Here is a 230686-nt window from a genome sequence, read left to right as displayed (position 1 = left end):
GCTCAGTCAATTGCTCGATGCACTGGGCGATGATCCGCTGAGCCGTGCGACCCGCATCAAAGCCCTGCGTCAGGACCTGCAAACCCTGCGTGACGCGCTGTTTGTCTGGAGTGAAGATGCCGCCGCCCTGCAAGCCATTGGGGGCGATCTGGCCGAAGCGCGGCACAGTCGGAAAATGGCTGCCGAGCTGATCGAGGAAGCGTTTCGGCGCTTTCATTGGGCCACCAACGAAGAGGGAAAAAACCTCTGTACCCTTGACCTTGACGGCATGCGCATCGGTAAGGTGCCGACGTTACCGTCGTCGGTGAGCTTCGACCATGTCGAGCAATTGTCGATGCGGAACATGGCGCTGGGGGATGATGTGGCGTACTTCCTCAAGTCCTTCAAACAGCTCGACTCGCTGGAACTGGGCAGCAACGCGATCACCCGGCTGCCTGAAATGTTGTCGCACATGCCGCGTCTGCAACGGCTGAGCCTGGCAAACAATCAGCTCAAGCTCACCGAGCAGACCCTGGCGAAGCTGAACAGGCTGAGCACTTTACGCTACCTGAATCTGGACAAGAATCCGTTGGGTGCCACCCCGGATTTCAGCCGAATGTCGCAACTGCGTCGCTTGTCGCTGAACGATACCGGCATCACCGAACTGCCAGAAGGCCTCGACCATTCTGCGCACATTGAACTGATGGATCTGAGCGCCAACAAAATCACAGAACTGCCCGAGTGGTTGTTCGAGAAATCACGACGTTTCACCGGCGCACTCAAGTTGGGACTGAATCCCTTTTCCGAAGCGACCAAAACGCATCTGGAGAACTATCGCGATAATTTCGGCGTTGGGATGGACTATGTCGCCGATGACATCGCACGGATGAACGAGCAAACGGCGCGCTCGCTTTGGTTGACCAAGGTCAGTGGCGAAGAGTGGGCAGAGCAGTCGCGCATTTGGGCAGCATTGCGCAGCGAGCAGACGGCCGATGGCTTGTTCACGTTGCTGGCGCAACTGGGCGATACCGCAGACGGCAAACAGGGTAGCGCTGACATGCAGCGACGCGTCTGGGCGGTACTGAAGGCGGCGGAAGCTGACGAGCCGCTGGGTCGTCAACTGCTCGACATCGCGGCCGATCCGCTGCACTGCACCGATAACGCGGCGCTGGTTTTCAGTCGCCTTGAAGTCGCAGTGGAAGTCGAGCGGGTGAGCAGGGCTGCAAGCGGGAGCAGGGGTACTGCCAAGGCGTTGTTGGAACTGGGCCGCAGCCTGTTCAGGCTGGACAGGCTGGAAGAAATCGCCCGGGAGCATTCGCTCCGGGCGCCAAGGGTCGATGCGCTGGAAATGAACCTCGCTTACCGCATCGGTCTCACCGATGCGCTGGGGCTGCGCGGTCAACCGAAAGATATGCTGTTCAGTGCCCAGAGTGGCGTGACGGCCGCTGATCTTGAGGTCGCAAAAAATCGCGTCTTCACCGCTGAACTCTCCCCGCAATGGCTGGAATACATGCAGGGGCGAACGTTCTGGCGTGACTATCTGCGACGCATATTTGTCCGCAAGTTTGCGCTGATCGATGACCTGTACGACCCGCAAATGAGCGCACTGTTCGACAAGAAGGACACGCTGCCCTCTGGCGATTATTTGAGTCAGAACCAGGCACTCAAGCTTGAAAAGGACCAGGCTGAAGACGTGCTGTTCAAGAACCTGACAGAAGACGCGATACGGCTGATGGATCTGGGCATCTGCGAAATGCCCGATACGTGAAATTCACTTGCCGCGAATCAACTGCCGTAAGGCGAAACGATTGGGATGGCAGGCTTCGGCCACGCTGCGTGGCAATGGCAGCGGCTCGTTGTCCAGCCACGCGGCAAGCAGCTCGCCGGACAGCGGCGCGGTGATCAGCCCGCGAGAACCGTGGCCGCTGTTGACGTACAGACCATCGAGCCACGGGCAGGCGAGGTCCGGCACTTGCCGGGCGTCTTTGCTCAACGCTGCGTAGGTCTGATTGAAGGTTTGCAGATTAGCGAGCGGGCCGACAATCGGCAGGTAATCAGGGCTGGTGCAGCGGAAAGCTGCCCGGCCCTCAAGGTTCGCAAGTGGCTGCTCGCTGATGTTGAGGCGTGTCAGCAGGTCGCTGGAAATTTCTTCGAGCATCGCCAGATTGCCTTGGTGCTCGGCAGTCGTGGGGGTCAGATCGTCATTGTTGAAGTCGAAACTGGCACCCAGGGTGTGCTCGCCCAGACGCGCCGGGGCGACGTAGCCCTCGGCGCACACCACGGTGGCCAGCGCATGACTCTCTGCGTTTTCAGGCAGGCGCGTGATCTGCCCGCGAATGCGCTTGAGCGGCAATTCGGCGCTCTGGGCAAAACGTTTGATTTCGGCGGCTCCGGCCAGGATCACCACCGGCGCACTGGCGAGCAAACGTTCGCCGTCGAAGGCTTGCCACAGGTCTGCGACTTTGCGCAGTTCCAAAGCTTCGTGATGGCTGAGCAACTCAATGTTGGTGTGGGTCGCCTGGGCCTGACACAACGCCGGCGGATGCACCCAGCCGCCTTCGGGGTAGAACAAGCCGCCGTGGGCCACGCCGACACCGGCGCGATCCTGCGCTTGCGGCTGTTCCAGCCACTGCAAGAGATCTTCAGGAAACGCCGCCGCCAGTTGCGCGTGGCGCTCGGCTTCCTTGGCGTTGAACGCCAGTTGCAGCACGCCGCAGTCATCCCAGTCGCTGCCGCGTTGCAGGCTTTCCAGCAGGCGCCGGGTGTAACCGAAGCCGCTGACGATCAACTGCGACAACGCCGTGCCATGGGCGGACAGCTTGAGATAGAGCACACCTTGCGGGTTGCCCGAAGCTTCTTGCGCCACCGCCGCGTGACGCTCGAGCAGACTCACCTGCCAGCCGCGCGCCGCCAGGCTCGACGCTGTCGCGCAGCCAGCCAGGCCGGCGCCGATCACCAGCGCCCGGCGTTCACCGCGCAACGGAGCAGGGCGGGCGAACCAGGGTTTCGCCGGTAGCGGCGCCGCCACCTCGGCGGGCCAGCCGAGAAACTCGCCACGCAGGATTTCCCATTTGTGGCCGATGCCCGGCGTGCGCTTCATCTTGAACCCGGCAGCATTGAGCAGACGGCGGACCCAACCGGTGCTGGTGAAAGTGCTGATGGTCGAGCCCGGCGCAGCCAGCCGCGCCAGTTCGACGAACAGTTCAGCAGTCCACATGTCCGGATTTTTCGCCGGGGCGAAACCGTCGAGAAACCACGCGTCGATCTGTGCATCGAGTTGCGGCAGTTGCTCCAGCGCATCGCCGATCAGCAAGGTCAGCGTCACGCGGCCGTTGGCCAGAGTGATGCGTTGAAAGCCTTGATGAATCGCCACGTAATGCCTGAGCAACTGATCCGCCAACGGCATGAGTTCTGGCCACAGTGCCAAGGCTCGGCGCAGATCCGCAGGCGCCAGCGGGTACTTCTCGACGCTGACAAAATGCAAGCGCGCGCCGGCCACCGCGTGCTGTTCGAACAACTGCCAGGCGCAGAGAAAATTCAACCCGGTGCCGAAACCGGTTTCGCCAATCACCAGACGTCCATCCGCCGGCAGCGCAGCGAAACGCTCGGCCAGACGGTTCTGTTCGAGAAACACGTAACGGGTTTCCTCCAGCCCCGACTGATCGGAAAAATACACGTCATCGAACACCCGCGAACGTGGGCGTCCCTGGTCGTCCCAGTCGAGTTGGGCGTGGGGCATTTCGGCTTTCATGGCAGGCTCGGCAAACACAAGGCGGCCATTCTAGCCGATCGCGCCGATACTACCGATCCAGCACAAGACTCGCGGTGAAAAGAACCCTGTGGCGAGGGGATTTATCCCCGCTGGACTGCGAAGCAGTCCCAGAACCAACCACCCCGTTTTCCCGAGTTAAACCGTGCTTCCGGGATTTACGACTGCTGCGCAGCCGGTCGGGGATAAATCCCCTCACCACAAAGTTCTCATCCCGTCCTGAGTTCGTGGGAATTTCTGCCCTGCGCCCGTGCCCAATCCGCTAGTCTTGCTGAACCCTGGAAGGAGCCGTCCCATGTTTGAATCCGCTGAAATCGGTCACGCCATCGACAAAGACACTTACGAGGCGGCCGTCCCTGCGCTGCGTGAAGCCTTGCTGGAAGCGCAGTTCGAGTTGCAGCAGCAGAAGCGCTTTCCGGTGATCATCCTGATCAACGGCATCGAAGGGGCGGGCAAGGGCGAGACGGTCAAGCTGCTCAATGAATGGATGGATCCGCGCCTGATCGAAGTGCGCACCTTCGACCAGCAAACCGATGAAGAACTGGCGCGGCCACCGGCCTGGCGCTACTGGCGGATGCTGCCGGCCAAGGGGCGGATGGGCGTGTTCTTCGGCAACTGGTACAGCCAGATGCTCCAGGGCCGGGTGCACGGACTGTTCAAGGATCCGCGTCTGGACCAGGCCATCGCCGGCGCTGAGCGTCTGGAAAAGATGCTCTGCGATGAAGGCGCGTTAATCTTCAAGTTCTGGTTTCACTTGTCCAAGAAGCAGATGAAAGCGCGGCTCAAATCGCTGGCCGACGACCCGTTGCACAGTTGGCGCATCAGTCCGCTGGACTGGCAGCAATCGCAGACCTACGACAAGTTCGTCAAATACGGCGAGCGGGTGCTGCGCCGCACCAGCCGCGATTACGCGCCGTGGCATGTCATCGAAGGCGTCGATGCCAATTACCGCAGCCTGGCGGTGGGCAAGATTCTCCTCGAAGGTCTGCAAAACGCGCTCAAGCGTGCCGACGTCAATCCACACGAAGTCAGTGCCGCGCCGCTGGGTACGCCGGTCGATCAGTTGAATCTGCTCGACAGCCTCGACCTGACGCAGCGTCTGGACAAGAAAGACTATGAAGAACAACTGATCACCGAGCAGGCGCGCCTGTCCGGGCTGATGCGCGACAAACGCATGCGTCGCCATGCGCTGATCGCGGTGTTCGAGGGTAACGACGCGGCGGGCAAGGGCGGGGCGATTCGCCGCGTGGCAGCGGCGCTCGATCCGCGTCAGTACAGCATCGTCCCGATTGCCGCACCGACCGAAGAAGAGCGCGCACAACCGTATTTGTGGCGGTTCTGGCGACACCTCCCGGCGCGGGGCAAATTCACCGTGTTCGACCGTTCGTGGTACGGGCGGGTACTGGTCGAACGAATCGAGGGCTTCTGCGCACCGGATGATTGGCTGCGCGCCTACGGCGAAATCAATGACTTCGAAGAGCAGCTTGCCGATGCCGGGGTCATCGTCGTCAAGTTCTGGCTGGCGATCGACAAGGACACGCAGATGGAGCGCTTTCAGGAGCGCGAAGAGATTTCGTTCAAGCGTTTCAAGATCACCGAGGACGACTGGCGCAATCGGGAAAAGTGGGACGACTATCGCCGGGCGGTCGGCGACATGGTCGATCGCACCAGCACCGAGATCGCGCCGTGGACGCTGGTCGAAGCCAACGATAAACGCTGGGCACGGGTGAAAGTGTTGCGCACGATCAACCGCGCGCTGGAAGACGCGTTCGAGAAATCCGACAAGAAGGCCAAAAAGCACAAGGACTGAAGCGATGGCCGCGCATACGCCGGGTGAATGATCCTCGCGGTCGGCAAGAAGGTGGACTTATGCTCAGGTCCACTCTCAACCGACAACAACAATGAGGTATGCCATGCGTGAAGTGGTGATCGTCGACAGCGTGCGGACCGGCCTGGCCAAATCCTTTCGCGGCAAGTTCAACCAGACCCGCCCCGATGACATGGCGGCCCACTGCGTCAATGCGCTGCTGACCCGCAACGATATCGACCCGGCCAGCGTCGAGGACTGCATCGTCGGCGCCGGCTCCAACGAGGGCGCGCAGGGCTACAACATCGGTCGCAACGTCGCGGTGCTGTCGCGCCTGGGCACCGATACCGCCGGCATGACCCTCAACCGTTTCTGTTCCTCGGGCTTGCAGGCCATTGCGATTGCCGCCAACCAGATCGCCTCCGGTTGCAGCGACATCATCGTCGCCGGCGGCGTCGAGTCGATCAGCCTGACCCTGAAGAGCGTCAACACCGATCACCTGATCAACCCGCTGCTCAAGCAACAGACTCCCGGCATCTACTACACCATGGGCCAGACCGCCGAAGTGGTGGCACGACGTTATGGTGTCAGTCGTGAGGCGCAGGATCGTTATGCTCTGCAAAGCCAGATCCGTACCGCGCAGGCCCAGGCTGCCGGTCTGTTCGACGATGAAATCGTGCCGATGGCGGTGAAATATCGGGTCGAGGACAAGAACAGCGGCGAAGTGCAGATTGTCGACGGCGTCGTCGAGCGCGACGACTGCAACCGCCCGGACACCACCTACGAAAGCCTTGCCGGACTGAAACCGGTGTTCGCCGACGACGGTTCGGTGACGGCGGGCAATTCCTCGCAGCTGTCCGACGGTGCGTCGATGACACTGGTGATGAGTCTGGACAAAGCGCTGGAGCTGGGGCTCAAGCCGAAGGCGTTTTTCCGTGGCTTCACCGTCGCCGGTTGCGAGCCGGACGAAATGGGCATCGGCCCGGTGTTCTCGGTGCCGAAACTGCTCAAGGCCAAGGGCCTGCAAGTGGCGGATATCGATCTGTGGGAATTGAACGAGGCGTTTGCTTCGCAGTGCCTGTACAGCCGCGACCGGCTGGAGATCGACAACGACAAATACAACGTCAATGGCGGCTCGATTTCCATCGGCCACCCGTTCGGCATGACCGGCTCGCGTCAGGTAGGGCATCTGATCCGGGAATTGCAGCGGCGCAACCTGCGTTACGGCATCGTCACCATGTGTGTGGGCGGCGGCATGGGAGCGAGCGGGTTGTTTGAGGCGGTGCGCTAAAGGATTGGTTGCCCGTTCAGGCCCCTTCGCGAGCAGGCTCGCTCCCACAGGTGATCGCATTCCCCTGTGGGAGCGAGCCTGCTCGCGAAGGCAGCGCCACGGTTCAGCGGCTGGAATCCCGCCGCTGCATCCGCGCTATATAAGCCTGAATCTCCCGCTCGATCACCTGACTGTCATACGGCCCTTCGAGGGTATTTTCCCGGGTGCTGAAATACAGCTCGCCATTGACCCGGCACACGCGGTCGCTGCGAAAACGGGTGGCGGGGGCGCTGTCCTCGGCGCGCATGGCGTACATGTCGGTCTCCCTGATCAATGCGTTGAAAAGTCTGCAATCAGCTTATGCCTGAAGCACTTGGCGCGCCTGCCCGGCCGATCAACGGCGGCGCGCCGGTTTACTGCTGCGACCTGCACAGTTTCATTCGCGGCCTGGCGGCAACTGTCCCTGTGTTGCACGGGACAGGGCGCCTAGAATGCAGGCTCTTGTCAGCAGGCTTTTGGGGTTCGCATGCACATTTCATCGGGGCGCTGGGTGTACGGATTGTTCCTGGCGCTGCTGACCGCGTTTCTGTGGGGCATCCTGCCGATCAAGCTCAAACAGGTGTTGCTGGTGATGGACCCGGTCACGGTGACCTGGTTTCGTCTGATGGTTTCCGGCGGCTGCCTGTTCATTTATCTGGCTTCGGTCAAGCGCCTGCCAAGTCGCAAGGTGCTCGGGCCGAAGGGCGGCTGGCTGGTGCTGATGGCGGTACTGGGGCTGGTCGGCAATTACGTGCTGTACCTGATGGGCCTCAACCTGCTCAGCCCCGGCACCGCGCAACTGGTGGTGCAAATGGGTCCGATCATGCTGCTGATCGCCAGCCTGTTCGTGTTCAAGGAGCGCTTCAGCATCGGCCAGGGCCTCGGCTTGCTGGTGCTGTTGATCGGCTTTGGCCTGTTCTTCAATCAGCGCCTGGCCGAGCTGCTGACTTCGCTCTCTGATTACACCGCCGGCGTGCTGTTGGTGCTGCTGGCGTCGACGGTCTGGACCTTCTACGCGCTGGGCCAGAAGCAATTGCTGACTGTGTGGAATTCGTTGCAGGTGATGATGGTGATCTACCTGTTCTGCGGGCTCTTGCTGACGCCGTGGGTACATCCACTTGAAGCGCTCAATCTGAGCCCGTTGCAGGGCTGGCTGTTGCTGGCGTGCTGCATGAACACCTTGATCGCCTACGGCGCATTCGCCGAAGCGCTGGCGCACTGGGAAGCCTCGCGAGTCAGCGCGACGCTGGCGATCACGCCGTTGGTGACATTCGTTGCGGTGGCGATTGCGGCGCGGATCTGGCCCGAGTATGTGCATGCCGAGGAGATCAACGCCCTGGGCTATGGCGGGGCGGTGCTGGTGGTGCTGGGTTCGGCGCTGGTGGCGTTGGGGCCATCGTTGATTGCCGGGCTCAGGGCGCGGCGGGCCAGGGTTGTGCCAGGCTGACGATCGGCGGCGCCTGTATTCGCGAGCAGGCTCGCTCCCACTTTGCAATGCAATTTTCCTGTGGGAGCGAGCCTGCTCGCGAAGACGGACTTTCAGGCGCTACATGACTCAGCCCTTGGCGCCAGCCTCGATCATGTTCTCCGGGCGCACCCAGGCATCGAACTCTTCATCAGTGAGATAACCCAGCTGCAACGCAGCCTCACGCAAAGTCAGCCCTTCGCTGTAGGCCTTCTTGGCGATCTCCGCCGACTTGTCATAACCGATGTGCGGGTTCAGCGCGGTCACCAGCATTAATCCACGTTCCAGATGCTTGGCCATGACCTCCGCATCCGGCTCGAGCCCGGCGATGCAGTGCTGCTGGAAGTTGCTGCAACCGTCGCCGAGCAGACGGATCGATTGCAGCAGATTGTGAATGATCACCGGTTTGAACACGTTCAACTGCAAGTGCCCCTGACTGGCGGCAAAACCGATCGCCACGTCATTGCCGAGCACCTGGCAGGCGAGCATCGACAGCGCTTCGCACTGGGTCGGGTTGACCTTGCCGGGCATGATCGAACTGCCCGGTTCGTTGGCCGGCAGCTTCACTTCAGCAAAACCTGCGCGAGGACCTGAGCCCAGCAGACGCAAGTCGTTGGCGATTTTCATCAAGGCCACGGCGAGGGTTTTCAGTGCGCCGGACAGGGTCACCAGCGGCTCATGACCGGCCAGTGCAGCGAACTTGTTCGGCGCGGTGACGAACGGCAGACCGGACAGTGCTGCGAGTTCAGCGGCAATCGCCTCACCGAAGCCGTGCGGCGAATTCAGCCCGGTGCCGACCGCAGTGCCGCCCTGCGCCAGTTCGCAGACCGCCGGCAGCGCGGCGCGGATGGCGCGCTCGGCATAATCCAGTTGCGCGATGAAGCCGGACAATTCCTGACCGAAGGTGATCGGCGTCGCGTCCATCATGTGCGTGCGCCCGGTCTTCACCAGTTTCATGTGCCGTGCCGCCAGTTCAGCGAGGCCGCCGGACAGCTCGGCAATCGCCGGCAGCAGTTGTTCCTGCACCGCTTTGGCGGTGGCGATGCTCATGGCGGTGGGGAAGCAGTCGTTGGAACTTTGCGAGCGATTGACGTGATCGTTCGGGTGCACCGGCGACTTGCCGCCGCGCGGGTTGCCGGCCAGTTCGTTGGCGCGACCGGCGATCACTTCGTTGACGTTCATGTTGCTCTGGGTACCGCTGCCGGTCTGCCAGACCACCAGCGGGAACTGCTCGTCATGCTCGCCGGCGAGCACTTCATCGGCGGCCTGTTCGATCAGGCGAGCGATGTCGGCGGGCAGGTCGCCGTTGCGGTCGTTGACCCGCGCGGCGGCTTTCTTGATCAGCGCCAGGGCGTGCAGCACCGGTAGCGGCATGCGTTCCTGACCGATTGCGAAGTTGATCAGCGAGCGTTGCGTCTGAGCACCCCAGTAAGCGTCGTCCGGGACCTCGATCTGGCCCAGGCTGTCGGTTTCGATACGGCTCATCGTGCACACTCCTGTTGGTCTGTTGGCGCAATTTAGGCCGGCATCGGCCCGGGTGGTTCCATCGGCTCGATTGTTGACCGCAAAACCCCGCCAATCAAGCGCGGCAAGGGCCGGGGGTTGAGCCATAGCGATTGTTAGGCGCAGAATGGTCGCCCTTGGGGTTCGACCTCGCTTTGCTTAAAGGAAACTCGATGACTCGTCTTCGCGCCATCTGTACCGCGGTTGCACTGGTTTGCGCCAGCGGCCAGGTGCTTGCCGATACCGCCAGCCACAACGCCAGTGCCGAAGCTTTCCTGACGCTGGCTCACGCTGACAAGCTGGGTACCCCGGTGTACATGCAAGTGCAGCAAATGTTCGCCCAGCGCTTTGAACAGACCAAAGCCCCTGAGTCGAAGAAAGCCGTGCTCGAAACCTACCAGGCCAAGGCCAACGCCGCGCTGGACCAGGCCATCGGCTGGAACAAGCTCAAGCCCGACATGGTCAAGCTCTACACCAGCAACTTCAGCGAATCCGAGCTGAAAGATCTGGTTGCCTTCTACCAGTCGCCACTGGGCAAGAAAGTCCTGGAAAAAATGCCGCAGCTGACCCAGCAGTCGGCGCAGATGACCCAGGGCAAACTGGAAAGCGCGGTGCCAGTGGTCAACAAGCTGCTCGACGACATGACCAAAGAGCTGACCCCGGCCGCGGCGCCAGCCAAGAAGAAGTAAGCGGAGTTCGTGATGACCATGCAACAACGCATCGAATCGACGCTGGCCCTGTTACAGCCTGAGCACCTGCAAGTGCTCGACGAAAGCCACATGCACAGTCGCGGGTCTCAGACCCACTACAAGGCGGTGGTGGTGAGCGCGCAGTTCGAAGGCCTGAACCGGGTCAAGCGCCACCAGAAAGTCTACGGCACGCTCGGCGAGCTGATGGGCGAGTTCCATGCGTTGGCGCTGCACACCTACACCCCGCAGGAATGGGCAGAGATCGACGGCGCTCCGGCGTCGCCGACCTGTGCCGGCGGTAGCAAACATTAAGATCAAAAGATCGCAGCCTTCGGCAGCTCCTACAGGGCACAGCCGCAGGCGGTGATGTTTTTTGCTAGAATTCGCAACGCGCCGCTTAGCCGGCGCGTTTTTTATTGAATCCGGTTCACCCTTTGCGAGGGTAGCCACCTGGAGAAATACCCATGACACAACCGATTGTCGTGGCGGCACTGTACAAGTTCGTCACCCTCGAAGATTACGTTGACCTGCGCGAGCCCCTGTTGCAAGCGATGGTCGACAACGGCATCAAAGGCACTCTGCTGATCGCCGAAGAAGGCATCAACGGCACGGTTTCCGGCAGCCGCGAAGGCATTGACGGTCTGCTCGCCTGGCTCAAGAACGATCCACGCATGGTCGACATTGACCACAAGGAATCGTACTGCGACGAGCAGCCGTTCTATCGCACCAAGGTCAAGCTGAAGAAAGAGATCGTCACCCTCGGCGTCGAGGGCGTCGACCCGAACAAAAAGGTCGGCACTTACGTCGAGCCGCAAGACTGGAACGCGCTGATCAGCGACCCGGAAGTGCTGCTGATCGACACGCGCAACGACTACGAAGTGTCGATCGGTACCTTCGAAGGCGCCATCGATCCGAAAACCACCAGTTTTCGCGAGTTTCCCGACTACATCAAAGAACACTTCGACCCGGCCGTGCACAAGAAGGTCGCGATGTTCTGCACCGGCGGCATTCGCTGCGAGAAAGCCTCGAGCTACATGCTCGGCGAGGGCTTCGAAGAGGTCTACCACCTCAAGGGCGGCATCCTGAAGTACCTCGAAGAGGTGCCGCAGGAAGAAACCAAATGGCGCGGCGACTGCTTCGTCTTCGACAACCGCGTCACCGTGCGTCACGACCTGACGGAAGGCGACTACGATCAATGTCATGCCTGCCGCACGCCGGTCAGCGTTGAAGATCGCGCCTCCGAGCATTACGTCGCCGGCATCAGTTGCCCGCATTGCTGGGACAAGCTCAGCGAGAAGACCCGGCGCAGCGCCATCGATCGGCAAAAGCAGATCGAACTGGCCAAGGCACGCAATCAGCCGCACCCGATCGGCTACAACTATAAGCAAGCATCTTCCGAGGCTTAACCATGTCTGCGCGCCTGCTCTATGTGATGGATCCGATGTGTTCATGGTGCTGGGGGTTTGCTCCGGTGGCCAAGGCACTGGTCGAGCAGGCGCAGGCAGCCGGAGTCGAGCTGCATCTGGTGGTCGGCGGGTTGCGCACCGGCAGCGGTTCGGCGCTGGAGCCGACCACGCGGCGCTACATTCTCGAGCACTGGCAAGCGGTCACCGAGGCCACCGGCCAGCCGTTCAAGTTCGACGGCGCGTTGCCTGACGGTTTTGTCTACGACACCGAGCCTGCCTGTCGCGCCATTGTCACCGCGCGCAGTCTGGCGCCGGATTGCGCGTGGACATTGGTCGGGCTGATCCAGCAGGCGTTTTACGCCGAGGGTCGCGATGTCACCCAGGCCAGCGTGCTGGTCGAGTTGGCGGAGCAGGCCGGTGTGCCGCGTATCGAATTCGCGGCGTTGTTCGATCATGCCGATCAGCACAAGGCGACCCAGGCCGATTTCACTTGGGTGCAGGACTTGGGCATCGCCGGTTTTCCGACCCTGCTGGCCGAGCGCAACGGGCAACTGGCGCTGCTGACCAACGGTTATCAACCGCTCAGCGAGCTGTCGCCGTTGCTCGGCCGCTGGCTGGAGCGCGCGGCCTGTGTCTGACCGCGCCGATGACACGCCAGCCGTAGAGCGTGTCGACCGGCTGAGCTGGGCTGAAGTGCGGCGTCTGGCACTGCATCACAAGAAATCCCTGTGGATCGCCAACGGCGTGGCCGTGCTGGCGACGCTGTGCAGCGTGCCGATCCCTTTGCTGCTGCCGTTGCTGGTCGACGAAGTGCTGCTCGGCCACGGCGATGCCGCACTGAAAGTCATGAATCATTTTCTGCCAAGCATGTGGCAGCAGGCGGCGGGTTATATCGGCCTGATGCTGGTGGTGACCCTGACCTTGCGTTGCAGCGCCCTGTGTTTTGGCGTGTTGCAGTCGCGGCTGTTTGCGCGCCTGGCCAAGGACATCGTCTACCGCATTCGCGTACGCCTGATCGAGCGGCTCAAGCGCATTTCCCTTGGTGAATACGAGAGCCTCGGCAGCGGCACAGTGACCACGCACCTGGTCACCGATCTGGATACCCTCGACAAATTCGTCGGCGAAACCCTCAGCCGCTTCCTCGTCGCCATGCTGACCCTGGTCGGCACCGCCAGCATCCTCATGTGGATGCACTGGAAGCTGGCGCTGCTGATTCTGCTGTTCAACCCGTTGGTGATCTATGCCACGGTGCAGTTGGGCAAACGCGTCAAGCATCTGAAGAAGCTGGAAAACGACAGCACCTCGCGTTTCACCCAGGCCCTGAGCGAAACCCTCGATGCGATTCAGGAAGTGCGCGCGGGCAATCGTCAGGGCTATTTCCTCGGGCGCCTCGGTGTGCGCGCGCAGGAAGTACGCAACTACGCAGTCAACTCGCAGTGGAAAACCGACGCCTCGAACCGCGCCAGTGGTTTGCTGTTCCAGTTCGGCATCGACATCTTCCGCGCGGCGGCGATGCTCACCGTACTGTTTTCCGATCTTTCGATCGGGCAGATGCTCGCGGTGTTCAGCTACCTGTGGTTCATGATCGGCCCGGTCGAACAACTGCTCAATCTGCAATACGCCTACTACGCAGCGGGCGGTGCGCTGACGCGGATCAATGAACTGCTGGCGCGTGCCGACGAGCCGCAGTATCCCGGCGGCGTCGATCCGTTCAAGGGGCGCGACACCGTCGGCATCGAGGTGCAAGGCCTGAGTTTCGGTTATGGCGACGAGCTGGTGCTGGATCAGATGAACCTGTCGATCCTGCCCGGCGAAAAAGTCGCGATTGTCGGGGCGAGCGGCGGCGGCAAAAGTACCTTGGTGCAGTTGCTGCTGGGTCTGTACACGCCAGCGGCCGGGACCATTCGCTTCGGCGGATCGACCCAACAGGAGATCGGTCTGGAGACGGTGCGCGAGAACGTCGCGGTGGTGCTGCAGCATCCGGCGCTGTTCAACGACAGTGTGCGCGCCAACCTGACCATGGGCCGCATGCGCAGCGACGAAGCCTGCTGGCAGGCGCTGGAAATCGCGCAGATGGCCGCGACCATCCGCGCGCTGCCCGCTGGCCTCGACAGCATCGTTGGTCGCTCCGGCGTGCGTTTGTCCGGCGGTCAGCGCCAGCGTCTGGCGATCGCACGGATGATCCTCGCCGAGCCGAAAGTGGTGATTCTCGACGAAGCCACCTCGGCCCTCGATGCCGCCACCGAGTACAACCTGCACCAGGCGATGTCGAAGTTTCTCCATGGCCGCACCACGCTGATCATTGCCCATCGCCTGTCGGCGGTGAAACAGGCGGACCGCGTGCTGGTGTTCGACGGCGGGCAGATCGCCGAGGACGGCGACCATCGCCAACTGATCGCCGACGGCGGTCTGTACGCCAAGCTCTACGGCAACTTGCAACAGCACTGATCGAAACCCTCGCCGACCTGTCAGAGGTTCTGCGCGCGGTGTAACGCCGCGCCTTGCCTTGAACGAGAACCCCACCTAGTCTCGTCATAGCGAATTCGCCCGGAAGGCGAGCGGGCAGTGCTCATGCAAGGAATCTCATGAAGCAAAAGCAGACTCTGGGAACACCACGGTTGTTGGGTATCGTCTGGCCCTTTATTGCTGTCGTGGTGTTCCAGGCATTACTGGGGGGCGTGAGCCTTTACGTGCTTTCGGCCGTGCGAGGCTACGTCGCTGGCGAAAGCCTGTGGTCCAAGGGCCAGAAAGACGCCATCTATTACCTCAACCTCTACGCCGACAGCCGCGACGAGGCGATCTACCGCAAATACCTGACGGCGATCGCCGTGCCCCAGGGCGGGCACCAATTGCGCCTGGCACTGGATCGTCAGCCGCCTGATCTGCAAGCGGCGCGCGAAGGCATTCTCAAGGGCGGTAATCATCCGGACGATGTCTCCAGCGTCATCTGGCTGTACCTCAATTTTCGCCACTACAGTTATCTGGAAACCGCGATCGATCGCTGGACGATTGGCGATGCCTATCTCGACCGATTGCACGAAGTCGCGCAGGAGATGCACCAAGGCATTGCGCAGAACCAGGCCAGCCCGGGCGATGTGCAGCGCTGGAAGTTACAGATCTTCGCCATCAACGATGCAGTCACCCCAGCCGCCAGAGCCTTCAGCGATGCCTTGGGCGAAGGCTCGCGGGTGATCATGCGCCTGCTGTTGTTCACCAACCTGGCCACCGCGCTGGGGCTGATCGCGCTGGCGCTGTGGCGCACGCACAAACTGCTCAGGCAACGCCATGAATTCGCCCAGGCGCTGCAACTGGAGAAGGATCGCGCGCACATCACCTTGCAATCGATTGGCGATGGCGTGATCACCACCGACGTCAACGGCGCGATCGATTACATGAACCCCGCCGCCGAGGCCATGACGCACTGGAAGGCCGAGCAGGCGGCGGGGCTGCCGTTGTCGGCGCTGTTCAACCTGCTTGACGATAACGCTCAGACCGAAGGGCTGACGTTGATCGAGCACATTCTCAGTGGCCAGCTCAGCGGCGGCAGCGAACATTCCAAGCTGATCCAGCGGCTGGACGGCAGCACCCTGTCGGTGACCCTGGTCGGCGCGCCGATCCGCAATGCCGGGAATGTCAGCGGCACGGTGCTGGTGCTGCACGACATGACTCAGGAGCGGCAATACATCGCCAATCTGTCCTGGCAGGCGACCCACGATGCGCTGACCGGTCTGGCGAACCGCCGCGAATTCGAATATCGCCTCGAACAGGCCTTGCACAACCTGACGCGCCAGCCCGGCCGGCATGCCCTGATGTTCCTCGATCTGGACCAGTTCAAACTGGTCAACGACACCTGTGGTCATGCGGCGGGCGATGAGTTGCTGCGGCATATCTGCACGCTGCTGCAATCAGACCTGCGCGAGGGCGACACCCTGGCGCGACTGGGCGGCGACGAATTCGGGATTTTGCTCGAGAACTGCCCGCCGGACATCGCGGAGAAGATTGCCGAAAGCCTGCGTCAGACCGTGCAGAATCTGCATTTTGTCTGGAAAGGACGGCCGTTCCTGACCACCGTCAGTATTGGCCTGGTACATGTCGCACAGAATCCGACCACCCTGGAAGCCTCCCTGCGTGCGGCGGACATGGCTTGCTACATGGCCAAGGAAAAGGGCCGCAACCGCGTGCAGGTCTATCATGCGGACGACTCCGAACTGTCCATGCGCTTCGGTGAAATGGCTTGGGTGCAACGGCTGCATATGGCGCTCGAAGAAAACCGCTTCTGCCTTTATGCCCAGCAGATCGCGCCGCTCAAGCCGCAACCCGGCCAGGCCGGACACATCGAAATTCTCCTGCGCCTGCATGATGAATCGGGGCGGATGATTTTGCCTGACAGCTTTATTCCGGCGGCGGAGCGTTATGGTTTGATGACCCAGTTAGATCGCTGGGTAGTTCAAAACGTTTTCAAGGTTATTGCCCAGTGTATTGAACAGGAACATGAACTTCCTTTGGCAATGTGTGCGATTAATCTGTCAGGCATTACTATAGGAGATGACGCGTTTTTGCACTTCCTGCGGGAACAGTTTGTTAACTACGCTATACCGCCTGAAATGATTTGTTTTGAAATTACCGAAACCAGTGCAATTGCAAATCTTGGCAGTGCAATTCGTTTTATCAATGAACTCAAAGGCTTAGGTTGTCACTTTTCTCTGGATGACTTTTGTGCCGGAATGTCTTCATTCGCTTACTTGAAACATTTGCCTGTAGACTTCCTGAAGATCGACGGGAGTTTCGTAAAGGATATGCTGGACGACCCGATTAATCGGGCAATGGTCGAAGTGATCAATCACATCGGTCATGTTATGGGTAAGCAGACAATTGCCGAGTTTGTTGAAACTAACCAGATCGAACAGGCGTTGCTTGAAATAGGTGTGGATTACGCTCAGGGGTATGTCATCGAGCGTCCGCAGTTGTTTACCTGTGACAGTTTGCAAAGTCGTCCTGCCAGACCGCAGCCGTTGTTGTTCAAAGCGCCTGGCACGTTCCGTTGAAGTCTCTCGCCGATCCTTGCCATCACAACTCAAAAGGAGCCGAACAGTGATCGACACATTCAACCGAACCGGACCCCTCATGGAAGCTGCAAGTTATCCTGCCTGGGCGCAACAGCTCATCAAGGATTGCAGCGAGAGCAAGCGCCGGGTTGTCGAACATGAACTTTATCAGCGCATGCGTGACAACAGACTCAGCGCGAAAACCATGCGTCAGTACCTCATCGGCGGCTGGCCGGTGGTCGAGCAGTTTGCCTTGTACATGGCGCAGAACCTCACCAAGACCCGCTTTGCCCGCCATCCCGGCGAAGACATGGCGCGGCGCTGGCTGATGCGCAACATCCGCGTCGAACTCAATCACGCCGACTACTGGATGCACTGGAGTCGCGCCCATGGCGTCAGTCTCGAAGATCTCCAGGCCCAGCAAGTGCCGCCGGAGCTGCATGCTCTGAGTCACTGGTGCTGGCACACCAGCTCGGCGGATTCGCTGATCGTGGCGATTGCCGCGACCAATTATGCGATCGAGGGGGCGACCGGGGAGTGGTCAGCGGTGGTCTGCTCGACCGGGGTCTACGCGGCGGCGTTCCCGGAAGAGGACCGCAAGCGCGCCATGAAGTGGTTGAAGATGCATGCCCAGTACGACGACGCTCATCCGTGGGAAGCGCTGGAAATCATCTGCACCCTGGCCGGCATGAACCCGAGCAACGCTTTGCAGGCGGAATTGCGGCAGGCGATCTGCAAGAGTTATGACTACATGTACCTGTTTCTGGAGCGGTGCATGCAGCTTGAAACTTCGGAGCGCTTGCTGGTCAACCGCGAGCGCAGGACCGTAGCCGAAAGCTGATCGAACTGTGGGAGCGAGCCTGCTCGCGAAAGCGATGGGTCATTCAACGAATCGTTGTCTGACCCTCCCTCTTCGCGAGCAGGCTCGCTCCCACAATGATTTTTAGCCGGCCATCGCCAGCCGGTTCCGCCCCTCGCGCTTTGCGACATATAACGCACTGTCGGCCCGGCGCAGCAAGCTGTCTGCCGACTCGCCCGGCAACAACGTCGAGCATCCCAGGCTCACGGTGATCTCGATCAACTGGCCATCGGCAAAATATTCCTCTGACTGCGTCGCCTGGCGCAAACGCTCGCCGACCATCGCCGCCGCTTCGCGACCGGTGTTGGACAGCAGGATCAGAAACTCTTCGCCGCCATAACGGAACACCATGTCGACGTTGCGCAGTTGCGCCTTGATCGACGCGGCAATGGCTCTGAGCACGTCATCACCGGCGCCATGCCCGTGGTCATCATTGACGCGTTTGAAGTGGTCGATATCGAGCATCAGTACCGACAGCGGTTGCGCATGGCGGCGCGACATGTCGATCTCGCGCTGCAAGGTCTGCTCCATGGCTACCCGGTTGCCAGCACCGGTCAACGGGTCGCGCAAGGCACTTTGCGTCGCGGCGCGATAGAGCAGGGCGTTGCGCATCGGGTACAGCAGGCAGGACAGCAGCGACTCGAGGTCGCCCTGTTCCTTGTCGTTGAAACGCTGATTGCGGCGAAAGACCAGCTCGCCCATGTGCTCGCCTTCGTGGCTCAGGGTGTAGCTGACCGAGTGGTGGCCGCGTGTGCCGAACTCCAGGCGCAAGTCACTGGCCTGATGCACATAGCTCAGGGCGTCCAGCGGCACCAGGCGTTGAATTTCGCGAAAGAACAGGCCAAGGATGCGCTGTGGCTCAAGGCTGGTTTGCAGTTGCAGGCTCATTTGCTGACGCAATTGCGCCAGGCTGGTCGGGCGCTCGATCAGCGCCGGTAGTTGACCGAAGCCCAGGCGCTGCAATTTGGCACTGTCGAAGTCAATTGCATGGGTCTGGGAAGGAGATTTCATATGGCGTGAGCCCCTAAGCAGTAAGTCTGTCTTACAGGCTGGGTGAGAGCGGCTATGGGCTGCGCGTCGTACTGATCCATCAGTCCCGTAGGACGTTTGGCGTAAGTTTAGTCTGCCGCAAGACGATCAGTCAGCTATCGAAATCGGCGTTTGCCCCATGGCCATCACACGGCATGTTTTGAGGGAATTTAGAGCGAAAGGCGTGCCATTCGGTTCGATTTTATTTAAAGCTTTTCGAATCAATGACTTGCTGGCGAATGCCAAGCAGCCGCGCTGGGTTATTGGCGGCTTTGTGACGGTTATGAGCGACAATGGCTTGCCGCGACAGCATTCTGCCGCGGCAACAAATGCGACGTATGGCGTTATTGGGCGTTGAACGCCTGGCCATTAACGCCTGCGCTGTCGGGGCCCATCAGGTACAGATAGACCGGCATGATCTCTTCCGGTGTCGGGTTGTTCAGCGGATTTTCCCCCGGATACGCCTGCGCGCGCATGCTGGTGCGCGTGCCGCCCGGGTTGATGCTGTTGGAGCGTACCGGCGCAACGCCTTCCACTTCATCGGCCAGGGTTTGCATCAGGCCCTCGGTGGCAAATTTCGACACACCGTAGGCGCCCCAGTATGCGCGACCCTTGCGCCCGACGCTGCTGGAGGTGAACACCACCGAAGCATCCTGGGACAGCTTGAGCAACGGCAGCAGGGTGCTGGTCAACATGAACATCGCGTTGACGTTGACCTGCATGACACGCATGAAGTTTTCGCCGGAGAGTTGCTCGATCGGCGTGCGCGGGCCGATGATCGAAGCGTTGTGCAGCAGGCCGTCGAGGTGGCCGAACTCGGTTTCGATCATCGCCGCCAGCTCATCGTACTGATGGGGCAGGGCGGTCTCGAGGTTGAACGGGATCACCGCTGGTTGCGGATGACCGGCAGCCTCGATTTCGTCGTAGACCTCCGTCAGATTGGCTTCGGTCTTGCCCAGCAGCAGCACAGTGGCACCGTGGGCGGCATAGGTTTTCGCCGCAGCTGCGCCAATGCCACGGCCGGCACCGGTGACCAGAATGACCCGATCCTTGAGCAATTCAGGGCGAGCGGTGTAATCAAACATAAAAACCTCATAGTCCATTTCATGAAGACCTGCTTCACCCAGTGGCGAGGGGATTTATCCCCGTTCGGCGGCGAAGCCGTCGCAAAACCTGTGTGTCACATCGCCTGGATAAAAGCGGGGGCCGCTTCGCAGCCCAGCGGGGATAAATCCCCTCGCCACACAGGGAATTTGCAACAGTCAGGTCAGCAGCTGCACAGCGCGCTGTCGAGCACCTTGCGCAACTCCAGCGGGTGGTCCACTACCACGTCCGCACCCCAATGCCGTGGGTTGTCGTCCGGGTGGATGTAGCCGTAGGTCACCGCAGCGGTTTTGGTGCCGGCATCGCGGCCCGATTCGATATCGCGCAGATCATCGCCGATAAACAGCACGGTCGACGGATCCAGATCAAGCATCTTGCAGGCGAGGATCAGCGGCTCCGGATCCGGCTTGCTGTTCTTCACATGATCCGGGCAGATCAGCAGCGCCGAACGCTCGGCCAGCCCCAGACGCTGCATGATCGGCTCGGCGAAACGCAACGGTTTGTTGGTGACCACACCCCAGATCAGGTTGGCCTTTTCGATGTCAGCGAGCAGTTCGCCCATGCCGTCGAACAGCTTGCTGTGCACTGCGCAGCCGACCAGATAGCGCTCGAGAAACTCCAGACGCAGCTCCTCAAAGCCCGGCGATTCCGGATCCATCGAGAACGTCACCGCGACCATGGCCTTGGCGCCGCCGGAAATTTCGTCGCGGATGTGCTTGTCGTTGATCGGCGGCAGACCGCGATCGGCGCGCATCGCCTGGCAGATGGCGATGAAGTCCGGCGCGGTGTCGAGCAGGGTGCCGTCCATGTCGAAAAGTACCGCTCTGATGGCCATCGGCTTATTCCTCGCGCAGGGTCTGGATCATGTAGTTGACGTCAACGTCGTTGGCCAGCTTGTAGTGCTTGGTCAGCGGGTTGTAGGTCAGGCCGATGATGTCCTTGACGGTCAGGCCAGCCATGCGGCTCCACGCGCCGAGCTCGGAGGGGCGGATGAATTTCTTGAAGTCGTGGGTGCCGCGCGGCAGCAGCTTCATGATGTATTCGGCGCCGATGATCGCGAACAGATACGCCTTCGGGTTGCGGTTGATGGTCGAGAAGAACACCTGGCCGCCCGGCTTGACCATGCGGAAACAGGCGCGGATCACCGACGATGGATCCGGCACGTGCTCGAGCATTTCCAGGCAGGTGACCACATCAAACTGCTCGGGCATTTCGTCGGCGAGGGCTTCGGCGGTGATCTGCCGGTATTCGACGCTGACCCCGGATTCCAGCTGATGCAGTTGTGCAACCGCCAGCGGCGCTTCGCCCATGTCGATGCCCATCACGGTGGCGCCGCGCTGAGCCATGGCTTCGCTGAGGATGCCGCCGCCGCAACCGACGTCGAGGACTTTCTTGCCGGCCAGATTGACTCGTTCGTCGATCCAGTTGACCCGCAGCGGGTTGATGTCGTGCAGCGGCTTGAATTCGCTTTCACGGTCCCACCAGCGATGGGCAAGGGCCTCGAATTTGGCGATTTCGGCGTGGTCGACGTTGCTCATGTTAAATCCTCTAAAACTTGAAAAAGGCTGTAGCCGCGGATATTGCGCCGCGGTGTTTACGATTCGGTGTGGCCGCTGATGCGCTGGCCCCAGTGGCGGGCGGTCTCGCCCAGCTGTTGTTCGTCCATGCGGGTCAGGCGCCGGTCGTCGAGCAGTTGCTTGCCGGCGACCCACAGGTGTTTCACGCAATCACGCCCGGTCGCATAAATCAGCTGCGACACCGGGTCATACACCGGTTGCTGCGCCAGACCGGACAGGTCGAAGGCGACGATGTCTGCGGCTTTGCCGATCTCCAGCGATCCGACCTGCGCCTCGATCCCCAGCGCACGGGCGCCATTGAGGGTGGCCATGCGCAAGGCGCGATGAGCGTCCAGCGCCGTGGCAGAACCGGCCACGGCTTTGGCCAGCAGGGCGGCGGTGCGGGTTTCGCCGAGCAGGTCCAGATCATTGTTGCTCGCCGCGCCATCGGTGCCGACGGCAACGTTCACCCCAGCCTGCCACAAACGTTCGACCGGGCAGAAGCCGCTGGCCAGTTTGAGGTTGGATTCCGGGCAGTGGATCACGCTGCTGTTGCTTTCTACCAGCAGCGCGAAGTCTTCATCGCTGATCTGGGTCATGTGCACCGCCTGGAAGCGCGGGCCGAGCAGGCCAAGGCGACCCAGGCGCGCCAGTGGCCGTTCGCCGGTCTGCTCGACGGCCTGCTGCACTTCGAATGCGGTTTCATGCACATGCATATGGATCGAGGCGTCCAGCTCCTCGGCGATCACCCTGATTTTCTCCAGGTTCTCATCACCGACGGTGTAGGGTGCGTGAGGGCCGAAAGTAATCTTGATGCGTTCGTGATGCTTGAGATCCCCGAACAATTCGACGCCCTGACGAATGGCTTCGTCGGCACTGCTGGCGCCGGGGATCGGGAAATCGAGGATCGGAATGGCGATCTGCGCGCGGATACCGCTGTTGTGTACGCGCTCGCTGGCGACTTTCGGGAAGAAATACATGTCAGAGAAGCAGGTGATGCCGCCCTTGATCTGCTCGGCGATGGCCAGATCGGTGCCGTCGCGGACGAAATCCTCATCGACCCATTTGCCTTCGGCCGGCCAGATGTGGTTTTCCAGCCAGGTCATCAGCGGCAGATCGTCAGCCAGGCCACGGAACAGTGTCATCGCCGCGTGGCCGTGGGCATTGATCAGTCCCGGCGCCAACAGAACATCCGGCAGTTCACGGATTTCTGTCGCGTTACACTTCAACGCTTCGGCGCGCGGGCCGATAAACACGATGCAACCGTCACGGATGCCCACGCCGTGCTCCTTGAGCACCACGCCTGCAGGTTCGACGGGGACCAGCCAGGTCGGCAGCAATAACAGGTCGAGCGCAATGGCAGGTTTCGGCATCGAGGGTCGGTTCCAGTGCTTTTGTAAAGGATGGCGAAGTATACCCGAGCGTCTTCGCGGGGGGATCGCTATAATCGGCGGCTTTTGTTCATGAGTGCGGGGTGTGGGATGCGCGATCGACTGTTGGCTGCGGAGAAAGTGAAGGCCATCGATTGGCGTGATGGCGCGCTGCACCTGCTGGATCAGCGTATTTTGCCGTTCGAGGAAACCTGGATCGCCTACACCAGCGCCGCCGGCGTGGCCGAGGCGATTCGCTCGATGGTCGTGCGTGGCGCACCGGCCATCGGCATCAGTGCGGCTTATGGCATCGTCCTCGCGGCGCGGGCGCGGATTGCCGAGGGCGGCGACTGGTACGCGGCGCTGGAAGAGGATTTCGCGCTGTTGGCCGATTCGCGTCCGACTGCGGTCAATCTGTTCTGGGCGCTGGGCCGCATGCACGATCGCCTGGATCGCCTGAAAAGCAACGCCGATCCGCTGGCGGCGCTGGAAGCCGAAGCTATCGCCATTCATGAAAGCGACCGCGAGGCCAACCTGACCATGGCGCAGCTTGGCGTCGATCTGATTCGCAAGCATCAGGGCAACGCTCAAGCCATCCTGACCCACTGCAACACCGGCGCGCTGGCCACCGGTGGGTTCGGAACTGCGCTGGGAGTGATCCGCGCGGCTTATATAGAAGGCATGGTCGAACGCGTCTATGCCGACGAGACCCGGCCGTGGCTGCAGGGCTCGCGGCTGACCGCGTGGGAACTGGCCAACGAAGGCATCCCGGTGACCCTGAATGCCGACTCCGCCGCCGCGCACATCATGAAAACCAAAGGCGTGACCTGGGTGATCGTCGGCGCCGACCGCATCACCGCCAATGGCGACGTGGCGAACAAGATCGGCACCTATCAACTGGCGGTCAACGCCATGCACCACGGCGTGCGCTTCATGGTGGTGGCGCCGAGTTCGACCATCGACATGAACCTCGCCAGCGGCGATGACATCCCGATCGAGGAGCGTGATGGCGCCGAGTTGCTGGAAGTCGGCGGTAAACGCGTCGGTGCCGATGTTGAAGCGTTCAACCCGGTGTTTGATGTCACTCCGGCGGATCTGATCGATGCGATCGTCACAGAGAAAGGCATCGTCGAACGCCCGGACACCGCGAAAATGGCCCTGCTGATGTGTCGCAAGCGCCTGCATTGAAGGACTATTGCGTCTGAGCGGACCCCATCGCTGGCAAGCCAGCTCCCACAGGTTTTGTGCCCGGCATTGAACCTGTGGGAGCTGGCTTGCCAGCGATGAGGGCCTGAATGTCAATAAACAACTGTAAATCTGCCCCAGATTTCACATTCAAAGAAGCTCAGAGCTTCTGTCGTCCCCCTCAAGCCTGTCATCGGTCAACTAACTATGCTCCATGCGCATCTGGGGGATAGGTGCGTGGCGGCCTTTGTGATAACATCCGGCGTTTTCCGAGGCGGCTCCACGGAGCTGTCTTTACTGCGCAAATCCGCGATCCAATGTTGATTTGTCGTAAGTCGGCGCATGGCACTCGGCCGGCCCCGACGAGCTTCGTTGCTCCCACATGGATATGACGAAGTTTCACCAGAAAAAGGAATCAGGCTTCTCATGGGCGAACTGGCCAAAGAAATCCTCCCGGTCAATATCGAAGACGAGCTGAAACAGTCCTACCTCGACTACGCAATGAGCGTGATCGTCGGCCGTGCACTGCCGGATGCGCGCGATGGCCTCAAGCCCGTGCACCGTCGCGTACTGTTCGCGATGAGCGAGCTGGGCAACGACTACAACAAGCCGTACAAGAAATCTGCCCGTGTCGTCGGCGACGTGATCGGTAAGTATCACCCGCACGGTGACACTGCCGTATACGACACCATCGTTCGTATGGCCCAGCCTTTCTCCCTGCGCTACCTGCTGGTCGACGGCCAGGGCAACTTCGGGTCGGTCGACGGCGACAACGCTGCGGCCATGCGATACACCGAAGTGCGCATGACCAAGCTGGCGCACGAGCTGCTGGCTGACCTGCACAAGGAAACCGTAGACTGGGTGCCGAACTACGACGGCACCGAACTGATCCCGGCGGTCATGCCGACCCGCGTACCGAACCTGCTGGTCAACGGTTCCAGCGGTATCGCCGTGGGCATGGCGACCAACATTCCGCCGCACAACCTCGGTGAAGTCATCGACGGTTGCCTGGCCCTCATCGACAATCCCGAGCTGACCGTCGATGAGCTGATGCAATACATTCCCGGTCCGGACTTCCCGACGGCCGCGATCATCAACGGTCGTGCCGGCATCATCGAAGCCTACCGCACCGGTCGCGGGCGCATTTACATGCGTGCCCGCTCGATCATCGAAGACATCGACAAGGTCGGTGGCCGTCAGCAGATCGTCATCACCGAGCTGCCTTACCAGCTGAACAAGGCGCGTCTTATCGAGAAGATCGCCGAGCTGGTCAAAGAGAAGAAGCTCGAGGGCATCACCGAGCTGCGCGACGAGTCCGACAAGGACGGTATGCGTGTCGTGATCGAACTGCGTCGCGGCGAAGTGCCTGAGGTGATCCTCAACAACCTCTACGCCCAGACCCAGCTGCAATCGGTATTCGGCATCAACATCGTCGCGCTGATCGACGGCCGCCCGCGCATCCTCAACCTCAAGGATCTGCTGGAAGCCTTCGTCCGTCACCGTCGCGAAGTGGTCACCCGTCGTACCGTGTTCGAACTGCGCAAGGCGCGCGAGCGTGGGCACATTCTCGAAGGCCAGGCCGTTGCCCTGTCGAACATCGACCCGGTGATCGCCCTGATCAAGGCGTCGCCAACGCCGTCGGAAGCCAAGGAAGCGCTGATCAGCACGCCTTGGGAATCCTCGGCTGTGGTGGCGATGGTTGAACGTGCCGGTGCCGATTCGTGCCGTCCGGAAAATCTCGATCCGCAATACGGTCTGCGCGAAGGCAAGTACTTCCTCTCGCCAGAACAGGCGCAAGCCATTCTCGAACTGCGCCTGCACCGTCTGACCGGTCTGGAGCACGAGAAGCTGCTGGCCGAGTACCAGGAGATCCTCAACCAGATCGGCGAGCTGATCCGCATCCTCAACAGTGCCGTGCGCCTGATGGAAGTGATCCGCGAAGAGCTGGAAGTGATCCGCGCCGAATACGGCGATGTGCGCCGCACCGAAATTCTCGATGCCCGTCTCGATCTGACCCTGGGTGACATGATCCCGGAAGAAGAGCGCGTCGTGACCATTTCCCACGGTGGCTACGCCAAGACCCAGCCGCTGGCTGCGTATCAGGCTCAGCGTCGTGGCGGCAAAGGCAAATCGGCCACCGGCGTCAAGGACGAGGACTACATCGCTCACCTGCTGGTTGCCAACAGCCACACCACGCTGCTGCTGTTCTCCAGCAAGGGCAAGGTGTACTGGCTCAAGACCTACGAGATTCCGGAAGCATCCCGCGCGGCCCGTGGTCGTCCGCTGGTCAACCTGTTGCCGCTGGATGACGGTGAATACATCACCACCATGCTGCCGGTCGAGGAATACACCGAAGGTCACTACATCTTCATGGCCACCGCCAACGGCACCGTGAAGAAGACCCCGCTGGAATCCTTCAGCCGTCAGCGCAGCGTCGGTCTGATCGCGCTGGAGCTGGACGAAGGCGACGTGCTGATCTCTGCGGCCATCACCGATGGCGAGCGCGAAGTGATGCTGTTCTCCGACGGCGGCAAGGTCACCCGTTTTAAAGAGTCCGACGTGCGTGCCATGGGCCGCACCGCTCGCGGCGTGCGCGGCATGCGTCTGCCGGAAGGGCAGAAGCTGATTTCCATGCTGATCCCGGAAGAAGGCAGCCAGATCCTCACCGCTTCCGAGCGTGGTTATGGCAAGCGCACCGCGATCACCGAGTTCCCTGAGTACAAGCGTGGCGGTCAGGGCGTGATCGCCATGGTCAGCAACGAGCGTAACGGCCGTCTGGTCGGCGCGGTACAGGTGCTCGACGGCGAAGAAATCATGCTGATCTCCGATCAGGGCACCCTGGTGCGTACCCGTGTCGGCGAAGTGTCGAGCCTGGGCCGTAATACTCAGGGCGTGACGCTGATCAAGCTGGCCAAGGATGAAACCCTGGTCGGGCTGGAGCGGGTTCAGGAGCCTTCGGAAATCGAAGGCGAAGAGCTTGAAGGTGAAGAGGGCGAGGAAATCGCAGGCACCGTCGGTATCGACGAGGCCGCAGACGACCAGCAACTCGACGCCGCAGCAGACGAAGAACCGCAGGAATAAGCGGACAAACGAGGGGGCGGATGAGAATTCGCCCCCTTGTTATTTGTCCGGTATGAATTTTCGACATCATGGAGATCCCCTGTGGGAGCGAGCCTGCTCGCGAAAGCAGGCGCTGCGGTACCTCTGAAGCACCGCGGTGATGCATTCGCGAGCAGGCTCGCTCCCACAGGGCCATGTTGATCGGTAGTGTGATTTATTGCGTGATACCACCAAATCAGAGCGAGATTGGATGTGAGCAAGCGAGCCTATAACTTCTGCGCCGGTCCGGCGGCGCTGCCTGAAGCTGTCCTGCAGCGCGCCCAGGGTGAACTCCTTGATTGGCACGGCAAGGGTCTGTCGGTCATGGAAATGAGCCATCGCAGCGATGAGTTCGTGTCCATCGCCACCCAGGCCGAGCAGGATCTGCGTGACCTGCTGAATATCCCGTCGAACTACAAAGTGCTGTTTCTGCAGGGCGGCGCCAGTCAGCAGTTTGCGCAGATCCCGCTGAACCTGTTGCCTGAAGGCGGCTCGGCCGACTACATCGACACCGGTATCTGGTCGCAGAAAGCCATCGAAGAAGCCTCGCGCTATGGCCACGTCAACGTGGCTGCCACTGCCAAGCCTTACGACTATTTCGCCATCCCAGGCCAGAACGAGTGGAATCTGTCGAAAGATGCCGCGTACGTTCACTACGCGCCGAACGAAACCATCGGTGGTCTGGAATTCCAGTGGATCCCGCAAACCGGTGACGTGCCACTGGTTGCCGACATGTCTTCCGACATCCTCTCGCGCCCGGTCGATATTTCGCGTTTCGGCATGATCTACGCCGGCGCGCAGAAGAACATCGGCCCGAGCGGCATCGTCGTCAACATCATCCGCGAAGACTTGCTCGGCAAGGCCCGCTCGCTGTGCCCGACCATGCTCAACTACAAGGTCGCGGCCGATAACGGCTCGATGTACAACACCCCGCCGACGCTGGCCTGGTACCTGTCCGGTCTGGTGTTCCAATGGCTGAAAGAGCAGGGCGGCGTCGAAGCGATCGCCAGGCTCAACGACGTCAAGCAGCGCACCCTGTACGACTTCATCGACGCCAGTGGCCTCTACAGCAACCCGATCAACAAGTCGGATCGCTCGTGGATGAACGTACCGTTCCGTCTGGCTGATGATCGTCTGGACAAGCCGTTCCTCGCCGGTGCCGACGAGCGCGGCCTGCTCAATCTCAAGGGCCACCGCTCGGTGGGCGGCATGCGCGCCTCCATCTACAACGCCGTCGACATCACCGCGGTCAACGCGCTGGTGGCGTACATGGCGGAATTCGAGAAGGAACACGGCTGATGTCCGAGCAAGAACTCAAGGCACTGCGCGTTCGCATCGACGCTCTGGACACCAAAGTCCTCGAGCTGATCAGTGAGCGTGCGCGTTGCGCCCAGGAAGTCGCCCGCGTGAAGATGGCCTCGCTGGCCGAAGGCGAAGTGCCGGTGTTCTATCGTCCCGAGCGCGAAGCTCAGGTGCTCAAGCGTGTGATGGAGCGCAATCAGGGGCCGCTGGGCAACGAAGAAATGGCGCGGCTGTTCCGCGAAATCATGTCGTCGTGCCTGGCGCTGGAGCAGCCGCTGAAAGTGGCGTATCTCGGCCCTGAAGGTACGTTCACCCAAGCGGCAGCGATGAAACACTTCGGCCACGCTGTGATCAGCAAGCCGATGGCGGCAATCGACGAAGTGTTCCGCGAAGTCGCCGCCGGTGCGGTGAATTTCGGCGTGGTGCCGGTGGAAAACTCCACCGAAGGCGCGGTCAACCACACGCTGGACAGCTTCCTCGAGCACGACATGGTGATCTGTGGCGAAGTCGAGCTGCGCATCCACCATCATCTGCTGGTCGGCGAAAACACCAAGACCGACAGCATCAGTCGCATCTATTCCCACGCGCAGTCGCTGGCCCAGTGCCGCAAGTGGCTGGACGCGCATTACCCGAATGTCGAACGCGTCGCGGTGTCGAGCAACGCCGAAGCGGCTAAACGGGTCAAGGGTGAGTGGAATTCGGCAGCGATCGCTGGCGACATGGCGGCAGGGCTGTATGGCCTGACGCGTCTGGCCGAGAAGATCGAAGACCGTCCGGACAATTCGACGCGCTTCCTGATGATCGGTAATCAGGAAGTGCCGCCGACCGGCGACGACAAGACCTCGATCATCGTATCGATGAGCAACAAGCCGGGCGCGCTCCACGAGCTGCTGGTGCCGTTCCATGACAACGGGATCGACCTGACCCGGATCGAGACCCGTCCGTCGCGCAGCGGCAAATGGACCTACGTGTTCTTCATCGACTTCGTCGGCCACCACCGTGATCCGTTGATCAAAGGTGTGCTGGAAAAGATCAGTCAGGAAGCAGTAGCACTCAAAGTGCTGGGTTCCTACCCGAAAGCAGTTCTCTAAGGGGCGGTAGCAAATGAGTGGCAACTTCCTCGCTCTGGCACAGCCGGGCGTGCAACAACTTTCGCCGTACGTTCCGGGCAAGCCTGTGGACGAACTGGCGCGCGAGCTGGATCTGGATCCGGCAAAAATCGTCAAACTTGCGAGCAACGAAAACCCATTGGGCGCCAGCCCGAAGGCATTGGCGGCGATCCGCGAAGAGCTGGCCGAGCTGACCCGCTACCCGGACGGCAATGGTTTCGCCCTGAAGTCGCTGCTCGCCGAACAGTGCCGCGTCGAGCTGAATCAGGTCACGCTGGGCAATGGCTCCAACGACATTCTTGAGCTGGTTGCGCGTGCCTATCTGGCGCCGGGCCTGAATGCGGTGTTCAGTGAGCACGCCTTCGCGGTGTATCCGATCGCTACCCAAGCTGTCGGTGCGCAGGCCAAAGTCGTTCCAGCCAAAGACTGGGGCCATGACCTGCCGGCGATGCTTGCGGCCATCGATGCCAACACTCGCGTGGTGTTCATCGCCAACCCGAACAACCCGACCGGCACCTGGTTCGGCGCCGAAGCGCTGGACGAATTCCTGCAGGACGTTCCCGAGCATGTGCTGGTAGTCCTCGACGAGGCTTACATCGAGTACGCCGAAGGCAGTGATTTGCCGGACGGTCTCGACTTCCTCGCGGCGTACCCGAACCTGCTGGTGTCGCGCACCTTCTCCAAGGCCTATGGTCTGGCCGCGCTGCGCGTCGGTTATGGCTTGTCGACGCCTGTGGTGGCAGACGTGCTGAACCGCGTTCGCCAGCCGTTCAATGTCAACAGCCTCGCCTTGGCGGCGGCCTGTGCGGCATTGAAAGATGATGAATATCTGGCGCAAAGCCGTCAGCTCAACGAAGCCGGCATGCAGCAGTTGCAGGCGGGTTTTCGTGAGCTGGGGCTGAGCTGGATCGAGTCCAAAGGCAACTTCATTTGTGTCGATCTCGGCCAGGTCGCGGCGCCGATTTTCCAGGGCTTGCTGCGCGAAGGCGTGATCGTGCGTCCGGTGGCCAATTACGGCATGCCGGACCACCTGCGGGTGACCATCGGTCTGCCGGCGGAAAACAGCCGTTTCCTCGAGGCGCTGCGCAAGGTTCTGGCTCGTGGTTGATGTCACTGCGCTGCAACCTGTTGCACCTATGATCGGTCGCCTTGTGGTGGTCGGTCTGGGGTTGATCGGTGGTTCGTTTGCCAAGGGTTTGCGTGAAAGCGGCCTGTGCCGTGAGGTGGTCGGTGTTGATCTTGACCCGCAATCGCGCAAGCTCGCGGTCGAATTGGGTGTGGTTGATCGCTGCGAAGACGATTTGGCGGCGGCTTGCGTCGGTGCCGATGTGATTCAGCTGGCGGTGCCGATTCTGGCCATGGAAAAGCTGCTCGCGCGTCTGGCTGTCATGGATCTGGGGCAGGCGATTCTTACGGATGTCGGCAGCGCCAAAGGCAACGTGGTGCGCGCGGCGACCGAGGCGTTCGGCGGCATGCCGGCGCGCTTCGTCCCCGGGCACCCGATTGCCGGTTCCGAGCAGAGCGGGGTGGAAGCCTCGAATGCCGAGCTGTTCCGCCGGCACAAGGTGATCCTGACGCCGCTCGAGCAGACCGATCCTGCCGCGCTGGCGCTGGTCGATCGCCTGTGGCGCGAACTGGGCGCCGATGTCGAGCACATGCAGGTCGAGCGTCACGATGAAGTGCTGGCCGCGACCAGCCATCTGCCGCACCTGCTGGCCTTCGGTCTGGTCGATTCGTTGGCCAAGCGCAATGAAAATCTGGAGATCTTCCGTTACGCTGCCGGTGGTTTTCGCGATTTCACAAGAATCGCCGGAAGCGACCCGGTGATGTGGCACGACATCTTCCTCGCCAATCGCGAGGCTGTCCTGCGCACACTCGATACATTTCGCAGCGACCTCGACGCCTTGCGCGACGCGGTCGATGCAGGGGATGGGCACCAATTGTTGGGCGTTTTCACGCGCGCCCGGGTTGCCCGCGAGCATTTCAGTAAAATCCTGGCCCGCAGGGCCTATGTGGACGCTATGAATTCCAACGATCTGATCTTCCTGGCTCAACCTGGTGGCCGCCTGTCCGGTCGGATTCGCGTACCGGGTGACAAATCGATTTCCCACCGTTCGATCATGCTCGGCTCGCTGGCCGAAGGCGTCACCGAAGTCGAAGGCTTCCTTGAGGGCGAAGACGCCCTGGCGACCTTGCAGGCATTCCGCGACATGGGCGTGGTCATCGAAGGCCCGCACCACGGCCGCGTTACCATCCACGGTGTCGGCCTGCACGGCCTGAAACCTGCGCCGGGCCCAATCTATCTGGGCAACTCTGGCACCTCGATGCGTCTGCTCTCTGGCCTGCTGGCGGCGCAGAACTTCGACAGCACCTTGACCGGCGACGCTTCGCTGTCCAAGCGTCCGATGAATCGCGTGGCTAATCCTTTGCGAGAAATGGGCGCCGTGATCGAAACCGCTGCCGAAGGTCGTCCACCGATGACCATTCGCGGTGGCCATAAGCTCAAGGGCCTGACCTACACCATGCCGATGGCCAGTGCTCAGGTGAAATCCTGCCTGCTGCTTGCCGGTCTCTATGCTGAAGGCAAGACCACGGTGACCGAGCCAGCACCGACCCGCGATCACACCGAACGCATGCTGCGTGGCTTCGGCTACCCGGTCAGCGTCGACGGCGCCACGGCTTCGGTCGAGTCCGGCGGCAAGCTCACCGCGACTCACATCGAAGTGCCGGGCGATATCTCGTCGTCGGCGTTCTTCCTGGTCGCAGCCTCAATCGCCGAGGGCTCCGAGCTGGTGCTTGAGCACGTCGGCATCAATCCGACCCGTACTGGCGTGATCGACATCCTGCGGCTGATGGGTGCCGATATCACTCTGGAAAACCAGCGTGAGGTCGGTGGCGAACCAGTGGCTGACTTGCGCGTGCGCGCAGCTAAACTCAAAGGTATCGAGATTCCGGAGGAACTGGTGCCGCTGGCCATCGACGAATTCCCGGTACTGTTCGTCGCGGCTGCGTGCGCCGAAGGGCGGACCGTGCTGACCGGCGCCGAAGAGCTGCGAGTCAAGGAATCCGACCGGATTCAGGTCATGGCGGACGGCTTGCTGGCGCTGGGCGTCAAGTGCGAACCGACCCCGGACGGCATCATCATCGACGGCGGCCAGATCGGCGGCGGTGAAGTGCACGGTCACGGCGACCACCGTATCGCCATGGCCTTCAGCGTTGCCTCGTTGCGCGCTACCGCACCGATCCGCATCCACGATTGCGCCAACGTCGCGACCTCGTTCCCCAACTTCCTCGCGCTGTGCGGGCAAGTCGGCATTCGTGTGGCACAAGAGGCTCAGTCGTGAAAAACATTGAACCGGTCATCACCATCGATGGGCCAAGCGGCTCCGGCAAAGGCACGGTTGCCGGGATTCTGGCCAAGCGTCTGGGCTGGAACCTGCTGGATTCCGGTGCGCTTTATCGCTTGCTCGCGTTTGCTGCGCACAACCATGGCGTCGACCTGACCAATGAAGAGCTGCTGAAGACATTGGCCGCTCATCTGGATGTGCAGTTCATCGCCGCGACCGAAGGTCAGCTGCAGCGGATCATTCTCGAAGGCGACGAAGTCAGCGATGTCATTCGCACCGAAAGCGTCGGTTCCGGGGCCTCGCAAGTGGCTGCGCTGCCCGCCGTACGCGAGGCGCTGCTGCAGCGCCAGCGTGCTTTCCAGGAAGCGCCGGGTCTGGTGGCGGACGGTCGCGACATGGGCACGGTGGTATTTCCGGGTGCACCGCTGAAGATTTTCCTCACCGCCAGTGCCGAGGAGCGGGCGCGCCGTCGATATTTGCAGTTGAAGGGCAAAGTCGAGGGTGTTAGTCTGTCGAGTCTGCTAGATGAGATCCGTGCACGCGATGAGCGTGACACCCAGCGCGCAGTAGCCCCGCTCAAGCCGGCGGCCGACGCGATTCAGCTGGATTCAACGGAGCTTTCCATCGATCAGGTGCTTGAACGCATCATGAGCGAGATCGCCATTCGCGATATCGCCGGGTGACCAAGAAGGTCGCAGGGGACCAGTCATAGTCCTGCGGTGCTTCTTTTAAATGAAACTAACCCACACCGTCTGGGGTGTGGAGATGGGCGTTTACTTCGCCCTCATCTACAGGAATTAAAATGAGCGAAAGCTTTGCGGAACTCTTTGAAGAAAGCCTGAAAACCCTGAACCTTCAGGCAGGCTCCATCATCACCGGTGTTATCGTTGATATCGATTACCAGGCTCGCTGGGTAACCGTTCACGCTGGTCTGAAGTCTGAAGCACTCATCCCGCTTGAGCAGTTCTACAACGATGCTGGCGAACTGAACATCAACGTTGGTGATGAAGTTCACGTTGCTCTGGATTCGGTTGAAGACGGCTTTGGCGAAACCAAGCTGTCCCGTGAAAAAGCCAAGCGCGCTGAATGCTGGATCGTTCTGGAAGCAGCCTTCGCAGCCGAGGAAGTGGTCAAGGGCGTTATCAACGGTAAGGTTAAAGGCGGCTTCACTGTCGACGTTAACGGCATCCGTGCGTTCCTGCCAGGTTCCCTGGTTGACGTCCGTCCAGTGCGCGACACCACGCACCTGGAAGGCAAAGAGCTGGAATTCAAGGTCATCAAGCTGGACCAGAAGCGCAACAACGTTGTCGTTTCCCGTCGCAGCGTCCTCGAAGCCGAGAACTCCGCCGAGCGTGAAGCTCTGCTGGAATCCCTGCAGGAAGGCCAGCAAGTCAAAGGTATCGTCAAAAACCTCACCGATTACGGCGCATTCGTCGATCTGGGTGGCGTGGACGGCCTGCTGCACATCACCGACATGGCCTGGAAGCGCATCAAGCATCCTTCCGAGATCGTCAACGTTGGTGACGAGATTGACGTCAAGGTTCTGAAATACGATCGCGAACGCAACCGTGTTTCCCTGGGCCTGAAGCAACTGGGCGAAGATCCATGGGTTGCTATCAAAGCCCGTTACCCAGAAGGCACTCGCGTAACTGCTCGTGTTACCAACCTGACCGACTACGGCTGCTTCGCTGAGCTGGAAGAAGGCGTTGAAGGTCTGGTGCACGTTTCGGAAATGGACTGGACCAACAAGAACATCCACCCTTCGAAAGTCGTACAAGTCGGCGACGAAGTGGAAGTCATGGTTCTGGACATCGACGAAGAGCGTCGTCGTATCTCCTTGGGCATCAAGCAGTGCAAGTCGAACCCATGGGAAGACTTCTCTGGCCAGTTCAACAAGGGCGACAAGATCTCCGGCACCATCAAGTCGATCACCGATTTCGGTATCTTCATTGGTCTGGACGGCGGCATCGACGGTCTGGTTCACCTGTCCGACATCTCCTGGAACGAAGTGGGCGAAGAAGCCGTACGTCGTTTCAAGAAGGGCGACGAGCTGGACACCGTCATCCTGTCGGTTGACCCAGAGCGCGAGCGCATCTCCCTGGGCATCAAGCAACTGGAAAGCGATCCGTTCTCCGAGTACGTCTCGGTTAACGACAAGGGCGCTATCGTGACCGGTACCGTGAAAGAAGTTGACGCCAAAGGCGCCATCATCGTTCTGGCCGACGACATCGAAGCTACCCTGAAAGCCTCCGAAATCAGCCGTGACCGCGTTGAAGACGCGCGCAACGTTCTGAAAGAAGGCCAGGAAGTTGAAGCCAAGATCATCAGCGTTGATCGCAAGAGCCGCGTAATCCAGCTCTCGATCAAGTCGAAAGACGACGCTGAAGAGAAAGAAGCCATCCAGAGCCTGAAAGCAGCTCCGGAAGGCGAAGCAGCTGACACCACTATGGCGGCACTGCTGCGTCAAGCAATGGCCAAACAGAACTGAGTTCTGCTTGATCATTAAAAAGGGCGACTTCGGTCGCCCTTTTTTGTGCCTGCAATTTGGTCTTTGTACGTGCGTGCATGAAACCATTGGCTTCCCCTGCGGGTCTGTTTCTTTAATCGGATCAATCGCCTATTCGCGACTAAGCTTGATCTTGAGTATTAGTCGTCAGGCTTGCCTGGCATAAGGAAGTGGATGAACAAGTTATTTGTTGTTGCGGTGGTATTGGCGCTGGCAGGTTGCACCACTAGTGCGAAAACCCATGCGGTGCGCGGCGTCAGTGGTATCGAGGTCGATTGCTCCGGGTTGGGTTCCGGTTGGGAAAAGTGCCAGAAGCGTGCAGCGAAGGAGTGTAAAGGCAAGGGCTATAAGGTCATCACCCGCTCTGACGATGCCAAAGATGAAGACGAATACCCGTTCGGCTTCAATCCGGCAGGCTTTGTAACCCGGACCATGCTGGTGATGTGTCGTTAGGTGAGCAGCGATCCGACTCGCCACTGGAGTGCCCTGAAAATGGGCGTTTTGACCCCGGGAAAGATATGTCAATCCCTGGGCTGTTCAAATTCTTCCGGGCATGCTAAAACCTTTCAAGCGCTGATCTAGCTGCTTGAAAAAGAAGGGAAAAATATGACGAAGTCGGAGTTGATCGAACGAATTGTCACCCATCAAGGGCTACTCTCATCCAAGGATGTGGAGCTGGCCATCAAGACCATGCTTGAACAAATGTCTCAGTGCCTCGCCACCGGTGATCGTATCGAGATCCGTGGATTTGGCAGCTTCTCCCTGCACTATCGCGCACCGCGCGTCGGCCGCAACCCGAAAACCGGCCAGTCGGTAAGTCTGGACGGTAAATTCGTGCCGCATTTCAAGCCGGGCAAGGAATTGCGTGATCGCGTGAACGAGGAAGAGGAGGAGGGCGCTTGATCTTCGCTATTCAAATTCAAGGGGGCGTGAATGCGTAACCTGAAACGCATACTGCTTGGCGTTTTTCTTCTGCTGATGGTTCTGGTTGTGCTGGCGTTTGTGCTGGAAAACCAGCAATCGGTTTCGCTTTTGTTTCTGGGTTTTTCCGGCCCGCAGTTGCCGGTGTCGGTTGTTGCGGTGTTGGCGTTGCTGATCGGTATGCTTATCGGTCCTGTATTGGGCTGGTTTCTAGGGCGTACATCGAGAGCGGCTCGTAAACGTCTGGTCTAAAAGCGACAGGCGCACGGCATCTGTCGAAATTGCGCCTCAGCCTGTCTTTATCCATTAGTAAAAGCATCATTAAGCTGTAAAATGCGTCCCTTGTTCGATCGTGCCTTAATGCATGTCGATTCAGACTGACTCTGACGGATGCCAACTGGTAGTGGCCTCTGCATTCATGGATTAGACCGCGCTCGCTGGCAGCGCTGTCCGCAGCTCAAGGGTATCGTTTCGCGTGAAAATTCTAGTTACCGGCGGCGCCGGCTTCATTGGCTCGGCAGTCATCCGTCACATCATCTCTAGCACTGCCGATGCGGTCGTCAACGTCGATAAGTTGACTTACGCCGGCAATCTGGAGTCGCTGGCGGAAGTCAGTCAGAGTTCTCGCTATGCCTTTGAACGCGTCGATATCTGCGATCGTGATCAGATCGACCGCGTTCTGCGTGAACATCAACCGGATGCAATCATGCACCTGGCCGCTGAATCCCACGTTGACCGCTCGATCTCCGGCCCGTCCGAGTTCATCCAGACCAACATTATTGGCACTTACACACTCCTAGAAGCTGCGCGCCATTACTGGGCTGCTCTGGATGACACCCGCAAAGCCAATTTCCGCTTCCACCACATCTCGACTGACGAAGTTTACGGAGATCTCGAAGGTCCGGAAGACCTCTTCACCGAAACCACGCCTTACCAGCCAAGCTCGCCATATTCGGCTAGTAAAGCCAGCTCCGACCACCTGGTTCGTGCCTGGGCCCGCACTTACGGCCTGCCGACACTGGTTACCAACTGCTCGAACAACTACGGCCCATGCCATTTTCCTGAGAAGCTGATCCCGCTGATCATTCTCAATGCGCTGGAAGGCAAACCCCTGCCGGTGTACGGCAAAGGCAACCAGGTTCGTGACTGGCTGTATGTCGAAGATCACGCGCGCGCGCTTTATAAAGTCGTCACTGAAGGCGTCATCGGCGAGACCTACAACATCGGCGGTCATAACGAAAAACAAAACATTGAGGTAGTGCATACCCTGTGTGCGTTGCTCGATGAGTTGCGTCCTGATTCTGCCCATCGTCCGCATGCCAGCCTGATTACTTATGTTCAGGATCGTCCTGGACATGACGTGCGTTATGCAATCGATGCGAGCAAGATTCAGCGTGAGCTGGCTTGGACTCCGAAAGAGACTTTCGAGACTGGCATTCGCAAGACTGTCGAGTGGTATCTGACTAACACCGAGTGGGTTGAGCATGTGAAGAGCGGCAGCTACCAGCAGTGGATTGATCAGAACTATACGGATCGCTCGAATAAAGCATGAAGATCCTACTCCTAGGAAAGAACGGTCAGGTGGGCTGGGAGCTGCAACGTTCCCTGGCTCCGCTAGGTGAACTGGTCGCTCTTGATCGTCACCTTGTTGATGGCCTCTGCGGTGATCTGTCGAATCTTGAATCCTTGCGTGCAACGATTCGTCAGATAAAGCCCGACGTTATTGTTAATGCTGCTGCTTATACGGCGGTTGATAAAGCTGAGTCGGAAACCGAATTGGCAGATCGCGTAAACGGACTCGCGAGCGGCGTCATGGCGGAAGAAGCCGCAGCGTCGGGCGCATGGCTGGTTCACTACTCAACGGATTACGTCTTCAGTGGCCAAGGCGTCACGCCATGGCAGGAAACAGACGCTGTTGCGCCAGTGAACCATTACGGCGCCAGCAAGCTCGCCGGCGAGCAGGCAATTATCGCGGCGGGTTGTAAGTATCTGATCTTTCGTACTAGCTGGGTTTACGGAGCTGGCGGCAACAACTTTGCGAAGACCATGCTGCGCTTGGCCAAGAATCGCGAAACATTAAATGTGATTGCGGATCAGATTGGTGCTCCAACCGGTGCTGATCTGATTGCTGACGTTTCGGCGTTGGCTATTCAGCGAGTTATCAGTCGTCCAGAGTTGGCTGGCCTCTATCACTTGGCCGCTGCGGGCGAAGTGTCTTGGCATGGGTATGCCAGTCACGTCATAGACTTCGCTAAAGCCCAAGGTGAGGAGTTAGCTGTAACGGCGGTCAACCCGATTGAAACCACAGCCTATCCTACACCTGCACGTCGCCCTCTGAACTCACGATTGAATACTCAGAAGCTGCGCGACAATTTTTCTCTACACTTGCCGGATTGGCAAAGTGGTGTAACCCGAATGCTTAGGGAAGTTCTGAACAAATGACCACGACAAATCGTAAAGGCATCATCCTCGCTGGTGGTTCGGGCACGCGCCTGCACCCGCTGACTCTTGGTGTTTCCAAGCAAATGTTGCCTATTTACGACAAGCCGATGATTTTTTATCCGCTGTCCGTTTTGATGCTGGCGGGTATGCGAGAAATCCTAATTATTTCCACGCCGGAAGATTTGCCGTGCTTCCGTAAACTGCTGGGTAATGGAAGCGTGTACGGGATCAAGCTTACTTATGCCGAGCAGCCTAGTCCGGACGGCCTGGCCCAGGCGTTCATTATTGGTGAAGAGTTCATCGGTCAGGATCCATGCTGTCTGATTCTGGGGGACAACATCTTCTACGGTCAGCATTTCTCGGACAACTTGCGCTCCGCCAGTACCCAACAAAAGGGAGCTACCGTATTTGGCTACCACGTCTCCGATCCTGAACGCTTTGGTGTCGTCGAGTTTGATAAAAGTGGCAAGGCTTTGAGTATCGAAGAGAAGCCGCTGAAGCCAAAATCGAACTATGCGGTCACCGGTCTGTATTTCTATGATAACGATGTGGTCGAGATCGCCAAGAACATCAAGCCCTCCGAGCGTGGCGAGCTGGAAATCACCGACGTCAACCGTGCGTATCTGGAGCGCCAGACCCTGAGCGTGGAAATGCTCGGTCGCGGGTTTGCCTGGCTGGATACCGGTACTCACGACTCTCTGCTTGAAGCCAGTCACTTCGTTCACACGATCGAACAGCGTCAGGGTCTGAAAGTGGCGTGTCTGGAAGAGATCGCCTATCACAATGGCTGGATTTCTGCCGAGCAGCTTAACGCACAAGCGCAAGCACTGAAGAAGACGGGTTACGGTCAATACCTTCAGAAGTTGCTGGACTCGCCGTCTGCCTGATCGAAAGTTCTGACTTTCGCAATGCTATGTTTAACGCTGCAAGCAGGAATGGCATGCCAGTAGAACATCCCAAGGTTGCGATTTTGCTGGCCGCCTACAATGGCATGCAGTGGATCGAGGAGCAGTTGGCCTCGATCCTCGGTCAGACAGCTGTCGACGTAACCGTTTATATAAGTATTGATCCCTCCACTGACGGTACTGAGGCATGGTGCGCCGATTATGCTGCACAGCATCCGAACGTAATCGTCCTGCCCGACGCCGGTGCGTTTGGTGGGGCCTCCCGCAACTTCTTCCGTTTGCTTCGAGATGTTGATCTTGAAGGCTACGATTTCATCGCGTTCGCTGATCAGGATGACGTCTGGTATCTGGACAAGATCGAGCGCGCTATCCGGTCGATCAAATCTCTTGGCGTGGATGCTTACTCGAGTAACGTAGTTGCGTTCTGGCCTGATGGTCGTAACCAGGTACTGGACAAGGCCCAGCCGCAAACCCGCTGGGACTTTCTCTTTGAGGCTGCCGGACCGGGCTGTACGTATGTCATGAGCCAAAGGATGATGCAGTTGCTGAAGGTCTCATTGTTGAAACATTGGGATGCCTTGCAACAGGTCAGTCTGCATGACTGGTATTGCTATGCGTTCGCACGCAGTCGTGGTGTACGCTGGTTCATTGATCCGCAGCCATCCATGTGTTATCGCCAGCACGAAAGTAATCAGGTCGGGGCCAATTCAGGTATAAATTCACTGATTGCGCGTTATAAAATTATCCATGACGGTTGGTGGTTTTCTCAGATTCGAATGATTGCGCAGTTGGTGGGTCTCGCCGATGATCCATTCGTCCGGCAATGGTTACCTTTGGGGCGTCGACAATTATTGCGGCTGTCGTTAAAAGCCGGTGAATGTCGTCGTCGAACCAGGGACAAGCTGTTCTTTTTCTTTATTTGTTGCGCGACTGCCGTGATCGGGAAGAAAAACAAATGAAAGGTGCTCGGGTATTGGTGACCGGGGCGACGGGGTTTGTCGGCGAGGCCGTGGTGTTCCGCCTGCTTCTCGACAAGATCTACACACCAGTTGCGGCTGCACGTAGCGAAACTCGGTTGAGTGGTTTGTGTGATGTCGTGCCTTTTGATTTGGATGAGCGCGTTTTATTGCCGCCATTGAATAATATCCAGACGGTGATTCATTGTGCGGCCAGGGTTCATGTAATGAACGAGTGTGAGGCTGATCCGCTTGCCATGTTTCGGCAAATGAATGTGCAGGGCACTGCGCGGCTGGCCCGTCATGCGGCAGCGTCCGGGGTAAAGCGCTTCATCTTTGTCAGTTCGATCAAGGTCAATGGCGAAGAGTCACCCGCCGGGAGACCCTTTACCGCAGCCGATATTCCCGCGCCTGTTGATCCTTACGGTATTTCCAAGTGCGAGGCAGAGGAAGTCGTGCGTCAAATAGCACTGGAAACCGCAATGGAGCTGGTAATTATTCGACCGCCCCTGGTTTACGGGCCGGGCGTCAAAGCTAACTTCCTAAATATGATGCGCTGGTTGCAAAAAGGATTGCCACTGCCATTGGGCGCATTGGGCAATCGCCGCAGCTTAGTGGCAATCAGTAATCTGGTGGATCTTTTGGTGACCTGCATCGATCATCCACAAGCAGCCAATCAAACTTTTCTGGTAAGTGATGGCGAAGATCTTTCGACCACTCAATTGCTTCAAAGGATGTCGAGCGCCCTGACTGTGCGAGCGCGATTGTTGCCCGTGCCTCCGTTTGTTCTGCGCCTTGGGGCAGCTTTATTGGGTAGGAGAGCCTTAGCTCAGCGACTCTGCGGCTCGTTACAGGTCGACATGGAAAAGACGCGCACAATACTGGAGTGGACGCCGCCCATCAGCGTGAGCCAGGCACTTCAGGCCACTGCCAACCATCTCCGGGAGCGCTAAATGTGTCAGTATTCTTTATGGATGTCACTTTTTCGCTAAGGCTTGCTCGATAAAGCACAGCAATTGATCTGACCCTCGATGGATTGGCAGATTGCCACCCTTTTGCCAATTAGGGCGCCTTGATACCCTACGCAGCCCAAATCCGTACGCCTTGGCAGGATTTTTCCGGCTCAAGGCAACATTCTGATTACTCTTTTCATACCATGACCACCGCCTTGTGCTGTTGAAGGTGGTGATGTCACTGGGCTATCAAATTGGTATGACTTATAATGGCAAATTTTTCGCTGTCGGGAGCGGTCCATGAGAGGGGCATGTGATTTTCATGCTGCCAAGGCTGTACCTCTTGATGTTGAGCGAAACGACATCGTCATTATTTTTTCTTCAATGCAATGGAGTGCTCGGTGGTAGCCCCTCTTCCACAATTTGATCAGACAGGCGAGCAGCCTGGCGGCGATTCTGACTTTAGTATTCAAGGTCATGAAACGCAATCGGCCCGCGTAACGATTCTGATGTGTACCTACAACGGTGAACGCTTTCTCGCACAACAACTGGATTCGATAGCTCGCCAGAGTTATCGCGAATGGACCGTCGTTGTTTCTGATGACGGTTCTACCGACGCGACACTGGATATTCTGCGCCAGTACAGCGCGATCTGGGGAGAAGGCCGGTTGACCATTCTGCAAGGGCCCAAGCGAGGGTTCGCGGCTAACTTCATGTCCGTTGCCTGCGATGCGCCCGTGCAATCGCAATTTTATGCGTGGGCCGACCAGGACGATATCTGGCAAGCCAATAAACTTGAGTCTGCCGTAAAGGTATTGGAGGCGCTGCCGTCCGGTCTTCCTGCTTTGTATTGCGGCCGGACCGAGTTGATTGGTGACTCGGGAACGGTCATCGGTCGCTCGCCGCTATTTTCTCGCCCCGCCAGTTTTGGCAATGCACTGGTACAAAGTCTGGCCGGGGGGAATACTATGGTATTCAATCATTTGGCTCGGGACGTACTCTGTCATGCTGGCGGCCAAGTGGATATCGTTTCCCATGACTGGTGGGCCTATCTACTGATTACCGGGGTGGGTGGCGAGGTCGTCTATGACGCCTCGCCTTCCATTCTGTACAGGCAGCATGAAGCGAATCTGATTGGCGCCAACTCAGGAGTGCGCGCACGGATCATGCGCTTGCGGATGATGTCTACGGGTCGCTTTCGTGACTGGAATGACAAAAATATCGCTGCACTTGAAACGGTTCGCTCAAGCTTGAGTGCAGACAGCCTGCAGACCTTTGAGCAATTCAAGAAAGCCCGTGATTCAAAAGGATTCGGCCGTTTCGTCTGGCTTTACCGCGCGAAGGTCTATCGGCAGACGTGTTTGGGTAATCTTGGGCTGCTGCTGGCTGCGGTGCTCAACAGAATTTGATGCCCTCATCGTGCAAGGCAGGACGTGAAATTGCTCCGTGGCGTCCTCCCGGTATCTCAACAAGAGAGTTTTTGTATGAAGTCTGTCTCCCTCGATTTATCTCAGGTGTGTGCATAATGCTTAATTTTTCCACGTCGCCAAAGGAAATGGTCAACAGTTTCTGGCGTAATCGGAGCCTGATCGCGGCGCTTGTACAGCGAGAAGTCGTTGGGCGTTATCGTGGATCGTTCATGGGAATTCTCTGGTCGTTTTTTAACCCCGTGTTCATGTTGGTTGTCTACACCTTTGTCTTTAGCGTCGTTTTCAAGGCACGCTGGAGCGGCGGAAGTGACTCGAAAACCGAGTTTGCACTTATTCTGTTTGCGGGACTTATCGTCTTCAACTTCTTTGCGGAGTGTTTCAATCGAAGCCCGACGCTGATTCTCTCGAACGCCAACTATGTGAAGAAAGTCGTGTTTCCATTGGAGATCCTTCCTTGGATCACAGTCGGTTCGGCGCTCTTTCACATGGTGATCAGCCTGACTGTGTGGTTGCTGGCCTATTTGATACTGTTTGGCACGCCGCACCTGACCGTCCTGTTGTTCCCGTTGATTATCCTGCCGTTGATGCTGATGATCATGGGTTTGACGTGGGCCTTGGCGTCGCTCGGCGTTTACTTAAGAGATGTCGCGCAATTCATCGGCATCCTGACCACAGTCCTGATGTTTCTGTCGCCTATTTTTTACCCTGCCAGTGCGCTACCTGAGAAGTATCAACATCTACTGATGCTCAATCCGCTGACGCCTGCAATCGAGTACGCCCGGGACATTCTGTTTTGGGGAAAACTGCCTGACTTTACCGTATTGGGCATTTATCTCGCCGGCTCGGCGTTGATTGCATGGCTTGGATTCGCCTGGTTTCAGAAAACACGAAAAGGATTCGCCGATGTCATCTGAGGTCGCTATCAAGGTTCAAAATCTCAGTAAGTGCTATGAGATTTACGACAAACCGCGCGACAGACTGCTTCAGATGCTCAGTCGCGGGAAGAAAAAATATTGCCGTGAGTTCTGGGCGCTACGCGACGTTTCCTTCGAAATTCGCAAAGGCGAGACGGTCGGTATCGTTGGCCGCAACGGCAGTGGCAAGTCCACCTTGCTGCAAATTCTTTGCGGTACGTTGAATCCAACCAGTGGTACGGTTGAAACCCATGGCCGGATCGCTGCATTGCTCGAACTGGGCTCCGGATTCAATCCCGAGTTTACTGGACGCGAGAACGTCTACCTGAACGCCTCGATTCTGGGTTTGAGCAAAGAAGAAATCGACGCACGATATGATGCGATCATCGAATTCGCGGACATTGGCGATTTCATCAATCAACCGGTCAAGACATATTCGAGCGGTATGTTGGTGCGACTGGCGTTTTCCGTTCAGGCGCAAGTCGAGCCCGATATTCTTATTGTCGATGAAGCGCTGGCAGTGGGGGACGCAAAATTTCAGGCCCGTTGCTTTGATCGGTTGAAAAAGCTCAAGGAAAACGGCACGAGCATTCTGCTGGTAACGCACTCCAGCGAACAAATCGTTACGCACTGTGACCACGCCTTTCTTTTGAACAACGGTGTGCAGCTCGCTGAAGGCGAGCCGCGCATGGTCGTCAACCGTTACCTTGATTTGTTGTTCGGCAAGACTCAGCAATCGGCCTCTGTCGAAAGTGCAGAAGCGTCTGACCAGTTGGCAGCGTATCAAACGCCTGAAGGCGGCCTCGATGTATTTGAAACGCATCCGAACTACAACCCGAACGAATATCGTTGGGGTGACAGATCGGCCACTATCATCGACTTCCACCTGAGCGCAGAAGGGCTTGAGTACCCGATTGCCCTAGACACTGGCGTGCAGATCAAACTATCGGTATTTGTACGGTTTGATACTGATCTGGTGTGTCCGATTCTCGGGATGACGATCAAGACCAAAGAGGGCGTTACCCTCTATGGCGTAAATAGTGAAACGCTGGATTGCCTGGAATTTAGAACGTGCGGGCGCAAGGGCGAGATCGTCGAAGTTGAGGTACTTATATCTTGTGATCTGGCCCCAGGTGACTACTTCATTTCTGTCGGAGTGTCGACCAAAGATGGCGAAGAGGTTACTCCCCGTGACAGGCGTTATGATTCGATCCACTTCCAGGTTCGTCCGACTGACAAATTTTTTGGGCTTGTAAATCTGGACTCCAGCATTCGTGCCAAGAAGGTTTCAAATTGAATATTTTATTGAAACAAGCGGGCTATCAGCTTAATGACGAGCTCAACATCTGGTCGAGGCCGGATTATTCGAGCATCAACTACAGCGATGGTGATAGCACCGAACTGCGCATAAAATTCTTGATCGATCAGGCCAGTGACGTCAGTGTTTTTTCTGATGAGCTGCGAAGATCGTGCACCGATTGGCCATCGCTTTATTACCTCTCAAGTACCCGTTCGAACTTGTTGCGGGTGTTCGATGCCGATCTGCGTGGCGATGTGCTCGAGATCGGCGCCGGTTGTGGTGCAATTACCCGGTATTTAGGTGAGCAGGGCGGCAGGGTGCTGGCGCTGGAAGGTAGCTCGCGTCGCGCCAGCATCGCCCGTGCACGCACCCGAGACTTGCCAAACGTCTCGGTTCTGGCTGAGTCGTTCGAGAAGTTCAGCATTGATACCCAATTCGATGTCATCACCCTGATCGGCGTTTTTGAATATGCCAACCTGTTCGTAGCCGGTGATAACCCGGGTGCGAGAATGCTTGAGAAAGTTCGCTCACTGCTTAAGCCTGACGGTTTGCTCATCATCGCGATCGAAAACCAGCTCGGCTTGAAATATTTTGCTGGAGCGCCTGAAGATCACGTGACGACGCCGATGTACGGTGTCGAGGGGCGCTATAACAGCGCTACCGTGCAGACCTACGGGAAAAAAGCTCTCGCGTCGTTGTTGGCGACAGCCGGGTTTACCTCGAGTGAGTTCTTTGCGCCGTTTCCCGATTACAAGTTGCCCGTTTCGATCATCACCGAAGAGGGGTTCAAAGATCCTGATTTCGATGCCAGTGCATTCGCATCGCAAAGTGTACAGAGAGATCCGCAATTGCCGGATCTGTGCACCTTCTCACTGGAATTAGCCTGGTCGCAGATTTTCAGGAACGGCTTGGGCATGGATATGGCCAACTCCTTTCTTGTAGGTGCTTCGACGGTCTCGCGCAGCGCAGTCGACCCGCAGACCCTGGCGTATCATTACAGCTGCGATCGACGCTCGACGTATTGCAAACGTTCGGAATTTCGTCGCGATTTCGAAGATGCGATCAATGTGCATTACCAAAAACTCGGGAAGACTATCGATGAGGGTGAAGGGCAATCGCTCGTCACTTTTAATCTTGCTGCGTCCGAGCCTTACATCAATGGTTATGTGCTTGGCACTAAGCTGATCGATATAGTCAACGCCGAGGGCTGGACTTACGCAGGTATCGGCGCCTTCCTCAAAAATTACCTGAGCATGCTAAACGTGCTCTGTGATAACGCCGAGAGCCAGCCGGGTGAGGTGTCGGGAGCGTTGATCGATGCGGTCCCGCAAAATATTGTGATTGATCTGGACGGCCGTCCGCAGTTGATCGACAAAGAGTGGACGCTCAACACGAATGTTCGCTACGAGTACCTGCTGTTCAAAGCGCTAACGCAGTTGCTGGGTTCGATTACACGTATCAGCAAGGGCGCAGAGGCTGGCCCGGTTACACGCAAAGACTTTGTATTCCGAGCTTGCGAAGCCGCCGGGTACCCACTTTGCGAAAAAGATGTGGAAGAGTTTCTGGCCATCGAGGCGCAGATACAGAATGCGATTAACGGCCGAAGCCCGAGTGAATTTACGGCGTGGGGCGAAGATCGATTGATTGTCGAAGACAATCTGTTTTCTGCTTTCAGCAGTTCGCAGATTGCATTGGCTCAAACCCGTGAAGCGCTTGCAAGCGCTGTCACTGACGCCAGGCAGAAAATCGAAACGCTGAGTGCAAAACTGGACCAGCGTGAAGCTGACTATAATCAAGTCATTAACTCCAACTCTTGGTTCATCACGAAACCTGTACGCTTCCTTGTGCGCTCGTTGCGGCAGGGGAAAGGCGTGTTGCGCAGCAAAGTGGAGACTTCCAAGCAGGCGCTGACGGCCTATCTGCGCGGCCAGGAAGCCAATCTGCCACAGCCGGTTGACGACGTAATTGAAGCGCCTGTCGCGCGCACTCGCTCGGTCAGCGTCATTCTGCCAATCTATAAAGATGTCGAAATGACTCGTCGCTGCATCCTTGCCGCGATGCCAGGGATTATTGCTTTCGACTCCAAACTGGTCGCGATCAATGATGCGAGCCCAGATGCAGGCATGCAGGCCATGTTGATCGAATTGCAAATGCAATGGCCGCAGGTGATGACCGTTCTCGAAAACGAAGTCAATCTTGGCTTTGTCAAAACCGTCAATCGCGGCATGCGCCATGCCAGCCAGGACGATATCGTTTTCCTTAACAGTGATGTCATCGTGCCTGTTGACTGGCTGGAGCGGCTGACCGCTGAGGCGTACATCGCGCCAAACATCGGTACCGTTACACCGTTTTCCAACAACGCGACTATTTGTAGCTTCCCGGCGTTTCTTTACGAAAACCAGCCAGCCTTTGGTTTAAGCGTCGAGCAGATCGATGCTGTGTTTTCCGGCCCGCGTTTGCCGGTCAGCCAGGCACCGACAGGTGTAGGTTTCTGCATGTACATTCGCCGCGATTGTCTGGATGTCGTGGGGCTGCTGAACGAGGACAAGTTCGGCAAAGGTTATGGTGAAGAGAACGATCTGTGCCAGCGCGGGCTAAAAGCCGGTTGGCTCAACATCGTGACCCCTAACCTGTATGCATTTCATGAGGGCGGGGTCAGCTTCTCCTCTTCCAAGCAGGCGTTGACCGAGCATGCAACCAAGGCCATCACCGAGCTGCATCCGGATTATCACTTGGATATCCAGAGGTTCATCGCAGCTGATCCGCTGAAAGCATTACGGGTAAAACGTCTTGCGCAATTGATCGCATCGTTGGACCGGCCAAAGGTCTTGCACATTTCGCATGAGGCTGGAGGCGGTGTGCAGCAGCATCTGGACGAGTTGGCAGACGCTCTTGAGTCCGATGTTTGCTGCCTGTTCCTGGCGCCTCGTCGTGGCCAGTCCGCCGTTACTTTGCGGATGGGGAGTTTCCCGGGGGCTGACGAGCTTCTTTTCCAGTTGCCGGAAGAGCACAACCTTTTGGTCGAGTTCTTGAAGGGCTGTGGTGTCGGCTTCGTGCACTTCCATCACACGCTCGGTCTGAATTCGCAACTGGTTCAATTGCCCGCTGAGTTGGGCACTGAATATGCATTGACGGTTCATGATTATTACTGGCTATGCGGCAACCCTACACTGACCGATGCGCAGGGCGTTTATCCGGGCAGTTATGCCGACGACATCGTCAATCCTGACTTCCCTCTGCCGGATGGTGTATCGCCGGCACAATGGCGTGAGCAATTGCGCGGCTTTATCGACGGGGCGAAAGCGGTAATTTTCCCTTCGGCGTACACCCTCGCCAATTATCGACTCAACTTCGAGTTACGTAACGCTGTCGTTGCAGGTCACGTAGAGCACAAACGCAATATTGGGCAGGGTGTCGCGGCTGTCGCGCAAAAGATCCGCTACAACGTGGGTGTTATTGGTGCTCTTGGTAAAGAAAAGGGTGCCGATTATCTGGAACAAGTGGCGGAGGCGGCAGCGACGGTCAATGCACCAATCAACTTCCGGCTGGTCGGTTTCGGCTACAGAGAGTTGGGCGGTGTCCTGACTACAGGTCGTTACGATGCCAGTGAGCTGTCTTCCCTAATGGCCGCAAATGAGTTTGATGTCGTCCTGTTTCCAAGTCTGTGCCCGGAAACCTACAGCTATACCCTCAGCTATGCGCTGGAAGCCGGGTTGCCAATTATTGCGCCAAACATTGGGGCATTCCCGGAACGATTGTCCGGACGTGAAAACACTCTTGTTTATGATTATGGGCTCGAGCCAGCCGAGTTGATGCGGCGAATCAGCGACTTTGTGAAAAGGCTCGCTGCCGGTGAGCAGTTGACTGCGCCTGTCGTGGACACCCACCTGCAGCAGCCAGCGTTTTATAGCGTTGATTACCCGGCCTTATGCGGCGTGGGCAGTGATAAGCACAGCAAACCAAAAAACGGTTTCGAACTGCCGAAATTCTCGGCCCCGACAACTGTGTATGAGGCGCCGCTGACGACCAAGGAAATCGCGCTATTGGCCATCTGGACGCTTTACCGTCATCCACGCATGGAGCGCATCAGCCATGCGGTGCCTTACTCACTACGGCAAAAAATCAAACGCGTGCTGAGCAAGCGTCCGCTGCATGAGATCGTGGATGTGAACAAAAACTGATGCAGTGCGCCCGCCTGGCTTATCGAACCCCTTGATCGGCCAGGCGGGTGCAATGGTTTTTGTTTGCCAGTGACGAATGCTGGCTTTTATTTGGAGCTACTGCCGCGATGAATTTCAGCTGGTTTGTGCTGATCGCTTTAATTATTTCGTTCCTTCTGACTGCTGTTTTGCGCCGGTATGCCCTTGCCAGAAGTCTGATGGATATTCCCAATGCCCGTAGTTCGCATACGGTCCCCACGCCAAGGGGAGGGGGGGTTGCGATCGTCGTGACGTTCCTTATCGCCATGTGCTCGCTGTATGCTGCTGACTTGATCGCATTCAGAGATTTCGCTGCGATCGTCGGTGCTGGCAGCCTGGTGGCGATCATCGGATTCATGGATGATCATGGCCATATTGCTGCGCGCTGGCGTTTACTTGGGCACTTTTGCGCGGCGATCTGGGCGTTGGCCTGGTTGGGTGGCCTACCGCCCGTCAGTGTGTTCGGACAGGTCTTCGATCTGGGCTGGGGCGGGTTTGTATTGGCTAGCCTCTACCTCGTCTGGATGCTCAATCTCTACAATTTTATGGACGGTATCGACGGGATTGCCGGGGTCGAGGCGGTAACTGCGTGTGTCGGGGCGTGCGTGCTGTACGCCTTGGACGGGTATGTCGGGCTGATGGGGCCGGCCCTGCTACTGGCTGGTTGTGCGGGAGGATTCCTGTTGTGGAACTTTCCGCCAGCGAAGATTTTCATGGGCGATGCGGGCAGCGGCTTTCTGGGTATCGTCTTGGGCATTTTGTCGATACAGGCCGCCAATGCCTCATTTGAGTACTTCTGGGGTTGGTTGATCGTGCTCGGGGTGTTCATCGTCGACGCAACTTTCACCTTGTTGCGTCGATTGCTGCGCGGCGAGAAAGTGTATGAAGCGCATCGCAGTCATGCTTACCAATTCGCCTCGCGCCGTTATGGCAAGCACCTGCCGGTGACCCTTGTCGTGGGCTTGATCAATGTGTTTTGGCTCCTGCCGATTGCAGTGGCTGTCACGCACTTCAAGCTGAATGGCTTTGTCGGTGCCGTGGTGGCTTACGTGCCACTATTCATTCTGGCGTTGCGGTTCAGCGCGGGAAAATCCGAAAAGGATGTTGCGGCATGAACATCGAGGCGGGATCAGCCTGATTGCGCTGATAGCGTTCAGCAATTAAAAAAGGCAGACGGACGTCTGCCTTTTTTTAGCGAGTAATCGCTCCGGGTTTGACGAATACCAGCTTCGTCAATACGTATGTAAGTGGTAGCGACAGAATGATCGCCGCCAGTGGAGCCAGGTATTCAGGCAGCGACAGCTGTTTGACCCAGAACCAGACGACAAACATCCCCAATACGTATTGCGCGACGTAGACGAGTGGGAACAGCAGGATCGATTTGATCCCCTGGTGTTCTTTGAAGACAAGGAACCGGCTCATCACGAACGCGAAAACAATCCCGCAAACATAGCTGATCGAATAAGCCCATGTGTAGGGAAGTACACTGAGCAATATAAGATACAGCGCATACGTAATTCCGGTGTTCAGCCCGCCTGTCAGGAGGAACCGGAAAAACCTGATTTCCATCAGTTCGGAAATTTTCACGGCTATTAACCAATCTGCGCTTTTTTCTCGATCAGGAATTGATCGTAATCGCGGATGTAGTCGTCAGCAGCGTAATGCTCGGAAGCGAAAACCAGCAGAACCGCGTCCGCCGAGTACTTGTACTGGATACCCCAGGTCATTGCTGGCAGGAACAGGCCCAGTGTGTGGTGGTCCAGAACAAACTCCTGGCGGTGCTTTCCATTGTCGGCAACTACGTGAACGGTGCCTTTGACCGCTACCAGAAACTGGTGGCATTCGCGGTGAGCATGTTCACCACGTGTTTCAGCAGTCGGAACGTTGGTTACCAGGAAGTAACGCTTCACTTCGAACGGAACGTCCTTGCCGCATTCGCCAACGCTCAGGCTGCCGCGCATATCGACGGCTTCCATCATGCGGTGCAGCGTAACGCCACAAGGATGGACATCTGATTGGCCGACTTTTACCGGGTTGTCTACGACTGTGCCTTCGGTAGGCTTGGCATCGACGTAGCCGATGATCTTCGCCGGGTTACCGACCACGATAGCATTCGGTGGAACGGATTTGGTGACGACCGCGCCTGCGCCGACCATTGCCGAGGTGCCAATGGTAATTCCGGGCAGGATCGTCGAATTGGCGCCCAGAGATGCACCTTTGCGGATGATGGTGCGAGAAAACGCTTCCGGATAGATTTTGCTGCGTGGAAACTTGTCATTGGTGAACGTGACGTTCGGTCCCACGAAAACATCGTCTTCTATGGTGATGCCGTCCCAAACCTGAACGCCGCATTTGAGTGTTACCCGGTCACCAATGATGACGTCGTTCTCGACAAACACGTTGTCGCACACGTTGCACTCGGCGCCGATACGAGCGTTCGGTAATACGTGTGCAAACGCCCAGATACGCGAGCCTTTACCGATAGTGGACGATTCACAAATCGCACGGTCATGAACAAAAAAATCGCGCGAATCAATCATTTATTGGCTCCAAACTCAGAAACTTTCATAGGGATCGCCAAAGGGCGCCCTTTGGTATTTTCATATGTACGCCAGGCGTACGAACCGATCACGCCGAGCCCCAGCAGATTGAGGCTGCCCAGCAGGGTAATGGTAAACAGTGTCATGGCATAACCAGGGACATCGATCAGGCCGCCTATCTTCGCGAGGATTACACTGACGCCGTATAACGCCGAGAGTGCTGAGCCGGCTGCACCTACACGAATAAGCAGGCGAATGGGCAAGTCCGTGAACGAGAAGACACTGTCCATCAGATAGTTCACTTTCTTTCGCAATGTCCACGCCGACTTGCCGTGTTCCCGGGCAACTCGAGTGTAACTGACTACCTGTCGGCGGAAACCCAGCCAGAAAATCTGCGCGATCAAAGAGCTGTGGCGTTCTTCGAGTTTGAGCAGGTTGTCGCGAAACTCCAGGTTGCAGCCGAACATGTCGACGCCGCCGTCAGGCATTTCCGGGATAACGTAACGTTTGTACAGACCCCAGAAGGTTTTCGATGCCAGTTTCGACAGGAATGGGTCGTCACGACCCTCGCGGACACCGACTACTACATCCACCGGCTCGGTATTCAACACCCGGTTCATGGTCAGCACCAGGCTTGGCGGCTCTTGCAGGTCGGCGGCCATTACGGCAAACGTGCGACCCTTGCCATGCTGCAAACCTGTACGTATCGCCATGAAAGAACCGAAGTTCTTCGACAGTAGAATCAGCTGGGAGGCAAAACGTTGCTCGGGCAGGCGGTCTCGCAGGATCTCGTAACAGCGATCCGGGCTGCCATCGACCACGAAAACCACCTCAAGCGCGCCTTGAAGCTCGACGTTCAAATCATCGACGGCTTTGAGCAATGACGGCAGCGATTCCTCGTTACGGTAAACCGGAATAACCAGCGAAAGCACCCTAAATCTCCTGCTTGAAGTAGGCGCAAACCACTTCAATGACACGATCGACTTGCTGATCGGTCAGCCCAGGGAAGCAAGGTAAGGAGACCAGTCGGGTGCATGCTGACTCGGTCACCGGAAGATTGAATGTTTCGCGCGGTGTGTACGCTGTTTGCCAGTGGTCTGGAACTGGATAGTGAATGTCGGTACTGACGCCATACTCTTTTAGGTAGGCAGTGAACGCTTCACGATTTTCGACACGCATTACAAACAGGTGGGCAACGAAGTCGTCGCCCAGACTTGCAGGCAATTTGACTGGCAGTTGGCTGAAGGCTGCACAGTAGCGGCTGGCAATCGAGCGGCGCTGCTCGTTCCATTGGTCGAGTAGAGGCAGTTTGACCCGCAGGATTGCAGCCTGCATTTCATCGAGTCTGCTGTTACGTCCGTGCGGAACGGTAACGTGATATTTGGTCGACCAGCCGTATTGGCGAAGCGTGAGCAGGCGGGCGGCAATCTCGGAGGATGAAGTTACGATCGCGCCACCGTCGCCCAGTGCGCCGAGGTTTTTGGTGGGGTAAAAGCTGAAGCAGGCCAGGTCGCCGAACGATCCACAAAGCCGATTATCAGAGCGCGCACCGTGGGACTGGGCGCAATCTTCGAGCACGACCGCCCCGGCCGAGCGAGAAATGGCTGCCAGAGTTTCGATGTCTGCCAACTGTCCGTAAAGGTGCGTGACAATCACGACCTTCGCCGGTTGGGCCAGCGCCTTCTCCAGTGATTTCGGGCACATGGTCAAGGTGCTCTCATCGACATCGACATATACCGGCTCGGCGCCGACAGCGTGGATGGCGGTGCTGCTATAAAACCCGGCGTTGGCAACGGTGACAACACGATCACCCGGGCCCACACCCATGCCCAACAAGGCGATTTCCAGTGCTTCCGAGCCGTTCGCGACCGAGATGCAATGTTCTGCGCCGACATAGTTGGCGAACTCTCGTTCGAAGTCCTTTACTTCTTCACCCAAAATGTACCAGTGCCGATTAACGACGCGCATAAGCGGTTCGGAAAAATCAATACCGGAATTCGCCGCTACTGCAGAAAACAAAGGAATTTGATGATTTGCGTCCATGATCCATCCAGAATTTTTGACTGCGCACATGATAATGGCCGCAATTTTACTACACATTCAGACAGTGATGTCGGCTCAATCTGGCAGGTCTGAGCCGACGTAATCCGCCGATTTAGGGGTGGTTGGCCGTGTCAGCCACCATGCAGCCATGAAGATCATGCACGCAATCGCAGTGATCAGGTACGTCGAATGCGACATCCATGGTCCCTGACGCCCAAAGTACAGCTGCCACAATGGATCACTCATGGGTAAGCCCGATGCAAAGGCGCTGGCTATGGACTTGGCCAGCCAGAATAAGGGGGTCGCCATCAGCAGGGAAAAATAAAGAATCAGCTTCGTGGTTTTATCCGAAACTCCGGATTGCGCAACGTACGCTACCAGAAATGGAAGAATGGCGATCCATTGGCGACTTTCGGAACCGACGACCAACAGTGGCAAGAATCCCAATATGGCAATTTGTACGGCGCGCACCGTGCGCGCGCTTCGATTGCTGGTCCACACTAGCTGCAAGGCAATAAGCAAGCATGGGCCAAAATAACTAAAGTGCGAGAGGATGGGTTTGAATGGCGTATTCAAACCTTGATAAAACATGTTCTGCACTAAGTCCGGGCCTCGGAATCCCTGGCTCCAGTCCAGTCCGAAGTAGAGAATGGCATGGCCGCACGCCGTCGCAATGGCGGCCAGGAAAAACCACTTGATGGACAATACTGGCAACGCACCATCACGCCCCAGAAGTCGACTCCAAAGCCAGGCAACGCCAATCAGGGCCAGAATCAAGTAAGTGGAGCTAAGCCATCTGAGTCCAGGAATGCCCGAGGCAAGTGTAGAACCGACATGTAATAGTTCGCTGTCTTCGATACGTGTGAACCACAGGCACGCATAACCTACCATGGCGGCAGCCAGACCTAGAAAAACCAGCATCCTGACTTTCATGCCGAAAGTCAGACGGTTGATGAAGGAAGCTTGCGTTTCTGGCTGTGAGAAGGTGAGAAGCGTCAGCGGCAGGAGAAACAAGCCTGGCATGATCAATGGTGCTATCAGGCAGGTTGCCAGTAGCCATTTGAAGTGTTTGTGCGAAAAGCACCACAAGCTCCAGCACGACAGCACTATTGCCAAATGGTCGCTTAAAAGGGGGTAGTAAGTCGACATGACCAGGATTGGCCACGTCAAAAGTAAGGCAGTTGTGTAGTGCACTGCCCGCCTGGTCGGGATGCCGGACTTCATCAAGTAGTCAGTAAATAGCCCGGCGGCTGCGCTGATACCGAGCACATTGAAAGACATCTGTACATATAAAAGCTGTTGTCTGGTCAGATCTAGCAGGAACTCTGCTACTACTGTTGGAAAAAAGCCGGTGAGGCGACTGATACGGTAGGGATCCGTGACAGGAATATGCCCGGAATTTTTCCAGTCGAACAGAAGATTCAAATAGGCGTTGCCGTCCCAGCCCGCACCATCGCCCACAGCAATAAGTCCGGTTAATTGATATACGGCTATCAAAAGAAGCGCCGCCAATACCGACATGCGATAGGCGATGCTTTCGTCGAAAATTATTTTCCCGAGGATGAACAGCGTGCAGCTCAGGATCAGCCAATAAGCGAAAGTCAGCAGCGCTGCGCTATAAGCTATTTCCTTGAACCTGACCGACTCGCTGATTTCGAACTTGATTTGCGGGTCGTCATTATCAAACGTCAATGTGACCGAAGACGCTTCGTTCGACAATGACGTTGGTGCATTGGCAGGAGCCAGAACGCTTAGCGGCAGCGCTTGCCGCAGCCCCCAAAAGTTTATTTCGCCTTGGCTGACACGCATCTCGGACGCAACGTTGTTAGGATCCCAGCGCAGGAAGCGCTGACCTGTCGCGACCGAGAAGCAAACACGCTGAGTACCGGCGTCGATTCTGTGCGAATCCGATTGTGATTCACTGAAAGCGCCAGATTCGCTGGGCCAGAACAGTTGCGTCACGCCTTTGGATGACGAATCAATGCTCAAGCAAATGTTGTGTCTGGTGGCGTCGAACGTACCGGTTGCCTTGGCGAGATAAAGGGACGCAAGTGCTGCCAGCAAAGACAGCCCGGCAAGCGCAAGGTAGGCGAAAAAGGGTCGCATGCCTGCCTTGTTAATCATTGCGACTCGACTCGCTTGTACTGTGCGTGCGTCGGGTCGGCAACTTCGCTCAACTTGACAAGATAAACGCCGTTTTCATATCGCACGGAGCCTTCTGCCGGCCATACCGGCATGTTGTCAAAGTGCGGCGTCAACGGAATACGCAGCGCGTTGCCCATGGCATAAACATTCGAGAAACCGATCAGGCGCATGTATTCCAGCATGCGATAGACGTTGCCTTGGTCCCAATCGAAAAACGAAGAACTCATGGTCGAGGTTTCCGGGCCTGGATAGCGGCTCGCGAATGGCATTCGCCCATAAACATCGACCATGATGCGTTCATTCTTGTCAAATTCGGGGTTGGCCTTGCTGATTCGATCGTAAAGCGCCTCGGCGGTGAATCGGTCGTGGGTCGTGGCCATCATTGTGCTTGCCGAGTATTGACCATTTACCGAAATCATCTGGAATAGCAGTGTGACTGCGAGCACAGCGCCGAGGATCCGCAACAGCCCCTGTTTTTCCAGAACGATGATCGTGGTGAACCACGCAACAAAGGAAATGGCCAGCATGGCGCGCAGAGGCAAATAAATACCTCCGGCGACGAAGTTCAGCAGGAATGGGGAGATCAACAATGCTCCGATGAGGAGAGTCATCCACAAAGCAGCTTTCCAAGTATTCTGTGTGACTAGGAAGAGGGCTGCAAATCCCAATGCGACGGCCGCACTGAAGAATGAAACGCCGTAGCTCAGAGGGGAGCCTGAGTAAAGTTTCCACGCTTCTAACAAAACCAGTTTGGTAATTAGAACAGGATCCGCGATCAGTTCGTTGATACGTAGAAAATTATCGATGTAACCACGGTCGGAAGGGTAAGCCAGTTGGGCAAGCTTGTTTATGATGACATAGAAAGCAACGCCGCCAACGAGGGTGCCGAGCAACAAGGCTGCACGCTGGATTGTCGGATAAATTGATAGTACGGCTGTCGGGTTGTCTTTTCGGAAGTTGAAAAGAACGACACCGAGACCGGCAACAATATAGAACATGACCAGTGATTGGTAGGCGCCGATTGCCACGGACAGCAATACGCTGGAAAGCAACGCCAAGCGGGCAGTTTTGCCTTTCAAGTCGTCGCCGATACGGCATTTTGAAAATACAAAGATGCCGATCGACAGTGCCAGTACGCCTACACCGATCGAAGGAATGTTGGAGTAGAACTCGCCAATGAACCACCAAATCGGGTGCGCAATGAAAATGCAGTAGGCCAGGGCGGCAATCCAGCCGAATGTAAGACGGTGTGCCCTGATCAGGAACATGTACGCCAGCGCTACGCAGGCGTAAAAGAAAAGATTAGGAACGAAAGGCATTACTGGCTGAGGGAAGATAAACTTCTCTACCAGATAGGCTGTCCATCGGCCATCGGCGATCCAGATGGATGGGTCGGTACGGAAGGCGCCCCGTTCATCATCAACAGACAAAAAGAAATTGACGACCGGGATTATATTAAGAAAAACCCCGATGCCGAGTAACTTTGTGAATTCGTTAAGACTGAAGTTTTCTTGTCTGAAGAATGATTTCAATTGTGCGGTACAACCGCGATCACCCTGCAGGAAGTCTAGGATCCGTGAATGCCATTTGATCCAGGAAAGAATGGCAAATGCGCTGGCCAGTCCGAGCAAGAGCGCGAAAACGTAGCGCACTTTGTCGAGTAGCTTGTAGTTAAGGTGAATGTTTATCTGTGGGTCAGTCGCACCCGACGGCGTTGTGAATTTGACAATTGTCGTTTCGCGGGCGGACGCCTCAATCTGTGCCATCGGCGTCAGGTTGCCGAGTTCAATAGAGCGGGTATAAACCAGCACGCTGATTGTCACAGCCTTGACATAGAAGGAACCGGATTTTTCCAATGGGTCCCAGCGCAGATTCTCATCGTACTTTGGCAACGCAAAGCTAAAGGTATGGTTCTCCATATCCAGTTTGCTGATTTTGGAATTTCTTTCCTTATAGTCATCCATGCGTTTGTAAAACAACTGGGACTGCGTCGCAGGGAATTGGCTGGTGCTAATACTGACGACAGGATCCAGTGCAGGGCTTTTCAACAGAATAAAAGCGATGACCAACGTCATGAAAATGCAGGGAAGGACCCATTTGACAATGTTTTTCAAGTTAATGCCGCGCCCTGTTGTCGTCACTTGCTTTCACTTCCTTTTCGTCATTCTGATTGTAATGTCTTCACTTTCGCTGTTACTGGCCGTACACCAGCGAGCAGTCGCGTCAACAACAAAGCCTTTTCGTGCCCGGGGCATTGGAAAAATCATCCCAGGTCGGGTTTTCTTTTTTGATCCCGAATTCGCGGTGGCGAGGTGCAGGAAATTTGCTGCGCAGTATACTCACTCGATCATGATGTCGCAGCACAGACATCGCATGGTGCAGGTGACGGGTGATAAACGAATGGGGGCGGTGAGATCACCGTAAGATTCAGTGATGGCGGCTCGTTAGGGGCCACGTCCTCATCACATTCTTTTTTCTGTAACGAAGTTCACTACCTCCGTACAATGTACCCGCCGATTAACCAAAGGGAGCAGGCCAGATTGGTACAGGGGAATATGGACAGAATGCGCGAGTTCTTGCTGGGTTTACCGCGCCGCCAGAAGCGATTGATTCAGGTGCTTACCGATGTTTTGCTCGTCTGGGTAGCCTTGTGGTTGGCGTTTATCGTCCGTCTGGGTATCGACGAGATGGTCAATCCGTTGAAAGTGCACTTGTGGTTGTTTGTCTGTGCTCCGCTCGTCGCCATTCCTCTATTCATACGGTTCGGCATGTACCGGGCAGTGATGCGTTATTTCGGTAATGACGCGCTGGTGGTGATCATTAAAGCAGTCAGTCTGTCCTCGCTGATCCTGGCTTTGGTGGTCTATTGGTACAGTAATCACGAAGCCATCGTGCCGCGCTCGATCATCTTCAATTATTGGTGGCTCAGCCTTGTGATCATCGGCGGGCTTCGTCTCTGCATGCGCCAGTACTTCATGGGGGACTGGTTCACCGCCGCTCAGCACGTTCCTTTTGCCAATCGTGATGATGGTCTGACCAAAGTGGCGATCTACGGGGCGGGCGTAGCTGGCAATCAGCTTGTCGCTGCGTTGCGCATGGGAAGGGCGATGCGTCCCGTAGCCTTTATCGATGATGACTCAGGAATCTCGGACCGCTCAATCTCCGGTCTCCAAGTCTATAAACCCAAACATATTCAACAAATGATCGACGTCACCGGTGCGCAAGAAATTTTGCTGGCACTGCCGTCTTCGACCCGTGCTCGACGCAGGGAAATCCTCAATATGCTGGAGGGTTTTCCTTTGCACGTGCGCAGTGTTCCTAATTTTACCGACCTGGCCAGCGGTCGCGTGAAGGTCGATGACATTCAGGAAGTCGATATTGCGGACTTGCTCGGGCGGGACGCGGTCCCGGCGCAGCATGATTTGCTTGAGCGCTGCATTAAGGGCAAAACGGTGATGGTGACTGGGGCGGGGGGATCAATAGGTTCCGAGTTGTGCCGGCAGATCTTTTCACTGGGGCCAAAATCGCTTTTGCTGTTCGAGCACAGCGAATTTAACCTTTACAGCATTCTTTCCGAGTTGGAGCAGCGTGCGGATCGTGAGTCGGTATCGACAAAGTTGCTGCCCATTCTGGGTTCGATTCGCCACCCGGAAAAAATACTGGATGTCATGAAGACCTGGAGCGTGGACACGGTCTACCACGCTGCGGCTTACAAGCATGTGCCGATGGTGGAGCACAACATTGCCGAAGGCGTGCTGAACAATGTGATGGGAACACTTAATACGGCTCAAGCCGCATTGCAGGCCGGTGTTTCGAACTTTGTGCTGATTTCGACCGACAAGGCTGTCCGGCCCACCAACGTGATGGGCAGCACCAAGCGTTTGGCCGAATTGATCCTTCAAGCCTTGAGTCACGAAATCGCCCCTGTCCTGTTTGGCGACAAGGCCAATATTTCCCGGGTCAACAAAACCCGCTTCACCATGGTCCGTTTCGGCAACGTACTGGGCTCGTCCGGCTCGGTGATCCCGCTGTTTCACAGTCAAATTAAGTCCGGCGGTCCGCTGACGGTTACCCACCCGAAAATCACTCGCTACTTCATGACGATTCCGGAAGCTGCGCAACTGGTGATTCAGGCAGGATCCATGGGGCAGGGCGGTGATGTGTTCGTGCTGGACATGGGCGAACCGGTGAGAATCGTGGAACTGGCCGAGAAAATGATTCATCTGTCCGGGTTGAGTATTCGTTCCGAGCGAAATCCTCAGGGCGATATTTCCATCGAGTTCACAGGGTTGCGTCCCGGAGAGAAACTCTACGAGGAACTGCTGATCGGCGACAATGTTGCAGCCACGCCGCATCCGATGATCATGACCGCCAATGAGGATCATCTGCCATGGGATGTTCTGAAGTCACGTTTGGGTGAGCTGCTCGCGGCTGTCGACGTGGATGACTACTCCCGCGTCCGCCAGGTTCTGCGCGAAACGGTGAGCGGCTACACCCCGGACGGCGAGATTGTCGACTGGATCTACCAGCAACGTCGCCTCGAGCCCTGATTGTTTCACATCCTGTAACGCTCGCATTTTTGACTTCCCTCCATCATGACCTACGTTTGGAGAGCAGCTTGGGAAAAGCTGCTTTCTCAAACGATGATGGAGCGTCACTTATGCGTACCGGTTATTTCTACTCGCTGATTTTTGCTTTCCTCACCAGCGCCTCGATTGCTGCGATTGCTGCCCCTGTAGCGCCCGCCGAGACAACAAAGACGCCTTTGCTGATGGATGCGGCTGCGCCCTCGGCAAGCGCGAAGGTCGATCTCAATGGCGCGGATGCGGCGACGTTGCAGAAGGAGTTGGCAGGGGTGGGTGAGGCGAAGGCGCAGGCGATTGTTGCGTATCGCGATACAAACGGTCCGTTCGCGTCGGTGGATGAGTTGCTGGAAGTGAAGGGGATTGGCAAGGCGATTCTGGATCGCAATCGTGAAAAGCTGGAAGTGAACTAAGCTGACAGTTCAACGCCGAGAGGCCGGTCATTGACCGGCCTTTTTATTGGGTGCCGATCTGGTGGATGTCTGAATGCTAAAAATTACGGCTATCATATTGTGTCTTGATTATGCCTATAATAATTTCGCTCGGGACTGATTCAGCAGCCGAATCGAAGCACACCGATGCACGTCGAATTTTGAATTGATAAGGGGTAACCACGATATGAACCAACGTCGAGTCGTCGTCACGGGCATGGGCCTGGTTTCACCCTTGGGCAGTGATGTTGAAATTGTCTGGCAGCGCTTGCTGGCCGGTCGTTCCGGGTTGCGCAATCTGCCTGACGCTGTGGTGGCTGATCTGCCGACCCGGGTCGGCGGCAGTGTGCCGACGGTGGAGGAGGATGCCGAGGCCGGGTTTGATCCGGATCGTGCGACGCCGCCCAAGGAACAGAAGAAGATGGATCGCTTCATCATGTTTGCCATGGAAGCGGCGCGGCAGGCGCTGGAGCAGGCCGGCTGGCATCCGGGGGACGCTGAAAGCCAGGAGCGCACTGCAACAATCATCGGCTCGGGTGTCGGTGGTTTCGGTGCGATTGCCGATGCGGTGCGTACCACCGACAGCCGTGGTCCTCGGCGTTTGTCGCCGTTCACCATTCCATCGTTTCTGGTCAATCTCGCGGCGGGTCATGTCTCGATCCAGCATGGCCTCAAAGGGCCGTTGGGTGCTCCGGTTACCGCATGTGCCGCCGGGGTTCAGGCGATCGGCGATGCAGCGCGGTTGATCAGGGCGGGGGAGGCGGACATCGCAGTATGTGGCGGTGCTGAAGCTTCGATCGATCGCGTCAGTCTCGCCGGTTTCGCGGCGGCGCGGGCGTTGTCCAGCGGCTACAACGACACCCCGGAAAAAGCTTCGCGTCCCTTCGACAGTGGGCGCGATGGTTTCGTGATGGGCGAGGGCGCCGGTCTATTGGTCATCGAGTCGCTGGAGCATGCGCTCGCACGGGGTGCGAAGCCGTTGGCCGAACTGGTTGGCTACGGCACCACGGCCGATGCCTACCATCTGACCGCCGGGCCGGAAGACGGCAGTGGCGCTCGCCGGGCGATGCAATTGGCACTGGCTCAGGGCGGTGTAACGCCGGAGCAGGTGCAGCATCTCAACGCACATGCGACGTCGACGCCGGTCGGTGACCTGGGCGAGTTGGCGGCGATCAAGGCGTTGTTTGGCACGCAGAACAAGATCGCCGTGACTTCGACCAAATCCGCTACCGGTCATTTGCTCGGCGCGGCGGGTGGGCTGGAGGCGATTTTCACGCTGCTGGCGATTCGTGATCAGGTGGTGCCACCAACGCTCAACTTCGAAAACCCGGATCCGGCGAGCGAAGGGGTGGACATCGTGCATGGCGAGGCGCGCTCCATGTCGATCGAATATGCCTTGTCCAACGGCTTCGGTTTTGGCGGGGTCAATGCGAGCGTGTTGTTCAAACGCTGGGAAGGTTAATCGCTCGATTGCTTGAGATGCTCGCGGGTGACGTCGAGGATGCGCTGAGCGAAGTCGGCATCCGCGACGCTGCGTGACAGCAGCAGGGCACCGGCCAGGGTGGCCATGATGACAATGCTGCGATCGGCGCTGTTCTCGCCTTCGAGCGTGCCTTGAATTTGTTCGAGGCGAGCATTGAGAACTTCGTCGCTGGTGGGGCTTGGCTGGCCACGCAGGCCCAGCTCCGAGGAAATGGTCAGCAGCGGGCAGCCTTCGTCGGGCGAGGTCTGATGCCACTCTGACAGGTAGGTGTCGATGAACACTTGCAGAGGGTTTTCCTGCGCGAAGATTTCTTCGCACAGGCCCGCGACTTGCTCGCCGGCCTCTTGCAGGGCTTTTTCGACCAGCTCTTCCTTGGATTTGAAGTGTGAGTAGAAACCGCCATGGGTCAAGCCCAGGGCTTTCATCAGAGGCTGCAGGCCGGTGCCGCCGATACCGTCCTTGCGAAATCGGGCGGAAGCCTCCTTGATGATGCGTTGATGGGTCTGGGCTTTGTGATCTGGCGAGTAACGCATGTGGAGCTCTCCGCGACGATGCTGCCATCTTAACCACGGAAGATTAAATGGTGACTGTACTTCTAAAATCTAAACAGCCTGCGGGTAAGTCCGATCGTGCTGAAAAAACAAACCCCGCCATTGCGGCGGGGTTGGTATCAGCGGTCTTGTGCATCCTTGGCATCCGCTTCGGCATTGCGCTGTGCGACGCGCTTGCGTTCTTCATCGGTCAGTTCGACCTTGTTGGCGGTGTCGCGCAACATCATCAATCCGCCGACAATCGAGCCGATCGCAACGACCAGAATCAACCAGGCATACCAGGGCATAACGGCTCTCCTTAATGGCAGCTCGACGGGCGAGGACTTCGCCGTGCGATGCTGCATACCACCTTTGAGCGAAACGACTTCGCAGTGGTTCCATTCTAGGCCGCTTGCACCCGGTGCATCCGAAATTCCTGTAGGAGCTGCCTAAGGCTGCGATCTTTTGATCTTGAAAAGCAAAGATCGCAGCCTCGTTTCACTCGTCAGCTCCTACAGGGGACGAGTCGTTACAGGCCTGTGAGCATGGCATCCGCCGGCGCATCGGCGCGCAGTTGCCCGGTGAGCATGAAGTAGCAGAACCCCACCGCCATGAAACCGAGGAAAATCAGCCCGATCAGTGTGTTGAACCACGCCATCGCTACCAGGCAAACCACCGCTAGCACCAGCGCGATCAGTGGAACCAGCGGATAGCACGGCGCGCGGAAGGTGCGCTCCAGGTTTGGCTCGGATTTACGCAGTTTGAACAGGCTGAGCATGCTCATGATGTACATCACGATGGCGCCGAACACGGCCATGGTGATCATCGCGGCGGTGAGTGTCATGCCGCCGAGGTTGATCAGACCGTCGCTGTAGATCGCCGCGATGCCGATAAGGCCGCCAGCGATGATTGCGCGGTGCGGGGTCTGGAAGCGCGACAGTTTTGCCAATGAGGCGGGCAGGTAACCGGCGCGGGCGAGGGCGAAGAATTGCCGCGAATAACCAAGGATGATGCCGTGGAAACTGGCGACCAGGCCGAACAGGCCGATCCAGACCAGCATGTGCAGCCAGCCGGAGTTGTCGCCGACCACGGTTTTCATCGCCTGCGGCAGTGGGTCGTTGATGTTGGACAAGGTGCGCCAGTCGCCGACGCCGCCAGCGAAGAACATCACGCCCATTGCCAGCAGCACCAGCGTCAGGATGCCGCTGATGTAGGCTTTTGGGATCGTGCGTTTCGGGTCCTTGGCTTCCTCGGCGGCCATGGCGGCGCCTTCGATGGCGAGGAAGAACCAGATTGCAAATGGAATTGCCGCGAACATCCCGGCAATTGCCGGCGCGCCGAAGACGTCGGAACCGGCCCAACCATTCAGCGCGAAGTTGCTGAAGCTGAACGCCGGCGCGACCACGCCCATGAACACCAGCAACTCAGCCACCGCCAGCACGCAGACGATCAGCTCGAACGTCGCGGCCAGTTTCACCCCGAGAATGTTCAGGCCCATGAACACGATGTACGCGCCGACCGCCGCGTGTTTCGGGTCCAGTGCCGGAAATTGCACATTGAGATACGCGCCAATCGCCAAGGCAATCGCTGGCGGGGCGAAGACGAATTCGATCAGTGTGGCCAGTCCGGCGATCAATCCGCCTTTTTCGCCAAACGCGCGGCGGCTGTAGGCAAACGGCCCGCCGGCATGGGGAATCGCGGTGGTCAGTTCGGTAAAGCTGAAGATAAAGCAGGTGTACATGGTCGCGACCATGAATGAGGTCACCAGAAAACCCAGCGTACCGGCCACGCCCCAGCCGTAACTCCAGCCGAAATATTCCCCGGAAATCACCAGCCCCACGGCAATACCCCACAGGTGCAACGTGCCCAGCGTGGGTTTGAGTTGTGTGTTCATGCGCTTGCTCCCGCAATGGTTGGAAAGCTCGGGAGAGAGCGTGTGCAGTGGGCGTGCCATTACGCTGAAACAAGTCGTAATGAGTTCAAAGCTGTCGCAGGGGGGATGTTCGGGTGGGGATAGCTGCTTTTTGTGCGCCAGTTGGGTGCGATGTTGTCGGTGATGCCGTCTTCGCGAGCAGGCTCGCTCCCACATTTTGAAATGCGTTGCCCCGGTGGGAGCGAGCCTGCTCGCGAAGGCGCAGCCCAAACACCACGAAACTCAGCCGTAAAGCCCGCATAAACCCACTCTTTACGCTTTCTTTATGACCCACGCCGGGCCTCGCTCTCGTTCCTTTACAGCCTCCTTCCCGACAATCGCTGCACACACGGCAATACGCCGTTACACGGAGATCTTCCATGAGCGTTCTGGACGGGGTGTCACTGCTGTTGGCAGTGGGGCTGTTCATTTATCTGTTGGTTGCGCTGTTGCGCGCGGACCGGAACTAGGAGCGGCTATGCACAGTTATGACTATTGGCTGATCCTCGGGTTTTTTGCGCTGGTCCTGCTGCCGGCGCCGTTCCTTGGGCGCTTCTATTACAAGGTGATGGAGGGCCAGCGCACCTGGCTGACGCCGATTCTCGGACCGGTCGAGCGCGGTTGCTATCGCCTTGCCGGGGTCGATGCGCAGGCGGAGCAGAGCTGGCAGAAGTACACGCTGGCGCTGCTGGCGTTCAACCTTGCAGGTTTCCTGCTGCTGTTTACGATTCTGCTGTTCCAGGATCATCTGCCGCTGAACCCGCAAAATCTGCCAGGCCAGGAATGGACCCAGGCGTTCAACACTGCGGTCAGTTTCATGACCAATACCAACTGGCAGTCCTACAGCGGCGAAGCGACCCTCAGCTACCTGAGCCAGATGGTCGGTCTCACCGTGCAGAACTTCGTCAGCGCCGCCACCGGCCTGGCCGTACTGGTCGCGCTGTGCCGTGGCATCGGGCGCAAATCGGCGCAGACCCTCGGCAACTTCTGGGTCGACATGACCCGCGCCACCCTCTATGGCTTGCTGCCGCTGTGCCTGCTGCTGGCGCTGTATCTGGTCTGGCAGGGCGTACCGCAAACTTTCGCTCAGTATGTAAATGCCGTGACGCTGCAGGGTGTTGATCAGGTAATTCCGCTCGGCCCGGCGGCCAGCCAGATTGCGATCAAGCAGCTGGGCACCAACGGTGGCGGTTTCTTCGGCGTCAACTCGGCGCATCCGTTCGAGAACCCGACCGCGTGGAGCAACCTGTTCGAAGTCGCCTCGATCATTCTGATCCCGGTGGCGTTGGTGTTCACCTTCGGCCATTACGTCAAGGACCTGCGTCAGAGCCGCGCGATCATCGCCTGTATGCTGGCGCTGTTCCTGATCGGCGGTGCGACGTCGTTGTGGGCCGAGTATCAGCCGAATCCGACCCTGAACAACGCTGCCGTCGAGCAGACCGCGCCGCTGGAAGGCAAGGAAGCGCGCTTCGGTACCACCGCGACGGTGCTGTGGTCGGTGACTACCACGGCGGCTTCGAACGGCTCGGTGAACGGCATGCACGACAGCCTCAACCCGCTCAGCGGCATGGTTGCGCTGGTCAACATGATGGTCGGCGAAGTGATCTTCGGCGGTGTCGGCGCCGGGCTCTACGGCATGTTGCTCAACGTGCTGATCGCGGTGTTCCTCGCCGGTCTGATGATCGGTCGGACGCCGGAATACCTCGGCAAGAAGCTTCAAGCGCGTGAGGTGCAATTGTTGGTGGTGACGCTGCTGGTGATGCCCGTCGGCGTGCTGGTGCTCGGCGCGATTGCCGCCACGGTTCCCAGCGCTGCGGCAACCATCAGCAACCCCGGCGCGCACGGTTTCAGTCAGTTGCTCTATGCCTACACCTCGGCGAGCGCCAACAACGGTTCGGCATTCGGTGGCCTGGGCGCGAACACGCCGTTCCACAACCTGATGCTCGGCCTGGGCATGTTGATCGGCCGCTTCGGCTACATCCTGCCGGTGCTGGCACTGGCCGGTAGCCTGGCGATGAAGAAAAGCGCACCGGTCGGCCAGAACAGCTTTCCGACTCACGGCCCGCTGTTCGTGACCCTGTTGACCGTGACCATTTTGCTGGTGGGCGGCCTGACGTTCTTGCCGACGCTGGCGCTCGGTCCTGTCGCCGAACATTTGAGTATGGGCTTCTAAGGAATCCATCATGAATATGCCTGCAATCAAACCCGCCGCCGTCAAGGCGCCGGAACAAGCCAAAACCGCGATCTCGGCCCTGTGGCGCCCGGCGCTGGTGCAAGCCTTCGTCAAGCTCGACCCACGGCAGCTGGCCCGTTCGCCAGTGATGCTGGTGGTCGAACTGACGGCGATTTTCACCACCGTGCTGTGCTTCATCCCGGACGCCGACGTGCCGACCTTCGTCGCCGCGCAAATCGCCCTGTGGCTGTGGTTCACCGTGCTGTTCGCCAACTTCGCCGAAGCCTTGGCCGAAGGTCGTGGCAAGGCCCGCGCCGACAGCCTCAAGGCCGGCAGCGAAGGCCTCAGCGCCCGTTGCCGTCAGGCTGATGGCAGCTTCAAGATCGTGCCGGCTGCCAATCTGCGCAAGGGCGACGTGGTGCGAGTCGAAGCCGGGGAGATGATCCCCGGTGACGGCGAAGTCATCGAAGGCATCGCGGCGGTCAACGAAGCGGCGATTACCGGTGAATCGGCGCCGGTGATCCGCGAGTCCGGCGGCGACCGTTCCGCCGTCACCGGCAACACGCGGCTGGTGTCCGACTGGCTGCTGGTGAAGATCACCACCAACCCTGGTGAATCGACCCTCGACCGCATGATCGCCCTGGTCGAAGGCGCCAAGCGTCAGAAGACCCCCAACGAAGTCGCGCTGGATATCCTGCTGATCGGCCTGACCCTGATCTTTCTGCTGGTGGTCGTCACCCTGCAACCGTTCGCGCATTTCGCCAATGGCAGCCTGCCGCTGGTGTTCCTCGTGGCGTTATTGGTCACGCTGATTCCGACCACCATCGGCGGTCTGCTGTCGGCCATCGGTATCGCCGGGATGGATCGGCTGGTGCGCCTGAATGTGATCGCCAAGTCCGGCCGGGCGGTGGAGGCGGCGGGTGACGTGCACGTGCTGTTGCTCGACAAGACCGGCACCATCACCTTCGGCAACCGTCGTTGCAGCGCGGTGTATGCCGCGCCGGGTGTGAGCGGCCGTGAGCTGGCCGAAGGCGCGTTGTTTGCTTCGCTGGCCGACGAAACCGCTGAAGGCAAGTCGATCGTCGAGTTCCTCCGTGGCCTGCACCCACAACCGGAGCCGGCCCCGGAAACCCTGACCGCCGTGCCGTTCAGCGCGGAAACCCGCTTGTCTGGCGTCGATTATCAGGGCCGCGTATATCGCAAAGGGGCGGTGGATTCGCTGCTGGCGTTTCTCGGTCAACAACGTAGTGATCTGGCCCCGGCGCTGGCGCGGGAAATCGACAAGATCGCCCAGAGTGGCGGCACGCCGTTGCTGGTCTGCGCTGACGGCAAATTGCTTGGCGCGATCCATCTCAAGGACGTGGTCAAGCCAGGCATCCGTGAGCGTTTTGCCGAGTTGCGCAAACTGGGAATTCGCACGGTGATGGTCACCGGCGACAACCCGCTGACCGCAGCAGCGATCGCCGCTGAAGCGGGCGTCGATGATGTGCTCGCCGAAGCCACGCCGGAGAAGAAACTCGCGCGCATTCGTCACGAGCAGAACGACGGTCGCCTGGTCGCCATGTGCGGCGACGGCGCCAACGACGCCCCGGCGCTGGCCCAGGCAGACGTCGGCATGGCCATGAACGACGGCACACAAGCGGCACGCGAAGCGGCGAACATGGTCGATCTCGATAGCGACCCGACCAAGCTGCTCGACGTGGTGCAGATCGGCAAGGAATTGCTGGTGACCCGTGGCGCGCTGACGACCTTTTCCATCGCCAACGACATCGCCAAATACTTCGCGATTCTGCCGGCGCTGTTCGCCTCGATTTACCCGCAGCTGGGTGTGCTGAACATCATGCATCTGAGCAGTCCGCAGAGCGCGATTCTCTCGGCCATCGTGTTCAACGCTTTGATCATCGTTGTGCTGATTCCACTGGCATTGCGCGGCGTGCGCGTGCAGGCGGCGAGTGCGGCGGCGTTGCTGCGGCGCAATCTGCTGATCTATGGCGTCGGCGGGATTGTCGTGCCGTTCGTGGGGATCAAGGTGATCGACATGCTGCTTACGGCGTTGCATCTGGTGTAACGCTTTCGCGAGCAGGCTCGCTCCCACCTGAAACTGCATTCCCCTGTGGGAGCGAGCCTGCTCGCGAAGAATGCGCCACTGCTTATCTGACTCAACACAGTACTGGTTTCTGAATCGAGGATTCTGCAATGTCCACAACCCTACGCCCGGCCCTGACCCTGTTGGCGCTGATGACCCTGATCACCGGCGTCGCCTATCCACTCGCGGTCACCGGCATCGCCCAGGTCGCTTTCCCGGCTCAGGCCAATGGCAGCCTGATCCACGACGCCGACGGCAAAGTCCGCGGCTCGGCGCTGATCGCCCAGGATTTCAGCGGCGACAACTGGTTCCACCCACGCCCGTCCGCCGGGGCTTTTGCCACGGTCGCCAGCGGCGCCAGCAACCTCGCGCCGAGCAATCCGGCCCTGGCGACCCGCGTAATCGAAGACGCGCAAAAACAACAAGTCGCTGGGCAGGGGCCGGTGCCATTGGCCTTGCTGACCACCTCCGCCAGCGGCCTCGATCCGGACTTGCCACCGGCGGCAATTGCCTATCAACTGGCGCGTGTCGCAGCAGCGCGTAACCTGCCGGTGTCGACCTTGCAGCAATTGCTCGATAAGCACATCGAACAGCCGCTGGTTGGGCCGCCGGTGGTGAATGTGCTGGAGCTGAATCTGGCACTGCAAAACCTGTAATCGGCGGCGCGGCCATTCGCGAGCAGGCTCGCTCCCACCTTTGGAATGCATATCCATGTGGGAGCGAGCCTGCTCGCGAAGGCGCCCTGACAATCACCGCATAAACATCAGAAGAAAGAGAGCATCCCCAGCATGAGCGACTCCGGCCGCGCCGACGCACTGTTAGCAGACCTGCCCCGCGATGGCCGTGGCCGGCTCAAGGTTTTTCTCGGCGCCGCCCCCGGGGTCGGCAAGACCTACGCCATGCTCCAGGCTGCCCACACGCAACTGCGCCAGGGCGTGAAGGTCCTGGCCGGCGTGGTCGAAACCCATGGCCGCGCCGAAACCGAAGCCTTGCTCGGTGGCCTGCCGCAGCAGCCGTTGGTGCGCAGCGAATACCGTGGCGTGCTGCTTGAGGAAATGGACCTCGACGGCATTCTCGCCGCCAAGCCGAAGCTTGTGCTGGTCGATGAACTGGCCCACAGCAACGCCCCCGGCAGTCGTCACGCCAAGCGCTGGCAAGACATTCAGGAACTGCTCGCCGCCGGCATCGACGTGTTCACCACGGTCAACGTCCAGCACCTGGAAAGCCTCAACGATCAGGTGCGCGGCATCACCGGCGTACAGGTGCGCGAAACCCTGCCGGACTGGGTCCTGCAGGAAGCTTTCGAGCTGCTGCTGATCGACCTGCCGCCGCGTGAATTGCTCGAGCGTCTGCGCGAAGGCAAGGTCTACGTGCCGGAACAGGCCCGCGCTGCGATCGACGCTTTTTTCACCCAGACCAACCTTACCGCCCTGCGTGAACTGGCGATGCAGACCGCCGCCGCGCAGGTCGACAACGATCTGGCCCAAGGCTATCGCCAACTCGGGCAGGCCGCGCCGGCGGTACGCGGGCGTTTGCTGGTCGGTATCGATGGCGATGCGCAGGCCGAACGGCTGGTGCGTCACGCCAGCCGCGTCGCCCAGCGCCGGCATCTGCCGTGGAGTCTGGTGCATGTCGACAACGGCAGTGCCCGTGACGAGCAATCGCGGTTGCGTTTGCAAAGCGCCCAGCAACTGGCCGAACGCCTCGGTGGCGAAGTGGTGCTGTTGCGGGCCGGCGAAGTGGCGAAAACCCTGATTCAACACGCCGCCGAACGCCGCGCCAGTCTGTTGCTGGTCGGCCAGTCGCGGCCACGGTTGCGCCGTAGACTGTTCGGCGGTGGTCTGGCGGCGCGCCTGCTGCGTCAGGCGCACGGTCTGGAAATCAACGTGCTCGACAGTGACCACGAGCAGCGCCAACCGCGCCCGCGCAATTCAGTCACGCTGGTGTGGTTCGACTACGCGCTGGCGCTGGTCGCGACGTTGTTGGCCACGGCCCTGGCCTGGGCGGTGTCGAGTGTGTTGCCGCTGCCGAACATCTCGCTGGTTTTTCTCGCGGCGGTGTTGCTGGTGGCGGTGCGCAGCAGCCTCGGCCCGGCGCTGGCCTGTGCGGCGTTGTCGTTTCTGACCTACGATTTTCTGTTCATTCCACCGAATTTCTCCTTCAGCATTCAGCGCGAAGAAGACGTGCTGACGCTGCTGTTCTTCCTGTTGATGGCGGCGCTCACCGGCAACCTCGCGGCGCGTCAGCGGCGGCAGTTGCAGGCCTTGCGCGATACGCAGGAAGAGACCAGCGAACTGCTCGACCTGTCGCGCAAACTCACCGCCGCGACGGATCGCCAAGCCGTGATCAGCGCTGCCGCGCAACACCTCGAAGGCTGGAGCGATGTGCAATTGTGCTTGCTCAACCGCGACGGCCAGGGCGGCTGGAAAGTCGAAACCGGCGGGCCGCTGCAATTCACCGAGGCCGAACGCGCCGCCGCCGATTGGGCCTGGCAACACGATCAACCGGCGGGCAAGGGCACCGGCACCTTGCCGCTGGGGCGTTGGTGGTGGTGGCCGTTGTCGGTCGAGGACGGGCCGCTGGCGTTGCTTGGTGTTTGCGCCAAGGAAGGCCAGAGCTTGAGCGGTCAGCGCCGGCGCTTGCTCACTGCGCTAAGTCAGCCGCTGGCGCAAGCCTTGGCTCGTGCGCAATTGGCCGATGACCTCGAAGCGGCGCGTCTGCACGGCGAAACCGAACAATTGCGCAGCGCCTTGCTGGCCTCGGTGTCCCACGATTTGCGCACGCCGCTGACGGCCATGCGCGGCAGCATCGACAGCCTGCTGGCCCTCGGCGAAGCGATCCCGCTGGAGGATCGCCGCGAGCTGCTCGAAGGCACCCGCGATGAGGCCGAACGCCTCGACCGCTACATCCAGAACCTGCTCGACATGACCCGCCTCGGCCACGGCGCCTTGAAGCTGGCGCGCGACTGGGTATCGCCGGCCGATATCGTCGGCAGCTCGCTCAATCGCCTTCGCGCCGTGCTGGCGCCGCTGCAGGTCAGCACCGAAGTGCCGGCCGAGTTGCCGCTGCTGTATGTGCACGCGGCGCTGATCGAACAGGCGCTGGTTAACGTGCTGGAAAACGCCGCGCGATTTTCGCCCAGCCACGGTCGCCTGCAACTGCGCGCGGGTGCCGATGAGCAGGAGATTTTCTTTTCGGTCAGCGATGAAGGCCCGGGGATCCCTGAAGAGGACCGAGCGAAGATTTTCGACATGTTCTACACCGCCGCGCGCGGTGATCGCGGCGGGCAGGGCACGGGGTTGGGGCTGGCGATCTGTCAGGGCATGGTCGGCGCGCACGGCGGGCGTATTTCTGTGGCTGACGGCATCGACGGGCGCGGCACCTGCATCACCTTGCACCTGCCGTTGCAGGCACAACCGGGGATGGACGGTGAAGCTTGAAGTCGACTGCGCTACTCTCTTGCCAATCTATTGTGTTGATGTGAATTCATGAGCCAGACCGCGACCATTTTGGTCATCGACGACGAACCGCAGATCCGCAAATTCCTGCGCATCAGCCTCGCTTCACAAGGCTACAAAGTGCTCGAAGCCGGCACTGGCGCTGAAGGCCTGGCACAAGCCGCGCTGAGCAAACCTGACCTGGTGGTGCTCGACCTCGGGTTGCCGGACATGGACGGTCAGCAGGTCCTGCGCGAGTTGCGCGAATGGGCGACCACGCCGGTACTGGTGCTGTCGGTGCGCGCCAGTGAAGGGCAGAAGGTCGAAGCGCTGGATGGCGGCGCGAACGACTACGTGACCAAACCGTTCGGCATTCAGGAATTTCTCGCCCGGGTTCGCGCGTTGTTGCGCCAGGCACCGGCGGGGGAGGCGCAGCCAGCGGCGCTGAGTTTCGGCCCTCTGACCGTGGATCTGGCCTATCGGCGCGTGCTGCTCGACGGCGCCGAAGTCGCCCTGACCCGCAAGGAATATGCGGTGCTGGCGCAACTGGCGCGGCATCCGGGGCGGGTGATCACCCAGCAGCAGTTGCTCAAGGATATCTGGGGGCCGACGCACACCGAGGACAGTCATTATCTGCGCATCGTGGTCGGGCACCTGCGGCAGAAACTGGCGGATGACCCGACCCGGCCGCGGTTTATCGTGACTGAGGCGGGGGTGGGGTATCGGTTGTTGAGTGAAGCTGGCTGAGCTGACGCTTTCGCGAGCAGGCTCGCTCCCACAGGGGAATGCATTTCAAATGTGGGAGCGAGCCAGCTCGCGAAGAGGCCATCAAATACTCCGAAAAATCCGCATCAGTTCAACCCTGCTCCTGCTCATACCGATCCAGCGTATCACTGGCAATTTCCCGCCCCAGCGCGATCAACTCCGGCGCCTTGTAGAACTCGAAAAACCGGCACACCCGCTTCGGCACGTTGATCAGGATATCCGGCGGATACCCGGCAATCTTGTACTGCGCCAGTGAGGTCTGCATCACCTCGAAACTCTGGTTGATCAGATCCAGCAGCGACGCCGGCCCGACGTTATCGATGATGAACGAACCGGTAGCGGATTTCGGTGCGCCTTCGCGTTCCGGGGCGGCCGCCGGTTGCTGGCTTTCCGGTTCGACGCCCTCGAGCCACGGATTGATCTCCGCCGCCTCGGCGCGCAAGGCTTCCTGTTCCAGCTTCAACAATTGCTCGGCCTGTTTACGCCGGAACGGCAACTTCGAACCCATGGATTTGATCAGACTGTCGAAGCGCGAACGGAACGCCGCCGGCCGCTCGATCACCGGCAACTTGTACTGGCGCTGATTGGTGGCGTTGAGGTTGACCGCGATGATCAGGTCGCAATGGCTCGACACCACCGGAACGATCGGCAACGGATTGAGAATGCCGCCGTCGACCAGCATGCGGTTGCCCTGCATCACCGGGGTAAACAGGCTGGGAATCGCCGCCGAGGCGCGCATGGCCTGATGCAGGCAGCCTTCCTGAAACCAGATTTCCTGCTGATTGGTCAGGTCGGCGGCGACGGCGGTGTAGGGAATGCGCAGGTCTTCGATGTTGATCTCGCCGACGATCTTGCGAATCTGCCCGAAGACCTTTTCGCCGCGAATCGCGCCGAGACGGAAACTCACATCGACCAGACGCAGCACGTCGAGGTAATCAAGGCTTTCGATCCAGCGCCGGTACTCATCCAGTTTGCCGGCGGCATAGATCCCGCCGACCACCGCGCCCATCGAACAACCGGCAATGCAGGCGATGTCGTAGCCGCGTTTTTCAATTTCTTCGATAACGCCGATATGGGCATAGCCCCGGGCGCCACCGGAGCCCAGTACCAGTGCGACACGCTTTTTCATCAAACTTCCTCCGGACAAGCCTGCACAATGCACGCATCGGCCAAGCGGCTCAATCGCCAAGGTCGTTGCGCGAAGCGGTGACGTCGTTTTTCGTTCGCGGCGCACGCTTGCGCGCTATGCTCTGCGCCACGTGGTTTGACCGATCAGCGAGGCACTTTTTCGCCGCTTGACCGTCTTACCTGCACGACTGTTGACCTACCTTGAGGTGTGAGTGATGAAAGCCTGGATCTGTGTACCGTTGATGGCTCTGGTTCTGGCCGGTTGCGCCGGCAAAACCGCGTACCGCGACAGCTGCGGCAGCCAACTCGACGCGGCCTGGCACGAACTGGATCTGGCCAAGGCCGAAGGCTTCGCCGGCACCGTCAGCTATTCCAAAGCGCTGTCGCTGCTGACCGCCGCCAAGACCCAGCAACAATTCGAAGGCTTCGAAGGCTGCAGCAAGAAAGCCGAGAAAGCCCGCTTCTACATTCGCGAATCCCGCGCAGGACGTTAACAGCAGCTGCAAGTTTCTAGCTGCAAGCCGCAAGCTTTGAAGCAATCACATTCAGCTTGAAGCTTGTAGCTAGAAGCTTGTAGCTGTCTACGGAGTAGACCCCATGATCGATCGCTTGGTGGCTCATGTGTTGAGCCTGGATGTGCGGCTACTGGCATGTCAGGCGCGCCTGACTGCGCGCACTGATCCCGAGGCGTTGCATGATTTGCGCACCACGGTGCGGCGCTTGCGCAGTCTGTTGCGGCCGTTGCGCGGCTTGCCGGGTGTCGAGCAACTGGAGGCGGCGGCGTCTGCGGTGGGCGAGTTGACCACACCGTGGCGTGATCGCGAAGTGCTCGCGGCGTACCTGCTCGAGCATGATCAGCCCGAGGCTGCGCAGCGGCGTCTGGCGCAAATGGCCGAGGCGTATCCGGCGCTGGCGGCGAGTGCGGAATTGGCTTCGTTGCTGATGATTCTCGACGCCTTTCCACGGTTTCTGCGCGCGTCCGAGCGTCAGGGCTTGCTCAAAGATCTGGATAAACGCATTGAAAAACGCCTGGGCAAACAATGGCAGAAACTCGACGAAGCGCTGCACGATCCCGCCCATGACCGCCATCGCCTGCGCCTGCTGATCAAGCGTGTGCGCTATGGCATCGAAGCCTATCCCGAGCTCGATCGCTTGCCGAAGCCGGCCTACAAACGCCTGAAATCCGCGCAAGGCGCACTGGGCGACTGGCACGATTGCTGGCAATGGCTGGCGCGTGCCGAGCAGGAGGCTGATCTGCAACCGTGCGTGGCCACCTGGCAGGCCGGGTTGATCAAGGCAGAGCTGAAGGCCGATCAAGTGCTGGAAAAGCTCAGCGCGACCTGTTTCAAGTCCTGAAGCTTACGCATCCCCTGTAGGAGCTGCCGAAGGCTGCGATCTTTTGATCTTGATTTGCAAACAGATCAAAAGATCGCAGCCTCGTTTCACTCGACAGCTCCTACAAGGGTTTTGCGGCGAAATCGAAAAGTGCCAAGGCCTATCTGTCAGCCCATTTGACCGGAATAGACGCTGCGCCGCCGCCCGGGGCTGGGTAAGATCCGCGCATTCCTTTCTCGTTTTCCGAGGTTGCCATGCGCTTTTGCGATCTGCTCGATGCTGTCCGCCAACAACCTGAAGTAATCATCCCCGCCGAATGGGGGCAGGGCCGCGCCAGTTTTGGCGGACTGGTGGCCGCGCTGCAATTTGAAGCCATGCGCGCCAGGGTGCCGACGGAGCGCCCGGTGCGTTCGCTGGCGATTACCTTCGTCGGCCCGGTCGAGCCGGAAGTGCCGGTGAGTTTCGAAGTCGACGTGCTGCGTGAAGGCAAAGCCGTCAGCCAGGTGTTGGGCCGCGCCATGCAGAATGGTCAGGTGGTGACGATCATTCAGGGCAGCTTCGGTGCCTCGCGGCCCTCGGAAGTCGCCGTCGAAGCCTACCCGGCGCCGATCATGAAACACTGGGACGAATGCCAGGAGCTGCCCTACATCAAAGGCGTGACCCCGGAATTCATGCGCCATCTGGCGATGCGCTGGAGCGTCGGCGGCATTCCGTTCTCCGGCACGGCCTCGCGCTTGATGGGCGGCTGGGTGCGGTTGCGTGGGGATGTCAAAGAAGAGCCGGTCAACGAGGCGCATCTGCTGGCGCTGGTGGATGCCTGGCCGCCGGCGCTGTTGCCGTATCTGAAGAAACCGGCGCCGGGTAGCACGCTGACCTGGACCATCGAATTCGTGCAGCCGTTACACGATTTGAGCACGCTGGACTGGTGCCAATACCTGGCCGATATCGAATACGCGGCCGACGGTTACGGCCATGTCGCCGCGAAGTTGTGGAGCGCGAAAGGGGAGTTGATTGCCATGAGTCGGCAGACCGTGACGATCTTCGCCTGACTCAATGCCGACGGTGGCGCTCACGCCAGGCGCGCCACCAGCCACCGCTGAGGAAGAACCGCGGAAAGGTCAGAAACTGCTCGACCAGCAAACGTGACACGGCATCTTTGCGATCACTGAACGGCTCGGAGGCTTGCGCCTCCAGGCCGTGACCGTGGCGCTGCAGACCCAGCGCCGCCATGATACCGATCACGCCGATGGCGACGCTGGCCAGGCTCAGACTGAACACTCCCGACACGATCAACAGAAACGCCACGATGAACAGCGGCACGGCAATCAGGTGCAGGACCAGATTGGTCGGATGCTGATGATTGCCCGGATAGGCGCGCCATTGCCACGCGGGAAGGTTGGGGTGACGTTTGCCCATGTTTGCTACTCCTCGATCCATGTTGAACTTCATGGTTGAAGAATAGGCCCGGGCGCGGAGGGCGGCGAATCAAGGTTGGCTATTGAAGTGATAGCCGTCATCGCAGGATTCGATGTAGGTGCCTCTGACGCCTTCGCGAGCAGGCTCGCTCCCACATTGATTCTATGGCGCATGTGGGAGCGAGCCTGCTCGCGAAAGCGGATTCACAATTTCAACTGACCTATCGCCTTGTTCAGTTCCCCGGCCAACGTCGCCAACTCGTTACTGGTCGTCGCCGAATCCACCGTCTGCTGCACGGTGTTCTCGGTCACGTCACGAATACTCACCACCGCGCGATTCATCTCCTCGGCAACCTGACTCTGCTGTTCCGCCGCCACGGCAATCTGCGTGTTGCTTTCGCGCATCTGCGCCACCGCTCCGGTGATTTCCGCCAGCGCCGCGCCAGCCTCCTGCGCCTGCTGCACGCAGTCGTCGGCCTTGTACGAACTCTCCTGCATGAAATCCACCGCATCGCGGGTGCCGGCCTGCAATGCGGCGATCATGCCGGTGATCTCGTCGGTGGAAGCCTGCACGCGCTTGGCGAGATTGCGCACTTCATCGGCGACCACGGCAAAGCCGCGACCCATCTCCCCGGCGCGGGCCGCTTCGATCGCCGCATTCAGCGCGAGCAGATTGGTCTGTTCGGCAATGCTGTGAATCACGCTGACCACGCCGTTGATCTTCTGACTGTCCTCGGCCAGGCGTTGAATCATTTCTGCCGTCTGCTGCACGCCGTTGGACAACCCGGCAATCGATTGCTGCACCCGCGCCACCACCTGCTGACCGCTGCCGGCGAGGCCATCGGCGGTTTTCGACAGATCGCGGGTGGCGCCGGCGTGTTGCGCGATGTGATAAACGGTGGCGGTCATTTCGTTGATCGCGGTGGCAGCCTGGTCGGTTTCGCTTTGTTGGCCGAGCATGCCGTGGCGCACGTCGTTCATGCTCGAGGCCAGCCGCGCTGCACCGTCATCCAGTTGTCGCGCGGTGCTGGCAACGGTGGTCACGACGCGTTGATAACCGGCCTGCATGGCGTTGAAGGCATTGGCCATCTGCCCGACTTCGTCCCTGCCCACCAGCGGCACGCGAGCGGAGAGGTTGCCGGTTTTTTCAACGTGCAGCATCACATCTTTCAACGTGTTGAGCTGGCTGAGCAGAAAGCGGATCAGCAGCTGCGAAGCGCCTAGCATCGCCAGCATCAGGACGAAGACCGCCACGGCATAGTTGGCGAAACGCTCGCTGAACACCTGGCTCAGGCTCGGGGCATAGGCGATGACCGCCACTTGCTCGCCGTCGGCACGGCTGAACACTTCGGCGCCGATCAACGGATTCTCGCCAAACAGCGGCATTTCATTGGTGGCGTTCCAGCCGTTGCTGCCGCTGATTTCCAGTAGCGGTTGATCGTTGAGACGCGGCACTTCACCGCGCTTGAAGGTCAGCACCTGAGCGGACTTGGGCAACGGTTGCCCGGTCGGCCAGGCCTTGAGCAACTGCGCCTGCGCTTGCGCAGATGCCTGCGCGGCGTGGCTGCGGGCCTGCTGTTCGAGATGTACGGCGTACAGTACGAGCAGCAGGGTGGTGACAAAGGCGACCGCGTTGACCGCCCAGAATTTGTATTTCAGCGAGATGTTGCTAAGCCAGGCACCCATGGAGGTCTTCTCTGATAGCGGAAACAGTTTTGGCAAGGTGCCATTATTGTGCCGCTATGCAGATTCGGGAGTTTTGATATGAATCAAAAGATGCCGAGATCTATTGTGGGAGCGAGCCTGCTCGCGAAAGCGTTGCGTCCTTCAGCCCATTTGTAGCTGATCCACCGCCTTCGCGAGCAGGCTCGCTGCCACAGGGGAAGTGTGCAGTCAGGTGAGAATGGGGAGATTAAAAAACGCCCGGGCACACGCGGTGGTATGTGCGGCCAGCGCTTCCTCGGTCTCGCCGCGATGCAGCGCCACCTCGCGCAGCACTTCGCTCAGATACGCCGGCTCATTGCGGCCGTTTTTCGGCTTCGGCCGCAACGTGCGCGGCAGCAGATATGGCGCATCGCTTTCCAGCATCAGCCGCCCCGGCTTGATCTCTTTGACCAATGGATGCAGATGCGTGCCCCGGCGTTCGTCGCAGATCCAGCCGGTGATGCCGATGTGCAGATCCAGATCGAGGTAGCTGAACAAAGCCTTTTGCTCGCCAGTGAAGCAGTGCACCACCGCCGCCGGCAGTTGATCGCGGAAGTCTTTGAGGATCTCCAGCAGCCGCTGGCTGGCATCACGCTCGTGCAGGAAGACCGGCAATTGCAGTTCGACGGCCAGCGCCAGATGTTCTTCGAGAACCTTTTCCTGTTGCGCGCGCGGGGAGAAGTCGCGGTTGAAATCCAGCCCGCATTCGCCCACCGCGACGACGCTGGATTCGTTCAACAGACTGCGCAGACGACGGGCGCTGTCAGCGTTCCAGTCGCTGGCCGAATGCGGGTGAATACCGGCGGTGGCGAACAGCCGTTGGCCACTTTCATCCAGTTGCTGGCACAGTTCCAGCGCCTGCTCGCTACCCTCGACGCTGGTGCCAGTCAGCACCAGTTGGCAGACGCCGGCGGCGTAGGCGCGGTCGAGCACGGCCTGGTGTTTGTCGGCGAAACTGGGGTTGGTCAGGTTGACGCCGATATCGATGAGTTGCATGGTGCTACCTCGGGCCGAAGGCCGGAAAGCATATCAGAGCTGTAGATTTATAAGAAAAGCCAAGAACTACAAAGACTTATGGCTGTCTGTTGAGGCCGCGGGGGACTCCGGGGTGGCGACAATGCCATCACTGTGCCAGTCTCACGCACTTTATCAGCGCGCAAAGCGCTCTGTTTTCGTCGGTGATGTCGTCTCTTTTGCGACGAATCGCCCCGTATTCTTTTCGGAGAGTGGATGCATCGTCCCTCGGTTCTGCTGCTGTTGTGTGCTGCGTTGCTGCTGCCGATGACGGCGGCCGCGCGCCTGCCCGGACCGCTGCAAGCCGTACCGGCGAGCAAGGTTCGCGACCTCTCCGAAATCCGCAGCAGCCGCGTGTTGCGGGTGTTGGTCAATCAGAGCCGCAACAGCTCCGGCGAAGTCCAGGGCCAGGCCATCGGTGTCGAGTACCACCGATTGCGCGCGTTCGAGCAATACCTCAATGGCCATGCTCGCGACGGCCAGGAAGTCACCCTCAAGATCATTCCCAAAGCCAAGGATCAATTGCTCGGCGCTTTGCAGCGCGGCGAAGGCGACATGGTCGCGCCCGGTGAATTGCTCGATCTGCCATCGGGCTATGCAGTGGCCAGCAGTGAGCCGATTGCCAGCAACGTGCCGCTGGCGCTGGTCGGCATCAAGGGCCAGCGCCGGTACACCAAGGTCGAGCAACTGTCCGGCAAGACCCTGGCCTTGCCCACCGGCAGTGCGGCGGGGGAGGTGGTCAGCCAGCTCAACCAGAAACTGGCGCTGCACAAACTGGCGCCGATCAATATCGAGTGGGTCGATCCGACGCTGGCGGTCGAAGATGTGCTGGAGATGGTTCAGGGCGGGATTTTCCACCTGACCATTGTCGAGCAACCGATTGCCGAGCGTTGGGGCAAAATCCTGCCGAAGCTGCGTCTCGATCGGCAGCTGAGCCTCGGCGAGCCGGGCGAAGAACATTGGTTCGTGCGCCGCGATGCGTCGATGTTGCGCGCGAGCATCGATCGCTTCCTCACCGGTTACAAGAGACCGTCGGATGAAGACGCCGCTTTCCTGCGCATCTATCGACGCCTGTATCAGGTGCACAATCCGCTGGCCAAGGCCGATCGCCAGCGTCTGGAAAAACTCCGTCCAACCCTGCAGAAGCACGCCGATGCGCAGAACATGGACTGGCTTAACCTGGCGGCGCTGGCGTTCAAGGAATCGCGTCTGCAGCCCAACGCCCGCAGCGGCAGCGGTCCGACCGGGCTGATGCAGATCACTCCGTCCGCCGCGCAACGGGTCGGCGTGAACAATATCCAGAATCTCGATGCGAATGTGCAGGCCGGCGCCAAGTACCTGGCGATGATCCGCCGCAAGTTCTTCAGCAGCCCGAAACTCAACGAGCGTGAGCGCATGGCGTTCACCCTCGCCGCGTACAACATCGGCCCCGAGCGCGTCCAGGGTATGCGCGCGGAAGCCCGCCGCCGTGGCCTCAATCCCAACCAGTGGTTCTTCCAGGTCGAGCGCATTGCCATGGAGCAGGTGGGGATGGGCGCCGTCAGCTATGTTAATAGCGTGAACAAGTATTATCTGGCATTCGACCGGGAGCGAGAGTCGCTCGAGCCCCGGCAGCAGAAAGTGGTCACACGGAAATAATCTAACAATTCGATTGTTATGGCGAAATTTTTGCGCTTTAAACATGAAATAAACTGATTAATATAGCGACCAACCCAAACACACAAACACTTCTGCACAACAAGGAATGCACCATGAGCTCTCTGATCAACAAGGTTCTGTTCACCCGCGCCGGTTACGGCCTGACTGTCCTGCGCATTGCTGTCGGCGTGATCTTCGCCGCCCACGGTTCGCAGAAACTCTTTGGTCTGTTCGGTGGTTACGGCTTGGCCGGCACCGCACAATGGATGGAAAGCATTGGCCTGACCCCCGGCTACCTGATGGCCTCGCTGGCTGGCGGTACCGAGTTCTTCGCCGGTCTGGCGCTGATCATCGGCCTGCTGGCACGCCCGGCGGCACTCGGTCTGGCGTTCCTCTCGCTGGTGGCGATCTTCTCGGTGCACATCGGTAACGGTCTGTTCATGGCCAACAACGGTTACGAGTTCGCTCTGGCTTTGTTGGCCGGCAGCATTGCGGTCCTGATTGAAGGCGCCGGCAAGCTCTCGGCGGATCGCGCCATCGCCGGTTGAAGGCTCTGGCTCAAGGCAAAGGCCCGCATTGCGCGGGCCTTTTTTTGTTGCGGGGGATTCTTGACACTGGTCGGTCACGTTCTCTAGGATGTTGCCCATGCGCCGATTTAAACAGCTACTTGCGGGGCGCCAGGTGACTTCTACAGTTACCGTCAGAAGCCGGAACAGGGCTTCGAAATACCGCTAAAGCGCTGGTTCGGTGTTGCCTCTCACCTGCCATGCAGACTTTTGAGGCAGAGACACGACACGATGAACGCACTACGCCCTCCAGCACGTCCCGCGCCGATCACGGCACATGTCACCCAGCGCAACCCGAAAATCCTTCTTGGCGGCAAACACCAGCCGACGCTGTTGCGTTATCTCGATGGCTGGCCACGTCGCAGCGGCGGTCCTGCCGCGTTCCTGATCCAGTTTGTCGATGACGGCGAGTCGCTGGCGCGTTTTGCTACGGACAGCTTCGATCTGGCGGTGATTCAGGCGCCGAGCGCAGAAGATGCGCCGGACATGATCAAGCAACTGACCCGCGTAGCGCGGCAGGGCCTGATCACTCGGCGCTGATCAGTCTTACGGGTATTCAATCGCAACGATGTAAACGAACTGCTCGCCGGTCGGCGTCTGCACCCGCACTTCTGCGTCGAGTGCCTTGCCGATCAGCGCGCGGGCGAGCGGCGAGTCGATGCTGATCAAACCCTGTTTGAGGTCCAGTTCATCGGGGCCGACAATGCGGTAGCGCGACTGCTTGCCGTCTTCGTCTTCGATGGTCACCCAGGCGCCGAAATAGACCTTGTTTGGGTCGCTGGGTTTTTCGCTGACTACCTTGAGCGCTTCCAGGCGTTTGGTGAGAAAACGCACGCGACTGTCGATTTCGCGCAGCATCTTCTTGCCGTAGGTGTACTCGGCGTTTTCCGAACGATCGCCCTGCGCTGCCGCTTCACTCACAGCCTGGGTGACCTGGGGGCGACGCACATGCCACAACTCATGGAATTCGGCGCGCATCCGCGCTTCACCCTCGGGGGTGATCAGCGCGGTGCCGGCGGTGCGGGGAGGGCGATAACGACTCATGGCGACTTCTTGTGATTAAGACCGCTTGAGTCTATCAACCCTCGCGCAACACTGTCAGTGGGCTGGCATTCAGAGCGTGACGCGTGCCGAACACACCGGCGCCCCCAATCAGCGCGGCGCCAATCAGCGGCAGCACCAGCAGCCATGGATGCGGATGCCATGGCAGATCAAAAGCGTAGCGGTAAAGCACCAGACTGACCACCTCCGAACCGATCGCCGCGAGCAGACCGCTGACCGCACCCAACAGACCGAATTCGATACGCCGCGCCTTGATCAGCAATTGCCGCTCGGCGCCCAGCGCGCGTAACAGCGCACCCTGGCGGATGCGTTCATCCAGCGTCGCTTGCAGGCCGGAGAACAGCACCGCCATCCCCGCAGCCAGAACAAACAACAATACATATTCCACCGCCAGAGTGACCTGAGCGAGGATGCTGCGCAGCTGTTCGAGCAACGCTTCGACCTGCAGGATGGTCACCGCCGGGAAGGTCCGCGACAACTCGACGATCTGCTGATCATGCCCCGGAGCCAGATAGAAACTGGTCAGGTAGGTCGCCGGCAGATCCTTCAAGGTACCGGGCTGGAAGATCATGAAGAAGTTCGGCTGGAAGTTGTCCCAGTTGATCTCGCGCAGGCTGGTGACTTTCGCTTCGCGATTGACCCCGCCGACACTGAACATCATGTGATCGCCGAGTTTGAGTTTCAGGCTTTCGGCAACCTTGCCTTCCACCGAAACCCCCGGCACATCATCGGACGGCTGGCCGCTCCACCACGAGCCGGCGGTGAGCTTGTTGCCGGCCGGCAGATCCGCCGCCCAGGTCAGGCTCAGGTCACGCTGAATGGCGCGGTCACCGGCCGAGTCCTTGCTGACGATCTGTTGTACCGCTTCGCCATTGATGCTGATCAACCGACCCGGCACCACCGGATACAACGGCGCCGCTTGCGCGGACACCTTGATCAGGTGATCGGCGAAAGCCTGTTTGTCCGCCGGGAGAATATTCAGCGCGAAATAGTTCGGCGCGTTTTTCGGTAGCTGGTTCTGCCAGGTGTCGAGCAGTTCGCCGCGCAGCAGTGCGATCAGCGCCATCGACAGCAGGATCAGACCGAACGCCAGCGACTGCCCGGCCGCCGCCAATGGATGCCGCAACAACTGGCCAAGGCCCAGACGCCATGGCAACGAGGCGCGGGCCAGCATGCGGCGCAGGCTTTGCAGCAGCAACAACAGCAGGCCGCCCAGCACCAGCGCGGCGACTACGCCACCGCCAAGCAGGGCGAAGGTCAGCAGCAGGTCGAGGCTCAGACGCCACATGATCAGGCCCAGCGCACCCAGCGCCGCGCCGTAGACCATCCATGTGCTCGAGGGGATCGGCAGCATGTCGCGGCGCAACACCCGCAGCGGCGGCACGCGACCCAGTGCAGCCAAAGGCGGCAAGGCAAAACCGGCCAGCGCCACCAGCCCGGTGCCAATCCCGGCCATCGCCGGAAACAGGCCACCCGGTGGCACGTCACTTGGCAGCAAATCATGCAGCAACGCGAACAGCCCCAACTGCGCCAGCCAACCGAGCAGGGCGCCACTGATGGCGGCAATCAGGCCGAGCACCGTCAGTTGCAGGCTGAACAGCACCATGGTTTCCCGGCGCGACAAGCCGAGGCAGCGCAGCAAGGCACTGGCGTCGAAACGGCGACTGGCGAAACGGTTGGCTGATAGCGCCACGGCCACGCCAGCCAACAACACCGCGACCAGACTGGCCATGTTCAGATAGCGCTCGGCCTTGCCCAGCGCACCGCCAATCTGCCGGTTACCGTCACGGGCATCCTGGATTCGCTGGTTTGCAGCGAGGCCCGGTTTGATCAGCTCGCGATAAGTTTCCAGCGCCTGCGGTTCGCCGCGCCACAGTTCGCGATAACTCACCCGGCTGCCCGGTTGCACCACGCCGGTGGCGGCGAGGTCGTCAAGATTGATCAGTACCCGTGGCGTCAGGCTGTAGAAGTTGCCGGCGCGATCCGGCTCGTAGGTCAGCACGCGGGTCAGCTTGAGCGTCTTCATGCCGACGTCGATGCTGTCGCCGATCTTCAGATCCAGCGCAGTCAACAGACGCGCCTCGACCCAGGCTTCACCGGGTTGCGGTTCGCCGCCGACTTCTTCCTCGGCAAATGGTGCGGGCGCGCTTTTCAGCTCGCCACGCAATGGATAGGCACGGTCGACAGCTTTGATGCTCGACAGCTGAATGCCGTTGTCGGTGGCAATGACGCTGGAGAACTCCACCACTTGCGCATGATTCAGGCGCAGTTCGGTGCCGCTGCGGATTTGCTCCTCGCGGGCCGGCGAGCTGCCTTCAAGGACCAGATCGGCACCGAGAAACTCGGTAGCCCGCAGCATCATCGCGCCATTGAGGCGGGCGCCGAAATAGCCGATCGCGGTGCTTGCCGCGACGGCCACCACCAGCGCAAAGAACAACACGCGCAGCTCACCGGCGCGGCCATCGCGCATGAGCTGGCGCAGGGCAAGGCTGAACAGACGCAACAGCGGCAGACGTGCCATCAAGGCTCCAGAGGGGCGACCAGCAGCCCGGCTTCAAGACGGATCAGGCGCCGGCAGCGATGGGCCAGGCGTTCGTCGTGGGTCACCAGCACCAGGGTGGTGCCGCGTTCCTTGTTCAATTCGAACAGCAAGTCGCTGATGCGCTCGCCGGTGTGGCTGTCGAGGTTGCCGGTCGGCTCGTCGGCGAACAGCACGTCCGGTTCGGCGGCGAAGGCGCGCGCGATTGCTACACGTTGCTGTTCACCACCGGAGAGCTGGCGCGGCGAGTGGGTCAGGCGCTGGCCGAGGCCGACGCGCTGAAGCAATTGCGTAGCGCGCTCGCGGGCATCTTTGCGGCCATCGAGTTCAAGCGGCAACATGACGTTCTCCAGCGCATTGAGGCTGTCGAGCAACTGGAACGACTGGAAGACAAACCCGACGTGCTCGGCGCGGATTCGCGCGCGCTGGTCTTCGTCGAGATTGCTCAGGCCCTGGCCGGCGAGAGTGACTTCGCCGCTGCTCGGCAGGTCGAGTCCGGCGAGCAGGCCGAGGAGGGTGGATTTGCCGGAACCGGACGCGCCGACGATGGCCAGGCTGTCGCCCTTGTTCAGTTCCAGGCTGAGTTCGTGCAGGATAGTCAGTTCACCTTCCGCGCTAGGGACCACTTTGCTGAGGTTCTTCGCGGTGAGAATGCTTGCGCCCATGGAGAATCCGATGCGTGTATGGTTTTTGAGTGCTGGCCTGGCCTTGATGTGCATGGCCCAGAACGCAGCGGCGGGTACTGTCCTGATCGTTGGCGATAGTATCAGCGCCGGTTTCGGCCTGGATACCCGTCTGGGGTGGGTCTCGCTGCTCGAGCAGCGCCTCAAACAAGAGGGTTTCGACGATAAAGTGGTCAACGCCTCGATCAGTGGCGACACCAGTGCCGGAGGCCAGGCGCGGCTGCCGGCGCTGCTTGCAGAGCATAAGCCGGAGTTGGTGATCCTCGAGCTGGGTGGCAATGACGGCCTGCGCGGGATGCCGCCAACGCAATTGCAACAAAATCTTGCTTCGATGATCGACAGCTCGCGGCAGAGCGGCGCGAAAGTGCTGCTGCTCGGCATGCAGTTGCCACCCAATTATGGCAAGCGCTACACCGATTCGTTCGCTGAGGTTTACGGCAAGCTCGCCGTAGAGAAAAACATCCCGTTGGTGCCGTTTTTTCTCGAAGGTGTCGGTGGTCATCCGGACCTGATGCAAGCCGACGGTCTGCACCCGGCTGCCGGGGCTCAGGGCAAGTTGCTGGAAAATGTCTGGCCGACGCTAAAACCGCTGTTATGAGGCTTTTCTACAGGCAGGCTTTCGGCTAATGTGGCGCCCCCTAATTTGGAGCCCCCGATGCCGCGTCCTGCCTGGTCCCTGTTTGCCTACCAACTGATCGAGCCTGACGAGCAGCTGGATCTGTTCGCCTGCCAGGAAGTGCGGGTGCATCTGGTGACGCGGCAGCTGGAACTCGGCGGCTCGGCCGATCGCACGCTGTGCGGCACTCTGCTGCCGGCGCAACCGCGCTGGTCGAATGTTGATCGGCGGGTGTTCCAGGATCAGCGCCTGTGCTCGCTGTGCCGGGCGATTCTCGAATCGCAAAAGCGCGGCACCTCGCCGATCTGGCCTGAGCTGCGATTCGAACTTTAAGATCAAAAGATCGCAGCCTCGTTGCACTCGTCAGCTCCTACAGGGAATGCGTTGCAAATGTAGGAGCTGACGAGTGCAACCAGGCTGCGATCTTTCAGGGCGCGACACGGTCTATCGGCGTGTCTCCCGAATCCCCAAGCCGCGGTGTACAATCGCGGCCTTATACCCTTGATGATCATGCGAAGGATTTTCCGGATGTTGCCGCGCTTTCCTGCCGTCACCCGCTGCCTGTCACTTGCCGCCCTGTGTGTGGCCGGTCCCGTTGCTGCATTGGAGCTTCCCCTGCCACCACCCGGCGAGGACATCGTCGGCCAGGTGCAGGTGATCAAAGCCAAGTACGAAGACACCTTCGCCGACCTGGGTACCACCTACGATCTGGGCTATTCGGAAATGGTTGCGGCCAACCCGGGCATCGATGCCTGGCTGCCGGGCGCCGGTACCGAGATCGTCCTGCCGACGCGCTTCATCCTGCCGCCGGGCCCGCGTGAAGGCATCGTCATCAACCTCGCCGAATACCGTCTCTATTACTACCCGAAAGGCCGTGACGTGGTGTACACCTTCCCGCTGGGTATCGGCCGTGAAGGCTGGGGCTCGCCGATCGCGCACACCTCGATCATCGCCAAGACACCGAACCCGACGTGGACGCCTCCGGCTTCGATCAAGGCCGAACACGCTGCTGACGGTGATCCGCTGCCGAATGTGGTGCCGGCCGGTCCTGATAACCCGCTGGGGCCGTTCAAGTTCACCCTCGGCACGCCGGGCTACCTGATCCACGGTTCGAACAAGAAGTTCGGCATCGGCATGCGCACCAGCCACGGCTGCTTCCGCATGTTCAACAACAACGTGCTGGAAATGGCCGGCATGGTCCCGGTGGGCACCTCGGTGCGCATCATCAACGACCCGTACAAGTTCGGTCGCAGTGGCGGCAAGGTCTATCTGGAAGCGCACACGCCGCTCGATGACAAGGGCAATCCGTCGGTGGTAGACAAGCACACGGCGGTGATCAACGCGATGCTCAAGCGTGAAGACATCACCAGCAACCTGCGCATGAACTGGGATGTGGTGCGTGATGTGGTTGCGGCCGAAGACGGCCTGCCGGTAGAGATCGCCGTGCCGAATACCTCGGCGCCGATGGTGAGCAGTGCACCGATCGACCTGCAGCAATAAGAGCTGATCGAAACCCGCCGATGCGTGCAGCGTCGGCGGGTTTTTTATTGCCCGGAGAAAAGCACCGGGCACAAAAAAGCCGACCCGGAAAACCGGATCGGCTCGATAACAATCCCGAGGGATTATTACTTGCGGCTAGCTTTTTCCAGCATGCGCAGAGCACGCTCGTTAGCTTCGTCAGCAGTCTGTTGTGCTTTTTGAGCAGCAGCCAGAGCTTCATCAGCTTTACGGTAAGCTTCGTCTGCACGAGCCTGGGAGCGAGCAGCTGCGTCTTCAGTAGCGGTCAGACGTGCTTCGGTTTCTTTCGATGCGCTGCTGCAACCGGTAGCCAGAACTGCGGCCAGAGCCAGAGCAGAGAATTTCAGAACGTTGTTCATCGTGTTCCCCTTCAAGGACTTTCAAATTAAGTGGCTGTCTCCTCACGATTGAGGAAATAGCCGGCGTACATACTACCCATTACTTGTAGTAAGTAAACTGACGTAGCGCAAGAAGCAAAAAAAATTGTAGGCGTTGATTCTTTTTCGAGCAACTTTTAACTGCGCTGTATAAAAAATATCCAGCTGCAAGCCCCGGCGTGAGCGACTCAAACGGGAAAAGTTCCCGCGCTCGCGCGCTGTTTTTGCGACTTCGGCTAAAGTCTTTCTAAATGAATTCGTCCACACTTTTGTTCAGGTTCTGCGAAGCGCTTCGCGTATCTTTGTTGATGTACAGGTGACTTTAAAAAAGGTCGCACGTCTTAAGTCTCAACATTCCGGCAATGTTCAGGCAAACGGCACGCAAAGATTGTCTTGCGGCCGAACCTGCGACCATCGATGCCAATGCACGCAAACCATCCGATGACGAGCGTACCTTGAGCATTTTCGCCAATGGTGCCTACTATTCAGCAGGTGTCAGATTGCGCGAGATCGGTGTGGCTCTTCTCAGTGTCCATCAGGCACGGGGTGGCGTAGATGTTCCTTCGCCGGAAAAACATCGGTAAGGTAGGGGTCACAATTCAAGACCCGCGAGGAGTAGTGATGAGCGAGGCGTTGTCCATCCACCATGACCAGGCTGGTCATCAATTCGAGACCACTGTGGACGGTCATCGTGCTTACCTGACCTACATGGATCTGGGCAAGCAGACCCTGGATATCTACCGCACCTTCGTGCCCAATGCCCTGCGCGGCCGTGGCATTGCCGCAGCGCTGACCGAACGCGCGCTGCAATACGCCGAAGAAATGGGCTACACGGTGATCCCGTCATGCTCCTACGTCGAGCGCTATATGGAACGTCATCAGCGTCGCGCTGCGAAGATCTGAACCGCACACACAAAAACGCCGGACAATGTCCGGCGTTTTTTTATGCGCGTAAAACGCAGCTTACGTGCGCTGACGCTTCGGCAATACGTCCTTGAGCTTGGCGTGCATGCTGCGCAAGGTGTTTTCGGTGGCGGACCAATCGATGCAGGCATCGGTGATCGACACGCCGTATTGCAGGTCGGCGAGATCCTTTGGAATCGCCTGGCAGCCCCAGTTCAGGTGGCTTTCAACCATCAGGCCGATGATCGACTGGTTGCCTTCGAGGATCTGGTTGGCGACGTTCTCCATCACCAGCGGTTGCAGGGCCGGGTCCTTGTTGGAGTTGGCGTGGCTGCAGTCGACCATGATGTTCGGCTTGATCTTCGCCTTGTTCAGCGCCTGCTCGCAGAGCGCAACGCTGACCGAATCATAGTTCGGCTTGCCATTACCGCCGCGCAGCACCACGTGACCATAGGCGTTGCCCTTGGTGGTGACGATCGACACGCCACCTTCCTGGTTGATGCCGAGGAAACGGTGCGGGCTGGATACCGACTGCAAGGCGTTGATCGCCACGGTCAGGCCGCCGTCGGTGCCGTTCTTGAAGCCGACGGCCGAGGACAGACCGGAAGCCATTTCGCGGTGAGTCTGCGATTCGGTGGTACGCGCGCCGATGGCCGACCAGCTGATCAGATCCTGCAGATACTGCGGGGAGATCGGGTCGAGGGCTTCGGTCGCGGTCGGCAGGCCTTTCTCGGCCAGGTCGAGCAGCAACTGACGACCGATGTGCAGACCGTCCTGGATCTTGAACGAGTCGTCCAGATACGGATCGTTGATCAGACCTTTCCAGCCGACGGTGGTACGCGGCTTTTCGAAATACACGCGCATGACCAGGTACAGAGTGTCCGAGACTTCCTCGGCCAGCACCTTGAGGCGATCGGCGTATTCGTGGGCAGCCTTGATGTCGTGAATCGAGCACGGGCCGATCACGACGAACAGACGGTGGTCGGTGCCATCGAGAATGTTGCGAATGACTTCGCGGCCCTTGGTGACGGTGCGCAGGGCGGCGTCGCTCAGGGGGATATCACGCTTGAGCTGATCGGGAGTGATCAGGGTCTCGTTAGAGGCGACGTTTAGGTCGTTGATCGGTAAATCAGCCATCGTTTACTCGTCAGGTCACGGGTGCCGGCCGCCAGCGATCCCCGCGCGGCGGAGCACAGCAGATTTAGCGCGTCGGGGGAGCCGAACCTTAGCGCGTCAGAGGCGGCTCGACAATGGGCAAACCGTGCTTTAGTCCAGCGCTGGCTGCGCAAAAGCCTTGCGCAGGTTGTCGTGGGAGAACTCTTCGGCATGCTCCTCGACCCATTGCAGGGCCAGCGCCTGAATATCCTGCAGGTCATCGTGGCTGTCCTGCATGCGCGAATAGCGTTCGATCTGACACACCTGCTCACCCATTCGCGCGCTGAACAGGGTCTGTTCGTCAGTGAAGGCGATGCCCACCAGATAGCCTTTTTTACGGCGCAGACACCAGGCCACATAGCCCGGGCAACAGAAGTCGGCATTCAGCGTCGGCATGCGTACTTGCAGTGCAGTGCCGTGGCGCCAGGCGCGGTGGTAATTGCAAGCGATGCCGCCGAGGCTGATAGTGTGCAGCTGTTGTCTGGAAATGCATTCAGGCTTGAGTAACGTCAATTCAACCGGCACTTCGTCCGGATGAGGAATGAAACGTCCCATGAGCACAGACTCCCTGTGTCGGCCATCTGACATTGTTTCCCCCAGTATAGTGGTCGAATCCGAGCTGACCGACTTCGACGCCGACCAGCGGCTGCTGGCGATGCGCGGGGTTTCTCTGGTGATCTTCACCAGCGTCGGCTGCGCCAGTTGTCGTTATGCCCGCGAGGTGTTGCCGGGATTGCCGCTGGCTATCGATCGGCTGTGCTGGATTGACGCCGGCGACAATGGCGGGCTGGTCGAGCGTTATCAGGTGTTTCATTTGCCGGCGCTGTTTGTGGTGCGCGACGGCGAGTTCTTTGGCGCAGTGCACACACGTCTGACGGTTGATCAACTCAACCAGGCGGTGGCGCAATCGCTGAGTCGAATTGCAGAGGAGTTGCCATGAGCGAGACAGTCAGCAAGCCGGTGGTGGGGATTATCGGCACCGGTGCAATCGGCGGGTTCTACGGGGTGATGCTGGCGCGTGCCGGTTTCGACGTGCACTTTTTGTTGCGCAGCGAATTCTCGGCGGTGGCTGAGCGCGGTTTGCAGATCAACAGTGCGGTGCACGGGCCGTTGACGCTGCATCCGGCCAATGCCTATTCCGCTGCCGAAGACATGCCGCCCTGTGACTGGCTGCTGGTCGGCACCAAGACCACCAGCAACGCCGGTCTGGCCCCGGCGATCATTCAGGCCGCCAAGCCTGACGCCAAGGTGCTGTTGCTGCAGAACGGTCTGGATGTCGAAGACAGCCTGCGGCCACTGTTGCCGGATTCACTGCATCTGCTCGGTGGTCTGTGCCTGATCTGCGTGCACCGCGAAGGGCCGGGGCAGATTACCCATCAGGCCCTTGGCGCGGTGAATGTCGGTTATCACAGCGGCTCGGCCATTGATGAAGTAGCGCGCATGGCGATCGTCGAAGAGGGAGCCGGACTGTTCCGTGCCGCCGGCATCGACTCGCAGGCGATGGCCAACCTGCATCAGGCGCGCTGGCAGAAACTGGTGTGGAATATTCCCTATAACGGCCTTTCGGTGTTGCTCGGCGCGGGAACCGAAGCGCTGATGGCTGATGCTGACAGCCGCGTGTCGATTCAGGCACTGATGGCGGAAGTGGTGCTGGGCGCCAAGGCCTGTGGATACGAGATCCCGCCCGGCTATGCCGAGTACCTGTTCACCATGACCGAGAAAATGCCCGATTACTGGCCGAGCATGTACCACGACTTTGCACACAAACGCCCGCTGGAGCTGGAGGCGATTTACGCCCGGCCACTGGCGGCGGCGAACGCGGCGGGCTGCGAGTTGCCGCGCATCGAGGCGCTGTATCGCCATTTGGGTTTTATCGACCGACGCAATACCTGAGTCGGTTGTTCTGGGGGAAGGCATGGCCAATAACATCGATGACAAACTGGTGCTGGCGATTTCCTCGCGCGCCTTGTTCGACCTGAGCGAAAGCCACAAGGTCTACCTGTCGAGCGGCGTCGAAGCCTATCGGCAATATCAGATCGAGCACGAAGACGAAATCCTCGCGCCGGGCGATGCGTTCCCGCTGGTGGAAAAACTCCTGAGCCTGAACAGCCGCCTCGGTCGCGCGCGGGTCGAGGTGATTCTGGTTTCCCGTAACAGCGCCGACACCGGGCTGCGCGTGTTCAATTCGATTCATCATTACGGCCTGGCGATTTCTCGTGCGGCGTTCGTCGGTGGGCGCAGTCCGTACCCTTATCTGAAAGCGTTTGGCTGCGACCTGTTTCTCTCGACTCACGCCGAAGACGTGCGTGCCGCGCTGGACGCCGGGTTCGCCGCCGCCACGATTCTGTCCGGTGGCGCGAGCCGTGCGGCCAGTGATGAATTGCGTATCGCCTTCGACGGTGACGCGGTGATCTTTTCCGACGAGTCCGAGCGCGTTTATCAGTCCGGCGGCCTGGAAGCGTTTCAGGCCAAGGAACGCGAATCGGCACGCGAGCCTTTGCGCGGTGGGCCGTTCAAGGGCTTTCTGGCAGCGCTCAATCTGTTGCAGCGCGAGTTTCCCGATGACGATTGCCCGATCCGCACCGCGCTGGTGACTGCGCGTTCGGCGCCGGCCCATGAGCGAGTGATTCGCACCTTGCGGGAATGGGATATCCGCCTCGATGAATCGCTGTTTCTCGGTGGCCTGACCAAATCGGCGTTCCTCGAAGCCTTCGCCGCTGACGTGTTCTTCGATGACCAGACCGGTCATTGCGAGCTGGCTCGCGAAGTGGTCGCCACCGGCCACGTGCCCCACGGCATCAGCAACGAACCGCCGATCTAGAGCCTTTTCATTCAGGACGTTGCGTCGCACGTCGTACTCGCCAAGGCACTGCTAAGCTGAATCAATCTCCGCCATCGTTGGCTCGCGAGGAGGTCCCATGATTCGCTCAATGCTGTATGCCACCGACCTCGGTCTGTACGCACCGTTCGTGATGCAGCATGCCCTGGCCTTGGCGCGCACCTTCAATGCCGATCTTTATGTAGTACACGCGGTGGAACCCATGGGCCTGTTCGCCGAGTCAGTGCTGCAAAGCTATCTCGACGAACAGGCATTGAACGAATTCCATAGTCAGGGTCTGAAAACAGTCATTGCCAATATCGAACAGCGGGTGCTCGACAGCTTTCGTGAAGAACTGGGGGACGACGGCGAACAGGATCTGCAGCGCATTCGCGCGGTGCGCGTGCTCCAGGGTGATCCGTCGCAGGTGATTCTCGACCAGGTGCACAAACTCTCGGTCGATCTGCTGATCGTCGGCAGTCACAGCCATGGCGTCGGCGCGGAAACGCCGTTGGGGCGCACGGCGGCGCGGGTCCTGCAGTTGGCCAAGGTGCCGGTCTATCTGGTGCCGCTGATGGAGCGCCGGCGGCGGGAGGATCGTTGAAGCAGGAATAATGGCGTTTTGATAAAAAAGTTCTAGATTTATTCTTCGAACCATTAATATAGTTATATACCGTCGCTGATGCCCGTGGCGTCTACCTGCTTTGAGGGATTGATATGAAGCTTCAACAACTGCGCTACATCTGGGAAGTGGCGCACCACGACCTCAACGTTTCCGCTACCGCTCAAAGCCTGTACACCTCGCAACCGGGCATCAGTAAGCAGATCCGCCTGCTGGAAGACGAGCTGGGCGTCGAAGTCTTCGCCCGCAGCGGCAAGCACCTGACCCGCGTCACCCCGGCCGGCGAGCGCATCATCACCACCGCCGGCGAGATTCTGCGCAAAGTCGAAAGCATCAAGCAGATTGCCCAGGAATTCTCCAACGAGAAAAAGGGCACCCTGTCGATCGCCACCACCCACACCCAGGCGCGTTATGCGTTGCCGCCGGTGATCAGCAATTTCATCAAGCAATACCCGGACGTGGCCCTGCACATGCATCAGGGCTCGCCGATGCAGATCGCCGAAATGGCCGCTGACGGCACCGTCGATTTCGCTATTGCCACTGAAGCGCTGGAGCTATTCGGTGATCTGGTGATGATGCCGTGCTATCGCTGGAACCGCTGCGTGGTCGTACCCCACGGCCACCCGCTGACCAAGCTGCCGAAGCTGACCCTCGAAGCGCTGGCCGAATATCCGATTGTTACTTACGTGTTCGGTTTCACCGGCCGTTCCAAGCTCGACGAAGCCTTCAGCCATCGTGGCCTGACGCCGAAAGTGGTGTTCACCGCTGCTGACGCCGACGTGATCAAAACCTACGTGCGTCTGGGTCTGGGCGTGGGCATCGTGGCTAAAATGGCCGTCGATACCAAACTCGATAACGACCTGGTGGTGCTGGATGCCAGCGAGCTGTTCGAGTCGAGCATCACCAAGATCGGTTTCCGTCGTGGCACCTTCCTGCGTGGCTTCATGTGCGACTTCATCGAGAAATTCGCTCCGCACCTGACCCGCGAAGTCATGGCCAAGGCCATTCAGTGCCACAACAAGCAAGAGCTGGAAGAACTGTTCGACGGCGTCGAACTGCCCGTTCACTAAGCACCCGCTTCAGAGCACCTCGGTGACAGCAAATTGTTGCCGGGTGCCCGCCACCAGAATCTCCACCTCATCGCCCGCGAACTTGCCCAGCAGACTTTTGCCCAGCGGCGAGCGTGGGGTGATGACGGTGATCGGCTGACCCACCACGTCGACTTTCAGCCCCGCCGCATCCGGCGCCAGAAACAGCCATTGCTCGCGACCCTTTTCGTCCTCCAGACCGAGCAGGGCGCCGACTTCGATGCCGCGATTTTCGTCGTAGGCACGCAACGTCAGGTTCTGGCACAGCGCCAGTGACTGACGAATCTCCTCAACCCGCTTCGCCTGACCCGCCGCCAGATATGACGCTTCCAGCCCCAGCGTGTCGTACTTGTTTTCGGCGATGTTTTCTTCGTGGGTCGCGGTTTCGTAAGCGGTTTGCGCAGCGCGTTCGGCGATGTCGAGGTCGATGCGCAGCTTGTCGAGAATCAACTGGTGGACGCTGTGTTTGTTCATGATCAATCGCAGAATTGCAAAACGTTGGCGCGGCTCTTTTCGGTCGGCGCGGTCTGGTCCTGCTGCAGCCAGAACTGGCATTTCGGGTTCGACGCATTGCGCGAATTGGCGCGCGCCTGGTCCAGTCGGGCCTGCTGTTCATTCTTGCGCAGGTTTTCTTCGTACTGTTGGAACAGCGGCGTTGGCGGCGGTGCGACGTCCGGCTGTGGCTCGACTGCAACTGGCGGATTGGCCAATTGCTGCACCGCTTGAGCCACCGGGGCCAATTGCTCGGGAAAGATGAAGCGCGATAGCAGCCAGCAGGTCAGCGCAATCGCCAGGAACCCCAGCCACAGGGCCAGCGCAATGCTGCCGGTCAGATGCAGCGCGCTAAGCTGAACAGGCAAGGGACGACGCGGATTGGGACGGTAGGGCATGGCGGCCTCCTGGCGGATGGTTGCGGGCAAGTGGCGATTGTCGCACGAAGATTAATCGCCGTCGGCTCTTCTGCGCGAGCGCATTTATGCGGACAATCGAGGTTTTTTGCCAACGGGAGAACGGCATGCCTGAAGCGAAACCCCGCTGGGACATTTTCTGCACCGTGGTCGATAACTTCGGTGACATCGGCGTGACCTGGCGCCTGGCCCGGCAACTGGTGGCCGAGCATGCCTTGCCGGTGCGCCTGTGGGTGGATGATCTGCGCGCGTTCGAGCGCCTCTGTCCTGAGATCGATGTCGATGTTGTGCAGCAATGGCAGCAGGGCGTCGAGGTGCGTCAGTGGCCGAGCGAATGGCTGCACGCCGAGGCAGCCGACGTAGTCATCGCCGCCTTCGCCTGTCAGTTGCCCACTGATTACATGGACAGCATGGCTGCGCGGGAAACGCCGCCGCTGTGGCTCAACCTCGATTATCTCAGCGCCGAAGACTGGGTCACCGGCTGCCATGGCTTGCCGTCGGTGAAATACAAATCGGTGCAGAAGTTCTTCTTCTTTCCGGGCTTCAAGCCGGGCACCGGTGGCCTGCTGCGCGAATGCGGACTGCTCGAACAGCGTCGGCAGTTTCAGCAGGATCGGCCGGCCCAGCGACATTTCCTGCAAGCCTTGGGTATCGATCCTGCTCCGGACGCGCAACTGATCTCGCTGTTTGCTTATGAAAACCCCGGGTTGGCCAGTTGGCTGGATGTGCTGGCGGCCGACGCACAGGCGACTCACCTGCTGGTGCCGGAAGGGCGGATCCTCGGCGATGTGGCGCGCTGGCTGGGCGTGGAAACCCTGACGGTCGGCGCGATTCATGTGCGCGAGTCCCTGACCGTGCAAGTGCTGCCGTTCGTCCGTCAGGATCAGTACGACCATCTGCTGTGGTGCTGCGATTTCAACGCGGTGCGCGGTGAAGACTCATTCGTGCGCGCGCAATGGGCGGGGCGGCCGATGCTCTGGCACATCTATCAGCAGGACGATGATATCCATCTGGACAAGCTCGACGCTTTCCTCGCGCTCTACACTCACGGCCTTTCGCCCGCTGCGGCGCAGGCGATGAACGGTCTGTGGCGAGCGTGGAGCGCCGGGCAACCGATCGGCGAGCACTGGCTGGCGGTGCGAAATCATTGGCCGGAACTTCAGAAAAACGCCGAGGCATGGTGTCTGGAACAGGCCTTGCAGGCGGATCTTGCCACGGCGCTGGTACAGTTTTATGTAAATTGGATATGATACGCGGCCTAGATTTTTGTAAATCCCATCCAAATTCGGATATTCGCAATGAAAACTGGTAAAGAACTCAAACCCGGTACCGTGATCCGTATCGACAACGATCCTTGGCTGGTTCAGAAAGCTGAATTCACCAAGTCGGGCCGTAACAGCGCGATCATGAAGACCAAGCTGAAGAACCTGCTGACCGGTTACAAGACCGAAACCGTTTACGGTGCGGACGACAAACTGGACGACGTGATCCTGGATCGTAAAGAAGCCACCCTGTCGTTCATCAGCGGTGACACCTATACGTTCATGGACACCACTGACTACACCATGTACGAGCTGAACGCCGAAGACATCGAAAGCGTTCTGCCTTTCGTTGAAGAAGGCATGACCGACGTTTGCGAAGCCGTGTTCTTCGAAGAGCGTCTGGTTTCCGTAGAGCTGCCGACCACCATCGTGCGTCAGGTTGACTACACCGAAGGCTCCGCTCGCGGTGACACTTCCGGCAAGGTGATGAAGCCTGCCAAACTGAAGAACGGTACCGAGCTGTCGGTTGCCGACTTCATCGAAATCGGCGACATGATCGAGATCGATACCCGCGAAGGCGGTTCCTACAAAGGCCGTGCGAAATAAGCACTGCTTTTTGCGGAAAGAAAAAACCCGATCATTGAGTCGGGTTTTTTTGTGCCTGCGCTTTGAGTTTCACACCTGTCCCATGTGGGAGCGAGCCTGCTCGCGAATGCGGTGTGTCATTCAATGAAGCGCTGTCTGACGGGACGCTTTCGCGAGCAGGCTCGCTCCCACAATGGGACTGTGGTTATTTCAAGTGTTGCTTCAGTTCTTCAGACGCCTGCAACATCGCCGACCGCACCGCCGGTACATGGCTGACCACGTTGAGCAAACCGTAATCGTGAATCATGCCGTTGTAGCGCACCGACGTAACCGGTACTCCGGCTTCATCGAGTTTGCGTGCGTAAGCTTCACCTTCATCACGCAGCACGTCGGCGCTGGCAGTCTGCACCAGTGCAGGTGGCAGACCTTTGAGTTGCGCGGTGGTGGCGCGCAGCGGTGAAGCGTAGATCTCGTTACGCTGTTTGGCGTCGGTGGTGTAGTTGTCCCAGAACCACTTCATCATGTTGCGGGTGAGGAAGTGCCCTTCGGCGTACTGGTTGTACGAACCGGTGTCGAAGTTGGCATCGGTCACCGGCCACAGCAGTACCTGGAATTTGATCGCCGGGGTGCCCTTGTCCTTGGCCATCAGTGCAACCACTGCGGCCATGTTGCCGCCGACGCTGTTGCCGGCCACGGCCAGGCGCTTGCCATCGACGTTGATCTCTTTGCCGTGTTCCGCCACCCATTTGGTCGCAGCGTAGGCCTGGTTGATCGCCACCGGGTAATGCGCTTCCGGCGAAGGGGTGTAATTGACGAACACCGCCGCCGCACCCGAACCGACCACCAGATCGCGCACCAGACGTTCGTGAGTCGGGAAGTCCCCCAGCACCCAGCCGCCGCCGTGGAAGAACATGAACACCGGCAGCTCACCCTTGACCCCGGCCGGCCGGACGATGGTCAGGCTCAGCGGTTGACCATCGACCTGCACCGTTTTCTCGCTGACATCGGCTTTGGGCAACGTCAACTTGACCCCGGACTGCGCGCCGACCAGCACGGCGCGGGCATCCTTGGGCGACAGCTGCTCGATCGGCTTGCCGCTGCCTGAGTTCAGCGCATCGAGAAATGCCTGGGTGTTGTGTTCGACATCACCGGCGAAAGCGCTGTGTACCGACAGGGCGAGAAGGGTACCGGTCAAGACTTTGCTGAAAGTGTTCATGTTCATTTTTCCTTGTTCGGGCCGGGGGCTTGAGTGATTACACAGTCACGTGCAGACGGACATCGACGTTGCCACGGGTGGCGTTGGAGTACGGGCAGACCTGGTGAGCGGCGTCGACCAGCGACTGCGCATCGGCTTGTTCCAGACCTGGCAGGCTGATGTGCAAATCGATGTCCAGACCGAAACCGCCAGGGATCTGGCCGATGCCGACATGGGCGGTGATCGACGCGTCGTCGGGAATCTTGCGCTTGGTCTGGCTGGCGACGAATTTCAGTGCGCCGATGAAGCAGGCCGAGTAACCGGCAGCAAACAGTTGCTCAGGGTTGGTCGCCGCACCGCCAGCACCGCCAAGTTCTTTCGGAGTGGCCAGTTTGACGTCCAGTACGTTGTCGCTGGAGATCGCACGACCGTCACGGCCGCCAGTGGAAGTTGCGATTGCGGTGTAGAGAGTTTGCATGGTGTGAGCCTCATGGGTTGTGGTTTTGTGCGCTAATTGTTTGCGCGCTAAGTAGGTGTGAAGAGAATGTATAGCGCTAATGTTTAGTGCGCAAGATAAATTTTTAATAAAAATCGCGTTCTGCTCAAGGGCATAGCGTGTAAGGGGCGGGTAAGGCCTGATTTAGAGCGCTTGACGAGGGAATTCAGGCGGGAAAAATATTTTTGTTGGCGCTGAAATCACTGTGGGAGCGAGCCTGCTCGCGAAGGCGGTGGAACATTCAACGACTCGCTGTCTGATCGGACGCTTTCGCGAGCAGGCTCGCTCCCACAGGGGAATGTAGCGGGGCTTAATTCAGGCTGTCTTGCAGATGTCCGCGCAGCGCTTGCAGCTCGGCCTGCAATTTCTGCAGACGTTCAAGGGTGAAGCCACTGGCGCCAAGAATGCACTGCGGCACGGTCTGCGCCTTGTCGCGCAAGGCTCGGCCCGCTGCGGTCAGTTCCACAATCACCACCCGCTCATCTTCGCGACTGCGGGTGCGGCTGAGCAGGCCTTCGGCTTCCAGACGCTTGAGCAATGGCGTCAGCGATCCCGGATCGGTCAGCAGGCGTGCGCTGATTTCTCCGACAGTCAGACCGTCCTTCTCCCACAGCACCATCATCGCCAGATATTGCGGATAGGTCAGGCCCAGCGCCTGCAACAGCGGCTTGTAGACCTTGGTCATCATCAGCGAGGTCGAGTGCAGGGCGAAGCACGCCTGATTGTCGAGCAGAAGGTCGTCGCAGTTGTCGCGTTCGGAAGTCATGTCAAAGCCTTGATCGTTGATCGTTTTTTAATCTAGCGCTCGAATCTTTAAGGCGCCAGATAAATATGTCCGGCCTCAGTGCCGGGCGAATTGCCGTTGCAACGCCAGATCCCACGGCGGCACCGGACTGAAGCGGGTTTTCAGATATTCCAGCAATAACCGACTGCGCGAATGGACCTGCTGTTCCATGCGCAGCGCGTAAATGCCGGTGGACTCCGGCGGCGGCAGGCCATTTTCGCAGAACAGTGGCACCAGTTCGCCACGCAGCAGGTATTCGCTGGCCAGCCAGGTCGGCAAGTGTGCGACGCCCAGACCCGCCGCCGCGCCACACGCCAGAGCTTCGGCATTGTTGGCGCTCAGGCGCACCCGCGATGGCCGGTGCAATTGCATTTGCCCGTCCACTTCGAATTTCCAGGCAAACGGCGGCGCAAGGCCCTCCCAGTCGAGCCCGTCGTGTTCACTCAACTGCTCCGGATGCTCGGGCACGCCACGCTGCTTCAAATAGTCAGGGCTGGCACAGGCCACGCGGACCATGCTCGCCAATGGCGTGGCGACCAGGCGCGAGTCAGCCAACTGGCCGGTACGCAGCACCAGATCGACCTTGCCCAGGCTGCTGCCGGCCATGTCGCTGAAGCTGTCGATCAGGTGCATCTGCACATCCAGTCCCGGATACAGCAGGAGAAAATCGGCAATCACCGGCGCCAGATGCCGGCGCCCGAAGGCTGCTGGCGCATCGATGCGGATCAGGCCTTCCGGTGCGCTGCTCAACGACACCGCTTCGGCACGTGCCAGTTGCAACTCGGCGATGATCCGTCGCGCCCGTTCGGCGAAGGCCAGGCCGGCCGAAGTCGGCAGCACGGCATGGGTGCTGCGTACGAACAGCTGACTGCCGACGGCACTTTCCAGGCTGTCGATGCGCCGGGCTACGGCGGAAGGTGTCAGCGGATGGCGGCGCGAAGCGGCAGAAAAGCTGCCACTCTCCAGCACATCGAGAAACAGGCCGAGTTGATCGGTCAATTGGTTGGGATTCATGGAAACCACGCTTGTGCAAAATCGGCATAGCCATTGTGCGTTGCTATGCGTTTCCCCGCTAGGCGCGAGTGCGTAGCATTGGCCGCCTGTCGTTAGAGGATTACCGTTGTGATGGATTTTCTGTTGTACCTGCTGTTCGGCGCCGCCCTTGGCACATTGGGCGGGATCTTTGGCATTGGCGGTGGCTTGATTGCGATTCCGTTGCTTGGCGTGTGGTTCGGGCTTGATCAGCAGATCGCCCAAGGCACGGCGCTGGTGATGGTGGTACCGAACGTGATGTTGGCGCTGTGGCGTTATCACCAGCGCAATCGCATCGAATTGCGCCATGCGCTGCCGCTGGCGGTGATGGGTTTCTGCTTTGCCTGGCTCGGCTCGATCTGGGCGGTGGGCATCGATGCGCAGACCATGCGCATCGGCTTTGTCGCCTTTCTGGTGGCGCTGTCGGCCTACAACCTGTTGAAGATGTTCGGCCCGCGCCCAGCGCCGACTGCCGAGATGCGCTATTCGTGGCCGTGGCTGGGCGTGCTCGGCGCCGCCTCGGGGATCATGGGCGGTCTGTTCGGCGTCGGCGGCGCGGTGGTGGCGACGCCGGTGCTGACCAGCCTGTTCGGCACCAGCCAAGTGGTCGCTCAGGGCTTGTCGCTGGCGCTGGCCCTGCCGAGCACTGGTGTAACCCTGGTGACCTACGCCGTGCACCATGAAGTCGACTGGATGATCGGTCTGCCTCTGGCGGTCGGTGGTCTGCTCAGCATCAGTTGGGGCGTGAAAGTTGCCCACGCCATGCCGGAAAAAATTCTGCGTGGGCTGTTTTGCGGCTTCCTCGTGCTGTGTGCGGTGATGCTCGCGTTTAAAGTTTGAAGCCCTCGACAATGTGTTCGGCCAGGCACTCGGTGATCGGCGACGGGTTATTCAGATTGCGGATCAGCATGATGCTTGCCTCGGGCAGCAGCGGCAGGTCTTCGGCGGCGCCAAGGATGCGCATGTCCGGGGTGATCAGACTCTCCAGTTGCGCGGTGATCGCCAGCCCTGCGCTGACCACAGCCATCAGCGCCGACAGGCTGCTGCTGTTGTAGGCGATGCGGTAATCGCGGCCCATCGCGTCCAGCGCATTGCACGCCCACAAGCGGCAGAAACAATCACTGTTGAACATCGCCAGGGGCAGCGGCGTCTGTTCGTGGGCGCTGAAGTTCTGCGCCTCTGCCCAGACAAAGCGCTCCTTGCGCAGCAACTGGCCGATCTCGTTGCCCGGCTCACGGGTGACGATCGACAAGTCCAGATCAGTGCGCTGCAACAGTTGTTTGGTCGATTCGCAATGCACTTCGATCTGGATCAGCGGATAGAACTGCGCAAACCGCGACAGGATTCCCGGCAGAAAACGCATCACATAATCATCCGGCGTACCGATGCGCACGGTGCCGACCATGTGCGGCTCGCGCAGGGTGTTGAACACCTCACTGTGCAGTTTGAGGATGCGCCGTGCATAACCGAGCAGCACCTGGCCTTCGGCCGTCAAGCGCACCTGGCGCCCATCACGCTCGAACAGCTGGCGCTGCAACACGTCTTCTTCCAGGCGTTTCATCTGCATGCTCACCGCCGACTGGGTGCGGTTGACCATCTCGCCAGCACGGGTGAAACCGCCCTGATCGGCAATCGCGACAAAGGTGCGCAGGACATCGGTATCGATACTGGGGTAGGCGGACAATTGATGAATCTCCGTGATGCATGCCATCAGAAACATTCGTTGGATTGATCTTAGCGCCGGCGCGAGACTTGAGCCATCCACAAAAGGAGGCAAGACGATGAAAGGTCAAAGAGAGTATGCAAGCGAAGAACAGCTGTCCGGCCATGGCCATATCGTGTCCGATCTGCTGCACAAATTCAGCCGCTGGTATGAGCTGCATCGCGAGCGGGAAATGCTCGCCGGGCTCAGCGACGAAGCGCTGAAGGACATCGGCATCAGCCGCGCCGATGTCGAACACGAAACCGTACGGCCGTTCTGGGACGACCCGATGCATAAATGATGAGGCTATCGCTACACAAACCCCTTTCAGGTGAGGTAGGTTGCGAGCAGACATGGAGGAATAAATGCCCGCGACAGTGTCCTTTTCCCTCAAACAGGCGCGACGTCTGGCGCTGGCTGCCCAAGGGTTCAACGGGCGCCAGCCGCCGAACGTCAATGCCAGTCATCTGAACCGGCTGATCGAACGGCTGGGCCTGCTGCAAATCGATTCCGTCAATGCCGTGGTGCGCTCGCACTACCTGCCGCTGTTTTCCCGTCTCGGTTGCTATCCATCTGACTTGCTCGACCAGGCTGCCTGGAGTTCGGGCCGTCGGCGCACGCTGTTCGAATACTGGGGCCATGAAGCGTCGTTGCTGCCGCTGTCGGTGTTTCCGTTGCTGCGCTGGCGCATGCAGCGGGCCAAGCGTGGCGAAGACATCTATCAGCAATTGGCGAGGTTTGGTCGCGAACAACAGGAAACCATCCGCCGCGTGCTGACTGCGGTTGAGGAGCGGGGCGCGCTTGGCGCCGGCAGTCTGTCGACCCGCGAAGACAAGGCCGGGCCATGGTGGGACTGGAGTGCCGAGAAACATGCGCTGGAATGGTTGTTCGCCGCCGGTGAGGTCACAGTGGCGGGGCGACGCGGTTTCGAGCGTTTGTACGATTTGCCCGAGCGGGTGATTCCGGCAGCGATTCTGCAGCAGCCCCAACCGGGTGAGGCCGAGGCGCAACGCAGTTTACTGTTGCATGCGGCGCAAGCGTTGGGCGTTGGTACGGAAAGAGACCTGCGTGATTACTTTCGCCTGAGCCCTGCGGATGCGCGGCCGCGTCTGGCTGAACTGGTTGAGGCGGGGCAATTGCAGATGTGCGAAGTCGCCGACTGGCGGCAGATCGCCTATTGCCTGCCGGAGCCCAAAGTGCCGCGCAAGGTCATCGCCAGTGCGCTGCTATCGCCGTTCGATTCGCTGATCTGGGAACGCAGCCGCACCGAGCGCCTGTTTGATTTCCGCTATCGCCTGGAAATCTACACACCGCAGCCCAAGCGCGTGTATGGCTATTACGTACTGCCGTTTTTGCACAACGAGCGGATCGCCGCGCGGGTTGATCTGCGCGCCGAACGGGCGGCAGGGCAGTTGGCAGTGCATGCGGTGCATGAGGAAGAATCGGGACTGGACGAGGAGGGGATGCTGGCGCTGGCGCTGAATTTGCGGCGGATGGCGGGTTGGTTGGGGCTTGAGCGGGTGCAGTTGAATTGTCAGCGCGAGAGTGCGGGCCGGTTGCGGGGAGCATTGGCGCAGATGGAGGGGGCCTGAGCTGGCGCCTTCGCGAGCAGGCTCGCTCCCACAGGGAAACGCATTGCAAATGTGGGAGCGAGCCTGCTCGCGAAGGGAGGCGACGCGGTCTAACGGCGGACTTGCTTCAGGGTCTCGGCAATCAAAAAAGCCAATTCCAGCGACTGGTCAGCATTCATCCGTGGATCGCAGTGGGTGTGATAACGGTCGGACAAGCCATCCTCGGTAATCGGTCGGGCGCCGCCGATGCACTCGGTGACATTCTGCCCGGTCATCTCGATATGAATGCCGCCGGCATAACTGCCTTCCGCTTCGTGCACCTGGAAAAACTGCTTCACCTCGCCAAGGATCTGCGCGAAGTCACGGGTCTTGTAGCCGCTGCTGGCCTTGATGGTGTTGCCGTGCATCGGGTCGGAGCTCCACAGCACTTGCTTGCCTTCGCGCTGGACCGCGCGGATCAGTGCCGGTAGATGATCGCCGACCTTGTTCGCACCCATCCGCGCGATCAGGTTCAAACGCCCCGGATCGTTGTCCGGGTTGAGCACGTCGATCAGGCGGATAAGATCATCGGGGTCCATGCTCGGGCCGACCTTGACGCCGATCGGGTTGTTCACCCCGCGCAGGAATTCAACGTGCGCGCCGTCGAGCTGACGCGTGCGGTCGCCGATCCACAGCATGTGCGCCGAGCAATCGTAGTAATCGTTGGTCAGGCTGTCGCGGCGCACGAAGGCTTCTTCGTAGTTCAGCAGCAAGGCTTCGTGGGCGGTGAAGAAACTGGTTTCGCGCAGTTGCGGCGAGCTGTCCATGCCGCAGGCGCGCATGAATGCCAAAGTTTCATCGATGCGGTCGGCGAGATGGCTGTACTTCTCGGCCAGCGCCGAGTTGGCGATGAAATCCAGGTTCCACTTGTGCACTTGGTGCAGGTCGGCAAAACCGCCCTGAGCGAAAGCGCGCAACAGATTCAGAGTCGCTGTGGACTGATGATAGGACTGCAGCAAACGCTCTGGATCCGGCACGCGGCTCTTTTCGTCGAAGCCGATGCCGTTGACGATGTCGCCGCGATAGGCCGGCAGGGTCACGCCGCCGATGGTTTCGTCGTTGGCCGAACGCGGCTTGGCGAACTGACCCGCCATGCGCCCGACCTTGACCACTGGGCAACCGGCAGCGAAGGTCATGACGATCGCCATCTGCAGCAACACTTTGAAGGTGTCGCGAATCTTCGCTGCGGAGAATTCAGCGAAGCTTTCCGCGCAATCGCCGCCCTGCAACAGAAACGCGCGACCCTGGGTAACTTCGGCGAACTGGCGGCGCAGCTCGCGCGCTTCGCCGGCGAACACCAGCGGCGGATAGCTGGCCAGGGTTTGCTCGACCTGGCGCAGGTGCGCGGCGTCGGGGTATTGCGGTTGTTGCTGGATCGGCAGGGCGCGCCAGCTGTCAGGGCTCCACGGTTGGCTCATCACGGTCTCGAAGTTCGTACGCAGGGAAGCGCCATGTTAGCAGCAATTAGTGCGTGACCTGCTCCCGCCCCATCGCCGACAATCGCCGCTTTGCCACGGCGCCACAGCGGTGCCATCGCGTCACCGCGCCCGGTGACCATCAGGAGACGAAATGACTGAGGAGCGCGTCGAGCATCTGCTCGCCGAGGTACAGGATGAGTTCGGCGTGATTCGCGTGCTGGAAGTGGCCGATTACCGCTTTCTCGAGTTCGGCGATGCGATCGAGCAGAGCTGCGTGTTCACAGCCGACCCGAGCTGGCTGGAGTACGACTACACCCGCGCGATGCTGATCGGTGCGCTGTGCCACGAGCAGCCGGAGAGCGCGCTGTTTCTCGGTTTGGGTGCGGGCACACTGACCCAGGCTTGCCTGAAGTTTCTGCCGCTCGAAGACGTCGAGGCCATCGAACTGCGCCCGGACGTGCCGCGCCTGGCCATCGAATATCTTGGCCTGGATGATGATCCGCGTTTGTACATCCGCGTCGGCGATGCGCTGGAATTGCTGCCGACTGCCGAGCCGGCGGATCTGATTTTCGTCGACCTCTATACCGATGTCGGTCCCGGTGTCGGGCATCTGGCCTGGAGTTTTCTCGGCGATTGTCAGAAGCGCCTGAATCCGGGCGGCTGGCTGGTGATCAACCAGTGGGCCACCGACGATGGCAAACCACTGGGCGCGGCATTGTTGCGCGGCCTCTATCACCGGCATTACTGGGAGTTGCCGGTGAAGGAGGGCAACGTGATTCTGATCGTTCCGGCGGATCTCGATCAGGCGCTGGACATGCAGGCGCTGACCCAACGAGCCGAAGCGCTGGCGCCGCAGTTGGGGTACTCGTTGCAGTCGTTGATCAACGCGATTCGCCCGGCGACCTGAGCCGGCAGTACCGCCCCCTTCGCGAGCAGGCTCGCTCCCACATTTGAAATGCGTTCGACCTGTGGGAGCGAGCCTGCTCGCGAAAAGGCCCTGACAGGCAGCAGATTCTTCACACACCTTTGAAAATCCCTGGCCGCCGCTCCACCAGCGATCTCACCCCCTCCCTGGCATCTTCAGTGGCGAGCAACTTCTTCACCAGCGCCGGTAACGCCTGCGCCGCCGCTGTCTCACCCTCATAACGCGCCTGTCGCGCTGACATCAAGGTCGCCTGCACACCCAGCGGTGCCTGCCGGGCAATCCGTTCGGCCAGCTCGATCGCACGGGGCAGCAAGTCTTCACTGGCCATCACTTCCTGGACCAAGCCCAGATGCAACGCATCGTGTGCATCAAACTCGTCGCCGGTGAGCAACCAGCGCATCGCATTGCCCCAGCCGGCAATCTGCTGGAAACGCAAAGTCGCCCCGCCAAACGGAAAAATCCCACGCTGCACTTCCATTTGCGCGAAGCGGGTATTGCTCGCGCACAGGTTGATGTCCGCCGCCAGCATCAGCTCGATGCCGATAGTCAGGCAGTAACCCTGCGCGGCGACGATTACCGGCTTGCTCACCCGTGGCCCGACGAAAACGCCCCAGGGATCGCACCCGCCTGTCGGAACCTGCCAGCCTTCGGCCAGCGCTGCGCTGGCATTGACCAGATCAAGCCCGGCGGTGAAGTGCTCGCCGTGGCCGAACACCACGGCGACCCGCGCTTCGCGGTCGGCTTCGAACTCGCCGTAGGCCAGGCTCAGGTCGTTGAGCAGGTCGATATCGAAAGCGTTGCGCTTGGCCGCCCGATCGAGGCCGATCAAGTGCACATGACCACGACGTTCTCGGCTGACGCGGCCGGCGCAGGGCTGATTCATGGCTAAATCCTCAAGCGGGAAGGGCGGGTGCGCGGCGCTTTGCCGCAGGTCGGTGAACCGTTTAAGCGTCATCGCCCGCAGGGCCGGGCCTTTGCAAAATAGACCGTTGCGCGATTATCCGCAAAACCCCGTTACACGGCGGTGACACACGGATAAGGGCCACAAAAAAAGCTCCCTTTTCGGGCGAAATCCGGTATAGTGCGCGCCGGCCTTTAACCGGGCCGCGTTTAGGTAGCGCATTTCCCGAAGTCAGCTTCGGCTGCACGTCCGCATTGCGGGCTCTTCCTTGACGATTCATCTTCATTCATTCGTTTTCGCAAATCCCCGCCGACAAAGCTGCCAGGGCGACTCTTGAGTCTCAACACGGCATGCGCAGCTTTGGAGCATGGGTCTTTGCGGATGCACTTAGAGGCAGACCCATGACCCAGGAAACCGGCGGATTCGCCGCTTTTAATCTCAACCCGAATATTCTTGCAGCCGTCGCAGCGACTGGCTACGAAGAGCCTTCGGCGATTCAGCAGCAATCGATCCCGATCATCATGGCCGGCCAGGACATGATTGGCCAGGCGCAAACCGGTACCGGTAAAACCGCCGCGTTCGCACTGCCTATTCTGCACCGCATCGATCCTGCCAAGCGCGAACCGCAAGCCCTGATCCTGGCGCCAACCCGAGAGTTGGCGCTGCAAGTAGCAACCGCTTTTGAAACCTACGCCAAGCAAATGCCAGGCGTCACCGTCGTGGCTGTCTACGGCGGCGCGCCGATGGGCCCGCAACTCAAGGCAATCCGTAATGGCGCACAGATTGTTGTCGCTACTCCGGGTCGTCTGTGCGACCACCTGCGTCGCGACGAGAAAGTCCTGTCGACCGTGAACCATCTGGTTCTCGACGAAGCTGACGAAATGTTGAAGCTGGGCTTCATGGATGACCTGGAAGTCATCTTCAAGGCTCTGCCATCGACCCGCCAGACCGTGCTGTTCTCGGCGACCCTGCCGCAGTCGATCCGCGCCATTGCTGAACGCCACCTGCGCGATCCGCAACACGTCAAGATCCAGACCAAGACCCAGACCGTTACCGCGATCGAACAGGCTCACCTGTTGGTTCACGCTGACCAGAAAACCTCGGCCGTACTCAGCCTGCTGGAAGTCGAAGACTTCGACGCCCTGATCATGTTCGTGCGCACCAAGCAAGCGACCCTGGACCTGGCCAGCGCCCTCGACGCCAAAGGCTACAAAGCCGCCGCGTTGAACGGTGACATCGCCCAGAACCAGCGTGAGCGCGTCATCGACTCGCTCAAGGATGGCCGTCTGGACATCGTTGTCGCCACCGACGTTGCTGCCCGTGGTCTGGACGTTCCGCGCATCACTCACGTATTCAACGTCGACATGCCGTACGATCCGGAATCCTACGTGCACCGTATCGGCCGTACCGGCCGTGCCGGTCGCGAAGGTCGTGCACTGCTGCTGGTGACTCCACGTGAGCGCCGCATGCTGCAAGTGATCGAGCGCGTAACCGGTCAGAAAGTTGCCGAAGTACGCCTGCCAGACGCTCAAGCCGTTCTCGATGCACGCATCAAGAAACTGACCAACAGCCTGTCGCCGCTGGTTGCTGATGCCGAGTCGACTCACGGCGAACTGCTTGATCGCCTGACTGCCGACATCGGTTGCACCCCGCGTGCACTGGCTGCTGCGCTGCTGCGCAAGGCCACCAATGGTCAAGCGCTGAACCTGGCAGCGATCGAGAAGGAACGTCCACTGGTGCCGAACAACGCGCCGCGTGGCGACCGTCCTGAGCGTTCCGGTGATCGTCCTGATCGTGGTGACCGCGAGCGTCGCGCGCCAATGCCTTTGGGCGAAGGCCGCGCTCGTTGCCGTACCGCGCTGGGTGCGCGTGACGGTATCGCTGCGAAAAACCTGCTGGGCGCCATCCTCAACGAAGGCGGTCTGGCCCGTGAAGCGATCGGTCGCATCCAGGTGCGTGACAGCTTCAGCCTCGTCGAGCTGCCGGAAGAAGGTCTGGAAAAGCTCCTGACCAAGCTGAAGGACACTCGCGTGGCTGGTAAGCAGCTCAAGCTGCGTCGCTACCGCGAAGATTGATCCGCCCTTGGGCTGATTGATCGAACATAAAAAATCCCCGACTGGTTCGGGGATTTTTTTTGCCTGTTCTTTGGCTACTGTGGGAGCGAGCCTGCTCGCGAAGGCCTCAACCGAAGCGATAAATATCCATACCCAGCGCCCCCATCGTGAAACCCTGATGCGCCACGCTGAAAATCCCGCCCGCACCGCGAGCAAAGTACAGCGGCAACAAATGCTCATCACTCGGGTGACTGCGCACGGCATTCGGCGCCTGCTGGCGATAATCATGCAGCGCCGTTTCATCGTCGGCCGCCAGCTTGTCGATCATCCAGTCACGAAAATCCCGCGCCCACGGTTCAACGCTTTCCGGGCCGGCATGCCAGTCCAGCTCCCGGAGGTTGTGGGTGATGCTGCCGGAGCCGAGCAACAGAATGCCGTGTTCGCGCAGGCTCGCCAGTGCACGGCCAACTCGCGTCTGCAATGCCGGTCCGCCGCGACTCGGCAACGAAACCTGCACCACCGGAATATCGGCCTGCGGATACATCAACGACAGCGGCACCCAGACACCATGATCGAACGGTCGTTGCGGATCGAGCCGCGTCGGCAGGTCATTGGCGTTCAGCAGTTGAGCCACCTCGGCGGCCAGCTGCGCATTGCCCGGTGCCGGGTACTGCACTTCAAACAGCGCACGGGGGAAACCGCCGAAGTCGTGCCAGGTTTCCGGGTGCGGGTGGCTGCTGACCAGCAGTTCCTGGCTTTCCCAGTGCGCCGAGACGATGACAATGGCTTTGGGGCGCGGCAGTTCGGCGGCCAGTCGCGCCAGTGCCGGGCCGCTGGCACCGGGCTCCAGCGCCAGCATCGGTGAACCGTGGGAGATAAACAGGCTGGGCAACATGGACGGGCTCCTGAGCGCTAAGATGAACCATCTTCAGTCAGATCATTGATCTGAATCCAATATAAGTTTCTGCGGTTTTTCATCGGTTTTTCGGGAGTGATCCATGCAGCCTGAGTTTTGGTACAAGAAATGGGATTCGAACCAGATCGGCTTTCATCAGCCCGAGGCCAACCCGTATTTGCAGCGCTATTGGCCGGAGCTGGCGATTACACCGTCGGCGCGTGTGCTGGTGCCGCTGTGCGGGAAGAGTCTGGATCTGCTCTGGCTTGCCGGGCAGGGACATCAGGTGCTTGGAGTGGAGCTAGCGGAAAAGGCTGTCGAGGAGTTTTTCAGCGATCATCAATTGCAGCCGCAGATCAGCGAGAAGGGCGCATTCAAGGTTTATCGCAGTGATGCCATCGAACTGTGGTGCGGGGATTTTTTCGCGCTGACGGCAGAGGATGTTGCCGGTTGCACGGCGCTGTACGACCGCGCCGCGCTGATTGCCTTGCCGGACGCCATGCGTCAGCACTACGCGGCGCATTTGCAGCACTTGCTGGCGCCGGAGATGAAAGGGCTGGTGATTACCCTGGATTACGATCAGACGCAGATCCCGGGACCGCCGTTTGCTGTGAATGATGATGAGGCGCAGCGGCTGCTGAGCCAGGGTTGGCAGCTGGAGAAGCTGGAAGAGCGAGATATTCTGGCTGAGAGCCCGAAGTTTCTGCAGGGCGGGGTTGAGTGGTTAGTGGAGCGGGTTTATCGGGTTTCTGCCTGATGGTTTTCTGTTAACAATTCCGGCGTCTTCGCGAGCAGGCTCGCTCCCACAGGGAAATGCATTCCAAAGGTGGGAGCGAGCCTGCTCGCGAATGGGACTTTGCTGACAACGCATGATCTGAAGATACAAAAAAAGGCCCGCATCACTGCGGGCCTTCTTTCTTATTGCGATCAAATCAACCGCGACGACGCAGTGCGTCAATCCGCTCTTCCAGCGGCGGGTGGCTCATGAACATGCGGGCGAAGCCCTGTTTGATGCCACCGTTGATGCCGAAGGCGTTCAGGGTGTCGGGCATATGCACCGGCAGGCCCTGTTCGGCGCGCAGACGTTGCAGAGCACCAATCATCGCGCTGGTACCGGCCAGGCGGGCGCCGGCTTCGTCGGCACGGAATTCGCGCTTGCGCGAGAACCACATGACGATTGCACTGGCGAGGATGCCCAATACCAGTTCGGCGAAGATGGTCGCCACGTAGTAGGCGATGCCCTGGCCTTCTTCGTTCTTGAAGATGACCTTGTCGACGAAGTTGCCGATGATCCGCGCGAAGAACATCACAAAGGTGTTCACCACGCCCTGGATCAACGCCAGGGTCACCATGTCACCGTTGGCAACGTGACCGATTTCGTGGGCCAGTACGGCTTTCACTTCATCGGGCGAGAATCGCTCGAGCAGGCCCTGGCTGACCGCGACCAGCGCGTCGTTCTTGTTCCAGCCGGTAGCGAAAGCATTCGCTTCGTAGGCCGGGAAAATCCCGACTTCAGGCATCTTGATCCCGGCTTCGCGGGACAATTGCTCGACCGTTTGCAGCAGCCATTGCTCATGACGAGTGCGTGGCTGGCTGATGATTTGCGTACCGGTGCTCATCTTCGCCATCCACTTGGAGATGAACAGCGAGAACAGCGAGCCGGCGAAACCAAAGACCGCACAGAAGACCAGCAGCTGACTGAGGTCGAGGTCGACCCCGTTGGCCGCCATGAACCCGTTGAAGCCGAACAGGCTCAGGGTGATGCTGGCTATCAGCACGACCGCCAGGTTAGTGGCCAAAAACAGCAGGATGCGCATCATGGTTGTAGAACTCTCCTCAAGCTAAAGATGTAGCGTACTGCGGGGTATATAAGGTGCGGCCCCGGGCTATTCAACCGAGTGACTATTTCAAACTGTGTCCTACAGCGGTTTCTTGAGGAAAAAGAAAATTCCCACCCTCGATTCCGACACGGATGACACAGCCTTTCGCCCCGCCGCCATTAGGTCAGACACGTCTGTACGGCTCGCATCGCAAGTGTAGAAGGGCTGCAAAGGCGCGGAACAAAGATGTGTTGCTGAATCAGACAGTGCGCAACAGTCAATCCGTTGCGCACTGCTGGCCATTACTGGCGGTAGGACTTGAGGAAGTTGCCGATGCGGCCGATGGCCATTTCCAGATCATCGACGCGGGGCAGGGTGACCACGCGGAAGTGATCCGGCCACGGCCAGTTGAATGCCGTGCCTTGCACCACCAGCAGCTTCTCGGAAAGCAGCAGATCAAGCACGAACTTCTCGTCGTTGTGGATCGGGCAGACCTTCGGGTCGATTTTCGGGAACGCGTACAACGCGCCCATCGGCTTCACGCAGCTGACGCCGGGAATATCGTTGAGCAACTCCCAAGTGCGATTGCGCTGCTCCAGCAGGCGACCCTGCGGCAGCACCAGATCGTTGATGCTCTGGTAGCCGCCCAGCGCGGTCTGGATTGCGTGCTGGCTCGGCACGTTGGCGCACAGGCGCATGTTGGCCAGCATGTCGATGCCTTCGATGTAGCTCTGCGCGTTGTGTTTCGGCCCGGAGATGGCGATCCAGCCGGAGCGGAAACCGGCCACGCGGTAGGATTTCGACAGGCCGTTGAACGTCAGGCAGAGCAGATCCGGCGCCAGCGAGGCAGTGCAGATATGCACGGCGTCGTCATAGAGAATCTTGTCGTAGATCTCGTCCGAGAACACCACCAGGTTGTGCGCGCGGGCGATTTCCAGCATGCCCAGCAACACTTCCTTCGAGTACACCGCACCCGTCGGGTTGTTCGGGTTGATGATCACCATGGCCTTGGTGTTCGGGGTGATCTTGGCCTTGATGTCGGCCAGATCCGGAAACCAGTCGGCGCCTTCGTCGCACAGATAATGCACGGCGTTACCGCCAGCGAGGCTGACGGCAGCGGTCCACAGCGGATAGTCCGGGGCTGGCACCAGCACTTCGTCGCCGTTATTGAGCAGCGCCTGCAGCGACATCACGATCAGCTCGGAAACGCCGTTGCCCAAGTAGATGTCTTCGATGCCGACACCTTCAACCTGCTTCTGCTGGTAGTACTGCATCACCGCCTTGCGCGCGCTGAACAGGCCTTTGGAGTCGCTGTAACCTTGCGCGGTCGGCAGGTTGCGGATCACGTCCTGGAGGATTTCGTCCGGCGCTTCGAAACCAAACGGCGCCGGGTTGCCGATGTTCAGCTTGAGGATGCGCTGGCCTTCCTCTTCCAGTCGTTTGGCGTGCTTGAGCACCGGGCCGCGAATGTCGTAGCAGACGTTGGCGAGCTTGTTCGATTTGCTGAACTGCATGGCGATGTGATCCCGAAAATGAACGATCCAGGCGGCAAATGGACAACCGTACTGGGATTGCTGCGTCTTCGCACAGGCGGAGGTCTGGCGCTTTAGCGCTCAGAATCCGTTTGAATGCGCCCGGTCTGGCTGCCAGACTGGCGCGTGACGAGGCGCAATCATACGTGCCGCCCGATCCGTGGAAAAGGTACAGATCGGGCTTTTTCAGCCGCTGAGGTGTGATGATGGAAAAGTTGCAGAAAACCCTGGAAGAATGGCGTGCCATGCTCGACCCCGAGCAGTACAACGTCTGCCGTATGAGTGCCACCGAGCGCCCGTTCTCGGGCAAATACAACAACACCAAAACCGACGGTGTCTACCACTGTGTCTGCTGCAACGAGCCGCTGTTCGATTCCAAGACCAAATTCGACTCCGGCTGTGGCTGGCCGAGCTTTTACGCGCCGATCGGCGATAGCGCGATGGCTGAGATCCGCGACACCAGCCACGGCATGGTCCGCACCGAAGTAAAATGCGCGCGCTGCGATGCGCATCTGGGGCACGTGTTCCCCGATGGCCCGCCACCGACTGGCCTGCGTTATTGCATCAACTCGGTGTGCCTGAATCTCGAGCCCCGGGAATAACCGAAAAAGGCGACATCGTGTCGCCTTTTTATCGGTTCAATTAGATTGCGCACAATTCAATTGCTCGTTATGTTTGCGCTTTCCTGACCATTGCGGAGCCGACCCATGAGCGACAACCTGCTGAATATCCCGTGCACCACCATCAAGGGTGAGCAAAAGACCTTGGCCGATTTCGCCGGCAAAGCCGTGCTGGTGGTCAATACCGCGAGCAAGTGTGGCTTCACTCCGCAATACAAGGGCCTCGAAAAACTCTGGCAGACCTATAAGGACCAGGGGCTGGTGGTGTTGGGTTTTCCCTGCAACCAGTTCGGCAAACAGGAGCCGGGCAATGAGGGCGCCATCAGCGAGTTCTGCGAACTGAATTTCGGCGTCAGCTTCCCGCTGTTCAAGAAGATCGACGTCAACGGCGCCGATGCCCATCCGCTGTTCGTGCAGTTGAAGAAGCGCGCCCCGGGCCTGCTCGGCTCGCAGGGCATCAAGTGGAATTTCACCAAGTTCCTGATCGGCAAGGATGGCCAGTTGGTCAAGCGTTTCGCCCCGACGACCAAGCCGCAGGACCTGAGCGGCGAGATCGAAGCTCTGCTGAAATGAGCCTGGCGGTTGATTCGCTGAAGCTCGACAGCCAGTTGTGCTTCAAGCTGTACGCGGCCTCGCGGGCGGTGATTCGCGCCTACAAGCCGATGCTCGATCAGTTGGGCCTGACCTACCCGCAGTACCTGGCGATGCTGGTGCTGTGGGAATGGCAGGATGCTGCGCCGGAGCAACCGACGGTCAAGGCCTTGGGCGAACGCTTGGCCCTGGACTCGGGGACGTTGACGCCTTTGCTCAAACGTCTGGAGCAGAGCGATCTGGTCCAGCGTCGGCGCTCGGCGCGGGATGAACGCGAGATGCACCTGAGCCTGACGCCTGCCGGAACAGCACTGCGCGAGCAGGTCGGGCCACTCAAGGCGCGCCTGCTCTGCGACAGTGGCGTAGATCTCGACCGGCTCAATGATTTGCGCGCCGGCCTCGATCATTTGCTCGGGCAGATCAAAGGGCTTTCGTAGTCGGCATCCACTGATCAAGCAGCGCGGCGAGTTCTTCGCGGCGAAACGGTTTGGCCAGATAGTCGCTCATGCCGGCCGCGCGGCAACGTTCGCGTTCCTCGGACATGGCATTGGCGGTCAGCGCCACAATCGGCAGATTCGGCCAGCGCCCGCTCTGGCGAATCTGCCGACTGGCTTCATAGCCATCCATCACCGGCATGTTGCAGTCCATCAGCACCAGATCGAAATCGGCAAACTCCAGCTGATCCAGCGCCTCGGCACCATGGCCCGCCACCACTACATCGCAGCCAAGCTTGCCGAGCATGCCTTTGGCGACCAGTTGATTGACCGGGTTGTCCTCGACCAGCAGCACCTTGCCCCGGCGCGCGGACGGCAAGGCATCCGCTTGTGCTTCGTTGAGGGTGGCGGCGTCCGGTTGCAGAATCCGTCGCAGATGCTGGTACAGCGCGTTGCGCGCCAGCGGCCGGGCTTGCTGCTGCAAGGGGGCGAGGGCGGCGGCTTCTTCGCTGGGCAGAAAACTGCCGTAAGCAGTCACCAGCAGAATCGGCGCGGTGATGCTAGGGCGCAGACCGAACAGGCATTCCGGGCAATCGGTGATCAGCACATCCGGACTCAGGCCCAGCAGCGAATCATCAATAGTGCGCTGCGTGTATTCCAGGCCCCACACCGGCAACAGGCTTTTCAGCAATTCCGCCAGACCACTGCTGGCAGCGGTGATGGCGAGAACCTTGCCGCGTAACGGTATCGGCGGCAGCGCGCGGGTGTGAGAGGGCAGTGGCAGTTCGGCGCAGAACTGGCTGCCGAAGCCGCTTTCGGAGCTGATGGTCAGCCGACCCTGCATCGCCTCGCACAGGTTGTACGTCAGCGCCAGTCCCAGCCCGGTGCCGCCGTACTGACGGGTGATACCGGCGCCGGCCTGGGTGAACGGCTGGAAGATTTTCACCTGCGCTTCCTGGGCGATGCCTATGCCGGTGTCGCAGACTTCGATGCGCACGCCACCCTTGTACGCCGACAGACGCACATCGACCCGACCGAAACGGGTGAATTTCAACGCGTTGGACAGCAGGTTGCTGACGATCTGCCGCACCCGGGTCGGGTCGCCCAGCACCAGCGCCGGGAAGTGCGGTTCGATCAGACAGGTCAGCTCGACGCTCGGCGCGGCGTTTTGCGAAAGCAGGTTGGCGGTGTCTTCGATCAGCGAACCGAGGTCGAAGGGGATGTTTTCCAGCTCTAGTTGCCCGGCGTCGAATTTCGACAGGTCAAGAATATCGTTGAGCAGTTCCACCAGCACCTTGCCCGAGTCGTGGGCGATCGACAGTTGTTGCTGCTGCTCGGCGTTGAGCGGGCCGTCCAGCGACAGCGCGATCATCCCCAGCAGACCATTGAGTGGTGTACGGATTTCATGGCTCATGTTGGCGAGAAACGCCGAACGCGCTTCGGCCATGTCCAGTGCAGTACGGCGTGCCACTTCCAGTTCTTCGTTGGACTGGCTGAGGCGGGCGTTGATTGCCTTGAGTTCGGCGGTGCGCGCCGAGACGATGTCTTCCAGTTGCGCGAGGTATTCGGTCAGGCGGTTTTCCGCGGTGCGCCGCTGCTGGATTTCGGTGGCGATGTTTTCGAACTGCTGATTGGCGACCTTGACCAGCACGCCGATCTCATCGTTGCCGTGGCCGGCGGGGCACTCAAGCGTGGTCGGCTCGGCGCTGCGCGGGTCGCGGCCGCTGAGTTCACGGATGACCCGCACCAACGGCTTGGTCAGCATCACGTAGAACAGCGCCAGGAGGATCCCGGTCAGCAGCAGGCTGCGGGCAAAACCGTTGAGCAGGGTGACTTCCGCACGGCGCAGGAAGCGGCTGCCGAAGGCATAAGTGTCGACTTCAAGCTTGAGAACGCCGAGGGATTCGTTGGGCAAGTGGTCGAGGTACAGACGATCTTCGAAATGACGCTTGGCGCCGAACAGGAAGTCGCTGATCAGCCGATAGCTGCTCTGCAGTTCCGGGCGTTTGACGCTGGCCAGCACGGTATCGTTGTTGTCGATCAGTTGCGCGGCGATGATCGCGGGCGAGCGCAGCAGGCCCAGGGTGAGCTCCTGCGCGAGCTCGGCGTCGATGTTATAGGCGATGCGCGAGGCCGGATTGTGGCTGATTTCCAGCAGCGCGAGGATTTCACGGTTGATGGAAGCGTCTTCGCTGGCATAATCGATGCCGATCTGCAGCAGACTGAGCAGGGTGCCCAGAATGAACCCGACCAGCACGGTAAGCCTGGCTTGCTTGTAAGACAGCCGGTGGGTGAATTTGATATCCATGGGTTGTTGAACCACTTCCGTTTCCCTTCGCTGCTCAAGCATAGTCGATCATGCAGGGATACCGAGGTTCCCGAATCGCCTTGTAACAAGGCTTGCTGAGGCGATTTTATCTGTGTGTCGTCGCTGGATCGTCATCATCACTGTGAAAGTGCCCGAGGAGAAGACGTGGATTCCCGATTGAATGCTTTTCTTGAACGCGCCGAGTCGGTTCTGGCGCGAATCGAACCACTGTTGCCGGCACCGCGCCCCGTCATTGACTGGAACAGTTGCCTGGCAGCGCGCTGGCAGCGTGACGGTCGCAGCGGTTACCTGTTGCCGCTGGAAGTCAGCCTCGACATGCGTCTGTCCGACCTGATCGGCGTCGACCGGCAGTTGGAGCAGTTGGGGCGCAACACACAACAATTTCTTGATGGCATGCCGGCCAACCACGCCTTGCTCTGGGGTTCACGCGGTACCGGCAAGTCTTCGCTGGTGCGTGCGTTGCTGGCCGAGCACGCCGGTGCCGGCCTGCGTCTGATCGAGATCGAACGCGATCACTTGGCTGACCTGCCACGCGTGGTCGAGCAAGTCGCCAAATTGCCGCAACGTTTCGTACTGTTCTGCGATGACCTGTCGTTCGAATCCGGCGAAGGCGACTACCGCGTGCTGAAAAGCGTGCTCGACGGTTCGCTCGAGCAGGCCCCCGACAATGTCTTGTTGTACGCCACTTCCAACCGCCGCCACCTGGTGCCGGAAAAGGAAAGCGACAACGAAAACTGGAAGCGCGTCGACGGCGAACTGCACCCGAGCGAAGCGGTGGAAGACAAGATCGCCCTGTCCGACCGTTTCGGCCTGTGGCTGTCGTTCTACCCGTTTACCCAAGAACATTTTCTCGACGTCGTCGAGCACTGGATCGGCCAGTTGGCCGCCAAGGCCGGCCTGAGCTGGCAGCGCGACGAAGCACTGGACATCCTCGCCGTGCGCTGGGCCACCGGCCGCGGTAATCGCAACGGACGTTGCGCGTATCAATTCGCCCGCTACTGGGTGGGACTGAAATTGCTGGAGCACAAGGCATGATTGATTTGCAACAAAGCGGCCAGGGCCTCGAAGGCTACGGTATGTTGGCCGCACAACTGGAATCGCTACTGGCGGACGAACGCGACTTCATCGCCAATGCCGCGCAGTTTTCCGCGTTCCTGTTCAACCAGCTCGATGATTTGAACTGGGCCGGTTTCTACCTCAATCGTAACGAAGAGCTGGTGCTCGGCCCGTTTCAGGGCCAGATCGCTTGCGTGCGCATCCCGTTCGGGCGCGGTGTTTGCGGCGCCGCTGCTGCCAGTCTGCAAACCCAGCGCGTCGAGGATGTACATGCCTTCCCGGGCCACATTGCCTGCGACAGCGCTTCCAACAGCGAACTGGTAGTGCCTTTGGTCAAGGACGGTCGCCTGATCGGCGTGCTCGACCTCGACAGCCCGAAGCTGGCGCGTTTCGGCGCCGAAGATCAGGCCGGCATCGAGCAACTGGCGGCGATTTTCCTGCGCCTGACCGACTGCTGATCAACCGCTGAGGCCAGCCTTGTGCATCAGGCTGGCCGTGTCCACGCTGTCGATTTGCGCGGGATCGAGAAACCGCGTCGCGTACTGCATGTACACACCCTCATTGATGAACAGGCCGAACAACGGCGCATCGATGTGCGCTTCACGGCACATGGTCGCCATGATCCCCAGCGCCTCGCTCAACGACTTGGCTTTCTTGTAAGGGCGATCGGCGGCGGTCAGCGCTTCGAAAATATCGGCAATCGCCATCATCCTCGCCGGCAGGCTCATCTCCTCGCGTTTCAGCCGTTTCGGATACCCGGTGCCGTCCATTTTTTCGTGATGGCCGCCGGCGATCTCGGCAATGCTGTCCAGGTGACCGGGGAAAGGCAGGTGGCTGAGCATCATGATCGTCTGCACCATGTGATGGTTGATGATGTAGCGCTCTTCGCGGGTCAGCGTGCCGCGGGCGATCTTCAGGTTGTACAACTCGCCGCGGTTGTACTTGTACGCGGGCACATCGAGTTTGAAGCCCCAGGGGTTGTCCTCGGGGATCAGTTCGCTCTTGTCGCGTTCGATCAGATGCTCGGGTTTGTCGACCAGCAGACTTTCACTGACGGGCAGCAGCGGCGCAGGGGTTTTCGCCTGGCGGCGGTTTTCTTCCCATGACACACCGAGGCGATCATCAAGTGTGCGCAGCCATCTGCGTTGCGCCACTCGCTCGAGGCGTTGCAGGTCGGCCTCGGCCATGGCCTCGCCACCGAGATTGCAGCGGGCGACAAAGGCGAAGTCGTTGTCGAGCATCAGCAACTCACTATCACGGTCGCGGGCCAGCGCCGCTTCGTCTGCACCGCTTGCCAGGGTCTGCCAGTAGTTGATACACACGTCACGCTTGAGCACTTCGAAGCGGGTGCGGATTTCATGGATGCGGTCGTTGATGGTCTCGAGCTTGGTGGCTTTGTCGACCACGTATTCCGGCGTCGTGACCTTGCCGCAATCGTGCAGCCACGCGGCGATGTGCAACGCCTCCCATTCATCCTCGCTCGGTTGGTAAGCGCTGAACGCCGGGTCCTGGCTTGCCGCAGCAGCCTGGGCGAGCATCAACGTCAGTTCCGGCACCCGCTGGCAATGGCCGCCGGTGTAGGGGCTCTTGGCGTCGATCGCGCTGGCCAGCAGTTGGATGAAGGCGTCGAGCAGTTGTTTCTGCCGCGCTTGCAGACGCTGACTTTCGATGCTCACCGCCGCCGCGCCGGACACCGCCTGCAAGAAGGCAATTCGGTCAGGCCGCAGCTTTTCCAGATCACTCGGCTCACCACTGTCATTGACCAGCAGAATCAGCAGGCCGATGGTTTCATCGTGCTGGTTGTGCAGGCGGATGCCGATCAGGTGAATGCGCGGTGATTCCATGGCCAGGAGGATTTTCTGCAAGTCGCCGGCCTGATCGAAGCCCAGATGGCTGACGGTATTGTTGGCGCTGGCCAGTTGCTCGAACCACGCCGGGCCGGTGTTTTTATGCAACTCACGTCCTTGAATGTCGAACGCCTCCAGCTTCTGCGGCACGCCATCAATCACCAGTCCATAAGGTTCCATGCGCGCGCCGTCGGCTTCGCGCAGGTAGATCAGACCGGCCTGCGCCTGAGCGATCTGTACGGTTTCGAACAGCACGCGTTCGAGCAGCGGGGCAAAACGGGTTTCGGCGCAAAGGCTGTCAGTGATGCGGAAGAAACTGCCCAGGGTTTCTTTCATCCGCGCCATCGACAGGCTTAATTGATCGACTTCCAGTACGGGCGAGCGGCGCGCCAGCGGAGAACTGAAGTCGAAGCTGCGGATCGCGTCGGCCTCCTTGACCAGGGCATGCAGCGGCTTGACCAGAATCCGCGAAATCACCCAGCCCAATGGCAGGCACAGCAGCAGGATGGCCAGGGTGATCAGCGCGCCTTGCCAGCGCATCCGGAACGCATCCACCAGTAATTCGTCTTCCGGCACCAGCAGCGCCAGTTGCAGACCTTTCGGCCCGCCTTCCTCGATGCTGGTGCGTGCGACGATCCATTGCCGGTCGTTTACTTGCAGACGCTTGCCGATATTGTCGGAGCTGAGCAGCGCGTTCAGCTCAGGGCTGAGATCGGCCGCTCTGGCCAGCCGCGCAGTGCGGTCATCGACGATCAGGCGATGACTGTCGGGGTAAGCCACGGCGTTGCCGTCGGTGTCGTACAGCGCGATCTCTGTCGAAGGCGTGACCTGGTGCTTGCCCAGGGCGGTCGACAGCGAAGCGAGGGTCAGGTCGGCGCCGATCACCGCGTTCTCGCCGCTGCGCCGGGCCAGCGTGGTGCCGACATTGTGGGTCGAGAAAAATACATAGGGCTCGGTGGTGATTTGCCCGGCCTGTTGCAGGGCGTCGCTGAACCAGGTCCGGCTGCGCGGATCGTACGGCTCTTGGGGATGCTCGCGGCGGTTGATCGGTGTCAGGGCCTGATCAAAGAACAATGATTGCGAGCGTATGGCGCCTTGTGGAGCATGCTCGATGCTCCAGACTTGATAGGCCGCCGCTTCCGGCGCCTGAAGCTGTGCCTTCAGAGCCGGAGTACGCAGCGCGCGCACCATGAAGAAATCGCCATTGGCGTAACCCAGATACAGCGACGCCAGCGCCGGGTTGTCGGTGAGCGACTGGCTGAAGGGTTTGAGCAAGGGCAGGCGTTGTTCCAGATCACTAGCCTGGGCTGCCGGGGTATCCGCCAGCAGGCTCAACAGGTTGCGGATCGGCTGATAGGTTGCCTGCAGATCGAGGCGTACATCCTGCTCGATGCGGTCAAACAGCTTTTCGCTGCTCGACAGGATGATCTGCGTGGTCTGGTGGTAATTGAACAGGCCCAGCACCACGCCGGTGAGCAATAAAAGAAAGGTGAACATGACGCTGATGTGCACGTGCAGCGGCAACCGGCGTTGCTCGGGGCGCAGTGGGCTGTGCATTGCAGGCTCTCCATGAATGTTTAACTCACTGCTCAGCGTCCAAGCATAGTTAAGACTCGCTCACTGTGCCTTGATCGGCCAGGGTCAATTGCTGTTGCAGGGCCTGCGCCAGTTCGAGCATCGCTTGGCTGGTTGCCGCCCAGCGACGGGCAATCTCCTGTGACGCGAGCGCTTGCTGGCAGGCGTCCTCGAGCTCATCGCAACATTCGATCAACCGCGAGGCCTGCGCGATGCGTGCTGCGCCCTTGATCTTGTGCGCAACCACTGCCAGCGCTTCGCGATCATCCTCGGGCGACAGCCTCAGCAGTTCTTCGCGGTCGAGACGGCTGCTCTTGAGCAGTTCCACCAGCATGCGCCGGGTTTGCCCGGGGTTGTTGCCGGTCAGCAGGCTCAGACTTTGCAGGTCGAAGACCGAGGCCGGTGATGCCGGCGTGATGCCGTCGATCCATTGTCCGAGCAAGGTCAGACTCAACGGTTTGAACAGGCAGTCGTCCATGCCGGCGAGCTTGCAGCGCTGGACTTCTTCGGGCTGGGCATTGGCGGTGAAACCCAGCACGGTGCACGGCGGGCGGTGGTTTTGCAGTTCAAGCTGGCGAATCCCACGGGTCATGTCATAGCCGTTCATCAAGGGCATGTTGCAGTCGACGATCACCAGATCGAAATGATCGGCCTTCCACCGCTCGAGGCCGCTGCAGCCATCTTCGGCAATGCTGAAGCGATGACCGAGAAACTCCAGTTGCTGACACATGAGCAAACGGTTGGCCGGATGGTCGTCGACAACCAGGACATGTAACGGCGTTGTCGCAGGCTTGATCAACGGTTCGCTTTTCGGCGGATTCGCCTTTGCCGGCAGGCTGTCCAGCGGCAGCGATATGCAAACCTGAGTGCCGATGCCGGGCTGGCTGCTCAACTGCAGTTGTCCGCCCATCATTTCGCACAGGTTGCGACTGATGACCAGCCCGAGTCCGGCGCCGTTTTTTGCCTGCCTACTGCCGTTATCCGCCTGCGAGAAAGGTTCGAACAAGCGCTGTTGATCTTCGGCGCTGATGCCTGAGCCGCTGTCCTGCACGGTCAGCTGCATCAATGTTCGCCCAGCAGCGTCTGCCGGGATCAGGTCGAGGGTGATCCGCACGTGGCCGCTTTCGGTGAACTTGATAGCGTTGCTGACCAGGTTGGACAGCACCTGCTTGAAGCGCAGCGGATCCAGATGCACATCCACAGCCGGGTTCGGCGGGTTGAAGACGACTTGCAAGGCAAGGTTTTTCTGCCGCGCTAGGCCGTCGAAGATGCGCGCAACGGAGGTCACCGTGTCGACCAGATTGATCCACTCCGGAGACAGGCTCAGACGGCCGGACTCAATGCGGGCGATGTCGAGGATATCGCCGATCAGCCCGAGCAGATCCTTGGCCGAATGGTAGGCCGTGTCGATCGAAGCGCGATCGGGGTGCTGCGGATCGATGCGTCGCAGGGTCAGTTCGAGCATGCCGATCACGGCGTTCATCGGTGTACGGATCTCGTGGCTCATGGTTGCCAGGAAGGTACTTTTGGCCCGGTTCGCCTCGTCTGCCTGTTCTTTGGCCGCACGCAGTTTTTCAAACAATTGGCGGCGTTCACTGATATCGATCCAGCCGCCAATGATGCCCTGGACGGCACCGCTGGAGTCGCGGTAGGGAAGTATCCAGTGGTAAATCGTCAGGCGGCGGCTGCCGATGTGCAGAGGCCGGTCGAGTATCAAGGGAATGCCTTCGGCAATGACTCTCTGGTAATCAGCCTGGAATGCCTCGGCCTCGAACGCGTTGCTCAGGGTGCCTTGCACGACGCCTTTGCCGATGATGTCCTCGCGTCTGGCGTTGAACGCTTCGAGATAACTGTCGTTGCAACTTTGCAGCAGACCCTGGCGATCTCGCACGTAGATCGGGTGTGGTGTGCCGTTGACCAGCGAGCGCATGAACTCCAGTTGATCGTTCAGCGCGCGTTCGGCAGCCTGACGTTGCTTGATCTGGTGGCGCATGTAGGCGTTCCAGGTCAACAACAGCAGCAGGATCAGGCCGGCGGCTGCGACTACTTGGTAGAACAGGCGCTGGTAGTTTTGCCAGATGTTCTGTGATGCCGTGGAGTAACCGCGCCAGCGGCCGTTGATCACGCCGAGCTCCTCGGGAGCGATGCTCAGCAGCGCCTTGTTGATGATCGAGGCCAGTTCGGTGTTGTCACGGGCGGTCGCCAGCGAAAAGGCCGCCTGACTGGTGCCGATGGTGGTGGTGATTTGCAGTGGCCGATCGAATATGCGCGATGAGATGAAATAGTTGGCGATCACCAGCGAGTTCACCGCGCCGTCGACATGGTTGTCGGCCAGCATCGACACGGCGCTGAAGGTGTCGGGGGTTTCGATCAGTTCGATGCCCGGAAAATTCTCATGCAAGTAGGCGACCAGCGGATTGCCTTGGGCGATCGCCAGACGCTTGCCTTTGAGTTGGGCCAGGTTGGTCGGGCTGTCGGCGCTTTTGCGGGTCAGCAGCACGTAGGAATTTTCCAGATAGGGACGACTGAAACTCAGGTTTTTTTCACGTTCGGCGCTGGGCAGCAGGGCGGCAATCAGATCGGCCTTGTGATTGTCGATCTGCCTGATCATTTCCGCATCGTTGCGACTGCGCTGGATTTCGAAACGCAGGCCGGTACGCAAGCGAATCAGTTCGAGCAGGTCGGCACTGATGCCGCGAAAATTGCCGGCGCTGTCGAAGAAGGTCAACGGTGCGTACGCTTCATTGACCACTACGCTGACGACGGGATGCTGCTTGAGCCAGTTCTCCTCACGATCCGTCAGCTGGAGTTTGCTGTCGGTGAGCAGCAGGTCGCTGCCGGCGCTCCAGCGTTTGGCGATGTCATCGCGCTGGCTGCGCGGGATCGCTGCGAGCACTGTGTCGATGATGCCCAGCAACTGCGGATTGCTGCGCCGCACGGCGAAGCTGAAGCCATGGGCTTCCTGCTTGCCGAAGTTGGCCATGCGAACGTTGTTGAGATAGCCCTTGTTGATCATGTAATGGGTGGAGAGGGTGTCGCCGAGAAACACATCGGCCTGGTCGAAGGCCACCGCGTTGATTGCGTTCTGATAGGACGGATAGCAGGTGATCAGCGCCTTGGGATACAGCGCCTTGATCTCCGGCAGCGGCAAATAGTGATACACCATGCTCAGGCGCAGGCCGGCGAGGCCTTCGGTCAGCGAGCGGGTTTCATCTTCGCGGGTCACCAGTACCGGCTGATCGACCGCGTAAGGTGTGGAGAGCGCGAGGTTGGCATTGCCTGCTTCGTAGCCGTTGGCTGTGCCAAGCAGGTCGATCTGGCCATCGATCAAGGCGCGAATTGCAGCCTCGCGCGAGGGAAAGCGTTGCACGCGAATCGGCAAACCGGTGGCCTGACCGAGAATCCCTGCGTAATCGGCGGTCAGTCCCTCGTAGTCCTGGCCACTGACGGTCATGTCGAATGGCGGGTAATCAGGTGCGGAGGTACCCAGTTTCAGTTCGCTACGAGTCTGTAGCCATTGCCGTTGTGACGGTTGCAGGACAATCCCGACAGCCTCGGTTGCCGAGCGGCTGAGCAACGCATAGTCGGGTGAGGGGCTTGGCGAGGCGAAGGCATTGGCGCTCAGATACAGAACGGCGCTCAAGGTGATCAGGTAGTCCTTCAGACGGCTGGGCATGTGGGGTCTCACACGAGTGCGTTGCGTTTGGCCATCTCGATAAGTTCTACAAGGGATCTGGCTTTGAGTTTTTGCATCAGACGCTTTTTATAAGTGCTGACGGTCTTGTTGCTCAGAAACATGCCCTTGGCTATTTCCTTGTTGGTACGTCCCTGAGCAAATAACTGCAATACCATCAGTTCGCGGTCATTGACGGATTTGAACAGTTCAAGTTCAGCGTATCGAGTGTCGTCGGCGCGCACCGGATTAAGCGCTTGACTGGGAAAGTAGTTATAACCGGAAAGTACCGCTTTGATTGCGCTGACCAATTCGCTCAAGTCTTCCTGCTTGCAGACATATCCCGATGCGCCGGATTGCATGCAGCGAATGCCGAACAGCGTAGGACACTGCGCCGTCAGAATCAGAATCTTGAAATTGGAACCCATGGTGTTGAAGCGGGCCAGCACTTCGAGGCCGTCCAGCTTGGGAATGCTGATATCGAGAATGACCAGGTCGGGCATGCATTCACGGACCATCTGCATGGCATCGACACCGTTATCGGTCTCACCGACGACCTTGTAGCCTTCATGTTCCAGGAGCATTCGCACGGCGAGGCGGATGACCGGATGATCGTCCACAATAAAAACGGAGTTCATAAATAGAGTCCCATGCAAGCATGAATAAAGCGCGCACCTTAGCTCAGATGCATGAGCACTCGCATGGACTGGTAGTGTCGCGACTACGTTATCGGATTAATCCTACGCGTAATGAAGAAATGGACTACGTTGAAATTAGGATTGGCGTAAGGAAGCACGAGCGTTCAATTCGCCGAAGATGGAAATTATCCGAGAGCCAATATCGATCTCCAATTATTTACTGGTGTTTAAAGTTGTGTTTAACAAGTGCGGTTCGTTTTGTTTGGTTGCCTGGGTCAGCGCGATCCAGTCTTACCAGTTTAAAGAACGCGTATAACGTTCGTGGCGATAACTCACCGGGCATCAGCCGGCCAGACCAATGGCTGGCTGATGGGGGACGATCAATGACTTGAGCGGCCGGTCATTTCCAGTGCCATGTCACTGGCGTAACTGTCGGTCATGCCGGCGATGAAATCGATCATGCGCAGAAACGAACTGTGCAGCGAACCTTGAGGGTCCGGCGCATTGTTGCCGAGCAAATCGAGAATACGCCGGCTCTTGAACGACGGCGTGCGGCCGTTGTGCTGCTCCAGCGCGGCACCGCAGAACGAATTGAGCAGAATCTCCAGCGTGGTATACGCGCCGATCTCATGCAGCGTCTTGCGCTTGTCCTGGAAGATCTTCTTGCGCGCGATGTCCTTGGCGTTCAACACGCAGCGCTTTGCCGGCCCGTGCATGTGTTCGACCAGATCGCCGTGCAGTGTGCCGGCGAGCAGGGCATCCTGCTGTTCGACAAATGCCCGCGCCGCCGCGTTGGTCAGGTGCTCGATGGCCTTGCCGCGCAGGATCGCCAGTTTACGCCGCCGGGAATCCTGCGGGCCGAGCTGGCGATAGGTTTCCGGCAAATCGTCGCCGACCAGACCGAGCAGCAGTGACTCGACTTCGGCGTATTCGAGCAGCTCCATTTCCAGACCGTCTTCGAGATCGATCAGCGCGTAGCAGATGTCATCGGCAGCCTCCATCAAGTACACCAATGGATGGCGTGCCCAGCGCTGGTCTTCGATTTGCGGCAGACCGAGTTTGTGCGCGATCTGTTCGAGCAATGGCAGCTCGCTTTGGTAGCAGCCGAATTTGTGTTTCTTGTAGCCGAGGGAGTCGGCGTGGCGCGCGGTCCACGGATACTTCAGGTAGGTGCCCAGCGTCGCGTAGGTCAGGCGTGTGCCGCCGTCGAACTGGTGATATTCCAGCTGCGTCAGCACGCGAAAGCCTTGAGCATTGCCTTCGAAATTGAGGAAATCACCACGCTCGGCCTCGCTCATGCCGTCCAGCCAGCCACGTCCGGCGGCTTGTTGAAACCAGTGGCGAATCGCGTCTTCGCCGGAATGGCCAAACGGCGGATTGCCGATGTCATGGGCCAGGCAGGCCGACTGCACGACCATGCCGAGGTCGGCCGGGTCGCACCAGTCTGGCAGCGCGCTGCGCAAGGTTTCACCGACACGCATGCCCAGCGAGCGGCCGACGCAGCTGACTTCCAGCGAGTGGGTCAGGCGGGTATGAATGTGATCGTTGCTGGTGACCGGGTGCACTTGGGTCTTGCGCCCGAGGCGGCGGAAGGCCCCGGAGAAAATGATGCGGTCATGGTCTTTGTGAAAAGGGCTGCGGCCGAGTTCTTGCGGGCTGTGCAGCGGCTTGCCGAGGCGTTCGCGGTTGAGCAGGGTAGGCCAATCCAAGGCTGAAACTCTCCGTCTGGTGACTGATCGCCCTAGCTTCCCGGTTCGGCTGCGCGCCTGCAAGCGGAACTACAGACCCGCCGCATCGATATCAATCAGCAACAGCCGTTCGCCGTTATCGAAAAACTGCCCCGCAGTCAGGCAATACTGGTTGCTGGTGGCATCGCGATAGGTGTTCGACAGGGTCAGGCGGCGTTCTTCCCAGCCTTCGGCCAGCAGATGATAGAAGTACGGTCGCCACGACCAGTTGTGCCCCAGATAGCGATCATCGGCGAACCAGCCGTTATGGCGCCATTCCAGGTTGGGGGTCAGTTGCGTGCCGTGGCGGTCGCACTGATAAAAGCGCAGCAGCCAGGGAAACGCCTGCAATTGCGGCAATGCACTGAGCGGGGCGCGGGCCTGCGCCCATTGCTGCAGAATCGCCATCAGCTCGCTGAGCTGCTGACGCATTTGCATCAGCCGCCCGCGCTCGCTGAGTTTCTGCTTCACGTAGCGTTGCCGCAATTGCGCGAAATGCGTGACGAAGGCATCGGAAGCGAAGAATTCTTCTTGTGCCCGGGCGAAGAGAAATCCCTGCACATAGCGCGAGCCGCACTCCAGCGCGAAATTCAGCTGCGCTTCGGTTTCGACGCCTTCGGCGATGATCCAGCAGCCGGTTTTCTCGGCCATCTGGGCGAGAGCCTTGACCACATCGCTGCTCGGTCCGCCGAGGGCTGCAGCCTGAAACAGGCGCATATCGAGCTTGAGAATGTCCGGTTGCAGGGCCAACACCCGATCCAGCTGCGAATAGCCTGCGCCGAAATCATCAATGGCGATTCTCGCCCCTGCGTCACGGTAGCGCCCGACCACGTGGGCCAGGCGTTCGCTGTTACCACCCAGTTCGGTGATTTCAAATACGATGCGCTGCGGATCAACCTCGTGTCGCGCCAGTTGTTTGAGACTTGGCAGCGCTTGATCGGCGCGCAGCCGGCTGATCCAGCGTGGCGACATGTTCAGGCTGAGAAACCACTCGGCCGGCGCTTCATGCAGGCGGCTGAGGGCGTGATCACGAATTTGCCGGTCGAGACGGCGCAAGGCAGTGGCCGGCGTGCGCGGATCGGCGAACAACGGTCCTACCGAGGTCAGTTGACCATCGCTCTGACGCAGGCGGCCCAATGCTTCGACGCCTGCAATGCGGCCGGTGGCGGTATCGATGAAAGGCTGAAAACAGGCGAGCGGTTGCCCGTCGATCACGGCAAGTCCTTAATCTTGTTTTTGGTTTGGCCGCGCTTGCCGGATAGGCACGCGGGATGGAATCTCCCGATAAGGAGATTCATCCCGGCGCTATTGCAAGAATGTAGCCAGATGGGCGCTTCAGCGTTTGCCCGAGCTGTGCATGACCAGTCTGATCAGCGGCCCAAGCGTCGTGCCTAGACGCAGCAGTCGCGTCAAACCGCCACCACTGCTGCGTTTCGAGCCTTTGCCGGTGAGGAAACCCAGCAGCGTCACCGCCGCCACGCCCCACAACGGCGCGTGCTTGATGCCGAAACCGTCCTGCACGTTCTGCTTCATGCCACGCATGCGCTGCAACGGTTGCAGCACTTGCGCGGTTTCGTGGCGGATTTCCTGACGGTGCATTTCCATGCGCAGGCGGATCAGCGCCTTGCGCATTTCCCGGCGGGAGCTGTTGTGCGGAAGTTCAGGCAGGCTCATGGCAGCAGACGCTCCCGGTCGTTGGCCAGCTCTTCGAGCGTGCCGTGGAAAGGCGAGGACTCATCGAAAATCGCCGCTTTGAGGCGCAGACCGCAGAAGATCGACGCCAGCGTGTAAAACACGCACAGGCCGATGATCGCCGCCAGGCGGTAGGTGTCCCAGAAGATGATCATCACCAGCGTCGACAGACCTACCAGCAACAGCAGGGCAAAAACCAGCGCCAGGCCTGCGAACAGCAGCAGGCTGACAGTGCGTGATTTCTGCTCCTGCAGCTCGATGCCGAACAGTTCGACATGACTGTGCAGCAGGCCCAGAACCGCAGCGCCGAGGCGACGCGTAGAGGAGGCGGTGCCCGCAGTCGGGCCGGATTCACCGATCGACATGATCAGCGCCGAGTTGCCAGCAGGCCGATCAGAAAGCCGACGCCGGCAGCGATGCCCACCGACTGCCATGGGTTGGCCGACACATAATCTTCAGTAGCGGTTACGGCCGCCTGACCGCGCTCACGCAGGGTGTCTTCGGTCACCTTCAGGGTTTCCCGGGCACGCAGCAGGCTGTCATGAATCTGGGCACGCAGCTCATCGGCCTGATCACCCGCGAGGGTCTTGGTGTGTTCGAGCAAGCGTTCGGTGTCGGCGACCAGAGTCTGGAAGTCGTTCATCAGGATTTCTTGAGCAGTCTTTGCCTTGATGCTGGCCATGGGTGGATCTCCGTAGGTGGCTTTGAAGCGTTCGAGTATGAGCCTTGCGCGAAGGTTCAGTGCAAATGCCTGGTACAACTTTTGCTGTGTCGTGGTGCGTCGCTCGGTATATGTGCGCTGTTGCCGGGCGTCCCAGCAGAAAAACTCTAATTAATTTACTAGCAGTTCGTGATCGGACATCGATAAATGCGCCAAATCAGTTCATCAACCCTGCCGTTGGATATTTGATGAGTCGTAATTTGGTGCATGAAATGCACACATGAACCGCTTTGGTGCCTTTTAGCCTTGGGTCTGCCTCCTCATGGAAAATCTGCAAAGCGCTGTGGACACACTGGTTCACAGCTCCAACACGTTGTTCATTCTGATCGGTGCGGTGATGGTACTGGCGATGCACGCCGGTTTCGCCTTTCTGGAGGTCGGCACGGTCCGGCAGAAGAACCAGGTCAACGCGCTGGCGAAAATCCTCAGCGACTTCGCCGTGTCGACCCTGGCCTATTTCTTTATAGGCTATTGGATCTCCTATGGCGTCACCTTCATGCAACCGGCGGCGGTGCTCGCGGCTGACCATGGCTATGGACTGGTGAAGTTTTTCTTTCTGCTGACTTTCGCTGCCGCGATCCCGGCGATCATTTCCGGCGGCATTGCCGAACGCGCGCGGTTTGTCCCGCAGTTGTGCGCGACGGCGCTGATCGTGGCGTTTATCTATCCGTTCTTCGAAGGGCTGATCTGGAACGGTAATTTCGGTTTGCAAGGCTGGCTGGCGGCGCAGTTTGGCGCGGCATTCCATGATTTCGCCGGCTCGGTGGTGGTGCATGCCGTGGGCGGTTGGCTGGCGTTGGCCGCTGTTCTGCTGCTCGGCCCGCGCAATGGTCGCTACCGCGATGGGCGCCTGGTCGCGTTCGCGCCGTCGAGCATTCCGTTTCTCGCACTGGGCTCGTGGATCCTGATTGTCGGCTGGTTCGGCTTCAACGTGATGAGCGCGCAGACGCTGCAAGGCGTCAGTGGCCTGGTCGCGGTCAACTCGCTGATGGCCATGGTCGGCGGTACCGTCGCGGCGTTGATCGTTGGGCGCAACGACCCTGGCTTTCTGCACAACGGCCCGCTGGCCGGGCTGGTGGCGATTTGCGCCGGATCCGACCTGATGCATCCGGTCGGTGCGCTGGTAACGGGCGCGATCGCCGGAGCCTTGTTTGTCTGGTGCTTTACCGCTGCGCAAGTCAAATGGCGCATCGATGATGTCTTGGGTGTCTGGCCGTTGCATGGTTTGTGTGGCGTGTGGGGTGGGATTGCCTGCGGCATCTTCGGTCAGTCTGCGCTGGGTGGCCTGGGCGGCGTCAGCCTGATCAGCCAGTTGATCGGCACTGCGCTTGGCGTCGCGGTAGCGCTGGTTGGCGGCTTCGTCGTCTACGGCGCGATCAAGGCATTGCATGGGCTGCGCCTGAGTCAGGAACAAGAGTATTACGGCGCCGACCTGTCGCTGCACAAGATCGGCGCGGTGAGTCAGGACTAGATTTCCTCATCATTGGCTCCGGGATAGAAACCGTGGAGCAGGCGATAGCGATCGATACGCACTTGATCGACCTTCTCCTGCACTTTGTGCGCGGGCAGGCCAAGCATGATCAGCGCGTGTGAAGCGAGCATCAGGCTCGACTCCAGAAGCTCCGGCACCACCTCGGTGGCGCCGGCAGCTCTGAGTTCCGCCGATTGGCTGTCGTCACGGGTGCGTACCAGAATCGGCACCTGTCGGTTGAGTCGCCGGGCTTCGCGCAGAATGCGCAACGCCACGTCACTTTGATCCACGGCAATCACCAGCAGCCTGGCGCGCAACAGGCCGACGGCTGTAAGCAGATCGCCACGCGCCGAGTCGCCGTAATGCACGTCGCTTTCCGCGGATGCGGCTTCCTGCACCCGCACCGGATCGTTGTCCAGCGCAACATAGGCTTGCCCGGCGTTGCCCATGAAGCGACCGATGGACTGGCCGACGCGACCGTAGCCGCAGATCACCACGTGCTGGTCGAGGTCCGCGTTGAGCGCGCTGATCTGTTCGATCTGCGCTTCCTGATTGGGCTTGCGGTGCAGCACGGCGGCGATGCGCGGCGCCGCACGCAACAGCAGTGGCGTGAGCAGCATCGAACAGAACGTCGCCGCGAGCAGCAGTGCACCCGGCTCGGCCGGCAACAGGTTGTTCTGCTGCATCTGCGCCATCAAGGCAAAACAGAATTCGCCACCCTGAGCCAGGGCCAGGCCGCTGCGCCATGCGGTTTCGCTGTCGCTGCCGCGCCACTTCACCAGCAGCGCGACCACGATGCCCTTGATCAGCATCAGGCCGAGCGTCAGGCCGATGATCAACAGGCTGTGACTGACGAACAGTTGCAGGTCGATGAGCATGCCGATGCTGACGAAGAACACGCCGAGCAGGATGTCGCGAAAGGGCCGGATGTCAGCTTCGATCTGGTGCCGGTAATGGCTTTCCCCTAGCAACATGCCGGCAAGGAAAGCGCCGAGTGCAGGCGACAGCCCCAACAAGTGCGTGAGCCAGGCGGTCAGCAGCACGATCACCAGCGCCAGCAGGACGAACAGCTCCGCCGAACGCGAGGCCGCCACTTCATGAAACAGCCGTGGCAATAACCAGCGGCTGGCGAGCAGCAGGCCGAAGAACAGCACCAAGGTCTTGCCCAGTGTCAGCGGCAAGGCCCAATACCAGGCCTGCTCGCTGGTGCCGGCGAAGACCGGAACCAGTGTCAGCAGCAATACCGCGACAACGTCCTGAAACAGCAACACGCCGACCGCGTTCTGGCCGTGGCTGCTGAACACTTCACCAAGACTGCCCAGCTCCTTGGTCACGATCGCCGTGGATGACAGCGATAAACCGGCACCGAGCAACAGCGCCGGCATCAGCGGCATACCCAGGCCCATCAACAGGGTGCCGAGCAGCGCTGCGCTGATCAGCACTTGCTGACTGCCGAGGCGAAACACCACCTGACGCAGCGCAATCATCTTCGACAGGGAGAACTCCAGGCCCAGGGAGAACAGCAGAAACACCACGCCCAGCTCGGCGACATCCGGCAGATGTTCGCTCTCGTTGACCCAGTCGAATGCGTTCGGCCCGACCAGTAATCCCACGCACAGGTAACCCAGTACCGGCGGCAGTCGCAGGCGCCGGAACAGGGCAATCACCACAAGGGATGAGGCGAGGATGATCAACAGATTTGCAAACACGGGACACTCCGCTGTCAGGGCGTTGGCCTCTGAAGCGTAGAGGCAAAAAGTCCGCGAGGATGACGCATTTGCAATTTGCGCTGAATGATTTGCGTCAGGATTTTGCGCCGGGAGCGCTGGGTCCTTTGAGCGGCGCCGGGTCGACGAGGGTTTAGTGGCGTCCTAGAATGGGCTCACTTGTTTTCCGGTAATGCCGTCATGCCTCCTGAATGTCAGCTGTTCGGCACCCTCGGGTGTCATCTGTGTGAAGTCGCCGAAGCCGAGCTGATGCCCTTCGTCGAGCATGGTCTGCTGGTTGAACTGGTGGACATTGCCGAAGACGAATCGTGGTTCGAAAAATACAGCTTGCGCATCCCGGTACTGCGGCGCGTTGACACTGGCGCGGAGCTGGATTGGCCGTTCAGTGGCGATGAAATCGCGGCGTTTTTACGATGATGGGGTTTACTACCGTTCTTCCGCTGGTCGCAGCGATACATCCTTGCGTTGGCGCTCGCTGACTTCTTCGGTTACTGTATGTCCATACAGCAATCGAGTCAGAGGGATGAACCGTGGTCAATGTCGAACAGTTGAAGAGCAGCGTTAACCGGATGTCGGTCGACGTGGTGCGCGAGGCCGTCCTCGAATTGCGCCTGGACGGGCTGGTCACGGAAGGCAAGACGCCGTTCAACAAGCTGCATTTCAACACCTGCTTTGCCGAGATCGAAGCCCTGTTTCAGCGCGCCGGTTATCACAAGCAGCTGGATGTGGTCGGTTATCAGGGCCTGCTGTATGCCTTGTACGATCCGGGTCGCTGGGAGGCGGTCGATGTCTTGCGCTGGCTGAAGGAGTTCACCGAAGCGGCGGCACTCAAGTCGATTCCGGCCTGATGAAACTGCGCTAGGTGGCTTTGCCTCACTGTTGGATAATGCCGGCCTGCATTGAGGATCTCTGTTTCGTATGACCAGCCCCGTATTTTCCGCTGCGCACAATCAGGCCAGCACCTTGTATTTGCCGCCCGGTCCCTGGCTGACGGTACTCGATTGCCTGTGCGAGCACTTCAGCGCTATCGGCCGCGAACAATGGCTCGACCGGATTGCTCGGGGGCGGGTGCTGGATGCGCAGGGCCAGCCGATTGCGCTGGACTTGCCGTACAAGGAAGGTTTGCGCATTCACTACTTTCGCGAAGTGCCGGACGAGAAGCCGATCCCGGTGCTCGAGTCGATTCTCTACGCCGATGAACACTTGGTGGTGGCCGACAAACCCCACTTTCTGCCAGTCACCCCGGCCGGAGAATATGTCGAACAAACCCTGCTGCGCCGGCTGATCCGTCGGCTGGACAATCCGCATCTGGTGCCGCTGCACCGCATTGACCGGCACACCGCAGGGCTGGTGATCTTCTCGGCCAACCCGCAAACCCGCTCGGCCTATCAGTCATTGTTCCCGACCCGGCAGATCGACAAGCGCTACGAAGCGATCGCCCCGGCGTTGCCCGAGCTGAATTTCCCCTTGGTGCACAAGAGCCGCCTGGTCGATGGCGAGCCGTTCTTCCGCATGCAAGAAGGGCCTGGCGCCAGCAACACCGAAACGGCGGTGGAGGTGCGTGAGAAAAATGGTGATCTGTGGCGCTATGGCCTGTATCCCGTGACGGGCAAGAAGCATCAGTTGCGGGTGCACATGACGTCGCTGGGAGCGAGTATTTGCAACGACCCGTTTTATCCGACGGTGTTGAAAGATGTCGAGGACGACTACGCCAATCCGTTGAAGCTGCTAGCGCAAGGCCTGCGCTTCATCGATCCGGTGACCGGTGAGTTGCGGGAGTTCGAGAGTCAAATCACCTTGCAGTGGTAATGCTGAAACTGCTTTCCGAGTGCCCAAGAAAAAGCCCGCATGACAATGCGGGCTTTTCTGTATCCGGTAACGACGCGGAGCCTTACAGCTCTTTAACGGTACGAACCTGATCCTTGTTGATGCGGGTCTCTTTGCCGTCCAGCTGCTGGAACTCGTAGAAGCCCGAATCATCATCGTATTTCGGGGTGTCGACGGCCTGGATTTCGCGACCGTCATTCAAGGTGATCACTGTCGGCGAGGAGCAACCGGCGAGGGTTGCCAGGCCCAGTGCGAGCATGAAAGTGGCGAGGGTCCGTTGAGTCATGAGTGTGTCTCCGAATGGGAAATCTTCTGGTTACTGAGCTTGAGACGTAAACAAGGCGTGAGAGTTCCTTGGATAGTGTCAGTCTGACACAGTGTTGTGCAGATGTAACAATTCGGGGGTGTTGAGGTTGGCCAGTCGCGGATCGTTGTCAGGGCATTGCAATGCGACGGCGCCGAGACTGCGCATCACCCGCCCCGGGCTGCGTTCACCTGCATTCCAGGCTGCTTCGAATGCCGGCAACAGCGCCACCGGAATCACGCACAGCAGCGGTTCCCAGTGCTCGCCGTGGCGCAGCATTAAAGGTTTTTCACGTTGCAGATCGGCTGTGGTCAGCATGGCTTCGAGCAACGCCGTGTCGATTCGCGGCACATCACACGGCAATACCAGCAGATGCGTATGGCGCGCCGCTTTCAGCCCTGCACGAATACCGGCCAGCGGCCCGGGGAAATCGCCTTCATCATCCATTACCAACTCATCGGCAAACCCGGCATAACGCTCGCGATTGCGGTTGCAAGAGATGATCAGGTCGTCGGTCAACGGCCGCACCTTGCGCTGCAGATGCGCGATCAACGGCTCGCCCAGCCACTCGATGAGGCCCTTGTCCTGACCGCCCATGCGTTGACCGCGTCCACCGGCCAGAAGCAGGACGGAGCAGGGTGGCAACGGGTTGTTCGAGGGCATGACGACTCTCCAGAGGGGCGGCGGAAAAATGAGCCGCTGTGATATAACACCGGGCTGTTTCCCCTACAACTGGAAGAGCCTATGAAAGCCAAGGCTGATGTACCTTTCGTGCCGCTCAATATTGCGGTGCTGACTGTCAGTGACACCCGGACCCTGGAAACCGATACCTCCGGGCAGGTCTTCGTCGATCGCTTGATCGCGGCCGGTCACGCGCTGGCCGAGCGTGTTTTGCTTAAAGATGATCTCTACAAAATTCGCGCGCAAGTCGCCAACTGGATTGCCGACGATGTGGTCCAGGTTGTGCTGATCACCGGCGGCACTGGCTTCACCGGGCGTGACAGCACACCGGAAGCGGTGGCGTGCCTGCTCGACAAGCAGGTCGACGGATTCGGCGAATTGTTCCGCCAGATCTCCGTAGCTGATATCGGCACTTCGACCGTGCAGTCCCGGGCCTTGGCAGGCTTGGCCAACGGCACGCTGGTGTGCTGCCTGCCGGGTTCGACCAATGCGGTGCGCACTGGCTGGGATGGCATCCTCGCTGAGCAACTGGACGCCCGTCATCGTCCGTGCAACTTCGTCACCCATCTGAAGCAGGCGGCGCCTTGTGAATCCCGTGGGTAAGCCGGGCAAGACCGGCAGTTTGCTGCCTGTCGAAACGGCGCTCGAGCGTTTGCTGGCCATGGCCGATGCGTCGCGCATTGTCGAGCGCGAGCACTTGCCGCTGGCTCAAGTCGAAGGGCGGGTGCTGGCTGAAGATCTGATCTCGACACTGGATCTGCCGCCGTGGCCGAACAGCGCCATGGACGGCTACGCCTTGAACCTGGCGGATTGGCAGGGCGAGCCGCTGCCAGTCAGCCAAAAAGTTTTTGCCGGGCAAACTCCGCAGCCGTTGGAACCAGGCAGCTGCGCACGCATCTTTACCGGGGCACCGCTGCCGGCGGGCGCTGACTGTGTCGAGATGCAGGAAAACGCCGAAGTTCAGGCCGACGGCCGAGTGCGCTTTCTTGAACCTATGAAAGCCGGGCAGAACATTCGTCCGCAAGGGCAGGAAACCACGGTCGGCGAATTGGTGCTGCAAGCCGGAACCCGGCTCGGACCAATTGAGCAAGGCCTGGCTGCTTCGCTTGGCTGTGCCGGGGTTAATGTCGTGCGCAAGCCGCGGGTGGCGGTTCTGTCCACTGGGGACGAGCTGGTTGAACCCGGTCAGGCATTGGGTCCGGGCCAGATCTACAACAGCAATCGCGTACTTCTGTGCAGCTGGTTGCAGCGTCTGGGCTGCGAAGTGATCGATGGCGGAATTCTTCCGGACGATCTACCCACGACGCGGACGCGGCTGGGCGAGCTGCACAATGTCGATCTGATTCTATCTACTGGCGGTGTCTCGGTCGGCGAAGCGGATTTCCTCGGCCTTGCCTTGCGAGAGGAAGGCGAACTGGCCTTGTGGAAGCTGGCCATCAAGCCTGGAAAACCGTTGACGTTCGGCCATTTCCGCAACGTGCCGGTGATTGGCCTGCCCGGCAATCCCGCCTCTACGCTGGTGACGTTCGCCTTGCTGACGCGGCCTTATCTGTTGCGACGCCTGGGTGTGCAAGATGTCGAGCCGCTCAAGTTTGCAGTGCCAGCAGGCTTTGTCTGGCCGGTGGCCGGCAACCGTCGTGAATATCTGCGCGGGCGCTTGGAGCAGGGGCGGGCGATCATTTACCGCAACCAGAGTTCGGGTGTGCTGCGTAGCGCGGCGTGGGCCGACGGATTGGTGGAAGTCCGAGAAGGCCGCACGCTGAGCGAGGGTGATGCAGTGAGCTTCATTCCCCTCAGTGACCTTCTGGGGTAGAGCATCTCGCCCATGCACGCGTCGGCTGATACGCACGGCGCGTGCAACGAATGATTCGGTCAGTTGCTGATCAATGTCACCAACTGGTCGAATCGGCTGTTGGCCACCCAGCCCAGCAGACCGAGGATGACAGCGGTGGCACCCGCCGAATACGCCAGACGGTGTTTGATCGTCCGGACATCATTGAGCACTTCGTCCATATCGCGGCGCATGTATTTGAAGTGAGTCTCCAGCTCGCTGACTCGGGGTTCCATATCAAACTCTCCAGGGGTCTTGGCGCTGTTACAGAAGTCTGGTTTCTTGCTGGCACGACTTTCGGCGAGAGCGGCGACCGGGCTCACCGGTGCCTTGGTTTCATGGTTGTGCATGGAAGTTCTCGCCGATCGTATCAACTGCACGCTTGCTGGTTTCGCCATTGCTCGATTCATGGAAATAAATCGGGGGGTATCCGTTCATTACCGGCACATCCTTGTGTTATTGGGTTGAAGGTTGATGCTGCTGGCACACGGTGACCCAATGGTCGGACGGGGTCAATTAAGCCGATTCCTCTTGTTTCGTAAGAAAAAATACCGCTGTGTAGGACGCCAGCAGTTGGACGAAGAATTAATTGCCAGCGCGGTGGCTTTTTTAAGGCGCACAGTGGTCAAGATGTTTCAATCGATTTCAATTCTTGGAGTGACGTTATGAGTGAACGCCGGGCACTGCTGATCTTGCATGGCAAACAGGCACTCAACGAGGATGTCCGCGCTGCCGTCGAAGCCAAGCGTGAGCAAGGCTGGGAACTGGCTGTGCGAGTGACCTGGGAGGCCGGCGACGCCCAGCGTCTGGTCGAGGAAGCGTTGGCGGCCGGCTACAGCAAAATCATCGCCGGTGGCGGTGATGGCACGTTGCGCGATATTGCCGAGGCGCTGGCTCAGCATCCGCAAAAAGCCAGTCTTGTGTTGCTGCCGCTGGGAACCGCCAACGATTTCTCCCGCGCCGCCGGTATTTCCCTGGAGCCTGCCGAAGCCCTTGAGCTACTGGATGTTCAGCCCTCGGATATCGATCTGGGCGAAGTGGGCGGGCAGATTTTCCTCAACATGGCTACCGGCGGATTCGGCAGCCAGGTGACCGCCAATACTTCGGAAGATCTGAAGAAGGTCTTGGGCGGCGCCGCGTATCTGTTTACCGGCCTGACCCGGTTCAGCGAACTGCATGCCGCTTACGGCGAGTTGCAAGGCCCGGATTTCCATTGGCAGGGTGAGCTGCTGGCGCTGGGTATCGGTAACGGTCGGCAGGCGGGTGGCGGCCATGTGCTGTGCCCCGAGGCACAGGTCGATGATGGTTTGCTGGACATCAGTATCCTGCCGGCACCGCAAGAACTGGTCGGCACGCTGAAGAATCTGCTGAGCGAGGGCTTCGGCCTCGACAACATGTTCGTGCGGGCGCGATTGCCGTGGGTCGAGATCAAGGTCGCCGAAGGGCTGAGCATCAATCTCGACGGCGAGCCGCTGGAAGGCGACAGTCTGCGTTTTGTTACGAAACCCGCAGCGTTGCAGGTGCACTTGCCGAAAGACTCGCCGTTATTGGGCCAACAACCGTCAATCAGTCATCAAGGCTGATGATCTGCTCGCGCACGGCGAACAGCACCAGGCCCGCCACGTCATAGATCTGCAGGCGCTTCATGATCTGTGCGCGGTGGGTTTCCACGGTCTTGACGCTCAAGCCCAGGCCGTTGGCGATTTCCCGGGTCGATTTGCCGCGCACGATCAGGCGAAGGATTTCCAGCTGGCGCGCGGTCAGATTGTGCGAATCGGCGATGTCCGGCTGGCTTTTCTGGTTGCGGGTCAGTGCCTGATTGATCACGGTGTGAGCGATGGCCGGGCTGAGATAGCGTTCGTTGTTGCGCAGGGCTTCCAGCGCGTGCTCGAGCTCGGTGGCCGTGGTGTCCTTGAGCAGGTAGCCATGGGCACCGGACTCCAGCGCTTGCATGATCAGCGCCGGGTCGGTGTGCATCGACAGAATCAGCACTTTGCTCTGCGGCCGCACACGCTTGAGGCGTTGCAGCGCTTCCAGGCCACCGGTTTCCCGCATCGAGATGTCCAGCAATACGATGTCGGGGCTCAGTTGCTCGACCATTTCGAGCAATTGCGAACCATCACTGGCTTCGCCGACTACCGCGTAACCGGGAATATCCAGAACCAGAGCACGCACGCCGGCTCTGATCAGCGAGTGGTCATCCACCAGAAGTAAGTTACAAGTCAACGCATAACCTTATTCGTACTGGCCCGTTCGAGTGCCCGAGGCGCCCACGGGAATAGTGCTTCGATTCGAGTGCCTTTGCCCGGCTCGCTGATAACGCTCAATGTGCCGCCCAACTGTTCGATACGCTCGGCCATTCCGGCCATGCCGCGTTGACCTTCTCTGGCCGGGTCGGCCGCCGGGGCAAAACCCAGGCCGTCATCACTGATCAACAGCGTCAGACCTTGCGGCAATCGCTGTACCCGAATCAACAGGTTTTTTGCCTGTGCGTGGCGCAGGATGTTGGTCACGGCTTCCTGGGCAATGCGAAACGCCGCGACGGCCATTTCTTCGGGGATGCCGTTGAGCCGTTGCTGGCAATCGAGACTCCAGTTAACCGGCGTGTTGGCCAGTGTCTTGAGCAAGTGCGCACGCAGGCTGGCTTCGAGGCCCAGGCTGGTCAATTGACGTGGATTGAGAATCGCCGAGACGTCACGCACCTTGGTCAGGGTTTCATCCAGCGTGTCGCAGAGCACCTTGCATTGTTCCTGCAGATCCTCCGGCAGGCGACGTTTGAGCCAGTCACTTTGCAGTTTGGCGGCGGTGAGCAACTGGCCGATATCGTCGTGCAATTCCCGGCTGAGGCGATGGCGCTCGTTTTCCTGAACTTGCAACAGTCGATCAGCCAGCTCTTGTGGTTGAAACTTGATCGATTTGCGTGACAAGCGATATTGCACCCAGACGCACGCGGTGGCGGCGATGTCGAGCGCCAGCAATCCCAAAGGAAGGCGTGCGGAAACAACATACGCCAGCAGACTGCCCAAGGTCGCCAGAACACACAGGACAAGTGTGAAGCGCCGGGCGTTTTCCCGAGAAGGTGGCCATGTAATGAGTGACTTGAGACTGGCGTACATAACGGATGGAGCCAATGGATGTTCGCTGCGGGCAGACCGACCGGTGACTGGCGGATCTCTGTGTGGAAATACTGTCATTTATGTTATTGATTCAAACCGCATTCATTAAGCGATCATTGACCGGCAATAACATCGAAAAGGTAACACTGAAGTCAGTATGCCATTAACCGGCAGGCAACTAACCGGCGGCATAATACCACTTAACATACCGTTGGTCGCGGTTGCTATATATGTCTATTCAGTCAGGAAATATCGGATCGTGGACGCAAGTTCCATATTGGAAAAAGCTGGAGTTGTTGTATTTGGGCCACTTCGATTTGCCTGGAAGTGTCGCTCGGTGGGCACAGGGAAAACCCTGATGGCAGCACCTGAAAATTAGCCGTTGGTCGGGCTGATTATTTGCCCCGGATTGTCGCTTTCAGGCACGAAGTATTCATTTACGACAATATCGCGACTTACCGGCTCAAGCCTGGCGCGCGGTAAAGGATGAAGAGAGCAAACGTTTGCTCACCATCTTGGGCTCGAACGAGGTTTGGCCCATTTGTGCCGCGAAGGCCTCGAGCAGATCAGTCTGTTCGCTTTTATCCAGGGTCAGCTGCCCGGTCCTGGGATCGACCAGCTCGAGCTGCCACGCCATCAAGGTCAGGCAGTCACGTAACGCATCGAGGGCCTGCTCGTGCAGATCTACGTGATCCTGCTGCAAATTGAGCAGGCTGTAGATGTGCAGGGAAAACTCGGAGATCGCTTCCAGCGCCAGTGCTTCGGCCCGGCCGGCCAGCTTCAGCAGAGTGCCGAGCATGCAGTCGATGGCATCCTTGTCATTGCTGATCAGTTGCAGATGGCTCAGGCATTCTTCGGACTTGGCGAGAAGCGTTTCGGCCTCGACCAGAAATTCGGGGAAGCGTTGCGCCCAGTCTTTACGGTCGATTGGCATGTTCATCTCCACCACGTCGTGTTGGTTGACGGATGGCCGTGTGTGGCGACGATCGTGAATCGTCGGCAGATCGCGCCCGGCGGTGCAGGTGCACGGACCGAAGGGTTCCAGAGGGTGGGTTGCCACTGAATTGCGATCGCACACAATAGCCTGACTCCGTTCATGCAATGAGAATGGCGTCACAGTAATGGCTATTGGAAATGGCGAATATCAGGTTGGGCCTGATTGATCCTAGGGGAATCCCTTAGGCGCGGGAACCTAACGTGCAAACCGAGGTCGCGCCGCAATGAATCTAGCAGATGAAATCACGATTGCCAGTAAAGCATGATGTCAGTGTGACATCAATGGCCATTTATGGCATTTTTAGCGGCGCGCTTTACAGCAATCAAGATTAGCTGAATGCAGCCGATAAACCCCCATAGTGAATTCATCAGAACAAGCCCAGGAGTCATTGATGGCCGGCATTCTCGACACGGTAGACCAACGCACGCAACTGGTGGGTGAGAATCGCCTGGAAATCCTCATGTTTCGCCTGGCCGGACGCCAGCTGTTCGCGATCAACGTGTTCAAGGTTCAGGAAGTGCTGCAACTGCCCAAGCTGACCCTGATGCCGCAGCGTCATCCCTTCGTCTGCGGCGTGGTCAATCTGCGTGGGCAGACATTGCCGGTGATCGACCTGTCGCAGGCAATCGGTATGCGCCCACTGGTGCCGGGCCCGAACAGCACGATCATCGTCACCGAATACAACCGTTCGGTGCAGGCCTTCCTCGTCGGCGGTGTCGACCGCATCGTCAACATGAACTGGGAAGCCATTCTGCCGCCGCCGACCAGTGCCGGCCGCCAGCATTATCTGACCGCGATCAGCAAGGTCGACGATCAACTGGTGGAGATCATCGACGTCGAGAAAGTCCTCGCTGAAATCGTCCCGTACAACGCCAAGGTCTCGCGGGAGAAACTCGACGATCCGGTACTCGAGCGCGCCCGTGGCCGCGAAGTGTTGCTGGTGGATGATTCCAACGTAGCGCTTTCGCAATTGCGCGACACCCTCGGCCAGCTCGGGGTGAAAATGCACATCGCCAGCGACGGTTTGAAAGCCTTGAACATGCTCAAGGCCTGGGCCGATACCGGCGTGCACATGACCGATAAACTGCTGATGATCTTCACCGATGCGGAAATGCCGGAAATGGACGGCTATCGCCTGACCACGGAGATCCGCAACGACCCTCGCCTGCGTGGCTTGTACGTCGTGTTGCACACCTCGCTGTCCGGCAGTTTCAACGACTCGATGGTGAAGAAGGTCGGTTGCGACAACTTCCTCTCCAAATTCCAGCCGGACAAATTGGTTGATGTGGTGCGCCAGCGTCTGATGCTCGACGCCGTGCCGGCCTGAAACACGCACATCTTGCTTCCTGTGGGAGCGAGCCTGCTCGCGAAAGCGCAGGGTCGGACACATTGATGGTGAATGTGCCGGCCTCTTCGCGAGCAGGCTCGCTCCCACAGAAGTGTATTTACATTAATGACGGCTTTGATTCGGTATCGAAGCTCGTATAGGGTGGCGTTTTTCCATCAGGGAGCTGGCCATGCTGCGTCTGAGCGCGCTTTATCGTTACCCGTTGAAATCCGGCAAGGGCGAAATGCTGCAAAGCATTGAGCTGGACAAGCTCGGGCTGGCGGGCGACCGACGCTGGATGCTGGTGGACGAGGCCAGCGGGCGCTTTCTGACCCAGCGTGCCGAAGCGAAGATGAGTCAGTTGTCGGCGTTGTGGAATGTCAGCGGCGGTCTGACCCTGAGCGCTCCCGAGCAGGGTTCTATCGAAGTCGCGCTGCCCGCGGCCGACGCCGAGCAGCGCGGTGTGACGATCTGGCGTGACACCCTGCGTGTGCCGGACGCCGGTGATCTAGCCGCGCGGTTTGTCAGCGACTTCCTCGGCAAGCCGACACGTCTGGTGCAAATGCCACTCGAGCGGGCGCGCACCACGCAGTCGGGTTTCGGCAAGGATGACGATCAAGTGGCGTTCGCCGACGGTTATCCATTGCTGCTCATTGGCGAAGCCTCGCGGCTGGCACTCTCGGAAACGGTAGGGCGAGAGCTGGAGATGCTGCGCTTTCGCCCGAATCTGGTCATCGAAGGCAGCGCGCCTTACGCCGAGGACAACTGGAAACGTATTCGCATCGGCGATATCGAATTCCGCGTGGTCAAGCCGTGCGCGCGTTGCATCATGACCACTGTCGACCCGCAAACCGGTGAGCGTAGCGCCGATCGCGAGCCGTTCGCGACGTTACAGAAACATCGCTCAACCGCCGATGGCGCGATGTTCGGGCAGAATCTGGTCAACGACGGCAACGGCCGCCTGGAAGTCGGCATGCCGGTGGAAATCCTCGAATAGGTTGTCGCTGAAACGAAAAATGCCCGGGTCTTTTGGACGCGGGCATTTTTTTGCGCAGTGAAACCGGCGGGATCAGCCGCGGTATTCGCACAGGTAAGCGGTATCAACGGCGACTTTCAGTTGGAACTTGCTGTTGGCCGGGACGTTGAACTGGCTGCCGGCGGCGAAGGTTTCCCAGTCGCTGCTGTCTGGCAGTTTTACGCTCAGCGCGCCGGAAACCACATGCATGATCTCGCGCTGGCTGGTGCCGAATTCGTATTCGCCCGGGGCCATGACGCCAATGGTCGCCGGACCTTCAGCGGTGCCAAAGGCGATCGACTTGACGGTGCCGTCGAAGTACTCGTTGACTTTAAACATGGGCGGATTCCTCGAAAAGGGCTTAAAAGGGGGCGGCCAGTATGCACAAGGCTTTTCGCGCCGTCACGCGTCTAAAGCGGCAGGACCAGCGGCAATAACCGTGCAGTATTGCGGGCATCTTCCAGCGCGCGATGTTGTTGGCCGTTGAACTGCATGCCCGCCAGTTGCAACGCGGCGTTGAGCCCCAGCGGTCGTTCCAGGCGGCGGGCCTTGGCGAAGCGCTGTTTGAGGTTCATGTGCGGGACTTTGCTCAGGCCGCTGTCGATGTGCAGGCGCTGCCACTCCTGCAGCAATTGCTGGCGATCGTAACCGCCCCAACTGGCCCAGCCTTCAAGGCGAGCCTGATGCTGTGCCAGCCAGCGCTCAAAGGCTGGCCAGACCTCGTTCAGCGGCTGCGCCGAATCGATGTTTGCCTGGGTGATATGCGTCAGCTCCCGACAGAACGACGTCAGCAATGGCCGGCGGGTCGGTTTGACGAAGCGCTGGAAGTGATCCTGCTCGCGCCCGGCGCGGTCGACCAGGGTCGCACCGATCTCGATAATTTCCATTTCCGTGACCGGCCAGCCACCCTCGTCTGTGGTGGCTTCCAGATCTATGACCAGCCAATGGGGCATCGCAGGGTTCCTGATTTCCGCGTTCTGATTTATCAGAGCGTAGTCAAACCCCGCGCTTGTGCCCGGGCGACTACTCGACCTGCAACAGAACCTGACGATTTTTTACCTGATCGCCAACCTTCACTTGCACCCGTTTGAGCACGCCATCGATGCCGGCCTTCAACGGATGCTCCATTTTCATTGCCTCCAGCACCACCAGCAATTGACCCTTGCTGACCGTACTGCCTTCGCTGACCAGCACGTCGACAATGGCACCGTCCATCGGCGCTTTGAGGGTGCCGGAGGCGACGCTGGTCTGACTGTCGATCGGCGCATGAGTTCGATCCTCCAGGCGCAGGCTGCCCGGATGGGTGAACAGCCACAGCTGCCGATCGTGCAGACGATAGGCGTGACATTGGCGCAGACCGTCGACTTCGAGGGTGATCGATTGCGCGGCGTGCTCAATGATTTTCACCGCCACAGTGCTTTCGCCAGCCTGCACGACCAACTCGCCGGATTTGCGCGCCAGCACCGACAGCGTCCAGTCCTGCTCGTCACTGCCGAGTCGATAGTGCAGCGGCACGCTGGCGTTGTTGCGCCAGCCGTTCAGCGGGGCGCGATGGGGCAGGGCGCTGGCCTGATAGAACAACACCACAGCAATCGCCAGTTGCTCCGTCGTCGGCACATAAGTGTTGAGGCTGGCATGGCTGAAAAAATGGTGCTGGATGAAGGCGGTGCTGAAATCGCCGCTGATGAACTGCGGATGTTGCAACAGGCCCTCGAGCAAACGTTGATTGCTTTGCACGCCGAGCAGCACCGTGTCCTGCACCGCACGCAACAGCTTGCGCCGCGCCTCTTCGCGGGTTGCACCGTGGGCGATCAGTTTGCCCAGCATCGGATCGTAGAACGGGCTCACCGACTGACCTTCAAGCAGACCATGATCGATCCGTGCACCGTGGCCCGACGCCGGTTGCCATGCGGCAATTCGGCCGGTTTGCGGGAGAAAATCCGCAGCGGGATCTTCAGCGAAGAGGCGCACTTCCATGGCGTGACCGTCGAGACGGATCTGCTCCTGCGTCAGCGGCAGCGGCTGACCCTCGGCAACCAGCAACTGCCACGCGACCAGATCGAGGCCGGTGATCAATTCCGTCACTGGATGTTCGACCTGCAGACGGGTGTTCATTTCCAGAAAGTAGAATTGCCCGCGCGCGTCGAGCAGGAACTCCACGGTGCCGGCGCCGACGTAATCCACCGCGCGCCCGGCCTTGAGTGCTGCTTCGCCCATGGCCTGGCGCAGCTCGGCGGTCATCACCGGGCACGGCGCTTCTTCGATGACTTTCTGATGGCGGCGCTGGATCGAGCAATCGCGTTCGCCGAGATAGACCAGATGCCCGTGCTGGTCGCCGAACAGTTGCACTTCGACGTGGCGCGGGTCGATCAAGGCCTGCTCGAGAATCAACTCGTCACTGCCGAAACCGTTCAGTGCTTCTGACCGCGCGGTACGCAGTTGCGCCGCCAGTTCGCTGGCCTCGTGCACCAGGCGCATGCCACGTCCACCGCCGCCGGCGCTGGCCTTGATCATCAGCGGATAACCGATGCGCTCGGCTTCGGCCAGCAGCGTCGCGTCGTCCTGCGCTGCTCCCTGGTAGCCGGCGATGCATGGAACCCCGGCCTCAAGCATGGCAATTTTCGACAGGCGTTTGCTGCCCATCAGTTCGATGGCTTTGACGCTGGGGCCGATGAAAATCAGCCCGGCTTCGGCGCAGGCGCGGGCGAAATCGGCGTTTTCCGAGAGGAAGCCGTAGCCCGGGTGAATCGCATCGGCGCCGCTGCGGCGGGCGGCGTCGAGGATCGCCGCAATGTTGAGGTACGACTGCTGCACCGGCGCCGGGCCGATGTGCACGGCCTGATCGGCCATTTGCACGTGTAGCGCATCGGCGTCGGCGTCGCTGAACACGGCGACGGTGCGATAGCCCAGCGCCTGGGCCGTGCGCTGGATGCGGCAGGCGATTTCACCGCGGTTGGCGATCAGGATTTTGTGGAGGGTAGGCATGGTGGGGTTCCTGAAATGATAGCGGTGAATGGGATGGCCTCTTCGCGAGCAGGCTCGCTCCCACATTTGGAATGCATTTCGACCTGTGGGAGCGAGCCTGCTCGCGAAGCTTTTAGCTGACCCACCGAGGGTTACGTTTCTGCATAAATGCCATGGTCCCCTCGATTCCCTCGTCTCCAGTCACCGCCGCGCTGAACCACTGCGCCGCCTCATCGAGCAATGCGCTCGACGGCTGTCCGGCACTCGCCAGCAACAATTTTTTCGTCATCGCATTCGCTTCCGGTGCGCAGCGCAGCACCTGTTGCAACACCTCATCCAGTCGCTCGGCCAACGCTTGCGCATCCTGTTCAACGAAATGCACCAGCCCCAATCGCTGCGCCTCGGCGCCATCGAAACGCGCCGCCGTCAGCGCGAGTCGGCGGGTTTCGGTCAAGCCGAGCCGTTGCACCACAAACGGTGCGATTTGCGCCGGGATCAGGCCAAGGCTGGTTTCCGGCAAGCCGAACTGCGCCTTGTGATCGCTGATCGCAATATCGCTGACGCAAGCCAGGCCGAAGCCGCCGCCGAGCACGGCGCCTTGCAGCACAGTGATCAGCACTTGCGGCGCATGTTGGGCTTGTTCCAGCAGCGCGCCAAACGCCCGGTTCAACTCGCGGTAAGCGTCCGCGCCCTGAGCCCGGGCACTGGCCATGTCCTTGATGTCGCCACCGGCGCAAAAATGCCCGCCGGCACCGCTGAGCACCAAGGCCCGCACTGTGCGGTCATCACGCACCGCCGCCAGCACCGCGCGCAGTTCGGCGACCATTTGCAGGCTCATCGCGTTGCGGCTGTCCGGGCGGTTGAGGGTGATGTGCAGCACGCCACCATGCAGTTCCAGCAACAGCGTCTGGCAATCGGGCAGGCGGCTCATTTCTTTTTCCCCGGCAGGATGCCCATCAGTTTGCAGATGATCCCCAGCATGATTTCGTCGGCGCCGCCGCCAATCGATACCAGGCGCACATCGCGATAGGCGCGGGCCACCGGGTTGTCCCACATGAAGCCCATGCCGCCCCAATATTGCAGGCAGCTGTCGCTGACTTCACGGCCGAGGCGTCCGGCCTTGAGCTTGGCCATCGATGCCAGGCGCGTGACGTCCTGGCCTTTGATGTATTGCTCGGTGGCCTGATAGACCAGGGCGCGCAGGCATTCGATTTCGGTCTGCAATTCGGCGAGGCGGAAGTGGATCACCTGGTTATCGATCAGCGCGTTGCCGAAGGTCTTGCGCTCCTTGCAGTACTCGATGGTGCTGTCGATGCAATATTCCAGGCCCTTGATCATGTTCGCCGCGCCGAACAGACGTTCTTCCTGGAACTGCAGCATCTGCATCATGAACCCCGCGCCTTCATGGCCGATGCGGTTGCGCTGGGGCACGCGCACGTTGTCGAAGAACACCTGCGCGGTTTCCGAGCTGCGCATGCCGAGCTTGTCCAGGTGCGAACTGAGGCTGATTCCCGGGGTGTTCATCGGCACCATGATCAGCGACTTGTTGATGTGCGGCTTGTCGTCCGAGGTGTTGGCCAGCAGGCAGATGAAATCGGCGCTCGGCGAGTTGGTGATCCACATCTTGCTGCCGTTGATCACGTAGTCATCGCCCTCCTTGCGTGCCGTGGTTTTCAGCCCGGCGACATCGGAGCCGGCGCCGACTTCGGAAACGCCGATGCAACCGACCTGTTCGCCAGTGATGGCCGGACGCAAAAATTCTTCGCGCAGTTCATCGGAGCCGAAGCGCGCCAGCGCCGGGGTGCACATGTCGGTCTGCACGCCAATCGACATCGGAATCCCGCCGCAATGAATGGTGCCGAACTCTTCGGCGGCGACGATCGAATAGCTGTAGTCGAGGCCCATGCCGCCGAATTTTTCCGGCTTGGAAATGCCCAGCAGGCCCAGCTCACCGGCCTTGCGGAAAATTTCGTGGATGGGAAAGCGTCCGGCCTTTTCCCACTCTTCGACGTGCGGGTTGATCTCGTGCGTGACGAACTGGCGGACGGTGCGGCGCAGGGCTTCGTGTTCCGGGGTGAAGATCATTGTTGTTGTTCTCCGTAGGATCCGTGGCGGTCAGAAGCGGCTGACGCCGAAGCTGTTGGGTTGCAGCGTGCGCCTGTCGGCTTCGTGGCAAATATCCAGCAAGTAGCCAAGCAGGGTGCGGGTGTCGCGCGGGTCGATCAGGCCGTCGTCCCACAGGTTGGCGCTGCCGTACAGTGCGGTGGACTGGCTGTCGAGTTTCTGCGCGGTCATCTGTTCGAGCATGTCGAGCATTTTCGGATCGGGCTCGATGCCGTCCTTGAGCTGTTTGGTTTCGGTAACGATGCGCAAGACCTTGCCGGCCTGTGCGCCGCCCATCACTGCCGTGCGGCTGTTGGGCCAGGCGAAGATGAAGCGCGGATCGAGCCCGCGTCCGCACATGGCGTAGTTGCCGGCGCCGTAGGAACCGCCGACGACAATGGTCAGTTTAGGCACTCGTGCGTTGGCGACCGCTTGAATCAGTTTCGAGCCGTGCTTGATCACGCCTTGCTGTTCCGATTCGGTGCCGACCATGAAACCCGTGGTGTTATGAAAAAACAGCAGTGGTGTCTGGCTCTGGTCGCACAACTGGATGAACTGCGCCGCCTTGCTCGCACCTTGCGGGGTGATCGGGCCGTTGTTGCCGATGAAGCCGCAGGCGCGGCCCTGGATTTTCAGTTGGCCGCAAAGGGTTTGCTGATCGAACTCGCCTTTGAATTCGAGGAAGTCCGACTCGTCAGCAATCCGCGCGATGATTTCGCGCACGTCGTAGGGCTTTTTTGCATCGTCGGGGATCAGCCCGAGCAGTTCGTCGATGGGGTAGAGCGGTTCTTTGAATTGCGGCTCCGGCAGCCACGGCAACTGCTCGTTCCATGGCAGCATGCGCATGATGTCGCGGACCTGGCGTATGCCGTCAGCGTCGTTTTCAGCGAGATATTCGGCAGTGCCGGCGACTTGCGCGTGCATTTCGGCGCCTCCGAGTTCTTCATCGGTGGCCACTTCGCCGGTCGCCGCTTTGAGCAATGGCGGGCCGGCGAGAAACAGCTTGGCCTTGCCGCGCACAACCACCACGTAATCCGACAACCCCGGTTGATAGGCGCCGCCTGCGGTGGCCGAGCCGTGCACCACGGTGATCTGTGGCAAACCCATCGCGGACATGCGCGCCTGATTGGCGAAACTGCGCGCGCCTTCGACAAAAATCTCCGCCGCGTAGTTGAGATTGGCACCGCCGCTTTCGGCGAGGGTGATCATCGGCAGTTTGTTTTCCCGAGCGATCTGTTGCAGGCGCAGGGATTTTTTCAGGCCGCTCGGCGAGATCGTGCCACCCTTGATCGCGCTGTTGTTGGCGACCACCATCGCGCGGATGCCGCAGACATAACCGATGCCGGCAATCAGCCCGCCACCGGCCGAACTGCCGTCCTTGTCGTCGTGCAACTTGTAGCCGGCGAGGCTGGCCAGTTCGAGGAACGGCGCGCCGGGGTCGAGCAAAAGGTTCAAGCGCTCGCGGGGCAACAGTTGCCCGCGTTTGCTGAATTTTTCTTTGGCTTCGGCGGCCTTGTTCAGCAGGTTCTGTTCGAGCTGCTGCACCTGCTCGATGGCGGCGAGCATGGCCGCGCGGTTGCGCGCGAACGCTTCGCTGTGCGGATCGAGTTGCGACTGAATCTGCGCCATGGCTTATTCCTTGTCCTTGAGCACGTCGGGACGCAACACTTCTGGTAAGTACGCGCGGTGGAAACCATTGAACGATTCGCTGTGGCTGGCCTTGTGCAGCGGCCAGGCACGACTGCCAAGGCTGGCGGCGCCGTCGATTTTCACTGTGGTGCCACTGATGAATGCCGCCGCCGGGCTGAGCAGAAACACGATCGCCGCACTGACTTCCGATTCGGTGCCGATACGCTTGAGCGGCACATGCTCGCGCAGGGTCGGAATCACCGCTTTGAATGCGCCTTCGTAAGTGTCCATGCCGCTGGACGCAATCCAGCCCGGCGCCACCGCGTTGACCCGGACCCCGGCGTAACCCCACTCGAACGCGGCAGTCTTGGTGAAGTTGTCCATGCCCGAACGCGCCGCGCCAGAGTGGCCCATGCCGGGCATGCCGCCCCACATGTCAGCGAGCATGTTGACGATGCTGCCGCCATGTTTGCTCATCGACTGGTTGAACACTTCGCGGGCCATCAGAAAGCCGCCGACCAGATTGGTCCGCAGCACGGTTTCGAAGCCCTTCTGATTGATCGAGGCCAAGGGCGACGGGTATTGGCCGCCGGCGTTGTTGACCAGGCCGTGGATCGGCCCGTGTTCGGCGATCAGCTCTTTGACCAGTTGCTTGACCGCTTCTTCATCGCGGATATCGCAGGCCTTCCAGTGCGCGCGGCCGCCGTCCTCGGTGATTTCGGCGGCGACTTTTTCCAGCTTTTCCGGCTTGCGCCCGACCAGCAGCACATTGGCGCCGAGCGCCGCCAGTTCATGGGCGGTGCAGCGACCGATGCCGCTGCCGCCACCGGTGACAATCAGGTTCTGGCCGCTGAACAGATCGGCGCGGAAAATCGACGCGTAAGCCATGCACACCATCCTTTAGTCGAGCTGTTCGGCGATGCTCTGCGGCACCGGGATCTGGATTTCCAATAGTTGCTGGGCGAAGGCTTTGCCTTGCGGGTCGATGCGCAGACTGGCGACACCGCCACCGCCGAGGGCGTTTTCCAAAAGAAAGTTGAGGCTGTGGGTGCCGGGCAGATACCAGCGTTCGACACGCCCGAGAAGCGGATCGAGGACGTGCCGCATCCAGTCGACCACCACCGAGGTGGTCAGCGCTTCGGCGATCCACGGCAGGTAATCGGGATGGCGCGGCATCACGCCGATATTGCTGTGGTTGCCCTTGTCGCCGGAGCGCGCCACCGCCAGTTTCACCAACGGCACACTGGCATCGGCGCGGCCCTGGGGTCGGGGTGGCTGATGGGCGATCGGCAAATTTGCACTGTCCAGAGCCACCGGGTCGGGCAGGGCGCACGGATGGCGCTCACCAGCGATGTCGACTTGCAGGGTGCAGGCGCTTTTATCGATGAGGAAAGAGAACAGACGGATGAGGGGGTATACGGTCGGACGACCGCCGACGATGCCGGTCAAGCCCGGCGCCATGCCGGTCGCGGCCTGGGCGATCTCTCTGGAAAACAGTACCAGTGCGCGTTTGTCGGGATGGCGCACGGCGATTTTGATCACCACTTCACGGCTGTCGCGGCGCTGGCCGTGGGGGCCGTAGGTGGCTTCGCTGCCGAGCAGTTCGACATGGGTTTCGCTGTACGGCGCCCAGCCGCGCAGGCTGAACATCTCGGCGGTCTTGTCGATGATTGCCTGACTGACCCGCCGCGCCTTGTCCACTGCGTCGATGCCGGCCATCAGGCAACTGGCGGTGCAGCGAAAACCGTCCGGGTACGTGGCGCTGACCTTGTATTTGTCGCTGGGCGGCAGGCCTTTGGCCCCGTGCACCTGCACGACGTTTTTGCCTTGTTGCTGAAGTTTGACCTGAGTGAAATCGCAGATCACGTCGGGTAACAGATAGGCCTGCGGATCGCCGATTTCGTAGAGCATCTGCTCGCCGACGGTCAACGGCGTGACCAGTCCGCCGGAGCCTTCGGGTTTGCTGACGAGGAACTGGCCATCGGCGCTGACCTCGACGATCGGAAAACCGATGTGCTCGTAATCCGGTACCTCGCGCCAGTCGGTGAAATTACCGCCCGTGCACTGCGCGCCGCATTCGATGATGTGCCCGGCCAGCGCGGCCTGGGCGAGTTTGTCGTAGTCATGCCACGACCAGCCGAATTCGTGAACCAGCGCCGCACTGACCACGGCGCTGTCGACCACCCGGCCGGTAATGACGATGTCGGCACCCAGGCGCAACGCTTCGACAATCCCCGGCGCGCCGAGGTAGGCGTTGGTCGACACGCACATGCGCGGAAGCGGCGCGCCGCTGAACATTTCGCGGATATCGGCGGGGTTTTTGAGCTGTCCTTGCAAGTCGTCGCCGAGCAACACGGCGATCTTCAGCTGGACCCCGGCCTGGTCACAGGCCGCTTGCAGGGCCGCCGCGCAAGCCTGCGGATTGACCCCGCCGGCATTGCTGATCACGCGGATGTTCTGTTCGGCCAGTTGCGTCAGCAGCGGCGCCAGCACTTCAACGAAGTCACCCGCGAACCCGGCCTGCGGGTCTTTCAGGCGCGCGCCGGCCATCAGCGACATGGTGATCTCGGCCAGATAATCGAACACCAGATAATCCAGGTTTCCGCCGGAGACAAGCTGGGCGGCAGCAGTGGAAGTGTCGCCCCAAAAAGCACTGGCGCAGCCGATTCGCACGGTGGTTGGCATTTTTATCTCCGACTCAGGGACCTGCGACAGAAGTGTCTGGAGGCTACCAAGCAAGCGCTTGGTTTGTAAACAGGCGAAACATTCTTCTGCCCAAGCGCTTGCTTGGTGCCCGCGCGCGGCTTAAATTGCGCGCAACCCTGCGGTTACAGGGGGCAACACACTGATCGACTGTAGGAGAGAACGGGTGGACGAGCAAAAAGCCCTGCGGGTCATGCGCGAACTGGTCGACCAAGGCCAGTTGACCGACCCGGACAGCGCCCGTGGCAAATTGCTGCAAGTGGCGGCTCACCTGTTTCGCAACAAAGGCTATGAGCGCACCACAGTGCGTGATCTGGCCAGTGCTGTGGGCATTCAGTCGGGAAGCATTTTTCATCACTTCAAAAGCAAGGATGAAATTCTCCGCGCGGTGATGGAGGAAACCATCCGCTACAACACCGCGCTGATGCGCGCAGCGCTGGCCGAGGCGAGCGATGTGCGCGAAAGGGTGCTGGCACTGATTCGTTGCGAGTTGCAGTCGATCATGGGCGGCAGTGGCGAGGCGATGGCCGTGCTCGTGTACGAATGGCGCTCATTGTCCGAGGACGGTCAGGCTAAAGTCCTCGCTTTGCGTGATGTTTATGAAGACATCTGGTTGCAGGTTCTGGGCGAGGCCAAGGACGCCGGCTTTATTCGCGGCGACGTTTTTATTACCCGACGTTTCCTTACCGGCGCACTGTCCTGGACCACCACCTGGTTCCGTGCCGGCGGCAGTTTGAGCCTCGATCAACTCGCCGATGAAGCGTTGATTCTGGTCCTCGAAGCGCGTTGAACGGTTGTCGGACCGGCCGGGAAACTGGCTAAGTCGGCGAAACCGCCTAGCTTGAATGCATTGATCGCTATTTTTTTTCGGGGAGTGGGGTGTTTTGAAGTCTTCGCCAATTCGGACAGCCGCCGGGCTGCTGCTCGCTGCGCTGGCTGCGTTATGGGTATTGCCCGCTCAGTCAGCGCAATTGGTCCGGGTCGGCGCCGCGCATTTCCCGCCTTATACGATTCGCCCGGAAAACGGCGCCGACACCGGCCTGTTGCCGCAATTGGTCGAGGCGCTGAACCGCTCGCAGAGCGACTATCAATTTGTCCTGGTGCCGACGTCGATCCCGCGCCGCTTCGGTGATTTCAAGCAAGGCCGCATCGATATGGCGATCTTCGAGAACCCCGAGTGGGGCTGGAAGGACATTCCCCACGACGACGTCGACATGGGCCTGGAAGACGCCGAGATTTTTGTCGCGCAACGCGAAGACGGCCGCCAGCAAAACTACTTCTCGAGCCTGTCGGGCAAACGTCTGGCGCTGTTCAGCGGTTATCACTACGAATTCGCCGACTTCAACGCCGACCCGAAATATCTCGCGAAAAACTACAACGCGACGCTGACCTATTCCCACGACAGCAACCTGCTGATGGTCCTGCGCGGGCGCGCCGACATTGCCCTGGTCACCCGTTCCTATCTGTTCGATTACCTGCTGCGCAACGAGAAGGTCCGCGATGAGCTGTTGGCGTCGCAGCGTACCGATCAGATCTATCATCATTACGCGATTCTGCGGCCAAGCGCTCCTATCACCGGCGAAGCCTTCGGCAACCTGTTGCAGCGTTTGCGCGACAACGGCGAATTGCTGAGAATTTTCGAGCCCTACAGGATTGCCGTGATGCCGGCGCCTCATCACTGAAGCGCTAATTGCCTCTCGCGCTTAAATTTCCCCTCCCGGCTCACGTCACTTCGTTGAACTGTCGACGATTACGTGAGCCCGACCCATGTCCAATCTGAATGACCTGACTGCCCTGGCTCTGCCCTCGGGCAGTCGATTGATCGCTGATGCTACCGAGAGCCGACTGAGCCTGAGCCTGGACGGGCAACCGTTGATTCGGCTGCGCCTGGACCGCGAGGCCAATGGCCCGATCCAGCTCGACGAGCGTTTCGCTCTGCCGCCCGGCCACGCCTTGTGGGCAGCCTGTTATTGGCTGTTCGCCCGTGACCCGGCGTGTCAGCAGTTGATCTGGCAACTCGATCAGCCACCGACCGAAGCCTTGCGCAGTGGTTTGCTGATCAACACCGCAGTCGCCGGCGAATATCGCTGCGAGCGCACGCTGTTCTGGCAATTGCCGCAGCCGTGGCTGGGCACTTCACTGACCGGCAGCTATCCGCAGCAAATGGTCATCAGCCACGGCAGGCGCCATCCGCTGCGACCGGTGAAACCGCGCGGTGAAGTCTATCGGCGTTTCGATGCGCGGCTCGGCGCGTGGATTTCCTTGCGTACGCTGGAAATCGAAGAAGATCTGTCGCGCTTCAATCGCTGGCAGAACAGCCCGCGCGTGGCGAGTTTCTGGCAGGAGGAGGGCAGCCTTGAGCAGCATCGCGAATACCTCGGCAAGCTCGAGGCCGATCCGCACACGCTGACGCTGATTGGTTGTTTCGATGACCAGCCTTTCGCTTACTTCGAAGCCTACTGGGCCAAGGAAGATCGCATCGCGCCGTTCTACGATGCCGGCGATTACGACCGTGGCATTCACATGCTGGTCGGCGAGGAAAGTCATCGCGGCCCGCATAAAGTGGCGAGCTGGTTATCGGCGCTGGTGCATTACCTGTTTCTCGATGATCCACGCACCCAGCGCGTGGTCGCCGAGCCACGTGCCGACAACGCGAAGATGATCGGACATATGCACAACCAATGTTTTCACTGCGAGAAGGAATTCGATTTTCCGCACAAGCGCGCGGCGCTGATGATTCTGGGGCGGGAGCGGTTTTTTGATCGGTGCCGGTTGGCCTGATGTGTTCGGCCTCGGAATTTCGTTGGGTCTGAGGCCGCTTTCGCGAGCAGGCTCGCTCCCACACTGGGTTTGTGTCGTTGATCAAACCCTGTGGGAGCGAGCCTGCTCGCGAATGGCTTGACGCAGAATCCGGATCCTAACGACGACCCGCAATCACCGCATCCCGCCGACTGCCCGAGACCTTGCGGCAGTGCACCAAAGCATCACGAATCATGAAGTTGACCAGGGTGGGCGATACGCCCAGTTCCTTGGCGATGTCTTTCTGCGGCACGCCGTGCAGACGGTACATCTCGAAGGCATAGCGGGTGCGGCTGGGCAGCTCGGTCAGCGCATCGGCGATGTGTTCCAGAGTCGAGAAGTTGATGTGCGAAGTTTCCGGCGAAGCGCCCTGAATCACCACGTTCAAGCCTTCCTCTTCCGGGCCTGAGTATTTCTGTTCGAGCGCCTGCTTGCGGTAGTGATCGATGGCGAGGTTGCGCACGATCTGGAACAGGTAGCTCAGCTGAGCCTTGATCGACGACGTGATCGGCGGCGCCGATTGCAGTCGGAAAAACGCATCCTGAACCACGTCTTCGGCACGAGACCTGCAACCGGTAATGCGGGCTGCAATCTTGACCAGAATCAGTCGATTGTCGACGAATGCCTGAAGTAGCGGTGAATCGCACCTGCTTGTGGATACTTGTTCCGTCATGGAAATCACCTTGCTGCCAATAGGTTAGTGGGAGGGCCTCGGGGGACGGCGCCGTCCTACACATCGAGCGACAAATTATGTTGAATGATAATGATTGTCAAATGAGAAAGAGAAGTAGTGCTGTAAGTCGATGTGTTTTGCGAACTGCGACACGCCGCCGCACCCCAGCCCCGCTGGACGTCGCGCCTGCCGACTAATTATTTCCCCACTCCATCCGTTCTCATTGGTGAATGGCCCGGGTGCAGATCCCCGGCCTCAGCGCATTCCGATGCCTTGCGCGGTCGGCACAGACCGCGCCCCGCACGCCTCTCGACAGGTGTGACGCAGCCACCCGATTCCACTTGCAAGCCGAATTCAGGCAGGAAACCTCATGACCGACGCGTTCGAACTCCCCAGCACCCTGGTCCAAGCCCTCAAGCGTCGCGCAGCCCTGACGCCGGACCGACTGGCCTTGCGTTTTCTCGCCGAAAACCCGGAGCAGGCTGTGGTGCTCAGCTATCGCGAACTGGATCAACGCGCGCGCACCTTCGCCGCTGCGCTGCAGGCCGAGGCCGGATTCGGTGAGCGTGCGGTGTTGCTGTTTCCCAGCGGCGCGGATTACGTCGCGGCGTTTTTCGGTTGCCTGTACGCCGGTGTGATTGCGGTACCGGCCTATCCGCCGGAATCCGCGCGTCGTCATCATCAGGAGCGTTTGCTGTCGATCATCGCCGACGCCGAGCCCAAGCTGCTGTTGACCAGCGCCGATCTGCGCGATGCCTTGCAACAAATCGACGGCGCGCCGCCGCTGTTGTGCGTCGACACTCTGGACAGCGCACTGGCCGAACAGTGGGTTGAGCCGCCACTGCCGCCCGAGCACATCGCCTTCCTGCAATACACCTCCGGCTCCACCGCGCTGCCCAAGGGCGTGCAGGTCAGCCATGGCAATCTGGTCGCCAATGAACTGCTGATCCGTCACGGTTTCGGCATCGACGTCAACCCGGACGACGTCATCGTCAGCTGGTTGCCGCTGTACCACGACATGGGGCTGATCGGTGGTCTGCTGCAACCGATTTTCAGCGGCGTACCGTGCATTCTGATGTCGCCGGCGTACTTCCTCGGCCGGCCGTTGCGCTGGCTGGAAGCGATTGCCGAATACGGCGGCACCATCAGCGGCGGCCCGGATTTCGCCTACCGTTTGTGCAGTGAGCGGGTCAGCGAGTCGGCCCTTGAGCGCCTCGATCTCAGTCGATGGCGCGTGGCCTATTCTGGCTCCGAGCCGATTCGCCTCGACACCCTTGAACGCTTCGCGGAAAAGTTCGCTGCTTGCGGTTTCAGCGAAAACAGCTTCATGGCTTCGTACGGTCTGGCCGAGGCGACCCTGTTTGTCGCCGGCACGCCGCGCGGCACCGGCATCCCGGCACTGCGCGTGGACGATCAGGCGCTGGCGCAAAACCGCGCCGAGCCGGGCGACGGCAGCGCGATCATGAGCTGCGGCATCAGTCAGCCTGAGCACGCGGTGCTGATTGTCGATCCCAACACGCTCGAGGAACTGACCGACAATGCCGTCGGTGAAGTCTGGGCCGCCGGCCCGAGCATCGCCCACGGTTACTGGCGCAACCCCGAAGCCAGCGCCAAGACCTTCGTGCAGCACGCCGGCCGCACCTGGTTGCGCACCGGCGATCTGGGTTTTATCCGTGACGGCGAACTGTTCGTGACCGGGCGCCTGAAAGACATGCTCATCGTCCGTGGCCATAACCTGTATCCGCAGGACATCGAGCAGACTGTCGAGCGCGAAGTCGAAGTGGTGCGCAAGGGGCGTGTGGCGGCGTTCGCGGTCACTCACAACGGCGAAGAGGGCATCGGCATCGCTGCGGAAATCAGCCGCAGCGTGCAGAAAATCCTTCCGCCAGATGCGCTGATCAAAGCCATTCGCCAAGCCGTGGCCGAGGCGTATCAGGAGGCGCCAAGCGTGGTGGTGCTGCTCAATCCGGGCGCGTTGCCGAAAACCTCCAGCGGCAAACTGCAGCGCTCGGCGTGCCGCAATCGTCTGGCTGATGGCAGCCTCGACAGTTACGCGCTGTTCCCTTCGATTACAGCGGCAACGGAAACCGCGACCAGCAGCACTTCGGATCTTGAAGCGTTGATCGGGCAAATCTGGGCCGAGCAACTCAACGTCAAGCAGGTCAGTGGCGACGACCATTTCTTCCTGCTCGGCGGCAACTCGATCGCCGCCACGCAAGTGGTTGCGCGGGTTCGCGAAGCGTTCGGTGTCGAGCTGAGCCTGCGCCTGCTGTTCGAAGCGCCAACCCTGTCCACCTTCGCTGCCGCTGTGGCGCAGCTAAAACAGGACGGCGGCAGCGCTCAAGGTCCGATCAGCACCTTGTCGCGCAGCGAGCCGATGCCGCAGTCGCTGGCACAAAATCGTCTGTGGATCACTTGGCAACTCGATCCACAGAGCAGCGCCTACAACATTCCCGGCGGCCTGCGCTTGCGTGGCGAACTCGACGAAGACGCCGTGCGCAAAAGCTTCCAGCAACTGATCGAACGCCATGAATCTTTGCGCACACGTTTCTTCGAGCGCGACGGCGTGGCATTGCAGCAAGTGCTTGCCGCTGCCGAATTCAACCTGCAACTGATCGACATCAGCGACCTGCCAATGTCCGAGCGTGAAGCCCGTGCCGAGCAGATTCGCGAAGACGAGGCGCGCACTCGGTTCGATCTGGAAAAAGGCCCGTTGCTGGCGGTGACACTGGTGCGTCTCGATGACGAAGAACATCAACTGCTGGTGACCCTGCATCACATCATTGCTGACGGCTGGTCGCTGAATATCCTCCTCGACGAATTCTCGCGCCTCTATGCCGCCGCTACCCAAGGTGCAACGGCGACGCTGGCAGCGCTGCCCACGCAATACGCCGATTACGGCAACTGGCAGCGGCAATGGCTGGCGCAAGGCGAGGGCGAGCGGCAACTGGCGTACTGGAAAGCGCAGTTGGGCGAAGAACATCCGCCATTGGAACTGGCCACCGATCACCCGCGCTCGGCCAGACACAACCACAGCGCCGCGCGCCACAGCGTGCGCTTGAGTACCGAACTCAGCGAGGCGATCCGCCAGACTGCGCAGGCCCACCAGGCCACGCCGTTCATGCTTCTGCTCGCTGCCTTGCAAAGTTTGCTGCACCGCTACAGCGGTCAGCGCGACATTCGCATCGGTGTGCCCAACGCCAACCGTCCGCGCCTGGAAACCCAAAGCCTGATCGGCTTCTTCATCAATACCCAGGTGTTGCGTGCGCAAATCGATTCGCGCCTGACATTTGCCGAGCTGCTGAACCAGACCCGCCAGGCCGCACTCGGCGCCCAGGCCAATCAGGATCTGCCCTTCGAACAACTGCTCGAAGCTTTCCCGCAGGCCCGCGAACAGGGACTGTTCCAAGTCATGTTCAACCATCAGCAGCGCGACCTCAGTGCGCTCAAGCGCCTGCCGGGTCTGCTCGCCGAAGAACTGCCGTGGCACAGTCGCGAAGCCAAGTTCGATCTGCAGTTGCACAGTGAAGAGGATCGTAACGGGCGCCTGAGCCTGTCGTTCGACTACGCCAGCGAGCTGTTCGACGCCGCGACCATCGAGCGCCTGGCCGAGCATTTCCACAATCTGCTCAGCGAGGTCTGCGAACGGCCTCAGCAGGCCATTGGCGATCTGCGCTTGCTGACCGCCAGCGAGCAGAATCAGCAGAAGGACTGGAGCGTCGCTCCGTGCACCCCGGCGCAACACTGGCTGCCGGAACTGCTCGAGCAACAATTGCGCAACACCCCGCAACGCACCGCGCTGGTGTGGGACGGCGGTCGTCTGGATTTTGCCGAGCTGCACGCGCAAGCCAACCGGCTCGCCCATTACCTGCGCGACAAAGGTGTTGGTCCGGACGTGTGCGTGGCCATCGCCGCCGAGCGTTCGCCGCAACTGTTGATCGGCCTGCTGGCGATCATCAAGGCTGGCGGCGCCTATGTGCCGCTTGATCCGGATTATCCGGCCGAACGACTTGCATACATGCTCCGCGACAGCGGCGTCGAACTGCTCCTGACCCAGACGCAATTGCTCGAGCGTCTGCCGGCCAGCGATGGCGTCAGCGTGATCGCCATGGATGCGCTGCACCTGGATAAATGGCCGAGCCAGGCACCGGGCCTGCATCTGCAAGGCGACAACCTCGCCTACGTGATTTACACCTCGGGTTCCACCGGGCAACCGAAAGGCGTCGGCAACACCCACGCCGCGCTGGCCGAGCGCCTGCAATGGATGCAGGACACGTACCGCCTCGACGAAACCGACGTGCTGATGCAAAAAGCGCCGATCAGCTTTGACGTCTCGGTGTGGGAATGCTTCTGGCCGCTGATCACCGGCGCGCGGCTGTTGCTTGCCGCGCCCGGCGAGCACCGTGACCCGCAGCGCATCGCGCAACTGGTCCAGCAATACGGCGTGACCACGCTGCACTTCGTCCCGCCGCTGCTGGCGCTGTTCATCGATGAGCCGCTGAGTGCCGAATGCACCAGCCTGCGCCGGGTGTTTTCCGGCGGTGAAGCCTTGCCCGCCGAGCTGCGCAATCGGGTACTGGCGCAACTGCCGGCGGTGCAGTTACACAACCGCTACGGCCCGACCGAAACCGCGATCAACGTCACCCATTGGCATTGCAGTGCCGCCGATGGCGAGCGCTCGCCGATTGGCCGGCCGTTGGGCAATGTGATCTGCCGCATCCTTGATGCCGATCTCAATCCAGTGCCGGCGGGCGTGCCGGGCGAGCTATGCATCAGCGGTATTGGTCTGGCTCGCGGTTACCTGGGTCGTCCAGCGTTGACCGCCGAGCGTTTTGTCGTCGATCCACTGGGCGAGCAGGGCGCCCGTTTGTACCGCACCGGCGACCGTGCGCGCTGGTCCTCGGATGGCGTGATCGAATACCTCGGCCGTCTCGATCAGCAGGTCAAGCTGCGCGGCTTTCGCGTTGAGCCGGAAGAAATCCAGGCGCGACTGCTGGCGCAAAATGGCGTCGCCCAGGCCGTGGTGCTGGTGCGCGAAACCGCTGCCGGTGCGCAACTGATCGGCTACTTCACGGCGACCGATGCGGATGAAAATGCCGATGAGCAAATCATTCGGCTGAAAGCTGCCCTCGCTGCCGAGCTGCCGGAATACATGGTGCCCGCACAATTGCTGCGCCTGGATGCGATGCCGCTGAGTCCCAGCGGCAAACTCGACCGCCGCGCCTTGCCCGAGCCGCAATGGCAGGTGCGTAAACACGTCGAACCGGTCAGCGAACTGGAGCAACAAATCGCCGCGATCTGGCGCGAAGTGCTGGGTCTGAAGCAGATCGGCCTGCGCGATGATTTCTTCGCCCTCGGCGGTTACTCGCTACTGGCCACGCAAATCATTTCGCGCACACGTCAGGCCTGTGACGTCGAACTGCCGCTGCGCACCTTGTTCGAGCACAGCGAACTGGGCGATTACGCCGAACAGATTCGCCTGATCCAGGTCAGCGGCCGCACCAACCCCCAGCTGCCGATCAGCAAAGTCGACCGCAGCCAAGCGGTGCCGTTGTCCTATTCGCAGCAGCGCATGTGGTTCCTCTGGCAGATGGAACCGGACAGCCCGGCGTACAACGTCGGCGGCATGGCGCGCTTGCGCGGCGTGCTGCACGTCGAGCATTTCGAGGCGGCGTTGCAGGCACTGATCCTGCGTCATGAAACCCTGCGCACTACGTTCCCCAGCATTGACGGCGTCGCCCGCCAACAGGTGCATGCCGAGACCGGCGTGCGCATGGGCTGGAAAGATTTCTCCAGCCTGCCGGCAGAAGTCCGGGAGCTACAAGTCCAGCAACTGGCCGATGCAGAAGCGCACCAGCCGTTCGATCTGGAAACCGGTCCGCTGCTGCGCGCCTGTCTGGTCAAGACCGCCGAGCACGAGCATTACTTCGTCCTGACCTTGCACCACATCGTCACCGAAGGCTGGGCGATGGACATCTTTGCCCGTGAACTCAGCGCGCTGTATGAAGCGTTCGTCGATGAGCGCGCCTCGCCGCTTGAGCCGCTGCCGGTGCAATACCTCGACTACAGCGTCTGGCAGCGCAACTGGCTGGAGTCCGGCGAGCGCCAGCGCCAGCTCGATTACTGGACTGCGCAACTCGGTCGCGAACATCCGCTGCTGGAACTGCCCGGCGACCGTCCGCGTCCACCGGTACAGAGCCATCAGGGCGAGCTGTTCCGTTTCGATCTGAGCGACGATCTCGCCGCGCGGGTGCGGGCGTTCAACGCGCAAAACGGTCTGACCCTGTTCATGACCATGACCGCCGCGCTCGCCACGTTGCTGTACCGCTACAGCGGCCAGACCGACCTGCGCATCGGCGCGCCGGTGGCGAACCGCATTCGCCCGGAAAGCGAAGGGCTGATCGGGGCGTTTCTCAACACCCAAGTGCTGCGTTGCCGGCTCGACGGGCAGATGTCGGTCGGCGAACTGTTCGAGCAGGTGCGCCACACCGTGATCGAGGGCCAGTCCCATCAGGATCTGCCGTTCGATCATCTGGTCGAAGCCTTGCAGCCGCCACGCAGCGCGGCTTACAACCCGCTGTTCCAGGTGATGTGCAACGTGCAGCGCTGGGAATTCCAGCAGAGCCGCACGCTCGCTGGGATGACCGTCGAGTACCTGGCCAACGATGCGCGGGCGACCAAGTTCGATCTCAATCTGGAAGTCACCGACCTCGACCATCGCCTCGGCTGCTGCCTGACTTACAGCACCGATCTGTTCGACGAACCGACCATCGCGCGCATGGCCAGGCATTGGCGCAACCTGCTTGAAGCGTTGATCGCTGATCCGCAGCAACGGCTCAGTGAACTGCCGCTGCTCGACAACACCGAGCAACAGCAGCTGCTCGACAGCCTCGGCATCGAGCCGGGTGAGCATCGTCTCGATCAGTGCATCCATCACCTGTTCGCCGAGCAGGCGCTGGCGCGCAAGGACGCGCCAGCACTGACTTTCGCCGGGCAGACCCTGAGCTACGCCGAGCTCGATGCCCGGGCCAATCGTCTGGCCTGGGCGCTGCGTGAACGCGGGGTCGGCCCGCAAGTGCGGGTCGGTCTGGCGCTGGAGCGTTCGCTGGAAATGGTCATCGGCCTGCTGGCGATTCTCAAGGCGGGCGGCGCCTATGTGCCGCTGGATCCGGAATACCCGCTCGATCGTTTGCACTACATGATCGAAGACAGCCGTATCGGCCTGCTGCTCAGCGATCGCGCGATGTTCCAGGCGCTGGGCGAGCTACCGCCAGACGTGGCGCGCTGGTGTCTGGAAGATGACAGCGCCGGGTTGGCCGACTACCCGGCCAGCGAGTTGCCGTTTATCAGCCTGCCGCAACATCAGGCTTATCTGATTTACACCTCCGGCTCGACCGGCAAACCGAAAGGCGTGGTGGTCTCCCACGGTGAAATCGCCATGCACTGCCAGGCCGTGATCGAGCGCTTCGGCATGCGCCCGGACGACTGTGAACTGCATTTCTATTCGATCAACTTCGACGCTGCCACCGAACGTCTACTGGTGCCGCTGCTCAGCGGTGCGCAGGTGGTACTGCGGGCGCAGGGCCAGTGGGACGCGGAAGAAATCTGCGGCTTGATTCGTGCGCATCGGATCAACGTCCTCGGTTTCACGCCGAGCTACGGCAGCCAGTTGGCGCAGTTCCTCGCGACCCAAAATGAAGTCCTGCCGGTGCGCATGATCATCACCGGCGGTGAGGCGCTGACCGGCGAGCATCTGCAGCGCATTCGCGCGGCATTCCAACCGGCGCAGTTTTTCAATGCTTACGGCCCGACCGAAACCGTGGTCATGCCGCTGGCCAGTCTGGCGCCGCAGGTGCTGGAAGAGGGCGCGGGCAGTGTGCCGATCGGTAGCGTGATCGGGTCGCGGGTCGCCTACATTCTCGACGCCGATCTGGCCGTGGTGCCGCAAGGCGCGACCGGTGAACTGTTCGTCGGTGGCGCCGGTCTGGCCCAGGCCTATCACGACCGTCCGGGCATCAGCGCCGAGCGTTTTGTCGCTGACCCGTTTGCCGCTGATGGCGGACGCATGTATCGCACCGGCGATTTGGTGCGCCAGCGTGCCGATGGTCTGGTCGAGTATCTGGGGCGGATCGACCATCAAGTGAAAATCCGTGGCTTCCGCATCGAGCTGGGCGAAATCGAAACGCGCCTGCTCGATCACCCTTCGATCCGCGAAGCGGTGGTGCTGGCTCTGGATGCGCCGAGTGGCAAGCAGTTGGTGGGTTACCTCGTTACGGAGGTCGCCGGGCAAGGCGAAGCGCAACAGGCTGAACTTCGCGAAGCGCTCAAGTCGCACCTCAAGGCGCAACTGCCGGACTACATGGTGCCGCCCCACCTGATGCTGCTGGCAAGCATGCCGCTGACCGCCAACGGCAAACTCGACCGCCGCGCCTTGCCGGCGCCGGATCTGGAGCTCAATCGTCAGGACTATGTCGCACCGAGCAACGCCTTGGAACAGACCCTGGCGCAGATCTGGTGCGACGTGCTCAACGTCAGGCAGGTCGGCCTCAACGATAACTTCTTCGAACTCGGCGGCGACTCGATTCTGTCGATTCAGGTGGTCAGCCGCGCGCGTCAGCAGGGCATTCATTTCAGCCCGCGCGACCTGTTCCAGCACCAGACTGTGCAGACCCTCGCCGCCGTTGCCAGTCGCACCCAGCAAGTGACGGCCGAGCAAGGCCTGGTGGATGGCGAATCGCGCCTGACACCGATTCAGCACTGGTTCTTCGATACGGACATTCCCCAGCGTCAGCACTGGAATCAGGCGCTGTTGCTGGAACCGACTGTGCGCCTTGAGCCGCAACGATTGCAGCAAGCCTTGCTGGCAGTGATCGAACAGCACGATGCGCTGCGTCTGCGTTTCACTGAAACCGATGATGCATGGCAAGCGACGCATCAAGCGCTGACGAATGAGGATGTGCTCTGGCAAGTCAGCGTCGATTCGCTGGATCAGTGCGAAGCCCTGTTCGCCGACGCGCAACGCAGTCTGCATCTGCACAACGGCCCGTTACTGCGCGCGGTGCTGGTCGATGTTGCGGATGTTCAGCAACGCCTGTTCATCGCCATCCACCACTTGGTCGTCGACGGCGTTTCCTGGCGCGTGTTGCTGGATGATCTGCAAACCGCCTATCGCCAACTCGACGCTGCGCAGCCGCTGAAACTGCCGGCGAAAACCAGCGCCTTCAAGGACTGGGCCGCGCGTTTGCAGGCTTATGCCGGCAGCGAATCCCTGCGTGAAGAGCTCGGTTGGTGGCAAACGCAACTGGCCGGGCCGAGCGCTGATCTGCCTTGCGAAAACCCGCAGGGCGGTAGGCAGAATCGTCATGCGCAAACCGTCAGCGTGCGCCTCGATGCCGAGCGCACCCGACAATTGCTGCAACAGGCACCGAGCGCTTATCGCACTCAGGTCAACGACCTGCTGCTGACCGCGCTGGCCCGTGTGCTGTGCCGCTGGAGTGGCCAGCCCTCGGCACTGATTCAACTGGAAGGACACGGTCGCGAAACCTTGTTCGACGAGATCGATCTGACCCGCACCGTCGGTTGGTTCACCAGCGCTTATCCGCTGCGCCTGACTCCGCACAATGTCGAAGAGGCCGCCGGGCAGGGCGCTTCGATCAAGGCGATCAAAGAACAATTGCGCGCCGTTCCGCATAAAGGTCTCGGTTATGGCGTGTTGCGTTATCTGGCCGATGACGGCTGCCGCCAGAGCATGGCCGCGCTGCCACAGGCGCCGATCACCTTTAACTACCTCGGCCAGTTCGACCAGAGCTTCGGCAGCGATGTGCTGTTCCGTCCGCTGGATGAGCCAATCGGTGCAGCCCACGATCCGCAGGCGCCGTTGCCCAACGAGCTGAGTGTCGACAGTCAGATTTACGGTGGTGAATTGCTGCTGCGCTGGACTTTCAGTGCCGAGCGTTACGAGGTGCAAACCATTAACGATCTGGCCGCCGCCTACCTCGGTGAGTTGCAAAGCCTGATCGCCCATTGTCTGCAAGAGGGCGCCGGCGGCCTGACGCCATCGGACTTCCCGCTAGCCAGACTGACTCAGGCGCAACTCGATGCGCTGCCGGTGCCGGCCGCGCACATCGAAGATGTCTACCCGCTGACGCCGATGCAGGAAGGCATGCTCCTGCATACCTTGCTCGAGCCGGGCACCGGTCTGTACTACATGCAGGATCGATATCGCATCAACAGCGAGCTCGACCCCGAGCGTTTCGCCCAGGCCTGGCAAGCGGTGATCGCTCGTCATGAAGCATTGCGCGCTTCGTTCTGCTGGAACGTTGGCGAAGACATGCTGCAAGTGATTCACACGCCGGGGCGCACGCCGATCGAGTATCTGGACTGGAGCGCCGTCGCCGAAACCGAGCAGGAACCACAGCTGCAAGCGCTGCTGAAAAGCGAGCGCGAAGCCGGGTTCGATCTGCTCAATCAGGCGCCGTTTCACCTGCGCCTGATCAAGGTCGGCGCGGCGCGTTACTGGTTCATGATGAGCAACCACCACATCCTCATCGATGCCTGGTGCCGTTCGCTGCTGATGAACGACTTTTTCGAGATCTACACCGCCCTCGGTGAAGGTCGTGAAGCGCAGTTGAGCGTGCCGCCGCGATATCGCGACTACATCGGCTGGCTGCAACGCCAGAGCCTGGCCGAGGCGCGGCAGTGGTGGCGGCAGAATCTGCAAGGTTTCGAGCGCACCACGCCGATCCCGAGCGACCGGCCGTTTTTGCGCGAGCACGCTGGCGAAAGCGGCGGCATGATCGTCGGCGACCGCTACACCCGCCTCAATGTCGAGGACGGAATGCGGCTGCGGGAACTTGCGCAGGCTCATCAACTGACCGTCAACACCTTCGCCCAGGCTGCATGGGCTCTGGTTTTGCGGCGTCTGAGCGGCGATCGCGACGTGCTCTTCGGCGTGACTGTGGCCGGGCGGCCGGTGGAGATGCCGGAAATGCAACGCACCGTCGGCCTGTTCATCAACAGCGTTGCCCTGCGGGTGAAGATGCCTGCGGACGATCAGCGCAGCAGCGTGCGCCAGTGGCTCAGCGCTTTGCTCGACAGCAACATGCAACTGCGCGAGTACGAATACCTGCCGCTGGTGAATATCCAGGAGCAGAGCGAATTGCCCAAAGGCCAGCCGCTGTTCGACAGCCTCTTCGTCTTCGAAAACGCCCCGGTGGAAGTCTCGGTGCTTGATCGTGCACAGAGCCTGAATGCGACCTCGGATTCAGGCCGCACCCACACCAACTTCCCGTTGACGGCGGTGTGTTACCCGGGCGATGACCTTGGCTTGCATTTGTCGTATGACCAGCGTTACTTCGACGAATCGACGGTCGAGCGCATGCTCAATGAGTTCAAGCGCCTGCTGCTGGCGCTGGTCGACGGTTTCCATGGCGACATGGCCGATTTGCCGCTGCTGGGCGACGAAGAACGCGACTTCCTGTTGCACGGTTGCAACCAGAGCGGCCACGACTATCCGCTGGAGCAAAGCTACGTGGCGTTGTTCGAAGCGCAGGTCGCGGCGCATCCGCAGCGCATCGCCGCCAGTTGCCTCGATCAGCATTTGAGCTATGCCGAACTGAATCACAACGCCAACCGCCTCGGCCATGCCCTGGTCGCTGCCGGTGTGCGCATGGATCAACCGGTGGCGCTGCTCGCCGAGCGTAATCTCGACCTGCTCGGCATGATCATCGGCAGCTTCAAGGCCGGCGCTGGTTATCTGCCGCTGGATCCGGGCCTGCCGAGCCAGCGTCTGAGTCGCATCATTGAGCTGAGCCGCACGCCGTTGCTGGTGTGCAGCGCCGCTTGCCGTGAACAGGCGCAGACCTTGCTCGAGGAGTTTGGCTGTTCGAATCGTCCACGCCTGCTGGTGTGGGAAGAGGTGCAGGCGTCGGCGGCAGCGACGCACAATCCGGGCATCCACAGTGGCCCGGATAATCTCGCCTATGTGATCTACACCTCGGGTTCGACCGGGCTGCCTAAAGGCGTGATGGTCGAGCAGCGCGGCATGCTCAACAACCAGTTGAGCAAACGTCCGTACCTCGACTTGATCGAGGCCGATGTGATTGCGCAGACCGCCTCGCAAAGCTTCGACATTTCCGTCTGGCAGTTCCTAGCCGCACCATTGTTCGGCGCGCGGGTCGACATCGTGCCGAACGCGATTGCCCACGATCCGCAAGGTCTGCTGGCGCATGTGCAGGCGCAGGGCATCACCGTGCTCGAAAGTGTGCCGTCGCTGATTCAGGGCATGCTCGGCTCCGAGCGTCTGAGCCTCGACGGCTTGCGCTGGATGCTGCCGACCGGTGAAGCGATGCCGCCGGAACTGGCCCATCAATGGCTGCTGCGTTACCCGGATATTGGTCTGGTCAATGCTTACGGCCCGGCGGAATGCTCGGATGACGTGGCGTTCTTCCGTGTCGACATGGCCTCGACGCGCGGCAGTTACTTGCCGATCGGCACGCCGACCGACAATAACTTGCTGTATCTGCTCGATGGCGCGCTGGATCTGGTGCCTTTGGGCGCGGTGGGTGAGTTATGTGTTGCCGGCACCGGCGTCGGTCGCGGTTACGTCAGCGATCCGCTGCGCACCGCGCCGGTGTTTGTGCCGAATCCGTTCGGCGCGCCGGGCGAGCGCTTGTACCGCACCGGTGACCTGGCGCGGCGCCGCGCGGACGGCGTGCTGGAATATGTCGGCCGCGTCGATCATCAGGTGAAGATTCGCGGCTACCGCATCGAACTCGGTGAAATCGAAGCGCGCCTGCATGAACAACCGGAAGTGCGTGACGCTGCGGTTGGTGTGCAGGAGGGCGTCAACGGCAAGCATCTGGTCGGTTATCTGGTCGCGGCCGACGCAGCGCTCAACCCGGGCGAACGCCTGGAGCGGATCAAGCAGCGCCTGCGTGCCGAACTCCCCGAATACATGGTGCCGCTGCACTGGCTATGGCTGGAGCAGATGCCGCTCAATGCCAACGGCAAACTCGACCGCAAAGCCTTGCCGGCCTTGGAGATCGGTCAGTTGCAGAGCGAGGATTATCTGGCCCCGCGCAACGAGCTGGAGCAGACCCTGGCTGATATCTGGGCTGAGGTGCTGAAAGTGGAAAAGGTCGGCGTGCGCGACAACTTCTTCGAACTGGGCGGGCATTCGTTGCTGGCTACGCAGATCGCTTCGCGGGTACAAAAAGCCCTGCAACGCAATGTGCCGCTGCGCGCGATGTTCGAGTGCAGCACGGTGGAGGAACTGGCCGAATACATCGATGGGCTGGCGGCCAGCGACATTACAGAGGAGAAGGTTGACCGGTTGAATGATCTGATGGCGGAGTTGGAGGGGTTGTAGTTCTCCGGCGCCTGGGCCGGCCCCTCGCTGGCAAGCCAGCTCCCACAGTTTTTGCGGTGAGCACAAATCTTGTGAACGACGTTGAACCCTGTGGGAGCTGGCTTGCCAGCGATGGCGCCGGTGAATTCAACACAAATCACCAGTACATGACTGTACATTTCCATCCTTGACGATCATTAACCGGCAGCTCAGTCTGCCGGTTCTGTTTTTTCTCGCGGAGGTGGTCGATGCCCTTTTTCACGGTTGACGGACAAGCACTGCACTACATTGATCAAGGCACCGGCCCGGCCGTGTTGCTGGCTGGCAGTTATCTCTGGGATCAAGCGATGTGGGCGCCGCAGATCGCCGCGCTGACCCCGCATTATCGCGTCATTGCCCTGGATTTGTGGGGGCATGGCGAGTCCGGCAAGTTACCCGAAGGCACCACATCGCTGGACGACATTGCCCGACAGTCGCAGGCCTTGCTCGATCATCTGGACATCGACCGCGTCACCCTCGTCGGGCTGTCGGTCGGCGGCATGTGGGGCACGCGCCTGGCACTGTCCGCACCGCAACGTCTCAACGGTCTGGTGCTGATGGACACCTACGTCGGTGTCGAGCCGGAACCGACCCGGCAGTATTACTTCTCGTTGTTCAAGCAGATCGAAGACAGCGGCACCATCTCCGAACAATTGCTCGACATCGTTGTGCCAATCTTCTTCCGCCCGGGCATCGACCCGCAGTCGGCGCTGTATCAGGACTTTCGCGCGAAATTGAAGGGCTATTCGCCCGAGCGTCTGCGCGAAAGCATCGTGCCGATGGGGCGCATCACGTTTGGCCGCAACGACCTGTTGCCACGCTTGGGCGAGCTGAACCCGGCGACGACGCTGGTGCTGTGCGGTGATCAGGACAAACCACGGCCACCCTCGGAAGCCCGGGAAATGGCTGAGTTGATTGATTGCCCGTGTGTGCTGGTGCCGGAGGCGGGGCATATCTCCAATCTGGAGAATCCCGGGTTTGTCACTGAGGCGCTGCTGGCGTTTCTCCGCGAGCGCAACTGACACACCGAGTGAGCTTCATTCGCGAGCAGGCTCGCTCCCACAGTTAATCGCATTCCATTGTGGGAGCGAGCCTGCTCGCGAAGGGGCCTCTCAGGTCACCATGCAATCACGAGTGTGAAACTCATCTATAAAAGCATTTGATAAGGGAATGACGTGCAACAGTTCTGGTGGCGTGACCTCAGGGATCTTGAGGACAAGTGGGTTGGGTTGAGTATTGAGGTCAACCGACCGAAATCAAGCAAACCGCCGCTTCATCTGCAAAGTGGTAACAACGGGCGGATGAAGTTGATGCTCAATGAAAGCCCACTCTTCTGGGCGACCATTGCCACCTCATATTACGGTGCTTGGCTGGTTCGCAATCCGCGGCCCGTTCAACTGGAATCGCCATCCGTGCCCCCCATCGTTTCGGCTGACGTTCAGGAGCACTTTGAATTACCCGTCCAAGAGCGCTTCCCGCGCTGGTGTCGCTATTTCATAAACCAGTTGATGAACAATCAGGCGGACTTTCTCTATCCCGGCCACTGGGTGGCGCGCCCTTTATTGCCAGCAGTTAGCCGATACAAACCCGTTGCCGGTCCGGATGGCTGGTATTTTTCCACCCCGGCCGAGGCGTCCAGCCATCTGCCCAACTGGTACGCGCGCGGCGAGGGCATTCTCGACAACGTGCAACCGCACACCGTGCATTGGCTTGATTGGGATTTGGGACACTTGATCGGTCTGCACACGGTGGACCCTTTTGCAGGTCGCCTCAAATGGTGGCGCAAAAAAGCCAGGGAGGGCAGCTTGCCGCCGATCCTGCTCTGGTATGTGGGCGGACTGTGTTCTTACGTGATCATCGATGGACATTACAGACTGCAGGCCGCGCTCGATGAAGGTGTCAAACCTGATTTCATTGTCCTGAGCTCGACCAAAGCCCAGCAAGTCAAACCATGCGAAGCAACGCAACAGCGCGTGTTCGGTTCGTTGATGTTGCAGAACGCGAGACATCCCAAGTTCAACGTTCACACATTCAATCAGGCGCTGATCAATACGTTTGACGACCGTCCCTGGCATTGGGCAGGGACGCACGCTTGGGCCGGTATTCCTTCAGACCAAGCGTGGTGCGCTGAGGTGACAAGCTTTCTCACGGAACAGGGAAACACCGAGCACTTGCAGGACATTATCGAGCGGTGTGAGTACTGATAGACCCGCACCGGTCAGTGGTTGTGAAGACTATTTCGGCCCGAGAATCTTCACCAGCTTGTCCGGCGATGGCGCGCCTTGCTGTTGTTGCAACTCGCCTTTGTCGTCCATATAGAAAATCGCCGGGGTGGCTTGCAGTTCGAGGTCTTCCATCAACTGCATGTTCGCCGCGAGTTTGCTCTGCACGGCGACCGGAATGTCTTTCAACGCCTTGAGGGCGCTGCCCTTACCGGCGCTCTCATGATCTTGCAGGGCTTTGGCCGGGTCTTTCGCCGCCAGCAGCGCGGCTGATTTGCCCGGGCTGTCTTCGCGAATGATGCCGACCATGATGTGGCGCAGCTGCACTTTGCCGGCCTTGACCCATGGTCGCGCCTGTTCCCAGAACATGTTGCAGTACGGGCAGTTCGGATCGCTGAACAGGTACACCGTGCGCGGTGCATCCTTGTTGCCGTCCTGAATCCAGTTGCTCGCCTCGAACTTGGCCCAGACTTCCTTGGACATCGGTGCGTAGACCAGTTTCTGCAGCGGCTCGCTACTCAGGTCCTTGCCGTCGGCGTCGTATAGATTGCCCACCACGACGTGTTTGCCGTCCGGGGTCAGGTACAGCGCCATGCCGCGATTCTGGTATTGCGCGGCGTACCCGCGCAGGCCATCAGGGGCGTCGAACTGGCCGACGATTTTCGCGCCCTTGGCTTCGATTTTTTTGATCGCTGCGGGTAGTTCTTCAGCGGCCTGCACCGACGGCAAGTGCAGCAGGGCAGTGCCCAGGGTCAGCGTCAGCAGGTGGCGGAGGCGGGGCATGGCAGTTTCCTTGCAGAGTTGGCCGGGGCAACGGCCTGATTCGGGCTTGAAGGTGAAGTGTCGAAGGTTTCCAGAGCGCGGGCCAGGCTGGCGTTCGACAGTTCACCGAGATGGCTGGTCAGCAAGCGACCGTCCGGGCTATAGAACAGCGTAGTCGGTAACGCCATGGAACCCACGGCCTGACCGAGACGGCCATTGCGGTCGAACAGCACGTTGTTCAGGCTCAGGCCCTGGGTTTCCAGGAACGTGGCCACGCTTTGCATGCTTTCGGCCTGATTGACGAACAAGAATGTCAGATCAGGGCGCTGTTGCTGGGCGTTTTCCAGCACCGGCATTTCTCGCCGGCATGGCGGGCACCAGGTTGCCCACAGGTTGATCACCAGCGGCCCGCCCTGATAGTCGCTGAGCTTGATCTTTTCCCCGGCAGCGTTGCGCAGGGCAATATCCGGCAGCCGGGTGCCCTGTTCGTAGATATTCAGCGACAGGGTGGCAAGCAGCCAGAACGCCACGCCACTGACCACGCCGAAGCCCAGCGGGCGGCGCAAAGCGGGCCGGCGCCAGCCGCGATACAACGCCGCCAGCAACAGCACGATGACCCCGGGCCAGGCGAGAAAACCGCCGTCGCGCAGATCGATGATCTGCCACGGGTCATTGCGATAGTGCGACCAGTACAGCGCGACAAACGCAATGCGCGCCGCAAGCATGCCCAGCAAGAACAGGCTGAACAGCGCCGACTCGGGGTTCTCGCCGCCGCGCTTGGCCACTCGCCAGCCGACAAACGTCGCCAGCGCCAAAGCACTGATCAGCAGCAGGTGGTTGAGCGCGATGGCGAAGGTGCCGAGGGTGAACGTCAGCATCAGTTGGCATCTCGGGTGGCGGACCAGCGTTGCAGGAAGGTCTCGGCATCGACCTCGCCGGTGATGCGCTGGCTGCGGCGTTCTTCACCGTCGGCGCCGATCCAGATGAACGTCGGCGGCCCCGGCACTTTATAACGGCTGAGCAGCTCGCGGCTGGCGGCGTTATCGGCGGTCACATCCAGGCGCAGCAGGCGCACATCGCTCAGGGCCTGCATGACCTTGGCTTCACCGAACACCTTCTTCTCCATGACCTTGCACGACACGCACCAGTCGGCGTAGTAATCGAGCAGTACCCACTGGCCTTGAGCCTTGGCCGCATCGAGTTCGCGTTGCAGGGCGGCAGGTTCCTTGATCGTGGTGAAGGAATCGTGACCCGTCGGCGCCGCGCTGGCGACAGGGCCGGCGCTGTAGATCTGCAATGGCTGATACGGATCATCACTGCCGCCCGCCGCACCGATCACCAACAAGCTGCCCCACAAACCGAGCAACAGGGACAGCGCGCCAAACATCTGTGCGACGCGGCCAAAACCTTCGGATTGTTTCCAAGCGCTGTAAGCGGCGATCAACAGCAGAGCGCCACCCAGGCCCAGCCACAACGACGGATCCAGCACCGGGCGCAGCATCAACAATGCAGTGGCAAGAAAGAGGAAGCCGAATATGCCCTTGAGCAGATTCATCCACGCGCCGGGCTTGGGCAGGAATCGGTTGCCCACGGTGACCAGCAGCAACAGCGGCACACCAATGCCGATGCCCAGTGCAAACAGAATCAGACCGCCGTGCAAAGCGTTACCGCTCTGCGCGATGTACAGCAGCGCGCCGGCCAGTGGCGCGGTCATGCACGGCCCGACCAACAGACCGGACAATGCGCCCAGCACGCCGGCGCCGATCAGGCTGCCGCCGCTGCGGCTGCGCGACGCATGTTCAAGGCGATCACGCAGGGCCACCGGCAGTTGCAGCTCGAAGAAGCCGAACATCGGCAATGCCAGCAACACGAAAATGGCGGCAAATGCTCCGAGTAACCAAGGATTCTGCAACCACGCCTGCAGGTTCGCACCGAGCAGCGCAGCAATCACGCCCATCGCCGCATACACCAGTGCCATGCAGATCACGTAGCTGCTGGCCAAGGCAAACCCGCGCCGTGGTGTGGCGCCACTGCCGACGATCATCCCGGCGAGAATCGGCAGCATCGGCAGCGAACACGGGGTAAACGCCAACAGCAGGCCGAGTCCGAAGAACACCAGCAGACTCCAGCCCAGCGCCCGTTGTTGCAGACTGCTGGCCAAAGCCTGATCCGGGGCTTCAGCGCCTGTTGTTGCTGCGGCTTTGCCACCCAGATCGATCACCCTGGTTTGCGGTGGATAGCACAGACCGGCATCGGCGCAACCTTGATAGCTGACTTTGATCTGACCGCTGGCCGCCGCCGGGATTTTTACTTCCAGCCCTTGGCGGTACACCGGCTGCTCGCCGAAGAACTCATCGCTGTGGGATTCGCCTTCAGGCAACACCGGCTGCTGATCGGCGGCCAGTCCATCGAATTTCAGGCGTTTCTGATACAGGTAGTAGCCGTCAGTGATCTGCCAGAACAGCTGGGTTTCGCCCGAGTCCAGACGCTCGGAGGTGAGTACGAATGCCTTGTCGACGGGTAAAAAGTCCGGCTTGGACTCGAACGGATTGTTTCCGGCCTGAGCCAGACCGGAAACCAGTAGAGCAAACAGAAGAAAAAAATGACGCATGGAGGAGCCTTGTCCCTGTGCAAGTGGGGTGCAGGATGGGCGGCGGCGATTAACCGATAATTAACCCTATCCTACTAGGCTCGCCGGGATTGACCAATCAACCACGCAGCAGGCCGGGCCAATTGCCGTCATCAATGGTTGTGGGGCCGGCAACGAGTCGGTCGGACTGAATGTTGTAAGTGAGGTACTGATTGTTGGTCAGGAAGATATACCAGTAACTGTCTGCAAATGTCCGGTCATTCTGCGCCGCGGTGATTATCCGGTCCTTGTAAGGTTTCAGCGCGCCCAGCTGATATTCGCCGAAACGGTTGTACTTGACGGTCTTGGCCTTGTAGTCGAAAGACAAGTAGTGGCCGTCATCGAGGATGAATCGAAACAGGAAAGGGTAGCCGGTCAGTTGAAACCAGGTGCCAGCGATGATCTTGTCAAAATATGGAAGAATCGGCTTCCACACCGAGTCGGCTACCTTGTAGAAGCCGGCAACTTTATCGCTGTCCTGATCGTATTTGCAGACCATCGGAGTTGTTCCGTCATAAAAGAAAAGCCAGGCAATATCCTCGTCACTTTCGGCGTTCCAGCCGAAGGAAGTGGTAGTCAAGCCAAAGCGCAGATCTTTGGTATACGGGGCGAAGTTGTCCCAGTTGCCTGCCGTGGCGGCTGGATAATTGGACGGGACACTATTATCGCCAATATCAAATCGCGAATAGGTATCGGTGTCCTTGAAGAAAAAATAAATTCGATCAGGGCCGGAGCGCCAGTCTATGGCAACAAAGTTATTCAAGTTGGTCATGTTTAAAAATCCATTTAAGTTTGGGGTTGAAGTTGCCAGTTGAAACTAGATGAAGTTGCGTTGGCGATAAAGGCTGGAATTGTTTCTGAATGGATAGCGGGGTAATAAAGTTTGCTAGGCGTGCTCGCGTCGGTTGCTGGGCTGCGACAATCTGACTGCATTCTTGTGCAGCTTTGCGAAGTCGACGTGTGCCGCCATAATTGCCCCTTAATCCTTGCCTGCTTCACTCGCCTTTTTTATTTCCGGAGCCCCTATGCACGTACTGGTTTGCGAAGACGACGAGCTGATTGCCAGCGGCATCGTTGCCGGCCTCACCGCCCAGGGCCTGACCGTCGAGCACGTCAACACCGCGTCCAAGGCGCGGGCGATGCTCAAGGTCGCCGAATTCGATGTGATGGTGCTCGATCTCGGCCTGCCGGACGAAGATGGCCTCAAGTTGCTGCAACAGTTGCGGCAGAGCGGCCTGGAAATCCCGGTTCTCATCCTCACTGCCCGTGACTCGGTGACCGATCGTGTCGATGGTCTGCAGGCCGGCGCCGACGACTATCTGCTCAAGCCTTTCGACCTGCGCGAACTGTTCGCTCGCCTGCAAACCCTGCTGCGCCGCGTGGCCGGGCGCAGTGTCAATCTGATTGAGCACGGCGCGCTGACCTACGACCCGAGCAGCCGCGAAACCCGTCTGGCCGGGCAACCGGTGGACCTGTCGCGCCGGGAGCAGTCGCTGTTGCAGGCGCTGTTGCACAATCGCGGCCGGGTGCTGTCCACCGAGCAACTGAAGGACAGCGTCTACGGCTTTAACGACGAACTGGAAAGCAACGCGCTGAACGTGCATATCCATCATCTGCGCAGCAAGCTTGGCAAAGGCATCGTTGAAACCGTGCGCGGTCTGGGCTATCGCCTCGGGCCTGCCGATGGCGCAGAGCAAGGCAAATGATGAGTCTGCGCCTGCGCCTGAGCCTGACACTTGGCGCGGCGTTCGCGCTGATCTGGGCGCTGGCGGCGGCGTGGATGCTCAGCGACCTGCGCAATCAGATGATGTTTTCCCTCGACCAGCGTCTGGTGGCCTCGGCGCGCATGGTCGCCGGCTTGCTCGAGCAATTGCCGACGCTGCCGAGCAAGGGCGAGGGCACCCATTTCAGCGCAGAACAGCTGAATATTCCCGGTGGCATGGCTTGTCAGGTCAGCTCATTGCGCGGCGAGATTCTCGCGCGAAGCCATAACAACCCCGAGCAAGCGCTGGAAGCCGAGAAAATGGGCTTCCACGATCAGATGATCGACGGCGCCCCGTGGCGCAGTTTCACCCTGGCCCGCGGCGATGTGCGCATCACTACGGCGGATCGGCAGATCGAGCGCGAAGCCTTGAACATGTCGATTCTGCTCGCTGCTTCGGTGCCGGTCGGTGTGGCCTTGCTGGGTTGCCTGTGCCTGCTGTGGCTGGGCATCGGTCAGGGCCTGGCGCCGCTCAATCGTCTGCGCGAGGCGCTGATGCGGCGCAATGCCGACTCTCTTGAACCATTGCAGTTGCAGGCGTTTCCCAGCGAATTGAAGCCGTTGCTGGAAACTCAGAATCAGTTGTTTCAACGCATCGGCAAGACCATCGAACGTGAACGTCGTCTGACCGGCGACGCCGCGCATGAACTGCGCAGTCCGCTGACGGCGATCAAGACCCACCTGCAAGTGGCGCGCATGACCGACGGCAGCGCCCGCGATCAGTCGCTCGCGCGCGCCGAGGAGGGCGCCGATCGCTTGCATCGCACCCTTGAGCAATTGCTGTTACTGGCGCGGGTCGAAGGCAGTCTGTCGTTTGATGACGGCTCGCAATGCAGCGCCGAGCAAGTGGCCAGACTGGCGATCCAGGACGCCACTGGCGGTGAACGGCTGCGGATCAAACTGCACGTGCCGGACGACCTGTCCGCCGCGCCGCTGCAAATGCCTGCGGTGCTGGCGATTGCTGCACTGCGCAACCTGCTCGACAACGCCTTGCGCCATACGCCTGAAGATTGCGCGGTCGAGGTCCATCTGGAAAACATCGGCAATCGCGTGCGTTTTGTCGTGCGTGACCATGGTCCGGGCATTGCGCCGGATGATTTGCAGCATCTGACCCAGCGCTTCTGGCGCAACGGGCAGAGCACCGGTTGCGGCTTGGGGCTGGCGATTGTCCAGGCGATTGTTCAGCGCTGTGATTGTGCGCTGCATTTCGACAGCCGCCCGGATGGCTTGCGGGTCGAACTGACCATGCCGTTGCAAGCCCTCTGATCTCACCTCAGATCCCCTGTGGGAGCGAGCCTGCTCGCGAATGCGGTAAGTCATTCAACATCGACGTTGACTGGCCTGACGCTTTCGCGAGCAGGCTCGCTCCCACAAATGATCACGTTCTTCCACATCAAATGTAACTTCTCGGCGTTCGCTATCCGTCAGGGTTGGGGCTAAGGTCAACCCAGCTTTGACTCAAAGGATTGAGGGAACTGCGCCATGGAAGCACCCGTCTGCGTTCGTTCGGCCACTCTGGCCGACACCGGCATCATCAACCGTATTGTCGAGCGCTCGATCCGTATCGGATGTGCACTCGATCACCGCAACCATCCACTTCTGGTCAGCGACTGGCTCAACCACTCCTCCGCCGATTTCATCAGTAGCCGGCTCGCCGACCCACACTTTTATCTCTGTATCGCTTCGTTCGAAGACAAACCGGTCGGTGTCGGCATGGCCCGGGTCAGTGGCGAAATCCTGCTGTGTTACGTCCAGCCTGAATCCTTTCGTCGCGGCGTCGGCCGGGCGCTGATGCACAATCTCGAGGGCTGGTTGCGCATTCGTGGTGTGCAGCATGTGCACCTCAACAGCACCCGCACCGCCGAGGCGTTCTATCGGCACCTGGGTTACCAACAGGCAGCGCCACCCGGCCTCTCCACCGGCTTGCAAACCGTGCCGCTGCACAAACCTTTGTCCTCACCGGCCTGACAACTCGATCAAGGGTGTAAATCCGCACCGCGCTGAAGCGTTTCCAGAACAGGAAAACCTGCAAGTGCGCCCCGCGACCGGAACGCGCACCTGTCGGTGTGCTGTTCTGGTCACTATCCATAGCGAATTGAGGGGTCGAGAGATGTCAGTCGCCACCAGTCTTATCGAAGCGTCGTCGGCCCGGGTCGCCTCGGCGCCAGCGGAGACGTTGTACGAATTCCACGAATCACCGTTACTGGCGCGCCAGAGTCGCCAGGAATCCAATGCGCGCAGCTATCCACGCCGCATTCCGCTGGCGCTCAAGCGTGCCAAGGGCCTGTATGTCGAGGATGTCGAAGGGCGTACCTTCATCGACTGCCTGGCTGGGGCCGGCACGCTGGCGCTGGGGCACAACCACCCGGTAGTGATTGAGGCGATCCAGCAGGTGCTGGCCGATGAGTTGCCGCTGCACACCCTCGACCTGACTACGCCGGTCAAGGATCAATTCGTCCAGAACCTGTTCGGACTGCTGCCGGCGGAGTTGGCGGCGCAGGCGAAAATCCAGTTCTGCGGCCCGACCGGCACCGACGCCGTGGAAGCAGCGCTGAAACTGGTGCGCACGGCCACTGGCCGCAGTACCGTGCTGTCATTTTCCGGCGGTTATCACGGCATGAGCCAAGGTGCGTTGAGCCTGATGGGCAGCCTGGGGCCGAAAAAACCACTGGGTGCCTTGCTCAGCAATGGCGTGCAGTTCATGCCGTTCCCCTACGATTACCGTTGCCCGTTCGGCCTCGGCGGCGCGGCGGGCGTCAACGCCAATCTGAGCTACCTGGAAAACCTGCTCAACGATCCCGAGGCCGGGGTGCAATTGCCGGCGGCGGTGATCGTCGAAGCGGTGCAGGGCGAGGGCGGCGTGATTCCGGCCGATATCGAGTGGTTGCGTGGCTTGCGCCGAATTACCGAAAGGGCCGGGGTGGCGCTGATCGTTGATGAGATCCAGAGCGGGTTCGCCCGCACCGGCAAGATGTTTGCCTTTGAACATGCGGGCATCGTTCCGGATGTGGTGGTGTTGTCCAAAGCCATCGGTGGCAGCCTGCCCTTGGCGGTGGTGGTGTACCGCGACTGGCTCGACACCTGGCAACCGGGCGCCCACGCCGGCACGTTTCGTGGCAATCAGATGGCCATGGCCGCCGGTTCAGCGGTGATGCGCTATCTGGTGGAGCACAAGGTTTGCGAGCACGCCGCCGCCATGGGTGATCGACTCAGCGAGCATCTGCACATCCTGCAACGCGACTTCCCGCAGCTGGGCGATATTCGTGGTCGCGGCCTGATGCTCGGCGTTGAACTGGTCGACCCGAACGGCGCGCCCGATGCGCTCGGTCATCCGCCGGCATTCGCGCGTCTGGCGCCGCTGGTCCAGCGTGAATGCCTCAAGCGTGGCCTGATTCTGGAACTGGGCGGCCGCCATGGCGCGGTCGTGCGCTTCCTGCCGCCGCTGGTGATCAGCGCAGCGGAAATCGATCGGGTGGCCGAGATCTTCGGTCGCGCATTGGCCGCTGCCACCACCGCGCTGTAAATTTTTCCGCGCGGCGAACGTTCTTTCTACATACCCGGCTGCATTCTTTGTGCAGCCGACCTTACAGCGATGGAGAACCAGCATGACGTCAGTATTCGACCGCGAGGACATCCTCTTTCAGGTCGTGGTCAACCACGAAGAGCAATACTCGATCTGGCCCGATTACAAAGCTGTGCCGCAAGGCTGGCGCACCGTGGGCAAGAGCGGCCTGAAAAAGGAATGCCTGGCCTATATCGAAGAAGTCTGGACCGACATGCGCCCATTGAGCCTGCGCCAGAAGATGGATGCGCAAGTCGCGGCGCAATAAGCGACCGGGCATAAAAAACCCGCTGGACCAGTGAGGGTCAGCGGGTTTTTTCATGTCTGGAGAGTGACGTTGTGGGTGCGGGCCTCTTCGCGAGCAGGCTCGCTCCCACAGGGGATCGCATTTCAACTGTGGGAGCGAGCCTGCTCGCGAAGAACGATTACGCGGACTTACTGAAACTACGCTCCGCTCAACCCCTTGAGCAACAAATCCACATTCCCCTCCAGCTCCGCCAGCGGATCCGCCGCGTCGGTACTCAACACCACCAGACGGCTGCCGGATTCAGCAATCGCCGCTTTCACCGGCTCCGCTGGCTGGCGATGGTGCAGCACCACCGCCACGTCATTGTCCTTGAGCGTCGCTGTCAGCTTCTTCAATTCATCTGGCGTCCACTCGGCATCAGGCCGCGCGTCCTGTCCAGCCAGTTCAAGGTTGAGGCTGCCAATCAGATAGCCGAAGTGATCGCTCAAACTCATCACACTCAGGTTGTCCGCCTCGGCCAGGCGCGCTTCGGTGTCTGCGCTGAGTTTCAGCAGACGCTGTTTCAACGCCGCCAGGTTGGCTTCGATCGCAGGTTTGGCGCTCGGTGCCAGGCGCACGAGGTCCGCGGCCATCACATCGGCCATGCGCCCCATATTGTTGCTCGCCAGCCATGGCTGACTGTTCAGGCCATCAACAAGCAGGCCCGGTTGCACGGCAATGCCGGGCAGCGCGCCGTCGACCGGGCGCGCAGCGTCGACTTCGACGATACGAATATTGCTGCGCCGCGCGATCGGGTACAGCGGGTCATCTGCCCACAATGAGCGCAGACCGATCACCGCGTCCGCGTCGGTGGCCAGTTTGCTCAGCGCCGGAGCGCCACGGCCGGTGAAGTACGCAGTCTGGCGGCTGCCGGGCAGGTTGGCCGGTGCTGCGCGTTCGAGGTTGACGTCGGTACCCTTGAGCAATGCTTCGCCCAATCCATAGGTGATCGGCAACGAGGCCAGGACGCGCAAGGGTTTCGCGCTTTCAGCCGCCAGCAGCGGGGTGCAGACCATGCCACACAGGGCCATGGCCAGAGTCAGGTTACGCAGTGAAAAAGCCATTTATCCAAGATTCCCTTTCAGGCTGGGGACGACGCCGCGCGCGATGGCGGCGAGGGCAAAAGCGATGCCGGCGACCAGAATGATCGCGGCGCCGGACGGGATCGGCAGGTCGAAGACGATCGGCGCGAGAATCCCGCACAGCGTACTGACGGTAGCGATCAGCACCGAACACCAGAAAAAACCTTTGAGCGACTGGCTAAGCAAGCGCGCCGCTGCCGCCGGAATCACCAGCAAGGCACCGACCAGAATCGCGCCAATCACCTTCACGGCGGCGACGGTGATCAGGGTCACCAGAATCACGAACAGGTAATCCAGGGTCTTGACCGCTACGCCACGCACCGCCGCCAGTTGCGGATTGAAACTGGCGAGCATGATGCGGTTGTACAGCGGCAGGGCGAGGGCCATGACCAGCGAACCGACGATCGCCAGCACCGCCAGATCATTGCCGTTGACGGTCAATACCGAACCGAACAACACGTTTTCCAGAATGTGCACGTTGATCTTGCCGGCGAGAATCAGCAGCAGGCTCGCGCCCAGTGCCAGCGACACCGAGAGAAACACACCGATCAGCGTATCCGGTGCCAGCCCGGTGCGGTTGCGCAGGTAATTGAGCAGGATGCCGAACAGCAGGCAGTAGCCGAACAGGCTGCCGTACGGGCCGGTGTAGGGTTCGCCGAGCAGAATACCGATGGCGACACCGGTCAACGCGGCATGGCCGACTGCTTCGGAAAAGAATGCAAAGCGCTTGACCACCACCAGCGTGCCGAGCCCGCCCAGCACCGGGCCGATCAGCAGGCCGGCGAGCAGGGCGTTGACGACAAAACCGTAGGCCAGCGCTTCCGGCAGATAACCGGAAGACGCCCAACCCTGGACCATCAAACGAAAGGCTTCGTAACTCATCAGACCGCGCTCCGTGGATGGGTGGAAAACAGCGTCAGCAGACGCTCCGGAGTCAGTGCCTGTTGCGGTGTGGCATCGAACAGCACGCGGCGGTTGAGCCCGGTGACCCGATCGGCCAGCCGACCCACCGCTTCCAGATCATGCTCGATCCACAGCACGGTGATGCCCGCCGCGCGCCAGTCAGTCAGCAGACGTTCGAACACCTGAATCCCGGCCTCATCGAGGGCCGACATCGGCTCGTCGAGCACCAGCAATTGCGGCGCCGGGATCAAGCCCTGCGCGAGCAGTACCCGCTGCCGCTCACCACCGGACAGCGCGCCCATGCGCCGCTTGCGCTTGTCCTGCATGCCGACCCGTGCCAGCGCCTCGCCGATGGCGCCGGCATAGTGTTTGCTCAAGCCGAGAAAGGCCGGACGGCGCTGACACATGGCGGCCATGAAATCGTCGACGGTCATCGGCAAGCCGCGATCGAACTCCAGCGCCTGCGGGACGTAACCAATGATGCCGGGCTCGCCGGGCCAGTGCAGGCTGAGCTGGCCCTGATGCGGCATCTGCCCGAGCAGGGTCTTGATCAGCGAACTTTTACCACCGCCGTTGGGGCCGACCAGCGCATGCACGCTGCCGGGCTGCACTTGGAAGCTGACCTTGTCGAGAATCGTCGTGCGCCCCAAGGTCAGGCTGATATCCGCAAACTCCAGCGCCGGCCCGGTTATCCCCTGTGGGAGCGAGCCTGCTCGCGAATGCGGTGTGTCATTCAACGAAGATGTTGCCTGATCCGGCGCCTTCGCGAGCAGGCTCGCTCCCACCGGGTTATTGGTGTTGTCAGGGATCAGGGTTTCTTTCGACGTCATGCCCCCGACTCCTGAATCGCCCGAACCACGGTGTTGAGGTTGCCGGTCATTTCCTTTTCGTACTTGTCGGCGGTGTATTCGCCGTAGGAAATGTGCGACAGCGGGTACAGCTTCACCCCGGATTCACGCTGGATGGTGTCGACGTAGCTGGATGGGAAATCCATCTCCGAGAAGATCACTTTGACGTCGAGTTCACGCAACTGATCGATGGTCTTTTTCAGCTGACTCGGGCTTGGCTCGATGCCGTGGGCCGGCTCGACCACGGCCGTCACTTCCAGACCGAATTCACGCAACAGATAGTCGTAAGCCGCATGCACTGTGGCCACGCGCAGTTCGGCGTTGGGCGCCTGGGTCAGTTTGGCCAAAGCGTCGGCGCGCATCTGCCGCAGGCGTTTGCCATAGGCGCGCGCGTTTTGCGTGTAGGTCTTGGCGTTGTCCGGATCGATCTTGCCCAGCTCGCGGGCGATATTGTTGACCTGGGCGATGGAGGCGCTGATCGACAGGAACGTGTGCGGATTGACCACTTTGCCGGCGCCGCGCGCAGCGACACCGGTGGCCGCCAGCAGCGGCACGTTCTCGTTGGCTTCGATGGTTTTGACATTGGGTGTTTCACTGGCGGCGATCATCCGGTCGGCGAAGTCGTCATGGCCGACGCCATTGAGCACGATCACGTCCAGCCCGCTGATGCGCTTGATGTCTTCAGCTCGAGGCTCGTAGGCGTGCGGATTGAAGCCGGCGGGAATCAGCGGCACCACTTCGGCCTTGTCGCCGACGATGTTGGCGACGTAGCTGTAATACGGATGCAGAGTGATGCCGATACGCAGGCGTTTGCCTTGCTCGGCGCTGGCCAACGGGCTCAGCAGGCAGGCGCACAGGCCAAGCAGAAACAGGCGTAACAATGGACGGCGAGGAGATGAAATGGACATGGGCAAGCAGTCTTCTCTCGGATAAAGGCGAGGAATCAATGGCGATGTTCGCGGGTAACCCCGGCATCGAATTGCGCGACGATCTGTTTCCAGCCAGCGGCGGACAGCGCCGCGTCGGACAGATCCTCCGCAGGCGCGAGGTCGGCGCTGCGGTTCAGCCAGATGTCCGGCGCCGCGTTGGCGTCAGTGCCGACACGCATCAAAAACGAACCGGCGACATCAGGCGTCGCACTCCGACCGAAATAGGCACGATCGGCGAACATCTGCCATGCGTGACCGCCACGGCTGACCGAACTGGCATCCTGCGCGAACGGCGCGAAACCTTCTTCGGCGAGCATTTGTGGTGTCGGCAGGGCTTTTTGCTCTTCGCGCAACAAGCGGATTTCGTCGAGGGTCACGCGCAGGTCGGCATAGATGCCTTGCTCGGCGGCGCTGAGATCGCGGCGGGCGTCGTACTGGTTGCTGGCGACCGGCTCCGGTTCATGGGAAACCCCGCGCCACGCCACCACCGAGCCGGCGACCGCGAGGATCAGCAGGCACAACAGCAGCACATTGAGGGTTTCATGACCGGCGCCGGCCGGGCGTACCACTTGCGTCGTCGGGCTACTCATGGGGCTTCGATATCCGCCTGGTCGATTTCCACAACGTGGCCGGGGCCAGCGTCGAACAGCACATAGAACTCGCTGCCGGGCTTCTTGAACGTCAGGGTCGAGTCTTCGCCCAGTTTGCCCGGCACCAGAATGGTTTCGTCGTAGCCGATCACGTCGAGCGTCACCCCCGGCGCGCCGCTGCCATCGGAGAAACCGCCGGTGCATTTGATCTGTTCGGCATCGATGGCTTTGCATTCGCACATCGGATTGTGCGCCAGGGCGCTGGCACTGAACCCGGCGCTCAGCACCAGCAGTGCGGCACCAGCCAGCAGGCGGGGGTGGAAGGGTGAGCGAGTCATGGTTTGGCTCCTTGTTTGTTCAGCCACGCAACCGTGGCGGGGGAGGCTTGGCTCAGGGGAATCGCGGCTTGGTGCATGCTGCCGTCCCAGCCTTCCATGGTGATCCACAGCTCGGCGTCAGGTTTGGTCTTTGCCGGGATCGGCATCTGCGTGCCCATGCGGTAAGGGGTACCGAAGAAGATCGTGCCGGCGGCACGCAGACTGCGCGGTTTGCCGATGCGCAGGTAAGTGGCCTTGACCTGTTCGACGCAGGTATCACAAACGGCGGCAGTGAAATCCTTCATATAGCCGGCCGGACCGCTAAGGTGCGGCGCCTCTTCGCGTAACTCGGCCAGACGCAGGCTCCACGGGCCAACCTGAACGGTGCCTATTTCACGTTGGCCCAGGCCGCTGTCGCCGCGAAACAGCGAGGCATCGGCAAAGTATTTCGGCATGAAACCCAGCGGAATCAGCAACAGCAGAACATTGATGTGGAAACGCCACTTGTGCCAGAAACGCGACAGGAGCGACGGCGGTGTGACCGAGATGGCTTTGTTCACAGGCTGGCCTCCGAAGGTTCACGGCGCAGCGCCGGTTGGGCGGTGACGCGGTTTTTCTTGTCCTCGCGTTTCAGCGCATTGGCGGTGGCCAACGCGGTGCGCTTGGTCCAGATCAGCAGGCCGCTGAGGATCATCATGCTCAGCAACAGACCGAAGAAGAACCAGATCAACTTGATCCAGATTCCACCGAAGTCACCGGTGTGCAGCGGGCGCATGGATTCGGTGACGAATTCCAGCGAGGACCGATCGGACAGCAACCGTGAGGAAGCCATTTCGCCGTTGTACGGGTTGAGAGTCGCGGTCTGATACATCAGCGGATACCAGCCACGGCCGCTGACGCTCATGTGCGAGTAGGCATTGCCCGGCAGGTTGACGTAACTGGCCTCCAGCCCCGGAATCTTCTGCTGGGCGATTTCTATTGCGCGATCCAGGCTGATGCGCGGCGGCGGGGTGCCGGCGGCCGAGATCGGCACACTTTCGCGGGACATCGCCGGAATGATCGGTTCGCTGGAAATGGAAATCTGGTTATCGAACAGGATCGCCTTGATCAGGAACCAGATGCCGGTGATGGAAATCACCGCGATGAACCAGATCGACCAGATGCCGCACAGGCGATGGAAGTCGCCCCAGAAGATCCGCGCACCATGGCGTACACGCAGGGTCGGGCGCAAAAAACCTTTCCAGAAGCGCTTGTAGACCACCAGCCCGGTAATCAGCGACACCAGCATCGGCACGCCGAGCAATGACACCAGATACCAGCCCCAGCTGTAGCCGTTGGTGAACGGCACCAGCCACCAGCCGTGCAGGGCGCGGGTGAACGCCTTGAAATCGAAGGCCGGCGCGGTGCCCTGAATGACCCCCGTGTACGGATTGACATAGACCGTCAACGAGCGCCCGTCGGGGTAGCTGACTTCGACGTCGAGGGCAAAGTGCGACTCGTCCGGACGATTGATGCTCTGCACCAGGGTTTGCGGCTCGGCCTGTTTGATCGCGGCGAGGATCTGGTCGTAGCTCAGTCGCGGCGCGTCGTCCGACGGCTGACTGGCGCGCATTTGCGGGTTGGCCAGCCAGACAATCTCCTGGCTGACCACCGCCAGCGTGCCGGTGACACAGACGATCAACACAAAGAACCAGATCGGCAACGCCAGCCAGCTATGCACCAGGAACCACAGTTTGGAACGGGATTTCTTCGACATGATTGCGCGTCTTGATTGCGGTGGAAGGGGCCGGGCTACGGGCTTCGCAGCACGGAACTCCCCGGGGAGGCCGTTCGTGGCTTTTGCCTACGCGAACGGCCTGCATTCCTATAAGACGGATGAGCGAAGAAAATCCCGAAAGCGGATATGAAAGTAAATGTTTCGCAATTACATCGGCAGTGTATTTCTGCCGGTTGATCCGAGGTAAAAAACCCTCAACCTTGGTTAAACATCTCCATCGCCCGCTGGCGAATCTGCTCTTCGCTCAGATCCTCTTTGTGCGTGGCGAGAAACCACAGATGGCCGAACGGATCTCTGAGCGTGCCGCTGCGATCACCATAAAACTGGTCTTTGACCTCGGAGACGCTTTGCGCCCCGGCATCCAGCGCTTGTTGAAAGGACTGGTCGACATCGGTGACATACAGGTGCAAGCCGATCGACACCGCCTGCTGCGGATTGCTCAACGGCCCCTGATCACAAGGGGTGCCAAGCATGATCGCGCTGTCGCCGATGCGCAGTTCGGCGTGGCCGATATTGCCGTCGGGCATGGTCAGGCGCATGACTTCGGTGGCGTTGAAGGCTTTTTTGTAGAACTCGATGGCCTCGGCAGCCTGTTGGATGCCGAGATACGGGGTAATGCTGTGATACCCCTCGGGAATGGGTTTGACGCTCATGACGTTCTCCCTGTTTTTGTTTTCAACAGATGTGGTTACACCGGACTTACCCGGAGCAATCACTATAGAACCGTCCTTACTGCACAGATTTTCCGCCGACGAGCAGCAATCATCATTCATCGCGAAAGTGCGGGCCTGGGCCTCGGTCACCGAGCATGTCGCCTTTATTGCGTAACGGACACGCTTCCATGGATAGACAGCCGCAGCCGATGCACCCGGTGAGCTGATCGCGCATCAGCGTCAATTGCCTGATTCGTTCGTCGAGCTCGCGCTGCCATTGTTCAGACAGCATTTTCCAGTCCGCCGCCGATGGCGCGCGATCCTGCGGCAGGATCTTCAGCGCTTCGCCGATTTCCGCCAGCGGTATTCCCAGCCGTTGCGCGACTTTGATCAACGCCACCCGGCGCAGGACGGCGCGCGGATAGCGGCGCTGATTGCCGGCATTGCGCTCACTCTTGATCAAACCTTTGGCTTCATAAAAGTGCAGCGCCGTGACCGCGACGCCACTGCGCGCCGAGACCTCCCCAACGGTGAGAGGCTTGTGCACCTGGTCTTTGCTGATCATGCTGAAAATACCCTTGACCTTGACTTAACTAGAGGTTTTACCCTGCAGCTCTTCGGGTCGCAAGGCTCGCTTCAAGATGAGTGGGGGCTTTCCATGAGCAATCGCAGCTTTACCCAATTGATCGAATTCGAAATCGAACCCCGCCAGCAAGCGGCGCTGGTCTCGGCACTGGCGACGCAGACCGAGGGGCTGGCCCAGCGTTACGACGGGTTTCTCAGCGCCAGCGTGCAAGCCAGCGACGACGGCCGCCGCGTGCTGAGTTTTTTGCAGTGGCAAAGTCGCGAAGCGGGGGAGGTGGCATTTCGCAGTTTCGAAAGCGGCGAGCAGGATTTCTGGCAATTGATCCGTACGCATCGGGCGAAAACCGTGACCTTCAACTCGTTCCAGGTGCACAGCAGCATTGCCCGCAGCCACGACGATGCGCTGCACTGCCGTCTGCCGGTCAGCCAGTATTAGTGCCAACCTGATAGCCACTATTGAGAGCGTTGATTTCTGCGCGAGCGTGCCCGGGCGTAGCCTTTCTCCATCGACCCCACATTGCTCGCCAGGACGCTCCCATGAACCGTTTACTGACTGTTTCGCTGATGCTCGCTGTTTCCGTACTCGCCGGTTGTGCCGGCCATGTTTCTCCCGAGCTGCGCCCTTATACCGCTGAGGAATCCCGCGAACTGGCGCTGGAAGCGCTGAACCGCAGCGGCTTGTCGTTCGACGAATACCACGCGAAAAAAGCCCGATTGCTCGGTCAGCCGCAGAAGACTTTCGGCTTCGATCAGCAGGGTGAGATGAGCGCCGAACGTGCCATACAGCTGCACGGTCGTCCGAGCTGAAAGCAAACTGTACTGCTTGAAGTTTTCCCTAACTGTCCGTGGGTTTGCCGGGCGGTGTGGGATAGGGTCAACAGCTGAATGACCCTGGATGGACTGCCTCGATGAACCTCTCGCTTGATCTGCTGTTGGCCTTTGCCCTGTTTGCCCTTGTCACCTCGATCACACCGGGGCCGAACAACACCATGTTGCTGGCTTCCGGAGTGAATTTCGGTTTCAACCGCACCATTCCGCACATGCTCGGCATCAGCTGCGGCTTCTTTCTATTGGTGGTAGCGGTGGGCTTTGGCCTTGGCGCGGTGTTTCAGGCCTACCCGATTCTGTATACGGTGCTGCGGTATGTCGGCGCGGCGTATTTGTTGTATCTGGCGTGGAAAATCGCCCACTCCGGCCCGGTCGGCGACAGTGTCGACGGCGAGGCGAAACCGATCAGTTATCTGGGCGCCGCGGCGTTCCAGTGGGTCAATCCCAAGGCGTGGATCATGGCAATCGGTGCCATCAGCACGTACACGCCGATGCAGGGTTATTTCTATAACGTCGTGATCATCGCGGCGGTGTTCGCCGTCATCAATCTGCCCAGTGTCGGCCTGTGGGCGGCGTGCGGCACGCTGTTGCGCAATGTGCTGAAAGATCCGCGCTGGTTGCGCGTGTTCAATTGGGGCATGGCAGCGCTGTTGGTGATCTCGTTGTATCCGTTACTTCTGGAAAGCTTTCACTGACGCATTGCTTCAAACGCCGGCCCGATGCCTGTTAAGCTCGGTTTCAGGAGCGTTCCTACGCACTTTTAAATGAAGCCCTACTTCTTTAACGGCATCCGATCAGGTATTGATGACGCTCTCGAACCCATGCACAGCTCACGAGGCTGTGCATTGTCGTTTGCAGACACGAGCCTCCTGATCCCGGAACACGCTCTGCGAGTCCTTTATGAACACACGTCCGTTGTATTTCGATTACGCCGCCACCACCCCGGTGGACGAGCGGGTCATCCAGGTGATGATCGAGTGTCTGGGTTTTCACGGTAACTTCGGTAACCCGGCGTCCAGCTCCCACGCTTTCGGCCAGCAGGCCCGGCAGACGGTCGAGCAGGCACGTCGGCAAGTAGCCGATCTGGTCGGCGCGCAGCCTGAGCAGATTGTCTGGACCTCCGGTGCCACCGAGTCCAACAACCTCGCCCTCAAAGGCGTCTCCCAGGCCCGTGGCATTTCCGGCGGGCACATCATTACCAGTCAGATCGAACACAAGGCCATTCTCGACACCGCGCGGCAATTGCAGGACTCAGGCATTGCCGTGACCTATCTGGTACCGGACGACCAAGGCTTGATCACGCCGCAAGCGGTCAGCGAAGCGATGCGTGACGACACCTTTCTGGTCTCGCTGATGCTGGTCAACAACGAGTTGGGCACGGTCAACGATGTCGAGGCAATTGGCGAGGTGGTGCGCGGTCGGCAGGCCCTGTTTCATGTCGATGCTGCGCAAGGCGCCGGCAAAGTCGCGATCGACCTGAGCCGCTGGCCGGTGGATCTGATGTCGTTTTCCGCACACAAACTCTACGGCCCCAAGGGCATCGGCGCTTTGTATGTCGGCCCGCAGGCGCAGCAACGCTTGCAGGCGCAGATTCACGGTGGTGGTCATGAAGGTGGCCTGCGCTCCGGAACCCTGGCGACTCATCAGATTGCCGGGATGGGCGCTGCTTTCGCTTTGGCCGCCGACGCATTCGATGAAGAGAAAGAGTCCATCATCGCTTTGCGCGAACGCTTGCTCGAACAGCTTTTGAAGTTGCCCGGCGTGCGCCTCAATGGCAGTGAATCGCAACGAATCCCGCACACCTTAAGCCTGACCTTCAGCGAGGGCGAGTTCAACAGCGCCGCGTTGAACCATTCGATCGCGTTTTCCGCGACGTCGGCGTGTAATTCCGCGAGCAACGCACCGTCCCACGTGCTGCTCGCGCTCGGGCACGATGCGCGGCTGGCGGGGCGCACCATTCGCTTGAGCCTCGGGCGGTTTACCACCGTCGAGGATGTCGACAAGGCCGTTGACCTGATCACAACTGCCTGCGCCAGTGCCCCGGCATTCTGGGCGACAGGGCTTTAAACAGACGCTTTCCATGGCCGCGAAGGCTACGAACAATAACGATGACGCGATTAGCAGGAGACATGATGAGTTCCCACACCTTGACCGAAGGATCGGTGCCTCAGCGCCTGGCGCATACCCGTGAACTGATGCGCCGCGAAGGCATCCATGCGCTGCTGGTGCCGTCCGCCGACCCGCATCTTTCGGAATACCTGCCGGGTTACTGGCAGGGCCGGCAATGGCTGTCGGGTTTCCACGGTTCGGTCGGTACGCTGATCGTCACCGCTGATTTCGCCGGTGTGTGGGCCGACAGTCGTTACTGGGAACAGGCGACGAAAGAGCTCAACGGCAGCGGCATCGAACTGGTCAAACTGCAACCGGGGCAGCCGAGCCCGCTGGACTGGCTGGCCGAACAAACCCCTGAGGGCGGCGTGGTTGCGGTCGACGGCGCGGTAATGGCAGTGGCGTCGGCGCGTACGCTGAGCAGCAAACTCGAAGCACGCGGCGCTCGCCTGCGCACCGATATCGACCTGTTGCAGGAAGTCTGGCGTGATCGCCCGAGCCTGCCGAACGCGCCGATCTATCAGCATCTGCCGCCGCAAGCGACCGTCAGCCGTGGCGAGAAACTGGCGAAATTGCGCGAAACCTTGCAAGAACGTGGTGCCGACTGGCACTTCATCGCCACCCTGGATGACATCGCCTGGCTGTTCAACCTGCGTGGCGGTGATGTTTCGTTCAATCCGGTGTTTGTTTCGTTCGCCTTGATCAATCAGCAACAGGCCACGCTGTTCGTGGCGCTGAGCAAGGTCGATGCCGATCTGCGCGCGGTACTGGAGCAGGATGGCGTGACGCTGCGTGACTACAGCGAAGTGGCCGATGCGTTGCGGTCTGTGCCGAGTGGCGCGAGCCTTCTGGTCGATCCGGCGCGAGTGACCACGGGGTTGCTGGATAACCTCGACAGTGGTGTGAAACTGGTCGAGGGCCTCAACCCGACTACGTTGGCCAAATCGCAGAAAAGCGAAGCCGACGCTCAACACATCCGTAAAGCGATGGAGCAGGATGGCGCGGCGTTGTGCGAATTCTTTGCCTGGCTGGAATCGGCGTGGGGGCGTGAGCGTATCACCGAACTGACCATCGACGAGAAACTTACCGCTGCCCGTGAACGTCGTCCCGATTACGTTTCGCTGAGCTTCAACACGATTGCCGCGTTCAACGCCAATGGCGCGATGCCGCACTATCACGCTACCGAAGAAGAGCATGCGGTGATCGAGGGTGATGGTCTGTTGCTCATCGATTCCGGTGGCCAATACCTCGGCGGTACCACTGACATCACGCGGATGGTCCCGGTGGGCACGCCGACGCAAGAGCAGAAACAGGATTGCACGCGCGTGCTGAAAGGCGTGATTGCCTTGTCGCGGGCACGTTTCCCGAAAGGCATTCTGTCGCCGCTGCTCGACGCCATCGCTCGTGCGCCGATCTGGGCTGACAACGTCGACTACGGTCACGGCACTGGTCATGGCGTGGGCTATTTCCTCAACGTTCACGAAGGTCCGCAAGTGATCGCTTATCAGGCGGCACCGGCGCCACAAACGGCAATGCAGCCGGGGATGATCACCTCGATCGAACCCGGCACTTATCGCCCGGGCCGCTGGGGCGTGCGCATCGAAAACCTGGCGATGAACCGTGAGGCCGGCAGCAGCGAATTCGGCGACTTCCTCAAGTTTGAAACCCTGACGCTGTGCCCGATCGATACCCGCTGCCTGATTGCTGACCTGCTGACCCACGAAGAAAAGCAGTGGCTGAACGACTACCACCGCGAAGTGCGTGAGCGACTTAGTCCATTGCTGGATGGCGCGGCGTTGAGCTGGTTGAACGAGCGCACTGTGGCCATTTGATCGATTTACCCAAGGCACCGCTCGCGATGCCTTGGGGCTTGGCTTCAGTCCTGGCGCAATGCCTCTTCCACGAAGTCGAGTCGATCCTGACCGAAGAACAACTGATCGCCGATAAACATGCTGGGGGCACCGAAAACGCCGCGCTTGATCGCGGCTTCGGTGTTTTCCTTGAGTGCGGCTTTTACTGATTCGTCGTTGGTCAGCGCGATTATCTCTTGGGGGTCGAAGCCGTTTTCAGTCAGCACGGCAGCAATGGTTTGCGGATCGTTGAGGTTACGACCTTCTACCCAAAGCGCCCTGAACAGGCAATCGACGAATTCGGCGAAACGCTGCGGCTGGCGCATCTGCATGCCAGTAACGGCACGCATCAATATCAGCGTGTTGATTGGAAAGTGCGGATTGAATCTGAGCTGTACGCCGTAGCGTTTGGCGAAGCGATCGAGGTCCTGAAACATGTAGCGGCCCTTGGCCGGAATCACTGCCGGAGAAGCGTTGCCGGTGGCTTTGAACACACCTCCCAACAGCATCGGGATGTAGATCAGTTCACTTTGGGTATCGGCGCAGATTTGCGGTAGCTGGGTGTGCGCCAGGTAGGTGGTGGGGCTGCCGAGGTCGAAATAGAATTCCACAGTTTTCGTCATGATCAAATTGCTCTCTTATTGTTGTAATGAGGGGGGAGGGCTTACCAGCGTTCGTTCCAAGGACGCAGGTCCAGCTCAAAAGTCCAGGCATCCCGTGGCTGACTGTGCAGAAACCAATAGTTTTCGGCGATGTGCTCTGGATCGAGAATGCCGTCCTGATCCTTGGTCGCGTATTTCTCGGGAAAGCTGTTGCGGATGAAGTCGGTATCAATCGCACCATCAACCACGATGTGGGCGACATGAATGTTCATCGGCCCCAACTCTCTCGCCATGCTTTGCGCCAGTGCGCGGATGCCATGTTTGGCTCCAGCGAAAGCGGCAAATCCAGAGGCGCCGCGCAGCCCGGCCGTGGCACCAGTGAACAGAATCGTACCGCGCTGCCGAGTCACCATGCGCTTGGCCACTTCACGGGCATTGAGAAAGCCGGAGAAGCAGGCCATCTCCCAGATCTTGAAATATTTGCGCGCGGTTTCTTCGAGAATGCTGCAGGGCACGTTGGCGCCGATGTTGAAGACAAAGGCCTCGATCGGGCCGACGCGGGTTTCGATGTCTTCGATCAAGGCGATGACGTCTTCTTCCTTGCGCGCATCGCAGGCAAAACCATGGGCCTCACCGCCCTCAGCGATGATTGCGTCAACCAGAGGCTTCAATTTGTCGGCGCTGCGCCGGGTCACACAGGCTATAAATCCCTCACTGGCAAAGCGCTTGGCAATCGCCCCGCCCGTGGCATCGCCGGCCCCGACAACCAACACGACCTTCTTGTTATTCATGGGTGAACCCTTTTTGGTTAACGATCGTTTAGTTAACGAACGTTATGCTAGGATTTGGGCAGCGTCAAGGCGATCTATTTTCAGGAGAGGACATGCGTTATTCGGCCGGACACAAATCGGAAACCCGCGAACGATTGCTGCAAAGCAGCGCGCTGTCGGCGAAGAAATCGGGGTTTTCCACGGTGGGCGTGGATGGCCTGATGAAAGCCATCGGTTTGAGTGGCGCCGCGTTCTACAGCCACTTTTCATCCAAGGATGCGTTGTTCGCTGCCATCGTCGAGCGAGAGTTGAGTGAAAGTCTTGAGCGCCTTGGTGGCCAGGGCGGTGCAGATCGGCAGCGGCTGGAGCGTTGTCTGAAGCAGTACCTGAGCATGGCCCACGTCGAGCAACCAGAGTCCGGTTGCGCGCTGCCGACATTGGGCGCAGAGGTTGCCCGTGCCGATATGCAGGTGCGTGAGCAGGCTGAACAGTGGATCTGCCGTCTTCAGCAGGGCTGGGCTGAGATCCTGGAAAGCGAGAGTCTGGCCTGGTCGGTGCTGTCGCAATGTGTGGGTGCGTTGGTGGTCGCGCGAATGCTGGCAACACCGGACGTGCAGCGTACGGTGTTGCGCTCGAGTCATGAGCAAATCACTCGTCAGCTCGCTTTGCCACGAGCCGAGTAGTTATTTGCAGATGACGATCATGCTGCGGCTGGTATAACCGGCGGGGTTCAGGCCGAACGGATAATCGCCAGGTTCCTCGACGGCATCCCCGGATTTGGCGATCACCTTGTAACCCTTGGGAGCGCAGGAGTTGGCTGCGCTGCTGTAGCACTTGTCCCATGAGGATGAAAGACCGGAACAGTTGATGTGCAGTCCCTTCTTGCCGCGTTTGACCTGGGTTTCCGAGGTCGCTGCGCAACTCGCGATCGCCAGCAGGGCGATCATTAGCAAAATTCGTTTCATTACCATCCTTAATAGCGGCCGCGAGTCTGGTGCTCGGGTCTGCCTGTATTCGCTCGCGTTTGCAGCGTGGTGCCGTCCTTTGCGAAAAAATCCATGCCTGGCGATGGGTTACGCAGCTAAACATGGCCTAAATGAGCGCCAATTACCAGAGCCACTTTCGCTACGCTTCAGTCAGCCGCGACAGCAGGCTTTGCTCCGCTACCCATGGTCATGGTTGCGCCCACTGAAGCCAGAATAATGCACAGGATGGCCAGCCATTGTGACAATGAAAGGTATTCTTGGAGAAAAAGCAGACCTGATAGTGCTCCAAAGGCCGGTTCGATACTCATGAGCGTGCCGAAGGTGCGCGCGGGCATACGCGTCAGCGCGACCATCTCCAGGGTATAGGGCAGGGCGGTGGACAGAATGGCGACGCCGATAGCGATCGGAATCAGTGATGGTGTAAGCAGCGCAGCGCCGGCATGAACGATTCCGATCGGTGCCACGAACAGCGCTGCGATCATTACGCCGAGGGCTGCCGTCGTCACCCCGTTATCGGCGCCGGCCTTTTGCCCGAACAAAATGTACAGCGCCCAGCAGACCCCGGCGCCCAGCGCATAGCCCGCTCCGACGAGGTCAATGCCAGCAGTGGTTGCCCCAGTAGGTATTAATAGGAGCAAACCGACTGCAGCGAGCGCGATCCAGACAAAATCGATGGCGCGGCGGGAGGCATATATAGCTACCGCCAATGGGCCGGTGAATTCCAGCGCAACGGCGATGCCCAGCGGCACTGTGCGCAGCGACATATAAAAGAGGAAGTTCATTCCTCCCAGTGCCATTCCGTAGACGATCACGGTACGAAGAGACTTGGCGGTCAGCTTTGCACGCCATGGGCGCAGTATCAGCAGCATGATCAAGCTGGCAAAGATCAGGCGCAGCGTGGTTGTTCCTTGTGCGCCGATAATGGGGAACATGCTTTTGGCCAGAGAAGCGCCCGACTGGATGGACGCCATGGCTATCATGAGCAGGCAAACCGGAAACAATGTGGAAGCAAGGGAGCGAGGTTGATCATTCATTGCGCGGCAGCATCCAAGGCAAAAACACAGTATTGTTGTGGTAGTGGGCAATATACTGCGCATTGGATGGGGTCGCGTCTATATATAGAAAGCGTTTTTGCTGATTTGAAAGAAAAGCGAAATTAACGGTTGACGGCAGATTCCAGAGGTCTATAATTCGCCCCACTTCCGGCGCAGTCGAAACGGAAAACTCCTTGAGATTCAGAGAGTTACGCAGTTTTCGACAGCGGCTTGCTTCAGGTCATCGAAGCCTGGAAGGAGTTGAAAGGGCAGTGATGTGTAGCTCTTTTAACGGTTCGATCTTCTCGGTCGAAAGCGGAGAAAAAGAGGTGTTGACAGCAGCGATTAACGCTGTAGAATTCGCCTCCCGCTAACGAGAGATCGGAAGCGCAAGTGGTTGAAGTTGTTGAAGAATTCTTCGAAAACTTCTGAAAATAATCACTTGACAGCAAATGAGGCTGCTGTAGAATGCGCGCCTCGGTTGAGACGAAAGATCTTAACCAACCGCTCTTTAACAACTGAATCAAGCAATTCGTGTGGGTGCTTGTGCAGTCAGACTGATAGTCAACAAGATTATCAGCATCACAAGTTACTCCGCGAGAAATCAAAGATGTAACCAACGATTGCTGAGCCAAGTTTAGGGTTTCTTAAAAACCCAAAGATGTTTGAACTGAAGAGTTTGATCATGGCTCAGATTGAACGCTGGCGGCAGGCCTAACACATGCAAGTCGAGCGGATGAAAGGAGCTTGCTCCTGGATTCAGCGGCGGACGGGTGAGTAATGCCTAGGAATCTGCCTGGTAGTGGGGGACAACGTTTCGAAAGGAACGCTAATACCGCATACGTCCTACGGGAGAAAGCAGGGGACCTTCGGGCCTTGCGCTATCAGATGAGCCTAGGTCGGATTAGCTAGTTGGTGAGGTAATGGCTCACCAAGGCGACGATCCGTAACTGGTCTGAGAGGATGATCAGTCACACTGGAACTGAGACACGGTCCAGACTCCTACGGGAGGCAGCAGTGGGGAATATTGGACAATGGGCGAAAGCCTGATCCAGCCATGCCGCGTGTGTGAAGAAGGTCTTCGGATTGTAAAGCACTTTAAGTTGGGAGGAAGGGTTGTAGATTAATACTCTGCAATTTTGACGTTACCGACAGAATAAGCACCGGCTAACTCTGTGCCAGCAGCCGCGGTAATACAGAGGGTGCAAGCGTTAATCGGAATTACTGGGCGTAAAGCGCGCGTAGGTGGTTTGTTAAGTTGGATGTGAAATCCCCGGGCTCAACCTGGGAACTGCATCCAAAACTGGCAAGCTAGAGTATGGTAGAGGGTGGTGGAATTTCCTGTGTAGCGGTGAAATGCGTAGATATAGGAAGGAACACCAGTGGCGAAGGCGACCACCTGGACTGATACTGACACTGAGGTGCGAAAGCGTGGGGAGCAAACAGGATTAGATACCCTGGTAGTCCACGCCGTAAACGATGTCAACTAGCCGTTGGGAGCCTTGAGCTCTTAGTGGCGCAGCTAACGCATTAAGTTGACCGCCTGGGGAGTACGGCCGCAAGGTTAAAACTCAAATGAATTGACGGGGGCCCGCACAAGCGGTGGAGCATGTGGTTTAATTCGAAGCAACGCGAAGAACCTTACCAGGCCTTGACATCCAATGAACTTTCCAGAGATGGATTGGTGCCTTCGGGAACATTGAGACAGGTGCTGCATGGCTGTCGTCAGCTCGTGTCGTGAGATGTTGGGTTAAGTCCCGTAACGAGCGCAACCCTTGTCCTTAGTTACCAGCACGTAATGGTGGGCACTCTAAGGAGACTGCCGGTGACAAACCGGAGGAAGGTGGGGATGACGTCAAGTCATCATGGCCCTTACGGCCTGGGCTACACACGTGCTACAATGGTCGGTACAAAGGGTTGCCAAGCCGCGAGGTGGAGCTAATCCCATAAAACCGATCGTAGTCCGGATCGCAGTCTGCAACTCGACTGCGTGAAGTCGGAATCGCTAGTAATCGCGAATCAGAATGTCGCGGTGAATACGTTCCCGGGCCTTGTACACACCGCCCGTCACACCATGGGAGTGGGTTGCACCAGAAGTAGCTAGTCTAACCTTCGGGAGGACGGTTACCACGGTGTGATTCATGACTGGGGTGAAGTCGTAACAAGGTAGCCGTAGGGGAACCTGCGGCTGGATCACCTCCTTAATCGACGACATCAGCTGCTGCATGAGCTCCCACACGAATTGCTTGATTCATTGAAGAAGACGATAGAAGCAGCTTTAAGCTCCAAGCTGATAGCTCTGAGCTAACAGTTACAAGCTCGAAATTGGGTCTGTAGCTCAGTTGGTTAGAGCGCACCCCTGATAAGGGTGAGGTCGGCAGTTCGAATCTGCCCAGACCCACCAATTTTGTTATGGGGCCATAGCTCAGCTGGGAGAGCGCCTGCCTTGCACGCAGGAGGTCAGCGGTTCGATCCCGCTTGGCTCCACCATAAACTGCTTCGAAGTTTGAGAGTTTAGAAATGAATATTCGTACTGAATATTGATTTCTAGTCTTTTGATTAGATCGTTCTTTAAAAATTTGGGTATGTGATAGAAAGATAGACTGAACGTTACTTTCACTGGTAACGGATCAGGCTAAGGTAAAATTTGTGAGTTCTCTTAATTGAGAAATTCGAATTTTCGGCGAATGTCGTCTTCACAGTATAACCAGATTGCTTGGGGTTATATGGTCAAGTGAAGAAGCGCATACGGTGGATGCCTTGGCAGTCAGAGGCGATGAAAGACGTGGTAGCCTGCGAAAAGCTTCGGGGAGTCGGCAAACAGACTTTGATCCGGAGATCTCTGAATGGGGGAACCCAGCCATCATAAGATGGTTATCTTGTACTGAATACATAGGTGCAAGAGGCGAACCAGGGGAACTGAAACATCTAAGTACCCTGAGGAAAAGAAATCAACCGAGATTCCCTTAGTAGTGGCGAGCGAACGGGGACTAGCCCTTAAGTGGCTTTGAGATTAGCGGAACGCTCTGGAAAGTGCGGCCATAGTGGGTGATAGCCCTGTACGCGAAAATCTCTTAGTCATGAAATCGAGTAGGACGGAGCACGAGAAACTTTGTCTGAATATGGGGGGACCATCCTCCAAGGCTAAATACTACTGACTGACCGATAGTGAACTAGTACCGTGAGGGAAAGGCGAAAAGAACCCCGGAGAGGGGAGTGAAATAGATCCTGAAACCGTATGCGTACAAGCAGTGGGAGCAGACTTTGTTCTGTGACTGCGTACCTTTTGTATAATGGGTCAGCGACTTATTTTCAGTGGCGAGCTTAACCGAATAGGGGAGGCGTAGCGAAAGCGAGTCTTAATAGGGCGTCTAGTCGCTGGGAATAGACCCGAAACCGGGCGATCTATCCATGGGCAGGTTGAAGGTTAGGTAACACTGACTGGAGGACCGAACCGACTACCGTTGAAAAGTTAGCGGATGACCTGTGGATCGGAGTGAAAGGCTAATCAAGCTCGGAGATAGCTGGTTCTCCTCGAAAGCTATTTAGGTAGCGCCTCATGTATCACTGTAGGGGGTAGAGCACTGTTTCGGCTAGGGGGTCATCCCGACTTACCAAACCGATGCAAACTCCGAATACCTACAAGTGCCGAGCATGGGAGACACACGGCGGGTGCTAACGTCCGTCGTGAAAAGGGAAACAACCCAGACCGTCAGCTAAGGTCCCAAAGTTATGGTTAAGTGGGAAACGATGTGGGAAGGCTTAGACAGCTAGGAGGTTGGCTTAGAAGCAGCCACCCTTTAAAGAAAGCGTAATAGCTCACTAGTCGAGTCGGCCTGCGCGGAAGATGTAACGGGGCTCAAACCATACACCGAAGCTACGGGTATCACCTTCGGGTGATGCGGTAGAGGAGCGTTCTGTAAGCCTGTGAAGGTGAGTTGAGAAGCTTGCTGGAGGTATCAGAAGTGCGAATGCTGACATGAGTAACGACAATGGGTGTGAAAAACACCCACGCCGAAAGACCAAGGTTTCCTGCGCAACGTTAATCGACGCAGGGTTAGTCGGTCCCTAAGGCGAGGCTGAAAAGCGTAGTCGATGGAAAACAGGTTAATATTCCTGTACTTCTGGTTATTGCGATGGAGGGACGGAGAAGGCTAGGCCAGCTTGGCGTTGGTTGTCCAAGTTTAAGGTGGTAGGCTGAGATCTTAGGTAAATCCGGGATCTTAAGGCCGAGAGCTGATGACGAGTTACCCTTTGGGTGACGAAGTGGTTGATGCCATGCTTCCAAGAAAAGCTTCTAAGCTTCAGGTAACCAGGAACCGTACCCCAAACCGACACAGGTGGTTGGGTAGAGAATACCAAGGCGCTTGAGAGAACTCGGGTGAAGGAACTAGGCAAAATGGCACCGTAACTTCGGGAGAAGGTGCGCCGGTGAGGGTGAAGGACTTGCTCCGTAAGCTCATGCCGGTCGAAGATACCAGGCCGCTGCGACTGTTTATTAAAAACACAGCACTCTGCAAACACGAAAGTGGACGTATAGGGTGTGACGCCTGCCCGGTGCCGGAAGGTTAATTGATGGGGTTAGCTAACGCGAAGCTCTTGATCGAAGCCCCGGTAAACGGCGGCCGTAACTATAACGGTCCTAAGGTAGCGAAATTCCTTGTCGGGTAAGTTCCGACCTGCACGAATGGCGTAACGATGGCGGCGCTGTCTCCACCCGAGACTCAGTGAAATTGAAATCGCTGTGAAGATGCAGTGTATCCGCGGCTAGACGGAAAGACCCCGTGAACCTTTACTATAGCTTTGCACTGGACTTTGAATTTGCTTGTGTAGGATAGGTGGGAGGCTTTGAAGCGTGGACGCCAGTTCGCGTGGAGCCATCCTTGAAATACCACCCTGGCAACTTTGAGGTTCTAACTCAGGTCCGTTATCCGGATCGAGGACAGTGTATGGTGGGTAGTTTGACTGGGGCGGTCTCCTCCTAAAGAGTAACGGAGGAGTACGAAGGTGCGCTCAGACCGGTCGGAAATCGGTCGTAGAGTATAAAGGCAAAAGCGCGCTTGACTGCGAGACAGACACGTCGAGCAGGTACGAAAGTAGGTCTTAGTGATCCGGTGGTTCTGTATGGAAGGGCCATCGCTCAACGGATAAAAGGTACTCCGGGGATAACAGGCTGATACCGCCCAAGAGTTCATATCGACGGCGGTGTTTGGCACCTCGATGTCGGCTCATCACATCCTGGGGCTGAAGCCGGTCCCAAGGGTATGGCTGTTCGCCATTTAAAGTGGTACGCGAGCTGGGTTTAGAACGTCGTGAGACAGTTCGGTCCCTATCTGCCGTGGACGTTTGAGATTTGAGAGGGGCTGCTCCTAGTACGAGAGGACCGGAGTGGACGAACCTCTGGTGTTCCGGTTGTCACGCCAGTGGCATTGCCGGGTAGCTATGTTCGGGAAAGATAACCGCTGAAAGCATCTAAGCGGGAAACTTGCCTCAAGATGAGATCTCACTGGAACCTTGAGTTCCCTGAAGGGCCGTCGAAGACTACGACGTTGATAGGTTGGGTGTGTAAGCGCTGTGAGGCGTTGAGCTAACCAATACTAATTGCCCGTGAGGCTTGACCATATAACACCCAAGCAATTTGCTGACCTGAAAAGGCACCAGATTGCGGTGTGTGAAGACGAAACGAACCGAAAGTTCGAAATTCACAAACACCTAGCTGTCACATACCCAATTTGCTGAAGCGAGGCCGTCTGGTCACGAGTCAGTACCCGAATTTCTTGACGACCATAGAGCGTTGGAACCACCTGATCCCATCCCGAACTCAGCAGTGAAACGATGCATCGCCGATGGTAGTGTGGGGTTTCCCCATGTGAGAGTAGGTCATCGTCAAGATTAAATTCCGAAACCCCAATTGCGAAAGCAGTTGGGGTTTTGTTTTGCCTGCGAGAAAGTTTTCAGAGTGCCACCGGGGAAATTCATCCTGAAGTGGATGGCGAGTTTTGGTATGGTGCAGCTCGTTTTTTAACGGACTGATGCCCTGCCCATGGATCGGCACTCATTTACGTCAAAGAGTTGCTGTAGAAATGCCTGAACCAATCCCGATCAAGGATCATGAAAAAGAGACGAGGCTGGTCAACAAACGCTTGATTGCCTGTGCTCTGTTCGTGTTCGCCATCAGCTGCGCTTTGGTGGTGCGCCTGTACATTCTCCAGGTCGTGGAATTCGATTACCACTCGACCATCTCCGAAAACAACCGAGTCCATGTCCTGCCGATACCGCCGACGCGGGGATTGATCTACGACCGCAACGGTGTATTGCTCGCCGACAACCGTCCCAGCTACAACCTGACCATCACTCGGGAGCGTGCAACCGACGTCAATCAGGAGCTGGACGAAGTCATCAACTTGCTGCACTTGCCTGCTGAAGACCGCACGGTATTCGACAAGGCGATGAAGCAATCCCGGCATCCATTTACACCGGTCACACTGTTTTATGAGCTGACGGAAGAGCAGATCGCCGTCCTGGCGGTGAACGAATTTCGCTTGCCGGGCATTGATGTCGAACCGCAGTTTGTCCGGCACTATCCTCTCGGCGCACATTTCGCTCATTCAATCGGTTATGTCGGTCGGATCAATGAAAAGGAAGCTAAAACCCTCGACTCCGTGGAATACCGAGGTACGCAGTCCATTGGTAAAACCGGTATCGAGCGTTTTTATGAGGCGCAGTTGCACGGCCATGTCGGTTACGAAGAAGTCGAGACCAATGCTCAAGGCCGCGTGCTGCGGGTGCTCAAGCACACGGATCCGGTTCCAGGTAAAAACATCGTCCTTAGTCTTGACGTCAAACTGCAGGAAGCCGCCGAAGCTGCTTTGGGAGACCGTCGTGGTTCAGTGGTAGCTCTCGACCCGTCCACCGGAGAAGTGCTGGCGATGGTCAGCAATCCGAGCTTCGATCCGAATCTGTTCGTCACCGGGATCAGTTCGAAGGAATATTCAGCGCTGCGGGATTCCATCGATCGGCCATTGTTCAACCGCGTATTGCGTGGCCTGTACGCCCCAGGCTCGACGATCAAACCGGAAGTCGCCATCGCAGGGCTGGACGCAGGCGTCGTAACTCCGCAGACCCGCGTATTCGATCCCGGCTATTACCAACTACCGGACTTCGATCACAAGTATCGCAACTGGAACCACAGCGGTGATGGTTGGGTGGACATGGACGCGGCGATCATGCGTTCCAACGACACCTACTTCTACGACTTGGCGCACAAGCTTGGCATCGATCGTCTGCACGACTACATGGCGATGTTCGGCCTTGGTGAAAAAGTCTCGCTGGACATGTTTGAAGAGTCCCCCGGTCTGATGCCGTCGCAGGCGTGGAAACGCGCTACACGGCGACAGGCCTGGTATCCCGGCGAGACGGTTATTCTCGGCATCGGCCAGGGATACATGCAGGTCACACCGCTGCAATTGGCCCAGGCCACTGCCCTGATCGCCAATAAGGGGATATGGAATAGGCCGCACTTGGCCAAGTCGGTCGACGGTGTAGCTCCGGTTGATGAGCATCCAATGCCAAATATCCTGCTTAAAGATCCGCGGGATTGGGAGCAGGTCAACCACGGTATGCAGATGGTCATGCACGATGCTCGAGGCATTGCCCGTGCGGCCGCTGCGGGGGCGCAATATCGCATCGCCGGCAAGAGTGGTACGGCGCAGGTGGTGGCGATCAAGCAGGGTGAGCGTTACAACCGCGAGAAAACCCTTGAGCGCCACCGTGACAACGCCCTGTTTGTAGGATTCGCACCGGCCGAGCATCCGAAGATCGCCATCTCGGTAATGATCGAGAACGGCGAGGCGGGTGGTCGTGTTGCCGGTCCAGTAGTGCGGCAGATCATGGACGCCTGGTTACTCGATCAGGATGGTCACCTTAAACCTCAATACGCTGCGCCGAGCAAAGCGCCGGGCGATCCTCACGTCTGAGGCGTAACGGTTCACAGCACAGGCTCCGTAAGCGGAGCCTGTGATTACGCACCGGGTACCGGGCAGCTCATATCACCTTCCTCACATTTCAAATACTGCTTGAGGGTTTCTACTCTGGCCTTGGTTACGTCTGTAAGACAACTACTGTAAACCAATGGATACACACTCCCGCCTGCCACCCCAGAAGCCGAAAACTTGCACTCGGCATCCCGAAAGCTGACCCACGCCCGCTGCGCGTTGACCAGCAGCTTCTTTCCGTCCGGGTTGTCCTTCAGGCGTCCGGTGATCTGCTGATAGAGCGTATTCAGTTCCTTGTCTGCCGCTTTGAAGGCTTGCCCCGCGCATTGATTCATCGTCGCCTGATCGCTGGCGTTGGCGCAATCAACGGCGGCATGGGCGAAAGGGGCAAACAAAAAGGGCGCAGAGGCCAAAAGCAGACGCACTGACATAAGGTTCTCGCTGTATTGAGTGGGAAGAGTGTATCGAGTGTTATGTACGTAGCCGGGAGGCCTCAAGCAAGCGATCCGCAGTGGCGGTGATTTCTTCGCCGTCATGCAACTGCTCCAGCCAGTGCTCGGGAATCGCCCGAGCGCCGTAGTAAGTACCGGCCAACTGACCCACGATAGCAGCTGTGGTATCCGCATCATCACCGAGATTGGCTGCTTTCAGTATCGCGTCAGCGTATGTTTGCGTGTGATGGAAGCACCACAAAGCGGCTTCCAATGATTGCACGCTATAGCCGCTGCCCTTGATTTCGTTTTCTTTTTTGCCGAGATACTCACCCCGCGCGATCGCAACCACCTTGGGTTGGGAATACTCTGCAAGTAGCGATTGGCGCAGTTGCGTTTTGTCGGCTCCCTCAAGCGCTCGTGCGATCAGATCAGCCAGCAATTGGCAGCACTCGATTGCCTCCGGCGCCGCATGGGTTGTGCGCGAACTGTCGGCGGCGTGGATCTGGATCTGTCTAGCGTCGGGAAAATAAAACAGCACGACAGGAGCCAACCGCATCAGCGACCCGTTGCCAGCTGTCAACGGGTCAGTCGAGCCGGCAAAAGGCTCTCCGCTTCGCTGATACTGTTGCAGCGCCTGGCTCACGGTCATGCCGATGTCGAAACATTCACCGGTGGAGCTCAGATATCCCCATTTCCACCAATTGAGATAGCGGCCCATCTGATCAGCCGCGTCGAAACCGTTTTTGCGCAGCAGGCTCTCGGCCAGGCAGAGTGCCATTGAGGTGTCATCGGTCCATTGCCCTGGCTTGAGCTGGAACGGGCCACCGCCGACCATGTCGCTCAGCGGCTGGAATGATCCTCGCGGCTGGAACTCAACTGTTGTGCCGACCGCATCGCCGCAAGCCAGGCCGAGGAGGGCGCCGCGATACCGATCGGCAAGAGAGGGCTGCATGATTCGTCCTTGTTTCTGCGGATTCGCTGGAAAGATAACAGGTCAAGCGGCGCCGATCACAGAGCGGAAACTACCGCAGGATGTGTCTGCTCGGATCGATGCCTGCAGCGCCTGGATACAACTTCGCATTGGACATGTGGTCATACAAGCCTAGTGTTCAGAACAGGAGGTGACGTATGAAACCAGTACCTAACAGTTTCGAACGCAAGATCACGCTCAAGGCGTCGCGTTCCCATGTCTGGCGCGCATTGGTCGATGCAGAGGCGTTCGGTCAGTGGTTTGGCGTGGCACTTGAGGGCCGGCGCTTCATTGCCGGTGAGTGGACGCAGGGCCAGGTCACGTACCCCGGTTATGAACACGTATTGTGGAATGTGCTGATCGAGCGGGTCGAGCCGCAGCAGTTGTTTTCTTTCCGCTGGCACCCGTATGCGGTCAACCCGAAGATCGACTACTCGCAAGAGCCGACCACGCTGGTCAAGTTCGAATTGCAGGACTTCGAGGACGGCACTCTACTCAAGGTCTCGGAGTCCGGCTTCGCGCACATCCCTGATATCCGTCAGAAAGAGGCGTATTACATGGACAGTCGCGGCTGGGAGGAGCAGTTGAGCAGGCTTGAACAGTTTCTCGCCGAAAGCGCCAGGGCTCGTGAAAGCGGCGGTGCCTGACAGGTCTAAGGGTTTTCGGCAGTGTTTGTATGGCGAATGTCTTACACGCATTGGTAGCTTTTACGACTATTGCTGATTGGATCCACTGGGTAATCTACACACATCAACTGAGACACAGGGAGTGTTTCAGGATCATGGACGATCGACCATCGCAAGGATCGCTGCCGACAGGGAGTCGATAATGGTCTTGGGAAAAACCCGCTTCGGCGGGTTTTTTTTCGCCTGAATGTAGGAGCCGCCGAAGGCTGCGATCTTTTGATCCTGCTTTTAAAAGCCAGGTCAAAAAGATCACAGCCTGCGCGAATGTCATCCCGTCACGAAGCAATCAACTGCCGCAACACATAATGCAGGATCCCCCCGGATTTGAAGTACTCGACCTCATTCAGCGTATCAATGCGGCACAAGACTTCGATTCTCTCCTGACGCCCATCCTCCCGAGTGATAACCAGCGGCAGGTTCATCCGCGGCCTCAGCTCGACGCCGGTCAATCCCAGAATCTCGAACGTCTCTTTGCCGGTCAGATTGAGACTCTTGCGATTCTGATCAAGCTTGAACTGCAACGGCAGCACACCCATGCCGACCAGATTAGAGCGGTGAATACGTTCGAAGCTCTCCGCAATCACCGCTTTGACGCCCAGCAGATTGGTGCCTTTCGCCGCCCAGTCACGGCTCGACCCGGTGCCGTACTCCTGACCGGCAATCACCACCAACGGCGTACCCGACGCCTGATATTTCATCGCTGCGTCATAGATCGCCATTTTTTCCCCGGTGGGAATGTAAAGTGTGTTGCCACCTTCCTCGCCACCCAGCATCTCGTTGCGAATACGGATGTTGGCAAACGTACCGCGCATCATCACTTCATGATTGCCGCGACGGGAACCGTAGGAGTTGAAGTCGCGCGGCTCCACGCCTTTTTCCTGCAGGTATCGCCCGGCCGGGCTGTCGATCTTGATGTTGCCGGCGGGGGAGATGTGGTCGGTGGTCACTGAATCGCCGAGCAAGGCCAAGACCCGCGCGCCTTTGACGTCTTTGACTTCCGGCAGAGGGCCGGAAATGTCGTCGAAGAAAGGTGGATGCTGAATGTAGGTCGAATTGTCCTGCCACACGTAAGTCGCCGCTTGCGGCACCTCGATGGCCTGCCATTGCTCATCACCGGCAAACACTTCGGCGTATTCCTTGTGGAACATCGCCGTGTTGACCTGATTCACCGCTTCGGCGATTTCCCGGCTGCTCGGCCAGATATCGCGCAGGTATACCGGATTGCCCTGCTGATCCTCACCCAGCGGTTCGCTGCTGATGTCGGTGCGCACGCTGCCAGCCAGTGCGTAGGCGACGACCAGCGGAGGCGAGGCCAGCCAGTTGGTTTTCACCAGCGGGTGTACGCGACCTTCGAAGTTGCGGTTGCCGGACAAGACCGACGCGACGGTCAGATCGGCTTTCTGAATGGCTTTCTCGATCGGCTCCGGCAGTGGCCCGGAGTTGCCAATGCAGGTGGTGCAACCGTAGCCAACTAACGAAAACCCGAGCTGATCAAGGTATTGAGTCAGCCCGGCAGCCTTGTAATAGTCGGTGACGACTTTCGAACCGGGGGCCAGTGAGCTTTTGACCCAAGGCTTGCGCGTCAGACCTTTCTCGACAGCTTTTTTCGCCAGCAGTCCAGCAGCCATCATCACGCTCGGGTTGGAGGTGTTGGTGCAGGAGGTAATCGCGGCGATGACCACTGCACCGTTTTTCAGGCGATAGGTCTTGCCCTCGTATTCGTAGTCCGCTTCGCCCACCAGATCGGCGTTGCCCACTGCTACGCCGCCGCCACCCTCGCTTTCAAGGCGTCCTTCTTCCTTGCTGGTGGGTTTGAATTGCAGGTCGATGAAATCACTGAAGGCCTGCGCGACGTTCGGCAGCGAGACGCGATCCTGCGGACGTTTCGGTCCGGCCAGGCTGGCCTCGACGCTGCCCATGTCCAAAGCCAGGCTGTCGGTGAACACCGGCTCCTGACCCGGCAGACGCCACAGGCCTTGAGCCTTGGTGTAGGCCTCGACCAGTTTCACCACTTCCGGCGGCCGGCCAGACAGGCGCAGGTATTCCAGCGTGACATCGTCGACCGGGAAGAAGCCGCACGTCGCACCGTATTCCGGGGCCATGTTGGCGATGGTTGCGCGGTCGGCCAGTGGCAGATCGGCGAGACCATCGCCATAGAACTCGACGAATTTGCCGACTACGCCTTTCTTGCGCAGCATCTGCGTTACGGTCAGCACCAGATCGGTGGCGGTGATGCCTTCCTTGAGTTTGCCGGTGAGTTTGAAGCCGACCACTTCCGGAATCAGCATCGATACCGGTTGCCCAAGCATCGCCGCTTCCGCTTCGATCCCGCCCACGCCCCAGCCGAGTACGCCGAGGCCGTTGATCATGGTGGTGTGGGAGTCGGTGCCGACCAGCGTGTCGGGGAACGCGTAGGTGCGGCCATCCTCGTCTTTGGTCCAAACGGTGCGGCCGAGATATTCGAGGTTGACCTGGTGGCAGATGCCGGTACCCGGCGGGACCACGCTGAAGTTATCGAACGCACTCTGGCCCCAGCGCAGAAAGGCATAGCGCTCGCCGTTGCGTTGCATTTCGATGTCGACGTTCTGTTCAAACGCACTGGCGCTGCCAAACTTGTCGACCATCACCGAGTGGTCGATCACCAGATCCACCGGCGACAACGGATTTATGCGTTGCGGGTCGCCACCAGCCTTGGCCATCGCCGCGCGCATTGCGGCGAGATCGACGACGGCGGGGACACCAGTAAAATCCTGCATCAATACCCGGGCGGGACGGTATTGGATTTCGCGATCGGAGCGGCGCTCCTTGAGCCAGGCGGCGATGGCTTTGAGGTCAGCGCCGGTGACGGTTCTTTCGTCTTCCCAGCGCAGCAGATTTTCCAGCAGTACCTTCAACGACATCGGCAGCTTGTCGAGGTCGCCCAGGCTTTTGGCGGCTTCCGGCAAGCTGAAATAATGGTAGGTCGTGGCATCGATTTGTAGGGTTTTCAGTGACTTCAGACTATCGAGGGACGGCATTACGATCACTCCTTTGAGTCCGCACGGCTACGGACTGAGGGGACGGGCAGAGCATTAAACCTAGCCCTGTTTTGAATAGCTGGCTAATAACTGGACTGTATGAGCGGAACCAAGGTTCCGACTTCAGCTATCATGCGCCGGTTTTCGTGACAGGCATTGCGGTAACGCAAGGCTTGAGCATCGCGCAACGGTCGAATGATCGACCGTTGCCCAGGAGTAAGAATGAACACCCTATTCATGCATTGCCGGCCCGGCTTCGAAGGCGAAGTCTGTTCGGAGATTTCCGATCTCGCCGCCCGTCTCAATGTCGCCGGTTACGCCAAAGCCAAAACCGCCACGGCCTGCGCCGAGTTTGTCTGCACTGAAGCCGACGGCGCCGAACGCCTGATGCGCGGTCAGCGTTTCGCCGAATTGATCTTCCCTCGGCAGTGGGCGCGGGGCTTTTTCATTGATCTGCCGGAAAACGATCGCATCAGCGTAATCCTCGCGCACATGGCCGATTTCCCGGTGTTTGGCAGTCTGTGGCTGGAAGTGGTCGATACCAATGACGGCAAGGAACTGTCGAATTTCTGCAAAAAATTCGAAGGCCCGCTGCGCAAGGCGCTGACCGCCGCTGGCAAACTGGTGGAAGACGCCAGCAAGCCGCGTTTGTTGCTGACCTTCAAGAGTGGCCGCGAAGTGTTTCTCGGCATGGCCGATGCCGGCAATTCGGCGATGTGGCCGATGGGCATTCCGCGCCTGAAGTTTCCTCGCGAGGCGCCGAGCCGGTCGACCTTGAAGCTGGAGGAGGCGTGGCACCACTTCATTCCACGTGATCAGTGGGAAGACCGCCTGCACAGCGACATGACCGGCGTCGACCTCGGCGCCGCGCCGGGCGGCTGGACCTGGCAACTGGTCAACCGGGGCATGCTGGTGACTGCTATCGACAACGGCCCGATGGCTGAAAGCCTGATGGAAACCGGGCTGGTCCAGCATCTGATGGCGGACGGTTTTACCTTCAAGCCGAAGCAGCCGGTGGACTGGATGGTATGCGACATCGTCGAGAAACCGGCGCGCAACGCGGCGATGCTCGAAGAGTGGATCGGCGAGGGGCATTGCCGCGAGGCGGTGGTCAACCTGAAGCTGCCGATGAAGCAGCGTTATGCCGAAGTGAAACGTCTGCTCGAGCGCATTGCCGATGGTTTCAAGGCTCGTGGGATCAAGGTTGATATCGGCTGCAAGCAGCTATATCACGACCGCGAGGAAGTGACTTGCCATCTGCGCCGGCACGACACCAGGAAAACCAAATCGCGCTGACACAACACTGAACCTGTGGGAGCGAGCCTGCTCGCGAAAGCGGTGGGGCAGCCAACGATGTGTTGACTGACGGATTGCCTTCGCGAGCAGGCTCGCTCCCACATGGGTTGGACGATATCCCAAGCAATGCGCGACAATGCCGGCCAGTTTCTGGAGTGAACCATGAGTGAAATGATCGATACCCCGGTCGACGGCACCCTCGACGCCACCGGCCTCAATTGCCCGGAACCGGTAATGATGTTGCACCAGCACATCCGCGATCTGGTGCCTGGCGGCTTGCTCAAGGTGATCGCCACCGATCCCTCGACCAAGCGCGATATCCCCAAGTTCTGCGTGTTTCTTGACCATGAGCTGGTCAGCCAGCACGAAGAGGCCGGCACCTATCTGTACTGGATTCGCAAGAAGTCCTGACTCAGGGCAAAAAAAGACCTGCAAATGCAGGTCTTTTTTTATGGGTGATCAACCCGCCGAACGACTGATTCGAATCCGCTTGCGCGCACTGCGTGTCAGACGAATCGACAGCATCAACGCTGCGCAGCTTAAGCCTACGATCAAACCCTGCCACAAACCGCTCGGACCGCGTGGCTCGCCGAGCCAATCGGTCAGGCCCAGCGCATAACCGACCGGCAGACCGATGCCCCAGTAGGCGAAGAGAGTCAGGATCATCGTCACCCGAGTGTCCTGATAGCCACGCAGTGCGCCTGCTGCGGTCACCTGGATCGCATCGGAAAACTGGAACAGCGCCGAATAAACAATCAGCATCGCCGCAATATGAATCACCGTTGGATCAGCGGTATAGATCGCCGCAATCGGCTCGCGCAGCGCCAGCATCAGGCTCGCCGACAGGCAGGCGTAGGCCAGCGCCGTGCCCATGCCGACTCCGGCGGCAAAGCGCGCTTCACGCGGTTCTTCGCGCCCAAGCGCCTGACCGACACGCACGGTGACCGCCATGCCCAGCGAATAGGGAATCATGAATACCAGCGAGCTGACGTTCAGCGCGATCTGATGCCCGGCCACCACCGTCGCGCCGAGGCTGCCGATCAGCAGGGCGATTACGGCAAAAATACTCGACTCGGCAAACACCGCGATGCCGATCGGCAAACCAATCGACAGCAGACGTTTGATCACCGCCCACTGCGGCCAGTCGAAGCGGCTGAACAATTCGCTTGAGCGATAGGCCGGTGCCCAGCGTTCATACCCGGCCAGGCCCAGCGCCATTACCCACATCACGATCGCCGTGGCCCAACCGCAGCCGACGCCGCCCATGGCCGGCACGCCGAAGTGGCCGTAGATGAAGATGTAGTTCAGCGGGATGTTCAGCGCCAGACCACAGAGGCCCAGCACCATGGCCGGGCGGGTGCGGCCGATGCCATCGCTGGTGCAGCGCAGCACGTGATAGAGGGCCACCGCCGGCAAGCCGCTGGCGATGCCGTGCAGATATTGCATGCACGGGCCGATCAGCTCGGGATCGACCTTCATCAGATGCAGCACCGGCTCGGCGGCGACCAGCATCGAGGTGGCGATCAATCCGACTACCAATGCCAGCCACAACGCCTGACGCACAATCGGGCCAATTTCGCTGTGCTTGCCGGCGCCGAAACGCTGGGCGACTTTTGGTGTGGTGGCCAGCAGGGTGCCGGTCATCAATAGAAACACCGGAACCCAGATCGAGTTGCCCAGCGCCACTGCCGCCAGGTCCTTGGGGCCGACGCGCCCGGCCATCACCGCATCGACGAAGCCCATGGCCGTGGTCGCCAGTTGCGCGATGATGATCGGCAGGGCCAGGGCGAGCAGGTTTTTCAACTCCAGGCGAATCCGCGCAGGGCGGCTCAGCGAGACGGCGACAGGTTGGTCAGTTACAGGGTTCACAGGCAAAGCGTCCAGAAAGTATTGATGCGCAGAGCGGCGCATTCTACGCCGCTGACGCCTCGGTCAGGAAATATCCTCTGTTGCGTATTTGTAAGCGCAAACCCTGCTGGCTGATCGACGCGTCAGCACCTAAACTGCCGATCCGCCCAAGGAGCCCGCCATGCTGATTGTTGCCGACGAAAATATCCCGCTGCTCGATGCTTTTTTTGCCGGTTTCGGCGACATCCGCCGAGTGCCGGGCCGCTCCATTGACCGCGCGACGGTTGAGCAGGCCGATGTGTTGCTGGTGCGCTCGGTGACTAACGTCAATCGCGCGCTGCTCGAAGGCAGCAAGGTGCGCTTTGTGGGCACCTGCACCATCGGCACCGATCATCTGGATCTCGATTACTTCAACGAGGCCGGGATCTGCTGGTCGAGCGCGCCGGGTTGCAATGCTCGTGGCGTGGTCGATTACGTACTGGGCAGTCTGATGACGCTGGCCGAAATCGAAGGCGCGGATCTGACTCAGCGTACTTACGGCGTTGTCGGCGCCGGTGAAGTGGGGGGGCGCTTGATCAAGGTCCTGAAAGGCCTGGGATGGAACGTCAAGGTTTGCGACCCGCCGCGTCAGGCTGCCGAGGGCGGCGATTATGTCAGCCTTGAGCAGATCATCGAGCAGTGCGACGTAATCAGTCTGCATACGCCATTGACCCGCAGCGGCGACTCTGCAACCTGGCATCTGTTCGATCAACAGCGTTTGCAGCAACTCAAGCAGGGTGCCTGGCTGATCAACGCGGCGCGTGGCCCTGTAGTGGACAATGCAGCGCTGCGTGAGGTGCTGCTGGAGCGCGAGGACCTGCAAGCGGTGCTCGACGTCTGGGAAAAAGAACCGGAAGTCGACCCTGCGCTGGCCGAGCTCTGCGTGTTGGCCACGCCCCATATTGCCGGTTACAGCCTCGACGGCAAGCAACGCGGGACCGCGCAAATCTATCAGGCCTACTGCGCTTTCATTGGCCAACCTGCGGCTATCGCGCTCAGTGATCTGCTGCCAGCAACCTGGTTGTCGGAAGTTTCCCTGCACGGTGACTGCGATCCGGCGTGGGCACTGGCGATGTTGTGCCGGGGCGTGTACGACCCGCGCCGCGATGATGCGGATTTCCGCCGCAGTCTCGTGGGAAATGTCGCTGAGCAGCGCGCGGCGTTTGACGCGTTGCGCAAGCAATATCCGGTGCGACGCGAGATCGAAGGGCTGAAGGTGCGAATTGAAGGAGATGCGCCTGTGCTGCGGCAGATTGTTGAGGCGCTGGGGGCGGTGGCTGTCTGAATCAGCGCTGGCCTTTTCGCGAGCAGGCTCGCTCCCACAGGGGATCTACAGTGCAGCAAAGTTAAAGGTGGGAGCGAGCTTGCTCGCGAAAGCCACACCACCAATCCCGAATTGCAGATATAAAAAACCCGGCCAATCAGGGCCGGGTCAGGAAGACGGTGGCTACATCACTCTTGTTCGGCAGGCTTGACCAATCGCTTCTCCAGTTCGCGGCACGCGTCCTGGATCATGTCTTCAGTGATCGGTACTTCGCGGCCCTGCTCATCGATAATCGAGCAACCCAGAGACTGGTCGGGTTTGGTGCGGATCACTTCAATCTTGTCTTCGCTGCTGTGTTGCAAGGACATGGCCTGTCTCCTCATCAGGTTGTGTGCCTAAGTTAAAACCGCCACGTGACCAGGCTGTGACAACTCCCTGCGGTCTGTCGGCGGGCGGCATCTCTACTCAAACAGAAATGACCGCTCGTCTCAACCGCAACCTTAGACCAATCGTTTCTAGCATCCGGACATCCCGGGCATATTTAACCTGACTCATTGTGATTTACAGAGTTCCACCCCATCTGAGTCTGTAGGCTGGCCCGATCCATCTGCGCAGACGTGAACTCCATGATCTCCATGCTTTCTTCCCGACACCGGCGCGCCCTGCGCCTGACCAGTCATTTTCTCCTGCCGTACCGCTGGCATGCCTTCGGCGCACTGCTCGCGCTGATCGTCACCGCCGGCATCACCTTGTCGATGGGGCAGGGCATCAAGTTGTTGGTAGACCAGGGTTTCATGACCCGTTCGCCGCATCTGCTGAATCAGTCGATCGGGATTTTCATGTTGCTGGTGCTCGGGCTGGCGCTGGGCACCTTTGCCCGTTTCTATCTGGTGTCGTGGATAGGCGAGCGCGTGGTCGCCGACATTCGCCGCCAAGTGTTCAATCACCTGGTGTATCTGCATCCAGGCTTTTATGAGGACAACCGCAGCTCGGAAATCCAGTCGCGTCTGACCGCTGATACCACGCTGCTGCAATCGGTGATCGGCTCGTCGCTTTCGCTGTTCCTGCGCAATCTGCTGATGGTCATCGGTGGTGTGGTGTTGCTGTTCATCACCAATCCGAAGTTGACCAGCATTGTCGTGATTGCACTGCCGCTGGTGATCGCGCCGATCCTGATTTTCGGCCGCCGCGTGCGCAATCTGTCGCGCCAGAGCCAAGACCGTATCGCCGACATTGGCAGCTATGTGTCGGAAACCCTTGGTCAGATCAAAACCGTACAAGCCTACAACCACCAGGTTCAGGACGAGCAGCGTTTCGCTTCGACCGTCGAGCAGGCGTTCGAAACTGCGCGTAAACGGATCTTCCAGCGAGCGTGGTTGATCACTTTGGTGATCGTGCTGGTGCTTGGCGCGGTGGCGGTGATGTTGTGGGTCGGCGGCATGGATGTGATGGCGGGACGGATTTCGGCTGGGGAACTGGCGGCGTTCGTTTTCTACAGCCTGATTGTCGGCAGTGCGTTCGGCACGCTGAGCGAAGTGATCGGCGAACTGCAACGCGCTGCGGGTGCCGCTGAACGCATCGCAGAATTGCTGCGTTCGGAAAACATCATCCAGCCACCGTTGACCGGACTGGTCACTCTGCCAGCGCGAGTCAAAGGTGAACTTGAACTGTGCGACGTGCGTTTTTCCTACCCGTCGCGTCCGCAAAGCTACGCCGTCGATGGCTTGAATCTGACGGTGAGGGCAGGCGAAACCCTGGCATTGGTGGGGCCGTCCGGCGCGGGCAAGTCCACGGTTTACGACTTGTTGCTGCGCTTCTACGATCCACGCGAGGGGCAGATTTTCCTCGATGGCGTGCCGCTGACCAGCCTTGACCCGCTGGATCTGCGCCGCTGTTTCGCCCTGGTCTCGCAAACCCCCGCGTTGTTTTTCGGCAGCGTGGAGGACAACATTCGCTACGGCTGCCCGACGGCCACGCTTGAACAGGTCAAGGAAGCTGCGCGAATTGCCCACGCCCACGACTTCATCGAACAAATGCCGGACGGCTATCAAACTCATCTCGGCGATGGCGGCCTCGGGTTGTCCGGCGGTCAGCGCCAACGTCTGGCCATTGCCCGCGCCTTGCTAGTGGACGCGCCGATCCTGCTCCTTGACGAAGCCACCAGCGCCCTCGACGCACAGAGCGAACATCTGATCCAGCAGGCCCTGCCAACGCTGGTGGAAAACCGCACCACGCTGGTGATCGCTCACAGGCTGGCCACGGTGAAGAACGCTGACCGGATTGCGGTGATGGATCAAGGCAAGCTAGTAGCGGTGGGGACACATCAGGAGTTGATCGCCAGCAATCCGCTGTACGCACGGCTGGCGGCGTTGCAGTTCAATGATGGTCGATCTGTCACAGCAGACTGAGCAATCGACCAAGTAACCGACCAAAAAAATGCCCGCATCTCACGATACGGGCATTTTTCATGATCCGGCGTCAGCCTGGTGATTACTGATCGTCAAAATACCGCTCATGCCAATCCACCAGCGGTTGCGGCGAGTTGAGCTTTTGCCCGTAGATCACCGAGTAGGACAACACGTTCTGCACGTATTGACGGGTTTCGTCGAACGGGATGCTTTCCACCCAGACGTCGAAACTCAGGTGATCAGCGCCGCGCAGCCACTGACGCACGCGGCCTGGCCCGGCGTTATAAGCGGCGGAGGCGAGCACGCGGTTGCCGTTGAACTGGCTGTGCACCTGGCTGAGGTAAGCGGCGCCGAGCTGAATGTTCTTGTCTGGATCGAGCACTTGCTGGGGCGAGGCCAATGGAATGCTGAACTTGCGCGCGGTTTCCTTGGCGGTGCCGGGCATCAATTGCATCAGACCGCTGGCGCCGACGCCGGAGCGCGCGTCGTCCATGAAGGCGCTTTCCTGCCGGGTTATGGCGAACACCCAGCTCGAATGCAGGCCGCGAACCTTGGCTTCACGCACGAGGGTATCGCGGTGCGCCATCGGGAAGCGGATGTCCAGGTCGTCCCAGTACTGCGCCTGACTGATGGTGCGAATCGCCGGGAAGTACCATTTCAGGTCGTAGGCCAGTTTGGCCTGGGCGACCATTTCATCGCGGTTGAAATGACGGCTGACGTGATACCACTCGCGACGCCCGTCGACGATCTGCCCGCGTGCATGAAACTCCAGCGCGCGCCGCACGCCGGGGGTGTTACGAACCTTGTTGATCAACGCCTGGCTGAGCACCAGCGGCTTGTTGTTCAGCGAGTAAGGCGACTGTGAACGGTCTGCGGCGAGGAAGCCGTAGAAGTCTCGTTCCCGCGCCAGATTCTTGTACAGGGTCAGCGCTTGCGGGTTTTGTGGCTCGGCCAGCTCCAGACTGCGCGCCTGCCAATAGCGCCAACGGTTGGTGGTGGCCAGGTCTTGCGGCAGACGTTTGGTCAATTCGTAGGCATCGTTCCAGCGTGCCAGACGCAGCAGCAGGCGCAGGCGCCATTCCGAGACGGTGTTGTCGCGCAGCTCCGGATCGTATTTGGTCATCACGTCCAGCGCGCGGCTGTCGAAGCGGCGCGCGAGGGTCAGGCCGATCTCGCGAGCGATCGCGACCTTCTCATCGCGAGAGAAATGCATGCTGCTGGCGTAACCGTCGAGCAAAGCCATGGCCTTGTCCGGATCCTGCCGAGCGAGGCGGCGCAAGCCGAGGCTGACGACGTCTGACATCGGCTCGTCGGCCGGGCTGAAGCGCGACGGCTGATTGAGCAATTCGGGTTTCTGCGCCACGTCGACCAGCAAACGACCGCGCGGGGCGAGGGTGGTCAGGCCGTTGATCAGACTGTTGGCCAGCGGATAGTTGCGTGCCTGCGCAGCAAGTTTGGTGCGCTCCCAGCGTTTCTGCTCGGTAAGCTGGCCGTCGGCAGCCCAGATGCCGAACAGCGCGTCACAGGCGGCGGGTTGCGATTTGCCGGTCAGCCAGAGTTTTTCTGCGTTGGCATAGCCTTCAGCCTTCTTGTCGTGGCTGATTTGGTACTGCGCGTTGAGGCAGTCGAGCTCGGTGAAATTCAGCTTCGGATCGTAATACTTGACGAAGGTCGCCCAGTCGCCACGATCGGCGAGCCAGCGCAACCAGCGCAGCTTCATCCAGTTGGCCTGCGGCAGGTCACCGTGTTCGGCGAGGAATTTCTCGATTTCTGCGTTGCTCGCGGTCTTCAGACGCGCGGTCAGTTCGTCGTAGGCCAGATACGGTTCCAGCGGATAATCGGCCAGCGCCTGGCTGTAACGGAAATACGGGCCGGTATCACCCTTGGCCAAGGCGCGCTTGGCTTCATCGTAATACTGGCGTTGGGTGGACAAGTCCACCGCCTGGACGGATTGAGCGGCAGCGGCGGTAAGAAACAAGCAGGACAAAACACTGAAAAGGCGACTGCGCATGAGACATCCGGGCAGAGAAATCATGACAAGTGCCGATCGGAATCCGCACTGAATTGACTGTAGCTTAGCCTTTTGCCAGCAAGCGGCGAAAGCTTTGCGAGCCTCGCTGCACAAGTTCGCAACAAATGTTGTGCAGAGTGCTTCGACAGACAAATTGCCGGCCTGCTGAAGCCTCAAGTCAGGTAGAATGCGCGCCCGGTTTTTGGAGAAGCTCATGACCCTGCTCAAATTCAGCGATGTGTCCCTTGCGTTCGGCGCTATGCCGTTGTTGGACAAGGTGTCCTGGCAGATCGCCCGTGGTGAGCGGGTGTGCATCATCGGCCGCAATGGCACTGGCAAGTCCAGCATGATGAAACTGGTCAAGGGCGACCAGAAGCCCGATGACGGCTCGGTATGGCGTGCCCCCGGTCTGAAAATCGGCGAATTGCCGCAAGAATTGCCAGTTGCCGACGACCGGACGGTATTCGACGTGGTGGCTGAAGGCCTCGATGGTGTTGGCGCCTTGCTCGCCGAATATCATCACCTGAGCCAGAACATCGTCACCGACGCCGATCTGGACAAGCTGATGCACGTTCAGCACGACCTCGAAGCCCGTGATGGCTGGCGCCTTCAAACGCTGGTCGACAGCACCCTGAGCCGTCTGCAACTGCCGGCCGACAAGACTCTCGCCGAACTCTCGGGTGGCTGGCGTCGTCGCGTGCTGCTGGCGCAGGCGCTGGTGTCCGAACCGGACCTGCTGCTGCTCGACGAACCAACCAACCACCTGGACATCGGTGCGATTGCCTGGCTCGAAGAAGCGTTGAAAGATTTCCAGGGCGCCGTGCTGTTCATCACGCACGACCGTTCCTTCCTGCAAAACCTCGCCACGCGCATCCTCGAACTGGATCGCGGTGGGCTGATTGACTGGAACGGCGACTACGCCAGTTTCCTCGTGCACAAAGAAGCTGCGCTGGCCGCTGAAGAAACCGCCAACGCGCTGTTCGACAAGCGTCTGGCTCAGGAAGAGGTGTGGATCCGTCAGGGCATCAAGGCCCGCCGCACTCGTAACGAAGGTCGCGTGCGCGCCCTGAAAGCCCTCCGCGTTGAGCGCAGTGAGCGTCGCGAGCGTACCGGCAAGGCCAACATCCAGCTGGAAACCGCGGACAAATCCGGCAAGCAGGTGATGGTGCTCGAGAACGTGAGCTTCGCGCATCCGGGCGGGCCGTTCCTGATCAAGGATTTCTCCATGGTCCTGCAGCGCGGCGACCGTATCGGTCTGCTCGGCGCCAACGGTACCGGCAAGACCACCCTGTTGAAACTGATGCTCAGCGGTCTGCAACCGACCAGCGGTAAAGTGGAAGAGGGCACGCGCATCGACGTGGCGTACTTCGACCAGTTGCGCCATCAGCTGGATCTGGAAAAAACCGTGATCGACAACGTCGCCGAAGGTCGCGACTTCATCGACATCGACGGGCAGAGCCGTCACGTGCTGAGCTATCTCGGCGACTTCCTGTTCAGCCCGCAGCGTGCACGCACGCCGGTCAAGGCGTTGTCGGGTGGTGAACGTGCGCGTCTGTTGCTGGCGAAGCTGTTCAGCAAACCGGCGAACCTGCTGGTGCTCGACGAACCGACCAACGACCTCGATGTGGAAACTCTCGAGCTGCTCGAAGAAGTGCTGCTGACTTTCAACGGCACCGTGCTGATGGTCAGCCACGACCGGGCATTTCTCGACAACGTGGTGACCAGCACCCTGGTCTTCGAAGGTGAAGGCAAGGTTCGTGAATACGTCGGCGGCTATCAGGACTGGATCCGTCAGGGCGGTTCGCCGCGTTTGCTGGGCGTGACTGAAAGCAAGTCGGGCAAGGCTGACCTGAACTCGGCGGTGGTTACCGCTGAGCCGGCTCCGGTGGCTGCGCCTGCGGCGGCTGCTCCGGTTGCCAAGAAGAAACTGAGCTACAAGCTGCAGCGCGAGCTGGAAGCCTTGCCGGGCGACATCGACGCCAAGGAGCAGCAAATCGCCGCGGTTGAAGCCGAAATGGCTGAAGCCGGTTTCTATCAGCGTCCGCCGGCGGAAACGGCCAAAGTGATTGCTTCGCTGGAGCAGTTGCAGGCCGAGCTGGATGCGTTGGTGGAGCGTTGGGCCGAGCTGGATGCCTGATTGCTCCTGATGTGAAAAAGCCCGGCGCTCAGTGATGAGCGCCGGGCTTTTCATATGTAGCGCGATCTACAGGCTGGAGCAGGTCAACTGTGAGAGCGAGCTTGCTCGCGAAAGCGGTGTGTCAGGCGGCACTCATATTGAATGTGCCGACGTATTCGCGAGCAGGCTCGCTCCCACAAAGAGCAAGACAGATCAGCGTTTGACCAGGTGTACCGCCAGCACATCGCATGGCGCACCGTGCAGCACGTCATTCGCGGTCGAGCCGAGCAGCAGTGCCAAGCCATGACGGCCATGGCTTCCGACCACGATCAGATCGCACGCTTGTTCCTTGGCGAAATGATGGATTTCCTGGCGTGGCTGGCCGTAGGTCAGATGGCAATTGGCGCCTTCGAGCTCGGGGTATTTCGATTTGAGTTTTTCAAGACGCTCCTTGGCCTGATCGAACTGCTGTTGTTGCAGTTGTGACAGGTCCATTGGCACGTCGCCACCGAAGGCCATGGCCATCGGTTCAACGATATGCACCAGCGACAACTTGGCAGCGTTGCTCACCGACAGCTCGCGGGCGCGGTGGATCACAGGGTCGCACTCTTCGGTCAGATCTACAGCGACCAGTATGTGGTGGTAGGGCATGAGGTGCTCCTCCTGAGGGTTCGATATTGGTAAGTATGGCTGGTTTCAAGCGCATTGGTTCGCAAGTGACACAATGGGCTCATCAAAAATCGGGAGTACAGATATGACGGTCTGGCTGGTGGTGTCAATCCTGCTGGTAGTTTTAAGTCCGCTGGCATGGTTGCGCCCGTCTCGCGCGCAGAGCGGGCGCATGGCCCTGCGCATGGAGGCTCGACGCATCGGCCTGGCCATGCAACTGGCGCCGCAGGAGTGGCCGCACTGGCTGCTGCCAGAGCCGCCAAACCCCTGCGCCCAGTACCATCGGCCGCGGCGTGGCAGCCAACCGGCGTGCTGGACGTACTGGCAGAAAACCCCGGGCGTCTGGGTCAATCAATGGCAGGAAGTCTGCGATGACCGGATCCTGCTCGATTATTTCGAAAAATTGCCGGGCAATGTTTTCAAGATCGAAGCGGACAAGCAGATGATCGCCTTGTACTGGGGCGAGAAGGGCGAGGCGACGGTTCTGCAGGATATCGACGCGACCCTGAAAGCACTGGCGTGATGCGCGGACTTTTCTCACTGCAACGGTGTGAAACGTCCGGCAGACGCGCAATAAAAAGCCCGACATGATTCGTCGGGCGGATTGGCCAGGCAGGCCGGTAACTTTTTTTGCGGCAGGCGCTTTGATCGCCTCGGCAAATTTCTTCGCAGTCCACCCAGCGTAGCCTTCTGAACAGGGCTCGGCGGAAATTAGGGCGACTTTTCTAACTATTGATTCTATGAATGGCTGAACATCGGGGCGGGTGTTGCTGCTCATCATGGTGCAGAAATGACCGCAAAGTCGCATTTCAGCCCGAATTTAGGGCGATTGACAATTGTCTGAAATTCCGTGAAGGTGACGTACCCGAATCAAACGGGCGTATGAATTGAGCGTTTGTCTTACAGACTGCTCCTACAGAATCCCGACTATCGCGTTGGCGGGTGTGCCAGGCGGACGGTGTCAGTATCGACGAGCAAAACGTCCTTCTGAGCCATAAGCCTGCGTCCGACGTGTACTGTTCAGCTTCCATATCGTGGAGATCAGTTGATGATTTACGAAGGTAAAGCCATCACGGTTAAAGCTCTTGAAAGTGGCATCGTCGAATTGAAATTCGACCTCAAGGGTGAGTCCGTCAACAAGTTCAACCGTCTAACCCTGAACGAACTGCGTCAGGCCGTAGACACCATCAAGGCAGATGCTTCGATCAAGGGCGTGATCGTCAGCAGCGGCAAGGACGTGTTCATCGTCGGCGCCGACATCACCGAATTTGTCGACAACTTCAAGCTGCCGGATGCCGAGCTGGTTGCAGGCAATCTCGAAGCCAACAAGATCTTCAGCGATTTCGAAGACCTCAACGTGCCGACCGTCGCGGCCATCAACGGCATCGCCCTCGGTGGCGGTCTGGAAATGTGCCTGGCGGCGGACTATCGCGTCATGTCCACCAAGGCCAAGATTGGTCTGCCGGAAGTGAAACTGGGCATCTACCCGGGCTTCGGCGGTACCGTACGCCTGCCACGCCTGATCGGTGTCGACAACGCCATCGAGTGGATTGCCGCCGGCAAGGAAAACCGCCCTGAAGACGCGCTGAAAGTCAGCGCCGTCGACGCCGTAGTCGCCCCTGAAAAATTGCAGGAAGCTGCCCTTGAGCTGATCAAGCGCGCCATCTCCGGCGAGTTCGATTACAAGGCCAAGCGTCAGCCGAAACTTGAAAAACTCAAGTTGAACGCCATTGAGCAAATGATGGCTTTCGAAACCGCCAAAGGTTTCGTGGCTGGCCAGGCCGGCCCGAACTACCCGGCGCCGGTTGAAGCGATCAAGACCATCCAGAAAGCCGCGAACTTCGGTCGCGACAAAGCGCTGGAAGTGGAAGCTGCAGGCTTCGTCAAACTGGCCAAGACCTCTGCCGCACAGAGCCTGATCGGCCTGTTCCTGAACGATCAGGAGCTGAAGAAAAAGGCCAAGGCCTACGACGAAATCGCCAAAGACGTGAAGCAGGCTGCCGTACTCGGCGCCGGCATCATGGGTGGCGGTATCGCTTATCAGTCGGCCTCCAAAGGCACGCCGATCCTGATGAAGGACATCAACGAGCACGGTATCGAGCAGGGTCTGGCCGAAGCCGCCAAGCTGCTGGTCGGCCGTGTTGACAAGGGTCGCATGACCGCGGCGAAGATGGCTGAAGTGCTCAACGGCATTCGTCCGACCCTGTCCTACGGCGACTTCGGTCACGTCGATCTGGTCGTCGAAGCTGTGGTCGAAAACCCGAAGGTCAAGCAAGCGGTACTGGCTGAAGTCGAAGACAAGGTCAAAGAGGACACCATCCTCGCGTCCAACACCTCGACCATTTCCATCAGCCTGCTGGCCAAGGCCCTCAAGCGTCCGGAAAACTTCGTCGGCATGCACTTCTTCAACCCGGTGCACATGATGCCGCTGGTGGAAGTGATCCGTGGCGAGAAGTCCAGTGAACTGGCGATCGCCACCACCGTTGCCTACGCGAAGAAAATGGGCAAGAACCCGATCGTCGTCAATGACTGCCCGGGCTTCCTGGTCAACCGCGTGCTGTTCCCGTACTTCGGCGGTTTCGCCAAGCTGGTCAGCGCCGGTGTCGACTTCGTTCGCATCGACAAAGTGATGGAAAAATTCGGCTGGCCAATGGGCCCGGCTTACCTGATGGACGTGGTCGGCATCGACACCGGTCACCACGGTCGCGACGTCATGGCTGAAGGTTTCCCGGATCGCATGAAGGATGACCGTCGTTCGGCCATCGACGTGCTGTACGAAGCCAAACGCCTGGGCCAGAAGAACGGCAAGGGCTTCTACGCCTACGAGGCCGACAAGAAAGGCAAGCAGAAGAAAGTCGCCGATCCGTCGGTACTCGAAGTGCTCAAGCCGATCGTTTACGAGCAGCGCGAAGTCACTGACGAAGACATCATCAACTGGATGATGATCCCGCTGTGCCTGGAAACCGTGCGCTGCCTGGAAGACGGCATCGTTGAAACCGCCGCCGAAGCCGACATGGGTCTGGTCTACGGTATCGGTTTCCCTCCATTCCGTGGCGGTGCGCTGCGCTACATCGATTCGATCGGTGTTGCCGAGTTCGTTGCCCTGGCTGACCAGTACGCTGATTTGGGCGCGCTGTACCACCCGACCGCGAAGCTGCGCGAAATGGCCAAGAACGGCCAGAGCTTCTTCGGTTAAGCGCCCCCAACTAGAGTGAGAGTGAACTTATGAGCTTGAATCCTAGAGACGTCGTGATTGTCGACTTCGGTCGTACTCCGATGGGCCGCTCCAAGGGCGGCATGCACCGCAACACCCGCGCTGAAGACATGTCGGCGCACCTGATCAGCAAACTGCTGGAACGCAACACCAAGGTCGACCCGGCGGAAGTCGAGGACGTGATCTGGGGCTGCGTCAACCAGACCCTGGAGCAGGGCTGGAACATCGCGCGCATGGCGTCGCTGATGACCCAGATTCCGCACACTTCGGCCGGCCAGACCGTCAGCCGTCTGTGCGGTTCGTCGATGAGCGCGCTGCACACTGCTGCGCAAGCGATCATGACCGGCAACGGTGACGTGTTCGTGGTCGGCGGCGTCGAGCACATGGGCCACGTGAGCATGATGCACGGTGTCGATCCGAACCCGCACATGTCGCTGTACGCGGCAAAAGCCTCGGGCATGATGGGCCTGACCGCTGAAATGCTCGGCAAGATGCACGGCATCACCCGTGAGCAGCAGGATGCCTTTGGCGTGCGTTCCCACCAGTTGGCCCACAAGGCAACCGTGGAAGGCAAGTTCAAGGACGAAATCATCCCGATGCAGGGTTACGACGAGAACGGTTTCCTGAAACTGTACGACTACGACGAAACCATTCGTCCGGAAACCACCCTGGAAAGTCTGGCGGCGCTGAAGCCGGCATTCAATCCAAAGGGCGGCACCGTGACTGCCGGTACTTCGTCGCAGATCACTGACGGTGCTTCGTGCATGATCGTGATGTCGGCGCAGCGTGCACAGGACCTGGGTATCCAGCCTATGGCGGTGATCCGTTCGATGGCAGTGGCAGGTGTGGATCCGGCGATCATGGGCTATGGTCCAGTGCCGGCAACACAAAAAGCCCTGAAGCGCGCAGGCCTTGGCATCAACGATATCGACTTCTTCGAGCTCAACGAAGCTTTCGCCGCACAGGCTCTGCCAGTGCTGAAAGATCTGAAAGTGCTCGACAAGATGAACGAGAAGGTTAACCTGCACGGCGGCGCGATCGCCCTGGGTCACCCGTTCGGTTGCTCCGGTGCACGTATTTCCGGCACCCTGTTGAACGTGATGAAGCAGAATAGCGGCACCTTCGGGGTGGCCACTATGTGCATTGGTCTCGGCCAAGGCATCTCCACCGTCTTCGAACGCGTTTAAGCGTCTCGTCGATGGAAGCCGGGGCCCAGTGCCCCGGTTTTTGTTTTTGGGTTTTTTATTTATTTTTGAAAAGATTTCAGTGAGGGCCGAAGCATGCCGATACAACCTGGGCTCTACCAACATTACAAAGGTCCGCAATACCGTGTATTCAGTGTTGCGCGGCATTCCGAAACCGAAGAAGAAGTGGTCTTTTACCAAGCCCTGTATGGCGATTACGGCTATTGGGTGCGCCCGCTGAGCATGTTCGTCGAGTCAGTCGAGGTTGACGGCGAGCAGGTGCCGCGCTTTGCTTTGGTGCAAGCCGAACCGAGCCTTTTTGACAAGGCATGAGGCGACTGCGCAGACAACCCTGCGCTTGACCTCACCTTGTATCAACTATATATAGCGGTGCCGCGTCAGGCGCCAACCGCCTTTCACTTCTAGAATTCAGGAATTTTCTGATCCATGGGCAAATCGCTGGTCATTGTGGAATCCCCGGCTAAGGCCAAGACCATCAACAAGTATCTGGGTAACCAATACGTGGTGAAGTCGAGTATCGGCCATATCCGAGACCTGCCCACCAGCGGTTCGGCTAGCGCCAGCAAAGAGCCGGCCGCCAAGCGCGGCAAGGCTGCTGCGGGCGAAGGTCCGGTGCTCTCGCCGAAAGAGAAAGCGCGCAAGCAGCTGGTCTCGCGCATGGGCGTCGATCCCGAACACGGCTGGAAAGCCCAGTACGAGATCCTCCCGGGCAAAGAAAAGGTCATCGAAGAGCTGCGCCGGCTCGCCAAGGATGCTGACACCATCTATCTCGCAACCGACTTGGATCGCGAGGGGGAAGCCATTGCCTGGCACCTGCGCGAAGCCATCGGTGGTGACGACAGCCGTTACAAGCGCGTGGTGTTCAACGAAATCACCAAGAAGGCGATCCAGGAAGCCTTCTCCGAGCCGGGCGAGCTGGACATTGATCGTGTCAACGCCCAGCAGGCGCGTCGCTTCCTTGACCGCGTCGTCGGCTACATGGTCTCGCCGCTGCTGTGGGCCAAGATCGCCCGTGGTCTGTCCGCCGGTCGCGTGCAATCGGTTGCGGTGAAGCTGGTAGTCGAGCGTGAGCGTGAAATCCGTGCTTTCAATCCCGAAGAATACTGGGAAGTGCACGCTGATCTCGGCACCACCAAAGGCTCGACCGTGCGTTTCGAAGTGGCTCGCGAAAAAGGCGAAGCCTTCAAGCCGCTGAACGAAGCCCAGGCCATGGCTGCGCTGGAGAAGCTCAAGTCCTCCAGTTACAGCATCGTCAAGCGCGAAGACAAACCGACCAGCAGCAAGCCGTCGGCGCCGTTCATCACGTCGACCTTGCAGCAGGCTGCGAGCAACCGCCTCGGTTTCGGCGTGAAGAAAACCATGATGATGGCCCAGCGTCTGTACGAAGCCGGCTACATCACTTACATGCGTACCGACTCGACCAATCTCTCGGCCGACGCCGTGGCGATGGCGCGCACCTACATCGAAGACGAATTCGGCAAGAAGTACCTGCCGGAAACGCCGAACGTTTACAGCAGCAAGGAAGGCGCGCAAGAGGCTCACGAAGCGATTCGTCCGTCCGACGCCAATACCACGCCGAGCAAGCTGGCGGGTATGGAGCGCGATGCCGAGCGTCTGTATGAGCTGATCTGGCGCCAGTTCCTAGCCTGCCAGATGCTGCCGGCGCAGTACCTGTCGACCACCGTCAGCGTCGGCGCTGGCGACTTCGAGCTGCGTGCCAAGGGCCGTATCCTCAAGTTCGACGGTTACACCCGGGTGATGCCGCAAATTGCCAAGCCTGGCGATGATGACGTGCTGCCGGACATGGCCCAGGGCGATGTGATGAAGCTGATCAAGCTTGACCCGTCGCAGCATTTCACCAAGCCACCGGCGCGTTATTCCGAAGCCAGTCTGGTCAAGGAGATGGAAAAACGCGGCATCGGTCGTCCTTCGACTTACGCTGCGATCATTTCGACCATTCAGGATCGCGGTTATGTGACCCTGCACAACCGTCGTTTCTACTCGGAAAAGATGGGTGACATCGTCACCGAACGTCTGTCCGAGAGCTTCTCCAATCTCATGGACTACGGCTTCACCGCCGGCATGG

198 protein-coding genes, 2 tRNA genes, 3 rRNA genes and 2 pseudogenes (2 of these 205 running past the window's edge) are annotated in these 230686 nt (G+C 59.6%); 114 read left to right on the top strand and 91 right to left on the bottom strand.

Features of this window, described 5'->3' with window-relative positions:
• Positions 1-1747: the end of an NEL-type E3 ubiquitin ligase domain-containing protein gene (locus NF676_RS19465; protein WP_252886627.1), read on the top strand. The gene continues 3080 nt to the left of window position 1, outside the view; the window shows 1747 of its 4827 coding nt (coding positions 3081-4827); the start codon falls outside the window, past its left edge; the stop codon is at positions 1745-1747.
• Between the two features lie 3 nt (positions 1748-1750).
• Here the strand turns inward: NF676_RS19465 and mnmC are convergent, their stop codons facing one another.
• Positions 1751-3730, bottom strand: a complete 1980-nt coding sequence (gene mnmC, locus NF676_RS19460) for a bifunctional tRNA (5-methylaminomethyl-2-thiouridine)(34)-methyltransferase MnmC2/FAD-dependent 5-carboxymethylaminomethyl-2-thiouridine(34) oxidoreductase MnmC1 (RefSeq protein ID WP_252886626.1) — start codon at positions 3728-3730, stop codon at positions 1751-1753.
• A gap of 313 nt (positions 3731-4043) precedes the next feature.
• Here mnmC and pap point away from each other — a divergent pair, with 313 nt between their 5' ends.
• Together pap and NF676_RS19450 are read left to right on the top strand one after the other, a co-directional pair.
• A complete protein-coding gene (gene pap / locus NF676_RS19455) occupies positions 4044-5558 on the top strand; it encodes a polyphosphate:AMP phosphotransferase (RefSeq protein ID WP_236168421.1) in 1515 nt (504 codons plus the stop codon).
• A gap of 103 nt (positions 5559-5661) precedes the next feature.
• Complete coding sequence (locus tag NF676_RS19450) at positions 5662-6846, top strand: thiolase family protein (RefSeq protein ID WP_252886625.1); 1185 nt, start codon at positions 5662-5664, stop codon at positions 6844-6846.
• Between the two features lie 103 nt (positions 6847-6949).
• Here the strand turns inward: NF676_RS19450 and NF676_RS19445 are convergent, their stop codons facing one another.
• On the bottom strand, positions 6950-7141 hold the full coding sequence (locus tag NF676_RS19445; RefSeq protein WP_056788322.1) for a DUF6316 family protein: 192 nt from the start codon (positions 7139-7141) through the stop codon (positions 6950-6952).
• A 210-nt stretch (positions 7142-7351) separates the two neighbouring features.
• On the opposite strand from NF676_RS19445, the gene NF676_RS19440 reads away from it, so the two are divergent.
• Positions 7352-8311 (top strand): DMT family transporter, encoded by a 960-nt coding sequence (locus NF676_RS19440; protein WP_252886624.1) that lies wholly within the window; start codon positions 7352-7354, stop codon positions 8309-8311.
• 108 nt (positions 8312-8419) lie between these two features.
• On the opposite strand, the gene NF676_RS19435 is transcribed toward NF676_RS19440, so the two are convergent.
• The gene (locus tag NF676_RS19435) at positions 8420-9814 is read right to left on the bottom strand and encodes a class II fumarate hydratase (RefSeq protein ID WP_016770937.1); all 1395 of its coding nucleotides are present in this window, start codon (positions 9812-9814) and stop codon (positions 8420-8422) included.
• 191 nt (positions 9815-10005) lie between these two features.
• Here NF676_RS19435 and NF676_RS19430 point away from each other — a divergent pair, with 191 nt between their 5' ends.
• The 7 genes from NF676_RS19430 (at position 10006) to NF676_RS19400 (ending at position 17813) form a co-directional block, all read left to right on the top strand.
• Positions 10006-10521 (top strand): DUF2059 domain-containing protein, encoded by a 516-nt coding sequence (locus tag NF676_RS19430; protein ID WP_016770936.1) that lies wholly within the window; start codon positions 10006-10008, stop codon positions 10519-10521.
• A gap of 12 nt (positions 10522-10533) precedes the next feature.
• Positions 10534-10833 carry a BolA family protein gene (locus tag NF676_RS19425; protein WP_016770935.1) on the top strand — a complete coding sequence of 100 codons (300 nt, stop codon included), beginning with the start codon at positions 10534-10536 and terminating at the stop codon, positions 10831-10833.
• Between the two features lie 152 nt (positions 10834-10985).
• A complete protein-coding gene (gene trhO, locus NF676_RS19420; RefSeq protein WP_041478261.1) occupies positions 10986-11927 on the top strand; it encodes an oxygen-dependent tRNA uridine(34) hydroxylase TrhO in 942 nt (313 codons plus the stop codon).
• Positions 11928-11962: 35 nt separating this feature from the next.
• On the top strand, positions 11963-12565 hold the full coding sequence (locus NF676_RS19415; RefSeq protein WP_177180902.1) for a DsbA family protein: 603 nt from the start codon (positions 11963-11965) through the stop codon (positions 12563-12565).
• On the top strand, positions 12558-14375 hold the full coding sequence (locus NF676_RS19410; RefSeq protein ID WP_252886623.1) for an ABC transporter ATP-binding protein: 1818 nt from the start codon (positions 12558-12560) through the stop codon (positions 14373-14375). The genes NF676_RS19415 and NF676_RS19410 overlap by 8 nt, the downstream gene beginning before the upstream one ends.
• A gap of 137 nt (positions 14376-14512) precedes the next feature.
• Positions 14513-16972, top strand: coding sequence for an EAL domain-containing protein (locus NF676_RS19405; protein WP_041478266.1), 2460 nt, complete (start codon positions 14513-14515; stop codon positions 16970-16972).
• Positions 16973-17051: 79 nt separating this feature from the next.
• Positions 17052-17813 carry an iron-containing redox enzyme family protein gene (locus NF676_RS19400; protein WP_431078152.1) on the top strand — a complete coding sequence of 254 codons (762 nt, stop codon included), beginning with the start codon at positions 17052-17054 and terminating at the stop codon, positions 17811-17813.
• 102 nt (positions 17814-17915) lie between these two features.
• On the opposite strand, the gene NF676_RS19395 is transcribed toward NF676_RS19400, so the two are convergent.
• A complete protein-coding gene (locus NF676_RS19395) occupies positions 17916-18842 on the bottom strand; it encodes a GGDEF domain-containing protein (RefSeq protein WP_041478268.1) in 927 nt (308 codons plus the stop codon).
• Between the two features lie 157 nt (positions 18843-18999).
• Here NF676_RS19395 and NF676_RS19390 point away from each other — a divergent pair, with 157 nt between their 5' ends.
• Entirely contained in the window at positions 19000-19218 is a 219-nt protein-coding gene (locus tag NF676_RS19390) for a hypothetical protein (RefSeq protein ID WP_143498035.1), read from the top strand.
• Here the strand turns inward: NF676_RS19390 and NF676_RS19385 are convergent.
• The 4 genes from NF676_RS19385 to NF676_RS19370 all read right to left on the bottom strand — a co-directional run bounded on the left by NF676_RS19385 (position 19205) and on the right by NF676_RS19370 (position 22893).
• On the bottom strand, positions 19205-19945 hold the full coding sequence (locus tag NF676_RS19385) for a YciK family oxidoreductase (RefSeq protein ID WP_024013876.1): 741 nt from the start codon (positions 19943-19945) through the stop codon (positions 19205-19207). The two genes, NF676_RS19390 and NF676_RS19385, sit on opposite strands and share 14 nt — an antisense overlap.
• Positions 19946-20127: 182 nt before the next feature.
• Positions 20128-20799, bottom strand: a complete 672-nt coding sequence (gene mupP / locus NF676_RS19380) for an N-acetylmuramic acid 6-phosphate phosphatase MupP (RefSeq protein WP_041478269.1) — start codon at positions 20797-20799, stop codon at positions 20128-20130.
• A gap of 4 nt (positions 20800-20803) precedes the next feature.
• Positions 20804-21502, bottom strand: a complete 699-nt coding sequence (ubiG, locus tag NF676_RS19375) for a bifunctional 2-polyprenyl-6-hydroxyphenol methylase/3-demethylubiquinol 3-O-methyltransferase UbiG (RefSeq protein ID WP_024013875.1) — start codon at positions 21500-21502, stop codon at positions 20804-20806.
• Positions 21503-21558: 56 nt separating this feature from the next.
• On the bottom strand, positions 21559-22893 hold the full coding sequence (locus NF676_RS19370) for a TRZ/ATZ family hydrolase (RefSeq protein WP_252886621.1): 1335 nt from the start codon (positions 22891-22893) through the stop codon (positions 21559-21561).
• Between the two features lie 108 nt (positions 22894-23001).
• Here NF676_RS19370 and mtnA point away from each other — a divergent pair, with 108 nt between their 5' ends.
• The 21 genes from mtnA (at position 23002) to NF676_RS19265 (ending at position 50573) form a co-directional block, all read left to right on the top strand.
• The gene (gene mtnA, locus NF676_RS19365) at positions 23002-24078 is read left to right on the top strand and encodes an S-methyl-5-thioribose-1-phosphate isomerase (RefSeq protein ID WP_056788343.1); all 1077 of its coding nucleotides are present in this window, start codon (positions 23002-23004) and stop codon (positions 24076-24078) included.
• 423 nt (positions 24079-24501) lie between these two features.
• Positions 24502-27156 (top strand): DNA gyrase subunit A, encoded by a 2655-nt coding sequence (gene gyrA / locus NF676_RS19360; protein ID WP_095182243.1) that lies wholly within the window; start codon positions 24502-24504, stop codon positions 27154-27156.
• A gap of 231 nt (positions 27157-27387) precedes the next feature.
• Positions 27388-28473, top strand: a complete 1086-nt coding sequence (gene serC, locus NF676_RS19355; RefSeq protein WP_039760041.1) for a 3-phosphoserine/phosphohydroxythreonine transaminase — start codon at positions 27388-27390, stop codon at positions 28471-28473.
• Positions 28473-29567 (top strand): prephenate dehydratase, encoded by a 1095-nt coding sequence (gene pheA, locus NF676_RS19350; RefSeq protein ID WP_016770924.1) that lies wholly within the window; start codon positions 28473-28475, stop codon positions 29565-29567. The genes serC and pheA overlap by 1 nt, the downstream gene beginning before the upstream one ends.
• A gap of 13 nt (positions 29568-29580) precedes the next feature.
• Positions 29581-30693, top strand: coding sequence for a histidinol-phosphate transaminase (hisC, locus tag NF676_RS19345; RefSeq protein ID WP_252868065.1), 1113 nt, complete (start codon positions 29581-29583; stop codon positions 30691-30693).
• A 28-nt stretch (positions 30694-30721) separates the two neighbouring features.
• Positions 30722-32929 carry a bifunctional prephenate dehydrogenase/3-phosphoshikimate 1-carboxyvinyltransferase gene (locus NF676_RS19340; protein ID WP_236168542.1) on the top strand — a complete coding sequence of 736 codons (2208 nt, stop codon included), beginning with the start codon at positions 30722-30724 and terminating at the stop codon, positions 32927-32929.
• Entirely contained in the window at positions 32926-33615 is a 690-nt protein-coding gene (gene cmk / locus NF676_RS19335) for a (d)CMP kinase (RefSeq protein WP_252886620.1), read from the top strand. The genes NF676_RS19340 and cmk overlap by 4 nt, the downstream gene beginning before the upstream one ends.
• Positions 33616-33734: 119 nt before the next feature.
• A complete protein-coding gene (gene rpsA / locus NF676_RS19330) occupies positions 33735-35420 on the top strand; it encodes a 30S ribosomal protein S1 (protein WP_016770920.1) in 1686 nt (561 codons plus the stop codon).
• A 192-nt stretch (positions 35421-35612) separates the two neighbouring features.
• On the top strand, positions 35613-35891 hold the full coding sequence (locus NF676_RS19325; RefSeq protein WP_073472356.1) for a hypothetical protein: 279 nt from the start codon (positions 35613-35615) through the stop codon (positions 35889-35891).
• A 153-nt stretch (positions 35892-36044) separates the two neighbouring features.
• Positions 36045-36341 carry an integration host factor subunit beta gene (ihfB, locus tag NF676_RS19320; protein ID WP_007950920.1) on the top strand — a complete coding sequence of 99 codons (297 nt, stop codon included), beginning with the start codon at positions 36045-36047 and terminating at the stop codon, positions 36339-36341.
• Positions 36342-36371: 30 nt separating this feature from the next.
• The gene (locus NF676_RS19315) at positions 36372-36611 is read left to right on the top strand and encodes a LapA family protein (protein WP_095182239.1); all 240 of its coding nucleotides are present in this window, start codon (positions 36372-36374) and stop codon (positions 36609-36611) included.
• 223 nt (positions 36612-36834) lie between these two features.
• A complete protein-coding gene (gene rfbB, locus NF676_RS19310) occupies positions 36835-37911 on the top strand; it encodes a dTDP-glucose 4,6-dehydratase (protein ID WP_095182238.1) in 1077 nt (358 codons plus the stop codon).
• Complete coding sequence (rfbD, locus tag NF676_RS19305) at positions 37908-38801, top strand: dTDP-4-dehydrorhamnose reductase (protein ID WP_095182237.1); 894 nt, start codon at positions 37908-37910, stop codon at positions 38799-38801. The genes rfbB and rfbD overlap by 4 nt, the downstream gene beginning before the upstream one ends.
• Entirely contained in the window at positions 38798-39688 is an 891-nt protein-coding gene (rfbA, locus tag NF676_RS19300; protein WP_095182236.1) for a glucose-1-phosphate thymidylyltransferase RfbA, read from the top strand. The genes rfbD and rfbA overlap by 4 nt, the downstream gene beginning before the upstream one ends.
• 53 nt (positions 39689-39741) lie before the next feature.
• On the top strand, positions 39742-40665 hold the full coding sequence (locus NF676_RS19295; protein WP_095182235.1) for a glycosyltransferase: 924 nt from the start codon (positions 39742-39744) through the stop codon (positions 40663-40665).
• Positions 40662-41615: a UDP-glucose 4-epimerase family protein gene (locus NF676_RS19290; protein WP_095182234.1), complete on the top strand. Its 954-nt coding sequence runs from the start codon at positions 40662-40664 to the stop codon at positions 41613-41615. The genes NF676_RS19295 and NF676_RS19290 overlap by 4 nt, the downstream gene beginning before the upstream one ends.
• A 401-nt stretch (positions 41616-42016) precedes the next feature.
• Positions 42017-43024 carry a glycosyltransferase family 2 protein gene (locus tag NF676_RS19285; protein WP_256584405.1) on the top strand — a complete coding sequence of 336 codons (1008 nt, stop codon included), beginning with the start codon at positions 42017-42019 and terminating at the stop codon, positions 43022-43024.
• Between the two features lie 116 nt (positions 43025-43140).
• Positions 43141-43959: an ABC transporter permease gene (locus tag NF676_RS19280; protein WP_095182233.1), complete on the top strand. Its 819-nt coding sequence runs from the start codon at positions 43141-43143 to the stop codon at positions 43957-43959.
• The gene (locus NF676_RS19275) at positions 43949-45256 is read left to right on the top strand and encodes an ABC transporter ATP-binding protein (protein WP_095182232.1); all 1308 of its coding nucleotides are present in this window, start codon (positions 43949-43951) and stop codon (positions 45254-45256) included. Before NF676_RS19280 ends, NF676_RS19275 begins: the two co-directional genes overlap by 11 nt.
• Positions 45253-49440, top strand: coding sequence for a methyltransferase (locus NF676_RS19270; protein WP_095182231.1), 4188 nt, complete (start codon positions 45253-45255; stop codon positions 49438-49440). The genes NF676_RS19275 and NF676_RS19270 overlap by 4 nt, the downstream gene beginning before the upstream one ends.
• A 107-nt stretch (positions 49441-49547) precedes the next feature.
• Positions 49548-50573, top strand: a complete 1026-nt coding sequence (locus tag NF676_RS19265; RefSeq protein WP_252886619.1) for an MraY family glycosyltransferase — start codon at positions 49548-49550, stop codon at positions 50571-50573.
• A gap of 76 nt (positions 50574-50649) precedes the next feature.
• Here NF676_RS19265 and NF676_RS19260 read toward each other — a convergent pair whose 3' ends face one another.
• From NF676_RS19260 to NF676_RS19235, 6 genes are all read right to left on the bottom strand, one after another.
• Positions 50650-51045 carry a GtrA family protein gene (locus tag NF676_RS19260; protein WP_252876708.1) on the bottom strand — a complete coding sequence of 132 codons (396 nt, stop codon included), beginning with the start codon at positions 51043-51045 and terminating at the stop codon, positions 50650-50652.
• Positions 51046-51050: 5 nt separating this feature from the next.
• Positions 51051-51998 (bottom strand): WxcM-like domain-containing protein, encoded by a 948-nt coding sequence (locus tag NF676_RS19255; protein ID WP_085607208.1) that lies wholly within the window; start codon positions 51996-51998, stop codon positions 51051-51053.
• The gene (locus tag NF676_RS19250; RefSeq protein ID WP_095182229.1) at positions 51995-52930 is read right to left on the bottom strand and encodes a glycosyltransferase family 2 protein; all 936 of its coding nucleotides are present in this window, start codon (positions 52928-52930) and stop codon (positions 51995-51997) included. The genes NF676_RS19255 and NF676_RS19250 overlap by 4 nt, the downstream gene beginning before the upstream one ends.
• Before the next feature lies 1 nt (position 52931).
• Positions 52932-54041: a DegT/DnrJ/EryC1/StrS family aminotransferase gene (locus NF676_RS19245; protein WP_095182228.1), complete on the bottom strand. Its 1110-nt coding sequence runs from the start codon at positions 54039-54041 to the stop codon at positions 52932-52934.
• Between the two features lie 75 nt (positions 54042-54116).
• Positions 54117-56165: a hypothetical protein gene (locus NF676_RS19240; protein WP_252886618.1), complete on the bottom strand. Its 2049-nt coding sequence runs from the start codon at positions 56163-56165 to the stop codon at positions 54117-54119.
• The gene (locus tag NF676_RS19235; protein WP_252876707.1) at positions 56162-58261 is read right to left on the bottom strand and encodes a glucosyltransferase domain-containing protein; all 2100 of its coding nucleotides are present in this window, start codon (positions 58259-58261) and stop codon (positions 56162-56164) included. Before NF676_RS19235 ends, NF676_RS19240 begins: the two co-directional genes overlap by 4 nt.
• Between NF676_RS19235 and NF676_RS19230 the strand changes: the two genes are divergently transcribed.
• The 4 genes from NF676_RS19230 to fabF all read left to right on the top strand — a co-directional run bounded on the left by NF676_RS19230 (position 58248) and on the right by fabF (position 62662).
• Complete coding sequence (locus NF676_RS19230) at positions 58248-58610, top strand: hypothetical protein (RefSeq protein WP_143498031.1); 363 nt, start codon at positions 58248-58250, stop codon at positions 58608-58610. The two genes, NF676_RS19235 and NF676_RS19230, sit on opposite strands and share 14 nt — an antisense overlap.
• Before the next feature lie 131 nt (positions 58611-58741).
• On the top strand, positions 58742-60736 hold the full coding sequence (locus tag NF676_RS19225; protein WP_095182225.1) for a polysaccharide biosynthesis protein: 1995 nt from the start codon (positions 58742-58744) through the stop codon (positions 60734-60736).
• Positions 60737-60846: 110 nt separating this feature from the next.
• Complete coding sequence (locus NF676_RS19220) at positions 60847-61182, top strand: ComEA family DNA-binding protein (protein WP_252868060.1); 336 nt, start codon at positions 60847-60849, stop codon at positions 61180-61182.
• A gap of 205 nt (positions 61183-61387) precedes the next feature.
• Positions 61388-62662 (top strand): beta-ketoacyl-ACP synthase II, encoded by a 1275-nt coding sequence (gene fabF, locus NF676_RS19215; RefSeq protein WP_252868059.1) that lies wholly within the window; start codon positions 61388-61390, stop codon positions 62660-62662.
• On the opposite strand, the gene NF676_RS19210 is transcribed toward fabF, so the two are convergent.
• From NF676_RS19210 to eat, 3 genes are all read right to left on the bottom strand, one after another.
• The gene (locus NF676_RS19210) at positions 62659-63216 is read right to left on the bottom strand and encodes a TetR/AcrR family transcriptional regulator (RefSeq protein ID WP_041478311.1); all 558 of its coding nucleotides are present in this window, start codon (positions 63214-63216) and stop codon (positions 62659-62661) included. The two genes, fabF and NF676_RS19210, sit on opposite strands and share 4 nt — an antisense overlap.
• Positions 63217-63353: 137 nt before the next feature.
• Positions 63354-63521 (bottom strand): DUF2897 family protein, encoded by a 168-nt coding sequence (locus tag NF676_RS19205; protein ID WP_016770901.1) that lies wholly within the window; start codon positions 63519-63521, stop codon positions 63354-63356.
• Between the two features lie 221 nt (positions 63522-63742).
• Positions 63743-65107 carry an ethanolamine permease gene (gene eat, locus NF676_RS19200; RefSeq protein WP_016770900.1) on the bottom strand — a complete coding sequence of 455 codons (1365 nt, stop codon included), beginning with the start codon at positions 65105-65107 and terminating at the stop codon, positions 63743-63745.
• 398 nt (positions 65108-65505) lie between these two features.
• Between eat and kdpF the strand changes: the two genes are divergently transcribed.
• From kdpF to NF676_RS19170, 6 genes are all read left to right on the top strand, one after another.
• Positions 65506-65595, top strand: coding sequence for a K(+)-transporting ATPase subunit F (gene kdpF / locus NF676_RS19195; protein WP_007899818.1), 90 nt, complete (start codon positions 65506-65508; stop codon positions 65593-65595).
• A gap of 8 nt (positions 65596-65603) precedes the next feature.
• Entirely contained in the window at positions 65604-67298 is a 1695-nt protein-coding gene (gene kdpA, locus NF676_RS19190) for a potassium-transporting ATPase subunit KdpA (protein WP_073472398.1), read from the top strand.
• Positions 67299-67308: 10 nt separating this feature from the next.
• Positions 67309-69366 (top strand): potassium-transporting ATPase subunit KdpB, encoded by a 2058-nt coding sequence (kdpB, locus tag NF676_RS19185; protein ID WP_064361229.1) that lies wholly within the window; start codon positions 67309-67311, stop codon positions 69364-69366.
• Between the two features lie 128 nt (positions 69367-69494).
• A complete protein-coding gene (gene kdpC, locus NF676_RS19180; RefSeq protein ID WP_252886617.1) occupies positions 69495-70040 on the top strand; it encodes a potassium-transporting ATPase subunit KdpC in 546 nt (181 codons plus the stop codon).
• A gap of 132 nt (positions 70041-70172) precedes the next feature.
• Positions 70173-72824: a DUF4118 domain-containing protein gene (locus NF676_RS19175; RefSeq protein ID WP_056788409.1), complete on the top strand. Its 2652-nt coding sequence runs from the start codon at positions 70173-70175 to the stop codon at positions 72822-72824.
• A gap of 48 nt (positions 72825-72872) precedes the next feature.
• Positions 72873-73568 carry a response regulator gene (locus NF676_RS19170; RefSeq protein ID WP_016770895.1) on the top strand — a complete coding sequence of 232 codons (696 nt, stop codon included), beginning with the start codon at positions 72873-72875 and terminating at the stop codon, positions 73566-73568.
• A 109-nt stretch (positions 73569-73677) separates the two neighbouring features.
• Here NF676_RS19170 and NF676_RS19165 read toward each other — a convergent pair whose 3' ends face one another.
• A complete protein-coding gene (locus NF676_RS19165) occupies positions 73678-74715 on the bottom strand; it encodes a patatin-like phospholipase family protein (RefSeq protein ID WP_039759961.1) in 1038 nt (345 codons plus the stop codon).
• Between the two features lie 214 nt (positions 74716-74929).
• Here NF676_RS19165 and NF676_RS19160 point away from each other — a divergent pair, with 214 nt between their 5' ends.
• The 3 genes from NF676_RS19160 (at position 74930) to NF676_RS19150 (ending at position 77098) form a co-directional block, all read left to right on the top strand.
• A complete protein-coding gene (locus tag NF676_RS19160) occupies positions 74930-75208 on the top strand; it encodes a hypothetical protein (protein WP_016770894.1) in 279 nt (92 codons plus the stop codon).
• A 103-nt stretch (positions 75209-75311) separates the two neighbouring features.
• Positions 75312-76070 (top strand): CHAD domain-containing protein, encoded by a 759-nt coding sequence (locus NF676_RS19155; protein ID WP_056788446.1) that lies wholly within the window; start codon positions 75312-75314, stop codon positions 76068-76070.
• Between the two features lie 233 nt (positions 76071-76303).
• Positions 76304-77098 carry an acyl-CoA thioesterase gene (locus tag NF676_RS19150; protein ID WP_056788449.1) on the top strand — a complete coding sequence of 265 codons (795 nt, stop codon included), beginning with the start codon at positions 76304-76306 and terminating at the stop codon, positions 77096-77098.
• A gap of 1 nt (position 77099) precedes the next feature.
• Here NF676_RS19150 and NF676_RS19145 read toward each other — a convergent pair whose 3' ends face one another.
• From NF676_RS19145 to NF676_RS19135, 3 genes are all read right to left on the bottom strand, one after another.
• Positions 77100-77465 (bottom strand): DUF962 domain-containing protein, encoded by a 366-nt coding sequence (locus tag NF676_RS19145; protein ID WP_217851699.1) that lies wholly within the window; start codon positions 77463-77465, stop codon positions 77100-77102.
• A 203-nt stretch (positions 77466-77668) separates the two neighbouring features.
• Positions 77669-79150, bottom strand: coding sequence for a methyl-accepting chemotaxis protein (locus tag NF676_RS19140; RefSeq protein WP_252886616.1), 1482 nt, complete (start codon positions 79148-79150; stop codon positions 77669-77671).
• A 207-nt stretch (positions 79151-79357) separates the two neighbouring features.
• Positions 79358-80164, bottom strand: coding sequence for a TatD family hydrolase (locus NF676_RS19135; RefSeq protein WP_252886615.1), 807 nt, complete (start codon positions 80162-80164; stop codon positions 79358-79360).
• 234 nt (positions 80165-80398) lie between these two features.
• Between NF676_RS19135 and NF676_RS19130 the strand changes: the two genes are divergently transcribed.
• The 3 genes from NF676_RS19130 (at position 80399) to NF676_RS19120 (ending at position 82926) form a co-directional block, all read left to right on the top strand.
• Positions 80399-81820: an MltF family protein gene (locus NF676_RS19130; RefSeq protein ID WP_252886614.1), complete on the top strand. Its 1422-nt coding sequence runs from the start codon at positions 80399-80401 to the stop codon at positions 81818-81820.
• A gap of 113 nt (positions 81821-81933) precedes the next feature.
• Positions 81934-82368 carry a DoxX family protein gene (locus NF676_RS19125; RefSeq protein WP_016770887.1) on the top strand — a complete coding sequence of 145 codons (435 nt, stop codon included), beginning with the start codon at positions 81934-81936 and terminating at the stop codon, positions 82366-82368.
• A gap of 249 nt (positions 82369-82617) precedes the next feature.
• The gene (locus NF676_RS19120; RefSeq protein WP_095182213.1) at positions 82618-82926 is read left to right on the top strand and encodes a hypothetical protein; all 309 of its coding nucleotides are present in this window, start codon (positions 82618-82620) and stop codon (positions 82924-82926) included.
• Between the two features lie 6 nt (positions 82927-82932).
• Here NF676_RS19120 and greB read toward each other — a convergent pair whose 3' ends face one another.
• From greB to NF676_RS19105, 3 genes are read right to left on the bottom strand one after another with little or no spacing between them, the layout of a single operon-like run.
• Positions 82933-83430, bottom strand: a complete 498-nt coding sequence (greB, locus tag NF676_RS19115; RefSeq protein WP_071173132.1) for a transcription elongation factor GreB — start codon at positions 83428-83430, stop codon at positions 82933-82935.
• A gap of 34 nt (positions 83431-83464) precedes the next feature.
• Positions 83465-85969 carry an ABC transporter permease gene (locus tag NF676_RS19110; RefSeq protein ID WP_252886613.1) on the bottom strand — a complete coding sequence of 835 codons (2505 nt, stop codon included), beginning with the start codon at positions 85967-85969 and terminating at the stop codon, positions 83465-83467.
• Positions 85969-86652 (bottom strand): ABC transporter ATP-binding protein, encoded by a 684-nt coding sequence (locus NF676_RS19105; protein WP_016770883.1) that lies wholly within the window; start codon positions 86650-86652, stop codon positions 85969-85971. Before NF676_RS19105 ends, NF676_RS19110 begins: the two co-directional genes overlap by 1 nt.
• A 10-nt stretch (positions 86653-86662) precedes the next feature.
• On the opposite strand from NF676_RS19105, the gene NF676_RS19100 reads away from it, so the two are divergent.
• The 3 genes from NF676_RS19100 (at position 86663) to NF676_RS19090 (ending at position 88786) form a co-directional block, all read left to right on the top strand.
• Positions 86663-87268 (top strand): arylesterase, encoded by a 606-nt coding sequence (locus tag NF676_RS19100; RefSeq protein ID WP_056788467.1) that lies wholly within the window; start codon positions 86663-86665, stop codon positions 87266-87268.
• A 57-nt stretch (positions 87269-87325) separates the two neighbouring features.
• Positions 87326-87619, top strand: coding sequence for a hypothetical protein (locus NF676_RS19095; RefSeq protein ID WP_016770881.1), 294 nt, complete (start codon positions 87326-87328; stop codon positions 87617-87619).
• 195 nt (positions 87620-87814) lie between these two features.
• Positions 87815-88786 (top strand): L,D-transpeptidase family protein, encoded by a 972-nt coding sequence (locus tag NF676_RS19090; RefSeq protein ID WP_024013783.1) that lies wholly within the window; start codon positions 87815-87817, stop codon positions 88784-88786.
• 125 nt (positions 88787-88911) lie between these two features.
• On the opposite strand, the gene oprI is transcribed toward NF676_RS19090, so the two are convergent.
• A complete protein-coding gene (gene oprI, locus NF676_RS19085; RefSeq protein ID WP_003183784.1) occupies positions 88912-89163 on the bottom strand; it encodes an outer membrane lipoprotei OprI in 252 nt (83 codons plus the stop codon).
• Between the two features lie 639 nt (positions 89164-89802).
• On the opposite strand from oprI, the gene NF676_RS19080 reads away from it, so the two are divergent.
• Positions 89803-90084 (top strand): GNAT family N-acetyltransferase, encoded by a 282-nt coding sequence (locus tag NF676_RS19080; RefSeq protein ID WP_016770879.1) that lies wholly within the window; start codon positions 89803-89805, stop codon positions 90082-90084.
• Positions 90085-90144: 60 nt separating this feature from the next.
• On the opposite strand, the gene NF676_RS19075 is transcribed toward NF676_RS19080, so the two are convergent.
• Positions 90145-91221, bottom strand: a complete 1077-nt coding sequence (locus tag NF676_RS19075) for a 3-deoxy-7-phosphoheptulonate synthase (RefSeq protein ID WP_016770878.1) — start codon at positions 91219-91221, stop codon at positions 90145-90147.
• A 129-nt stretch (positions 91222-91350) separates the two neighbouring features.
• Positions 91351-91794 carry a PilZ domain-containing protein gene (locus tag NF676_RS19070; RefSeq protein ID WP_041478403.1) on the bottom strand — a complete coding sequence of 148 codons (444 nt, stop codon included), beginning with the start codon at positions 91792-91794 and terminating at the stop codon, positions 91351-91353.
• On the opposite strand from NF676_RS19070, the gene NF676_RS19065 reads away from it, so the two are divergent.
• The 5 genes from NF676_RS19065 (at position 91793) to cysB (ending at position 95749) form a co-directional block, all read left to right on the top strand.
• Complete coding sequence (locus NF676_RS19065; protein WP_041478405.1) at positions 91793-92179, top strand: thioredoxin family protein; 387 nt, start codon at positions 91793-91795, stop codon at positions 92177-92179. The genes NF676_RS19070 and NF676_RS19065 overlap by 2 nt on opposite strands.
• A complete protein-coding gene (locus tag NF676_RS19060) occupies positions 92176-93132 on the top strand; it encodes a putative 2-dehydropantoate 2-reductase (RefSeq protein ID WP_252886612.1) in 957 nt (318 codons plus the stop codon). Before NF676_RS19065 ends, NF676_RS19060 begins: the two co-directional genes overlap by 4 nt.
• Before the next feature lie 22 nt (positions 93133-93154).
• Positions 93155-94060 carry a 5'-nucleotidase gene (locus NF676_RS19055; RefSeq protein WP_024013777.1) on the top strand — a complete coding sequence of 302 codons (906 nt, stop codon included), beginning with the start codon at positions 93155-93157 and terminating at the stop codon, positions 94058-94060.
• Positions 94061-94157: 97 nt separating this feature from the next.
• Positions 94158-94661, top strand: coding sequence for a universal stress protein (locus NF676_RS19050; protein WP_016770874.1), 504 nt, complete (start codon positions 94158-94160; stop codon positions 94659-94661).
• Positions 94662-94774: 113 nt separating this feature from the next.
• Positions 94775-95749, top strand: a complete 975-nt coding sequence (gene cysB, locus NF676_RS19045; RefSeq protein ID WP_016770873.1) for an HTH-type transcriptional regulator CysB — start codon at positions 94775-94777, stop codon at positions 95747-95749.
• A gap of 9 nt (positions 95750-95758) precedes the next feature.
• On the opposite strand, the gene NF676_RS19040 is transcribed toward cysB, so the two are convergent.
• A complete protein-coding gene (locus tag NF676_RS19040; protein ID WP_024013776.1) occupies positions 95759-96241 on the bottom strand; it encodes a GreA/GreB family elongation factor in 483 nt (160 codons plus the stop codon).
• A gap of 2 nt (positions 96242-96243) precedes the next feature.
• Positions 96244-96657: a hypothetical protein gene (locus NF676_RS19035; RefSeq protein WP_252886611.1), complete on the bottom strand. Its 414-nt coding sequence runs from the start codon at positions 96655-96657 to the stop codon at positions 96244-96246.
• A gap of 125 nt (positions 96658-96782) precedes the next feature.
• Here NF676_RS19035 and earP point away from each other — a divergent pair, with 125 nt between their 5' ends.
• Positions 96783-97925 (top strand): elongation factor P maturation arginine rhamnosyltransferase EarP, encoded by a 1143-nt coding sequence (gene earP / locus NF676_RS19030; protein WP_252886610.1) that lies wholly within the window; start codon positions 96783-96785, stop codon positions 97923-97925.
• Between the two features lie 48 nt (positions 97926-97973).
• Positions 97974-98543: an elongation factor P gene (locus NF676_RS19025; protein WP_003226785.1), complete on the top strand. Its 570-nt coding sequence runs from the start codon at positions 97974-97976 to the stop codon at positions 98541-98543.
• A gap of 184 nt (positions 98544-98727) precedes the next feature.
• Here NF676_RS19025 and NF676_RS19020 read toward each other — a convergent pair whose 3' ends face one another.
• From NF676_RS19020 to NF676_RS19005, 4 genes are all read right to left on the bottom strand, one after another.
• Positions 98728-99738, bottom strand: a complete 1011-nt coding sequence (locus tag NF676_RS19020; RefSeq protein ID WP_252886609.1) for an alpha/beta hydrolase — start codon at positions 99736-99738, stop codon at positions 98728-98730.
• Between the two features lie 37 nt (positions 99739-99775).
• On the bottom strand, positions 99776-100195 hold the full coding sequence (locus NF676_RS19015; RefSeq protein ID WP_007940002.1) for an organic hydroperoxide resistance protein: 420 nt from the start codon (positions 100193-100195) through the stop codon (positions 99776-99778).
• A gap of 328 nt (positions 100196-100523) precedes the next feature.
• Entirely contained in the window at positions 100524-100979 is a 456-nt protein-coding gene (locus tag NF676_RS19010; protein WP_042607887.1) for a MarR family winged helix-turn-helix transcriptional regulator, read from the bottom strand.
• Between the two features lie 75 nt (positions 100980-101054).
• Positions 101055-102011, bottom strand: a complete 957-nt coding sequence (locus tag NF676_RS19005) for a LysR family transcriptional regulator (RefSeq protein ID WP_252886608.1) — start codon at positions 102009-102011, stop codon at positions 101055-101057.
• A 111-nt stretch (positions 102012-102122) separates the two neighbouring features.
• Between NF676_RS19005 and NF676_RS19000 the strand changes: the two genes are divergently transcribed.
• On the top strand, positions 102123-102869 hold the full coding sequence (locus tag NF676_RS19000) for a sulfite exporter TauE/SafE family protein (RefSeq protein ID WP_435406581.1): 747 nt from the start codon (positions 102123-102125) through the stop codon (positions 102867-102869).
• Here the strand turns inward: NF676_RS19000 and NF676_RS18995 are convergent.
• Positions 102859-103713 carry a LysR substrate-binding domain-containing protein gene (locus tag NF676_RS18995; protein WP_174823892.1) on the bottom strand — a complete coding sequence of 285 codons (855 nt, stop codon included), beginning with the start codon at positions 103711-103713 and terminating at the stop codon, positions 102859-102861. The genes NF676_RS19000 and NF676_RS18995 overlap by 11 nt on opposite strands.
• A gap of 97 nt (positions 103714-103810) precedes the next feature.
• Here NF676_RS18995 and NF676_RS18990 point away from each other — a divergent pair, with 97 nt between their 5' ends.
• Both NF676_RS18990 and NF676_RS18985 read left to right on the top strand, forming a co-directional pair.
• On the top strand, positions 103811-104032 hold the full coding sequence (locus NF676_RS18990) for a DUF1127 domain-containing protein (RefSeq protein ID WP_024013770.1): 222 nt from the start codon (positions 103811-103813) through the stop codon (positions 104030-104032).
• Positions 104033-104096: 64 nt separating this feature from the next.
• Positions 104097-105323 carry a winged helix-turn-helix domain-containing protein gene (locus NF676_RS18985; RefSeq protein ID WP_252886606.1) on the top strand — a complete coding sequence of 409 codons (1227 nt, stop codon included), beginning with the start codon at positions 104097-104099 and terminating at the stop codon, positions 105321-105323.
• An 89-nt stretch (positions 105324-105412) separates the two neighbouring features.
• Here the strand turns inward: NF676_RS18985 and NF676_RS18980 are convergent, their stop codons facing one another.
• On the bottom strand, positions 105413-106759 hold the full coding sequence (locus NF676_RS18980) for a class II 3-deoxy-7-phosphoheptulonate synthase (RefSeq protein WP_095182202.1): 1347 nt from the start codon (positions 106757-106759) through the stop codon (positions 105413-105415).
• Between the two features lie 151 nt (positions 106760-106910).
• Here NF676_RS18980 and NF676_RS18975 point away from each other — a divergent pair, with 151 nt between their 5' ends.
• Entirely contained in the window at positions 106911-107666 is a 756-nt protein-coding gene (locus NF676_RS18975) for a spermidine synthase (RefSeq protein ID WP_024013768.1), read from the top strand.
• 109 nt (positions 107667-107775) lie between these two features.
• On the opposite strand, the gene NF676_RS18970 is transcribed toward NF676_RS18975, so the two are convergent.
• Positions 107776-108567, bottom strand: coding sequence for a crotonase/enoyl-CoA hydratase family protein (locus tag NF676_RS18970; RefSeq protein WP_056788494.1), 792 nt, complete (start codon positions 108565-108567; stop codon positions 107776-107778).
• 419 nt (positions 108568-108986) lie between these two features.
• On the opposite strand from NF676_RS18970, the gene NF676_RS18965 reads away from it, so the two are divergent.
• Positions 108987-110660: a DEAD/DEAH box helicase gene (locus NF676_RS18965; RefSeq protein ID WP_016770859.1), complete on the top strand. Its 1674-nt coding sequence runs from the start codon at positions 108987-108989 to the stop codon at positions 110658-110660.
• 106 nt (positions 110661-110766) lie between these two features.
• On the opposite strand, the gene NF676_RS18960 is transcribed toward NF676_RS18965, so the two are convergent.
• Entirely contained in the window at positions 110767-111534 is a 768-nt protein-coding gene (locus NF676_RS18960) for a DODA-type extradiol aromatic ring-opening family dioxygenase (RefSeq protein ID WP_252884635.1), read from the bottom strand.
• Between the two features lie 103 nt (positions 111535-111637).
• Here NF676_RS18960 and NF676_RS18955 point away from each other — a divergent pair, with 103 nt between their 5' ends.
• Positions 111638-112291: a thiopurine S-methyltransferase gene (locus NF676_RS18955; RefSeq protein WP_252886605.1), complete on the top strand. Its 654-nt coding sequence runs from the start codon at positions 111638-111640 to the stop codon at positions 112289-112291.
• Positions 112292-112466: 175 nt separating this feature from the next.
• Here the strand turns inward: NF676_RS18955 and htpX are convergent, their stop codons facing one another.
• Entirely contained in the window at positions 112467-113354 is an 888-nt protein-coding gene (htpX, locus tag NF676_RS18950) for a protease HtpX (RefSeq protein ID WP_007908619.1), read from the bottom strand.
• 302 nt (positions 113355-113656) lie between these two features.
• Positions 113657-114868, bottom strand: a complete 1212-nt coding sequence (locus NF676_RS18945; RefSeq protein WP_016770856.1) for a pyridoxal phosphate-dependent aminotransferase — start codon at positions 114866-114868, stop codon at positions 113657-113659.
• A 224-nt stretch (positions 114869-115092) separates the two neighbouring features.
• On the opposite strand from NF676_RS18945, the gene msrB reads away from it, so the two are divergent.
• The 3 genes from msrB to NF676_RS18930 all read left to right on the top strand — a co-directional run bounded on the left by msrB (position 115093) and on the right by NF676_RS18930 (position 116534).
• Positions 115093-115488, top strand: a complete 396-nt coding sequence (gene msrB / locus NF676_RS18940) for a peptide-methionine (R)-S-oxide reductase MsrB (RefSeq protein WP_252886604.1) — start codon at positions 115093-115095, stop codon at positions 115486-115488.
• Between the two features lie 105 nt (positions 115489-115593).
• Positions 115594-116079 carry a glutathione peroxidase gene (locus NF676_RS18935; protein ID WP_252886603.1) on the top strand — a complete coding sequence of 162 codons (486 nt, stop codon included), beginning with the start codon at positions 115594-115596 and terminating at the stop codon, positions 116077-116079.
• Entirely contained in the window at positions 116076-116534 is a 459-nt protein-coding gene (locus NF676_RS18930; RefSeq protein ID WP_095182197.1) for a MarR family winged helix-turn-helix transcriptional regulator, read from the top strand. The genes NF676_RS18935 and NF676_RS18930 overlap by 4 nt, the downstream gene beginning before the upstream one ends.
• Here the strand turns inward: NF676_RS18930 and NF676_RS18925 are convergent.
• A complete protein-coding gene (locus NF676_RS18925; RefSeq protein ID WP_252886602.1) occupies positions 116518-118839 on the bottom strand; it encodes a hybrid sensor histidine kinase/response regulator in 2322 nt (773 codons plus the stop codon). The two genes, NF676_RS18930 and NF676_RS18925, sit on opposite strands and share 17 nt — an antisense overlap.
• Positions 118840-119004: 165 nt before the next feature.
• Here NF676_RS18925 and NF676_RS18920 point away from each other — a divergent pair, with 165 nt between their 5' ends.
• Positions 119005-119895, top strand: coding sequence for an ATP-binding protein (locus NF676_RS18920; protein WP_150742507.1), 891 nt, complete (start codon positions 119005-119007; stop codon positions 119893-119895).
• A complete protein-coding gene (locus tag NF676_RS18915) occupies positions 119892-120374 on the top strand; it encodes a GAF domain-containing protein (RefSeq protein WP_016770850.1) in 483 nt (160 codons plus the stop codon). Before NF676_RS18920 ends, NF676_RS18915 begins: the two co-directional genes overlap by 4 nt.
• On the opposite strand, the gene NF676_RS18910 is transcribed toward NF676_RS18915, so the two are convergent.
• The 8 genes from NF676_RS18910 to NF676_RS18875 form a co-directional block, all read right to left on the bottom strand.
• Positions 120375-123320, bottom strand: coding sequence for an HD domain-containing phosphohydrolase (locus NF676_RS18910; RefSeq protein ID WP_252886601.1), 2946 nt, complete (start codon positions 123318-123320; stop codon positions 120375-120377).
• Positions 123321-123369: 49 nt separating this feature from the next.
• The gene (locus tag NF676_RS18905; RefSeq protein WP_252886600.1) at positions 123370-127014 is read right to left on the bottom strand and encodes a transporter substrate-binding domain-containing protein; all 3645 of its coding nucleotides are present in this window, start codon (positions 127012-127014) and stop codon (positions 123370-123372) included.
• Between the two features lie 8 nt (positions 127015-127022).
• The gene (locus NF676_RS18900) at positions 127023-127649 is read right to left on the bottom strand and encodes a response regulator transcription factor (protein WP_016770847.1); all 627 of its coding nucleotides are present in this window, start codon (positions 127647-127649) and stop codon (positions 127023-127025) included.
• Positions 127650-128029: 380 nt separating this feature from the next.
• Positions 128030-129358, bottom strand: a complete 1329-nt coding sequence (locus NF676_RS18895) for a deoxyguanosinetriphosphate triphosphohydrolase (protein ID WP_016770846.1) — start codon at positions 129356-129358, stop codon at positions 128030-128032.
• A gap of 69 nt (positions 129359-129427) precedes the next feature.
• Positions 129428-130591, bottom strand: coding sequence for an EAL domain-containing protein (locus NF676_RS18890; RefSeq protein ID WP_252886599.1), 1164 nt, complete (start codon positions 130589-130591; stop codon positions 129428-129430).
• A gap of 120 nt (positions 130592-130711) precedes the next feature.
• Positions 130712-131050 carry a hypothetical protein gene (locus NF676_RS18885; RefSeq protein WP_016770844.1) on the bottom strand — a complete coding sequence of 113 codons (339 nt, stop codon included), beginning with the start codon at positions 131048-131050 and terminating at the stop codon, positions 130712-130714.
• A complete protein-coding gene (locus NF676_RS18880) occupies positions 131047-131433 on the bottom strand; it encodes a phage holin family protein (RefSeq protein ID WP_008079909.1) in 387 nt (128 codons plus the stop codon). The genes NF676_RS18885 and NF676_RS18880 overlap by 4 nt, the downstream gene beginning before the upstream one ends.
• A gap of 2 nt (positions 131434-131435) precedes the next feature.
• The gene (locus NF676_RS18875; protein ID WP_016770842.1) at positions 131436-131750 is read right to left on the bottom strand and encodes an ElaB/YgaM/YqjD family protein; all 315 of its coding nucleotides are present in this window, start codon (positions 131748-131750) and stop codon (positions 131436-131438) included.
• 301 nt (positions 131751-132051) lie between these two features.
• Here NF676_RS18875 and NF676_RS18870 point away from each other — a divergent pair, with 301 nt between their 5' ends.
• A complete protein-coding gene (locus NF676_RS18870) occupies positions 132052-133260 on the top strand; it encodes an ammonium transporter (RefSeq protein WP_252886598.1) in 1209 nt (402 codons plus the stop codon).
• Here the strand turns inward: NF676_RS18870 and NF676_RS18865 are convergent.
• Positions 133257-134969 carry a cation:proton antiporter gene (locus NF676_RS18865; RefSeq protein ID WP_252886597.1) on the bottom strand — a complete coding sequence of 571 codons (1713 nt, stop codon included), beginning with the start codon at positions 134967-134969 and terminating at the stop codon, positions 133257-133259. The genes NF676_RS18870 and NF676_RS18865 overlap by 4 nt on opposite strands.
• Positions 134970-135167: 198 nt before the next feature.
• On the opposite strand from NF676_RS18865, the gene NF676_RS18860 reads away from it, so the two are divergent.
• The 3 genes from NF676_RS18860 (at position 135168) to NF676_RS18850 (ending at position 136796) form a co-directional block, all read left to right on the top strand.
• On the top strand, positions 135168-135404 hold the full coding sequence (locus NF676_RS18860; RefSeq protein WP_016770838.1) for a glutaredoxin family protein: 237 nt from the start codon (positions 135168-135170) through the stop codon (positions 135402-135404).
• Between the two features lie 113 nt (positions 135405-135517).
• Positions 135518-135835, top strand: a complete 318-nt coding sequence (locus NF676_RS18855) for a hypothetical protein (protein ID WP_016770837.1) — start codon at positions 135518-135520, stop codon at positions 135833-135835.
• A 70-nt stretch (positions 135836-135905) separates the two neighbouring features.
• The gene (locus NF676_RS18850; RefSeq protein WP_252886596.1) at positions 135906-136796 is read left to right on the top strand and encodes a pseudouridine synthase; all 891 of its coding nucleotides are present in this window, start codon (positions 135906-135908) and stop codon (positions 136794-136796) included.
• Positions 136797-136878: 82 nt separating this feature from the next.
• Here the strand turns inward: NF676_RS18850 and NF676_RS18845 are convergent, their stop codons facing one another.
• Positions 136879-137100: a YgdI/YgdR family lipoprotein gene (locus tag NF676_RS18845; protein ID WP_016770600.1), complete on the bottom strand. Its 222-nt coding sequence runs from the start codon at positions 137098-137100 to the stop codon at positions 136879-136881.
• A 78-nt stretch (positions 137101-137178) separates the two neighbouring features.
• Positions 137179-137781 carry a molybdenum cofactor guanylyltransferase MobA gene (gene mobA, locus NF676_RS18840; protein WP_252886595.1) on the bottom strand — a complete coding sequence of 201 codons (603 nt, stop codon included), beginning with the start codon at positions 137779-137781 and terminating at the stop codon, positions 137179-137181.
• An 81-nt stretch (positions 137782-137862) separates the two neighbouring features.
• On the opposite strand from mobA, the gene moaB reads away from it, so the two are divergent.
• The gene (gene moaB, locus NF676_RS18835) at positions 137863-138402 is read left to right on the top strand and encodes a molybdenum cofactor biosynthesis protein B (RefSeq protein WP_016770598.1); all 540 of its coding nucleotides are present in this window, start codon (positions 137863-137865) and stop codon (positions 138400-138402) included.
• Positions 138386-139612, top strand: a complete 1227-nt coding sequence (locus tag NF676_RS18830; RefSeq protein WP_252886594.1) for a molybdopterin molybdotransferase MoeA — start codon at positions 138386-138388, stop codon at positions 139610-139612. Before moaB ends, NF676_RS18830 begins: the two co-directional genes overlap by 17 nt.
• A gap of 59 nt (positions 139613-139671) precedes the next feature.
• On the opposite strand, the gene NF676_RS18825 is transcribed toward NF676_RS18830, so the two are convergent.
• A complete protein-coding gene (locus tag NF676_RS18825) occupies positions 139672-139980 on the bottom strand; it encodes a hypothetical protein (protein ID WP_172834003.1) in 309 nt (102 codons plus the stop codon).
• Between the two features lie 315 nt (positions 139981-140295).
• Between NF676_RS18825 and yegS the strand changes: the two genes are divergently transcribed.
• The gene (yegS, locus tag NF676_RS18820; protein WP_252886593.1) at positions 140296-141213 is read left to right on the top strand and encodes a lipid kinase YegS; all 918 of its coding nucleotides are present in this window, start codon (positions 140296-140298) and stop codon (positions 141211-141213) included.
• Here the strand turns inward: yegS and NF676_RS18815 are convergent.
• From NF676_RS18815 to NF676_RS18805, 3 genes are all read right to left on the bottom strand, one after another.
• Positions 141197-141856, bottom strand: coding sequence for a response regulator (locus tag NF676_RS18815; RefSeq protein ID WP_056788523.1), 660 nt, complete (start codon positions 141854-141856; stop codon positions 141197-141199). The genes yegS and NF676_RS18815 overlap by 17 nt on opposite strands.
• The gene (locus tag NF676_RS18810) at positions 141853-142746 is read right to left on the bottom strand and encodes a sensor histidine kinase (RefSeq protein ID WP_024013690.1); all 894 of its coding nucleotides are present in this window, start codon (positions 142744-142746) and stop codon (positions 141853-141855) included. The genes NF676_RS18815 and NF676_RS18810 overlap by 4 nt, the downstream gene beginning before the upstream one ends.
• A gap of 463 nt (positions 142747-143209) precedes the next feature.
• On the bottom strand, positions 143210-143680 hold the full coding sequence (locus NF676_RS18805; protein WP_056788632.1) for a hypothetical protein: 471 nt from the start codon (positions 143678-143680) through the stop codon (positions 143210-143212).
• A gap of 454 nt (positions 143681-144134) precedes the next feature.
• Here NF676_RS18805 and NF676_RS18800 point away from each other — a divergent pair, with 454 nt between their 5' ends.
• Together NF676_RS18800 and NF676_RS18795 are read left to right on the top strand one after the other, a co-directional pair.
• Positions 144135-145070, top strand: coding sequence for a chemotaxis protein CheV (locus tag NF676_RS18800; RefSeq protein ID WP_016770829.1), 936 nt, complete (start codon positions 144135-144137; stop codon positions 145068-145070).
• Between the two features lie 190 nt (positions 145071-145260).
• Positions 145261-146067 carry an MOSC domain-containing protein gene (locus NF676_RS18795; protein WP_252886592.1) on the top strand — a complete coding sequence of 269 codons (807 nt, stop codon included), beginning with the start codon at positions 145261-145263 and terminating at the stop codon, positions 146065-146067.
• A 72-nt stretch (positions 146068-146139) separates the two neighbouring features.
• On the opposite strand, the gene ppnP is transcribed toward NF676_RS18795, so the two are convergent.
• The 10 genes and pseudogenes from ppnP to NF676_RS18755 all read right to left on the bottom strand — a co-directional run bounded on the left by ppnP (position 146140) and on the right by NF676_RS18755 (position 155466).
• Complete coding sequence (gene ppnP, locus NF676_RS18790; RefSeq protein WP_039759849.1) at positions 146140-146424, bottom strand: pyrimidine/purine nucleoside phosphorylase; 285 nt, start codon at positions 146422-146424, stop codon at positions 146140-146142.
• A gap of 71 nt (positions 146425-146495) precedes the next feature.
• On the bottom strand, positions 146496-147038 hold the full coding sequence (locus NF676_RS18785; RefSeq protein WP_252886591.1) for a 3'-5' exonuclease: 543 nt from the start codon (positions 147036-147038) through the stop codon (positions 146496-146498).
• A gap of 70 nt (positions 147039-147108) precedes the next feature.
• Positions 147109-147300, bottom strand: coding sequence for a biotin/lipoyl-containing protein (locus NF676_RS27825; protein WP_434711246.1), 192 nt, complete (start codon positions 147298-147300; stop codon positions 147109-147111).
• A 117-nt stretch (positions 147301-147417) separates the two neighbouring features.
• Positions 147418-147570: pseudogene (locus NF676_RS27820) on the bottom strand (hypothetical protein); the annotation flags it as partial.
• Positions 147555-149070, bottom strand: a pseudogene (locus NF676_RS18780) (acetyl-CoA carboxylase biotin carboxylase subunit); the annotation flags it as partial. The pseudogenes NF676_RS18780 and NF676_RS27820, both read right to left, overlap by 16 nt.
• 112 nt (positions 149071-149182) lie before the next feature.
• A complete protein-coding gene (locus tag NF676_RS18775) occupies positions 149183-149980 on the bottom strand; it encodes an enoyl-CoA hydratase/isomerase family protein (RefSeq protein WP_150637791.1) in 798 nt (265 codons plus the stop codon).
• A complete protein-coding gene (gene atuD / locus NF676_RS18770; protein ID WP_252886589.1) occupies positions 149977-151134 on the bottom strand; it encodes a citronellyl-CoA dehydrogenase in 1158 nt (385 codons plus the stop codon). The genes NF676_RS18775 and atuD overlap by 4 nt, the downstream gene beginning before the upstream one ends.
• A 30-nt stretch (positions 151135-151164) precedes the next feature.
• On the bottom strand, positions 151165-152781 hold the full coding sequence (atuC, locus tag NF676_RS18765) for a geranyl-CoA carboxylase subunit beta (protein ID WP_252886588.1): 1617 nt from the start codon (positions 152779-152781) through the stop codon (positions 151165-151167).
• 3 nt (positions 152782-152784) lie between these two features.
• Positions 152785-153669, bottom strand: coding sequence for an SDR family oxidoreductase (locus tag NF676_RS18760; RefSeq protein ID WP_073472477.1), 885 nt, complete (start codon positions 153667-153669; stop codon positions 152785-152787).
• Positions 153670-153681: 12 nt separating this feature from the next.
• A complete protein-coding gene (locus NF676_RS18755) occupies positions 153682-155466 on the bottom strand; it encodes an acyclic terpene utilization AtuA family protein (protein ID WP_252886587.1) in 1785 nt (594 codons plus the stop codon).
• Between the two features lie 184 nt (positions 155467-155650).
• On the opposite strand from NF676_RS18755, the gene NF676_RS18750 reads away from it, so the two are divergent.
• From NF676_RS18750 to NF676_RS18740, 3 genes are all read left to right on the top strand, one after another.
• Positions 155651-156274: a TetR/AcrR family transcriptional regulator gene (locus NF676_RS18750; RefSeq protein WP_041478455.1), complete on the top strand. Its 624-nt coding sequence runs from the start codon at positions 155651-155653 to the stop codon at positions 156272-156274.
• A 94-nt stretch (positions 156275-156368) separates the two neighbouring features.
• A complete protein-coding gene (locus NF676_RS18745; RefSeq protein WP_041478456.1) occupies positions 156369-157166 on the top strand; it encodes a substrate-binding periplasmic protein in 798 nt (265 codons plus the stop codon).
• Positions 157167-157251: 85 nt separating this feature from the next.
• Positions 157252-158265 carry a GNAT family N-acetyltransferase gene (locus NF676_RS18740; RefSeq protein WP_252886586.1) on the top strand — a complete coding sequence of 338 codons (1014 nt, stop codon included), beginning with the start codon at positions 157252-157254 and terminating at the stop codon, positions 158263-158265.
• A 136-nt stretch (positions 158266-158401) separates the two neighbouring features.
• On the opposite strand, the gene NF676_RS18735 is transcribed toward NF676_RS18740, so the two are convergent.
• Entirely contained in the window at positions 158402-158956 is a 555-nt protein-coding gene (locus NF676_RS18735) for an RNA polymerase factor sigma-70 (protein ID WP_008088195.1), read from the bottom strand.
• 370 nt (positions 158957-159326) lie between these two features.
• Here NF676_RS18735 and NF676_RS18730 point away from each other — a divergent pair, with 370 nt between their 5' ends.
• From NF676_RS18730 to NF676_RS18720, 3 genes are all read left to right on the top strand, one after another.
• Positions 159327-172325, top strand: coding sequence for a non-ribosomal peptide synthetase (locus NF676_RS18730; protein ID WP_252886585.1), 12999 nt, complete (start codon positions 159327-159329; stop codon positions 172323-172325).
• Between the two features lie 227 nt (positions 172326-172552).
• A complete protein-coding gene (locus NF676_RS18725; protein ID WP_056788552.1) occupies positions 172553-173365 on the top strand; it encodes an alpha/beta fold hydrolase in 813 nt (270 codons plus the stop codon).
• A gap of 153 nt (positions 173366-173518) precedes the next feature.
• Positions 173519-174547: a ParB/Srx family N-terminal domain-containing protein gene (locus NF676_RS18720; RefSeq protein WP_041478460.1), complete on the top strand. Its 1029-nt coding sequence runs from the start codon at positions 173519-173521 to the stop codon at positions 174545-174547.
• Positions 174548-174577: 30 nt separating this feature from the next.
• On the opposite strand, the gene dsbG is transcribed toward NF676_RS18720, so the two are convergent.
• The 4 genes from dsbG to NF676_RS18700 all read right to left on the bottom strand — a co-directional run bounded on the left by dsbG (position 174578) and on the right by NF676_RS18700 (position 178728).
• Positions 174578-175348 (bottom strand): thiol:disulfide interchange protein DsbG, encoded by a 771-nt coding sequence (gene dsbG, locus NF676_RS18715; RefSeq protein ID WP_110601469.1) that lies wholly within the window; start codon positions 175346-175348, stop codon positions 174578-174580.
• Complete coding sequence (locus NF676_RS18710) at positions 175324-176205, bottom strand: TlpA disulfide reductase family protein (protein WP_252886584.1); 882 nt, start codon at positions 176203-176205, stop codon at positions 175324-175326. The genes dsbG and NF676_RS18710 overlap by 25 nt, the downstream gene beginning before the upstream one ends.
• Positions 176205-177938 carry a protein-disulfide reductase DsbD gene (dsbD, locus tag NF676_RS18705; protein ID WP_252886583.1) on the bottom strand — a complete coding sequence of 578 codons (1734 nt, stop codon included), beginning with the start codon at positions 177936-177938 and terminating at the stop codon, positions 176205-176207. Before dsbD ends, NF676_RS18710 begins: the two co-directional genes overlap by 1 nt.
• A gap of 97 nt (positions 177939-178035) precedes the next feature.
• Entirely contained in the window at positions 178036-178728 is a 693-nt protein-coding gene (locus NF676_RS18700) for a hypothetical protein (RefSeq protein ID WP_252868024.1), read from the bottom strand.
• 253 nt (positions 178729-178981) lie between these two features.
• On the opposite strand from NF676_RS18700, the gene NF676_RS18695 reads away from it, so the two are divergent.
• The 5 genes from NF676_RS18695 to NF676_RS18675 all read left to right on the top strand — a co-directional run bounded on the left by NF676_RS18695 (position 178982) and on the right by NF676_RS18675 (position 183548).
• On the top strand, positions 178982-179662 hold the full coding sequence (locus tag NF676_RS18695) for a response regulator (protein WP_039759813.1): 681 nt from the start codon (positions 178982-178984) through the stop codon (positions 179660-179662).
• Positions 179659-180984 carry an ATP-binding protein gene (locus NF676_RS18690; RefSeq protein ID WP_252886582.1) on the top strand — a complete coding sequence of 442 codons (1326 nt, stop codon included), beginning with the start codon at positions 179659-179661 and terminating at the stop codon, positions 180982-180984. The genes NF676_RS18695 and NF676_RS18690 overlap by 4 nt, the downstream gene beginning before the upstream one ends.
• A 216-nt stretch (positions 180985-181200) precedes the next feature.
• Complete coding sequence (locus tag NF676_RS18685) at positions 181201-181686, top strand: GNAT family N-acetyltransferase (RefSeq protein WP_252886581.1); 486 nt, start codon at positions 181201-181203, stop codon at positions 181684-181686.
• Positions 181687-181828: 142 nt separating this feature from the next.
• Positions 181829-183241, top strand: coding sequence for an aspartate aminotransferase family protein (locus NF676_RS18680; RefSeq protein WP_252886580.1), 1413 nt, complete (start codon positions 181829-181831; stop codon positions 183239-183241).
• An 82-nt stretch (positions 183242-183323) separates the two neighbouring features.
• Positions 183324-183548 carry an MbtH family protein gene (locus tag NF676_RS18675; protein ID WP_016770808.1) on the top strand — a complete coding sequence of 75 codons (225 nt, stop codon included), beginning with the start codon at positions 183324-183326 and terminating at the stop codon, positions 183546-183548.
• Positions 183549-183724: 176 nt separating this feature from the next.
• Here NF676_RS18675 and NF676_RS18670 read toward each other — a convergent pair whose 3' ends face one another.
• The 10 genes from NF676_RS18670 to soxR form a co-directional block, all read right to left on the bottom strand.
• On the bottom strand, positions 183725-184630 hold the full coding sequence (locus NF676_RS18670; protein WP_252886579.1) for a metal ABC transporter substrate-binding protein: 906 nt from the start codon (positions 184628-184630) through the stop codon (positions 183725-183727).
• Complete coding sequence (locus tag NF676_RS18665; protein WP_007917717.1) at positions 184631-185530, bottom strand: metal ABC transporter permease; 900 nt, start codon at positions 185528-185530, stop codon at positions 184631-184633.
• Positions 185530-186381, bottom strand: coding sequence for a metal ABC transporter ATP-binding protein (locus NF676_RS18660; protein WP_150638855.1), 852 nt, complete (start codon positions 186379-186381; stop codon positions 185530-185532). Before NF676_RS18660 ends, NF676_RS18665 begins: the two co-directional genes overlap by 1 nt.
• Complete coding sequence (locus NF676_RS18655) at positions 186378-187307, bottom strand: metal ABC transporter substrate-binding protein (protein WP_056788579.1); 930 nt, start codon at positions 187305-187307, stop codon at positions 186378-186380. The genes NF676_RS18660 and NF676_RS18655 overlap by 4 nt, the downstream gene beginning before the upstream one ends.
• A gap of 35 nt (positions 187308-187342) precedes the next feature.
• The gene (locus NF676_RS18650; protein ID WP_056788582.1) at positions 187343-187918 is read right to left on the bottom strand and encodes a DUF6162 family protein; all 576 of its coding nucleotides are present in this window, start codon (positions 187916-187918) and stop codon (positions 187343-187345) included.
• On the bottom strand, positions 187915-188256 hold the full coding sequence (locus tag NF676_RS18645) for a hypothetical protein (protein ID WP_056788584.1): 342 nt from the start codon (positions 188254-188256) through the stop codon (positions 187915-187917). The genes NF676_RS18650 and NF676_RS18645 overlap by 4 nt, the downstream gene beginning before the upstream one ends.
• Positions 188253-188795, bottom strand: a complete 543-nt coding sequence (locus NF676_RS18640; protein ID WP_056788587.1) for a PA2404 family protein — start codon at positions 188793-188795, stop codon at positions 188253-188255. The genes NF676_RS18645 and NF676_RS18640 overlap by 4 nt, the downstream gene beginning before the upstream one ends.
• Positions 188792-189991 (bottom strand): PepSY-associated TM helix domain-containing protein, encoded by a 1200-nt coding sequence (locus tag NF676_RS18635; protein WP_016770800.1) that lies wholly within the window; start codon positions 189989-189991, stop codon positions 188792-188794. The genes NF676_RS18640 and NF676_RS18635 overlap by 4 nt, the downstream gene beginning before the upstream one ends.
• A gap of 215 nt (positions 189992-190206) precedes the next feature.
• Positions 190207-190665, bottom strand: a complete 459-nt coding sequence (locus NF676_RS18630; RefSeq protein ID WP_150638861.1) for a VOC family protein — start codon at positions 190663-190665, stop codon at positions 190207-190209.
• Positions 190666-190777: 112 nt separating this feature from the next.
• Positions 190778-191230 (bottom strand): redox-sensitive transcriptional activator SoxR, encoded by a 453-nt coding sequence (gene soxR, locus NF676_RS18625; RefSeq protein WP_150638863.1) that lies wholly within the window; start codon positions 191228-191230, stop codon positions 190778-190780.
• Between the two features lie 93 nt (positions 191231-191323).
• Here soxR and NF676_RS18620 point away from each other — a divergent pair, with 93 nt between their 5' ends.
• The 5 genes from NF676_RS18620 to NF676_RS18600 all read left to right on the top strand — a co-directional run bounded on the left by NF676_RS18620 (position 191324) and on the right by NF676_RS18600 (position 196019).
• Positions 191324-191686: an antibiotic biosynthesis monooxygenase gene (locus NF676_RS18620; RefSeq protein ID WP_252886578.1), complete on the top strand. Its 363-nt coding sequence runs from the start codon at positions 191324-191326 to the stop codon at positions 191684-191686.
• A 101-nt stretch (positions 191687-191787) separates the two neighbouring features.
• Positions 191788-192057: a hypothetical protein gene (locus NF676_RS18615; RefSeq protein WP_073472521.1), complete on the top strand. Its 270-nt coding sequence runs from the start codon at positions 191788-191790 to the stop codon at positions 192055-192057.
• Positions 192058-192158: 101 nt separating this feature from the next.
• On the top strand, positions 192159-192773 hold the full coding sequence (locus NF676_RS18610; RefSeq protein WP_150638866.1) for a LysE family translocator: 615 nt from the start codon (positions 192159-192161) through the stop codon (positions 192771-192773).
• Positions 192774-192978: 205 nt separating this feature from the next.
• Positions 192979-194145 (top strand): aminotransferase class V-fold PLP-dependent enzyme, encoded by a 1167-nt coding sequence (locus NF676_RS18605; protein WP_252886577.1) that lies wholly within the window; start codon positions 192979-192981, stop codon positions 194143-194145.
• Positions 194146-194210: 65 nt separating this feature from the next.
• Positions 194211-196019 carry an aminopeptidase P family protein gene (locus tag NF676_RS18600; RefSeq protein ID WP_252886576.1) on the top strand — a complete coding sequence of 603 codons (1809 nt, stop codon included), beginning with the start codon at positions 194211-194213 and terminating at the stop codon, positions 196017-196019.
• Positions 196020-196063: 44 nt separating this feature from the next.
• On the opposite strand, the gene NF676_RS18595 is transcribed toward NF676_RS18600, so the two are convergent.
• A complete protein-coding gene (locus tag NF676_RS18595) occupies positions 196064-196660 on the bottom strand; it encodes a 2-hydroxychromene-2-carboxylate isomerase (RefSeq protein ID WP_150638872.1) in 597 nt (198 codons plus the stop codon).
• A 41-nt stretch (positions 196661-196701) separates the two neighbouring features.
• Positions 196702-197430 carry an SDR family oxidoreductase gene (locus NF676_RS18590; RefSeq protein WP_252886575.1) on the bottom strand — a complete coding sequence of 243 codons (729 nt, stop codon included), beginning with the start codon at positions 197428-197430 and terminating at the stop codon, positions 196702-196704.
• A 92-nt stretch (positions 197431-197522) separates the two neighbouring features.
• Between NF676_RS18590 and NF676_RS18585 the strand changes: the two genes are divergently transcribed.
• Positions 197523-198092 carry a TetR/AcrR family transcriptional regulator gene (locus NF676_RS18585; protein ID WP_150742473.1) on the top strand — a complete coding sequence of 190 codons (570 nt, stop codon included), beginning with the start codon at positions 197523-197525 and terminating at the stop codon, positions 198090-198092.
• Here NF676_RS18585 and NF676_RS18580 read toward each other — a convergent pair whose 3' ends face one another.
• Complete coding sequence (locus tag NF676_RS18580; RefSeq protein ID WP_056788609.1) at positions 198093-198374, bottom strand: hypothetical protein; 282 nt, start codon at positions 198372-198374, stop codon at positions 198093-198095.
• 167 nt (positions 198375-198541) lie between these two features.
• Entirely contained in the window at positions 198542-199429 is an 888-nt protein-coding gene (gene rhtA / locus NF676_RS18575; protein WP_252886574.1) for a threonine/homoserine exporter RhtA, read from the bottom strand.
• Positions 199430-200096: 667 nt separating this feature from the next.
• Here rhtA and NF676_RS18570 point away from each other — a divergent pair.
• The 6 genes from NF676_RS18570 to mrdA all read left to right on the top strand — a co-directional run bounded on the left by NF676_RS18570 (position 200097) and on the right by mrdA (position 207405).
• Positions 200097-201633: ribosomal RNA gene (locus tag NF676_RS18570) — 16S ribosomal RNA — on the top strand.
• Positions 201634-201756: 123 nt separating this feature from the next.
• Positions 201757-201833: transfer RNA gene (locus tag NF676_RS18565), tRNA-Ile, on the top strand.
• Positions 201834-201843: 10 nt separating this feature from the next.
• Positions 201844-201919, top strand: a tRNA-Ala gene (locus NF676_RS18560).
• A gap of 238 nt (positions 201920-202157) precedes the next feature.
• Positions 202158-205051: ribosomal RNA gene (locus NF676_RS18555) — 23S ribosomal RNA — on the top strand.
• Positions 205052-205205: 154 nt separating this feature from the next.
• A 5S ribosomal RNA gene (gene rrf, locus NF676_RS18550) occupies positions 205206-205321 on the top strand.
• Together the 16S, 23S and 5S rRNA genes with 2 tRNA genes alongside form the textbook arrangement of a ribosomal RNA operon.
• Positions 205322-205512: 191 nt before the next feature.
• On the top strand, positions 205513-207405 hold the full coding sequence (gene mrdA / locus NF676_RS18545; RefSeq protein WP_056791554.1) for a penicillin-binding protein 2: 1893 nt from the start codon (positions 205513-205515) through the stop codon (positions 207403-207405).
• 44 nt (positions 207406-207449) lie between these two features.
• Here mrdA and NF676_RS18540 read toward each other — a convergent pair whose 3' ends face one another.
• Positions 207450-207854, bottom strand: a complete 405-nt coding sequence (locus NF676_RS18540) for a lysozyme inhibitor LprI family protein (RefSeq protein WP_056791550.1) — start codon at positions 207852-207854, stop codon at positions 207450-207452.
• A 40-nt stretch (positions 207855-207894) separates the two neighbouring features.
• On the bottom strand, positions 207895-208809 hold the full coding sequence (locus NF676_RS18535; RefSeq protein WP_252886573.1) for an ADP-ribosylglycohydrolase family protein: 915 nt from the start codon (positions 208807-208809) through the stop codon (positions 207895-207897).
• A gap of 176 nt (positions 208810-208985) precedes the next feature.
• On the opposite strand from NF676_RS18535, the gene NF676_RS18530 reads away from it, so the two are divergent.
• Positions 208986-209474: an SRPBCC family protein gene (locus NF676_RS18530; protein WP_016775506.1), complete on the top strand. Its 489-nt coding sequence runs from the start codon at positions 208986-208988 to the stop codon at positions 209472-209474.
• Positions 209475-209788: 314 nt separating this feature from the next.
• On the opposite strand, the gene acnA is transcribed toward NF676_RS18530, so the two are convergent.
• A complete protein-coding gene (acnA, locus tag NF676_RS18525; RefSeq protein WP_252886572.1) occupies positions 209789-212530 on the bottom strand; it encodes an aconitate hydratase AcnA in 2742 nt (913 codons plus the stop codon).
• A gap of 222 nt (positions 212531-212752) precedes the next feature.
• Between acnA and rlmM the strand changes: the two genes are divergently transcribed.
• Together rlmM and tusA are read left to right on the top strand one after the other, a co-directional pair.
• Positions 212753-213826: a 23S rRNA (cytidine(2498)-2'-O)-methyltransferase RlmM gene (rlmM, locus tag NF676_RS18520; protein ID WP_041477361.1), complete on the top strand. Its 1074-nt coding sequence runs from the start codon at positions 212753-212755 to the stop codon at positions 213824-213826.
• A gap of 162 nt (positions 213827-213988) precedes the next feature.
• Entirely contained in the window at positions 213989-214237 is a 249-nt protein-coding gene (gene tusA / locus NF676_RS18515) for a sulfurtransferase TusA (RefSeq protein ID WP_016775503.1), read from the top strand.
• Between the two features lie 48 nt (positions 214238-214285).
• On the opposite strand, the gene NF676_RS18510 is transcribed toward tusA, so the two are convergent.
• Positions 214286-215695 (bottom strand): MATE family efflux transporter, encoded by a 1410-nt coding sequence (locus NF676_RS18510; RefSeq protein ID WP_150741267.1) that lies wholly within the window; start codon positions 215693-215695, stop codon positions 214286-214288.
• Between the two features lie 160 nt (positions 215696-215855).
• Between NF676_RS18510 and pdxB the strand changes: the two genes are divergently transcribed.
• The gene (pdxB, locus tag NF676_RS18505; RefSeq protein ID WP_252886571.1) at positions 215856-216998 is read left to right on the top strand and encodes a 4-phosphoerythronate dehydrogenase PdxB; all 1143 of its coding nucleotides are present in this window, start codon (positions 215856-215858) and stop codon (positions 216996-216998) included.
• Between the two features lie 167 nt (positions 216999-217165).
• Here the strand turns inward: pdxB and NF676_RS18500 are convergent, their stop codons facing one another.
• Positions 217166-217345, bottom strand: a complete 180-nt coding sequence (locus NF676_RS18500) for a PA1571 family protein (RefSeq protein WP_024013646.1) — start codon at positions 217343-217345, stop codon at positions 217166-217168.
• A gap of 258 nt (positions 217346-217603) precedes the next feature.
• On the opposite strand from NF676_RS18500, the gene NF676_RS18495 reads away from it, so the two are divergent.
• Positions 217604-219385 carry an ABC transporter transmembrane domain-containing protein gene (locus NF676_RS18495; protein ID WP_431078123.1) on the top strand — a complete coding sequence of 594 codons (1782 nt, stop codon included), beginning with the start codon at positions 217604-217606 and terminating at the stop codon, positions 219383-219385.
• 82 nt (positions 219386-219467) lie between these two features.
• On the opposite strand, the gene NF676_RS18490 is transcribed toward NF676_RS18495, so the two are convergent.
• Positions 219468-221396 (bottom strand): transglycosylase SLT domain-containing protein, encoded by a 1929-nt coding sequence (locus tag NF676_RS18490; protein WP_056791535.1) that lies wholly within the window; start codon positions 221394-221396, stop codon positions 219468-219470.
• Between the two features lie 214 nt (positions 221397-221610).
• Here NF676_RS18490 and NF676_RS18485 point away from each other — a divergent pair, with 214 nt between their 5' ends.
• Entirely contained in the window at positions 221611-223533 is a 1923-nt protein-coding gene (locus tag NF676_RS18485) for an ATP-binding cassette domain-containing protein (protein WP_039760799.1), read from the top strand.
• Positions 223534-223725: 192 nt separating this feature from the next.
• On the opposite strand, the gene NF676_RS18480 is transcribed toward NF676_RS18485, so the two are convergent.
• Complete coding sequence (locus NF676_RS18480) at positions 223726-224163, bottom strand: universal stress protein (RefSeq protein WP_016775498.1); 438 nt, start codon at positions 224161-224163, stop codon at positions 223726-223728.
• A gap of 103 nt (positions 224164-224266) precedes the next feature.
• Between NF676_RS18480 and NF676_RS18475 the strand changes: the two genes are divergently transcribed.
• The 5 genes from NF676_RS18475 to topA all read left to right on the top strand — a co-directional run.
• Entirely contained in the window at positions 224267-224704 is a 438-nt protein-coding gene (locus tag NF676_RS18475; protein ID WP_056791532.1) for a hypothetical protein, read from the top strand.
• Between the two features lie 525 nt (positions 224705-225229).
• On the top strand, positions 225230-227377 hold the full coding sequence (gene fadB, locus NF676_RS18470) for a fatty acid oxidation complex subunit alpha FadB (protein ID WP_024013640.1): 2148 nt from the start codon (positions 225230-225232) through the stop codon (positions 227375-227377).
• 29 nt (positions 227378-227406) lie between these two features.
• Entirely contained in the window at positions 227407-228582 is a 1176-nt protein-coding gene (gene fadA / locus NF676_RS18465) for an acetyl-CoA C-acyltransferase FadA (protein ID WP_095182362.1), read from the top strand.
• Between the two features lie 93 nt (positions 228583-228675).
• The gene (locus tag NF676_RS18460) at positions 228676-228912 is read left to right on the top strand and encodes a DUF1653 domain-containing protein (protein ID WP_133340511.1); all 237 of its coding nucleotides are present in this window, start codon (positions 228676-228678) and stop codon (positions 228910-228912) included.
• Between the two features lie 114 nt (positions 228913-229026).
• Positions 229027-230686, top strand: the 5' portion of a protein-coding gene (gene topA / locus NF676_RS18455) for a type I DNA topoisomerase (protein ID WP_041477349.1). The gene runs 974 nt beyond the window's last position; only the first 1660 of its 2634 coding nucleotides appear in the window; its start codon is at positions 229027-229029; its stop codon lies beyond the right edge, outside the window.

The organism is Pseudomonas siliginis, assembly GCF_024072275.1.
In the GTDB taxonomy this organism is placed as follows: Bacteria; Pseudomonadota; Gammaproteobacteria; order Pseudomonadales; family Pseudomonadaceae; genus Aquipseudomonas; species Aquipseudomonas siliginis.
The sequence above is the reverse complement of the archived record's forward strand: the minus strand, read 5'-3'. Positions and strand labels throughout refer to the sequence as shown.

Excerpts from the sequence above, each read along its gene's own strand:
- oprI (WP_003183784.1), bottom strand. The coding sequence starts at position 89,163 with ATGAACAACGTTCTGAAATTCTCTGCTCTGGCTCTGGCCGCAGTTCTG.
- NF676_RS18700 (WP_252868024.1), bottom strand. The coding sequence starts at position 178,728 with ATGACCAACTTGAATAACTTTGTTGCCATAGACTGGCGCTCCGGCCCT.
- NF676_RS19290 (WP_095182234.1), top strand. The coding sequence starts at position 40,662 with ATGAAAGGTGCTCGGGTATTGGTGACCGGGGCGACGGGGTTTGTCGGC.
- NF676_RS19235 (WP_252876707.1), bottom strand. The coding sequence starts at position 58,261 with ATGACGTTGGTCATCGCTTTTATTCTGTTGAAAAGCCCTGCACTGGAT.
- NF676_RS18670 (WP_252886579.1), bottom strand. The coding sequence starts at position 184,630 with ATGGCTTTTTCACTGCGTAACCTGACTCTGGCCATGGCCCTGTGTGGC.
- NF676_RS19020 (WP_252886609.1), bottom strand. The coding sequence starts at position 99,738 with ATGAACACTTTCAGCAAAGTCTTGACCGGTACCCTTCTCGCCCTGTCG.
- NF676_RS18500 (WP_024013646.1), bottom strand. The coding sequence starts at position 217,345 with ATGTCCTTGCAACACAGCAGCGAAGACAAGATTGAAGTGATCCGCACC.
- NF676_RS18945 (WP_016770856.1), bottom strand. The coding sequence starts at position 114,868 with ATGCAGTTCAGCAAATCGAACAAGCTCGCCAACGTCTGCTACGACATT.
- NF676_RS19010 (WP_042607887.1), bottom strand. The coding sequence starts at position 100,979 with ATGACTTCCGAACGCGACAACTGCGACGACCTTCTGCTCGACAATCAG.
- NF676_RS18740 (WP_252886586.1), top strand. The coding sequence starts at position 157,252 with ATGTCCAATCTGAATGACCTGACTGCCCTGGCTCTGCCCTCGGGCAGT.
- NF676_RS19425 (WP_016770935.1), top strand. The coding sequence starts at position 10,534 with ATGACCATGCAACAACGCATCGAATCGACGCTGGCCCTGTTACAGCCT.
- NF676_RS19165 (WP_039759961.1), bottom strand. The coding sequence starts at position 74,715 with ATGAAAAAGCGTGTCGCACTGGTACTGGGCTCCGGTGGCGCCCGGGGC.
- NF676_RS18540 (WP_056791550.1), bottom strand. The coding sequence starts at position 207,854 with ATGTCAGTGCGTCTGCTTTTGGCCTCTGCGCCCTTTTTGTTTGCCCCT.
- NF676_RS19080 (WP_016770879.1), top strand. The coding sequence starts at position 89,803 with ATGAGCGAGGCGTTGTCCATCCACCATGACCAGGCTGGTCATCAATTC.
- NF676_RS27825 (WP_434711246.1), bottom strand. The coding sequence starts at position 147,300 with ATGGACGGTGCCATTGTCGACGTGCTGGTCAGCGAAGGCAGTACGGTC.
- NF676_RS19435 (WP_016770937.1), bottom strand. The coding sequence starts at position 9,814 with ATGAGCCGTATCGAAACCGACAGCCTGGGCCAGATCGAGGTCCCGGAC.
- NF676_RS19055 (WP_024013777.1), top strand. The coding sequence starts at position 93,155 with ATGGCCAATAACATCGATGACAAACTGGTGCTGGCGATTTCCTCGCGC.
- NF676_RS18660 (WP_150638855.1), bottom strand. The coding sequence starts at position 186,381 with ATGACGTCGAAAGAAACCCTGATCCCTGACAACACCAATAACCCGGTG.
- acnA (WP_252886572.1), bottom strand. The coding sequence starts at position 212,530 with ATGCCGTCCCTCGATAGTCTGAAGTCACTGAAAACCCTACAAATCGAT.
- NF676_RS18475 (WP_056791532.1), top strand. The coding sequence starts at position 224,267 with ATGACGGTCTGGCTGGTGGTGTCAATCCTGCTGGTAGTTTTAAGTCCG.
- cysB (WP_016770873.1), top strand. The coding sequence starts at position 94,775 with ATGAAGCTTCAACAACTGCGCTACATCTGGGAAGTGGCGCACCACGAC.
- NF676_RS19225 (WP_095182225.1), top strand. The coding sequence starts at position 58,742 with ATGGACAGAATGCGCGAGTTCTTGCTGGGTTTACCGCGCCGCCAGAAG.
- gyrA (WP_095182243.1), top strand. The coding sequence starts at position 24,502 with ATGGGCGAACTGGCCAAAGAAATCCTCCCGGTCAATATCGAAGACGAG.
- moaB (WP_016770598.1), top strand. The coding sequence starts at position 137,863 with ATGAAAGCCAAGGCTGATGTACCTTTCGTGCCGCTCAATATTGCGGTG.
- rhtA (WP_252886574.1), bottom strand. The coding sequence starts at position 199,429 with ATGAATGATCAACCTCGCTCCCTTGCTTCCACATTGTTTCCGGTTTGC.
- NF676_RS18755 (WP_252886587.1), bottom strand. The coding sequence starts at position 155,466 with ATGCCAACCACCGTGCGAATCGGCTGCGCCAGTGCTTTTTGGGGCGAC.
- NF676_RS18530 (WP_016775506.1), top strand. The coding sequence starts at position 208,986 with ATGAAACCAGTACCTAACAGTTTCGAACGCAAGATCACGCTCAAGGCG.
- NF676_RS19000 (WP_435406581.1), top strand. The coding sequence starts at position 102,123 with ATGGATTTTCTGTTGTACCTGCTGTTCGGCGCCGCCCTTGGCACATTG.
- pdxB (WP_252886571.1), top strand. The coding sequence starts at position 215,856 with ATGCTGATTGTTGCCGACGAAAATATCCCGCTGCTCGATGCTTTTTTT.
- NF676_RS19035 (WP_252886611.1), bottom strand. The coding sequence starts at position 96,657 with ATGCCCTACCGTCCCAATCCGCGTCGTCCCTTGCCTGTTCAGCTTAGC.
- ubiG (WP_024013875.1), bottom strand. The coding sequence starts at position 21,502 with ATGAGCAACGTCGACCACGCCGAAATCGCCAAATTCGAGGCCCTTGCC.
- NF676_RS19025 (WP_003226785.1), top strand. The coding sequence starts at position 97,974 with ATGAAAACTGGTAAAGAACTCAAACCCGGTACCGTGATCCGTATCGAC.
- NF676_RS18875 (WP_016770842.1), bottom strand. The coding sequence starts at position 131,750 with ATGGCCAGCATCAAGGCAAAGACTGCTCAAGAAATCCTGATGAACGAC.
- rpsA (WP_016770920.1), top strand. The coding sequence starts at position 33,735 with ATGAGCGAAAGCTTTGCGGAACTCTTTGAAGAAAGCCTGAAAACCCTG.
- NF676_RS18910 (WP_252886601.1), bottom strand. The coding sequence starts at position 123,320 with ATGCACAGCCCACTGCGCCCCGAGCAACGCCGGTTGCCGCTGCACGTG.
- NF676_RS19445 (WP_056788322.1), bottom strand. The coding sequence starts at position 7,141 with ATGTACGCCATGCGCGCCGAGGACAGCGCCCCCGCCACCCGTTTTCGC.
- ihfB (WP_007950920.1), top strand. The coding sequence starts at position 36,045 with ATGACGAAGTCGGAGTTGATCGAACGAATTGTCACCCATCAAGGGCTA.
- greB (WP_071173132.1), bottom strand. The coding sequence starts at position 83,430 with ATGAGTCGTTATCGCCCTCCCCGCACCGCCGGCACCGCGCTGATCACC.
- NF676_RS19390 (WP_143498035.1), top strand. The coding sequence starts at position 19,000 with ATGGCCATCACACGGCATGTTTTGAGGGAATTTAGAGCGAAAGGCGTG.
- NF676_RS19245 (WP_095182228.1), bottom strand. The coding sequence starts at position 54,041 with ATGGACGCAAATCATCAAATTCCTTTGTTTTCTGCAGTAGCGGCGAAT.
- hisC (WP_252868065.1), top strand. The coding sequence starts at position 29,581 with ATGAGTGGCAACTTCCTCGCTCTGGCACAGCCGGGCGTGCAACAACTT.
- NF676_RS18885 (WP_016770844.1), bottom strand. The coding sequence starts at position 131,050 with ATGAGCCTGCCTGAACTTCCGCACAACAGCTCCCGCCGGGAAATGCGC.
- NF676_RS19105 (WP_016770883.1), bottom strand. The coding sequence starts at position 86,652 with ATGGGCGCAAGCATTCTCACCGCGAAGAACCTCAGCAAAGTGGTCCCT.
- NF676_RS18725 (WP_056788552.1), top strand. The coding sequence starts at position 172,553 with ATGCCCTTTTTCACGGTTGACGGACAAGCACTGCACTACATTGATCAA.
- NF676_RS18735 (WP_008088195.1), bottom strand. The coding sequence starts at position 158,956 with ATGACGGAACAAGTATCCACAAGCAGGTGCGATTCACCGCTACTTCAG.
- soxR (WP_150638863.1), bottom strand. The coding sequence starts at position 191,230 with ATGATCAGCAAAGACCAGGTGCACAAGCCTCTCACCGTTGGGGAGGTC.
- NF676_RS19220 (WP_252868060.1), top strand. The coding sequence starts at position 60,847 with ATGCGTACCGGTTATTTCTACTCGCTGATTTTTGCTTTCCTCACCAGC.
- NF676_RS18635 (WP_016770800.1), bottom strand. The coding sequence starts at position 189,991 with ATGTCGAAGAAATCCCGTTCCAAACTGTGGTTCCTGGTGCATAGCTGG.
- pheA (WP_016770924.1), top strand. The coding sequence starts at position 28,473 with ATGTCCGAGCAAGAACTCAAGGCACTGCGCGTTCGCATCGACGCTCTG.
- NF676_RS19140 (WP_252886616.1), bottom strand. The coding sequence starts at position 79,150 with ATGGGTGCCTGGCTTAGCAACATCTCGCTGAAATACAAATTCTGGGCG.
- NF676_RS18730 (WP_252886585.1), top strand. The coding sequence starts at position 159,327 with ATGACCGACGCGTTCGAACTCCCCAGCACCCTGGTCCAAGCCCTCAAG.
- NF676_RS19385 (WP_024013876.1), bottom strand. The coding sequence starts at position 19,945 with ATGTTTGATTACACCGCTCGCCCTGAATTGCTCAAGGATCGGGTCATT.
- NF676_RS18760 (WP_073472477.1), bottom strand. The coding sequence starts at position 153,669 with ATGGCTTACGCGTCGATTTTCCGCGCCGATCTGTTCAGCGGCCAGAAC.
- NF676_RS18965 (WP_016770859.1), top strand. The coding sequence starts at position 108,987 with ATGACCCAGGAAACCGGCGGATTCGCCGCTTTTAATCTCAACCCGAAT.
- NF676_RS18800 (WP_016770829.1), top strand. The coding sequence starts at position 144,135 with ATGGCCGGCATTCTCGACACGGTAGACCAACGCACGCAACTGGTGGGT.
- NF676_RS18970 (WP_056788494.1), bottom strand. The coding sequence starts at position 108,567 with ATGAATCAGCCCTGCGCCGGCCGCGTCAGCCGAGAACGTCGTGGTCAT.
- NF676_RS19230 (WP_143498031.1), top strand. The coding sequence starts at position 58,248 with ATGACCAACGTCATGAAAATGCAGGGAAGGACCCATTTGACAATGTTT.
- NF676_RS18850 (WP_252886596.1), top strand. The coding sequence starts at position 135,906 with ATGACCAGCCCCGTATTTTCCGCTGCGCACAATCAGGCCAGCACCTTG.
- dsbG (WP_110601469.1), bottom strand. The coding sequence starts at position 175,348 with ATGCCCCGCCTCCGCCACCTGCTGACGCTGACCCTGGGCACTGCCCTG.
- NF676_RS19280 (WP_095182233.1), top strand. The coding sequence starts at position 43,141 with ATGCTTAATTTTTCCACGTCGCCAAAGGAAATGGTCAACAGTTTCTGG.
- NF676_RS19065 (WP_041478405.1), top strand. The coding sequence starts at position 91,793 with ATGAGCACAGACTCCCTGTGTCGGCCATCTGACATTGTTTCCCCCAGT.
- NF676_RS19095 (WP_016770881.1), top strand. The coding sequence starts at position 87,326 with ATGCCGCGTCCTGCCTGGTCCCTGTTTGCCTACCAACTGATCGAGCCT.
- fabF (WP_252868059.1), top strand. The coding sequence starts at position 61,388 with ATGAACCAACGTCGAGTCGTCGTCACGGGCATGGGCCTGGTTTCACCC.
- NF676_RS19210 (WP_041478311.1), bottom strand. The coding sequence starts at position 63,216 with ATGCGTTACTCGCCAGATCACAAAGCCCAGACCCATCAACGCATCATC.
- NF676_RS19340 (WP_236168542.1), top strand. The coding sequence starts at position 30,722 with ATGATCGGTCGCCTTGTGGTGGTCGGTCTGGGGTTGATCGGTGGTTCG.
- NF676_RS19060 (WP_252886612.1), top strand. The coding sequence starts at position 92,176 with ATGAGCGAGACAGTCAGCAAGCCGGTGGTGGGGATTATCGGCACCGGT.
- dsbD (WP_252886583.1), bottom strand. The coding sequence starts at position 177,938 with ATGCGTCATTTTTTTCTTCTGTTTGCTCTACTGGTTTCCGGTCTGGCT.
- NF676_RS19170 (WP_016770895.1), top strand. The coding sequence starts at position 72,873 with ATGAGCCAGACCGCGACCATTTTGGTCATCGACGACGAACCGCAGATC.
- NF676_RS18980 (WP_095182202.1), bottom strand. The coding sequence starts at position 106,759 with ATGAGCCAACCGTGGAGCCCTGACAGCTGGCGCGCCCTGCCGATCCAG.
- NF676_RS18655 (WP_056788579.1), bottom strand. The coding sequence starts at position 187,307 with ATGTCCATTTCATCTCCTCGCCGTCCATTGTTACGCCTGTTTCTGCTT.
- fadA (WP_095182362.1), top strand. The coding sequence starts at position 227,407 with ATGAGCTTGAATCCTAGAGACGTCGTGATTGTCGACTTCGGTCGTACT.
- NF676_RS19175 (WP_056788409.1), top strand. The coding sequence starts at position 70,173 with ATGAGCGACTCCGGCCGCGCCGACGCACTGTTAGCAGACCTGCCCCGC.
- NF676_RS19205 (WP_016770901.1), bottom strand. The coding sequence starts at position 63,521 with ATGCCCTGGTATGCCTGGTTGATTCTGGTCGTTGCGATCGGCTCGATT.
- NF676_RS19325 (WP_073472356.1), top strand. The coding sequence starts at position 35,613 with ATGAACAAGTTATTTGTTGTTGCGGTGGTATTGGCGCTGGCAGGTTGC.
- NF676_RS19110 (WP_252886613.1), bottom strand. The coding sequence starts at position 85,969 with ATGGCACGTCTGCCGCTGTTGCGTCTGTTCAGCCTTGCCCTGCGCCAG.
- trhO (WP_041478261.1), top strand. The coding sequence starts at position 10,986 with ATGACACAACCGATTGTCGTGGCGGCACTGTACAAGTTCGTCACCCTC.
- NF676_RS18485 (WP_039760799.1), top strand. The coding sequence starts at position 221,611 with ATGACCCTGCTCAAATTCAGCGATGTGTCCCTTGCGTTCGGCGCTATG.
- NF676_RS19370 (WP_252886621.1), bottom strand. The coding sequence starts at position 22,893 with ATGCCGAAACCTGCCATTGCGCTCGACCTGTTATTGCTGCCGACCTGG.
- ppnP (WP_039759849.1), bottom strand. The coding sequence starts at position 146,424 with ATGTTTAAAGTCAACGAGTACTTCGACGGCACCGTCAAGTCGATCGCC.
- NF676_RS18900 (WP_016770847.1), bottom strand. The coding sequence starts at position 127,649 with ATGAACTCCGTTTTTATTGTGGACGATCATCCGGTCATCCGCCTCGCC.
- NF676_RS18490 (WP_056791535.1), bottom strand. The coding sequence starts at position 221,396 with ATGCGCAGTCGCCTTTTCAGTGTTTTGTCCTGCTTGTTTCTTACCGCC.
- NF676_RS19100 (WP_056788467.1), top strand. The coding sequence starts at position 86,663 with ATGCGTGTATGGTTTTTGAGTGCTGGCCTGGCCTTGATGTGCATGGCC.
- NF676_RS19440 (WP_252886624.1), top strand. The coding sequence starts at position 7,352 with ATGCACATTTCATCGGGGCGCTGGGTGTACGGATTGTTCCTGGCGCTG.
- NF676_RS19155 (WP_056788446.1), top strand. The coding sequence starts at position 75,312 with ATGATCGATCGCTTGGTGGCTCATGTGTTGAGCCTGGATGTGCGGCTA.
- kdpA (WP_073472398.1), top strand. The coding sequence starts at position 65,604 with ATGCACAGTTATGACTATTGGCTGATCCTCGGGTTTTTTGCGCTGGTC.
- NF676_RS18695 (WP_039759813.1), top strand. The coding sequence starts at position 178,982 with ATGCACGTACTGGTTTGCGAAGACGACGAGCTGATTGCCAGCGGCATC.
- msrB (WP_252886604.1), top strand. The coding sequence starts at position 115,093 with ATGGAAAAGTTGCAGAAAACCCTGGAAGAATGGCGTGCCATGCTCGAC.
- NF676_RS18810 (WP_024013690.1), bottom strand. The coding sequence starts at position 142,746 with ATGTACGCCAGTCTCAAGTCACTCATTACATGGCCACCTTCTCGGGAA.
- NF676_RS19070 (WP_041478403.1), bottom strand. The coding sequence starts at position 91,794 with ATGGGACGTTTCATTCCTCATCCGGACGAAGTGCCGGTTGAATTGACG.
- NF676_RS18930 (WP_095182197.1), top strand. The coding sequence starts at position 116,076 with ATGAGCCTGGCGGTTGATTCGCTGAAGCTCGACAGCCAGTTGTGCTTC.
- NF676_RS19090 (WP_024013783.1), top strand. The coding sequence starts at position 87,815 with ATGTTGCCGCGCTTTCCTGCCGTCACCCGCTGCCTGTCACTTGCCGCC.
- NF676_RS19315 (WP_095182239.1), top strand. The coding sequence starts at position 36,372 with ATGCGTAACCTGAAACGCATACTGCTTGGCGTTTTTCTTCTGCTGATG.
- NF676_RS18630 (WP_150638861.1), bottom strand. The coding sequence starts at position 190,665 with ATGAGCGTCAAACCCATTCCCGAGGGGTATCACAGCATTACCCCGTAT.
- NF676_RS19120 (WP_095182213.1), top strand. The coding sequence starts at position 82,618 with ATGAACGCACTACGCCCTCCAGCACGTCCCGCGCCGATCACGGCACAT.
- kdpC (WP_252886617.1), top strand. The coding sequence starts at position 69,495 with ATGTCCACAACCCTACGCCCGGCCCTGACCCTGTTGGCGCTGATGACC.
- NF676_RS18590 (WP_252886575.1), bottom strand. The coding sequence starts at position 197,430 with ATGAATAACAAGAAGGTCGTGTTGGTTGTCGGGGCCGGCGATGCCACG.
- pap (WP_236168421.1), top strand. The coding sequence starts at position 4,044 with ATGTTTGAATCCGCTGAAATCGGTCACGCCATCGACAAAGACACTTAC.
- NF676_RS19125 (WP_016770887.1), top strand. The coding sequence starts at position 81,934 with ATGAGCTCTCTGATCAACAAGGTTCTGTTCACCCGCGCCGGTTACGGC.
- NF676_RS19015 (WP_007940002.1), bottom strand. The coding sequence starts at position 100,195 with ATGCAAACTCTCTACACCGCAATCGCAACTTCCACTGGCGGCCGTGAC.
- NF676_RS19265 (WP_252886619.1), top strand. The coding sequence starts at position 49,548 with ATGAATTTCAGCTGGTTTGTGCTGATCGCTTTAATTATTTCGTTCCTT.
- NF676_RS19135 (WP_252886615.1), bottom strand. The coding sequence starts at position 80,164 with ATGCAACTCATCGATATCGGCGTCAACCTGACCAACCCCAGTTTCGCC.
- NF676_RS18460 (WP_133340511.1), top strand. The coding sequence starts at position 228,676 with ATGCCGATACAACCTGGGCTCTACCAACATTACAAAGGTCCGCAATAC.
- NF676_RS18665 (WP_007917717.1), bottom strand. The coding sequence starts at position 185,530 with ATGAGTTACGAAGCCTTTCGTTTGATGGTCCAGGGTTGGGCGTCTTCC.
- NF676_RS18825 (WP_172834003.1), bottom strand. The coding sequence starts at position 139,980 with ATGCACAACCATGAAACCAAGGCACCGGTGAGCCCGGTCGCCGCTCTC.
- NF676_RS19400 (WP_431078152.1), top strand. The coding sequence starts at position 17,052 with ATGGAAGCTGCAAGTTATCCTGCCTGGGCGCAACAGCTCATCAAGGAT.
- NF676_RS18880 (WP_008079909.1), bottom strand. The coding sequence starts at position 131,433 with ATGTCGATCGGTGAATCCGGCCCGACTGCGGGCACCGCCTCCTCTACG.
- NF676_RS19160 (WP_016770894.1), top strand. The coding sequence starts at position 74,930 with ATGAAAGCCTGGATCTGTGTACCGTTGATGGCTCTGGTTCTGGCCGGT.
- NF676_RS19450 (WP_252886625.1), top strand. The coding sequence starts at position 5,662 with ATGCGTGAAGTGGTGATCGTCGACAGCGTGCGGACCGGCCTGGCCAAA.
- NF676_RS18795 (WP_252886592.1), top strand. The coding sequence starts at position 145,261 with ATGCTGCGTCTGAGCGCGCTTTATCGTTACCCGTTGAAATCCGGCAAG.
- mupP (WP_041478269.1), bottom strand. The coding sequence starts at position 20,799 with ATGGCCATCAGAGCGGTACTTTTCGACATGGACGGCACCCTGCTCGAC.
- NF676_RS18845 (WP_016770600.1), bottom strand. The coding sequence starts at position 137,100 with ATGACTCAACGGACCCTCGCCACTTTCATGCTCGCACTGGGCCTGGCA.
- atuD (WP_252886589.1), bottom strand. The coding sequence starts at position 151,134 with ATGATCTTCACCCCGGAACACGAAGCCCTGCGCCGCACCGTCCGCCAG.
- rlmM (WP_041477361.1), top strand. The coding sequence starts at position 212,753 with ATGAACACCCTATTCATGCATTGCCGGCCCGGCTTCGAAGGCGAAGTC.
- fadB (WP_024013640.1), top strand. The coding sequence starts at position 225,230 with ATGATTTACGAAGGTAAAGCCATCACGGTTAAAGCTCTTGAAAGTGGC.
- NF676_RS18600 (WP_252886576.1), top strand. The coding sequence starts at position 194,211 with ATGAGTTCCCACACCTTGACCGAAGGATCGGTGCCTCAGCGCCTGGCG.
- NF676_RS18480 (WP_016775498.1), bottom strand. The coding sequence starts at position 224,163 with ATGCCCTACCACCACATACTGGTCGCTGTAGATCTGACCGAAGAGTGC.
- atuC (WP_252886588.1), bottom strand. The coding sequence starts at position 152,781 with ATGGCGCAGATTCAGTCGCAACTCGATCCGCACAGCGAAGCGTTCGCG.
- yegS (WP_252886593.1), top strand. The coding sequence starts at position 140,296 with ATGAGTGAACGCCGGGCACTGCTGATCTTGCATGGCAAACAGGCACTC.
- NF676_RS18605 (WP_252886577.1), top strand. The coding sequence starts at position 192,979 with ATGAACACACGTCCGTTGTATTTCGATTACGCCGCCACCACCCCGGTG.
- NF676_RS18905 (WP_252886600.1), bottom strand. The coding sequence starts at position 127,014 with ATGCCCAGCCGTCTGAAGGACTACCTGATCACCTTGAGCGCCGTTCTG.
- NF676_RS18785 (WP_252886591.1), bottom strand. The coding sequence starts at position 147,038 with ATGCCCCATTGGCTGGTCATAGATCTGGAAGCCACCACAGACGAGGGT.
- NF676_RS18595 (WP_150638872.1), bottom strand. The coding sequence starts at position 196,660 with ATGACGAAAACTGTGGAATTCTATTTCGACCTCGGCAGCCCCACCACC.
- mnmC (WP_252886626.1), bottom strand. The coding sequence starts at position 3,730 with ATGAAAGCCGAAATGCCCCACGCCCAACTCGACTGGGACGACCAGGGA.
- NF676_RS18985 (WP_252886606.1), top strand. The coding sequence starts at position 104,097 with ATGCCCGCGACAGTGTCCTTTTCCCTCAAACAGGCGCGACGTCTGGCG.
- NF676_RS19075 (WP_016770878.1), bottom strand. The coding sequence starts at position 91,221 with ATGGCTGATTTACCGATCAACGACCTAAACGTCGCCTCTAACGAGACC.
- NF676_RS18990 (WP_024013770.1), top strand. The coding sequence starts at position 103,811 with ATGAAAGGTCAAAGAGAGTATGCAAGCGAAGAACAGCTGTCCGGCCAT.
- NF676_RS18675 (WP_016770808.1), top strand. The coding sequence starts at position 183,324 with ATGACGTCAGTATTCGACCGCGAGGACATCCTCTTTCAGGTCGTGGTC.
- NF676_RS19040 (WP_024013776.1), bottom strand. The coding sequence starts at position 96,241 with ATGAACAAACACAGCGTCCACCAGTTGATTCTCGACAAGCTGCGCATC.
- NF676_RS19050 (WP_016770874.1), top strand. The coding sequence starts at position 94,158 with ATGATTCGCTCAATGCTGTATGCCACCGACCTCGGTCTGTACGCACCG.
- NF676_RS18775 (WP_150637791.1), bottom strand. The coding sequence starts at position 149,980 with ATGAGCCGCCTGCCCGATTGCCAGACGCTGTTGCTGGAACTGCATGGT.
- NF676_RS18960 (WP_252884635.1), bottom strand. The coding sequence starts at position 111,534 with ATGTTGCCCAGCCTGTTTATCTCCCACGGTTCACCGATGCTGGCGCTG.
- NF676_RS18680 (WP_252886580.1), top strand. The coding sequence starts at position 181,829 with ATGTCAGTCGCCACCAGTCTTATCGAAGCGTCGTCGGCCCGGGTCGCC.
- NF676_RS18535 (WP_252886573.1), bottom strand. The coding sequence starts at position 208,809 with ATGCAGCCCTCTCTTGCCGATCGGTATCGCGGCGCCCTCCTCGGCCTG.
- NF676_RS18860 (WP_016770838.1), top strand. The coding sequence starts at position 135,168 with ATGCCTCCTGAATGTCAGCTGTTCGGCACCCTCGGGTGTCATCTGTGT.
- NF676_RS19415 (WP_177180902.1), top strand. The coding sequence starts at position 11,963 with ATGTGTTCATGGTGCTGGGGGTTTGCTCCGGTGGCCAAGGCACTGGTC.
- NF676_RS18690 (WP_252886582.1), top strand. The coding sequence starts at position 179,659 with ATGATGAGTCTGCGCCTGCGCCTGAGCCTGACACTTGGCGCGGCGTTC.
- NF676_RS19240 (WP_252886618.1), bottom strand. The coding sequence starts at position 56,165 with ATGATTAACAAGGCAGGCATGCGACCCTTTTTCGCCTACCTTGCGCTT.
- rfbA (WP_095182236.1), top strand. The coding sequence starts at position 38,798 with ATGACCACGACAAATCGTAAAGGCATCATCCTCGCTGGTGGTTCGGGC.
- NF676_RS18585 (WP_150742473.1), top strand. The coding sequence starts at position 197,523 with ATGCGTTATTCGGCCGGACACAAATCGGAAACCCGCGAACGATTGCTG.
- NF676_RS18915 (WP_016770850.1), top strand. The coding sequence starts at position 119,892 with ATGATTGATTTGCAACAAAGCGGCCAGGGCCTCGAAGGCTACGGTATG.
- NF676_RS18650 (WP_056788582.1), bottom strand. The coding sequence starts at position 187,918 with ATGAGTAGCCCGACGACGCAAGTGGTACGCCCGGCCGGCGCCGGTCAT.
- NF676_RS18710 (WP_252886584.1), bottom strand. The coding sequence starts at position 176,205 with ATGCTGACGTTCACCCTCGGCACCTTCGCCATCGCGCTCAACCACCTG.
- kdpB (WP_064361229.1), top strand. The coding sequence starts at position 67,309 with ATGAATATGCCTGCAATCAAACCCGCCGCCGTCAAGGCGCCGGAACAA.
- NF676_RS19395 (WP_041478268.1), bottom strand. The coding sequence starts at position 18,842 with ATGAAATCTCCTTCCCAGACCCATGCAATTGACTTCGACAGTGCCAAA.
- NF676_RS19295 (WP_095182235.1), top strand. The coding sequence starts at position 39,742 with ATGCCAGTAGAACATCCCAAGGTTGCGATTTTGCTGGCCGCCTACAAT.
- NF676_RS18610 (WP_150638866.1), top strand. The coding sequence starts at position 192,159 with ATGAACCTCTCGCTTGATCTGCTGTTGGCCTTTGCCCTGTTTGCCCTT.
- NF676_RS18685 (WP_252886581.1), top strand. The coding sequence starts at position 181,201 with ATGGAAGCACCCGTCTGCGTTCGTTCGGCCACTCTGGCCGACACCGGC.
- NF676_RS19275 (WP_095182232.1), top strand. The coding sequence starts at position 43,949 with ATGTCATCTGAGGTCGCTATCAAGGTTCAAAATCTCAGTAAGTGCTAT.
- NF676_RS18495 (WP_431078123.1), top strand. The coding sequence starts at position 217,604 with ATGATCTCCATGCTTTCTTCCCGACACCGGCGCGCCCTGCGCCTGACC.
- earP (WP_252886610.1), top strand. The coding sequence starts at position 96,783 with ATGCCTGAAGCGAAACCCCGCTGGGACATTTTCTGCACCGTGGTCGAT.
- kdpF (WP_007899818.1), top strand. The coding sequence starts at position 65,506 with ATGAGCGTTCTGGACGGGGTGTCACTGCTGTTGGCAGTGGGGCTGTTC.
- mrdA (WP_056791554.1), top strand. The coding sequence starts at position 205,513 with ATGCCTGAACCAATCCCGATCAAGGATCATGAAAAAGAGACGAGGCTG.
- NF676_RS18975 (WP_024013768.1), top strand. The coding sequence starts at position 106,911 with ATGACTGAGGAGCGCGTCGAGCATCTGCTCGCCGAGGTACAGGATGAG.
- NF676_RS19145 (WP_217851699.1), bottom strand. The coding sequence starts at position 77,465 with ATGGGCAAACGTCACCCCAACCTTCCCGCGTGGCAATGGCGCGCCTAT.
- NF676_RS19150 (WP_056788449.1), top strand. The coding sequence starts at position 76,304 with ATGCGCTTTTGCGATCTGCTCGATGCTGTCCGCCAACAACCTGAAGTA.
- NF676_RS18935 (WP_252886603.1), top strand. The coding sequence starts at position 115,594 with ATGAGCGACAACCTGCTGAATATCCCGTGCACCACCATCAAGGGTGAG.
- NF676_RS18620 (WP_252886578.1), top strand. The coding sequence starts at position 191,324 with ATGAGCAATCGCAGCTTTACCCAATTGATCGAATTCGAAATCGAACCC.
- NF676_RS18645 (WP_056788584.1), bottom strand. The coding sequence starts at position 188,256 with ATGACTCGCTCACCCTTCCACCCCCGCCTGCTGGCTGGTGCCGCACTG.
- mtnA (WP_056788343.1), top strand. The coding sequence starts at position 23,002 with ATGCGCGATCGACTGTTGGCTGCGGAGAAAGTGAAGGCCATCGATTGG.
- NF676_RS18805 (WP_056788632.1), bottom strand. The coding sequence starts at position 143,680 with ATGCCAATCGACCGTAAAGACTGGGCGCAACGCTTCCCCGAATTTCTG.
- NF676_RS18580 (WP_056788609.1), bottom strand. The coding sequence starts at position 198,374 with ATGAAACGAATTTTGCTAATGATCGCCCTGCTGGCGATCGCGAGTTGC.
- NF676_RS19005 (WP_252886608.1), bottom strand. The coding sequence starts at position 102,011 with ATGAATCCCAACCAATTGACCGATCAACTCGGCCTGTTTCTCGATGTG.
- htpX (WP_007908619.1), bottom strand. The coding sequence starts at position 113,354 with ATGATGCGCATCCTGCTGTTTTTGGCCACTAACCTGGCGGTCGTGCTG.
- rfbD (WP_095182237.1), top strand. The coding sequence starts at position 37,908 with ATGAAGATCCTACTCCTAGGAAAGAACGGTCAGGTGGGCTGGGAGCTG.
- tusA (WP_016775503.1), top strand. The coding sequence starts at position 213,989 with ATGAGTGAAATGATCGATACCCCGGTCGACGGCACCCTCGACGCCACC.
- NF676_RS19430 (WP_016770936.1), top strand. The coding sequence starts at position 10,006 with ATGACTCGTCTTCGCGCCATCTGTACCGCGGTTGCACTGGTTTGCGCC.
- mobA (WP_252886595.1), bottom strand. The coding sequence starts at position 137,781 with ATGCCCTCGAACAACCCGTTGCCACCCTGCTCCGTCCTGCTTCTGGCC.
- NF676_RS18870 (WP_252886598.1), top strand. The coding sequence starts at position 132,052 with ATGGAAAATCTGCAAAGCGCTGTGGACACACTGGTTCACAGCTCCAAC.
- NF676_RS19130 (WP_252886614.1), top strand. The coding sequence starts at position 80,399 with ATGCATCGTCCCTCGGTTCTGCTGCTGTTGTGTGCTGCGTTGCTGCTG.
- NF676_RS19405 (WP_041478266.1), top strand. The coding sequence starts at position 14,513 with ATGAAGCAAAAGCAGACTCTGGGAACACCACGGTTGTTGGGTATCGTC.
- NF676_RS18955 (WP_252886605.1), top strand. The coding sequence starts at position 111,638 with ATGCAGCCTGAGTTTTGGTACAAGAAATGGGATTCGAACCAGATCGGC.
- NF676_RS18925 (WP_252886602.1), bottom strand. The coding sequence starts at position 118,839 with ATGGATATCAAATTCACCCACCGGCTGTCTTACAAGCAAGCCAGGCTT.
- NF676_RS19255 (WP_085607208.1), bottom strand. The coding sequence starts at position 51,998 with ATGATTGATTCGCGCGATTTTTTTGTTCATGACCGTGCGATTTGTGAA.
- NF676_RS18615 (WP_073472521.1), top strand. The coding sequence starts at position 191,788 with ATGAACCGTTTACTGACTGTTTCGCTGATGCTCGCTGTTTCCGTACTC.
- eat (WP_016770900.1), bottom strand. The coding sequence starts at position 65,107 with ATGAACACACAACTCAAACCCACGCTGGGCACGTTGCACCTGTGGGGT.